Source organism: Enterobacter sp. Cy-643 (genome assembly GCF_011752815.1).
Lineage (GTDB): Bacteria > Pseudomonadota > Gammaproteobacteria > Enterobacterales > Enterobacteriaceae > Cedecea.
On record NZ_VWWV01000002.1, the window covers coordinates 55,676 to 282,033 of the forward strand.

Consider the following 226,358-nt stretch of genomic DNA (forward strand, 5'->3'; position numbering starts at 1 on the left):
CTACACCGGCGGTACCATCGGGATGCAGCGTTCTGAACACGGCTACATTCCCGTTTCCGGCCACCTCCAGCGCCAGCTGGCGCTGATGCCTGAATTCCACCGCCCTGAAATGCCGGACTTCACGATCCACGAATACGAGCCGCTGATGGACTCCTCGGACATGACGCCCGAAGACTGGCAGCACATTGCCGACGACATCAAAGCCCACTACGACGAGTATGACGGCTTCGTGATCCTGCACGGCACGGACACCATGGCGTTTACCGCCTCGGCGCTCTCGTTCATGCTGGAAAACCTCAGCAAGCCGGTGATCGTCACGGGTTCACAGATCCCGCTGGCGGAGCTGCGTTCTGACGGGCAAATCAACCTGCTCAATTCGCTGTACGTGGCGGCCAACTACCCGATCAACGAAGTGACGCTGTTCTTCAACAATCGTCTCTATCGCGGGAACCGCACCACCAAGGCCCATGCCGACGGCTTTGATGCCTTTGCCTCCCCTAACCTTGCGCCGCTGCTGGAAGCCGGGATCCACATCCGTAAGCTGAACACGCCGCCGGCTCCGCACGGTGAAGGCGAACTGATTGTTCACCCGATCACGCCGCAGCCGATTGGCGTGGTCACCATCTATCCAGGCATTTCTGCCGACGTCGTGGGCAACTTCCTGCGCCAGCCGGTGAAGGCGCTGATCCTGCGTTCTTACGGCGTAGGAAATGCCCCGCAGCAGGGCGCGTTCATTAAAGAGTTGCAGGAAGCCAGCGCGCGCGGCATCGTGGTGGTTAACCTCACGCAGTGTATGTCCGGCAAAGTGAACATGGGCGGCTATGCGACCGGCAACGCGCTGGCGCAGGCAGGCGTAATCAGCGGCTTTGATATGACGGTGGAAGCGACGTTAACCAAGCTTCACTATCTGCTAAGCCAGGGCCTGGATGCCCAGGCGATCCGTGATGCCATGTCGCAAAACCTGCGTGGTGAACTCACCCCCGACGAATAAGGAACGCCAATGGCGCACCGTGCTTTGCTGTTGATTGATTTGCAGAACGATTTTTGTGCCGGCGGCACGCTCGCCGTTACGGACGGTGACAGCACCGTTGAGGTCGCTAACCAGCTTATCGAGCTGTTCAACGCCCGAAGTGAAAGCGTGATCGCAACTCAAGACTGGCACCCGGCAAAGCATGGGAGTTTCGCCAGTACGCAAGGCACTGAACCGTTTTCTGAGGGCGTTCTCGACGGTCTGGCGCAAACCTGGTGGCCCGATCACTGCATTCAGAACAGCGAAGGGGCGAAACTTCACCCACTGCTGAAGGCTTCCGGTGTCGATAAGATAGTCTATAAAGGCCAAAATCCGGCTATCGACAGCTACAGCGCGTTTTTCGATAACGGCCACCGGCAGCAAACCGAGCTGGATGCCTGGCTGCGCGAGCACGATATTCGCAGCCTGGTGGTGTTGGGGCTGGCAACGGATTTCTGCGTGAAATTTACCGTGCTGGACGCGCTGGAGCTGGGTTATGAAGTGACCGTTATCACCGATGGCTGTCGCGGCGTGAACCTGCGGCCTCAGAGTAGCCTGGAAGCATTCCAGGAGATGGCGGTTGAAGGCGCAACGTTGATGACTTTCGCCGATTTTACCTGCCAATAATTGTAGGGGCGGCCCCCGCCCCGCACTTTTGTATCGATTCCGCTCACACTCTACGCTTTTTTTGCTCGCCCTAGCCTGGGAGCGCTCTCATAATCATATTCAGTGAATTTATTCAGCACGTTAGCTGATTTCGCTTTCCGCCGTTTTCGTCTGTTAAGCGTGGCCGGGGAGCTTTTATGTTGTGCCCGTCAAAGAGGAATCATTATGTCATTCACACGTAAAATGTTACCGCTGGTGGCCGCGGTGACGCTCGCCTGCAGCGGCGTTGCACAGGCTGAATCTTTGCTTTCTGTGGGTTACTTCAACGGCGGCGGCGACGTCACTGCCGGTCCCGGGGGGGATATCAATAAGCTCGATGTTCGCCAGATTACCCACCTCAATTACTCCTTTGGCCTGATTTATAACGACGAGAAAGGCGAAACCAACGACGCGCTGAAAGACGCGTCAAAGCTGCATCAAATCTATCTTTCCCCGAAGGTTATCTCCGATCTTGAAACTCTGCCGGCCCTGCGGAAACAGAATCCACAGCTGAAAATCCTGCTGTCCGTTGGCGGCTGGGGTGCTCGTGGTTTTTCTGCCGCGGCAGCAACGCCTGAAAATCGCGCGGTGTTTATCCGCTCCGTGCAGGAAGTGATGGACAAATACGGCCTGGACGGGATCGACCTCGATTGGGAGTTCCCGGTAAACGGCGCGTGGGGTCTGGTGGATAAGCTGGAAGCTGACCGCGATAATTTCACCGCCCTGCTAAAAGAGCTGCGTAAAGCCGTGGGCGATAAAAAGCTGGTTACCATTGCCGTCGGGGCCAATGCCGAAAGCCCGAAAAGCTGGGTTGATGTAAAAGCCATTGCGCCGGTGCTGAACTACATCAACCTGATGACCTACGACATGGCGTACGGCACGCAGTACTTCAACTCGAATCTCTATGATTCGAAAAAATGGCCGACCGTGGCCGAAGCTGACAAGTACAGCGCTGATTTCGTGGTAAATAACTATCTCGCAGCCGGGCTGAAACCAGCGCAGATGAACCTGGGCATTGGCTTCTATGGCCGGGTACCTAAGCGCGCCGTAGAGCCTGGCATTGACTGGTCAAAACCTGATGCGCAGAAGAATCCGGTAACACAGCCCTACTTCGGCGAGCGCGAGCTGGCGCTGTTTAAAACCGCGCTGGGCGTGGATCTGACGAAAGACACTTACGTCAAATACAACGACCTGGTGAAGAAAATGCTGAACGATCCGCAGAAGCGATTTACCGAAGAGTGGGATGACGACGCGAAGGTACCTTACCTGACGCTGAAGTCTGCTGAAGGTAAACCGCTGTTCGCCATTTCCTACGAGAATCCGCGTTCGGTGAAAATCAAAGCCGAGTACATCAAAGAGAAGGGACTGGGCGGCGCGATGTTCTGGGAATACGGCGCAGATGACAACAACCAGCTGGCGAAGCAGCTCGCCGAGTCGCTGGGCATCGATCACGCTAAATAGCGGTTAACGCAGAAAAACGAAGGGAGGCTATTTCGCCTCCCTTTTTTATTGCAGCTTCATCGTCACAAACGGCGCCGGCTCGATGCCGAACTCCGCTTTCAGCTGCTGCTTGCTCTTCATCACCATCTGGCCATTGGTGTCGATAGTCATGTGCTGCGCCTCCGTGTTGTGGCGCGCCTGCCACAGCATCACCAACTGGAGGCTGTTGTCTTTTTGCTCCTGGGTCAGCGCCACGCCATCAGGCCACTTTCCCAGTTCGACCGCGGTCGCCAGGCGCTGATAAATTTCCGGCGTCATCACGCTTAACATCTCATCCAGATTGCTCATTGGGCACCCCGTCGCAGAATAATTAGCTGAATCGATTCTTCAACCCTCAACCTGCTCACCATTTTGCCCGTCGGTGAAGCTCAGCGAGGCCGAGTTAACGCAATACCGCTCCCCGGTCGGCTGCGGGCCATCCGGGAACACATGGCCCAGGTGCGCGTCGCAGCTGCCGCAGCGGATCTCAACGCGTTCCATGCCGTGGGAATTATCGGTCAGATAGCGGATGGCATCGGGGCTGACAGGCTCGTAGAAGCTTGGCCAGCCGCAGCCTGAGTCGTATTTTGTTTCCGAAAGAAACAGCGGGGCCTCACACACCAGGCAGTGATAAATCCCGTCACGCTTATTATGCAGTAAACGCCCTGAATACGGCGGTTCAGTGCCGTGCTTCTGGGTCACGTAGTATTGCATTTCGCTGAGGTTTTTCTTATTTGAATCAGGGGGTAATTGATTAGACATAGGTGTACGTCTCGGTCAGTTCAATTGGGACAGCTCACGGCGCCATTCTAACAAAAAATTAACAACGCCGTGCTGCTTTTTGTTCTAAACTTAGCCCTGAAATTCTGGCACGGCACAAAGCGTGACGTGAATCACATTATTGTTGGGACTGGCGTTTAAAATCCCCCGCATCGTCCCCATTTGGATTCAAGCCCAAAAGGAAGCGTGAGGCGTTCAGTCGTACAAACCCTGGTCACAGGATTGATTTGTCGCAATGATTGACACGATTCCGCTTGACGCTGCGTAAGGTTTTTGTAATTTTACAGCCAACCTTTTATTCACTAAAAAATAGCTGGTGGAATACTATGACTATCAAAGTAGGTATCAACGGTTTTGGTCGTATCGGCCGTATCGTTTTCCGTGCTGCTCAGGAACGTTCTGACATCGAAATCGTTGCAATCAACGACCTGTTAGACGCTGACTATATGGCTTACATGCTGAAGTACGACTCAACTCACGGTCGTTTCAACGGTACTGTAGAAGTTAAAGACGGCAACCTGGTTGTTAACGGTAAAACTATCCGTGTTACCGCAGAACGTGACCCGGCTAACCTGAAGTGGAACGAAGTGAACGTTGACGTTGTTGCTGAAGCAACGGGTCTGTTCCTGACTGACGAAACCGCTCGTAAGCACATCACTGCTGGCGCGAAAAAAGTTGTTCTGACTGGTCCTTCCAAAGACAACACTCCAATGTTCGTTCGCGGTGCTAACTTCGAAAAATACGCAGGCCAGGACATCGTTTCCAACGCATCCTGCACCACCAACTGCCTGGCACCGCTGGCTAAAGTTATCAACGACAACTTCGGTATCGTTGAAGGCCTGATGACCACCGTTCACGCAACCACCGCAACTCAGAAAACTGTTGATGGCCCGTCCCACAAAGACTGGCGCGGCGGCCGCGGCGCAGCTCAGAACATCATCCCTTCTTCTACCGGTGCTGCTAAAGCTGTAGGCGTTGTACTGCCAGAGCTGAAAGGCAAACTGACTGGTATGGCGTTCCGCGTTCCTACCCCTAACGTGTCCGTTGTTGACCTGACCGTTCGTCTGGAAAAAGCTGCTTCTTACGAAGAAATTAAGAAAGCAATCAAAGCTGCTTCCGAAGGCGCAATGAAAGGCGTTCTGGGCTACACCGAAGATGACGTAGTTTCTACCGACTTCAACGGCGAAGTACTGACTTCCGTGTTCGATGCTAAAGCTGGTATCGCACTGAACGACAACTTTGTGAAACTGGTTTCCTGGTACGACAACGAAACTGGCTACTCCAACAAAGTACTGGATCTGATCGCTCACATCTCCAAATAAGTTGAGATGAGAACCTGATCCTAAAGGGCGACTTCGGTCGCTCTTTTTTTTGCCTCAAATCACCAGGACTAAGGAAAAAAGAAATGATTAATAAAATTTTTGCACTTCCGGTCGTCGAACAAATTACCCCTGCCCTTACCCGCCGCGTCAACGATGAGCTGGACATCATCGTCGTTGATCACCCGCAGGTGCGGGCATCTTTCGCGCTTCAGGGCGCACATCTGCTCTCCTGGCAGCCCGCAGGCGAAGATGAAGTGCTCTGGCTGAGCGACATCACCCCGTTCCATAGAGGCAAAGCGCTGCGCGGCGGCGTGCCGATTTGCTGGCCATGGTTTGGCCCGGCGGAACAGTCAGGCCTGCCGGCGCACGGTTTTGCCCGCAACCAGCCGTGGACGCTGAGCGCGCACAATGAAGACGCCAACGGCGTGGTGCTAACCTTTGAGCTGCATAACAATGCCGAGACGCTGAAACTGTGGCCGCATGAATTCACGCTGTATGCCCGCTTCAAGCTAGGCAAAACCTGTGAAATCGAGCTGGAAGCGCACGGTGAGTTCGAAACCACCTCTGCCCTGCACACCTACTTCAACGTCGGCGACATCGCGGATGTAAAAGTCAGCGGTCTGGGTAAGCCGTATATCGACAAAGTGCTGAACGAAGCAGCGGGTCAACTGGCGGACGGCGTACAAACCTTCCCTGACCGCACCGATCGTCTCTATCTGGAGCCGGAAGAGTGCAGCGTTATTCATGATGCCAGCCAGCTGAAGCGCACCCTGAACGTGGTTCATCATCATCATTTCAACGTGGTGGGCTGGAACCCTGGCCCGGCGCTGTCCGTTTCGATGGGCGATATGCCGGACGACGGCTACAAGACCTTCGTCTGCGTGGAAACCGCCTGTGCGTCGAAAAAACAGAAAGCCAGCGCGGAGAAACCTACCCGTCTGAGCCAGACCATCAGCGTGGCGAAGAAAGGCTAAGCGATTTTCACCCGCTTAGGGCAAAGGCCGCCAACCTCTGCCCCATTAAAAAGCAAACGGGGCGCAAGCGCCCCGTTTTAGTGCACTGATTGCACCCATTAGAAGCTGTAGTTCACGCCCGTCAGCAGCACACCGGTCCAGTTGCTGTCGACCATTGGGCTGTCGGTCACTTCTTTGGACAAACGCATATAGCGGCCCATACCGAACACGTTCCAGTCCGCGTTCAGCTTGTAGTTAACGGACAGCTCAACGTACGGTGACCAGCTGTTACCCGCGTCGTACTCGTTCAGGCCGCTGCGGTTAGACTCCTTGCCGCTCACGCCATAGTAGTAGTCGTTTTGATTCTTGCTGTCCCACACGACACCAATCCCCGGCGTGACCGTCAGGCTATCCGCGTTGTAGCGGTACAGCCAGGCGGTATCCCAGGTGATGCCGTTGCTGTTGTTCAGGATATCCCCGGCCAGCACGGTACGCAGGAAGCCATAGTCGGTGTTATGCACCCAGGACAGGCCCGCCATCACGGTAGAATGGCGGTAGTCCAGCGCGCGCATGCTGTCGTAGTTGCTGTCTTTCGGCCTGAAATGCAGCGGCGAATAATAGGCGGTGACGGACAGCTTATCGGCCTGGTCATTCCACAAGTAGTAACCCGCGTTAAACCCGCGGAAGTAGAAATTGTCACCTTCATAGCCCAGCAGAGGCGCCGGATAGACGCGGTTCTGGTCACCTTTGTAAGGGTTTGGCGAAACCAGCGCCCCCGCACCGACAGACCATGGGCCCTCTGCGTGCGCAGCGGTAACGGAAGAGGCTAACAGTACGCCTAATGCGAGAATTTTGAATTTGGTCACAATCCTTTCAGTCCTTTAATCAAATAATCAGCGCAGGAAGTGTAACCGCCCTTGGCTCCCATCCCAAATAATTTACTTAGTCACAACCTTCAACCAACTTTTTAGCTTCCCGCAATCAGATGACGGCGGCTTTTCAGCTTTATGTCAGCCAGATGAAAGCAAACACTGTCGCTTATCTCAAATACGAAATTTTTAGGATGAGTTATTGATATGTCATTGAAATCTACAGTACCAACCACCGCCCTATCCATGAACGATGTAGAGCAGCTACTGAGAGATACTGCGAGCATTGCTGCAAGTAGAACTTTCTTTAATATTTTTAGTCCTTTTTATTCTTAATCCCTTGATTATCCATCAATAAAAATCATCAAACCAATTAGTTATTTTTATCGTAATGATGGTTTAATCTGATTCGTTGAGAGTGGTTGGATGAGAAATTGAAATGGGCAGTATTGTCTATTAAGCTAATGGCGGTTAGGTGGCATTTTCCCCACCACGCATACAGCGACGGACAGACCAAAAAAGGGATAATATGAGCTATAACACTCTAATTCTTAATAAGATCGAAGCAGAAAAATACTTAGCAAGTATTCTTGAGAAAAGCCTTATTGGTGTTAAGAAAGAAGCATTTAAACAAGCACAACTCATTAATAGTGGTTTTACTCGAATGACATGGTACTCATCATGTTTTTTTGATAACTATCTAGACGTTTGCTCAAGGCTCAAGAAAGAAGATGTTAGATTTGGAAAGGCAATTTTCACACTAATAAAGCACAATGATATTATTAGAGAGATGCTTGAAATATATATTAACTATATGTTTGAAAATCTCTCAGATCAACGGATTCGTAATATCACTCGAATCCTGGCTATGTCTGGTACGTTCGTTACATCTTCAGCATTAACACGGCTGTCAATCGCTTACTCTGTGTCTGCCCTGGCTGCTACAAGCATCGGGATAAAGGTATCAGTTGAGGGAGCTTTAACGTCATGGACTACCAGGGGAGTTGCTATTATGGGAGCTTATGGCTATGTGCAACTTGCGTCTCAGGCCGCCGAAAGGCTGCGGTATAAGCATTCACGCTATTACAATGATCTTTATAGTCGTGATATTGAAATGTTATACTTCATTATTGAACAGGTTATTAATAGGATTGATATTTTCAGCCAGTACCAGAAGACCGATCAGGATATAGCTTCTGATATTATTAGGATTACACGATGAAAAAATTTTTTAACGTATTTTGGAATGATTTACATAGGTTAATTTTTAGAATCTATTTACCTATTGGTATTTCAGTACTTTTTTTCATTGTTGCGGCAAATTATTGGGAAGATTATGCTCATATAACAACGATTATTTTCCTAATAGTTTCTTTTATTGTCAGCGATCGTATCTTTAAGAAGAAGCGTTGATTCACTCCATACCTTAAACAAACCTACCCATCAATTGAGCGTGAGGCTGGTGAATGGCTGTATGATTGAGGTTGCTTGAATCGCCACGGATACGAGCCGTTGATAATACTGGTTTTCATATTCTGTCGGTAGCATCTGATTGCTCGAACCATGCCGACGCTTACGGTTATAAAACATTTCGATGTAATCAAAAATATCGCTGCGGGCTTCTTCCCGCGTTCCGTAAATCTTTTTCTTTATCCGCTCGCGTTTCAGTAACTGGAAAAAGCTTTCTGCAACCGCGTTATCGTGACAGTTACCGCGACGGCGCATACTCCCTTCCAGGCCGTGTGATTTCAGGAGCGACTGCCACTCATGGCTTGTGTACTGACTGCCCTGGTCCGAGTGAACCAGCACCGGTCTTTTCGCATTACGCCGCCATACTGTAAGCATCCCGTCAGTCTCAGATCTACCTGGTGGTGGTGAGAATGCGGTTGCTTAAACCAGGCGTAAAAGCCACTGGGATGAACATCCAGCACTCTGTAGAGCAGGCGAACAGGCCAGCAACGGGAGTTGTCACGAATAAAGGCGTACCCCAGTCGGACAGCTTATCGGCCTGGTCATTCCACAAGGAGTAACCCGCGTTAAACCCGCGCCCCCGCACCGACAGACCATGGGCCCTCTGCGTGCGCAGCGGTATCGGAAGAAGCTAACAGTACACCTAATGCGAGAATTTTGAATTTGGTCACAATCCTTTCAGTCCTTTAATCAAATAATCAGCGCAGGAAGTGTAACCACCCCTGGCTCCCATCCCAAATAATTAACTTAGTCACAACCTTCAACCAACTTTTTAGCTTCCCGCATTCAGATGACGGCGGATTTTCAGCTTTATGTCAGCCAGATGAAAGCAAACACTGTCGCTTATCTCAAATACGAAATTTTTAGGATGAGTTATTGATATGTCATTGAAATTGAGCGTTGGCCTTATGCAAGTTTTGCAAATGCCATCTACGCTTTATTTTAGGAAGGTGAAACGCTGAGACGGCGGCGTGAGCGCCCGGTATCAACCTGGCACAAAGGTTGCTGTTCATTTAGCAGACGTCTTCCGGGGAGCCTCTATTACACATACCAACGGCTCTTTAACCTGTGCTAAAAACGAAAGGACGGCATGCCATGAATATATTCGATCACTATCGCCAGCGTTATGAAGCTGCCAAGGACGAAGAGTTCACACTGCAGGAATTTCTTGCTATCTGTAAACAAGATCGCAGTGCCTACGCGAATGCGGCAGAACGGCTATTGACGGCCATTGGTGAGCCAGTGATGGTAGACACTGCCACAGAGCCACGGCTGTCCCGTCTCTTTTCAAACCGGGTGGTTGCCCGTTACCCGGCGTTTGAAGAGTTTTATGGCATGGAAGAGGCTATCGAACAGATCGTGGCCTACCTGAAACACGCGGCTCAGGGGCTGGAAGAGAAGAAACAAATTCTCTATCTGCTGGGGCCGGTGGGCGGCGGTAAATCTTCCCTGGCCGAGCGCCTGAAAGCCTTGATGCAGCGCGTGCCTATTTATGTGCTGAGCGCCAACGGCGAACGTAGCCCGGTCAACGACCACCCGCTGTGCCTGTTTAACCCGCAGGAAGACGCCTCCATTCTGGAAAAAGAATATGGCATCCCTAACCGCTACCTCGGCACCATCATGTCGCCGTGGGCAGCCAAACGGCTGAGCGAATTTGGCGGCGACATCACCAAATTCCGCGTGGTGAAAGTCTGGCCGTCCATTCTGGCCCAGATTGCGATTGCCAAAACCGAACCCGGCGATGAGAACAACCAGGATATCTCCGCGCTGGTCGGTAAAGTGGATATCCGCAAACTGGAACACCACGCGCAAAACGACCCGGATGCTTACGGCTACTCCGGTGCGCTGTGCCGGGCCAACCAGGGCATCATGGAATTTGTGGAGATGTTTAAAGCGCCTATCAAGGTGCTTCACCCGCTGCTGACCGCCACTCAGGAAGGCAACTACAACGGCACGGAAGGCATCTCTGCCCTGCCGTTCAACGGCATTATTCTTGCGCACTCGAACGAATCCGAGTGGGTCACCTTCCGCAATAACAAAAACAACGAGGCCTTCCTTGACCGCGTGTACATCGTCAAGGTGCCTTACTGCCTGCGCATCTCGGAAGAGATCAAAATCTACGAGAAACTGCTCAACCACAGCGAACTGTCCCACGCGCCTTGCGCCCCGGGCACCCTGGAAACGCTTTCTCGCTTCTCTATCCTGTCGCGCCTGAAAGAGCCGGAAAACTCCAGCATCTATTCGAAAATGCGCGTCTATGACGGGGAAAGTCTGAAAGACACCGATCCGAAAGCCAAGTCCTACCAGGAATACCGGGACTACGCCGGGGTCGATGAAGGCATGAACGGGCTCTCGACGCGCTTCGCCTTTAAAATCCTCTCGCGCGTGTTCAACTTTGACCACGTCGAAGTGGCGGCGAACCCGGTTCACCTGTTCTATGTGCTGGAACAGCAAATCGAGCGGGAGCAGTTCCCGCAGGATCAGGCTGAGAAATACCTGGAATACCTGAAAGGCTACCTGATTCCGAAATATGCGGAATTTATCGGCAAGGAGATCCAGACCGCCTATCTCGAGTCTTACTCAGAGTACGGGCAGAACATTTTTGACCGCTATGTCACCTACGCTGATTTCTGGATTCAGGATCAGGAGTACCGCGACCCGGATACCGGCCAGCTGTTTGACCGCGAATCCCTGAACGCGGAGCTGGAGAAAATTGAAAAACCGGCCGGGATCAGCAACCCGAAAGATTTCCGCAATGAAATCGTCAACTTCGTGCTGCGTGCCCGGGCCAATAATAACGGTCGTAACCCAAACTGGACCAGCTACGAGAAGCTGCGCACGGTTATCGAGAAGAAAATGTTCTCGAACACCGAAGAGCTGCTGCCCGTTATCTCGTTCAACGCCAAAACCTCCACCGACGAGCAGAAGAAACACGATGATTTTGTCGATCGGATGATGGAGAAAGGCTACACCCGCAAGCAGGTTCGCCTGCTGTGTGAATGGTATCTGCGGGTCCGTAAGTCTTCTTAAGGGAGTTTCATGCAGGTCACGCCGGGCGGCGTGGCCTGTTTGCGCACCTGGCATAAGCAGTTGGGGGAACTATGGCCTACTTCATAGACAGGCGGCTTAACGGCAAAAACAAGAGCGCGGTCAACCGCCAGCGCTTCTTGCGCCGCTATAAGGCGCAGATCAAACAGTCGATTTCCGGGGCCATCAACAAGCGTTCGGTGACCGACGTGGACAGCGGCGAGTCCGTGTCCATCCCCATTGAGGATATCAACGAACCGATGTTTCATCAGGGTCGCGGCGGCCTGCGTCACCGCGTCCATCCCGGCAACGACCACTTTGTACAAAACGACCGCATTGAGCGCCCGCAGGGCGGCGGCGGCGGCGGTGGAAGCGGCCAGGGTCAGGCAAGCCAGGACGGAGAAGGTCAGGATGAATTTGTGTTCCAGATCTCCAAAGATGAGTATCTCGACTTACTGTTCGAGGATTTGGCGCTGCCGAACCTGAAGCGCAACCAGCACCGGCAGATCACCGAATTTAAATCCCATCGCGCCGGCTTTACCTCTAACGGCGTCCCGGCCAATATCAGCGTCGTTCGCTCGCTGCAAAACTCGCTGGCGCGCCGCACGGCAATGAGCGCGGGGAAACGCCGTTTGCTGCACGAACTCGAAGAAAGCCTCGACACCGTCAGCCGCAGCGAACCCGCTCAATTGCTGGAAGAGGAGCGCCTGCGGAAAGAAATTGCAGAGCTGCGGGAAAAAATTGCCCGCGTGCCGTTTATCGACACCTTCGATCTCCGCTACAAGAATTACGAGAAACGCCCGGAACCTTCCAGCCAGGCGGTGATGTTCTGCCTGATGGACGTTTCCGGTTCGATGGACCAGGCGACAAAAGACATGGCCAAGCGCTTTTATATCCTGCTCTATCTGTTCCTGAGCCGGACCTACAAAAACGTGGAGGTGGTTTATATTCGCCACCATACCCAGGCCAAAGAGGTGGACGAACACGAGTTCTTCTACTCGCAGGAAACCGGCGGGACCATTGTTTCCAGCGCCCTGAAGCTGATGGATGAAGTGGTGAAGGAACGCTACGATCCGGCGCAGTGGAACATCTACGCCGCGCAGGCCTCGGACGGCGACAACTGGGCAGACGATTCGCCGCTGTGCCATGAGATCCTGGCGAAAAAACTGCTGCCGGTGGTGCGCTACTACAGCTATATCGAAATCACCCGCCGGGCGCACCAGACCCTGTGGCGCGAGTATGAAAATCTGCAGGCCACTTTCGAGAACTTCGCGATGCAGCACATCCGGGATCAGGATGATATTTATCCTGTATTCCGGGAACTGTTCCAAAAACAGACTTCAGACTCTCATGGCTAGTTAAAAATCAGTAAGTTACACGATGAAAACCTGTTGCCAAACGGATTCAGTTGGCAACAGGTTCATGCATTCAGTGCCTTCTAAGAAATCGCCCGACACTCAAAAAGTCATGTTCAAGCTGCTTCCTATTTAACCGCAGCATTTCCCCCGTCGGCAAACAGGGCTGAACCAGCCACAAAACTCGACATATTACTCGCCAGAAACAGTGCCGCGCTGGCTATCTCTTCCGGCTGTGCCAGACGTTTCAACGCATGCAGCCCCGCAGCCCAGGCTTTCTGATGCTCATCACCAGCCATTCGGGTTTCCGTTCCTCCAGGCAGTAAGGCATTGGCACGGATGCCTTGCCCGGCATAATCTGCGGTAAGCCCCTTCACCAGCCCCATCAGCCCGGCCTTAGCCGCCGCATATGCGGCCATTCCCGGCAGGCCTACGCTGGTACCGACAAAGCTGGAGATAAAAATAAGAGAACCCCCACCTCGTTTGAGCATCAACGGGAGCTGGCTCCGGGCACCGAGATAACCCGCTGTCAGGTTAACGGTCAGCGTATGCTGCCATTCGTCAGGGGCGATCTCTGCCAGTGGACGGATAGCGCCCGTTGTACCGGCATTATTGACCGCAATATCGATACCGCCGAATGCATCAGCAGCCAGGGCGGCGATTGAAGCATGCGTTTGCTCTTCGCTTGCGTCCCCGACAAAAATCCTGACATCACTGCCAACGGAACGAAGCTCCGCCGCCAGCGCATCCAGCGGTGCCTGACTCCTCGCATTCAGAATCAACGAAGCGCCATGCTGAGCAAACAAAATAGCAACAGCCCGTCCAATACCTTCCGAGGCGCCAGTAATCACAGCGACTTTACCTTCAAGTAATTTCATCACTTTCCCCATTTCATTAATGAGATTCCGAAACTCATTTTGAATCTTTCTGTTCATTTTCTTGATGCGTGTCGCCGTTTGATTTCAGCGGCTTATCCGTAAGCCTATGTCCAGGCTATGCCATAAAAACTCTGTTTCTTGCTTTTTAATTAACTTATTGATGGATAAACGCGTTATGGCGGGCCCGGCAAAACCGGATAGGGTGCGCGAAATGACAAGCCTTCAACCTTTGGGGAAGGCGTTTTGGATGTTTTTAAGGCTATCCCACGTTGAAAGGTGTACCTGAAACGAATCGGTTTGCAGCGGATAAGGAAAAGCTTAAAGCCGGCGCTTCACCGGCTTTTTATCCCTGAGAGAAAAGAAAACGGGGGAATAACCTGAATCAGGCTGACGCCTGCTTATTGATGGAGCTCAATGTCGTATCCCCACTGTTTCCAGTGAAGCAGCTGTTCCTGCTGGGATGTCGATAACGTTTTTCCCGTCCATAGAAAAATATGCTGCCCGGGGAAAAGCTCCGGACGCAAGGTTTCCACCGGCTCGGCAAATACGTTCACGCTAAGGCCTCTACGGGACAGGCGCCACGCCTCCAGCCATAACGCAGCCCGATCGTCCGTCTGCCAGCCAATCAGCAGGATGTCGCCCATACTTTGGTTCTGCGCCGCCGCCAGGCTCTGGGCACAATGGCAAATCAACGCGCCATCCAGCAGGCTGCGCATCAACAAAGCCGTGGATTCATCCTGGCTAAGTTTTTGCCTCACGGGCAGCAAAAGGTTATCAATCAGTAAGTCTGCGCTGTGCTCCCGGCTGAGAGAAGTAATCTTCTCACGCAGCTTTCCAGGATTAACTTTCCTGACCAGAAGCATCATTTCTTCTTGCAGCGTTACCCACAGCTGCTCTTCCGGCACGTGGCTGCGCTCCAGCAGGGCTTTCACTTTGCCTACGGAAACGCCTTTGCTCATCCAGTATTTGATTTCTTCGATGCGCTGAATATCCGCATCATCAAACTGGCGATGACCACCCTCGCTACGCTGGGGCTTCAGCAAGCCGTAGCGGCGCTGCCAGGCTCGCAGGGTGACCGGGTTGATGCCACATCGCTCTGCTACATCACCGATCGTGTAATAGGCCATAGTGTCCCTCCCCGTACACAGATCCCACGTCTCCATTGAAACATTAGTCAATCTGTTCAATGTGTACAATTTTTTTTAGAGTTGTACAAGTGAAACCTGATGCCTTTGAGGCACGACGCGCGGCAGATATCACAACTCTGCTTTACGCTCTGGCCAGGCAATACGGAAAGCGCCGTGGCCGCAGGGTTTAGCAAACAAACTCCCCTGGAAGTGGGAAATACCGGCCGCCTCGAGCCACATCCACTCTTCCGCTTGCTCAATACCCGTGGCTGAAACCGCAATTTCAAGCGAGGCGCAGCATTTGATTATGGCCTGGATAATCGCCTGCTGCGGCCCACTTTTATGAATGCCCCGAATCAGCGACGGGTTAATTTTCAGCCTTTCAGGTTGAAATTGTGCCAGCAGCTGTAGCCCAGCAAAGCCGACGCCAAAATCATCAATCGCAAGCTTGATACCGGCCGATTTAAGCTGCCTGATAGCGTCGGTAAAGGCATCCATCTGTGGCATGATTTCGCTTTCGGTAAACTCAATAACCACCTGCTCGGGAACAAACCCGTTCGCCTCAATATCCGCCAGCAGTTGTTCCACGGCGTCAGGAATCATGACCAGCGTCATCGGCAGCAGATTGATGCATAGCGTTTGCACGCCAATATTAGCGGCGTACGCTGCGGTAAAAGCGGCCTTCGCGTTCAACAGTTCAGCCTGGTAACCATCCCCCCCTTCCTCTGGCGATGAATTAGCTTCCGTGGCTAACACCTCTACTGCCGCGACAGTACGAGCCATTGGGTCAACAATCGGTTGAAAAACTATCTTTTCATGCAGCGTTTGTGAACTTGATACCGAATGAGCCGGCGCATCGAGAATAAATTCCCACGCATCACCCGGAGGGATCTCAAAATAGTTCTCTTTTTCCGTTGATTCGATGAAGGTCCGGAAAAAACTCAAGGCTCGGTCATCGTAAGCCAGTTGATATCGGCTAGTCCCTTTTTCCAGAACGACCTGCAATACATCGTTTTTATCGTGCTCTCTTAAATCAAACAGCTCCATGCCCACTCGCCCAAAGCGGCGGGCCGGGGCGTAATCACAGAGCAATTCAACAATGTTGTGATGGCGGTCGTCTTTACAAATAGCGTGATAAACCTTCTGCACGCTCTCTTCCGGGCCTTCCAATAGTTGAAAGAAATGTCTGCCGTTGAATAGCAGGATCCCCGTCACATTAGCGTCAATATTTTTTGCATTTGCCGCGGAAACCATCGCCTCCAAAACCTCAAACGGCGTGCTGGCGTGGATGTGGCTACGGTAGATAACGGTCGTGAGCATGGTGGGTTCCTGCGAAAGGTTAAGGGAGTAACTTAACAGATCACTGCCCTGACGTCGCCACATACTCAACAAAGTCTAAACAACTTAACAACATGGAATGTTTTGCTCGCCATTTACCTTTAGTCAAAATGTACAATTTTACGTATCGATAAGTTGAAAACCTATAACTGCAACCAATTGATAAATAAAGATTAGCATTTTTAGTCAAAAAATAGCAGGCAAAGTAATACACCTTTGTGTACAGTTTTTATAGCAATTGCATAACTTAGTTAACATCTTGCAACGTGTGAATTTACAGGAGCGACTTATGCGACAGGACACTTTTACAGCAGGTCAGAACAGCGTAGAAAATGACATTGCGCGCTATTTCAGCCGCGTTGCACCACCGTCTCAGCAGGAAACAATGGGGCAAATTGTGCTCGAAATTCTCAGCGATGGCCGCAATCTGAACAGAAAAGCGATCTGTACGAAATTGCTCTCCCGACTCGATCGCGTTTCTGAACCGGAAGAAGAAAAGCACTATCAGGCCCTGCTGGGCATGCTTTTCACTCGCTAGTGAATAACCTGCCCGGAGTTCAATCAGAGTAATGCGTACGCTCCCTGGTGGGAGAGTCACCTTGAAGTATAAATGCTGAATTTTCCTCATTCTCAGACTCCGGCAAATGACTTCATGCCAGCGGTATTTACCCCCGGCGAAGAAATCAGGAGTAACGAAGTGAAGAGAAGCGACGATGAACAATTAACGGACGAGATTATCGGCGAAGCAGCGCTGTCGTTACTGAACAGCAACAGCGCAATTAATACCCGCGCGTTAGTTGCCAGGCTGGAAGCGATGTTTATATCGGAACAAGAAGTACGACGACGTAACGTGCTGCAGAAAATTATCGCTGAAATCGAGGGAAATATTTCCCAGAGTCTGACAGGAAAGACAGAAAAAAAAGCGCCTTCAGGCGCAGTTAAGACTCAACGACTTAACGAAAAAAATGTCCACTAGCGGCCCATGGCCAACAACTGAAAAACGGTGAATGACTATGACACAGCTAATTTCTAATACCTCTGCAATGCATACCGGAATCGTAGATCACGCATTATCCGACTTTATAAGAAGCACAGCAGACCGGCACGCGGAAGAAAATGCAGCCATCAGTCAGGCCGTCACCGCCATTCTGTCTGCCAATAAGAGCGTTTCCAATAAAGCGATTATTATCTGGCTGGTTGACGCCCTGGAAACGACTCAGGACGTCGTCATGTGCGACGTTTATCGCAATGCTTTAGAGATTGTTGTCGGCCATACCGTGGACGATATTTAAGGCGTGCGCAGACAGTTAAAGGCCGGCCATAACCGGCCTTTATTGTTTCTGAATTACAGCGTTTTCTTCATAAAATACCGGCTGGTGCCTTCGGGTAAACAGTCAATTTTGCCAAATTCCTCCCAGCCATGCTTGCGGTAGAAGTCCGGAGCCTGAAAACTGATGGTATATAAAAAACCAGCCACACAGCCTCGCTGGCGCCCCTCTGCTTCGAACGTCCTGAGGATCTCGCTGCCTAATCCATGCGCTCTTAACTCCGGCGGTAAATAAAAAAGATCGATAAACAGTACGCCTAGCGACGAACGCCCCAGCATCCCGCCGACAACGCTGCCGCTATCACGATCGCGAACCACAACCGCCAGCGGTTTACGATCGTTTATCCCGCTCATCGCATCGTTAAACTCACCAAGTCCTGACTCGATTGGCAGCGAATATTCCTCGCTGATTTGATCAGAAATTTCTAGTTTGAAACCCGACATCGCGTTCTCCGCCCAATAGTCAATCGCTGACTTTTCTTTTAAGACTGAAAAGTATTACTGTCTTTATGCACAAACTAAGAATGTAAACGGGAACATAAGTAAAGGATAGCTAATGTCAAAAGGCGAAGACGTCCATCAGCAACTTATCGATTTACTCGAGCAACAGCAGGCCCGCTACCGTGTGGTAAAACATGTTGCGGCGGGGAAATGTGAAGAAGTCTCGGCGATCCGCGGCACCGAGCTTGGCCAGGGCGCCAAAGCGCTGGTCTGCAAAGTCAAAGGCAATGGCGTAAAGCTGCACGTGCTGGCGATTCTGGCGGCGGACAAGCAGGCGGATCTGAGCCTGCTGGCGCAGCATTTGGGCGGCCTGAAAGCGTCGCTGGCAAGCCCGGCGGAAGTAGATGAGTTAACGCGATGTGTGTTTGGCGCTATCCCGCCGTTCAGCTTTCACGCACAGCTCCGGCTGGTGGCCGACCCGTCTATTTTCGCGCGTTTTTCAGAAATTGCCTTCAATGCAGGGTTGCTGGAAAAGTCAGTGGTGATGGATACGCAGGATTATTTGCGCATTGCGCGCCCGGAGCTGGTCAATTTTCACCGCCCCGAATAGCTACCCGAGGCGTTCGAGATAAAGGACAGACAGCACCAATACCGAAGCGATCCCGAGGAACGCGGCAGTGATGCAAATTGTGTCGAATAACGCTGGATCGCCCATCCTTTTCTCCCGCAAGCCATTGCCTGCTGTCATATCGTTCAATTATTGACCGCAAAAATGACAGGATGATGAATGGCCACAGAATCGCTGTCGGCCACTCGCCAGAACAATAAAAGTTAAAAACCTCTTATTTTGCAAGGATATATCATGATTTTTGACCCCACGCTGTTGATCCTTCTGGCCCTGGCGGGATTAGGTTTTGTCAGCCATAACACCACCGTCGCAGTTTCCATCCTCGTGCTGATTATTGTGCGCGTCACCCCGCTGAACACCTTCTTTCCGTGGATTGAGAAACAGGGCCTGACGGTAGGCATCATTATTCTGACTATCGGCGTGATGGCCCCGATAGCCAGCGGCACCCTGCCCGCCAGCAACCTGATCCACTCTTTCACCCACTGGAAATCGCTGGTGGCGATTGTCGTCGGGATTGCGGTTTCATGGCTCGGCGGGCGCGGCATGACGCTGATGGGAAGCCAGCCAGGCCTGGTGGGCGGCCTGCTGGTCGGCACCGTCCTTGGCGTCGCCCTGTTCCGCGGCGTCCCCGTTGGACCGCTGATCGCCGCCGGGCTGGTCTCCCTTATTGTGGGTAAGCAGTAGCCTCCTGCCGCTGCCAGCGGTGAATACGCCAGGCCAGCGCGCTGCACAGCAGGTAATAAACCAGGCCGGTAAAGATAAAAATGGCCGCCGGGTAAATTTGTACCCGGCTGTTGACCTGCCCGGCAACGGTTGTCAGCTCGGGGACATTGACGATAAACGCCAGCGACGTGTCTTTGATGAGCGAGATAAACAACCCGGCAAACGACGGTAAAGCGTTGCGCAGCGCCTGAGGCAATAGCACCAGCCTCAGCGTTTGCCACGGCGTAAATCCGCCGGCTGTTGCCGCCTCATGTTGCCCCTTAACCAGCGCATTCAGCGCCGCCAGCGTGGTGTACATCACTGCCGCAGAGGTAAACCAGGCCAGCGCCAGCGTGACGGTTAATGGCCCCGGCAAATCACGCCCGGTAATGGCGGGCAGCAGGAAATAGAGCCAGAAAATCACAAAAATCAGCGGAATACCGCGGATCAAATCGGCCCAGATGAAAAGTACCCGGCGCACAATACCGCCGTAGCGCCAGGCGACACAGGCCAGCAATAACCCCATCCCCAGGGCAAGCACGCCAGCGCCCACGGCCATCATCAGCGTTAGCAACACGCCGCCCGGCTCGCCCTGAGCCATTCTTCCCCACAGCAAATAGTCGAGGTTGTCCGTAATAACCGAAACGTTAGCGATCATGCTGTACCTCCGGTCTTACGGCGCCTGCTTTTGGTGACCCGCGTCTCCCCGGAGCAAAGAGCGTAAATAGCCCGCTCATCGCCAGCCCCAGCAGCAGATAAAGCACCGTACCTGCGGCGAAAGCCGCCAATGCGTGGGCGTTATAACTTTCAATGCGGCGCACCTGGCTGGTGAGCTCGGCAAAGCCAATACCGGTTGCCAGCGAGGAGAGCTTCATCAGATTGAGATATTGCCCGACTATCGGCTGCCACGCATTAACCACGCCCTGAGGCAGCAGCACGGAGCGGAAAAGCTGCCACTCAGAGAAGCCTTGAGAAAGCGCGGCTTCGGTTTGCCCCTTCGGCACCGCCTGCAACCCGCTGCGGATCTCCTCCACCAAAAATGCCGAGGTGAACACACCTAGCCCCCACGCCGCGCAGAGAAACTCCGGCGTCAGCCACCAGACGCCGCCGGGCAGCTGAGACCAGCTGTGGTCGTCATTAATAAAGCCGCGCCAGCTCTGCGGCAGCGCGTTCCACGCGGCGAAATACCAGAAAAGTAGCTGTACCAGCAAAGGCGTATTGCGAAAAAGGGAGATCCAGCTTGCCGTGAAATAGCGTCCTGCCCGACCACCGGCGAGCCGAAGCCCCAGCAGCAGCACGGCAAACAGGGTAGCGATAATTATCCCGGCAAACGTCACCCACGCGGTGGTCAGCAAACCGGAGATCAGCCAGGCTCGCGGGGCTCCACTTAACACCCCCGCCCAGTCAAAGTAGCTGTTCATGACTCATCCCTGGCATCGGCATGCAGCGGGTCGAGTACTTTTTGCAGAAAGCGACGGGCGCGGGGATGCTGCGGCGAGCGGAAAAACTGCGCCGGGGCCGCCTGCTCCAGAATAGCCCCGCCGTCAATGAACACCACTCGGTCGGCAATTTCACGCGCGAACTGCATCTCATGTGTGACCACAATCATGGTAATGCCGCTGTGGGCGAGATCCTTCATCACCTGCAGAACTTCACCAACCATCTCCGGGTCGAGGGCCGAAGTCGGTTCGTCAAACAGGATAATTTGCGGCGATGACGCCAGCGCTCTGGCAATCGCCACGCGCTGCTGCTGCCCGCCGGAAAGCTGTGCCGGATAATGCCGCGCTTTTTCGGCGAGGCCGACCCGGGCGAGCAGCGCCAAAGCCTGCTGATGCGCCTCCTCCCGCTTCCAGCCGTGAACGTGGGTTAGCGACAGCGTAATGTTTTGCTCCGCCGTGAGATGAGCGTAAAGGTTGAACTGCTGAAAAACGAAACCGATCCGGCTTCGCAGGCGGCGCAGCGTCCTGTTATTCAGCGCTCGCGTGGATTTGCCATCGATAAAAATATCGCCATCGCTGAGGGTTTCCAGCTGGTTAATGAGCCTTATCAGGGTGGATTTCCCCGAACCGGACGGGCCGCAAATCGCCACCACTTCTCCGGCCGCGATGGTCAGGTCTATCTCGCGCAGGACGGCAGTTTCACCATAATGTTTACTCGCTTTGCGAAACTCAACGCTGGCGGACTGCAGATGCAAAAAATCCGCAGCCGAAGCTGCGGACAAATGAGGTGGTCGTTTCAACATGTTATTTGGCTACAATTTTAAAGCTGCGCGGCTGCGGGGTTTTGCTGTCGGAGCCAAACCAGGCGCTGTAGATTTGCTCTGCCTGGCCACTTTGTTCCAGCTTCACCAGCTCGTCGTTAACCGCTTTCAAAAGGCCAGGCTCCCCTTTTTTCACGCCAACGCCAATCTCTTCCTTGCTCAGCAAGTCCGGCAGAATTTTAAACTTCGCCTTATCCGGCGCTTCGGCCAGCAGCCCGGCAAGAATAGTGCTGTCCTGAGTGATTGCCTGGACGTTACCGTTGCGCAGCGCGGTAAAAGCCAGCGGGATATCATCATAAGAAAGCACTCGAATTGACGGGAAACGCTGCACCAGCGCCTGTTCTCCGGTGGTGCCTTTCACCGCACCCACGCGCCCTTTCGCGTAATCCTCCAGCTTATCCGGCCCGGAAGCCGGGACCAGGAACTGCTGCCCGGTCACAAAATAAGGGGTAGAGAAATCCACCACCTGGGCGCGTTCCGGCGTAATCGTGATGTCCGCGACGATAAGGTCGACCTTACCGGACTGCAGGAGCGGAATACGGTTCGCCGGGTTGGTGGCCACCAGCTCAAGCTTAACGCCTAAGGATTTAGCCAGTGCTTTTGCGAAATCAACGTCATAGCCCACGATATCGTGCGTTTTAGCATCTATAGAGCCAAAAGGTGGATTTGCGTCAAAAGTGGCCACTTTAACCACGCCCGCTTTTTTAATATCCGCCAGCTGGTCTGCGTGAACCGCGGCGGAGGCCAGGCCGGACAGGGCCAGAACCAAAGCAGAGAGCGTTAATGTCCGTTGCGCTGTTGTGTGTGAAGTTGTGTGCGTTAAAGCCTTTACCTGTGCCATTGATTTTCCTTGTTATCCCGTCTGTGAGCGAGCTATGCCTTTACGCTCGCACAAGCGCCTCCCCCTCGCCAATGCTTAATCCTGCATTGCATATGCAGAAAACATATTAGTTAATCCTGGGTTAAATCTTTTACTTATAGATTTAACAAATAATTAAGTTAAGTGATTATTTTAAAAATAAAAAATTGGCAATTTATGGCGTAAATTTGTGACTCACCCGCTAGTTTTCAGATCTGGTGAAAAAGTTTCCCTTCTCCTGGGCCGATAAGCTTTTCAAATAATAGGAGAGGCAAAATGAAATCACTGGCTCACAATTTGTTGTTATTAATTTGCTGTTCGATTTTGATGTCCGCCCTGGTTACCGCCATTTCACTCTACGGCAGCCACCGAAGCGCCCAAAGCACGGAAAGCGGCCTGCTGGCAAAAGATCTGATGTCTGACATCAAGCCCGCACCGGTTTACCTGATTGAACTGCGGCTGGTGCTTTCGCGCGTGGTGGAAGGCACGCTAAGCGTCGATCAGGCCGATGCCGAAATTAAGCGCCTCGGTGCGCAATGGCACCAGCGCGTTGATTACTGGAAAGCCACCCTGCCGCCTGAGCTCCAGCAAAACCTGCTCGGGGAACAGTACCAGGCCGGGATGGCGATGATCAAAGATGCCAATGACCTGGTGGAGCTCATTCGTTCGGGCGCCCCGACGCCGCTGTTTGAAAAGTTGAAAGCGGCCGATAAAGACTTTTTTGCCCACCAGAAAGGCATTGAATCCTTTGTCAAAGCCTCCGCCGAGTATGCCGATAACGCGGTAGAAAAAGCCCGGCACAGCAGCGCTAACTCAACGCAATGGCAGCTGTTCGGATCCGGTGCGGCCGTGCTGCTGTTACTGGTTGTCGGCTGGTGGGTTCACCGCACAATTTTCCGCTCATTGGGTGGAGAGCCAAGTGAAGTGGCCGACATTGCCAACGCCGTAGCCTGCGGGGATCTTACCCGCGAAGTGAAAGTGCGCGACGGCGACAGAACCAGCGTCATGGCCGCAATGGAAACCATGTGCCAGCAGCTCACCATGGTCATCCATCTGGTGCATGAGAGCAGCAACCAGATTTCCACCCGCTCCAGCGAGATTGCCAGCGGTAATACTGACCTCGCTTCACGTACCGAGGAGCAGGCCAGCGCGCTGGAGCAAACGGCATCGTCGATGGAAGAGATGACCGCCACGGTGAAGCAAAACGCAGAGAATGCCCAAAGCGCCAGCCAGTTGGCCAATACCGCCTCGAGAAGCGCAGAACAGGGCGGCGCGGTGGTGGCCCAGGTCGTGGAAACCATGGACGGCATTTCAAGCTCCGCCAACAAAATCACCGATATCATCGGCGTTATCGACAGCATTGCCTTCCAGACTAACATCCTGGCGCTGAACGCGGCGGTAGAAGCGGCCAGAGCCGGCGATCAGGGGCGTGGTTTTGCGGTTGTTGCCGGAGAGGTTCGCAGCCTCGCCCAGCGCAGCGCCAGCGCGGCCAAAGAAATTAAAGAGTTAATTGAAGACTCGGTGAATCAGGTCGCCAGCGGCAGCCGGCTGGTAAACGAAGCGGGCAAGACCATCAACACCGTGGTGCAGGACGTGAAGCGGGTTGCCGCGCTGATGGTGGAGATTACCCACGCCAGCGATGAGCAAAGCAGCGGCATTGAGCAGGTCAGCACGGCCATCAGCCAGATGGATGTCACCACGCAGCAGAACGCGGCGATGGTAAACCAGGCCTCCGAAGCGGCCGAATCGTTGCTGGCGCAAACCTATGAGCTGAATACCGCCGTGTCCCAGTTTAAGCTGGCTAGTCTGTAAAATCGTCCCCGCCCAGGGTGCTTAAATAGCGCCCCGGCGTGGTGCCGAGCGCCTTTTTAAACATGGTAATAAACGCCGTGGTGGAGTCGTAACCCAGCGACTCCGCCACATTTTGCACGGTCATCCCGCTTATCAAATACCGCAGCGCCACGATGAGCTGCATCTGCTGCCGCCAGCGTAGAAAACTCAGCCCCGTTTCTTTGCCCACCAGGCGGGCAAGATTACGTTCGCTCATCGCCATGTCGTCCGCCCACTGGGCCAGCGTTTTCTTCTCCTTCAGGTTTTTCGCCATGCTGTCCGCCATCGCACGTATTTTGGGGTGCGAGGAGATCGGCAGCTGGAGCTGCTCCACCGGCTGATGGGGCAGTTCATCGAACAGGACTTGCACCAGGCGCTGAATGGGCGCGCAGTCGAGATGTTCATGGGGAACGCTGGACAGGCGCAGAATCAGTTCCCGCACCAGCGGCGAGATCTTCAGCGTGCAGCATTCCTGCGGCATGGCGACCGCCTCCGGTTCAATAAACAAAAAGCAGAGCCGCGCGTCCGCCGTCACCCGGTTGCTGTGCGGCATTTTCCCCGGCACCCAAACCGCATACTGCGGCGGCACCATCCACATCGAGTTGGTGACTTCGCTGGTGATACCGCCGTGGAGCGCCAGAATCAGCTGCCCTTTTCGATGGGTGTGAATGGGCTTTTCGTTATAGGTTTGCGCGGCGCGAATACGAAACGCCAGCGCGGGCGTCACGATGCTGTCCGGGTCAAACCCTTCGAGATCCAGGTCACGTTCCATAGCATGTCCGAATTTAGCGATAATCTGTCATTTTAGCTTGATTCGTAAAAAGGCAGAAGCGTGTATCTTTGCTTTACCGTTTTTCAGGACACAGACACATGACTTCCACGACTTCAGCGAGCAAAAAGAGCCGTGCTCTGCTTCTGCTCGGCATTCTGATGATTGCCACCACCCTGCGCGTCACCTTTACCGGCGCGGCACCGCTGCTGGATATGGTGCGCGATGCACTTGCGCTGTCCACCGCGCAGATCGGGATTTTAACCACCCTGCCCCTGCTGGCCTTTGCGGTAGTTTCCCCACTTGCCGCCGGAATTGCCCGCCGCTTTGGCACCGAGCGCAGCCTGTTTGGTGCGTTGCTGATTATCTGCGCCGGGATTGCTTTGCGCTCCGCCGGCCACGCCGCGCTGCTGTATATCGGCACGGCCATCATCGGCTGCGGGATCGCCATGGGCAACGTGCTGCTGCCCAGCCTGCTTAAGCGCGACTTCCCCGGCCAGGTCGCCAAACTCACCGGCGCCTACTCGCTCACGATGGGCGTGGCCGCCGCGCTGGGCTCCGTGATGGTGGTCCCGATTGCCCTGCACGGCTTCGGCTGGTCCGGCGCCATGCTGTCGCTGATGATCTTCCCGCTGCTGGCGCTGATTGTCTGGCTGCCGCAGCTTGGCAGCAGCACGGTAATGAACCTGTCCGGCAACCCGGCGCTGCACAGCCGCGGCATCTGGTCCTCACCGCTGGCCTGGCAAGTCACCCTGTATCTGGGGATTAACTCGCTGGTCTATTACGTGATTATCGGCTGGCTGCCTTCCATTCTGATCAGCCACGGCTACAACGAAGCCGAGGCCGGGTCGATACACGGTATTCTGCAGCTCGCCACCGCCATTCCGGGATTGTTTGTCGGCCTGATCCTGAGCCGCCTCAAAGACCAGCGCGGGATTGCCGCTCTGATGGCGCTGCTGTGGTGTCTGGCGACGCTCGGCCTGTGGCTGCTGCCGGCCTTCTCCATCTTCTGGGTGTCGCTCGGCGGATTTGGCTCCGGCGCGGCGATGATTCTGGGGCTTTCATTCATTGGTATGCGCACCGGTTCCGCACATCAGGCGGCGGCGCTGTCCGGCATGGCGCAGTGTGTAGGCTATCTTCTGGCCGCTTTCGGCCCGCCGGTGATGGGGAAAATTCATGACATCACCGGCAGTTGGGCGATCCCTTTATTAGGCTGCGCGCTACTTTCTGTCGTCATGGGCGTCTTTGGGGCTTATGCTGGACGCCAGAAAGAGATTGGCGCGGCGGAGAAAACCGCGGCCTGAACAGACCCACAGGGAGGATCGAATGGCATCATCGGCACCGCAGAACATTTTTGACGACCCGGTATTCTTTGAAAATTACCGTCAGTTACGGGAGCAGGACTCCGGCCTTAACGGGCTACTGGAGATCCCCGAGCTTTACTCCCTGCTGCCCGCGCTGGATGGCCTGAAGATCCTCGACCTCGGCTGCGGCTTTGGGGACTTTGCCCGGTTCGCCCGCGCCCATGGGGCGGCAAGCGTGACCGGGTTTGATATCTCGGAAAAGATGCTCGCCCAGGCGCGCGCCGCCACGCAGGACGCAAACATCAGCTACCACAATTTACCGCTGGAGCAGTTTTCACCGGAAGGTGAAACCTGGGACCTGGCTATTTCGTCACTGGCGCTGCACTACCTGGAAGATTTCGCCCGCCTGAGCAACACGCTCTTTACCGCGCTAAAACCCGGCGGGCAGTTTATCTTCTCCGTGGAACACCCGATGTGCACCGCTTTCCCGGTGGGCTGGCAGCCTTATAAAGAAGAGGTTATCTGGCCGGTGAACCACTATCACCAGCAAGGCTTACGCCACACCAGCTGGTTCGTGGAGGATGTGCAAAAATACCACCGCACCACTGAAACCTATGTGAATACTCTGCTCGACAGCGGCTTCGCCCTCACCCGGATGCTGGAAACTAAGCCGACGGCAGAAACCCTGGCCCAGCACCCACGTCTGGCAAAAGAGATGCGCCGCCCGGCCTTTTTGATTCTTCGGGCGACGAAACCTCGCTAAAGATAGGGTCTATGATGCGATTGACGTTGGAACCAGGGCCCCGCTTCATGTCCCACACTGACGTCAACCGCAATGTCGCTTCTGTTTTTTTACCCTCCCCCTAACCCTCTCCCTGGAAGGGAGAGGGAATAGATAAAGCTACCTGGGAGCACTTTCCCCAACGTTTGTTTCCCCTATCCCTTTGGGAGAGGGAATAGATAAAGTTCTCTGAAATCACTTTCCCCGACGTCTGTTTTCTCCCTCTCCCTTTGGAAGAGGGTCGGGGTGAGGGCTGTAACCCGGCGTCCCTAAACCCCGAATTTATCTCTCCGCTGCGGCCAGGAAAGCCTCCACCAGCGGGGAAGGTTTGCCTTTCAACGCATTTCGCTCATGCTGAAACAGCGTCGCCACAAAGAACGGATGCCCCTGAAGTTCAACCGCGCGAATCTCGCCCTGCTTATCCCAGCCGGTCGGCTTCAGCGGTTCGTCGGCAAGCGCGGTGGCAAACAGCTCCGCAATACCGTAGTTGCAGTGGTAGCCCTCTTCAATTTCTGTCTTGCCATAGGCATGCCCGACAATGGAGTCTGCCAGCAGCGCGATCTTGTCCGAAACCTCCACCAGCGAGCAGCTCAGGCGGCCAATCACCAGCCGCCCTTCACTCGCGGTTTCCGCATGGCCCGCGTCTTCCCAGCCAAGCACGTTACGCGCATATTCCACCACCGCATACTGGAACCCGGCGCAGGTGCCGAGGAAAGGCACACCGTTTTCTCTCGCAAAGCGAACGGCAAGGTAAGCGGCATCTTCATTCAGATAAGGACTGGAAGGCACGCACCAGATTGCGTCATAGCCCACCAGATCTTCAGGGCTGGTCAATTCCAGCGAGGAGACCCAGTCATAATCCGCGCTGACGCCAAGCGCCGCCGCCGCATTATCTAACGCCTGAGGAATGGCCTGATGAGCAATCACTGCCGGGTTATAATCACCGACAAGCGCAATACGTAAAGTGGATTTCAACTGTGTGTCAGACATGCTTGGGTTGGCCTTATGTTTGAGGGAAGAGAACAACATAAGGAATGATAGATTAGGCGTTTTGCTTTACGCTGGCAACCGCAAAAATTGGCAGTCTTTCGCCTCTTTCCGGCGCGGCAAACAATGTAGTAACGTGTCAGGTTCACTTCATAGACGAAGAAAATGAAAGCAAAAATACTGGTTAGCGCCTGCCTGATGGGGTTTCAGGTTCGCTATGACGGCCGCGAAAAATCACAAACTGGCGCAGCCCTCGCCCAACTGCAGGCCGAAGGCCGCCTGGTTATTCACTGCCCGGAACTCGCTGCCGGGCTGCCAACGCCGCGTCTCCCCGCAGAGCTTAGCGGAGGCAATGGTGAAGCCGCTTTACTCGGACATGCCGCCATTCTTGAAAGCGACGGCCAAAACGTCACCGAAGCTTATCTTCTTGCCGCCTGGCTTGCGCTGCAAACCGCCCGGGAGAATAACTGCCTGTTTGCTATTCTTACCGACGGCAGCCCAACCTGCGGCAGCCAGAAAATTTATGACGGCCATTTTGCCGGCAAAACAATCCCGGGCCAGGGCGTGGCCACGGCGCTGCTGCGTCAGCACGGTATCGAAGTGTTTGCCGACCACCAGATCCCACAATTATTAAGCCGGCTTGAGGAAGTCGATAAGGAGCAGGCATGATCCGCTGTAAACGAGTCTATGAAGCCCCGTCTGAAGATGATGGCTACCGCGTGCTGGTGGACAGACTGTGGCCGAGAGGAATGAAAAAAAGCGACCTGCACTACGATGAATGGCCGAAGGAACTGGCGCCGTCGAACGAGCTACGCAAAGCCTTTCACAGCGAAACTATCGACTTTGCCGCGTTCAGCAAGCTCTACAGGCAAGAACTTGAGCAACATCAGGATACCGCCCTGGCGCTTGCCCGACACGGAGAAAACGGCACGCTGACGTTGCTGTATGGCGCAAAAAATATCGACCAGAACCATGCGCTGGTGCTGGCCGACTTTTTACGCCACTGCCGGGATCAGTAGCTGAGGTGAAGCTCGTCTTCCTGCGGGGAAAAATCGTTGTCCAGCGGCATTAAATGTTCGGCGCGCACGAAAGCGTAGCCCTGGCGGCCATCAAAGGCGATAACCTCGCCGGTTACCAGCCACAATGGGTAATTTGCCTTCGGCGGAAGCTGCGTGACCACGCCGGTCACCGGATTAACAAAGCGTTCCCCTGGCTGGCACAGCCCGAACAGTTCTACCGCTTTACCAATATTCACCCGCCCGGCGGCTGTACGAGCGCCGATGATCATCGCCAGGCCGCCCGGTTTTAGTTGAAACATTGCTGCTCCCCTCACTTTTTCGCCGCGAGATCAGAACATTCCTGGCGTAAAAAGTAAACGGCCGGCCCCACACACCTAAGGTTTTTCTTAAATTATTTTGTGAGTCTGTCCGACAGCGCCGCCAGAAACAGCCTCAGCGCAGCGGGCAGATAGCTTCGGCTCCGGTAAATACCGTAGATCCCCATCGATCGCGGTGGATAAGCCTCAAGCACTTTGACCAGCTCCCCGCTCTCAAACCGCGGTTTAGCATCCTCAACCGGCAGCATCGCAATCCCCACGCCGTCAGCTACTGCGTCCATCAGCACGACGGAGTCGTTGGCACTGAAGTTGCCGCTCACCTCCACGTTCAACGGCTCGCCGTTTTCATCCACCATTTGCCAGATATTGCGCAGAAAATAGCTGTATTGCAGGCAATTGTGGTGCTCGAGATCGCCCGGCGTGCGCGGCATCCCCCTTTTCTCAAGGTAGGACGGCGAAGCATAAAGCCGGGAGTCACATTCCCCCAGGCGCCGGGCGATAATATTCGGATCGAGATCGTTGGTGATGCGAATAGCCAGATCGATACGCTCCTCAATCATATTCACCGCCTGGCTGCTGACGTGCAGCTCGACCCTCACGTCCGGGTAGTCGCGCAGGAAGTCAGACAAGAAAGGCACGATGTAATACCGGGCGCCAAACTGGGAACAGGCCACCCGCAGAGTCCCCGAAGGCAAATCCTGCTGCTTCTGCGCCGCAATACTTTCCGCGACCTCGTTGAGCGCCCGGGTTTGCTGCAGCACCCGCTCACCGGTCGGCGTTAGCGTCAGCTTGCGGGAGGAGCGATGCAGCAGCCGCTCTCCTGCCCAGTGCTCCATCTGCTCGAGATAGCGGCTCACCATCGGCCGGGACATATCCAGCGCCCGCGCCGCGGCGCTCAGGCTGCCCAGCTCGCAAATGCGGGTATAGACTTTTGCAGCAATGATCCTGTCCATTCTTTCGCCCATCTGTTCGATTTATGAAACTCATCTTACCTGAATAAGGCCATTACGATTCACAAAATGCAATTTACACTATTTCTCATTCCCAAACGGGCTTATTCATTCAGTTAATCAGGATAGAAAATGATGAAGACATATACCCTGGCCGCGGCCACACTCTTGTTCACCGGCGCAAGCGTTGCCGCCCCGCTGACGCTCGACGTTTACAACCCGCAGGACAAAGGCGTTTTCCCGGTCACCTCTACGCTGATTAGCGGCCCAACGGAAGCCACGCTGGTCGATGCCCAGTTCAGCGTTAAAGACGGTGAAGCGCTGGTGAAAATGATTCAACACAGCGGCAAAAAGCTGACCCGCGTGCTTATCACCGCCGGCGATCCGGATTATTACTTCGGTCTGGAGCCCATTGTTAAGGCGTATCCGCAGGTAAAAATTGAAGCCACGCCGCTGGTCGTCGACCATATCAACAAAACCAAAGCAGAGAAGCTCAAATACTGGGGCCCAATCCTGAAAGACGGCGCGCCAAAAGAAGTTTTCGTGCCGCAGGTAACGCATAAGACAACCTTCACCGTCGACGGTGAAAAAATTGAGCTGCGCCAGCCTGCTTCTCATGCGGCGTACCTGTGGATCCCGGCCAATAAAACCATTCTTGGCGGCGTGGGCGTCAGCTCCGGCATTCACGTCTGGACCGCCGATTCCCAGACAAAAGCTGCCCGTCAGGAATGGCGTGATGTGCTGGATGAAATGGCGGCCCTGAAGCCACAGCGCGTGATCCCGGGCCATTATATCGGTGAGGTCAAATCAGGCGCGGCTCCGGTGATCTTTACCGGCGACTATTTAGCCGACTTTGAGCTGGCGCTGAAAAAAGGCAAAAGCGCTCCGGTCATCGCTGAGATGAAGCAAAAATATCCGGGCCTTGCCGATGAAAGCTCGCTGGAGATGAGCGCCAAAGTGAATACCGGCGAAATGAAGTGGTGATTCGCTAAACGTAAAAGGGAGCAAAAGCTCCCTTTATATTATTAGCAAAATGAAAAGGGAGCCTGCGCTCCCTTTTGTTTTATTTGAAGTCGACCTTCATCAGCTCGGGAATCGAATAATCCCGGGTGGTTTCCACGCAGCGGCTGATGTAATCCACAAAGCGCGGCGGCGGAGACATACCTAAATCCAGCAGCTTCTCGTTAGAAAAACGGACGTTCAGCATAGAAAACTCACCGTACAGACGCATCGCACGCAGCATTAAGCGCTCATTGCACGGCCCGTAAATGGATTTGAAGCTTCTGCGGCTTTTCACCAGTTCGCTGTAATCCACCTGCTCGTAATTGGAGAAAATAGGCGTCTGGTTCAGCGCGCTGGACATCGCTTCATCGATGTCAGCAAAGCGGATGCTGCTCACGTCCCCGGCGGAGATGTGGTAGATCTTCTCTTTCAGCGAGTCGCTTTTTGCCAGCAGCAGCAGCGCTTCTGCGCAATAGTCCACCGGAATAACGTCGATTTTGTCATCCAGGGAACACATAAATTTCCCGAGCATCAGCACCATGCGGAAGACCCAGAAGATGCTGCTGGACGGCCGGCAGCCCTGCTCGCTGTGCCCAACCACGATGGACGGGCGAGCGATAACCAGCGGCAGCTGCGGGAACTGCTCGGACATCATCCGTTCGATGGTGGACTTAGACCAGGTGTACTGCACCAGGTGCTCTTCTTCCGGCTTGCTCGACATGCTTTCCGTTACCAGCGTGCCCGCATCCGGTACACAGGACATCGCGGTGCCGACGTGCAGGAAACGCTGCAGGCCCTTCACCTGGGACATGCGGCGAGCAAACTGCAGGGTGCCTTCCACGTTAACTTTCCAGATCAGCGCATTCTCGCCAAACGAGGCTACCGCGGCGCAGTTAATAACGTGCGTGACGCTGGACAGTCTTTCATCATCCAGAAAATGTTCAGGCTCGGCTAAGTCACCCAACAATATATTTTCCGGGTTAATTTGTGCCAGCTGTGCTTCAGTACAGCCAAAATTAGCAAGGTTGTTTCTGATTCTGGCCACGCCCTCCTGAGGAGAGTTCGCTCGTACCAATAGTAATACGGTATTGAAAGAAGATTCAGAGAGGGATCGGGCTAAAACCGCGCCGCCCAGGAAACCTGTCGCACCGGTAATCAAAAGTTGACTCATTATTATAACCTCAGGAGTGAAAACACGAGCATAGTAAAATGGCAAAAATAAACGTTTCCTCAATAAAGCGGATTACCTTTACATAATGCCCAGCACTTTCGTGTAACGGTTTGTACATCCTTGTTTTAAAAGAAAAATAAAAATAAAAAATTAATTTCAGGCGCAATTATTTTGACTATTTATTGATGTCGGTAATATTAAGAAAACCTTAATAAACGATAAACAGAACCGTTATTTCTGGGTAATCAGGAACTCTTTTTAATTTACAGGAAATAAAAAGCCCACAACAGTGGGCTGGAGGTGAGTTGCTACAGCAGTCATTTTTCTCGGGCGCAGGCGTCGCAGCAATGGCCCAACAGGTCAATCCCGGGTCTGAACCCAGAACGCGTGAATCAGACCGGGGAAGTAGCCCAGCAGGGTGAGAATGATATTGAGGATGAAGGCCCAGCCAAAACCGTTGCCGAGAAGCACACCCAATGGTGGCAGAATAATTGTGAAAACGACTCGCCAAAACCCCATATAAACTCCTGATAAATTAGATTAGTCCATACTAAAAAAGCGCCTTGCCTTTAAAGCGTAGACGAATCTCAGAGGTTTGTTCAGGCTGATAATTCTGGAAAATTTAGTTTCATAACTCATCGTTGAAAAAAATATTGCGCGGTACTTGCTAACCATAACAACTCAGGATAATTTCTTGCCTTCGGTAGCTCGATGAACCCTCATTCCGCTATCGAAATATGCCTATATTTCTCCTCCACTGGAGGGGCCGGAACCACTCAAAAAACGATCCGGTCGTTCACCAATTATATTAATGATGATAGCCTTATGGTGACCCGGCGTTTGCCGGGTTTTTTCGTTTATATTCCCGCGAATAATGCAATCAATGCCAATGCCGCAGGTGCAGCCTGCACATAAAGTATTTTTTTGCTGGCCGTTAAACCACCAAATAAACCAGCAACCAGCACGCAAATAAGGAAAAACAGTTTAAATTCATAGCCGCTGCTCGCCGCCAGCAGGCCATAAATTAATCCCGCAGCTAAAAAACCGTTGTACAGCCCCTGATTCGCCGCCAGCGTTTTCGACTGACTTGCAAATTCAGGTGACAAGCCAAAAGCCTTTCGCCCCGCCGGTTTATCCCAAAGCACCATTTCCAGCACCAGAATATAAAGGTGAATCGCAGCCACCAGGCCGATAAGAATATTGGCAATCATAGATGATTCCTGAGGGGTTATTTCGTCGCCAGACGCCGGCTACACTTCATAGCCCAGCGCCTCGATCACGTGTTCCATCGCTTCGCTGGTTAGCGGGGAGCGTTTGATTTTATGGTTAGCCAGCATGGTTCTGACGACCCCGGCAATCACGATATGTTTAGGTTCCTGCCCAAGATCGCGCATCTCCAGCACTACCTTACCCACCACGCGGCACATCTCCTGATACAACAGGTCATCTTTTGCTTTTTTATCCATCTCGCCTCCGGCTTATCTGTTTGATCTTACAGTAGCATTTAACATCATCGGCGACTAAAAATAGCAAAACATTTTTCACGCTTTTTGGAACAGCTCACGTTACAGGTTATCTTCCTGTGGGATGCGTTCCACCAGCATAAACTCTTCAAAAATTAAGGGCATATCTTCAGAAAATTCGCCATTTCTTTCAAAAAATATCTGATGCTCTCGCCGCCAGTACGAGAGGCTCAAATCCCCTTCACCCTCCTTACGAGCCTGATCCGCGCTAACCTGCGAAAACTTCAGGGTGATTAAAGACAGCGTCTGGATAACGCAGACCGGGGTCCCACCGCCGTTAAGAATAATGCTATATCCGCCGGGTACGGGAGCCTCTTCCCCATTCTCATAGGCTGAAACCGCGGAGCATGTCGCTGTTTTGCGTCCCTTTAAAACTAAATCCACCAGCTCGTCGGCCAGCTCAGGTGAATCGCCAAATGCCCACACCTGCGCATTGGGATATTTTTTCTGGTATTCAGTCAGTCGCGTAGACATGGAGTATTCTCCCTCTCCTTTTGGAATTGAAATACAGGCGAAACCATCAGAATGGATCATCAACCCACTTTCACCTGCATTTTAAACAATATATTTGAAGGAATGGCCTGTCAGGGCATCATCGAAAAACAGGTGTGGACGGGGTAATTTACCAGAGCTATGACGGAAAACAGGAGATATTTCTGTTTGATGATAAAGATGGGCTTACACAGTCTCTTTTTTTCAGCGGATTGTCGGTAAGTGAGTCAACGATGAGAGCCATCTGGCTCTCACTTTCTAAATTGACAGCGAATTTAATCCCATTTAAACGTCACGCCAGCCCGGGCGGTACTGTTGCTGTTATCGCGATCGTATTTAGAATAAGGATCGGACAGCAGCTTTTGGTCACCTTTATCAAGCTTGCCGTACATATTTTGGGGTTTCTTTTCTTCGTTACTCACACACACATTCCCGTAGCAGCCCGGGTCTTGTTCCGCCTCGGTCCAGACGAGCTCCGAAGCAGGCTTGTTCGCGGCATAAACGTGAGTGGTTAACAACAGAGCGCAGATGATAAGCGTCTTTTTCATAAAAAATCCCTTTTATGATAATGATAATCAAACGCAATTTTAACATCTTCCTGCGGCTTGAGAACAATCAGGTTAAACCTGAACATTATTGGCAAAAGCAGTAATAAATAGCGTGCTAAAAAACGTCCCTGCGCATTCGCCTAGCCCAAAATCAGGACATCAACCGCCCTCTGAACCGCCACATCATCCAGACCACTGGCATAGAGCTTATGGATCATATCGGCTATCGACTCACGCGATAGCGCCTCTTTCATCGTCAGCAGCTGTACGACGGCCGTGCCGATTACCTGCAGCGTTTCAGGCTGAAGCTCCTCAAAAACGTGCTTGTCCTTGTCCATAATTACTCCATAAATTAAATTCCCTGTCTTTCTAAACTAGCACAAGAGAACTCAGACAAAACGGGGATCTTTTCCTATTCCTCTGCCCTTTCACGATGCCACCAAATAACTCATTGAAACAACTCCGTAACATCTTTCGGATTTTTTATGTCTGAATTTTACAAGAGAATAAATACCAGCCTGCTGCGCGCCTGTTCAACATCACAGGCTGCGTTTATCATTAATAAATACAGGGATACTTGCCGGGGGTACTATGCTGCAGTTCGATGTTTTTGGTAGGCGTTTGGGCGTGAAGAAAGTCAGTGAACAATGGCTGCTTTATCGCGTTGATCCCAATGAAGGGAAATACTCGCGGATTTATGATGTGGTTATTCCGTCATGGCTAACGGAGGAGGAACTCCCCGGCTGGCTCGGGGATATTTACCATGAGGCGGCGAGTGAAAAGCATCCGGATGTCCATTTAATTAATGCCGGAAAATCCTGACCGGCAAGATTTAAAATACAACCAGACAGAGAGCCATCGGCAGGCAATTGAACGATAAAATTATGCCAGCGGGATTTCATCCAGGCTGAAATAAACCGCCAGTCCATGCTGGCGGGCAACGTCGATGTCCATATCAGCGCCCTTTGAATCGCCCTCAATCCGGTACACGGCATCGCATTTTGTGATAAGTCGATGCGCAACCGGATAAAACATAGACTCCGCGATTGCATCATCGATGGCTTCAGATCCTGCGGCTTTCGCCAGTGGCAAAGCCAGCCATTCGCCAATCAGCGGCACGTGTCCCCGCTGGTATACCGCCAGCGCGGCATTTTCCAGACGGGCGAGATTAGCCGCGATAAGATTTTGTCTCCCGCCAGTCCCGCTGCGGTATGGACCAGCAATAAGAATGAGCTGTGTCATGCTGAGAACCTCACAGAATGTTTTTCAGGGCAACGTGATAAAGCAACATGATGGTTTTACCGTCTACGATAAGGCCACTTTCCACCGCAGCAAGGGCGGCATCAATGGTCAGCTCTAACACTTCGATATCCTCGCCTTCGGCTTCTATTCCACCGCCTGCGCTCGCTTTGTCGCCCGCATCATATTCAGCAATATAAAAGTAGAGCTTCTCCGTAACCGAACCCGGGCTCATATAGGCTTCGAAAACCTTCTGTACGCTGGAAACGCGAAAACCCGTTTCTTCTTCTGCTTCCGCTTTTATGCGGTTTTCAGGCGCCATATTGTCAAGCAGCCCTGCAGCTGTTTCGATGAGATAGCCCTCGTGGCCGTTCATAAAAACCGGAAAACGAAACTGACGCGTCAGGATGACGGTTTTCCGCTCGCGGTTATAGAGGAGGATGGTGGCCCCATTGCCCCGATCGTAAACTTCGCGATTCACCCGCTGCCAATGTCCGTTTCTCCGCTGAAGATCAAAGGTGTACTTTTTCAGCGAATACCAGTCATCGGACAATACCCTGCTATCGACGATCCGTACTTCTGCACGTTTTGGTTGCATGATTGCTCCTGTTTGCGTAGGGTTTTCATCATAAACAGCATCATCATGCTTATTCAAGATCAATCGTGCAAATACACGTAAATTCGTGCAGACACAAGGATCACAACATGCTCGCTAACCAACGCAAACACCTCATTCTGGAACAGCTTCAGGCCGAGGGACAGGTGCTCTCGAAGAATCTGAGTCACCGATTTGACGTCTCTGAGGACACCATTCGCAGAGACTTACGCGAGCTTGCCGCAGACGGTCACCTGCAGCGCGTACACGGCGGCGCGTTGCCCTCATCTTCAGCGGTGGCCACTTTTTCCGAGCGTAAATCATTAAAAACTGATGCCAAAATGAAAATTGCACGCAAAGGGGCAGAGCTGATTTCTTCCGGTCAGGTGGTGATGATAGATGGAGGCACGACCACCTCGGAGCTTATTGCCTGCCTGGCAGATGACCTGCGAATCACGGTGGTAACCCACAGCCCCAGCATCGCTTTGGGGCTGGTAGATAAGCCGTTCATTGAAGTTATTTTGATTGGTGGCCGCCTCTACAAACACTCAATCGTCACCGTTGGGGCGGCAGCGATTGAAGGCATCGGCAATATTCACGCTGATATTTTCTTCATGGGCGTGACGGGCGTGCACCCTGAAGCAGGGCTAACCACGGGCGATTACGAGGAAGCGTGCATCAAACGTGCATTTTCAGGCAGAGCCGCAGAAACCGTCGTGCTGGCATCTCCGGAAAAGATCAACACCGCGTCATCGTTCGTTATCGGCGATTTAGGGTTAATCAACACGGTGGTGATTGACGGCGACACCGATGAGAGTTGGGTCAACAGTATCGAAGCCAGGGGCATTACGGTGATAAAAGCCTGATCCCCCTTCGCGGCAAGCGGTATAACGCTGGCTGATATTGCTCAGGATATATGACTCAATTCCTGATGCATAAAATCAATCAGCGCTCTTGTTTTACCTGGCAAATAGCGCCGATCTGAATAAAGGGCGAACAGCTGCAGTGGGGCTGCCGATTGTTCAAACTCAATTTCGATTAACCGGCCATTGTCAATCCAGGGCTGGCAGGCTTGTTTCGCCAGAATGGCAAAGCCGACACCTGCCAGCGCCGCTCGCCCAGCCATCTCTCCGCTGTTGACCCGATAATGGCCTTTCGCCCTGATAGTCTCGAATCCCCCCTTTTTATTGACGAACTGCCAGGGCGCTCCTTTCAGCGCACTGACCGTTGTAATACAGGGTAACTCTTCAAATTGCTGTATGCGATCGGGCGTACCATAGCGCTGAATGAGAGCCGGGGCTGCAACCACCGTACAGGGGATCGTCAACAGGTGGCGGGCAATGTAGTCACTGTCATCCAACTTGCCGCGGCTAACAATGACCGCTAAATCCAGATCGTCGCGCAGAGATTCAAACCCGGACAAATTTGTGACACAGCTGATTTCCAGGCCAGGGTGTCGGCAGGCAAAATCGGCAATAACAGGCCCGAGCAGCGCAGGACCCAGTTCATTAGGAATACAGATACGCAGTGGGCCCTTGAGTTGCACCTGCCGCAACGTTAGTTCTGTCTCCGTTTGCTCAAGCGACTCCACAAGGGGCTTCGCTCGGGTATAAAGCAAGTGCCCCGCCTGAGTGAGTTTCATATGCCGGGTACTGCGCTCAATGAGCTGCAGATTCAATTTTTCTTCTAACTGGGAAATACAGCGACTTACGTTTGATGTCGGCATCTCAAGCACTTTTGATGCCCCGACAAAACTTTCTTTTTCAACCACGGCAATGAACACTTTCAGGGTATTAAAATCAAGGGCCGGACGCATGAACTATCCCATAAATGATAATAATAAGCGTCATTTTTACCATCTAATCACCACCATTGATAGCCGTTAAACTCGGGCATCTTTCATCCACAGGTTGCCTGCTATGCCACTGGTCACACAGACGTTTAACGATAAATCCCTCATGCGGATAGCGCTTATCATGGCTATTATCCAGTTCGCTAACGCGCTGGAATATATGATGTTCAATCCTGTTTTTGCTTTTATGGCCGCAGATTTCTCAGTGCCCGTCTCATTCTCAGGCTATGTCTCCGGGATGTATACCGCCGGGGCCGTCCTGTCGGGCATTATCGCCTTTTACCGGATTGGTCGTTTCAACAAGAAGCGTTTTTTACTCGCCAATATGGCGCTGCTGGGCATGCTGACGTTTTTAACCTCCTTCGCCTCCAGTATTAGCCTTCTGCTGGTATTACGATTCTGTGCGGGCCTGGTGGGCGGTACCACAATGGGGGTGGGGATTAGCATATTAATCAATCACGCCCCGGCTAACCTGCGCGGAAAAATGTTGGCAACGGTGATTACGGCATTTTCGATGGTAAGCATTGTAGGCATGCCCGCGATATTATTTCTGTGTGCTCACTCCGGCTGGCATGTCGCTTTGTGGTTAATCAGTGCCCTGTGTGTATTAACCTTGCCGCTTATTGTCGCCTTTATCCCTCGAGATCCGATCTCCTGCGATACGCTCCCCGCGCTGCCTCTCGATAAGAATACTTTACTGTTTGCGGCGGGTAATGCGCTGGTGCAGTTTAGCCCCATGCTGGTCATCCCGGTTCTGGTGCCATTGATGACCCGGCAGCTGGGTGCTTCGGTGGAACAGCTGCCCTGGCTGTTCTTCGCCGGAGGCATCGCCGGCTTTCTGTCTACCAAAATGACTGGCGCGTTAACTTCACATTTTACTGCTTTGAGTCTGGCTACAGGCTCAACGCTCGTTTTTATACTGAGTTTGCTAATCCCTGCTCTGGGCTATCCGCATTCGGCATTATTTATTATTTTATTTCTCGGAGCATCTTACAGCCGTCTGGTGTCATCTTCGGCGCTTACCCTTCAGTTTCCGGATGATGGACAGCGAGCGGGATTCTCTTCCCTACAGACCGCAATCATGTATTTGATGACCACTGCCGCATTTTTCCTGTCAGCCTTTCTCTTACCCACTGATGAAATAGCGCCACAGAATATGAACATGTTGCTGGTGCTGTGTGCCATTTCCGCATCAGGGTTCCCAATTCTCGTTATTATTCTGCAAAAGAAACTGGCTAAACGAACGATTCAGACTGAACGCGTGGTTAGTGGTTAAATTAGCGGCTTACTGGGTACGATACGGACGGGTATAGACATGGGGATGGCACAATATGAAAAGTGGGCGTGTGTTCTCTAGAGTGAATGCAGGCGCTTCCACTCGGCAACGACATCGCCCAAATTTTTGGGCACGTCATTTCGTATCCATGCCATAAATTCACGATCAAACCGAAAATGCGGCCCGCACTCATCAATCATGAAACGGCGGACGTTTTGTGTATTTTTGTAGTTTTTATCCACGACGGTGGCGCGTGTTAATACAGAACTGTGCCAGTCAATATTCACTTGTTTACCCCTGCAATAAGCGATCGATCGCAGCACTAAACTTAACACACTCACGCTTAAATGCCTGCGCCTGGTCCGAACACCGTCTCGCAAGAAGCGTAAGAAGAATTAACCTCAGGCTTTCTCCATATTCGGGGTCAGGGTCAACAACCGACATTACTAACTGACTATTGTGTTTAATACTGGGGGCAGGTCACTGGTTGCTATTTGACAGACTGAAATTGGCAATTTTATAATCAGTTCACTTTCACATCTCTTCAGAGGTATTCGTCCAATGCGCAATTAATGCTCACCGTCATCTTTGACGGCCTTTATGCAGTTTCCTTCGGGAGCTGTTTGGGTGCATTAATTTCAGGGTTATCGCATGACGAATTCTATTCTTACGCTTGATCGCGTTACTTTTGTATTGCCTGATGGCAAGCCGCTTTTCTCGAATCTCACTGAACAATTCGACCATCGACATACAGGTCTGGTAGGCAGAAATGGCGTGGGTAAAAGCCTGCTGGCTAAAATTCTGTCAGGCCTGATTATGCCGACTTCCGGCCAGCGAAGTTGCTCAGGTCGCGTCAAATATCTGGCGCAGCATCTGACACCAGAACATTACTCTGACGTTGCGATGCTTGCGGGGGTCGACACCCAGCTAGCCGCGTTAGATCGCATTGAAGCAGGCAGCACCGACCCGGCTGATTTTGACCTTGTGGGCGATCGCTGGGACCTTCGCCAACGGCTGCAGGCGCAGCTGGCGTCCGCGGGATTGGGTTATCTTTCGCCAGGATCGGCGGTCAACCGGCTGAGTGGCGGAGAAGCCATGCGGGTGGCACTGACCGGCGCGATGCTGTCAGATGCAGATTTTCTTATCCTTGATGAGCCTACCAACCATCTGGATGCAGCCAGCCGACTGACGCTGATGCGGCAACTGCAGCAATGGCCCCGTGGTCTGTTGCTCATTAGTCATGACCGAAAGTTGCTGCAACAGATGGAGCGGATTGTCGAATTATCGTCGCTCGGTTTACGCAGCTACGGCGGCAACTATGATTTTTACCAACAAATGAAAGCACAGGAGACGGCCACCGCTACGCAAAACCTCGCACGCCTCAAAACCGAGCGTAAGCGCGAAGAGCAGACCCTGCGTGAACAGCGCGAACGGCTCGAAAAACGCGGATCTCGTGGAACCCGTCAGGGCAAGAAGGCGAATCAGGCAAAAATATTATTGGGCCGTCAAAAAGGTCGCAGCGAGGCTTCAGCAGGCAAACGGGTAAAGCAGCAAACTCAGACACGGGAGTTGCTCAGCCAGCAGGTGCAGCAAGCCATAAAGCAGATTGAAGTATCAACGCCTGTCGCTATGCATATAACCTCTACATTTGGGGCATTACCGCAGAATGTGGCCACACTTGACGATGTCGTTTTACCTTTTGTTCCTGCGTCTTTTCGCAAGATAACGCTCACCATTAACGGTGGGCAACGGATCGGTGTTGTCGGCTCAAACGGGTGCGGTAAATCAACATTATTAAAAACCTTAGCGGGCCTGTTGCCGCCGGTGTCTGGTCATCGTGAGGTCTGGGCTAAAACGGCTTATCTTGACCAGCAAATGTCCATCCTGAATCGGCAAAAAACGGCACTTGAGCAGCTTCTGGCGGTGAACCCTCAGGTGGGGGAATCCCAACTGCGGATGCAACTTGCCCAGCTTGGACTGGATGCATCTCGTGTGTCATTACCCTGCGGTGAACTTAGCGGCGGGGAACAACTTAAAGCTGCGCTGGCAATGCTAATTTATGCTGACTCACCCGCCAGCTTTTTATTGCTCGATGAACCAAATAATCATCTGGATATTGTATCCCTGCATACGCTGGAATCTTTTCTTCATCAGTATCAGGGCACCCTGATGGTGGTGTCACACGATGAGGTATTTCTCAGCCAAATTGAGCTAACACATTGGCTGGTTGCGGGGGCTAAGGGTTGGGAATTATCGCCCTATGAACATGTTGAATAATTGATTGTGGGAATTGAAAGTATTTTCCATGATTTATGATGCGAATTCGTGGCTGTTTATCGCAAGGGTCAACAATAGTGCAACGGAATAACAAGGCGCTGTGCTCAACGGTAAAACCAGGACCCAATAGGTATTCATTATTTTCCCTCAGGCCATCAGTATCTTAATTCTATTTGATCTCCCTCAACTGATAAGTATGACAAATTAATAAAATCATCATACTTATTTGGTTTTATCTCTCTTTAACAAGGTCTATGTTGTGTCCAGACTCCGCCGTGCGTTTTGGTTGCTGTTTTCTCTTGCCTCTTTTTTTGCAAATGCCCACTCCCGGGATGAAATAACCACCGCATGGCCGGTTAACGTCGGGCCGCTCAACCCGCACCTCTACACGCCAAACCAGATGTTCGCCCAGAGCATGGTCTATGAACCGCTGGTGAAATACCAGGCGGACGGCTCGGTGAAACCCTGGCTGGCAAAAAGCTGGACCCACTCGGCAGACGGCAAAATCTGGACCTTTACCCTGCGTGACGATGTGAAATTTTCAAACGGTGAAGCATTTGACGCCTATGCCGCCGCAGAGAACTTCCGCGTCGTGCTGGATAATCGCCAGCGTCACGCCTGGCTGGAACTGGTCAATCAGATAGTCGCCTTCAAAGCGCTCGACAAAAATCAGCTACAAATCACCCTGAAAAGCGCCTATTACCCATTCCTGCAAGAGCTGGCGCTGCCGCGTCCATTCCGCTTTATCGCCCCGTCGCAGTTTAAAGACAATGAGACCATGCACGGTATTAAAGCGCCGATTGGCACCGGTCCGTGGATATTAAAAGAATCTAAGCTCAATCAGCACGATGTGCTGGTACGTAACGATTGCTACTGGGGTGAAAAACCGCAGATTCAAAAGATTACCGTCAAGGTGATCCCGGACCCGACGACCCGGGCCGTCGCTTTTGAAACCGGCGACATTGACCTGCTGTATGGCAATGAAGGGCTGCTGCCACTCGACACCTTCGCCCGCTTCAGCCAGAACCCGGCATACCGTACCCAGCTTTCCCAACCGATAGAGACGGTCATGCTGGCACTCAACTCCGCAAAAGCGCCAACCAACGAGTTAGCCGTACGTGAAGCCCTGAACTATGCGGTGAACAAGAAAACACTTATCGATACTGCTCTGTACGGTACCCAACAGGTCGCTGAAACGCTGTTCTCCCCCACCGTCCCTTACGCCAATATCGGCCTGAAGCCGCGCCAGTATGACCCGCAGCAGGCAAAAACATTGCTGGAAAAGGCAGGCTGGACGCTGCCTGCCGGGAAAGATATCCGTGAGAAAAACGGCCAGCCGCTGCGCATTGAACTGTCGTTTATTGGTACCGATGCGCTGAGCAAATCAATGGCGGAAATCATCCAGGCGGATATGCGCCAGATTGGCGTGGATGTGGCGTTAGTCGGCGAAGAAGAGAGCAGCATTTATGCCCGCCAGCGCGACGGTCGATTTGGTATTATTTTTAACCGAACCTGGGGTGCGCCGTACGATCCGCACGCCTTTATGAGTTCGATGCGCGTGCCGTCGCACGCCGATTTTCAGGCGCAGCAGGGCTTAGCCGACAAGCCGATTATTGATCAAGAGATTGGTGAAGTACTGGAAACCACTGACGAAACACAGCGTCAGGCGTTGTACCGCGATATTCTGACGCGGCTGCACGATGACGCGGTCTACCTGCCCATCAGCTATGTCTCAATGATGGTGGTTGCCAGACCGGCGCTGGGCGCAATCCCTTACGCGCCAATTGCCTCTGACATTCCGTTTGAACAGATTAAGCCGGTAAAACCCTGATGTTACGCTACGCGTTGCGGCGCATGGCGCTGCTGGTGCCGATGATTTTCGCCGCCTCGGTGATTATCTTCCTGATGCTGCGCCTGGGGACCGGCGACCCGGCGCTCGACTATTTGCGTCTGTCGAATCTGCCGCCGACGACGGAGATGGTGGCGTCCACCCGCGTGCTGCTGGGGCTGGATCAGCCGCTTATTGTGCAGTACGGCACCTGGCTGTGGCAGGCGCTGCATCTGGACTTTGGCATCTCGTTCGCCACCCAGCGTCCGGTGCTGGATGACGTACTGAACTTTCTGCCCGCGACATTACTGCTGGCGGGCGCGGCGCTGGTGCTGATCCTGCTCACCTCCCTACCGCTCGGTATCCTGGCGGCGCGCCATCGCGATCGTCTGCCGGATTTCGCCGTGCGCGTTATCGCCTTCCTCGGCGTGTCGATGCCCAACTTCTGGCTCGCCTTTCTGCTGGTGATGTTTTTCTCGGTTTACCTGCAATGGTTGCCTGCGCTGGGCTACGGCGGCTGGCAACACATTATTCTGCCCGCAGCGTCGATAGCCTTTATGTCGCTGGCGATCAACGCGCGTCTGCTGCGCGCCAGCATGCTGGAAGTCGCCGGGCAGCGTCACGTGACCTGGGCGCGGCTACGCGGTCTCAACGATAAACAAACCGAGCGCCGTCATATTTTGCGTAACGCCTCGCTGCCGATGATCACCGCCGTGGGGATGCATATCGGTGAACTGATCGGCGGAACCATGATTATCGAGAATATCTTTGCCTGGCCCGGCGTGGGGCGCTATGCCGTTTCGGCGATCTTTAACCGCGACTATCCGGTGATCCAGTGCTTTACCCTAATGATGGTGATTGTTTTTGTGGTCTGTAACCTGATTGTTGATCTGCTGAACGCCGCGCTGGACCCGCGTATTCGCCGCCATGAAGGAGCGCACTCGTGAACTTTTTCCTGTCTTCACGCTGGTCTGTTCGCTTAGCGTTAGTCATCATCGCCCTGCTGGCGGTGATTGCGCTCACCAGCCAGTGGTGGTTGCCGTATGACCCACAGGCCATTGATTTACCGTCGCGCCTGCTGACCCCCGATAGTCAGCACTGGCTGGGCACCGACCATTTGGGCCGCGATATTTTCTCCCGTCTGCTGGCGGCAACCCGCGTATCCCTGGTCTCAGTGATGGCCTGCCTGCTGCTGGTACTGGCGCTGGGACTCATCGTCGGCGGCAGCGCGGGGCTTATCGGCGGTCGCGTAGATCAGGCCACCATGCGCCTCGCGGATATGTTTATGACCTTCCCGACCTCGATCCTCTCTTTCTTCATGGTCGGCGTGCTGGGAACCGGGCTGACCAACGTGATTATCGCCATCGCCCTGTCGCACTGGGCATGGTATGCGCGAATGGTGAGAAGCCTGGTGATCTCCCTGCGCCAGCGCGAGTTTGTGCTTGCGTCCCGACTTTCCGGCGCGGGTCATGTTCGGGTATTTATCGATCATCTGGCCGGCGCCGCAATCCCGTCGCTGCTGGTGCTGGCGACGCTGGATATTGGTCACATGATGCTGCACGTCGCCGGGATGTCGTTCCTCGGTCTGGGCGTCACCGCGCCCACCGCTGAATGGGGAGTGATGATTAACGACGCGCGTCAGTATATCTGGACCCAGCCGCTGCAAATGTTCTGGCCGGGGCTGGCGTTGTTTATCACCGTCATGGCCTTCAATATGGTGGGCGACGCGCTGCGTGACCACCTGGATCCTCATCTGATCACGGAGCATGCCCACTGATGCTGCAACAGATTGAACTGCAAAACATAACCCTGCACGCCGGGCGTCCGTTGGTGCATGGCGTCTCTTTGACGCTTAAACGCAGACGCGTGCTGGCGCTGGTTGGCGGCAGCGGCAGCGGCAAATCGCTAACCTGTGCGGCGGCGCTCGGTATTCTGCCCGCAGGCGTACACCAGACCGCGGGGGCCATTCTTGCGGATGGCAAGCCGATTGCGCCCTGTGAACTGCGCGGCATCAAAGTGGCCACCATAATGCAGAATCCGCGCAGTGCCTTTAATCCGCTGCGGACAATGGCCGATCATGCGCGGGAAACCTGCAGAGCATTGGGTAAACCCTCTGATAACGCCACGCTCATCGCCGCGCTTGAAGCCGTTGGGCTGGAGCAGGCGCAGCGCGTTTTGCAGCTGTATCCGTTCGAAATGAGCGGCGGCATGCTGCAACGCATGATGATTGCGATGGCGTTGCTGTGCAATGCGCCGTTTATCGTTGCCGATGAACCCACCACCGATCTGGACGCAGTGGCCCAGGCGCAGATTCTCGACCTGCTGGAAAATATTATGCAAAACCGTGCGCCGGGAATGCTGCTGGTGACGCATGATATGGGCGTGGTCGCACGGCTGGCGGATGATGTTATGGTGATGGAGCGCGGTAGCATTGTGGAACAGGGCGACGTCGAAACGTTATTTCGCGCGCCACAACATCCGGTTACCCGCAGTCTGGTGGCAGCGCATCTCGCCCTGTACGGTATGGAGCTGGCATCATGACATTACTCAGCGTCTCTGCGGTCACCCACCAGTATACGGGTTCAGAGGTATTAAAAGCCGTTTCTTTAGCGCTGAAAAGCGGTGAAACCGTCGCCCTGCTGGGACGTAGCGGCTGTGGGAAAAGCACGCTGGCGCGCCTGCTCGTCGGGCTGGAATCGCCAACGCAGGGCAGCGTCTGCTGGCGGGGCGAGCCGCTCTCGCGACTGAACCGCGCAAAACAGAAGGCGTTTCGCCGAGATATTCAGATGGTATTTCAGGATTCCATCAGCGCGGTTAACCCGCGTAAAACCGTACGCGAAGTTTTGCGCGAGCCAATGCGCCATCTGCTGTCGCTGACCAAATCGGAGCAACTGACGCGGGCCTGCGAAATGCTCCATGCCGTAGATCTCGACGACAGCATACTCGACAAGCGGTCGCCACAACTGAGCGGCGGGCAGCTCCAGCGAGTTTGCCTGGCGCGCGCGCTGGCGGTAGAACCGAAACTGCTGATCCTCGATGAAGCAGTGTCAAACCTGGACCTTGTCCTCCAGGCAGGCGTGATCCGTCTGCTCCAAAAACTCCAGCAGCAGTTTGGCACCGCTTGTCTGTTTATCACTCACGATTTACGCCTGGTCGAGCGCTTTTGCCACCGGGTGATAATCATGGATCAGGGACAGATCGTCGAGATGCAAACCGTGGGCGATACATTAACCTTTTCCTCTGACGCCGGACGTATGTTACAAAATGCGGTACTTCCCGCATTTCCTCCTGCGCTCCGCCGCGCGACTCAAAAGATTTAAATCAGATGCAACGTGTCACTATCACTCTCGATGACGATTTACTGGAAACACTGGACGGCCTGAGCCAGCGCCGTGGCTACAATAACCGTTCTGAAGCAATCCGCGACATTCTGCGCGGCGCGCTGGCGCAGGAAACCGTCCAGGAACACAGCACTCAGGGCTTTGCGGTGCTCTCGTACGTTTATGAACACGAGAAACGCGATTTAGCCAGCCGGATCGTCTCCACCCAGCACCATCATCACGATTTGTCCGTCGCCACGCTGCACGTCCACGTCAACCACGACGATTGCCTGGAAATTGCTGTGCTGAAAGGCAACATGGGGGACGTTCAGCATTTTGCCGACGATGTGATTTCCCAGCGCGGCGTTCGCCACGGTCATTTGCAGTGTTTGCCTGAAATAAAATGAACATTACATCGCCGCAAAATAGCTTAGGTGAATGACACCGCAACCAACGATATTTTATGTAGAAAGCTGCCTGGAGCCCCCTCAAAATACCTGCGTTACATAACGTCGGTTTCTGGCACAGAGCGGACAAGCTAACCGGGTTGACGATCCGCTGTGCGGCAGGTGCGGACGAATGTACATCATTAGCCAGTAGTGCTAAGGGGAAGCTAATGCTCACCAATAGCGAGAACATAAATAACCACTCATCAAAATCATTTCTCTGCCGATATATTATGACGGTGTATTTAGGCTGAAAAGAGAGCATTTGTCTTCACCTGGCTATCCATTTGCAGCTTTGTTGGTTATTGCCGAATAAATTGAAGCGATAAGCTCAACAGGCGGGCGCAAAATAATCTTGATAAGGAGTGATTAAGTGGCAGTTGTTCAAATTAAGTGGGACTGGCTGAAGTGGAACTGCCGCCAGACCTGGAAAAAAGATGTTCTTCCTGTATTGCAAAGCAGAGGCGTTAGTCAGGAGGATCTTAAACGATGCGTTTATGTCATCAGGCTCGATGGCCTGTTTGCTATTGAATACCCACGCGGCATTTCTCCCACGGTGTACATCGGCGAAGGAAACTTTGAACAGCGCATTACTCAGCATAAGAACTGGCTGATGGATCTTGCGGACCTGCAAGGCGAGCATGAATTCCTCATTGGCTATTGTTTCCCTCGGGCGAGAAACGCCTCTAAGGTATATTCTGAATTCGAAGCGATGCTCATTCATGAATTCCGGGACATTTACGGCGCGGCGCCACTGCGCAACAAGCAAATGGAATTTCAAAAATCGAATCACGAGTTTCAACCAATTACTGAAATTCGTAGCGCTATCATGATTGGCAAAGGGACACGGTTTCATTGGTCGGTTAAACCGATGAAAAGTTCATCGATGTATGATGTTTACCAGCTCACTCAGGAGCAGGTTACCTCTTAATGAGATAATCTGGATAACCGACTGGTTCATGAGGACAACAAATAGTGTCATTCAATAATAAAAACCTGTTTATTACTCTCTTATCCCTCTGCACATTTCAGACTTATGCAGCACAATGCACTGTGGAAACCCTCGCTAAAAACAAACTGAACAACTTCATCCTTCTTAGTCAGCAGGCAAGAACTGAAACGCCCAAATCTGTATCAGTCACTATTGATAGCCCTGATGGATATCTCCGCACATCGCTTCAAAGCAACTTCAGTCAATGCGGTGAGCTAATGAGCAGCCATATGAAAGAGGTCAAAGCCTCAACGGGCCAGAACGGCATTTTCACGGCAACCTCTGACATTCAGTTGAATAAAGCGGAATTTGGCTGGCGCATCCAGGTAGACTCAAACGGGGTTATAGCCGATAAAAACAGCCAGAAAACCACGCAGATATATCGGCAGACTTTTGAGGGAATGTACCAGCTTAACAGTAAAGGAATTATCAGCCACGCGCTTAATCGTTCCGTTTTCGTGGCTACAAAACCGGGAGATAAAGACAAAACCGCAGTAGGCACAATCGACTACACCATCAATTCATCAGGATTACTGGCAAGCGCGGTAAGCAAAGGAAGTATGGCGATAGATAATAATACGATTGTATATAGCTATGATGATAATCATCGCCTGATCAAAACCCAATCACCTTCAACCATAGAAGAGTATGGCTATGATAACGAGGGTCGTGAGTTGACCCTAAGCAAGACCCAGACGTATTTCACGATTGAAAAAAACCTGACCACCTGCAAGGAGTGGAACTCACATGGAGAGTGTACACATGCCAATATGGATATCACGATCGCCCCAACCGATCGGACAGGAAAACAGTATGTGGACAAACATAACGCCGTAATGACGGCGAAATATGAATACTGGAACTGACTGACTAAACGGAAAGTCCGCTTTGTGCGAGGAGCGGACATTAACACCTAAGCGAAGAGGTTTTCTTTAGCTGGTCTCAGTAACGAAATGAGCGATTCGAGCGCAGTGTTATGCGCCACGCACTGCCAAGCGGATTGTTGACTGATACCAACCAGAACCTTCTGCAATAATTTTCTCCTCAACGCTCATGATGGGATGCATTTCGATTTCCGAGACTGTTACTTTTGTGTCAAGCCCATATTTTTTCGAAAGTTCTAAAACTTCATTTTTGAAATTTTGAACGGCAAACGGTGATATTCTTATTTCGTCTAAAAGTTCAACAAGGGAAACTGGAATTAGCTTGCCATTTACAGATGAATTGTGAAATGCACCTTCTTGAAATATAGCCCTAAATTCTTTTTCGAATTCGAAAGATGGTCTTTTGCTAAAGAAAACATCTGATTCTGGGTTGTATTGTTTTACCCAAAAATTCGAAATGTATTTTACTGGCTTTAACTGGAGTTTTTTTAAACCTTTATTCTCAAGTTGGGATTGGAGTGTTTTTTTCTTTGATTTTATGACTACACCTTTGGCCGGATTTTTGCAATACAGCTTCCACATCGCTTCAGATTCATGCTCACTGCTATGCCAGCAACTTATGTATGTATTTTCGCTGATTTCTTTCAGAGTCTTTAGATTGAATGCCATGAACATGTCCAGGTCCATGCCACCTCCATGGGTAAGGCATAGCTTTTTCTGAGTTTCAATAAATTTATCGTAGCCTATACGTCCCCAGGCAAACTCGCCTTCAAACGGATCTTCAAATTTTTTAGCTGAGCTAAAAAATAAAGCTTGCTGCTTGAGAAGCATAGAGAATTTTTCTATATCTAGGTATCGCCATATAAATTCAGTAGACACTATAACTCCTTGTGGTGTGAATCGTATTAAGCTGTTCGCCCTACACTTGAACAAAGATTAAGTAGCCTAAAAAACTCAATCATTGCATGGATGTTTGTTTGGAATAGTAACAAATTTTCTCATTACCGAGAAAGGTAAGTTACGTCCGCTCCTGGCACAGAGCGGACATTAATCCTTCACGCTATAAAACTGCAGTAAATATATTGCTCTTAGCTGAGGCAAATCACTTTCCCGGCGCACTCGCCGTCCTTAAAATCCATAATGACCAGGGCGGCACGATCCTCTGGCGCCTGAGCAATAAGTTCACCTTTTGCATTCCATGCGGCGCTTTTCCCGACGGGCTTCCAACCGCCTGAGGTGCCGCAGTAATTGGCCATTAGCGTAGGCATTGCGTAATATTTGGCGTAGTTTTTAAGCACATCGGTATCTTTCTCATAGCCGCCTGCGCTCAAAACTGAATTAATATAAATCTCAGCGCCTATCTGCACCGTTTGTTCTACATGCCTCGGCTGCCCGGCGTCTGCGCATATAGCCACGCCGACGTTAAACGTGCGGGCCGTAATAACACACGCCGCTGTGCCGGATGAAAAGTAATCAGACTCTCCGGGATGAAGATACATTTTTCGATAATAAGAAATTGGCTGCCCGGCAGAAATGACACATGCGCCAATAGCCGGTTTATTATCCTGCACATACAAAGGTGCCCCCGCCACAATGGTCATATCATGGCGGTCGGCCAATGCCTGAAGCGGCTGGAGGCAGGACTCATCGGTGAGAGCCAATTTTTCGGCTAACTCAGGCTCATAACCCGTTAAAGAAAGCTCCGGAAAAATGATCAGGTTTACATCTACCGAGGCGGCCAAAGTAATCAGCAATTCGTGACAGCGCATATTCTCTTCAATATTGCCGCGAACCGGAGCAAACTGTCCCGCGGCAATGCTTAACCTTTCCCGAATAACGTTCATACTTATCCCCGCAATATTTTTACAATCATCGGCTAAAATCTTAAAACAAACACCTTGCCTCATATCCCGGCAGCCCCAATGTTCTTTTGGCGCAGGGGTGGTAATCACCATCCAAAACCGAACAATAAAAACGGGAACCCTGAGGTTCCCGTTGTCACATCACCAGCAGAGCTGATTACATGTGTTTAATGATAGCGTCGCCAAATTCTGAACATTTCAGCAGCTTAGCGCCATCCATCAGACGCTCGAAGTCATAGGTTACGGTCTTAGCTTCGATAGCGCCTTCCATACCCTTAACGATCAGGTCTGCCGCTTCGAACCATTCCATATGACGCAGCATCATTTCTGCGGACAGAATGATGGAGCCTGGGTTTACTTTGTCCTGGCCTGCGTACTTAGGTGCGGTACCGTGGGTCGCTTCGAACAGCGCGCAGTCGTCACCGATGTTTGCGCCCGGGGCGATACCGATGCCGCCAACCTGTGCTGCCAGGGCATCAGAAATGTAGTCCCCGTTCAGGTTCATACAGGCGATCACGTCGTATTCCGCAGGACGCAGCAGGATCTGCTGCAGGAACGCATCGGCGATCACGTCTTTAACAACGATCTCTTTGCCGGTGTTCGGGTTCTTGATTTTCACCCACGGGCCGCCGTCGATCAGCTCGCCGCCGAACTCTTCGCGAGCCAGCTGGTAGCCCCAGTCTTTGAACGCGCCTTCGGTGAACTTCATAATGTTGCCTTTGTGCACCAGGGTCACGGAATCACGGTCGTTGGTGATCGCGTATTCGATGGCCGCACGTACCAGGCGTTTGGTGCCTTCTTCAGAGCAAGGCTTGATGCCGATCCCGCAGTGCTCAGGGAAGCGAATTTTCTTCACGCCCATTTCGTCACGCAGGAACTTGATAACCTTGTCCGCTTCGGCGCTGTCCGCTTTCCACTCGATGCCCGCATAGATATCTTCGGAGTTCTCACGGAAGATAACCATGTCGGTCAGTTCAGGCTGTTTAACCGGGCTTGGGGTACCCTGGTAGTAACGTACCGGGCGCAGGCAAACGTACAGGTCCAGCTGCTGACGCAGGGCAACGTTCAGGGAGCGAATACCGCCGCCGACTGGGGTAGTCAGTGGGCCTTTGATGGCCACGCGATAGTCGCGAATCAGGTCCAGAGTTTCTTCTGGCAGCCAGACGTCCTGGCCATAAACTTGGGTAGATTTTTCGCCGGTGTAGATTTCCATCCAGGAAATTTTCCGCTCGCCGTTGTAGGCTTTTGCCACGGCAGCATCCACCACTTTAATCATGGCAGGAGTTACGTCCACACCGATACCGTCCCCTTCAATGAACGGGATCACCGGGTTGTGAGGAACGTTGATTTTGCCATTTTGCAGGGTGATCTTTTTACCTTCCGCCGGAACGACTACTTTGCTTTCCATTCACCTCTCCTTCGAGCGCTTCTGGTTTTTTGTTAATGATTTGTAATTTGCGGGCTCATACTACTGCAATATCGGGCTCGCGCCAATCACTCATGTTTTCCGTTATAATGCGTCAATCCACCCGCGCTGAAAACACTATGAACAAAACTTCTTTTAGGAATCACCAAGTTAAACGATTCAGCAATCCACAAGTCGCCAGGCGCAAGAAACCTGACGGTCCAAAGAAGCTGGTTATCTTCAATAAGCCCTACGATGTGCTGCCGCAGTTCACCGACGAAGCCGGGCGCAGCACACTAAAGGATTACATTCCTTTACAAGGCATCTATGCCGCGGGGCGATTAGATCGCGACAGCGAAGGGCTGCTGGTGCTCACCAACGACGGAGCATTGCAGGCGAAACTGACCCAGCCGGGCAAACGCACCGGCAAAATCTATTACGTGCAGGTGGAAGGCGAGCCAACGGAGGAAGCCCTGAATGCCCTGCGCAACGGCGTCGAGCTGAACGACGGCCCCACGCTGCCGGCAGGCGCCGAGCTGGTCGCCGAGCCAGAGTGGCTGTGGCCGCGCAACCCGCCGATTCGCGAACGCAAGGCGATCCCCACCAGCTGGCTGAAGATCACGCTTTATGAAGGCCGTAACCGCCAGGTTCGCCGTATGACGGCGCACGTGGGCTACCCTACCCTACGCCTGATTCGCTATGCCATGGGCGACTACACGCTGGAAGGCCTGGCCAACGGCGAGTGGCGCGAAGTCCCCCCGGAGCAACTGAAATGAAAAAGATACTGCTGCTGAGCTTACTGCTCGGCTCCACGGCCGCAGGCGCGGCAAGCTTTGACTGCGCCAAAGCCAATGCGCCAGATGAAAAAGCGATTTGTGCCCACCGGGCGCTGAATGATAAAGACGTCGAAATGGCCACCAAATATCAGTTCTTAAAAGGGCTGTTTGCCATGGGTGGCCAGGGTGCCATGCAGGATCAGCAGCAAGCCTGGCTCAAAGAGCGCCAGAGCTGCGGGTCTAACGTCGCCTGCCTGACCACGCAGTACAACAAACGCATCAGCGCGCTGGATGCCATTTACGCCAAAATCGACAAACCGCTTTAACCCAGGAGAAGCGATGTTTAAGCCGCACGTCACCGTGGCCTGCGTTGTTCAGGCCGAAGGTCAGTTTTTAGTCGTCGAAGAAACCATTCGGGGTAAGGCGCTGTGGAATCAGCCCGCCGGGCACCTCGAAGCCGACGAAACGCTGCTTGAAGCCGCGAAGCGCGAGCTGTGGGAAGAAACGGGCATTCGCGCCGAACCGCAGAGCTTTATCCGCATGCACCAGTGGATCGCCCCGGACAACACGCCTTTCCTGCGCTTCCTGTTTGCTATCGATCTGGATAAGCAGCTGCCAACCACCCCGCACGACAGCGATATCGACCGCTGCCTGTGGCTCGATGCCGAAGCCATTATCCATGCGGCAAATCTGCGCTCGCCGCTGGTAGCGGAAAGCATCCGCTGTTACCAGCAGGAGCCGCGTTATCCCCTGTCGGTGCTGGGGGCTTTTAACTGGCCGTTTACAGAGGGTGTCAAGTAGCGGCCTGCGTGATAGAATACGCCGCTTTGAAGTTCAATGTCGTGAGTCTCTCCATGTCTGATACCAGCCAGAAAAAAGTGATCGTCGGGATGTCCGGCGGCGTCGATTCCTCCGTTTCCGCTTACCTGCTGATGCAGCAGGGCTATAAGGTGGAAGGCCTGTTCATGAAGAACTGGGAAGAAGACGATGGCGAGGAGTACTGCACCGCAGCGGAAGATTTAGCCGATGCGCAGGCCGTTTGCGACAAGCTGGGCATTGAACTGCACACCGTTAACTTTGCCGCAGAGTACTGGGACAACGTGTTCGAACTGTTCCTCGAAGAGTACAAAGCCGGGCGCACGCCAAACCCGGATATCCTCTGCAACAAAGAGATCAAATTTAAAGCCTTCCTGGAATTTGCCGCCGAAGATTTAGGTGCCGACTACATTGCTACCGGCCACTACGTGCGTCGCGCTGACGTGAACGGTAAAAGCCAACTGCTGCGCGGCCTGGACGGCAACAAAGACCAGAGCTACTTCCTCTATACGCTGAGCCACAAACAGATTGCCCAAAGCCTGTTCCCGGTCGGCGAGCTGGAAAAACCAGAAGTGCGTCGCATTGCCGAAGAGCTGGATCTGGTCACCGCGAAGAAAAAAGATTCCACCGGCATCTGTTTCATCGGCGAGCGCAAGTTCCGCGACTTCCTGGGCCGCTACCTGCCAGCCCAGCCGGGTAAAATTATTACCGTGGACGGCGAAACCGTCGGCGAGCACCAGGGGCTGATGTATCACACCCTTGGTCAGCGTAAAGGCCTCGGCATCGGCGGCACCAAAGAAGGGTCTGAAGATCCGTGGTACGTGGTCGATAAAGACGTCGCCAACAATATTCTTATCGTCGCGCAGGGGCACGATCACCCGCGTCTGATGTCGGTCGGGCTGATTGCCCAGCAGCTTCACTGGGTGGATCGCGAGCCGCTAACCGCGCCGCTGAGCTGCACGGTGAAAACCCGCTACCGCCAGACGGATATCCCCTGCACGATTACGCCGCTGGACGATGAACGCATAGAAGTGCGTTTTGAAGAGCCGGTGGCCGCCGTCACCCCAGGCCAGTCCGCGGTGTTCTACCTCGGCGAAGTGTGCCTGGGCGGCGGCATTATCGAGCAGCGTTTGCCGCTCGTCAGTTAATTACACACAAGGACGCAGCCTGGTGGCTAAAAACTACTACGACATTACTCTCGCGCTGGCCGGCATTTGCCAGTCAGCCCGTCTGGTTCAGCAGTTGGCACATCAGGGTCATTGCGACAGCGACGCGCTTCACGTCTCGCTCAACAGCGTGATTGACCAGAACCCAGGCTCAACCCTGGATGTTTTTGGCGGCAACGAAGCTAACCTTAAGCTCGGGCTTGAAACTCTGCTGGGCGTGCTGAACGCCAGCAGCCGCCAGGGCATGAACGCCGAGCTGACGCGCTATACGCTCAGCCTGATGGTGCTGGAGCGTAAACTCCATACCGCCAAAGGCGCGATGGACACGCTCGGCAGCAAAATTAACGGCCTGCAGCGCCAGCTGGAACACTTCGATCTTGAGTCCGACACGCTGTTAAGCGCCATGGCCGGGATCTACGTGGATGTCATCAGCCCGCTTGGCCCGCGTATTCAGGTCACCGGTTCGCCTGCCGTGCTGCAAAGCCCGCAGGTGCAAAGTAAAGTACGCGCCGCGCTGCTGGCCGGGATCCGTGCCGCCGTGCTGTGGCATCAGGTTGGCGGTGGCCGCCTGCAGTTAATGTTTTCTCGTCGTCGCCTGACCGATCAGGCCAAACAAATTCTTGCTCATTTTTAACCTCTCAGGAGTTGTTATGGAATTATCCTCACTGACCGCCGTTTCCCCCGTCGACGGGCGCTACGGCGACAAAGTCAGCGCTCTGCGCGCTATTTTCAGCGAATTCGGTCTGCTGAAATTCCGCGTACAGGTCGAAGTACGTTGGCTGCAAAAGCTGGCCGCGCACGCAGCGATCAAGGAAGTTCCTGCTTTTGATGCGGACGCAAACGGTTACCTTGATAAAATCGTCGCTGAGTTTAGCGAGGCTGACGCCGCACGCATCAAAACCATCGAGCGCACCACCAACCACGATGTGAAAGCGGTGGAATACTTCCTGAAAGAAAAAGTGGAAGCGATCCCTGCCCTGCACGCGGTGTCCGAATTTATTCACTTCGCCTGTACTTCAGAAGACATCAACAACCTGTCCCACGCGCTGATGCTGGATACCGCGCGCAAAGACGTGGTGCTGCCGTACTGGCGTAAGATCATTGACGCGGTGAAAGACCTGGCGGTGCAGTACCGCGACATCCCGCTGCTGTCCCGTACCCACGGCCAGCCTGCAACCCCATCTACCATGGGGAAAGAGATGGCAAACGTCGCATACCGTATGGAGCGCCAGTTCCGCCAGCTCGGCAACGTTGAGATCCTCGGTAAAATCAACGGCGCGGTCGGCAACTACAACGCCCACATCGCCGCTTACCCGGAAGTTGACTGGCACCAGTTCAGCGAAGAATTCGTGACTTCTCTGGGCATTCAGTGGAACCCGTACACCACCCAGATCGAACCGCACGACTATATTGCCGAGCTGTTTGACTGCATCGCGCGCTTCAACACCATCCTGATCGACTTCGACCGCGACGTGTGGGGCTACATCGCCCTGAACCACTTCAAGCAGAAGACCATCGCCGGTGAAATTGGCTCCTCCACCATGCCGCACAAGGTGAACCCGATTGACTTCGAAAACTCCGAAGGCAACCTCGGCCTGTCCAACGCCGTGCTGCAGCACCTGGCAAGCAAACTGCCGGTTTCCCGCTGGCAGCGCGACCTGACCGACTCCACCGTGCTGCGTAACCTGGGCGTGGGCGTTGGCTACGCGCTGATCGCCTACCAGTCCACGCTGAAGGGCGTGAGCAAGCTGGAAGTGAACCGCGATCGCCTGCTGGACGAACTGGATCACAACTGGGAAGTGCTGGCTGAGCCGATTCAGACCGTGATGCGCCGCTACGGCATCGAAAAACCGTACGAGAAGCTGAAAGAGCTGACTCGCGGTAAGCGCGTTGACGCCGAAGGCATGAAACAGTTTATCGACAGCCTCGAGCTGCCGGAAGAAGAGAAAACCCGCCTGAAAGCCATGACGCCTGCCAACTATATTGGCCGGGCCATTACCATGGTTGACGAGCTGAAGTAATGAAAACGGCCCTCTTCGGAGGGCTTTTTTTTGCCTGCAGTTTGCCCCCTCACCCCGGCCCTCTCCCCAGAGGAGCGAGGGGGAAAACACGTAACAAGGTATATTTTTTCATCCCCTCTCCCTCTGGGAGAGGGTTAGGGTGAGGGTCTCCCGCCGAATGGGATTGTTGACCCAGCGTTAATCTCCATAAGGGCATTGTTTATACGAGGTTTATTTCCTGTCATTAATAATTAGCGCTAAACTATCAATACTATGAATGGATTGAGGAAATACAATGCGCGTACTGGTCGTGGAAGATAATGCCCTGCTGCGTCATCACCTTAAGGTACAGCTGCGTGAAGCAGGCCACCAGGTGGATGCGGCCGAGGATGCCAAAGAGGCAGACTATTTCCTGAATGAACATACCCCGGATATCGCGATTGTTGACTTAGGCCTGCCGGATGAAGACGGTATGAGCCTGATCCGCCGCTGGCGCAGCCACGACGTGACCATTCCCATTCTGGTGCTAACCGCCCGGGAAGGCTGGCAGGACAAAGTTGAAGTTCTGGGCGCCGGGGCCGATGACTACGTCACCAAACCTTTCCATCTGGAAGAGGTTGTTGCCCGCATGCAGGCGCTGATGCGCCGTAATAGCGGCCTGGCCTCGCAGGTGATTTCCCTGCCGCCGTTCCAGGTCGATTTGTCCCGCCGTGAGCTGTCGATTAACGACAACCTGATCAAGCTCACCGCGTTTGAATACACCATCATGGAAACCATCATCCGCAACGCCGGAAAAGTGGTGAGCAAAGATTCGCTGATGCTGCAGCTCTACCCGGACGCCGAGCTGCGAGAGAGCCACACTATTGACGTGCTGATGGGCCGTTTACGTAAAAAAATTCAGGCCGAATACCCGCAGGAAGTGATCACCACCGTGCGCGGGCAGGGCTACAGGTTCGATCTCCACTAAATGCTGAACATCTTTCGACATATTCTGCCGCTTTCGCTGCGGGTTCGCTTCTTACTGGCCACCGCCGCCGTTGTGATGGTGCTGTCCCTGGCCTATGGCCTGGTGGCGCTGGTTGGCTACAGCGTCAGCTTCGATAAAACCACCTTCCGCCTGCTGCGCGGGGAAAGTAACCTGTTCTATACGCTCTCCAGCTGGAAGGACGGCAAGCTGCAGGTTGACTTGCCCGACAACATCAGCATCCAAAGCCCGACCATGGCGCTGATTTATGACGAGCACGGCAAACTGCTGTGGATGCAGCGTAACGTCCCGGATGTGGTGCAACAGATCCAGAAAGAGTGGCTGACCGGCAACGGCTTCCACGAGCTGGAGGCCGACTACGCCACCAGCACCGCCCTGCTGGATAACGACAAAGACCGCCTCGCCCAGCTGAAAGACATGCACGATGACGAGAGCGACGACGGCTATGAAATGACCCACTCAGTGGCGGTCAACCTCTACCCGGCCACCGCGCGGATGCCTGCCCTGACCGTGGTGGTGGTGGACACCATTCCTATCGAGCTAAAACGCTCTTACATGGTGTGGAGCTGGTTTATTTACGTCCTGCTGGCCAACCTGCTGCTGGTGGTGCCGCTGCTGTGGCTGGCCGCCTGGTGGAGCCTGCGCCCAATTCAGGAACTGGCGCAGGAAGTGCGCGAGCTGGAAAAACACGACCGCGACAGCCTGAACCCGGAAACAACCCGCGAGCTGACAAGCCTTGTACGTAACCTTAACCAGCTGCTGCGCACCGAACGCGATCGCCACGACAAGTACCGCACCACGCTGACGGACTTAACGCACAGCCTGAAAACCCCGCTCGCCGTGCTGCAGTCGACCCTGCGGTCGTTGCGAACCGACAAGATGAACGTCGAGCAGGCCGAACCGGTGATGCTGGAGCAGATCAGCCGCATCTCGCAGCAGATCGGCTACTACCTGCATCGCGCCAGCATGCGCGGCAACAGCGCCCTGCTCAGCCGGGAGCTGCATTCCGTTGCGCCGCTGCTGGACAACCTGTGCTCGGCGCTGAACAAGGTTTACCAGCGCAAAGGGGTGAACATCACGCTGGACGTTTCGCCGGAGATTACCTTTATCGGCGAGCAAAATGACTTTATGGAAGTGATGGGCAACCTGCTGGATAACGCCTGTAAATACTGCCTCGAGTTTGTGGAAGTGACCGCCCGCCAGACCGACGACGCGCTGCACCTGATCGTGGAAGACGACGGCCCCGGCATTCCGGAAAGCAAACGCGCCATGGTCTTCGATCGCGGCCAGCGGGCCGATACGCTGCGCCCGGGCCAGGGCGTCGGGCTGTCGGTTGCCCGCGAAATTGTCGAGCAGTACAACGGCGAGATCCAGACCAGCGCCAGCATTCTGGGCGGCGCGCGCATGGAGGTGATTTTTGCCCGCCAGCAGCCGGAACAGAATGAAGGGTGAAAGAGTCCCGTAACCCGACTCATCATTATTGATATCCAAAATAATTCGAGTTACAGGCAGGCGGCAACGCAGGGGATACCCGGGAGCTTACTTCGGTAAGTGACCGGAGTGAGCGAGGAAGCCAACGCACATGTAACTTGAAGTATGAAGGGTATATAATCTGTGACAGGCTCCTCCATTCGCAGGAAGACAATAATATGGATTATCACCTGGATTTAAACTGGCCGGACTTTATCGAACGCTACTGGCAAAAACGCCCTGTGGTGCTGAAGCGCGGCTTTAAAAACTTCATCGACCCTATTTCACCGGATGAGCTGGCTGGACTTGCCATGGAAAGCGAGGTGGACAGCCGCCTCGTGAGCCACCAGGGCGGTAAATGGCAGGTCAGCCACGGTCCGTTCCAGAGCTACGATCACCTCGGCGAAAACAACTGGTCGCTGCTGGTGCAGGCCGTGAACAACTGGCATGAACCTTCCAGCGCCCTGATGCGTCCCTTCCGCGCCCTGCCCGACTGGCGCATTGACGACCTGATGATCTCCTTCTCTGTGCCAGGCGGCGGCGTTGGCCCGCACCTGGATCAGTACGACGTGTTTATTATTCAGGGCGTTGGCCGCCGCCGCTGGCGTGTGGGCGAAAAAGTCGCCATGAAACAGCACTGTCCACACCCGGACCTGCTTCAGGTTGAGCCGTTTGACGCCATCATTGACGAAGAGATGGAGCCGGGCGACATTCTGTATATTCCGCCGGGCTTCCCGCACGAAGGCTACTCGCTGGAAAACGCCCTGAACTATTCCGTCGGCTTCCGCGCCCCAAGCGGCCGCGAGCTGATCAGCGGCTTTGCCGACTACGTGCTGCAGCGCGAGCTGGGCGGGTTACGTTACACCGACCCGGACGTACCTGAGCGCCAGCACCCGGCGGATATTCTGCCGCAGGAAATCGACAAGCTGCGCGAGATGATGCTGGACATCGTTAACCAGCCGGAGACCTTCCACAGCTGGTTTGGCGAGTTTATTACCCAGTCCCGCCACGAACTGGACGTTGCCCCGCCGGAGCCGCCTTATCAGCCGGATGAGATCTACGATGCGCTGCAACAGGGCGACAATCTGGTGCGCCTGGGCGGCCTGCGCGTGCTGCGCGTGGCCGGTGAGGTGTACGTGAACGGCGAGAAGCTCGACAGCCCGCACCGCCCGGCGGTGGAAGCGCTGGCCAGCCATATCAAGCTGGACGCGGAGAAGTTTGGCGATGCGCTGGAAGATCCTTCCTTCCTCGCGACCTTAGCCGCGCTGGTGAACAGCGGCTACTGGTTCTTCGAAGACTAAAGCCCTGCCCTGCCTTCGCCGTTTTATCGCGGCGAAGGTGGGATATTCCTGCCAACGGCGTCATTGTCACGCCGCATCCAGCCGCCAGCCCTGTAACAGCTGCACGTTCACGCTCTGCCGCACCGCCAGCGGCGCTGAATGAAACGCGCTCAGCGCCTGCCCGTCCTGCAAACGCAGCTCCAGCAGATAGCGTTCCCCCTGATAAATGCAGCTTTCGACGCTGGCAACCGGCCCGCTGCCTGCGATCTGCACATGCTCCGGACGCACCAGAACCGGCACGGTTTTATCGCGCCCCGGCTGATCCAGTCCGCCGTGCAAGGCGGCGAGATCCAGACTTTGTAAACCTGGCGAAACGGCGAGGGAAAGCACGCTGCCCTGGCCGATAAATCCCGCCACCCAGCTATTCTGCGGCTGCTGATACAGCTGCTGCGGCGTGCCCCACTGCATCAGTTCGCCCTGATGCATCACCGCGATATGGCTGGCGAGCGCCATCGCCTCCGCCTGGTCGTGCGTGACGTAGACAAACGTCGCCCCCGTGCGACGGTGAAACTCGCGAAAAGTCTGCTCCATGGTGGCGCGAAGATGGCGGTCGAGGTTCGCCAGCGGTTCATCGAGCAGAACCACGCGCGGCTCTGAGACCAGGCAACGAGCCAGCGCCACCCGCTGCCGCTGCCCGCCGCTGAGTTCCTGGGGCGAGCGCCCGAAATAGGCCCCAAGCTCCACGACCTCCAGCGCCTCCATCACTCTTTTCTGCCGCGCCGCACCGTTTACCTGACGCAGCTTCAGCGGGTAACCGACGTTTTCGCCCACGGTCATGTGCGGCCACAGGGCGTAAGACTGAAACACCATGCCCATGTCGCGCTGTTCCGGCGGAACGTGGGTGCCGCTGCCGGCCAGCAGCTTATCGCCCAGCCACAGACGCCCCCCGCTCAGCGATTCCAGTCCGGCCACAATCCGCAGCGTGGTGGTTTTGCCGCAGCCGCTCGGCCCCAGCAGAGCGGTAAACGCCCCGGACGGGATCGTCAGGCTGAGATCCTTCACCACGGCCTGTTCGCCAAAAAATTTGCTAAGTTTGTCCAGCCTCAGCTCTGCCATGGAATGACTCCTTTCGGTAAATAGCGGCCCAGCGCGCCGAGCAACAGCATCCCCACGGCGACCAGCCCCACCACCAGCACGGAAATCGCCGAGGCCATCACTTTGTCGCCGCTTTCGTCGAGGTTAAACACCACCACGCCGAGAGTTTCTTTTCCCGCACTCCAGAGCAGCGCAGAGACGGTCAGTTCGTTCACCGCAGTGAGAAACACCAGCAGCGCCCCGGCAAAAGCCGCCGGGGCCAGCAGCGGCAGCACGATGTGGCGTAAGCGTTGGGAGGCGTCGGCTCCCGCCAGGCTTGCGGCCTCTTCCATGGCCGGATCCAGCTGCAGCATGCTGGTGTGAACCGGCTTCAGGCAGACGGTAAGAAAGCGGGCCAGGTAGGCGAAGAAGATAATCGTCAGCGTACCGCTGAGACTGACGTTCAGCAGCGGCAGCGGGCGCGCAAACAGCAGAATGCAGGCGATGGCCAGCACCACGCCGGGCAGCGTGTAGGGAATGTCGATCAGGCTATGCAGCCAGCGCAAAGGCCGACTGGGGCGACGCACCAGCAGCCAGGCCAGCGGCAGGCTCAGCGCCATCAGCAGCGCGGCGGCACTGACGGAGAGCAGCAGGCTGTTGCTCAGCGCCCGCCAGGTGGCGCTTTGCTCATCAAAAATGCCAGTCCAGGCGGCAAACGTCAGCGTGTCGCCGTTGAGCGGCACGCCCAGGGTTGGCACCAGCGAGGTGGCGATCAGCGCCAGCAGCGGGGCCAGCAGCACCCCGGCCAGCACGAGCGCGAGCAGGATCTCCACCGCCAGCCGCCCTTTCCCGGCCGCAATACTTGCCGCCCGCCCGGCCATGCCGATCAGCGGCAAAGCGTAACGCCGCTGCATAATGCCCTGCAGCGTGACAATGGCGATGGCCAGCACGCCCATTAGCACCGAGAGCGAGGCCACCTCGTTCAGCATCGACGGGCCAAAGCTGGAGAGCGTCTGGTAGATGTACACGGGCAACACAAAATAAGAGATGGGGATGCCGAGCATCGCCGGGATGCCGAAGTTGCCGAGGGCGGACACAAAGGCCAGCGCCGCCCCGGCCCACAGCGCGGGTCGGCACAGCGGCAGAATAATGTCGATGAAAACGCGCCCAGAAGAAGCGCCGTTCAGCCTCGCTGCCTCAATCTGTTCCTGCGGCAAACTCTGCAGTTGCGTGCGCAGGGTCAGGAACACCAGCGGCGCGTGCTGGATGCCGAGCAGGAAAGCGATCCCCTCCGCGGAATAAAGCGGATTGGGGCTGCCAAACCCCGGCGCCAGGCCGAGGCTGTTGAGCAGCACGCTGCCGGGGCCGAACAGCTGCAGCCAGCTCAGGGCCGTGACCTGCGGCGGGATCATCATCGGCAGCATAAAGAGAAACGCCCACGCCTGGCGACCCCGGATGTTCATCAGGCCGAGGCAAAAGGCAAACAGGCTGCCCAGCAGGAGAGAAAGCAGCGCCCCCAGGCCGCTGGTATATACACTGTTCCATAGCGCGCTCCAGGTGTTTGGGTTGCTAAGCACGCGGCCCAGGCTGCTTTGGCCGCCCAGCCGCCAGTCCAGCAGCGCGGAGACCAGCAGCTGCAGGCTGGGGAGCAGGCTTAAGAGCGCAATAACGACGACAAGCAGGCGCAGCAGCCCTTTCATCAGGCTGCCGTCGTCGGGGCGGGACAATGCCGGGCTGAGCATCAATCAGCGGCTACCGAACAGGTCGGCAAACCGCTTTTTGTTCGCGTCGGTGTCCGCCAGCGCTTTGGCGGCATCAAACGGCATGATTTTGATGCTGTCGCGCGGCGGGAAGCCCTGCGGCACCGGCAGGCTGGCATCGGCCGGCAGATAGCCCTGTTTCAGCACCAGCTCCTGCCCCGCTTTGGAGAGCACGAAGTCGATAAACGCTTTCGCCGCGTCGGGATTTTTAGCGCCCTTCATCATCGCCACCGGCTCGGTGACAATGCTCACGCCCTCGGTCGGGAAGGCAAACTCAATCGGCGCACCTTTGGCTTTCTCACGGATCGCCATGTAATCGACCAGCACGCCGTAAGCCTTGCTGCCGGAGGCAATGGCGTTCATCACCGCGCCGTTGCCGCTCTGCGGCATCGCCCCGTTGGCCTTCAGTTTTTCGTAGTACTGCCAGCCCAGCGTCGGCGCGCCCATGATTGCGGCCTGATGGATCTGCGCCGCGCCGGAGTAAAGCGGGCTTGGAAGCGTGGTCATGTTCTTCAGCTCGGGTTTGAGCAAATCGAGCCACGAAGTGGGCTTGACCGGGGCTTTGCTGTGGTACGCAATGCCGGTGGTAATCAACTTGGTACCGTAGTAATAGCCGTCTTTGTCATAGAGCTGGGCATCGAAGCGCGCCGCCTCCGGCGACTTGTAGGCCGCCAGCAGGTTTTGCTGCTTGAGGGATTCCATGGTCACGCTGTCGGCAATCAGCAGCACGTCCGGCGCGGCGCCCCCGGCGGCCATTTCCGCCTGTAAGCGGGCGGTCAGCTTGCTGGTGCCGTCGCGGATCCATTTCACTTCAATATCCGGGTTCGCTTTTTCAAAGGCGCTGACGGTGGTCTGCGCGTCTTCATTGGGCTGGCTGGTGTAAAGCGTTAAGGTCGATTTTGCCAGAGCAGAAGCACTCATAACCGCCAGCATGACCGTCAACAACACATGTTTTTTCATCATTTTATGTCCCTTTTTTCCGTGGCGACGATTAAACCAGCCAAATCTGACAAGAGTATGACCGAACCCAGACTGGCAACACATCTGGCTGGCCTGAGGCACGTTAAGCGTAGCGCTTAATAGCCCTAAGAGGAGGAAAACATTATTAATCCCGGTAAATAATGGGCTGTTTTTCATTGACTGCATATTGCCTTAAATTAAATTAACAGCATCAACACTGTTATTTTAAAAAATAAGAAATCAACACATTATATATTGCACGAGCATGATGTTTTATATCAATCAAATAACAAATAAGCCAAACCCTGCACCAGGCACATATAAAAATCGTGCGCGTTTATCCGGTTGCTATAATCATCGAGCGTTTGGCGAAAAAAGTTAAACGTGGCAGGAAACATATTGCATATATTTAGTTTATTTACCCAACGTCAAATAAATATATTATATGGCATACTCCGTTTTTATTTGACACACAGCATAAATATCCATTGTGGAGAACATTGTTATGTTCAATGAAAAAGCAATCGACGCGGCAGAAGCGTACTTTAGTCAAATCCACGGCTTGAAAGGGGCTGAGCTCCTGAGTGACAAACCCCCGCTCGTTCCCGGCCTGTCTCAGGATGGCGCCGTACAATATCAAACCTATCAATTCAATGATGCCCCCGCTAATTTAAAAAAACAGGTGGAGGCTGGCCGCGTATTAATGGAACGCTTCGTTGGCGTTGCCAGCGCAGCGGTAAATAAAAAAGCCCCTAACAGTGCCGATAAATATAATTATAAAGAGTGGAAAGAAGTCACTCAGCAGCTGCTCAATGCTTTCTTTACCGATCCGGTCTCAGGCGATAAAAGCCTGGACACGTCGGTCAAAGGAATTGAAATAGCCAAAACGGTGATTGAATTTGCCTGCAGCGTTATCGCGGGGAATGTTTCTGCGTTTGCTGCCTTCCTGAAAGGCTTTGGCGACGGGCTTAGCGCAGAAATGAATAAGACCACCGCCGACTACAATTACCTGTATGCATATTCCACTCACGATTTATTCAAAGACAACAGCGGCAATATTTTCTATAAGCCCAGTTTCCTGGTCTACGGCACCTATTTCAGCCAGGCGCAAAAGAAAATAGCCACTTCATGCGGCTCTTACAATGAGGTGAACCTCAAGTTCGGGGTCAATACCGTAGGCGGTACCTTCAAAATTGAAGAGTACTTTAGCAACCCCACCTTCAAGAAACGGGTCGATGATTTCCTCGATAAATATGAAGGGAAAGCCATCGATGAGACCGACTCCTACTTCGACGGTATCTTTAATGATTCCTCCCCGGCAAAAGATTACCAGTTCAAAAAGGAGCATGCCTATTAGCCTGATTGCTTCCGGCCAAAGGATGGCCGGGCATAATGCCGTGAGCAACCCTGGCTGACTCTTGAAGGGACGGGCACCTGCTCAACGTCTCCGCCCTGGAAGAGTTACATTATGGTCAGCCCCCGTCTGGTGTACGCCGTGCCATTCGGGGGCTAATACTTTTCTAATGCAGTTTATTGAAAAAATTGAGGGGCGCGGCAATACGGCAACTGAAAAGGTAAGTGACACCGAAGGATGCCCAGCCCCGGACAAGAAGAAGCTTCAGGCTGGCGGGAGAAGTCCCCCCCTCTGGCCGCCCGAGGATAAAAGATGGCAATCTGATTAGCGCCTGCCCATACTTGGGTGAACGTTAATAGGGACATTGAGCGCAATCCCATGAGCAAATCTCTGCATACTTTCCTCCTCTCCTGCCTGTTATTTGTCGGCCTGTGTCTGACGGCCCAAAGCGGCCTGGCGGCACCAGCCGAAGGCCTGGAACCCAGCCTGAAAGAGATTGCCGGGCAGCTAAAACAATACAAGACGCAGATAGACAACATTAAGCAGCAGGTGTCGCAGACCAACACCGACAGCCGGCTGATCAAGCTGTTCGATACCACGCAAAAGCTGGGCGTGGAGGTGGATAGCCTGGCCGCGCTGCTGCAGCCAATGCACGATAAAGTGCAGGCTCAGCTGCAGGTGCTGGGGCCTGCCCCGGAGACCGCAGCGGGGAATGAAACCGCCAGCGTGTCCCGGCAGCGCAACGCGCTGAACAGCGACAAAAAGCAGATTGATGAGGCCATCAGCACCTCGCAAAGCCTGCAAACCAACATCCGCGCGCTGGGCATCCAGATTAACGATCTCCGCCGCACCTATTTTAAATCCCAGCTGGCCTCGAACAGCGGGAGCATGTTGAGCGCCACCTTCTGGCTGCAGGAAGCCGACACTCAGGCCGTGGACATCCAGCGCTTCAATGCTTTTGGCGAGCAGCTGCTGGAAACCTGGCAGGCGGCCTGGGAACCCGAGTTGTTCTGGGGCACCTGCTGGCTGCTCGTGGCTGCCGCCGCGATTGTGTTCGCTGGCTGCTACCTGATTGAGCGGCTGCTGGTCTGGATCGCCATCACCTGGCTGCCGGATGGCCGCCTGCGCCGCAGCTTTAATACGCTGGCCAGCACGGTAGTGACCATGTTTACTTTTGCGCTGGCGCTTTCCATTATGAAAAGCGCCTTTTCCCGGGGGGCAGAGTTCTCTCCTCAGGTGAGCGATTTTGTCGACGGCTTTGTGCAGCTGGCCGTGTTCTGCTCATTGATTTATGGCGCTGGCCGCGCGTTTCTGTCTCTGAATCGCCCCTCGTGGCGGCTGGTGCAGCTCGACGACAGCGTGGCGGAAAGCGTGCGTTACTTCCCGCCGCTGCTGGCCATTCTCGGCCTGCTCATTGGCTGCCTCGACCTGATTAATAATACGATTGGCGCCAGCCTCGGCACCACGATCCGCGCCAACGGGCTGATTGCTGCCGTTATGGCCAGCGTGCTGCTGGCCATGATGCTGCGCGTGCAGCACGCCCACCGGCGTCTGGAAAGAAACGGCGAGCCCGCCGAGAAGCGCTCCCGACTCGACGCCCTGGTCTGCCTGCTGGTCATGCTCGCCTCGCTGGCAATTCTGGCTTCGCTGCTGGTCGGCTACATCGCCTTCGCCCGCTACCTGACTTACCAGGTCATCTGGTTCGGCATGGTGCTGGTGGCGTTTTATTATCTGGTGACCTTTGCCACCGACTTTTTCGCCGCCGTGTTTTCACCGCACACCGCCCCCGGCCAGGGGATGAAAAAGTCGCTGCGGTTTAAAGACCGGCACCTTGAGCAGCTGGCGGTGGTGTTTACCGCCTTCACCAAATGCGCCCTGATACTCATGACCATCATCGCGCTGTTTAACGGCACCTTCGGCACCACCACCCCGAGCTTGCTTATCGGCAAGCTGGTGACGATTTTAAGCGGCGACGGGCTGAAGCAGCTGCACATCGTGCCCGGCAACCTGCTGAACGCCGTGCTTTGCCTGGTGATTGGTCTGTACATTCTGCGCGTAACCCAGCGCTGGCTCAGCCAGGAGCTGCTGCCCAAAACCATTACCGATATCGGCATTCGCGCCTCGCTGATTACGCTGTTTACCAACGTCGGCTACGTGCTGCTGATCCTCATCACCCTTGCCGCGCTGGGCATTCAGTGGAATAACCTGGCCTGGATTGTCAGCGCCCTGTCGGTGGGGATCGGCTTTGGCCTGCAGGAGATTGTGAAGAACTTTATCTCCGGCCTGATCCTGCTCACCGAACGCCCGGTCAAGGTCGGCGATATGATCGGCATCGGTGGCATTGAGGGCGACGTACGACGGATCAACGTGCGCGCCACGGAGATCCAGCTCAGCGACCGCTCAACGATGATCGTCCCCAACTCGCAGCTGATTTCCCAGAACGTGCGCAACGCCACAATGGGCAATGCCCAAGGCGTGGTCACCATCGCCCTGACCTTCCCGACCAATATTGACCCGGAACTGGTGCGCGATTTACTGCTCAGCGCCTACCAGGACTATGAGGCGATCCTCCCGACGCCTGCGCCGTATGTACGCTTCAGCCAGCTGGGGCCAGAAGGCATCATCCTGAGCGTGACCGGCTACGTCGCCAGCCCGCGCATGGTCGGCTCCAGTAAAAGCGAACTGCTGTTTAATATCCTCAAGCTGCTGCGCAAAAATGAGGTGAATCTGTCCAGCCCGCAGGAAGTTGTTTTTATGAAGCAGCGGGCGAAGGCTTTAGACGATGACGATGAGTTTTCGTCTTAAGTGAATCTAAATTTTGGAACTGCTTAACACTTACTGACTATTCAGGGCTTTCCTTACAGCTAGCGCGTTGAATGCGGGCGGTTTAGTCCTTACCCTCCACATGGAGAGTGGATTTATAAGGACATAAATACATGCTGACGATTAAATGGCGCCATCGGCTTTTAACGGCCGTTCTGTCGATCGTTGTGATTGGCTATGCCTGGATGAACTTCAGCCCCTCAAAACCGATCCATCCCCTGAAACGGGCATATCAGGTTAACCACAACACTTGGCTGTATATGACGGAACAAAATAGCGGCGGTGCTACCGTGCCTGTCGCTTATCGCTACTACCTGAGCAATCCATTAAGTGGCGATGACAGCGATATTGCCCGCCAGCTAAGTACCGCGACACCGCTCGTTGTCGGTTATGGCACCATTACCGATATTCAGATTGATGATAAAAACCTTGTTTCTGTCACCTACAGTGGGAAAGTGCTGTCGATATCTGACGATGCGACGCAGGTTCGCTTCAAGATACAGCAGCACCAAAACTGACTTTCCCTGCCCGCCTTCGCCGTGCTTTGTCACTGCGAAGGCGGGACGCCGTTTATTTAGTGCAGGCCCTGCACCAGTTCGCCGCTCATCCACGCCAGCCCTTTCTTCGTGCGCACAAAGCGCGGCGCGGTTAAATTCTCTTCCAGCAGGCTGAACAGCTGACTGAGAAGATCCGTCATCTGTATCTGTTGAGCCTGCCCAAGCTGCTGACCCAATAGCACCTGGGTTACGGCGCTGCAATATTCGCAAAGCACGTCGGAATCGGCCTCCGACACGGTGCCGGGCGCCGCCGCTTGCCCCTCTTCCACCGTTAACCGCTCAATCAAGTGCGGCGGCAGCGGGTGCGTTAAGACCACTCTCAGCACGTTAAACCCCGCCAGCAAACGCCCCACCAGCGCGATGTATTCCGCGTGGCTATGTGTTTCGGCTAATTCATCCACCCAGCAGCTGCAAATATCCAGCACATGAAATAAATCGTCCTTTGCGCCCAGCGGCATTTTTAATAACGCTGTGAACTCCGGAGCAATAATCGTTTGATCCTTCGTCATTTCCGTGTACGCAAATGTGTTACTATCGGCGTTAGCCATAATGTGACTCCTGGTTAGTTACGTTGTGGTTAGCCCCCGTCTGGTGTTGGTGCACCTTTCGGGGGCGAATTCTTTCTTTGGTTACCTTTGAATGCTTCTTGAGTATCAACTTCTGTTTTTATACTGGATAAGTCAACAGTGGTTTGGTTAAAAATTATTGGAAACCTAAAAAACTCGAGGGGGATCGCGGAAATGTGATAACTGGAAACTGGGGTTGCATTTGGGGACAGTTTTTTTGGTGTAGCCTTATGAAGTTTTTGGTTATTTCATCTTCCAAACTAAGCCAATTAAATATCACAAAAGCAATTATTACCCCATGTTATTTAAATTCAAGTTGTTAAAAATATCTCAATTAACTTATTTCAACTGATAAACCATCCTGATTGTGCAGGATCCATCGCAAGAAATGCTCAGTTAAATAGACTTCCATCTGCCATATTGAGTAGAAATGCGCGCAACCTACTAATATTAGTAGTCAGATTCCCATCGAATGATGTCAGGTTTTTTCTATATTTTGTTATATCATCCGTATGAGTAAAATCTGAAGCCCACTACTTTCACCTACTGTAAAAGACAGTCAAATAAATATTGCTGTTTATTTGTATTAAGAAGTGCTTAAGATATCTATGATTAATGAAAAGTCGAAAAAAGATTGACTTTTCTCGCTGAGGGTAAAGTAAACTAATGTTGATTTTGAGCAGGAATGTATGACCGATATCGGTGTAGCATTATCAATTGAAAAAATAGGTTTGAGACCAATTCTTGTTAGTACTCTGAAAACCCATTCTGTTGGAAGTTGCTAAGTACTTAGTGGAAGAACCCTCACTATTCCGTAGGTACATATAGAGTGGACACTTTGAAGATATTCTCTGCAGGACTGTTTCACTAAGTACATTCATGCAACCAACCGATATGGCATGATGAAATACGATGAGTAAAAAGTCATATCGTGAGAGCATCGGAATAGATCTATTGATCGACATTGGTGCTCGTTACAGAAACCGCTGCGCGAAGGTGACGATGATGAGCACGATACTAAATTAGGAGTTTTCGATGTCAGGAGTTGATTACCAAAAACAGGCTCAAGATTATTATGGCAAGGCTCCTCTCATAATCTTGGGCAGTGGAGCGTCGGCTGCCCATGGCATGTCTGGAATGGGAGCACTTGCGAAGCACTTGGTGGCAAATACCGATACTTCTGGCTTGTCTGCTGCTGAGATTGTAGCTTGGAGAAAATTTTGTGAAGTTTTATTAGACGGTGTTGATCTGGAGTCGGCGCTGCACCAAGTAGCCGTTACTGAAGAACTGACCTCCAGAATTATCATAGCAACTTGGACGCTCATCAATTCAGAAGACATTAAAATCTTCCACAATAGCCTTCAGAACCAAGCTATGTTTCCGCTAAGCCGCCTGCTGCGCCACATGTTCAAAAGCAGCCTCACCAAAATAAATATCGTGACTACTAATTATGACAGGCTGGCAGAATATGCCTGCGATCAAGAGGGGGCTCACCATTACACGGGATTCTCACACGGATTCTTTCGACAGCGCGCTACACCTAATGAAATAACATCTGCGCGCAGAGTGAATATCTGGAAGGTCCACGGTTCTCTGGACTGGTTTAAATCGCCCCTTGAAGACATCGTCGCCCTTTCAAACATTCAAGGAATACCTGCTAACTACAAGCCGGAAATCGTGACGCCGGGCACTCAGAAATATCAAACTACGCATTTGGAACCATATCGCTCGACTATTCACAATGCTGACCAGGCAATCAATGCTGCCAACTCCTTCCTGTGTATTGGCTACGGCTTCAATGACGAGCATATTCAACCGAACATCATGGCTAAATGCATTCGTCAGAATACCCCTATCACGATTATTACCTATACGCTCTCAGACGCTGTTAGGAAACTTATCCTTGATGGCAAGGCACAAAATTACTTAGCAATAGAACGGGGAGCCACAGACGAGCAGTCCATCGTCTACTCCTCTTTGAACAAGACTCCTCTGATAGTTGAAAGAAATATCTGGAGTCTTGAAAATTACCTATCACTAATCATGTAGGAGGAAGAGATGCCGATATTTAATTTTCGGGATGAAGACGCGCTTGGAAAAGTGGCCTCCGTCGATACAACAAATGTTATCGTTGACGTGGAAAATGTTGACCAGCTAAAAAGGTTACAAGTCAACCATCTGGCTGTGCTCCAAAGCAGCCGGCCTGGACAGCATCTCATCGGCCTCATAACCCAAGTAACCCGCAAGCGTGGCATCGAGGACATTGCCAACGATGGTATTAGCGAACAGACCTCAGAACTCAATCTGTGCAAAATTGCCCTGATTGGCACGATGCTAGATCGTGATGGAGAAAGAGAAAACGTCTTTCGCCGTACTTTGGAAAGCGTTCCAGAAATTGACGCGAATTGCTTTTCACTTGAGGGTGAAAACCTTACTAACTTTATGCGCACTCTCTCCAGCGTCTCAGCCGATGGCAATGCTCTGACGCTGGGAAAATATACGCTGGACGAACATGCCGTTGCATATCTCAACGGTAACAAGTTTTTCCAACGCCACGCCTTCATCGGCGGCAGTACCGGATCAGGCAAATCCTGGACGACAGCCAAGATCATTGAGCAGATGACAAGGCTCTCTACGGCCAACGCTATCGTTTTTGATCTTCATGGTGAATACGCGCCATTGGTTGGTCAAGGTATTCAGCATTTCAAGGTGGCCGGTCCCGCCGATGTTGAGGCCAAACGCACTATTGATGAAGGTGTACTTTACCTGCCTTACTGGTTGCTTTCGTATGAAGCGCTTGTTGCAATGTTTGTTGACCGGAGTGACCAGAATGCGCCCAATCAGGCAATGATCATCTCCCGTGAAATCAACCAGGCCAAAAGAAAATATCTTGAGGATGGTGACCAGAAAGAAATTCTGAAGCACTTCACCGTAGATAGCCCAGTTCCATTCGGTCTGGATGTTCTGATGGGCAGGCTGAACGAGATCAATGTAGAGATGGTTCCAGGAGCATCGACAGGTAAAGAAAAGCAGGGTGATTTTTTTGGAAAACTTGCCCGGATGATCTCCCGGCTAGAGAACAAAATCTCTGATAGACGCTTAGGGTTCCTGTTCAGCGGTGGTGACGACGTTTTGGATTTTTCTTGGCTTGAAAAATTCACCACTGCCATGCTCGGAAGCTCTGTAGAGAATGGCAAGGCTGGTATCAAGATAATCAACTTCTCTGAGGTTCCATCAGACGTTCTCCCACTGATCGTTTCTCTTGTCGCTCGAGTGACCTTCTCTGTCCAACAGTGGACTCCATCTGAGCTACGCCATCCTGTCGCGCTATTGTGTGACGAAGCCCATCTCTACATGCCTCAACGAAACATGGCTGTGTCCGCCGACGATATCTCCTTGGATATTTTCGAGCGCATAGCCAAGGAAGGCCGTAAGTATGGTGTCAGCCTTATCGTGATAAGCCAGCGTCCCTCCGAAGTGAATAAAACGATGCTAAGCCAGTGCAGCAACTTCGTGTCCATGAGACTGACTAACGCCGAAGATCAGGGGGTGATTAAAAGGCTTTTGCCCGATAGCCTCGGCGGGTTCAGCGACATCCTACCGACCCTTGATACAGGCGAGGCCTTGGTTGTTGGCGATGCGAGTTTACTTCCAAGCAGAATCAGGATCGATGAGCCCATAAACAAACCGAATAGCGGCACGGTTAATTTCTGGGATGAATGGCAAAAGCCAGTCAAAAACAAGCGACTGTTGATTGCGGTAGAAAATTGGCGTAAACAAAATATTCAGTAATGTCTTCACTGGATGTAAATGTTATTTGCATAGTATTACAGTATCCTGCAACCTCAAGCAAGAGCCCACTTGAGGTTGTCTCTGGAATAAGCTAAGTCTACGCGATCAATATTAAGCCGCTTGGCATTATATATTTCCACTAGACTGTAATTTCACCTAAAAGAGGATTTTAAAAGTTGGATACCAAAAGAAGATTAAAGCGTGCCTTGAGTGCTATTGATGATGCAACATCCACATTAAAAAGAGTTCGTTCAAAAGTAGAAAATGGCCGTTCAGATATATCTCGAGCCTTGAATGAGCTAGATGATGCTGAAACGAATATACGTAGGGCCATTCGTGAACTACCAGACGGCGTCTAATATATTTGGCCGCACAATTGCGGCCTTCATAGCCATAAACACTTCTCCGCGCTATTAATATAAAATAGTGGCCACATTATTTTAATGAAATCATAAAATTCAATTTTAATAATGAGTAAGCATAACACTTCACTTCCAATTAATGCAAATCACCCCCTGTTTTTTTTGATAAGTACTACCCACGAATCTAAATTCCAGTTGGTCTCCGACGCAGCCCGAAATTAGCCCCACCAGAATCAGAAGTCTTTTCTTCATGATAAATAGGTTCCTTTTTTAAACGATGTTCTGCCTTTATATTTTAAGCCTTATTAAATAATCAGTAACTCTATCTTTATACCCGTAAGAGAAATTACGTAGCACGTAAAACACACAGTTAGTTATATCCTTCCTCAAAAAATGTGACACACCACACATCCCAATATGCGATGCATCACATTCCTCGCTCATTACAGGTTATTCACACCCTGCTTTATTCTCCCATCATCATCTAACGCAAAATTAACCCTATACTTAACATCATTCATTTCATAGAGCAGGTTATAGGTAACACCTTTCTTAAGCATTAGATTAAAGCAATGATCCGGGTACTGTTTAGCGATATTATCGGCAAAAAACAAAGGTTCTCTATAGATATCGGCAGATGAACTTAAAATGTAATAGGTAATAACATCGCCTCTTTTGGAGTTAACACAGATGTAGTCATTATTTTTTTTAAAAATACTCCCGGCGTGTCTGAAATCAAGCCGGTCGCCAACACAGCCAGAAAGCATCAGCGCCAATAAAATCACAATATATTTCATAGTGGAAAACTCCCAAGCACGCGTTTGTATTTCAGGATAAGATTTCTGACGTTTTCTCGACGGTCGTAATCTTTATATCGGATGTTTCGGATATAGTTAGAGAAACCATAGTTCAATAACAGCCAATAATCACTGACTATCCCGGCCTGTTGCTCCATGCCATAGTCGGATAACTTTTTACCATTAAGATCATAGTAATAATCAACTGCCCAAGAAAATAAGCCTCTGGTTCTGACCATCATGCCTCGCTGATGCTGCCACACATGCACCATTTCATGTAAAAAAAGATGCTGTGAATCGACAGTAGCAACGGAATAATCATCCCGGTACACATTGGTTTCAAACCATATTTCGCCGTTAGGCGTCATGGCCGTATTACTTTCCTGAATATTGAAAGGAAGATAACTCCCGTGATGAATCCAGACTTGATGGTAACGAATTGATGATGCAAAAGTCTTTTGTGCGAGAGCAATCTCGCCAGTTGTTAGCAGTCTTAAACCGCCTCTTTTCAACATAAAATCATCCTTTATTTATATGTATTATCGTCCTGGTTTCTAATATGCCTTAAACATTCACATAGAGAATATTAGCTGCGAATACATTCCTCCTGTAGATATGAAAATAGTGGTAAAAGAAAAGAGGCTCTCGCCTCCTTCCCTTTCACTCACTCAAAGCAAAGCGCCCATCACCCCTTCTTCCCCACCAGCTCAGCAATCCGCACAATCACCGCCACCGCTTTCTCCATCCCTTCCAGGGTCACGAACTCGTGCTTGCCGTGGTAGTTATAGCCGCCGGTGAACAGGTTCGGGCACGGCAGGCCTTTGAAGGAAAGCTGGGCGCCGTCGGTGCCGCCGCGGATCGGCTTCATGAGGGGCTCGATGTCGCAGTCGCGCATCGCCTGCTGGGCCACTTCGACAATATAAGGATGCCCGGCCACCTTCTCGCGCATGTTGTAATAGCTGTCTTCTATGACCAGCTCGATATAGCAGTCCGGGTGCAGGCCTTTGCCGACTTTCTTGGCGATCTCCATCATTTTGCGCTTGCGGGCTTCGAACTGCTCGCGGTCGAAGTCGCGGATGATGTAGTGCATCTCGGCGCGGTCGACGGAGCCTTTCATGGTGTTCAGGTGGTAGAAGCCTTCGTAGCCTTCGGTGCACTCCGGGCTTTCGTCCGCCGGGACTTCGGCGTGGATGCGCGCCGCCAGCGACAGGGCATTCACCATCACGCCTTTGGCGGTGCCGGGGTGCACGTTGTTGCCGACGATTTTGATGGTCACGGAGGCGGCGTTGAAGTTCTCGCTTTCCAGCTCGCCCACGCCGCCGCCGTCCACGGTGTAGGCCCATTCGGCGTCAAAGGCGTCGACGTCGAAGAAGTGCGCGCCCTTCCCGACTTCCTCGTCCGGGGTGAAGGCCACGCGAATGTCGCCGTGCGGGATGTTTTTGCCTTTTAATACCGCCAGCGCGGTCATGATTTCCGCCACGCCCGCTTTGTCGTCCGCGCCCAGCAGGGTTTTGCCGTCGGTGGTGATCAGCGTCTGGCCCATCAGCTGGTGCAATACGGGGAACATCACCGGGGAAAGGATTTCATCGCCGATGCCGAGCGCGATGTCGCCGCCGCGGTAGTTCTCGACGATCTGCGGGTTCACGTTTTTGCCGGTGAAGTCCGGCGCGGTGTCAACGTGGGAGATAAAACCAATGGCCGGAACAGCGTGCCCGACGTTCGACGGCAGCGTGCCCATCACCGTGCCGTGGTCGCTGAGCGTGACGTCCACCAGCCCCAGTTGCTCCAGCTGCTCTTTTAACAGTCGCAGGAGCTTCCATTGCCCTTCGGTGCTCGGCACCTGCCTAACGCCGGGTTTGGATTGTGTATCCAGAGAGACATACTGCAAAAAGCGCTCAAGTAATTTATCCATTTAGCCACCCTCGTTTTTAGTGACATCAATTATCAATAAGCCGCATCGGGCAGATATTGCGTCAGGTCACTTTTAGTCGGTTACGGAAAAAAATAGTTTTCGCAGAACGAGACGTGAAATCATGAAAATATCACTTTAACCGTAGACGATAACGGCCACGGTTTCTGGCCATCGGGATTGGCGATCCCGCCGCTTTGCCGTAGAATGCCAGCCCTTACTCAACGTGCCAAAACCCAAGGTGGTTAATCACAAACCCCGTATCCTTCGCTCCGGATACGTCATTTATGGGACAGCGTAAAAAATTGAAAAAACAGCCTCGTTCGCACTCCATGCTGGTCAACCTGGCGGGAGTCGCCAAGCGCTTTGATGGTAAATCCGTAATTTCTGACTTCTCCCTCACCATTAATCATGGTGAATTCCTGACGCTGCTCGGCCCTTCCGGCTGCGGCAAAACCACCGTTCTGCGCCTTATCGCCGGGTTAGAAACCGTCGATGCCGGGCAAATCACGCTCGATAATCAGGACATTACCCATGTGCCTGCCGAGCACCGCCACGTGAATACCGTTTTCCAGAGCTACGCCCTGTTTCCGCACATGACGGTGTTTGAAAACGTCGCCTTTGGCCTGCGGATGCAGAAAACGCCGGCGGCGGAAATCACCCCGCGCGTGACCGACGCGCTGAAAATGGTGCAGCTGGAAGAGTTCGCCCAGCGCAAGCCGAACCAGCTTTCCGGCGGCCAGCAACAGCGCGTCGCCATCGCCCGCGCGGTGGTGAATAAGCCCCGGCTGCTGTTACTCGATGAGTCGCTGTCGGCGCTGGACTACAAGCTGCGCAAGCAGATGCAGAACGAGCTCAAAGCCCTGCAGCGCAAGCTCGGCATTACGTTTGTGTTCGTCACGCACGATCAGGAAGAAGCCCTCACCATGTCCGACCGTATCGTGGTGATGCGCGACGGCAAGATTGAGCAGGACGGCACGCCGCGAGAAATTTATGAAGAGCCAAAGAATCTGTTTGTGGCGAGCTTCATCGGCGAGATCAATATCTTTGACGCGACGGTGCTCGAACGCATCGACGAGCAGCGCGTGCGGGCGAACGTGGAAGGCCGCGAATGCCATATCTTCGTGAACCAGCCGGTGACCGTCGGGCAAAGCCTGAAGGTGCTGCTGCGCCCGGAAGATTTGCGCGTGGAAGAGGTAAACGACGCCCGGGAAGTGGACGGACTGATTGGCTACGTGCGCGAGCGCAACTACAAAGGCATGACGCTGGAGTCCACCGTCGAGCTTGAAAACGGCAAGCTGGTGATGGTCAGCGAGTTCTTTAACGAAGACGACCCGGACTTTGACCATACGCTGGATCAAAAAATGGCGGTGACCTGGGTAGAAAGCTGGGAGGTTGTGCTGGCAGATGAAGAGCTCGCGTAAATTCCAGAATGTGGTGATTGCTACCGTGGTGGGCTGGCTGCTGCTGTTTGTCTTCCTGCCCAACCTGATGATCATCGTCACCAGCTTCCTGACTCGCGATAACGACAACTTCGTGAGTCTGGTGTTTACGCTGGATAACTACACCCGGCTGGCCGACCCGCTGTACGCCCAGGTGCTGCTGCACTCGCTGAACATGGCGGCGATAGCCACGCTGGCCTGCCTGGTGCTCGGCTACCCTTTCGCCTGGTTTCTGGCGCGGCTGCCGGCAAAGGTGCGGCCGCTGCTGCTGTTCCTGCTGATTGTGCCGTTCTGGACCAACTCGCTGATCCGCATTTACGGGCTGAAGATTTTCCTCAGCACCAAAGGCTACCTCAACGAGTTTCTACTGTGGCTGGGGCTTATTGATACGCCGATCCGCATCATGTTCACCCCGAGCGCGGTGATTATCGGCCTGGTGTATATCCTGCTGCCGTTTATGGTGATGCCGCTCTACTCCAGCATTGAGAAGCTGGACAAGCCGCTGCTTGAGGCGGCGCGGGATCTCGGCGCCAGCAAGCTGCAAACTTTTGTGCGCATTATTCTGCCGCTGACCATGCCGGGGATTGTCGCCGGCTGCCTGCTGGTGATGCTGCCGGCGATGGGGCTGTTTTACGTCTCGGACTTGATGGGCGGCGCGAAGAATCTGCTGATCGGCAACGTGATTAAGAGCCAGTTCCTCAACATTCGCGACTGGCCGTTTGGCGCGGCGACGAGCATTACGCTGACGCTGGTAATGGGCCTGATGCTGCTGGTGTACTGGCGCGCGGCGCGCCTGCTGAATAAAAAGGTGGAACTGGAATGATCGGACGCCTGCTTCGCGGCGGCTTTATGTCCGCCATTTACGCTTTTTTGTATATCCCGATCGTTATCCTGATCGTGAACTCGTTCAATAGCTCTCGCTTCGGCATTAACTGGCAGGGGTTCACCACCCACTGGTACAGCCTGCTGATGAATAACGACAGCCTGCTGCAGGCCGCAAAGCATTCGCTGACGATGGCGGTGTTTTCCGCCAGCGCCGCCACGCTTATCGGCTCGCTTACCGCCGTGGCGCTCTACCGCTATCGCTTTCGCGGCAAACCGTTCGTCAGCGGGATGCTGTTTGTGGTGATGATGTCCCCGGACATCGTAATGGCTATCTCGCTGCTGGTGCTGTTTATGCTGCTGGGAGTGTCGCTTGGCTTTTGGTCGCTGCTGTTTTCCCACATCACCTTCTGCCTGCCATTTGTGGTGGTCACCGTTTACTCGCGCCTGAAAGGGTTCGACGTGAAGATGCTGGAAGCGGCGCGTGACCTGGGCGCCAGCGAGCTGACCATTCTGCGCAAGATTATTCTGCCGCTGGCGATGCCCGCCGTGGCCGCAGGCTGGCTGCTGAGCTTTACCCTGTCGATGGACGATGTGGTGGTGTCTTCGTTCGTTACGGGGCCGAGCTACGAGATCCTGCCGCTAAAAATTTACTCGATGGTCAAGGTCGGCGTTTCGCCGGAAGTGAACGCCCTGGCCACCATTCTGCTGTTACTTTCACTGCTGCTGGTGATCGCCAGCCAGCTGATTCTTCGCGATAAAACTCAACCTCAGGGGACGTTAAAATGAAAAAATGGCCACGCCACCTGCTTGCTGCGGGCGCTCTGGCGCTCAGCTTCGGCGCCGCACATGCCGACGACAGCAAGACGCTTTATTTCTACAACTGGACCGAGTACGTGCCGCCTGGCCTGCTGGAGCAGTTCACCAAAGAGACCGGCATCAAGGTGATTTATTCGACCTACGAGTCGAACGAAACCATGTACGCCAAGCTCAAGACCTACAAAGACGGCGCGTACGATTTAGTGGTGCCGTCCACCTACTTTGTGGCGAAGATGCGCAAAGAAGGGATGATCCAGAAGATCGACAAGAGCCAGCTCAGCAACTTTAAAAATCTCGATCCGGAGATGCTGAACAAGCCGTTCGACCCGAATAACGACTATTCCATCCCGTATATCTGGGGCGCCACGGCGATTGGCGTGAACCGCGAGGCTATTGATCCGAAAAGCGTCACAAGCTGGGCCGACCTGTGGAAGCCGGAGTATAAGCAAAGCCTGCTGCTGACCGACGACGCGCGCGAAGTGTTCCAGATGGCGCTGCGCAAGCTGGGCCTGTCCGGTAACACCACCGATCCGAAAGAGATTGAGGCCGCGTACCACGAGCTGCAAAAGCTGATGCCCAACGTGGCGGCGTTTAACTCCGACAACCCGGCCAACCCGTATATGGAAGGTGAAGTGAACCTCGGTATGGTGTGGAATGGCTCGGCATACGTCGCTCGCCAGGCCGGTACGCCGCTGGAGATCGTCTGGCCGAAGGAAGGCGGGATTTTCTGGATGGATAACCTGTCGATTCCGGCCAACGCGAAGAACGTCGACGGCGCGCTGAAGCTGATTAACTTCCTGCTGCGCCCGGACGTGGCTAAGCAGGTGGCGGAGACTATCGGCTACCCGACGCCAAACCTCGAAGCCCGCAAGCTGCTGCCGAAGAACGTGGCGGATGATAAGTCGCTGTACCCGGATGCAGAGGTGATTAAGGATGGCGAGTGGCAAAATGATGTGGGTGACGCGAGCGCGCTGTATGAGTCTTATTATCAGCGGTTGAAGGCGGGGCGGTAAGTTTACCCTCACCCAAAACGGGATCGAGGTTGGTATTTTCCCCTCACCCTAACCCTCTCCCCATAGGGGAGAGGGGATTGGATCGAGTTCGGTTTTCCCCTTCACCCTAACCCTCTCCCCATAGGGGAGAGGGGATTGGATCGAGTTCGGTTTTCCCCTTCACCCTAACCTTCTCCCCAAAGGGGGGAGGGAACTGGATCGAGTTTGGTTTTCCCCTTCTCCCTAACCCTCTCCCCAAAGGGAAGAGGAGACTGGATCGAGTTCGGTTTCCCCTTGACCCTAACCCTCTCCCCAAAGGGAAGAGGAGACTGGATCGAGTTCGGTTTTCCCCCTCTCCCTTTCAGGGAGAGGGCCGGGGTGAGGGTTAACAGCCGACTACAATCCTTTCAAAAGCTTATCCACAAATTCCGGCACCACCTGGCTCGCCAGACCGTAATGCTTCTCTTCAAACTCGCTGCCGACCTGGCTTGGCTCCAGGTTCAGCTCTACGGTATGCGCCCCCTGCAAACGGGCCTCGTGCACAAAGCCCGCCGCCGGGTAAACGTGCCCGGAAGTGCCAATGGCAATAAAGTAGTCTGCGGTGGCGATCGCCTGGTAAATCTCGTCCATGCCCAGCGGCATTTCGCCGAACCAGACGACGTGCGGACGCAGCGCCGAGGAAATCTGGCAGCAGTGGCAGCGGTCTTCCGGAGTAATGTCGTCCTTCCAGTCCAGCACCTGGCCGCTGCTGGCGCAGCGAACCTTGAGCAGCTCGCCGTGCATGTGGATGACGTTTTTACTGCCCGCCCGCTCGTGGAGGTTGTCGATATTCTGGGTGACCAGCACAAAATGGTCGCCCAGCGCCTCTTCCAGCTTCGCCAGCGCCAGGTGCGCGGCGTTGGGCTGGATTTCCGGCTGCTGAAGCTGGCGGCGGCGGTCGTTATAAAACCGCTGCACCAGCGCCGGGTCGCGAGCAAAGCCTTCCGGCGTTGCCACGTCTTCGACGCGGTGCTCTTCCCACAGCCCGTCCGCTGCCCTGAAGGTACGAATGCCTGACTCCGCGGAGATCCCCGCGCCGGTAAGTACAACAACTCTTGGTTTGTCCATCGCTTCCGGTCCTGGTCTGTCTCTGAAAAAGATGCGCTGACGCAAACGTTGGCGCAGCAGGCGTTTGTTCTTCCGAAACCGGCTCAGCCGGTGCTGACGACGAGAAAGCATGACTTACTCCGTGTAGTGGAGGAATGCCGCACCGCGCATACCGCCTGCATCACCGTGGCGCGCCTGTTCGATACGCGGCACTGCGGCAACCGGCAGCAGGTACTTCGGCAGGCGTGCCGGCAGTTGGGCGTAGATATCGCTAAAGTTAGACAATCCTCCGCCAATCACCACCAGATGCGGGTCAATTGAGGTCAATAAATTGCCGAGGCAGGCCGCCAGCAGCTCCAGGAAACGGTCCACGTGCTCGATGGCCTGCTCGTCGCCCTGGCGATAGCGGGAGATGATCTCTTTCGCGTCCAGCGGCTCCTGGTAGAAGTGCTGCCATAGCCAGGCAAAGCCGCGCCCGGAGAGGTAGTTTTCAATGCAGCCGTTTTTACCGCAGCCGCAGCGGGTGAAAGGAATGTCGCGCCCGAGGATTTCCAGCGCGTCCACCGGCAGGCGGGTATGGCCGAATTCGCCGGTGATGTAGCTGCGACCGGTGATAGATTTGCCGTTGATGATGATGCCACCGCCGACGCCAGTGCCGAGGATCAGCCCCATCACCACCGGGTAGTTGAGGAACTCGTCGTCCCAGGCTTCGGAAAGCGCGAAGCAGTTGGCGTCGTTGTCGATGCGCACGTCGCGATCAAGCATGGCGCTCAGGTCTGCGCGAAGCGGTTTGCCGCTGGCAGCCGGAACGTTAGCGGCATAAAGCGTGCCGTCGTCGGTTTCCGGCATGCCCGGAATGCCGATGCCTACAGAACCGCGGCAGTTAAACTTTTCGTCGGCCTGCGCCACCAGCCCGACCACCGCGTCGAGGAAATTTTCGTAACTGTCATGAGGAGTAGCAACCCGGGCTTCCCAAAGTAAACGCCGCTGCTGGTCGTAAACGCCGAGTGCAATCTTAGTGCCGCCGATATCAAATCCGTAATACATCGCTGCTCCCAATGCCCGCTGTGCTTCAAGCTGCGCCTGGGTTCTGCCGGGTCACAGCGCGAATGATGTAGGGCAAATTATAGTTAATTGAATTTATTGTCCGCTTAGCACCCTTGCCGGATCGATATTGCTTGCGCGCCGGGCCGGGTACCAGCTAGCCAGAAGGCTGAGGACCAGCGCCGTCACCAGAACGTAAACCACGTCCAGCCAGTGCAGCTCAGAAGGTAAGAAATCAATGAAATAAATATCACCGGACAGGAAATGGTGCCCGATGAGTTTTTCAATCACGCCGATAATGTTGGTCAGCTGCCAGGATGCCAGCACGCCGACCACCACACCGCTGACGCTGCCCAGCAGCCCGGCCAGCAGCCCGTACCAGACGAAAATAGCGCGAATCAGGCCGTCTTTGGCCCCTAAGGTTCGCAGCACCGCGATGTCGCTGCTCTTGTCTTTCACCGCCATCACCAGCGTGGAAACGATGTTAAAGCAGGCCACGCCGATCACCAGCACCATCGCCAGATACATGATGGCGCGGATCATCTGGATGTCGCGGTACATATAGCCGTAGGTATCAATCCAGCTGCTGATACGCACGTAAGAATTGGTTGCCAGCCCGGCGTCGCGCACCAGCTGCCGGGCGTTAAACACGTCATTCACCTTAATGGCGATGCCGGTCACGCTGTCGCCCATATCCAGGTAGCCCTGGGCATCCTGCAGCGGCACCATGGCCAGGCTATGATCCAGCTGGCCGCTCAGCGCCAGAATACCGGCGATTTGCAGCCGGACGCGCTTGGGTTGCATCAATTTGGTGCCGCCGTCGCTGTTGGGGATCATGATCGACACCCAGTCGCCCTGCTTCACCTTCAGCGCGTCCGCCACGCCTTTGCCCATGATGATTTGCTGCTGCCCGGCCTTAAAGTTCGCCCAGGCATTGTTCTGCACGTACTGTGGTAGCGCGCTCAACTGCTTTTCCTGCACCGGATCAACGCCCTTCACTTCCACGGCGCGCAGGTTTGCCCCACTTTCCACCAGCCCGGTAAAACGAATATACGGCGCGGCGGCGACGATGCCTTTGACGCCTTCCACCTCGGGCAGCGCACGCTGCCAGTTGGTAAAGGGCTGGTTCACCGGCTCAATGTCACCGTGAGGCACCACGGCAAGAATGCGGTTTTTCAGCTCGCGCTCGAAGCCGTTCATCGCGCTCAGGCCGACGATCAGCACCGCTACGCCCAGCGCAATGCCGAGCGTGGAGATCACCGAGATCAGCGACACCATGCCGCTGCGGCGTCGCCCGCGGCTGAAACGCAGGCCAATTAATAATGAAAGCGGGGAAGCCATTACTGCGCTCCCATCAACGTCAGGTCGCTGGTTAAGCGGCCATCGCGCATTTCGAGCTGGCGGGACATGCGTTTCGCCAGCTGCAGGTCGTGGGTAACCACCAGGAAGGCGGTGCCCTGACGCACGTTCAGCTCGCCCAGCAGCTCGAAAATACTGTCGGCGTTGCGCGCGTCCAGGTTACCGGTCGGCTCATCCGCCAGCACCAGACGCGGGTTGTTCACCAGCGCACGGGCAATGGCCACACGCTGACGTTCGCCGCCGGAGAGCTCCGACGGACGGTGGCTGCTGCGGTGATCCAGCCCCACGGCGGCCAGCATCTCCAGCGCACGCTTCTGCACTTCTTCCGGCTTTTTCTTGCCGATAAGCAGCGGCATCGCCACGTTTTCCAGCGCGGTGAAGTCCGGCAGCAGGTGGTGGAACTGATAGATAAAGCCCAGCTCGCGGTTACGCAGCTCCGCCTTCGCCGCCGACGAGAGTTTGCTCATCGCCTGGCCGTTGAACACCACGTCGCCGGAAGTCGGCGTGTCCAGGCCGCCCAGCAGGTGCAGCAAGGTACTTTTGCCGGAGCCAGAGCTGCCGACAATCGCCATCAGTTCACCCGCGTTGATGCTGAAGCTGACATCGTGCAGCACATCCGTTTGCACTTTGCCTTCCTGATAGCGTTTGCACAGGTTGTCACACTGCAACAGGACAGAATTACTCATAACGTAAAGCCTCAGCGGGTTGGGTCGCGGCGGCACGCCACGAAGGGTAAAGCGTGGACAGCAAAGCAATGGCCATCGCCACGATGGCAATCACCACAACCTGTACCGGTTCGATGGCAACCGGCAGGGCCGCGCCATCAAGCAGGATGCCAATGATCGGCATTAAATTATTCAACTGGCTGGCAAGCAGCGCCCCGAGTAAAGCCCCGAGCAGCGCGCCAATCACGCCCGCGCCCGCGCCCTGCACCATAAACACCGTCATGATCTGGCGGCGGGTCAGCCCCTGAGTTTGCAGAATCGCCACTTCGCCCTGCTTTTCCATCACCAGCAGGCCAAGGGAAGTAATGATGTTAAAGGCGGCGACGGCCACGATCAGGCTCAGCAGCAGCCCCATCATGTTTTTCTCCATGCGCACGGCCTGGAACAGCTCGCCTTTGCGCTCGCGCCAGTCTTTCCATTCGGTGCCCTGCGGCAGCGCTTGCTGGCTGAGAACATCCACCTTCAGCGGTTCCGCCAGCCATAAACGCCAGCCGGTGATATTGCCCGCCGGGTAGCGCATCAGGCGCGAGGCGTCCTGCTGGTTGACCAGCATCTGGTAGCCGTCTACTTCGCTGTTGGCGGCGAAGGTACCAATCACGGTGAACAGACGCTGGCTCGGCAAACGCCCCATCGGCGTAAACTGGCTGGCGGACGGGACCATAATGCGGATGGTTTCCCCGCGCTTAACGCCCAGAGCGCCCGCGAGCTGCTCGCCAAGGATGACGTTGTACTGCCCGGCCACCAAATCCGCCTGCTTAACGTTAACCAGGTACGGGGAAAGCGGATCTTTCTCGTCCGGCTGCACGCCCAGCATTACGCCAACCCCCACGCTGCGGGCGCTTTGCAGCACCACGTCGCCGGTAGTCAGCGGCGCAATACGCGTCACGCCCTGAAGTTTCAGGGAGTCGGCAGGAAGTTGCTGGGGATTAATGGAGCCGGAAGGTGAAGTGATTAACGCCTGCGGCATCAGGCCGAGGATGTTGTTTTGCAGCTCACGCTCGAAGCCATTCATCACCGAAAGCACCGTGACCAGCGCCATCACGCCGAGGGTGATGCCAATCGTCGACAGCCAGGAGACAAAGCGACCGAAGCGGTCCGCTGCTCGCCCACGCATGTAGCGCAGGCCTATAAATAACGCGACAGGTTGATACATGAAATCCGTCTTGTTGCGGGTTGCCTAAGCAAAGATCCGGGAAGTATACGACACCTCCCCGGCCAAATGAATTCCGTCGACTAAATTATTCCCGTTACATCTCAAGTGCCTGCACCTTTTCCTAAATTTACCAAATCAGCGCCAAAAACAGACAATTGGGGTCGAGATCGCATCGGTTTGACACCAGGATAGCAGGCCCATGACAACTGGAGCCCGTCACGACGCGGATATCGCATGAAGAAAAAGCAACTCTGGATCAACCAAATCAAAGGATTATGCATTTGCCTGGTGGTTATCTACCATTCAGTGATTACCTTCTACCCTCACCTCACGTCTCTCGGGCCAGGCCTGAATCAGTATGTCGCCAAACTCTGGGTTTACCTTAATCTCTACCTCGCCCCCTTCCGAATGCCGGTGTTCTTCTTTATTTCCGGCTACCTGATTACTCGCTATATCCACGAGGTGAAATGGCGCGACAGCGTGGACAAGCGGCTGTGGAATATTTTCTACGTGCTGTTACTGTGGGGCCTGATTCAGTGGGTCGCGCTCACGCACCTCAACCAGTGGCTGGCCCCCGATCTCGAGCGCAATCCGACGTCTAACGCCGCCTACGCCGACTCGCTGGCGCAGTTTGCCCTTAGCATGGCGAAGGCCAGCACCAGCCTGTGGTATCTCTACGCTCTGGTGGTTTACTTCGTGATGTTTAAAGCCCTACGCCGCTACCGCATTCCGGTGCTGGTGGTGCTGATGGGCATCAACGTTCTTATCGCCTTTGTGCCGCTCCCGTGGTGGGGACTGAACAGCGTGGTGCGTAATATGGTGTATTACGGCCTCGGCGCCTGGTTTGGCCCTTTGCTGATGGCCTGGATGAAAAACTTCCGCTTTTCGCAACACCCGTTTGTCTGCGCAGGCATCGCCCTGGGATCGCTGGCGCTTTACTTTGTGAACATACCGCTGGTGATTTCTCTGGTGTCTATCGTGGCTATCCTGCGCGGGTTCTATTTGCTGAACGGCTGGCGCGAAGCACGTGAAGACGGCTTCCTCAACGTGGTGGGCTCGAATACGATTGCCATTTACACCACGCACCGCATTTTGATCGAAGCGATAAGCCTCCTGGTGCTGGCTAAAATTAATAACGGCGGGATGTCTGACAAGCTGCTGCTGGCGATTCTGCTGGTCTATCCGTTTGTTAGTCTCGGGATTTGTACGCTGGCCGGCCTCGGTTTCCGCAAGCTCTCCGTCGCGCTGTTCGGCGATCTGTTTTTCTCTCCCCCCAAACAGATCGCCGCCAGCCGGTAAAGACTTCAGCAGCCCGCGTGAGCGGGTTGCTTTTACATGGATTAAGCCTGTACGTCGCGAGTCACCGCTATTGGCATAGCCGGCGTCTCTTTTGGCGCGGCTGACGGCGGCACTTTGCGATATTTATCCAACAGGTGAATCTGGATTTTGCGAAGCCGGTCGCCGTTCAGGCGATAAAAACGGAAATAAAGCCCCAGCGTAATGGCAAAGAACAGCGCCGGGAGCGCAATCATGATGAACTGCATCCCGAGAATGGTTTCGGCAGACTGCGCCACGTTAGGCGCATAGCCAATCACGCCCAGCACAACCGCGATAAAGAAGGCCGAAAACGCCGAGCCGCCCTTCACCACCATCGTCTGTACCGCATAGGCAATACTTTCACAGCGAACGTTAAACTTGTACTCGCCGTAATCAACGGTATCCGCCACCATAATCACCTGCAGCACCCAGAACAGCGCGGTGCCGACGTTCAGGAATACGCCCGCGAGGCAAATCACCAGCACATTAGCCGAGCCCGTCAGCGCCATCACCAGCAGTACGCCGCTGCTGGCTATCGGCAGAAGCGACGCTCCCGCCCATAAAATACGCCGGGACAGCGCTTTCGCCAGGCGTGGGAAGAGTATTAGCGTGAGCAAGTTTGCCGCCCCTGCATAGGAGAGATAGTACGGGAAGAGATCGGCATTGCCGACGACGTAGGTGAAATAGTAAATGGCAAAGCCGGTAATGATATTGGACGCGACGTTGTAGGCCAGAGCCATTCCCAGCAGGCACGAAAGCTGGTCATTTTTGTAGATCAGGGCGAGAATCGCTTTCAGCGACAGCCGGCTGCTGTCCGCCGTGGCTTCATTGTCTGACGAGAAAACCTCATGGACGTTACGCAGGGTGACAATCGTTGAGGCGATAAAGAACGCGATCAGCACCAGCGTGAACATCTGAAAACCAAACCCGCGATCGGCCCCTCCCACATAGTTCACGAACGGCAGCGTTACTCCCGCGGTCACAAATCCGGCAAGGCTGGCAAAAAAGCGCGGGAACGGCACCAGCTGTTCACGTTCGCGTTTATCCAGCGTGATGGTTGGCACCAGGGACCAGAAAGGAATATCCATCAGGGTATAGGTTGTCCCCCAGAGGATGTAGGTCACGCAGACAAACACCACCTGCGTAGTGCCTTCAAACAGGTGGGCGCTGAAGAGTAAAAACAGCATCAGCGAGTTCGTCAGCGTCCCAAGCAGGATCCATGGCTTAAATTTACCCCACCGGGAGCGCGTGGCGTTCACAATCCAGCCCATCACCGGATCGTTAAACGCGTTCCAGATTTTTGCCACCAGAAACAGGGTGCCCACCACGCCCACTGATAAACCCACCACATCGGTGTAGTAGTACATCAGGTACATGTAGACGATCCCGATGGCGAAATCCTTACCAAATGCACCGAATCCGTAACTGAGTTTTGTTTTCAGAGAGATGCTCATAGGGTACCGGGTCACCGTTACCGGCGCCCGCCTTCTGTTATTAGAAAGATCAACGCCGGGGCTTATACCCGGCGTCGTTTTTTATTAGCGGTGTAACCAGGCGGGCAGCCAGTCACCGTGGGCGGCAATCAGGTCATCCACCAGCGCGTAAATCTCGTCTATGCCCAGTACGGCGGCGGTATGCGGATCCATCAATGCCGCATGATAAACGCGGGCGCGGTTTTCGGTCAGAATGGCCTCGGTCAGCAGCGTCTGCACGTTGATGTTGGTTTGCATCATAGCGGCCAGATGCGACGGAATCGCCCCAACTTTTGTAGGCTGTATGCCGTTGGCATCCACCAGGCAGGCTACCTCAACACAGCTGCCCTGCGGCAGGTTGTCGATAAGCCCGTCATTACGGACGTTGCCGTAAATCACGCTGGGCTCACCGGTCCAGATGGCATTCATAATGGTGCTGGCATACTCGCGCGACGGCTTAATATCGATGCGCTCAGCGGTTTTGTACTCCGCCAGCTCTTTATGCCAGTTCGCCAGCTGTTCAACACAGCGTTTCGGGTATTCATCCAGCGGCACTTTATAGCGCTCAATCAAGTCTTCGCGCCCCGGCTTGATAAACCACGGGGTGTATTCCGCAAAGTGTTCTGATGACTCGGTGACAAAATAGCCCAGCTTTTTAAACATCTCGTAGCGCACTATATTCTGGCAGCGTTCATTGCCGTGAATATTGGGTTTCGGTGCCTGGCCCGCCTCGTAGGCCGCGAGCAGTTCCGGATAGAGGCTGACGTAATGCCCTTCAGCGGTTTTGCGCTCCAGCTCAAGGTAGAACGCCATATGGTTAATCCCGGCGCTACGGTAGCGCAGCGTGGCGGGATCAATGTTCAGGTCACGCGCCAGCTCTTCCGCCGTGCCCTGTACCGAATGGCACAGACCCACCTGCTTAATGTGCGGGTAGCGGGCATACATCGCCCAGGTGTTCATCGCCATCGGGTTCACATAGTTAAGCATCGTCGCGTTCGGGCATACTTCAGTCATATCATCGCAAATCTGCCACAGGTGCGGGATGGTACGCAGGGCGCGCATAATACCGCCGGGGCCTAACGTATCGGCGATGGTTTGCTCCAGGCCATGCCGCTTGCACACCTCAAAATCGGTGACGGTGCATGGCTCGTAGCCGCCAATCTGGAAGGCGACCACCACGAAATCCGCCCCTTCCAGCGCTGTTTTTTGATCGGTGTGGCAGGTGATGTGACCGGAGGCCCCGGCGGAATCCATCAGTTTACGCACCACGATGTGTGACTCTTCCAGACGCGTCTCGTCAATATCCATCAGCGCAATGTGCGCCGATTTAAGCGCCTCGCGATGAAAAACATCGCCGAGAATATTTTTGACGAAAATGGTCGACCCCGCGCCGATAAAGGTAATTTTTGGTGCTGTCATCATGACTCTCCAGAACAGTAGTTAACGTCTGAATCGTGGCACGCCCGTCCGGCAAAAACCTCCATCTTCCCCAATGAGCATTCCCGGAAACTCAGATCTGATGCCGGCCAATATGGGATCTGAGTTTTTGGGAGTAAATAGGCTAAAAAGCAGAGTATCCGGCCTGCTAACCAGGCTAATATCTCTCAATGAGGCGGAAGCAGCGTCCTTACTGATGGCATGATTCTGATAATTCAGGAACCGGAGTGACGATGAGCGACGAACCCATTACCTTTCTGCCGCCTGACCCACATATGTGCAACGGCGATGAGAAGCAGACCCGCAGCCCGCTATCGCTTTATTCTGAATATCAGCGTATGGACATTGAGCTGCGCCGCCCGCACGCCATGGCCGCCAGCCACTGGCACGGCCAGGTGGAGGTCAACGTGCCGTTTGATGGCGACGTGGAATATCTGATTAACAACGAAGTGGTACAGATAAAACAAGGCCATATCACCATGTTCTGGGCCAGTACGCCGCACCAGTTAACGCGCCCGGGCCAGTGCCGGCAAATGGCGATTTTTAGCCTGCCGATGCACCTGTTTCTCTCCTGGCCGCTGGACCGCGAACTGATTAACCACATCACCCACGGTATGGTGGTGAAATCGCTGGCGACCCAGCAGCTCAGTACCTTTGAAGTCCTGCGCTGGCAGCAGGAGGCCAACAGTCCTAATGAACAGATACGCCAGCTGGCGATCGATGAAATCGGCCTGATGCTTAAGCGCTTTTGCCTTTCGGGATGGCAGCCTATCCTGAAAGACAAAACTTCGCGTACCCACAAAAACAGCGTCTCGCGCCATGCACAATTCTACGTCAGCCAGATGCTCGGTTTTATTGCCGATAATTACGATCAGGCGCTGACCATCAACGCCGTTGCGGATCACGTTAAACTCAACGCCAACTACGCAATGGGGATTTTCCAGCGCGTCATGCAGCTCACCCTGAAGCAGTACATTACGGCGATGCGCGTAAACCACGTGCGCGCCCTGCTCAGCGATACCGACAAAACCATCCTCGATGTGGCGATGATCGCGGGCTTCCGCTCCAGCAGCCGATTCTACAGCACCTTCAGCCGCTACGTCGGCATGTCGCCACAGCAATACCGCAGGCTCAGCCAGCAGAAAAGACAAATGCTCTGAACCGCACCGATGGTTATTTTCAGCGGTTGCACTCCCGCCGCCATCACGGATAATAAGTAGAGAAAATTTATATTATTACCGTGAAAACACGGCTTTCTGGAGAACGCGCGCTGACTATGCCTGAACATGTCCGTTACACCCTACCGAGTAAACCTGGCGAACAACGCCTGCTGGGCGAGCTGACCGGTTCGGCCTGCGCGACCGAAGTCGCCGAAATTGTTGAACGCCATAGCGGTCCGGTGGTGCTGATTGCCCCGGACATGCAAAACGCGCTGCGCCTGCACGATGAAATCACCCAGTTCACCGACAACCTGGTGGTCAATCTGGCCGACTGGGAAACGCTGCCTTACGACAGCTTCTCGCCGCATCAGGAAATCATCTCGTCACGCCTGTCCACGCTGTATCAGCTGCCGACCATGCAGCGCGGCGTGCTGATCATGCCGGTGAATACGCTGATGCAGCGCGTTTGCCCGCACAGCTACCTGCACGGCCACGCCCTGGTGATGAAAAAAGGTCAGCGCCTGTCGCGCGATAACCTGCGCGCGCAGCTGGAACAGGCCGGGTATCGCAGCGTCGATCAGGTGATGGAGCACGGCGAATTTGCCACCCGTGGCGCCCTGCTCGACCTCTACCCGATGGGCAGCGCCCAGCCGTACCGCATTGACTTCTTTGATGATGAAATCGACAGCCTGCGCGTCTTCGACGTCGATTCCCAGCGTACGCTGGAAGAAGTGGACGCCATCAATCTGCTGCCGGCCCACGAATTCCCGACCGACAAAAACGCCATTGAGCTGTTCCGCAGCCAGTGGCGCGACAAATTCGACGTCAAGCGCGACGCCGAACATATCTACCAGCAGGTGAGCAAGGGCACGCTGCCTGCCGGGATCGAATACTGGCAGCCGCTGTTCTTCAGCGAACCGCTGCCGACGCTGTTTAGCTATTTCCCGGCGAATACGCTGCTGGTGAATACTGGCGATCTGGAAGCCAGCGCCGGGCGCTTCTGGCTGGACGCGAATGCCCGCTTTGAAAATCGCGGCGTGGACCCGATGCGCCCGCTTCTGCCGCCGGAAGATCTGTGGCTGAAAACCGATTCGCTGTTTAGCGAGCTGAAAGCCTGGCCGCGCGTGCAGCTCAAAACGGCTTCGCTGGCGAAGAAAGCCGCCAACGTGAACCTGGGTTACCAGGCGTTGCCGGACCTGGCCGTTCAGGCGCAGCAAAAAGCCCCGCTGGACAGCCTGCGGAAGTTCCTCGAATCCTTCTCCGGGCCGGTTATTTTCTCGGTCGAAAGCGAAGGCCGCCGGGAAGCGCTGGGCGAACTGCTCGGGCGCATTAAAGTCGCGCCAAAACGCATTTACCGCCTGGAAGAAGCCGAAGGCAACGGCCGCTATCTGATGATCGGCGCCAGCGAGCACGGCTTTATTGATACCCTGCGCAACCGGGCGCTGATTTGCGAAAGCGACCTGCTGGGCGAGCGCGTCAGCCGTCGTCGTCAGGACAGCCGCCGCACCATTAACCCGGACACGCTGATCCGCAACCTGGCCGAGCTGCATGCGGGCCAGCCGGTGGTTCACCTGGAACACGGCGTGGGCCGCTACGCCGGGTTGACCACCCTGGAAGCCGGGGGCATTACCGCCGAATACCTGATGCTGACCTACGCGGGCGACGCCAAACTTTACGTGCCGGTTTCGTCCCTGCACCTGATCAGCCGCTACGCCGGCGGTGCCGACGAAAATGCGCCGCTGCACAAGCTGGGCAGCGATGCCTGGTCCCGCGCCCGCCAGAAAGCAGCAGAGAAAGTGCGCGATGTCGCCGCCGAACTGCTGGATATCTATGCCATGCGCGCCGCCAAAGAAGGCTTTGCCTTTAAGCACGACCGCGAACAGTATCAGCTGTTCTGCGACGGCTTCCCGTTTGAAACTACGCCGGACCAGGCCCAGGCCATCAACGCCGTGCTGAGCGACATGTGTCGCCCGCTGGCGATGGACAGACTGGTGTGTGGCGACGTCGGCTTCGGTAAAACCGAAGTTGCAATGCGCGCCGCATTCCTGGCGGTAGAGAACAACAAACAGGTGGCGGTGCTGGTGCCGACGACCCTGCTGGCTCAGCAGCACTACGACAACTTCCGCGACCGCTTTGCCAACTGGCCGGTGCGCATTGAGATGCTCTCCCGCTTCCGCAGCGCCAAAGAGCAGACGCAAATTCTGGAACAGGCAAGCGTTGGGAAAATCGATGTTCTGATCGGCACCCACAAGCTGCTGCAGGCCGATGTGAAATGGCGCGATCTTGGGCTGTTGATCGTGGATGAAGAGCACCGCTTTGGCGTGCGCCACAAAGAGCGCATCAAAGCGATGCGTGCCGACGTGGATATCCTGACGCTGACCGCAACGCCAATTCCGCGAACCCTGAATATGGCGATGAGCGGCATGCGCGACCTGTCGATTATCGCCACGCCACCGGCTCGCCGCCTGGCGGTGAAAACCTTCGTGCGCGAGTACGATGCCCTGGTTGTACGCGAAGCTATCCTGCGTGAAGTGCTGCGCGGCGGTCAGGTTTACTATCTCTTCAACGACGTCGAAAATATCCAGAAAGCCGCCGATAAGCTGGCTGAACTGGTGCCAGAAGCGCGTATTGCCATCGGCCACGGCCAGATGCGCGAGCGCGAGCTGGAACGGGTGATGAACGACTTCCACCACCAGCGTTTTAACGTGCTGGTATGTACCACGATCATCGAAACCGGGATCGATATTCCAACCGCCAATACCATTATTATTGAGCGGGCCGACCACTTTGGCCTGGCGCAGCTGCACCAGCTGCGCGGCCGCGTCGGGCGTTCTCACCACCAGGCCTATGCCTGGCTGCTGACGCCTCACCCGAAAGCGATGACCACGGACGCGCAAAAACGCCTGGAGGCGATTGCCTCGCTGGAAGACTTAGGCGCCGGGTTCGCGCTGGCTACTCACGATCTGGAAATTCGCGGCGCGGGCGAGCTGCTGGGGGAAGATCAGAGCGGGCAAATGGAAACTATCGGCTTCTCGCTCTATATGGAGCTGCTGGAAAACGCCGTCGATGCGCTGAAAGAGGGACGCGAGCCTTCGCTGGAAGACCTCACCAACAGCCAGACGGAAGTCGAGCTGCGTATGCCTGCCCTGCTGCCGGATGATTTTATCCCCGACGTTAATACGCGCCTGTCGTTCTACAAGCGAATCGCCAGCGCTAAAGGCGAGCACGAGCTGGACGAGCTGAAAGTTGAGCTGATCGACCGATTTGGCCTTCTGCCGGATGCGGCCCGTAATCTGCTGGATATCGCCGCGCTGCGCCAGCAGGCACAGAAGCTGGGCGTGCGTAAGATTGAGGGCAATGAAAAAGGCGGCACCATCGAGTTCGCGGAGAAAAACCACGTTGACCCGGTGTGGCTGATTGGCCTGCTGCAGAAGCAGCCGCAGCATTACCGCCTTGACGGCCCTACCCGACTGAAGTTCTTCCAGGAGCTTGAGGACAGAAAAACCCGCATGGAATGGGTGCGTAACTTTATGCGCAGCCTGGCGGAAAACGCCGCGGCCTGACGTCTCTGCGCCTTACCGCCCGGTAAGGCGCAATTTTCTGTGACATTTACACACTCTTTGCAATCCCCAGGACTTCCCGACACACAGCTCAGCGATAATTGGCGTTTATCTGCCTCAAAAATTAGCCATTACATCGCAGGGTTTAAGCTATGTTTGCATCGCATACTTTGTCTTTCCGCCGCTGGTTTACCGCCGCCGCCTTACTGGGTGCCGCGGCCCTGGCGCTGCCCGCCAGCGCTAACGATTATCCGCTTCCCGCCGCTAACAGCCGCCTGATTGGCAAAAACCTGTTCCATCAGGTCGCTAACGACGGCGGTTCGCTGGAGGCCATTGCCAAAAAGTACAACGTCGGTTTCCTGGCATTGCTGCAGGCCAACCCGGGCGTAGATCCGTATGTACCCCGCGCCGGGAGCGTACTGACTATTCCGCGCCAGATGCTGCTGCCGGACGTCCCACGCGAGGGCATCGTGATTAACCTCGCCGAACTGCGCCTGTACTACTTCCCTGCCGGGGAAAATAAAGTCACCGTTTACCCGATTGGCATTGGCCAGCTGGGTGGAGACACGCTGACCCCGACGATGGTGACAAAAATTTCCGATAAACGAGCTAACCCAACCTGGACGCCAACGGCCAATATTCGGGCGCGTTACCTGGCGCAGGGCATTAAGCTCCCGGCCGTGGTTCCTGCGGGGCCGGATAACCCAATGGGGCACCACGCGATTCGCCTGGCGGCGTTCGGCGGCGTTTACCTGCTGCACGGTACCAACGCGGACTTCGGGATCGGTATGCGCGTCAGTTCCGGCTGTATCCGCCTGCGCGACGGGGATATCAAAGCGCTGTTTAACACGGTTCCTGTCGGAACGTCAGTGCGCATCATCAACACGCCAATCAAAGCGTCCGTTGAGCCGGACGGCTCCCGCCTGGTTGAAGTTCACCAGCCGCTGTCCAAAGCGATTGATGACGACCCGAAAGTCCTGCCGATTGTGCTGAACGAGCAGATGGCGCAGTTCCGCAACGCACCTAAAACCGATACGAAGGTCATGGAACAGGCCATGGAGCATCGTTCCGGGATGCCGGTCAACGTCAATGCCCATGCGGCTGACCAATCGAACAACGAAATCTGAGTTCAGGTTTTATGCGTAAAAAAAGGCCCTGTCGAAAGACAGGGCCTTTTGCTTGCAGTGGCATATAACGAATAAGGTCAAACGTATTGAGGGTTAACGTCTGGCTTATTTATAGATGACGGCAGTACCGTGCAGGGTGTTCGGACCGTTAACGGAGGTAATACGGAACGATTTAGCGCCCATTGCATCGGCCTTCGCGGCCAACTGTTCTTCCAGGGAAGAGAGGTTGCTGCCCGCATTGGCGCTGATGGTGCCAACTTTTTGCTGGCCAGCAGGGGTAGCAGAAACTTCAACCGCCGCAAAGCTTGCAAATGAGAGTGAGCTAATCACAGCGGCAGCGAACAGAGTAGTTAAGGTTTTCATGATTCAGGTCCTAAGCAGGTGAATGTTAGGTCGTTAAACTAAATTAGTTAACGATCGATAAGTAAATCATAAACGTGATCTACATCACACGTCAACACATTTTAATAACGACCGTTAATTAATTAAAAAAAACGCTATTTTTCATTACGATAAGAAATAATTATTTTTCATAACGTGGCGCTGGCTACCGCCGCCGATTATTTTTATAATAAGTGTTCACTAATTAGACAGAGGTTAAACGGCAGGTATGGCAACCGAGACATTAAGTTGCAGCAAAAAAAGCCGTGGCCGTCCAAAGGTGTTTGACAGGGAAGCAGCACTCGACAAGGCCATGACACTCTTCTGGCAGCATGGCTATGAAGCAACATCCATGGCGCATCTGGTAGAAGCCACCGGGGCAAAGGCTCCAACGCTCTACGCGGAGTTCATCAACAAAGAAGGGCTGTTCCGCGCGGTGCTGGATCGCTATATCGCGCGCTTTGCGGCGAAACATGAGGCCTGCCTGTTCTGTGAAGAGCAGACCATGGAAGCCGCGCTGGAGAACTATCTTTCCGCGGTCGCGCAGTGTTTTACCGACAAGAGCACGCCTGCTGGCTGCTTTATCATTTGCACCTCATCCGTGCTGGCCGCGTCGTCAGATGACATCGCCGCAACGATAAAAGCCCGCCATGCCGTGCAGGAACAAACGCTGGTGCGTTTCCTTGAAATGCGCCAGCAAAAAGGCGAGATCCCGGCAGAGCGCAATATTCGCTGCCTGGCAAAATACCTGTGCTGCATCATTCAGGGGATGTCGGTCAGCGCCCGCGAGAACGCCAGCTATGAAGAGTTAATGCAGATAGTGAAAACCACGGTGATGTTAATGCCGCAGTTGAAGAAGATCTGATCAGGGCGGCCAATGGCCGCCCTTTTCACTAGCGAACTCGCCCTTTCGCCCAGTAGGCCATAAAGTTGATGGCTTCATGCTCAACGCCGCGTTCGCCGATCAAATGGCGACGTAACAGCTTCACCACCGTCGACTCCGCCGCCACCCAGCCGTAAAACTCGTTGCTGCCGGTGGTGGCTTTATCCCACAGCAGTTCGCCTTCGGCCTCTTCCTGAACCGCTTCGTGATGGCCGCTTTCCGGTACCCTCGCCTGCATTTTTACCGCCTGAATCAGGCATTCGCCGTGGGTGGCAGAGACGGTTTTACGCGGCAGCCAGTTGATCTCGGCGAAGCCATAGGCGCTTAAGTCCACGCAGTCCTCCTCGTCCGGCACTTCAAAAAAGGCCTGTATTTTTGGCGGCTGAGTCTGGCGAGCCAGCATTTCCAGAATGCCGCGCGCGGCGGGTAAAGCCGTCTCATCGGCGATAATCAGCGCATTGCGTAGCCCCGCGGGCGGCGTCCACTCATAGCCGCCGCTGTCTTCCGGGTGGGCAGCGTTAGGGGCCACAATCTGGATAGCATCGCCGGGGACAGAATTAATCGCCCATGCAGAGGCCGGGCCTTCGGTGCCGTGGCTGACAAACTCCACCGTCACTTCCTGACGCGCAGGATCGACATGGCGCAGCGTATAGGTGCGGATCACCGGACGCTTCTCTTTCGGCATCCCCTGAGCAATCTGGTACCACTGCCCTTCGGCAGGCAGCGACGGCGGCGTCCCGTCTTCGGAAGGGAACAGCATTTTAATACGCTGATCCGGCGAGTCACATTTCATCTGCGCCACCTCAGGCCCGCTGAACACCAGGCTCAGCAGCGAAGGCGACACGGCCGTTTTCCGCGCCAGTTGAACGTTGAACAGACGATAGCCCTGAACTCCAGCCATAACTTTTCCTTACGCTTAAATTGCAGAATGACGTGAACGGTGGCGGCTGCGCCAGATAACGCCGGACACCACGGTAAATAACACGGCGGCTAAAAAGGCCACCATAATCAGCGCTGCCTCGGCGCCCGTTTTTGATACCAGCGGCACCAGCATGGCGCAAAGTCCGTAGCCCAGAGTGTGGCTGGTCGCCACCCAGCCGGCCCCTGCGCCATCGGCGAGCTTGTCGTTTAGCAGCAGCTGATAGGCCGGAGTCGCGAGCGCAGCCCCGAACGACAGTACCGCGCAGCCGACGTAAAACAGCCACAGCTGCACGGAAATCATCATCGCCAGGCCGACGATCATCAGCAGCCCGGCGCTCAGCAGGAGCGCCATCGGCTTCAGGCGCTGTGGCCGCAGAATGCCAAACTGTGCGGAGAGCGAAGCCACCGCGGCCAGGCTCAGCAGCCAGGCAACCTGATGGCTAATTGCGGCGGTATCCGTGGCAAACTGGCGGCCAAGCGCCGGAGAGAGACCCAGTTGCATCAGGCTGACCGAGGCCGAAAGTAGCAAGGCACACAGCAGATAAGGCAGGCAATCGGGCCGAAGACGAGCACTTTTACGTTCGGCTGCAGGCTGCGGCGGCGTGCCCGGCAAACGTAACAGCATCACCAGCGCCAGCAGCGGAGCCACCATCAGAAGTCCCAACGGCGCAAGCGGATGAATCGCCAGCATGCCGGCGGCGCAAAGCGGGCCAAACAAGCGCCCGCTGCTCAGCCCGGAGCTGATTGTGGCCAGCGCCGCCATGCGCTTTCCTTCCCCGGCACGCTGTAGCGCCCAGACCTGGCAGGCCGGAACCATCGCCGAGACGGTCAAACCGTAGATAATCCGCGCCACAATCAATATGCCCAATCCGACGTAACCCGCGACCGCATCCGTGGCCAGCAGCAGGCAGCCAAGTCCGAGCAGCATAAAGCTCGCGCCATAGCCTCCCAGCGCCCAGAGCACCACGGGCTTACTGCCGAGGCGCGCGATCTGTTTCCCCCACCACGGCGAGGACGGTAAAAACAGCATCGACCCAAGCGTTAGCAATGCCGCCCAGACGGACAGGCTCAGATGTGTCTGCATCACCAGCACCGGGATCGCGACCAGCAGGCCGTTTTGCCCGACGCCAAGTAGCCCGGCGCTCAGCGCAAGTGGCCAACAGGAAAGGGATTTTTGCGGCGAATCCGCCAGTTCAAGCGATGTCAAAATGTTACTAACCCGTGTGGTTATTGTGCGTATTTGTAAAATTAATTTTATCTATTCTAACAATTGTTATTGATAATGAGAAACGTTATCGGCAGAATTCGCATTATCATAACGCGTGGAAACTGTTTGATGATGACTTTGCCAAATAAAACTCTGGCCTGGGATGTGGCCGCACAGTGCTTTCTCAATTCCCTTGTCCGTGAAACCAGCGACTGGCGACTGACCGACAGCCACCCAGCCGAACTCATTATCCCCCTGGGGGAACAGCAGGCGCTCTACTTCAAAGTGGCCTATTTCTCTCCCACCCAGCATCACCGCTTCGAATTCCCGGCGCGTCTGGTCACTGCCACCGGCAGCCAGCCAATTGACTTCGCCACCCTTTCCCAGCTGATTGTCGACAAGCTTCAGCACCAGCAGATGCTGCCGGCCACCGGCTGCGAAGCGTTTTATCAGCGCGTAATGGAAAGCCATGCCCACACGCAGCAGGCGATTGAAGCCCGTCATGACTGGAACGGGCTGCGCGAAAAAGCGCTGAATTTTGGCGAAGCCGAGCAGGCATTGCTGGTGGGACACGCCTTCCACCCGGCGCCGAAATCCCACGAACCGTTTAACCAGCAGGAAGCCGAGCGCTACCTGCCTGACTTCGCCCCGCATTTCCCGCTGCGCTGGTTTGCCGTAGATAAAGGCTATCTGGCGGGTGAAAGCCTGCATCTCAATCTTCAGCAGCGCCTGACGCGCTTTGCGGCTGAAAATGCGCCGCAGCTGCTGAGCGAGCTCAGCGACAATCAATGGCTGTTCCCGCTGCATCCGTGGCAGGCCGGCTATCTGCTGGAGCAGGACTGGTGCCAGCAGCTGGTCGCCAAAGGTTTGGTAAAAGATTTGGGCGAGGCCGGAGCCCCTTGGCTGCCGACCACGTCATCGCGCTCGCTCTACTGCGCCACCAGCCGCGACATGATCAAATTCTCCCTGAGCGTGCGACTGACCAACTCCGTGCGTACGCTGTCGGTGAAAGAAGTTAAACGCGGTATGCGCCTTGCGCGTCTGGCGCAAACTGACCGCTGGCAAACGCTGCAGGCCCGCTTCCCGACCTTCCGCGTGATGCAGGAAGACGGCTGGGCCGGACTGCGCGATCTCCACGGCAACATCATGGAAGAAAGCCTGTTTGCCCTGCGCGAAAACCTGCTGGTTGAGCAGCCGCAGAGCCAGACTAACGTCCTGGTTTCCCTGACCCAGTCAGCCCCGGACGGCGGAGATTCCCTGCTGGTTGCCGCCGTGAACCGCCTGAGCTCTCGCCTTAGGATCACGCCGAAACAGGCTGCACACGCCTGGGTCGACGCCTATTGCCAGCAGGTGCTGAAGCCGCTGTTTACCGCCGAAGCGGATTACGGCCTGGTTCTCCTCGCTCACCAGCAAAATATTCTGGTGGAGATGCAGCAGGATCTGCCGGTCGGGCTTATCTACCGCGACTGCCAGGGCAGCGCTTTTATGCCACATGCCGCAGGCTGGCTCGACATGATTGGCGAAGCGCAGGCGGAAAACGTCTTCACCCGCGAACAGCTGCTGCGCTACTTCCCTTACTACCTGCTGGTCAATTCGACCTTCGCCGTGACCGCCGCGCTGGGTGCTGCGGGGCTGGATAGCGAAGTGAACCTGATGAGCCGTGTACGCAGCGCGCTTAGCGCCGTGCGTGACGAGGTGACGCATAAAACCTGCCTCGACTACGTGCTGGAAAGCCCGCACTGGAACGTGAAGGGGAACTTCTTCTGCTACCTGCACGACCATAACGAAAACACCATCATCGATCCTTCGGTGATTTACTTCGACTTTGTAAACCCGCTGCTGGCTCAGGAGGGCTGAATGTTTCAGGCATCTATTGTTCACGGCGGCCACGGGCTGCGCTGTGAAAAGCTCAATAAGCCTCTGAATCTGAGCTGGGGCCAGGACGGCGGCGCGGTCCTGCACTGGCCGGGCGAACTGCCTGCAGGCTGGCTGCGCGATGCGCTGGATCAGATGTTCGTCGCGGCGCCGCAGCTTACTTCCATCGTGCTGCCTTACGCCGAATGGCGGGAAGAACCGCAGGCGCTGGTGCTGTTCGATCTGCTGAAAAGCGACATCGTTCACCGCGCAACCTTCTGGCAGCAACCGCTGTGGCTCAGCGCTCCGGCGAAGCATGCTTCCGGCGAAATGGTATTTGACGCTGAGCGCGAGATCTATTACCCGCTGCGCCCTGCCCGCCCGTCCGGGGAAGTTTACCGCCGCTACGATCCGCGCGTTCGCAAAACGCTGAGTTTCCGCGTGGCCGATCCGGCGTTGGACGCAGAACGTTTTACCCGCTGGATGAACGATCCGCGCGTGGACTATTTCTGGGAGCAAAGCGGCTCGCGGGAGGTACAAACCGCGTATCTGGAGCGCCAGCTCACCGGAAAACATGCGTTTCCGCTGATCGGCTGCTTTGACGACCAGCCGTTCAGCTACTTCGAAATTTACTGGGCAGCGGAAGATCGCATCGGCCGCCATTACCCGTGGCAGCCGTTTGATCGCGGCCTGCATCTGCTGGTGGGCGAGCAGCAGTGGCGCGGCGCGCACTATGTACAAAGCTGGCTGCGTGGCTTAACCCACTACCTTCTGCTGGACGATCCGCGCACGCAGCGCACCGTGCTGGAGCCGCGCGCCGACAACCAGCGCCTGTTCAAGCATCTGGAGCCTGCGGGCTATGTGACGCGCAAGGAATTTGACTTCCCGCACAAGCGTTCACGCCTGGTCATGGCGGACCGCCACAACTTCTTTAGCGAGGTAGGCCTGTAATGAATCGCAAGGACTGGGATTTCGTTAACCGCCAGCTGGTGGCCAAAATGCTGGCTGAGCTGGAGTACGAGCAGGTTTTTCAGGCCGAATCGTTGGGTGACAATCGCTACTGCATCAGCTTAGCCGGGGCCGAGTGGCATTTTAACGCCGAGCGCGGTATCTGGGGCTGGCTGTGGGTAGACGCGCAGACGCTGCGCTGTGCCGACGAGCCTGTGCTAGCGCAGACGCTGCTCATGCAGCTCAAGCCGGTGCTGTCGATGAGCGACGCTACCGTGGCCGAACATATGCAGGATCTCTACGCCACGCTGCTGGGCGACCTGCAACTGCTGAACGCGCGCCGCGGCATGAGCGCTGAGAGCCTGATCGATCTCGACGCTGACCGCCTGCAGTGCCTGCTGAGCGGCCACCCGAAGTTCGCCTTCAACAAAGGGCGTCGCGGCTGGGGCAAAGAGGCGCTGGAGCGCTATGCGCCGGAGTATGCTAATACCTTCCGTCTGCACTGGCTGGCGGTCAAACGCGAGCATATGGTCTGGCGCTGCGACAGCGAGCTGGATATTCAGCAGCTTATCGCCGCCGCGATGGACGAGCAGGAGCTGGCCCGCTTTGCTCAGGCGTGGCAGAACAATGGCCTGGATGACAACTGGCTGCCGCTGCCGGTACATCCGTGGCAGTGGCAGCAGAAAATTGCGCTGGATTTCGTGGCCGATCTCGCCGAAGGCAAGATAGTTTCTCTGGGCGAATTTGGCGACCAGTGGCTGGCCCAGCAGTCGCTGCGCACCCTGACCAACGCCAGCCGCCCGGGCGGGTTAGACATCAAGCTGCCGCTGACAATTTACAACACCTCCTGCTACCGCGGTATTCCGGGCAAGTACATTGCCGCCGGGCCGCTGGCTTCCCGCTGGCTGCAGAACGTCTTCGCTACCGACAGCACGCTGGTGAAAACCGGGGCGGTGATCCTCGGCGAACCGGCTGCCGGCTATGTTTCCCATGAAGGCTATGCCGCGCTGGCTCAGGCGCCCTATCGCTACCAGGAGATGCTGGGCGTTATCTGGCGCGAGAACCCTATCCGCTGGCTGAAACCCGACGAGACGCCAATTCTGATGGCGACCCTGATGGAGTGCGACGAAAACAATCAGCCGCTGATTGGGGCCTATATCGCCCGCTCGGGCCTCGACGCAGAAGCCTGGCTGACACAAATGTTCCGTGCGGTGGTGGTGCCGCTGTATCACCTGCTCTGCCGCTACGGCGTGGCGCTGATCGCCCACGGACAAAATATTACGCTCGCGATGAAAGACGGCGTGCCGCAGCGCGTTCTGCTGAAAGATTTTCAGGGCGATATGCGTCTGGTGAAGGATGAGTTCCCGGAGATGGACTCCCTGCCTCAGGAAGTGCGGGACGTGACCGCCCGCCTGAGCGCCGACTATTTAATTCATGATTTGCAGACCGGCCATTTTGTGACGGTGTTGCGTTTTGTTTCGCCGCTCATGGCCCGCCTTGGCGTGCCGGAGAGACGCTTTTATCAGCTGCTGGCCGCAGTGTTGAGTGATTACATGCAGGAACACCCGCAAATGTCGGCGCGTTTTGCGCTTTTCTCACTCTTTAAGCCACAAATCATCCGCGTTGTGCTGAACCCGGTAAAACTGACCTGGCCTGACCAGGACGGCGGCAGCCGCATGCTGCCGAATTACCTTGAGGATCTGCAAAACCCGCTGTGGCTGGTAACCAGGGATTGAATTATGACAAACACTGTTGATTTTATTGGCGTAGGTATCGGCCCGTTTAACCTGAGCATTGCGGCGTTGTCTCACGAAGCAGAGGGATTTAGCAGCCAGTTCTTTGACAGCCGCCCTGACTTTGCGTGGCACCCAGGCATGTTAGTGCCGGACTGCCACATGCAGACCATGTTCCTGAAAGACCTGGTCAGCGCCGTGGCCCCCACCAGCCCGTTCAGCTTTGTGAACTACCTGGTGAAACGTAAAAAATTCTACCGCTTTCTGACTACCGAACTGCGCACCGTCTCGCGCGATGAGTTTTCGGACTACCTGCGCTGGGCCGCAGAGGGCATGAATAACCTGAAGTTTAACCAGACGGTTGAGCGCGTTGATTTCGACGAGCAGCGCAAACTGTTTGTGGTGCAAACCGGCCAGGGGGAAACGCTGGCGCGCAACATTTGCCTCGGGATTGGCAAACAGCCTCACCTGCCGCCGTGCGTGAAAACCGCCACGCCGACCTGCTTCCACGCCAGCGAAATGAGCCTGCGCCTGCCGAATCTGACCGGGAAACGCGTCACGGTTGTTGGCGGCGGGCAAAGCGGCGCCGACCTGTTTCTGAATGCGTTCCGTGGCGCCTGGGGCGAAGTTGCCGAAGTGAACTGGGTTTCACGCCGGAATAACTTTAACGCGCTGGATGAAGCCGCGTTTGCCAACGAATACTTCACGCCAGAATACGTCACCGGCTTCGTTGGCCTGAATGAAGACGCGCGGCAGAAAATGCTCGATGAGCAGAAGATGACCTCCGACGGCATTACCGCTGATTCGCTGCTGACCATCTACCGCGAGCTGTATCACCGCTTTGAGGTACTGGGACTGCCGCGCAATGCGCGCCTGCTACCAAGCCGCTCGGTCACCGGTCTTGAAACCCGTGGCCAGGGCTGGCAACTGCTGCTGGAGCACCATCTGGACAAGGGCTATGACACGCTGGACAGCGACGTGGTGATTTTCGCCACCGGTTACCGCCCAACGCTACCGCAAATGCTTTCGCCGCTAATGCCACGCATGACGATGCTGGATGAGTGCAACTTCAAAGTGCGCGATGACTTTACGCTGGAGTGGAATGGCCCGGCCGGAAATAACATCTTCGCGGTCAATGCCAGTATGCAAACCCACGGCATTGCCGAGCCGCAGCTGAGCCTGATGGCGTGGCGGTCCGCCAAAATTCTGAATCGCGCGCTGGGGCGTGATTTGTTCGATCTCAGTACGCCGCCCGCGCTGATTCAATGGCGCAGCGGCAGCCGGGAAAAACCGCAGCAGTCCGCTGCGTCCTTAACTCACTACTCCTCAAAATCATTCGAAATGCAGCCCGGCGCTAACTGAGTTTATCCCCCGGAACGCAGGTCGCTGCGGGACGGGGGTAACCGTTAACCCCGCGTCACGTTGAAGAATGACGAGGACACAGCATATTTGGGCCGATGTTTGTCAGCCCGTATGAAGGAACAATGATGATAACCAAAAAGCATACGCTTTGGGCGCTCAATCCATTACTGCTCGCCATGATGGCGCCGGCAGTGGCACAGCAAACCAATGACGAGACGATGGTGGTTTCCGCCAACCGCAGCAACCGCACCGTCGCCGAAATGGCCCAAACCACCTGGGTGATCGAGAAAGCCGAACTGGAGCAGCAGATCCAGGGCGGCAAAGAGTTTAAAGACGCTCTCGCCCAGCTGATCCCCGGCCTCGACGTCAGCAGCCAGAGCCGCACCAACTACGGCATGAACGTCCGTGGTCGCCCGCTGGTGGTGCTCGTTGACGGCGTGCGCCTTAACTCTTCCCGTACCGACAGCCGCCAGCTGGACTCTATCGATCCGTTCAATATCGATCATATCGAAGTCATTTCCGGCGCCACCGCCCTGTACGGCGGCGGCAGTACCGGGGGGCTTATCAACATCGTGACCAAAAAAGGCCAAAAGGATACGCAGGTAGAGTTCGAGACCGGGATCAAGAGCGGCTTTAACAGCAGCAAAGATCACGATGAGCGCGTCGCCAGCGCCATCTCCGGCGGGAACGACCATATTTCTGGCCGCGCCTCGATTGCCTATCAAAAATTCGGCGGCTGGTTTGACGGCAACGGCGATGCCACCCTGCTCGACAACACCCAGACCGGGTTACAGTATTCCGACCGCCTGGACGTGATGGGTACCGGCACGCTGAATATCGATGAAAACCAGCAGCTGCAGCTCGTTACCCAGTATTACAAAAGTAAGGGCGATGACGACTACGGCCTGAACCTCGGGAAAAACTTCTCTGCCATCAGCGGGACAAGCAGCCCGTACGTGAGCAAAGGACTGAACTCTGACCGTGTTCCGGGCACAGAGCGCCACCTGATCAGCATGCAGTATTCCAACAGCGACTTCCTCGGTCAGGAGCTGGTGGGCCAGGTTTACTACCGCGATGAATCGCTGCTGTTCTATCCGTTCCCGACGGTAAACGCGAGCAAAAAAGCGACCGCGTTCTCCTCTTCCCAGCAGGATACTAATCAGTACGGCGCGAAGCTGACGCTGAACAGCAAGCCGCTCGACGGCTGGCAGCTGACCTACGGCCTGGACGCAGACCACGAACGCTTCACCTCCAATCAGATGTTCTTCGATCTGGCTAAGGCCAGCGCCTCCGGCGGACTGAACAACCAGAAGATATATACCACCGGGCGTTACCCGGCGTATGACATCAGCAACATGGCCGCTTTCCTGCAGTCCAGCTATGACATCAACGAGATCTTTACCCTGAGCGGCGGCGTGCGTTACCAGTACACCGAGAACAAGATCGATGATTTCATCGGCTACGCGCAGCAGCAGCAAATTGCGGCCGGCACGGCAAAATCTGCTGACGCCATTCCTGGCGGCTCCACCGACTACGACAACTTCCTGTTCAACGCCGGCCTGCTGATGCACATCACCGAGCGCCAACAGGCCTGGCTGAACTTCTCCCAGGGCGTAGAGTTGCCGGATCCGGGTAAATACTACGGCCGTGGCACCTACGGCGCGGCGGTGAACGGCCACCTGCCGCTGACCAACAGCGTTAACGTGGGCGCGAGCAAGCTGCAGGGCGTGAAGGTTGATTCCTACGAACTGGGCTGGCGCTACACCGGCGACAGCCTGCGCACGCAGATTGCCGCCTACTACTCGCTGTCCGATAAGAGCGTGCTGGCGAATAAAGACCTGACCATCAGCGTCGTTGATGACAAGCGCCGCATTTACGGTGTGGAAGGCGCAGTGGACTACTTTATTCCGGACACCAACTGGAGCACCGGTGCTAACTTCAACGTTCTGAAAACGGAATCCAAAGTTAACGGCAGCTGGCAGAAATATGATGTGAAGGTCGCCAGCCCGTCGAAAGCGACCGCCTATATTGGCTGGGCGCCGGATCCGTGGAGCCTTCGCGTGCAGAGCACAACGTCGTTTAACGTGAGCGACGCGGCAGGCTACAGCATCGACGGTTACACCACTGTTGATTTGCTGGGCAGCTACGAGCTTCCGGTAGGTAAACTCAGCTTCAGCGTAGAAAACGTCTTTGACCGTGATTACACCACCGTTTGGGGCCAGCGTGCGCCGTTGTACTACAGCCCGGGCTACGGTCCTGCTTCGCTGTATGACTACAAAGGCCGCGGCCGCACCTTCGGTATGAACTACTCCGTGCTGTTCTAAGCCTCTTCCTTGCCCGGCTGTTGCCGGGCAAGTTCACACGCTTACCCTTCCTAACAGTTTATCCCTCGACCCGCGCAAAATAGTCTTTTAAAAATAAGGGATATTTTCCTCCCCTATGACCGGAGACGATATGCAAATTGGGTTTATTGGCGTGGGTAGCGTGATAGAAACGGCTTACCTGCCGGCAATTCAGCGGCTTTCCCGGCGCGATGTGGTTTGCTACGGGTTTGATCCCGCCCCGCGCTACCGCTCTGATGCCATCACGCTTCTCCCCTCCCTAAGCCAGCTTCTGGCGCTGCCGCTTGATATGGTGTTTATCACCACTTCATCACTCCAGCATTGGCCGATGCTGAAGCAGGTTCTACAGCAAAGTTCGCTGCCTGTTGTGGTGGAAAAACCCATCGCGGCAACGCTGCAGCAGCTCGACGAACTGACATCGCTGTTAACTGACCCGGCTATTGCCGCGCGAGTGCTGGCCCTGGATCACTGGATGGTGAGAACCGATGCGGCACGTTTTATCGACCGCCTCGACGATATCGACCGTATCGAAGGATTCCTGCTGGAACCCAGCGAGTTTAATGCCGCCGGAGAGCCCATTGCGCTGAATTTTGCCACCGGCGAGCCCGACACTCGCAAACTGCGCCACCCGGACGGCGTTATCGTGGATATCGGTACGCATGTGCTGGCGATGATGCGGGAAACGCTGGTGCAGGCGGGCGCTGACGAAACGCTGAATCTTGAGTTGCTGCTGGCCAAAGACCGGCTCGGCAACAACATTTTGCCCGGCGATGTCACCACGGCAGAAGGCCAGGCGCTGCTGCGCGGGGAGATGGGCGGCATCCCCTGCGTGCTGCAGCTGAACAAATATGCCGGACCGGCCGGGGGGCAAAAAGGCATCAATATCGTGCTGAAGGATGGCAGAGTGATTGCCGTCGACAGACGCGGAGCGGATGAAACCCTGAGCATTGACGACGAGGTAAAACGGGATATCAGCGGGCCGCTGTACGACCGCTGTCTCGGAGAGGTTATTTTTGCCGGTAAAACGCTGTTTGAGCAGGCTCCAGAGGCGATTCCTGCCTTAACCCGCCGCAGAATTCAGGAAGTCAGGGCCTTATTGACGCTGCAGCAAACGCTGCGCGGGGAGCACTAAAAACGCAAAACCCGCCGGAGGGCGGGTTTATTTTCAGGCTCGATATCAGGCTTTGTTGAGCACCAGCTGGCCTTTGCTGTCCAGCGGGATCTGGGTGCCGGGATCTTTATCCATACGAATTTTGCCCTGCTGATCGCCGATTTTGTAGGTCACATCATAGCCGAGCATTTTTTCTGATTTGTCGTACACGGTCTTACAGCGCTGCTGGGTGGTGGTGTAGGTGTCACCATCCTGCATTGCGCCCTGCACCTGGTTCCCGGCATAACCGCCGCCCAGCGCGCCCACTACCGTGGCAACATCCTTCCCGCGCCCACCGCCAAACTGGTGGCCAAGCACGCCTCCGGCTACCGCGCCCAGAGCGGAACCTAAAATGCGGTTCTCATCCTGAACAGGTTTGCGGTGCGTCACGGCCACGTTGCGGCACTCCTGTCGCGGCGTTTTAACCGTTTCCTTGATTGGCGTCGCTGACACCACCTGTGCATACTGGGGACCACGGTCAAACACGTTCAAACTGGCTACCGCAGCCACGCCCAGCGCAGCGGCCACGCCAATACCTATACCCGCTAACATTGATTTATTCACAGGACATCCTCCTGACCTTGTTGTTAACCTAATTTTGCACCTCAGTGACAACATTGAGAAATCAGACAACGGATCAAAAGTGCGGGATCGTGCGGCGAAAGCGCGTGTTTAAGACAACTCCGAGCATCCAGCCAGGAATATACCGAATGTTATGCTGCGTACCGGCAATAAAAAACCCGGCACGATGGCCGGGTTTTGGAGGGAAATAGAACTTAGTGCAGCTTCAGGCGTGGACGGATCACGCGGTTGATGCTGCCCACCAGCATCATCAGGCCGGTTTTGAAATAACCGTGCAGCGCAATCTGGTGCATACGGTACAGGGAGATGTACACAAAGCGGGCGATGCGGCCTTCAACCATCATCGAGCCGCGCATCAGGTTACCCATCAGGCTGCCCACGGTGGAGAATTTGGACAACGAAACCAGCGAGCCGTGATCTTTATAGCTGTAAGCTTTGAGCGGCTGCCCTTTCATCTGCGCAAGGATGTTAGTCAGCGCGCGAGAAGCCATCTGGTGCGCGGCCTGAGCGCGCGGCGGCACGAAACCACCTTCCGGGCGAGCGCAAGATGCACAGTCGCCGATGGCGTAGATATCCGGGTCACGCGTGGTCTGCAGCGTTGGCTCAACCACCAGCTGGTTAATGCGGTTAGTTTCAAGGCCGCCGATGTCTTTCATGAAGTCAGGCGCTTTAATGCCCGCCGCCCAGACCATCAGATCCGCTTCAATAAACTCGCCATCTTTGGTATTCAGGCCATTCGCTTCGGCGCTGGTCACCATGGTTTGCGTCAGCACGCGAACGCCAAGCTTAGTCAGTTCGCTGTGCGCGGCGGCAGAAATACGCGGCGGTAGCGCAGGCAGAATGCGTTCCCCGGCTTCCACCAGCGTGACGTTTAGCGCTTCGTTGGTCAGCCCTTTGTAGCCGTAGCTGTGCAGTTGCTTAACGGCGTTATGCAGCTCCGCAGACAGCTCAACGCCCGTCGCGCCGCCGCCAACGATAGCAATGTTAACTTTTCCACTCGCGCCCAGGTTGGCGGAGTATTTCAGGAACAGGTTCAGCATCTCAGCATGGAAACGGCGCGCCTGGTGCGGGTTGTCGAGGAAGATGCAGTTTTCTTTCACGCCCGGGGTGTTGAAGTCGTTGGAGGTGCTCCCCAGCGCCATCACCAGCGTGTCGTATGGCAGCTTGCGCTCCGGTACCAGCAGCTCGCCCTTCTCATCGCGCAGCTCGGCGATGGTCAGCGTTTTGCTTTCGCGGTTAATGTCCACCACGGAACCCAGCTGGAACTGGAAATGATGATTGCGCGCGTGGGCCAGGTAGCTCAGCGCATCCACGCCTTCATCCAGCGAGCCGGTGGCCACTTCATGCAGCAGCGGTTTCCACAGGTGGCTGTGGTTACGATCGACGAGCGTAATTTTGGCTTTTTTCCCGCGCCCCAGTTTTTTACCTAACTGAGTCGCCAGCTCCAGACCACCAGCGCCGCCGCCGACAATCACTATTTTTTTCAATGGTGTAGTCAACTTGACCCCCTAAAATATTAACCAATTGTTAATTAAAAGTTATCTAAATAACCTTTAATTAACAAAGGGTTACTGCACGTTTACCGCCAGAGTTTATCGAGAATAACATGAAGGGTGCATTGGTCATACCAAAATTGATGTACATCAATTTTTATGCCGAAAAGATAAACAAAAAGGCCAGCGCGAGGCTGACCATGACATTTTCCCTAAATAATTCGAGTTGCAGGACGGCGGCAAAGCTGAGAAACCCCAGGAGCATAGCTAACTATGTGACTGGGGTGACAAATCTGTCGGGAATAGGTTTGAACGCTGCTCGCAGCGGCCCTTTAGGGTGAGGCTCATGGATGAGCCGAATAGCAGGTGCAGCCAACACACCTGCGGCTTGAAGTATGACGGGAAAATTTAGCCCAGGGTTTTAAAGGCTTTCATGCGTTGCAAATGCGGGGAGATATTTTTGAATTTGTGGGTTTGCTGTTCGTCCCAGACGATTTCATAGTAGTGGTGCAGCGCTTCTGCCGTGCGCCGGTTGTCCAGCGCTTCGTCGTTGCGCGAGAGAATAGCCAGGCAGCGATCGCGGTTCTTCTCACGGAAGTTTGGCACGCACTTGGTGGTGATGTCCGCGTACTCTTCCGGCCTGTCTATCTTCCCTTCCATGTTTTCATGAGGATAGAGATTCGGGTTAAAAATAACCTGCCGCATATCGCAGAGAAAACCAATGCGCTCCGCCCAGAATCCGCCGAGACCCACGCCGCAAATTAAAGGGCGCTCGTCGTCGGTAAGCTGCTGCATCTTGTCGACTTCCTTCAGCAGATGCTGCATGTCGTGCTTCGGATGCAGCGTGCTGTAGCTAATCAGCCGGACATCGGGATCGATAAACTGAAGCTGCAGCACTTTTTCATGGTTACCGGGGCTGTTTGAGTCAAAACCGTGCAAATAAATAATCATCGCATCCTCACCACCTGAATATTAGCCCGCTTTATGCGCCTGCCATTGCTCGTGCAGCGCTTCCAGCTGCTGGTTCACCTGTTTCCAGCGGTCGGATGAACGCAGCTCATCGCGGGTAAATGACCCTTTATGATACAAACCTGTAACACGTTCTGCTTTGACCGGTGACAGGTTATCCAGCACGCTCACCGCCCCTTTACGATTATTGCAGACGAGAATCATATCGCAACCGGCGTCCAGCGATGCCTGACCGCGTTCGGCATAGCTGCCCATGATAGCCGCGCCTTCCATCGACAAATCATCGGAGAAAATCACGCCATTAAAGCCCAGCTCGCCGCGCAGAACCGTTTTTAGCCAATACTCCGAGCCGCTCGCTGGACGTGGATCGACTTCATCATAGATAACGTGGGCAGGCATGATGGCATCCAGCTTATTCTCGCGAATCAGCGAGGCAAAAATGCGCATGTCATGCTCGCGGATTTGCGCCTTCGGGCGCGGATCGTGCGGCGTTTCTTTGTGGGAATCGGCGGTGACCGCCCCGTGGCCCGGGAAGTGTTTGCCGGTGGTTTTCATGCCAGCAGCATGCATCCCGTCGATAAAATGCGTGGCCATCTCCAGCGCTTTGGCCGGATCTTCATGGTAAGAACGTTCCCCGATGGCCGCGCTGATATGCCCGATATCCAGCACCGGCGCAAAGCTGATGTCGATATCCATGGCGATCATTTCGCTCGCCATCAGCCAGCCCGCCTCTGCCGCCAGTTTACCGCCCTCTTCCAGGCCACGGAGTGCCGCAAAAGATTGTGCCGCGGGCAGACGGGTAAAACCTTCGCGGAAGCGCTGCACGCGACCGCCTTCCTGATCGACGGCAACAACCAGACGATGGCGCGAAGCCTCACGGATCTGGCGCACCAGTTCACGAAGCTGCTCCGGGTCATGGTAGTTGCGGGTAAACAGAATCAAACCACCCACCAGCGGGTGCTGCAAAATTTCACGCTCTTCCGCATCCAGCTCGAAGCCGGCCACATCCAACATTACTGGGCCCACAATACTCTCTCCTGATGTTTGCTCGCCCGCAGCGCGCGCCATGCGTCGTCTGCCAGCGTAATAAAATGTTGCTCCCCGGTTTGCCGCCAGCGGCATTCGTACCAGGACGCCATAAGTAACGTTATCCACGGCCGCCAGCGCGCTACCTGGCGACGCAGGGCGTCGAGGTTAAGCGAAGCCTGGGCAGCATACAGTGCCAGCAGCGCTTCGCTGTCGACGGCATTCGCAGCCAGCACAGCGGCCAGCTCCAGCGCAATATCGCCGTCTCCGGCGTATTCCCAGTCGATAAGCCCCAGGCGATTGCCTGGTTGCCGCACCAGATTGCCAGCGTGAACATCCATATGCAGAGGAGCCAGCCGCAGCGGTCTGGGCTCCTTTCGCCGCTTAAGGCGCTTTAATTCACGCAGCCAGGCCAGGGTTCGCCTGTTCGGGTCGCTTTCCTGCCAGTAAAACTCAAGCAGCGGGGCCAGACTGATGCGCCAGCCGAACGGTTTCTGCCGGTGAAGATAATACAATAAGCCCGTTAATTCAGTGAGCGGGGCCAGGTTCGGCAAAACCTCGCCGTCAAGCCAGCGGGTGAACAGCCAGCCTTCCGCCAGACACCAGGGCTCGGGCGCGATGCCGGCAGGCAACTGCCTGAGGGCGCGATGATGCCGCCGAAGGGAAATCCCCGGTAAGCGCTGTTCGGGCAGCTTTCTTGCCGTAAAGCTGCCTGCCCGTGTCTCCACGCGATAGCTTGTCCCACTCAGTCCCTCAAGCGCAGAAACGCAACCGGCGGCCTGAGCCGCCGGAAGATATCGAGTCACTGCCGCATCGAGCGATGCTTTAGTTGGTTTGCTGAACAGCACCGCTACCCGACCAAATGATTTCGCCGGTTTGCACCAGCATCAGCTGCATTTTCAGCGTGGGCGTGTTCACGTTGCCGCTGGCGTTGGTGTAAAGCACGTACTGGGCGCCGGTGTTACGCGCAATGCCAATCGCTTTGCTTCGCGTGCCTAAGCTGTCCTGTGGGGAGAGCCCAAGCTGCTGCTTAGCCATAGAGAGCTGCTGGGCGGAGACCAGCGTGAACTTGTTGTTGTTAGCCAGCGCACCGCGCAAGGCTTCCGTCGCGCTGCTGGTTTGCAGGCTACCGTTGGTGCGGTTATTGACGCTGTCCACCAGTAACACGCTGCCCGCAGTCACGCCATCAGCCTGCAGCATTTTGCCAACCATAGGCTGCATGGCGCTATTCCAGTCGTAGGTGCGAACCTTAGGCTGCGCCGGAATAGTGGGCTCTGGTTGTTCCACAGGGCCTGGCTGTGTCGGCACGGTCGGAACCGTTGGCACGGTAGGCTCCGGCTGTGCAGGCTGCTCTACGCCAGGCTTAGCTTCCTCCACCGGGGCAGGCTGTTCGCCGCGATTAATACATCCGGTCAGGATCAGCGCCACCGCAGTGACGGCCAGATAACGATGAAGTCCCCTAATCAAAATTCGCTCCTTACAGAGAGAGAAAGACGTACTTTTTTGGCTCCCGGCCAGGCTGCAGTCGAGTCAATGCGCTGCGAAGACTGCCCCGGGAGGGTAACGGTACGCTCTTTCTCAAGAGGGTGGATTTCCAGCCCTTTTTTGTCGTACCAGTAGAAACGGTAGTACAGCGTGACCGGCTTATGCTGCTCATTATACAGCGAGGATTCGGCCACCGTGGCACCATTCTGCTGAGAGATATCCGGTTTTTCCGCGCTGATCCCGGCCGCCAGCACGGCAGATTCCATGACCAGGGTTTGGTCGTTGTTCACCGGAATGGCGGGGCGAGAACTACAGCCCGCCACCAGCAACATCGCTAACAGACTCAGGGAAAAGCGCGACATGGGATCAGTCCTTATGCGCCAGCATTGGGCCAAGCGGACGGCCACCCAGCAGGTGCATGTGAATATGGTACACCTCTTGCCCACCGTGACGGTTGCAGTTCACGATTAGGCGGTAGCCGTCAGCGGCAATCCCTTCCTGTTCTGCAATTTTAGCCGCAACGGTCATCATCCGCCCTAGCGCCAGCTCGTGTTCGGCTTTGACGTCATTGGCCGTTGGGATAAGTACGTTTGGAATGATGAGGATGTGGGTGGGTGCCTGAGGGGAAATATCACGAAACGCGGTGACCAGTTCGTCCTGGTAAACCACATCCGCCGGAATTTCACGACGAATAATTTTACTGAAAATAGTTTCTTCGGCCATGAGCTGTTCCTTGAAAGAGAAAACGGTGTTGGGAGTATGAGCGAGGCGCTCACTTGACTCAACCTTCTGCACGCTTTTCTTTCGTTAAGTGCTGGCCTTTAAAACAAATTCGTGTTTTTTCAGCAACAAAAAAGGGAGGCTTTCGCCTCCCTTATCGCTCCCCGAACAAACTTAGTTGTTACGGATCCACTCATCCATTTCGGTTTTCAGGTTATCGGACTTGGTGCCGAAAATAGCCTGAACGCCGGAACCTGCGACAACCACACCTGCTGCACCCAGTTTTTTCAGGCCAGCCTGGTCAACTTTAGCCACGTCGGCCACGCTGACGCGCAGACGGGTGATACAAGCGTCGAGGTTAGTGATGTTTTCTTTTCCGCCGAACGCGCTAACCAGAGCAGGCGCCATTTCGCTGGTTGCGCCAGCGGTGGTTTCTGCGGTGGCGTCTTCACGACCCGGGGTTTTCAGATCCAGTGCCTTAATCAGTACGCGGAAGATGGTGTAGTACACGATCGCGTAGCAAATACCGACAATTGGGAACAGCCACAGTTTGCTGCTGTTACCGCTCAGCACGATGAAGTCAATCAGACCGTGAGAGAAGGACGTCCCGTCACGCATACCCAGCAGGATACAGATAGGGAATGCCAGGCCAGCCAGAATCGCGTGAATGACGTACAGGATCGGCGCCACGAACATGAAGGAGAATTCGATTGGCTCGGTGATACCGGTCAGGAACGAAGTCAGTGCCGCGGAGATCATGATCCCGCCCACTTTTGCACGGTTCTCTGGTTTAGCAGAGTGCCAGATAGCAATTGCCGCAGCCGGCAGGCCGTACATTTTGAACAGGAAGCCGCCGGACAGTTTGCCCGCGGTTGGGTCACCTGCCATGTAGCGAGGGATGTCGCCGTGGAACACCTGGCCCGCAGCGTTGGTGTATTCGCCGATCTGCATCTGGAATGGAACGTTCCAGATGTGGTGCAGACCAAACGGTACCAGGCAGCGCTCGATGAAGCCATAGATACCGAAGGCAACAACCGGGTTCTGGTATGCAGCCCACTGAGAGAAGGTCTGAATAGCCGTACCGATTGGTGGCCAGATGAAGGACAGCACTACGCCGGTGAAGATGGCCGCCAGACCGGAGATAATCGGTACAAAGCGTTTCCCGGCGAAGAAGCCCAGATACTCAGGCAGCTTGATGCGGTAGAAACGGTTGAACATGTATGCCGCAATTGCACCGGAGATGATACCGCCAAGCACGCCGGTATCCGCCAGGTGTTTAGCTGCAATTTCTTCCGCAGGCAGGTGCAGGACCAGAGGCGCGACCACGGCCATGGTTTTCACCATGATGCCGTAGGCAACAACCGACGCCAGAGCAGATACGCCATCGTTGTTAGTGAAGCCCAGTGCCACACCGATAGCGAAAATAAGCGGCATGTTGGCGAAGACTGAACCGCCCGCTTCCGCCATAACGTGAGAGACAACGACCGGCAGCCAGCTGAAGTTTGCAGACCCGACGCCCAGCAGGATACCTGCGATAGGCAGTACGGAGACTGGCAGCATCAGCGATTTACCCACCTTTTGCAGGTTAGCAAATGCATTCTTAAACATAATAGAGAGTGCTCCTGAGTATTTGTGCTTTTTTTGTACGCATTTACGCATCGAACCGGGGGGAGAACCGGTTCATAAACAGGACATCTAAGTGTCCTTTTATTTATTACGCAGAGTAAAATAAATAACGAAAAGTTTGTTTGACGGCTATCACGTTTCTCAGCCGATCGCGCGAAAAACTTTCATTAATTTACATAACACGCGTACAAATGGTTCAAAACGAGCGTGCACCGCTCATTTTATGGCGGTGCACTTTACTCGCTTAGGCTATTAATTACGAGCTTTAAAATAACTATGGATTTCAGAGAGATTGCAGGCGGGATAAGGGGACATGGAACAAATCAGCAAAGTTCTGCGTGGTGGCAATAGCCAGTTCTTCCAGCGAAACGCCCTTCAAAACGGCCATATATTCGGCAACATCACGCGCCATGGCAGGCTGATTTTCTTTCCCGCGATGCGGCACCGGTGCAAGATACGGGGAGTCCGTTTCTACCAGCATTCTGTCCAGCGGCACATAACGCGCGGCGTCACGCAGCTGCTCGGCATTCCGGAAGGTCACTATCCCGGAAAAAGAGATGTAAAAACCCATATCCAGCAGTTTACCCGCCGTATCTCTGTCTTCCGTGAAACAGTGTAGTACCCCGCCGCACTCTGTCACTTTTTCTTCCTGCAGGATGCTCAACGTATCGGCGCGGGCATCACGAGTGTGGACGATCACCGGCTTGTTCAGCTCGCGGCCAATGCGAATATGATTGCGGAAAGATTCCTGCTGGCGAGGTTTTGTTTCCGGCGTATAAAAATAATCCAGCCCGGTTTCCCCCATCGCGATAACGCCAGGTTCGGCGGCAAGGCGGCGGAGCTCTTCAACGTCGTACGCTTCGTCCTGGTTCAGCGGATGTACGCCACACGAGAAGGCCACGTTGTTACGCTCTCCCACCAGCTCACGCATCCCCCGATAACCTTCAAGGGTGGTGGCCACAGCCAGGCAAAATTTCACATCCCTGGCAGCCGCTTTTTCCAGAACGTCATCAACGTTTTTGTGCAGGGATTGATAATCCAGACCATCGAGATGGCAGTGTGAGTCGACCAGAAACATAGTAATACTCTTAGAGATGATGTGAGTGAAGCAGTGCGCCGGGCTGAGCCAGACGCTCCCACGTGAGAAGACTTTCCGTAAGCAGAAGCTCACGGTTAACGCCTACCACGTTAAGCAAGGCATCGCGGCAGGTGAACCAGTGGTGAAGCAGACTTTGCAGCACGGCAGGGGAATAACGCCCGCCGAGGCTGGCCACCAGCGGTTGCATATCCGCGTTGGTCAGCCAGGCCCCTGCGCCTTGCTGCCACTTGAGGGCATCAACCAGCAGCGCGCAAAGCCAGTGTACGCGGCGGGCGGCATCCTCATGATTTAATGCCGGCAACAGCGCCAGCAGGTTGTTCGCTTCCCCAGCCTGAGTGAGCTTCTCACAAAGCTGCTGGCGGACCTTCCACTGTTCGGGATGCAAAAGCGCCAGCGCAGCGGCAGGTGCTCCGGAGCTAAGCCGTAACGCAGCCTGAAGCTCTTCTGCTGAGGCCGTTATTTCGCGGCCCAGCCATGCCAGCGCGAAACGCTCATCCGGGGGCGCAAGGTGCCAGTAAAGGCAACGGCTGCGCAGCGTTGCGGGCAGATGCGCGGGTTCACGGCTGCTCAGGAAAAACCAGGTATTTTTAGGCGGCTCTTCCAGCGTTTTCAGCAACGCGTTCGCCGCGGCCTCGGTGAGCAGATCGGCATCTTTCAGCCAGACGACTTTCGCCCCGCCCTGCTGGGCGTGGCCATAAAGCTTTTCGGTGATGTCGCGCACGGCATCAATCCCGAGGCTGGATTTGCCTTTTTCCACTTCAAGGGAGTAGCTGTCAGGGTGCGTACCCGCCTGCATCAGCTGGCAGCTGTGGCAATGGCCGCAGCTTTTATTGCCTTCCGGGCTTTGGCACATCAGCCAGCGGCACAGGGCGTAGATTAACGCGTCATCCCCCAGGCCCGGCAACGCGTGGACCAGCAGCGCATGATGCCCACGGCCGGCCTGATACTGGCCGATAAGCTGCTCAAACGCGCCGCGAAGCCACGGATACCATTTCACTATTGCTGCTCCCGGAACCAGCTCAGCACGGCCTCACGCACGGCCAGCGAGACGTCATCCAGCGGCTGCGTGGCATCGATGGTTTTAATGCGGCTGTCGCGACCGGCCAGTTCCAGATATCGCGCACGCGTGCGGTTAAAGAAGTCGATAGATTCCTGCTCAATGCGGTCAAGTTCACCCCGGGCGCGGGCGCGGGTCAGTCCGACTTCCGGCGTGACGTCGAGATAAATCGTCAGGTCAGGATAAAAATCGCCCAGCACGGTGTTACGCAGCGCCATCAATAACTGCCGATCAATCTGACGCCCGCCGCCCTGATAGGCCTGAGTGGAAAGATCGTGGCGGTCGCCGATGACCCAGCTGCCGCGTGCCAAAGCCGGTTTGATCACCGTCTCTACCAGCTGGATGCGCGCCGCGTAGAACATCAGCACTTCGGCTTTATCGGTCACCTTCTCATCACCGATCCCGGCATTGTTGAGCGTTAACTCACGCAGGCGTTCGGCAAGCGGCGTGCCGCCGGGTTCACGCGTAAAGGTCAGCTCGCTGATACCCAGCTCTTTTAAGGTTGCCACGACCACGTTATGGGCGTTGGTTTTCCCGGCGCCTTCCAGGCCTTCGATGACGATAAATTTACTGTCCATTTTTATCCTTAAGAGCTTTGATATACACCTGCACCGCCTTGTTATGGCTTTCGAGATTGGTGCTAAAGGTATGGCCACCCTTACCGTCAGCAACAAAATAGAGATACGGCGTTTTTGCCGGATGCGCAGCCGCCTGCAATGACGCTTCGCTCGGCACAGCAATCGGGCCCGGCGGCAGGCCGCTAATCACATAGGTGTTATACGGCGTGGGCGTCTCGAGATCTTTGCGCGTTAGCTTACCATTATAGCTGTCGCCCATCCCGTAGATAACGGTGGGGTCAGTTTGCAGCCGCATGCCAATACGCAGACGGTTAATAAACACTGAGGCCACCTGGTCACGTTCGGCCGCAACCGCGGTTTCTTTCTCGATGATCGAGGCCATGGTCACCAGATCATTTTCGGTTTTGTAAGGCAAACCATCAGCCTTGCTTTCCCAGGCCTGCGTCACGGCTTTAACCATTTTTTGATGCACGCGCTTAAGCAGTGCAACATCTGTGGTGTTAGCGGTGTACATCCAGGTGTCCGGGTAGAACCAGCCTTCGACCCATTCCGGGTGCTCAAATTTCAGCGTTTCTGCCACGGTGGCATAGGCGTCGTCTTTGAGCGTGTGCTGGATGTATGGGGCTTCTCGTAGCTGATCAAGTAAATCGCTCAGGCGCATACCTTCCACAAAACGCAGCGGGAACTGTGCCTCTTTTCCACTGGCCAGCAGACTCAGCATGTCGGTAACCGTCATCCCCGGCGTGAGGCGATATGTACCAGCCTTAAATTTCGCCAGCTCCGGCTCAACGCGCAGCAGCCACTGGAAGACTCGCGGACGTGTAATCAGTTTTTCTTCATAAAGCTGAGTGCCCAGGGCTAAACGTCCGGTACCCTGCTTCAGAGTGAAAATGGTTTCCTGTTTAATGGGCAGCGGCGCTTTTGCCAGCTGACGCACCTTCCAGATGCCTGCACCGGCGGCAATACCGAGCACAACCAGCAAAATAAGAAAGAAACGAAACATCTTTTTCATCGGTAATCGGTTACTCACATAGTGGGGCTAAAAAACAGTAAAGTTCACGCGATGTGTAGTGCCAGTTCTGAGCCTGGTTCACCGGTATAACCGGCATTAGCGCATTGCAAATGATGGACTCATCCGCATCTGCCAGCGTTTCCAGACTTTCGCTGACCTCATGCAAGTGCCAGCAAGAATCAGTCAGGCAGGCAATAATGCGCTGACGCATTGTGCCATTCACGCCCGCACCGTCGATACGCGGCGTATAAACGTCATAGCCTTTACGCCAGAATAAATTAGCCGCACAGCATTCCACCAGGCTCCCCTGACTGTCAAGAACCAGCGCCTCCTGGGCTGCCGTCTGTTCAAGATGCGTACGAATAAGAACCTGTTCAAGCCGGTTAAGATGCTTCACCCCTGCCAGAGCAGGGTTAATGCCTATTTTCACAGGACTGAGCGCCAGCCTAATCCCCTGCTCTCGCCAGGCAGGATAAAAGTCAGGATAAGGCGAAAGAGAGAGTATTCGCGTTGGCTGCGTGCAGTTTGAGGCACTGTAACCGCGCCCGCCAGCTCCACGAGAAATAATCACCTTAAGCACGGCGTTGGTTTCAGAGGCAGCCAGCATAGTCATTTCATCGTTGAGGCTAGCCCAGTCAACCGGCCCGATCATCAGCGTTTCGCAGGCTTTCTGCAGGCGACGGAGATGATCTTCCTGAAAGCGCACCCCGCCATCAATAACGCGGGAAGTGGTAAAGCAGCCATCGCCAAACTGAATCGCCCGGTCATTCGCCGGCAGCGCTTCCTTCCACTGACCATTAATAAGATACATAGGGATTCCTCAGGATACGGAGACACAAGGTTGCCAGAGGGATTTACGGGCGACAAGAGGGGAATTCTGAACAGCAAAAGGGCCCACAAGGGGCCCTTTATGAAACGATTAGATCTTCTTGAAGATCAACGAACCGTTGGTACCGCCGAAACCGAAGGAGTTACACAGGGTGAACTCCATACCGCTAACCTGGCGAGCTTCGTGTGGCACGAAGTCCAGATCGCAGCCAACATCCGGGTTATCGAGGTTGATGGTTGGCGGCACTGCCTGATCGCGCAGCGCAAGGATGGAGTAGATAGACTCTACCGCCCCCGCCGCACCTAACAGGTGGCCCGTCATCGATTTGGTTGAGCTCACCATTACACGGCTTGCATCGGCACCAAAGATAGACTTAACCGCCTGCGTTTCAGCTTTATCACCTGCCGGTGTAGAGGTACCGTGGGCGTTGACGTAGCCAATCTGACCCGCGGAGATCCCTGCATCACGCAGTGCGTTTTCCATCGCCAGCGCAGCACCTGCACCGTTTTCTGGAGGAGAAGTCATGTGGAACGCATCGCTGCTCATACCAAAGCCAACAACTTCTGCATAAATTTTCGCACCGCGTTTTTTAGCGTGTTCGTACTCTTCCAGTACGATGACGCCTGCGCCGTCGCCCAGTACGAAGCCGTCACGATCTTTATCCCACGGACGGCTTGCCGCCTGCGGGTTGTCGTTACGGGTAGACAGTGCGCGCGCCGCGCCAAAGCCACCTACGCCCAGTGGGCTACTGGCTTTTTCGGCACCACCTGCCAGCATTGCATCTGCATCACCATAGGCAATGATACGTGCCGCATGGCCGATGTTGTGTACGCCAGAGGTACAAGCCGTGGCAATGGAAATACTCGGACCACGCAGACCCAACATAATAGTCAGGTGACCTGCCACCATGTTAACGATGGTCGAAGGCACGAAGAACGGGCTGATCTTACGAGGGCCACCGTTGACTAACGCAGAGTGGTTCTCTTCAATAAGCGTCAGGCCACCGATACCAGAACCGATTGCTGCACCGATGCGGGTCGCGTTTTCTTCCGTTACTTCGAGGCCAGAATCCTGCATGGCCTGAATGCCAGCAACAATTCCATATTGAATGAATTCATCCATCTTGCGCTGATCTTTGCGCGAGATGATGTCTTCACAGTTAAAATCCTTTACTAAGCCAGCAAATTTCGTTGCGTAGGCGCTAGTATCGAAATGGTCGATCAGGCTGATGCCACTCTGACCGGCAAGGAGAGCTTTCCAGGTAGACTCTACGGTATTGCCGACAGGAGACAACATGCCCAGTCCGGTCACAACTACACGACGCTTAGACACGTTTGTCCTCCAGGGAGGGATAAAAAACTAGTGGGACAATTCAGATAAAACTCAGGCGGTCGAATGACCGCCTGGAGATGTTCACTTACGCCTGGTGACCGTTGATGTAATCAATGGCAGCCTGAACGGTGGTGATTTTCTCAGCTTCTTCGTCCGGAATCTCAGTATCAAACTCTTCTTCCAGAGCCATTACCAGCTCAACGGTGTCAAGAGAATCAGCGCCCAGGTCCTCAACGAAGGAAGCGGTGTTCACTACTTCTTCTTGCTTAACGCCCAGTTGTTCGCCAATGATTTTCTTAACGCGTTCTTCGATAGTGCTCATACTCTTAAATTTCCTATCAAAACTCGCTTTCGCGATGGTTTTCGTAGTGTATAAAATGTTGAAAAAGATGCAACCAAATCCCGGCTGGTCAAACCACGATTTTACGCTATTTTGCGGGCATTCGCCCAAATAACGCAAATATTTTTCACCGTGATTAAACCATATACATTCCGCCGTTGACGTGCAGGGTCTCACCAGAGATGTACCCTGCTTCGTCAGAGGCTAAAAATGCTACTGCACTGGCGATTTCATTTGCGTCGCCTAAGCGACCCGCAGGAACCTGCGCCAGAATACCCGCACGCTGTTCATCAGAGAGCGCACGCGTCATGTCCGTTTCAATAAAGCCCGGAGCAACAACGTTCACAGTAATACCGCGAGACGCGACTTCGCGCGCCAGCGATTTACTGAAGCCAATCAAACCAGCCTTCGCCGCAGCGTAGTTAGCCTGACCAGCATTTCCCATGGTACCAACCACAGAACCGATAGTGATAATACGCCCATGACGCTTTTTCATCATAGCTCGCATTACCGCTTTTGACAGACGGAAAACAGATGACAGGTTGGTTTCGACAATGTCGTTCCACTCGTCTTCTTTCATGCGCATCAGCAGGTTATCGCGAGTGATACCGGCGTTGTTCACCAGAATATCGATCTCACCAAACTCTTTGCGGATGCTGTCCAGCACGGCTTCAATGGAAGCCGGGTCGGTCACGTTCAGCATGAAGCCTTTGCCGTTTTCGCCCAGATAATCGCTGATGGCCTGCGCGCCGCTTTCGCTGGTCGCAGTCCCGATAACTTTTGCCCCGCGAGCCACTAAGGTCTCGGCGATAGCGCGGCCGATACCGCGGCTAGCGCCGGTAACCAGCGCAATTTTTCCTTCAAAACTCATGGTTTTCCTCGTTTTATTGTTCAAGCGCCGCTGACAGCGTTGCTGGCTCATTAATGGCCGTTGCCGTCATGGTGTCAACAATACGTTTGGTCAGCCCGGTCAATACTTTACCTGGGCCGACTTCCAGCAGTTGGGAAACGCCCTGCGCCGCCATAAATTCCACGGATTTAGTCCATTGAACCGGGCTATAGAGCTGACGTACCAGCGCGCTGCGGATAGCTTCCGCCGCAGTTTCACACTTCACGTCAACGTTATTCACGACCGGAATTGCCGGTGCGTTAAAGGTGATGTTTTCCAGCGCTACCGCCAGCTTATCCGCCGCAGGCTTCATCAGTGCGCAGTGGGACGGCACGCTAACCGGCAATGGCAGAGCACGCTTTGCGCCCGCTGCTTTACAGGCAGCGCCTGCACGCTCAACGGCTTCTTTGTTACCGGCAATTACGACCTGACCCGGAGAGTTAAAGTTCACCGGAGAGACAACCTGCCCCTGCGCTGACTCTTCACAGGCTTTTGCAATGGCAGCATCGTCCAGACCGATGATGGCGGACATTGCGCCAGTTCCTTCCGGAACAGCATCCTGCATCAGTTTGCCGCGCAGCTCAACCAGGCGAACAGCATCGGCGAAATCAATCACGCCGGCACATACCAGCGCGGAATATTCGCCCAGGCTGTGCCCTGCCAGCAGTGCAGGCGCTTTACCGCCCTGCTGCTGCCAAACGCGCCACAGCGCGACAGAAGCCGTCAATAATGCAGGCTGAGTCTGCCAGGTTTTGTTCAGCTCTTCCGCAGGCCCCTGCTGGGTCAGCGCCCACAGGTCATAGCCCAGCGCGTCAGAGGCTTCGCGGAACGTGGCTTCAATCACCGGATAGCTTGCGGCGAGATCGGCCAGCATGCCAACGGACTGGGAACCCTGTCCCGGAAACACCATAGCAAATTGCGTCATGTCGAAAATTCCTTTAATCAAAAACGAACCAGTGCAGAGCCCCAGGTGAAGCCACCACCGAACGCTTCCAGCAGCACCAACTGACCGCGTTTAATGCGACCATCGCGCACCGCTTCATCCAGTGCAGCGGGGACGGATGCAGCAGAGGTGTTGCCATGCCTGTCCAGGGTTACAACGACGTTATCCATCGGCATCCCAAGCTTTTTCGCCGTCGCGCTGATGATGCGCAGGTTAGCCTGATGCGGTACCAGCCAGTCGAGCGCGGTGCGGTCGAGGTTATTCGCAGCCAGGGTTTCGTCGACGATATGAGCCAGCTCGGTCACCGCGACTTTAAACACTTCGTTCCCGGCCATCGTCAGGTGAACTGAATTTTCAGGATTCACGCGATCGACATTCGGCAGCGTCAGCAGGTCACCGTAGCTACCGTCTGCGTGCAGATGAGTAGAAATGATGCCCGGCTCTTCAGACGCACCCAGCACAACGGCACCTGCGCCGTCGCCAAAAATAATGATAGTACTGCGATCTTCAGGATCGCAGGTACGTGCCAGTACATCAGCCCCGATAACCAGCGCATTTTTTACTGCGCCAGACTTCACGTACTGATCGGCAATGCTTAACGCATAGGTAAAGCCTGCACATGCCGCCGCCACATCAAAGGCCGGGCAGCCTTTAATCCCCAGCATCGCCTGAATCTGACAGGCCGCACTTGGGAAAGCGTGCGTGGAAGAGGTTGTCGCCACAACAATCAGGCCGATGTCATTTTTATCAATGCCGGCCATGTCCAGCGCATGAAGCGCGGCTTCATAACCCATGGTTGAAACGGTTTCATTCGGGCCCGCAATGCGGCGCTCGCGGATGCCTGTACGGGTGACAATCCACTCGTCAGTCGTATCAACCATTTTTTCCAGGTCAGCGTTAGTACGCACTTGTTCAGGCAGGAAGCTGCCGGTACCAATAATCTTCGTATGCATTTACGCTCAGTCACTCTTGGGTAATACAGATTCCAGGCGGGCAGCAATTCTGGTTGGAACTTGCCGCCGCACCGCCTGCACTGCCTGTTCAATCGCGACAGCAAACGCTCGCTGATTGGCCGCACCGTGACTCTTAATCACCGTGCCGCGCAATCCTAACAGACAGGCGCCATTATACTGGTCGGGGTTGAGGTGACTGAATCGCCGTGTCAGGCGCTTTTGTAGCCACTTCTTCAAAATAATCAGCCACCACGACCTTTTTTTTCCTTCCCCCTGCGATTTGAGCAGTGAAAGGAACATCCTGACAACACCTTCCATCGTCTTGAGTGTGACGTTGCCGACAAAACCGTCACAGACCAGAACGTCCGTCTTGCCGGTAAGCAATTCGTTGGCCTCAAGGTATCCAATATAGTTCAGTGAAGGCATTGTTTTTAATAATGCAGAGGCATCGCGGATACTGTCCAGCCCCTTAGTCTCTTCTTCGCCGATATTCAGCAGCGCAACGCGCGGGCGAGAAATACCCAACACTTCTTCAGCCATCACGGAACCCATGATGGCAAACTGCACCAGCATCGTACTGTCGCAGTCAACGTTGGCGCCGAGATCAAGCACCACCGTTTTACCTTTTTGCTGATGAGGTAAGACGGTCATCAACGCCGGGCGCTCTATCCCGTCTATCGGCTTGAGCAGTAATTTCGCAAGCCCCATCAGCGCACCGGTATTTCCTGCGCTAATACAGGCTTCTGCCCGCCCTTCTTTAACCAGCTCCAGCGCAATGCGCATTGACGATCCTCTGCTGGCGCGGATCGCCTGAGAAGGTCGGGCATCACTGGCAATAACCGATTCCGCAGGAATAATCTGCAGACGTGAGCGTTGCTCGAAATCAGCTTTGGCAAGTAATGGCGTGATTGCGTCGGGATTGCCGACTAAAAGAAGATTAAGCGAAGAGTTAGAGTCCAGTGCCTGCAAAGCTGCAGGCACTGTCACGGAAGGACCGAAGTCCCCACCCATGGCATCTAACGCTAGGGTTAGACGTCTCAAGGTTGCGCCAGATTACTTAGCGATAACCTTACGGCCGCGGTAGAAACCGTCGGCAGTGATGTGGTGACGCAGATGAGTTTCGCCAGAAACTTTGTCCACGGACAGGGTGGTGGTGGTCAGCGCGTCATGGGAACGACGCATGCCACGTTTGGAACGGGTTGGTTTATTCTGTTGTACGGCCATGGACCTTACTCCTCAATTACTTACGCTTTAAACTGGCTAATACGGCAAATGGGTTTGGTTTTTCCGCCTCTGGAGGCAGTTCGCCAAATACCATGTCCGCCTCGGACACTTCACAGTGTTCAGAATCATGCACCGGAACCACAGGCAGGGAGAGGATAACTTCATCTTCTACCAGCGCCCGCAGATCGATTTCACCGAATTCGTTAACCTCAATCGGCTCATACGCTTCCGGGAGTGCTTCAGCCTGTTCGTCAGAGCGGACCGGACTGAAACAATACGTTGTGTGAACATGATGCTCAAACGGTTTCCCGCAACGCTGGCATTCGAGCGTTACCGTAACTTTTGCATCACCGGTCAAGACCGCGAGGCGCTGGTTATCGATAGCGAATCTCATGGAGCATTCTACATCAGTGTCCACACTGACTACAGACTCGGCGATACGCTCAACCTGATCGGAAGCATACACTCCTTCATAATCAAGGCGTTTTTGAGCCGTACGAACCGGATCAAGAGTCAGGGGTAATTTTACCTTTTGCATAGGGCGCGCATATTAACTTTGTAACGTCATAGAGTCAAAGAAAAAGGCCTGGAAACAGCGCCTTTTGCCATTTCTACCCTAAATAGTTTAAGTTGCAGGCAGGCACCCAGCTCACGAATCCCCAGGAGCTTACTAAAGTAAGTGACTGGGGTGAGTGAGTGCAGGTAACGCCCCTGCGGCTTAAAATATGACGGGTTTATTCGCACACATTGCGGTGGCACAGTTTAAAATGCCTTCATCCAATTCGCTATCTTTAATGAAAAAAATATGAAACCGATTGTTCTGGCCTCCACCTCCCCGTTCCGCCGCAGCCTGCTTGAAAAGCTCGGACTGTCTTTCATCACCGCGGCACCAGAGGTCGATGAGACGCCGCTCGCCGGGGAAGATGCCCGACACTTAGTGACTCGTCTCGCCCAGGCCAAAGCGCAGGCCTTAAAAGCGCGTTTTCCCCACCATCTTATTATTGGCTCCGATCAGGTTTGCATCCTGAACAACCAGATAGCGGGGAAACCACACACGGAGGAGAATGCCGTACAGCAGCTGTTGCTGGCCCGGGGCACTATCGTGACCTTTTATACCGGCCTGGCTCTGTATAATTCTGCCAACGGGCAGCTACAAACGCTGTGTGAACCTTTTGATGTTCATTTTCGTCATTTGACGGAGGATGAAATTCGCCGCTACGTGCAAAAGGAGCAGCCGCTCAACTGTGCCGGGAGTTTTAAAAGCGAAGGATTGGGCATCACGCTGTTTGAAAGGCTGGAGGGAAAAGATCCGAATACGCTAATCGGACTGCCGCTCATCAGCCTGTGTGAAATGCTGCGCAACGAAGACTGTAACCCGCTGCTGGCGTAATAAAAATGCTCCGTCAAAGCGGAGCATTTTTCTTTATTTCGCGTTGCGTAAAACCTGCAGGCAACGCTTTAACTGATTGTCCAGTGGCGCTTCAATGCGAATCACTTCCCCGGTATTCGGGTGGGTAAACTTCAGCGCTGCAGCATGCAGGAACAGGCGATTGAGCCCGGTGCCCGCAAGCTGCTTATCGAACTCGCGGTCCCCGTAGCGATCGTCAAAAGCAATGGGGTGCCCTGCGTGCAGAGTATGCACACGAATTTGGTGCGTGCGCCCGGTGACTGGGCTGCAGCGAACCAGAGTCGCGAACTCGTAGCGCTCTTCCACCTTGAAACGAGTCTCAGAAGGCTTGCCTTCACTATTCACTCTCACGATGCGCTCCCCGCTTTGCAGAATATTTTTCAGCAGCGGCGCCTGCACGACTTTTACGTGCGACTGCCATTGCCCGCGCACCAGCGCAAGGTAATCCTTCTGCATGCCTTTATCGCGCAGCTGCTCATGAAGAGAACGCAGCGCAGAGCGTTTTTTAGCAACCAGTAGAACGCCGGACGTATCGCGGTCAAGGCGGTGCACCAGCTCAAGGAAGCGTGCTTCCGGACGCAGGGCGCGCAGTCCTTCAATCACCCCAAAGCTCAGGCCACTGCCGCCGTGTACCGCCGTACCGGAAGGTTTGTTTAGCACCAGAATGTGGTCGTCTTCATAAAGAATGACATCGGTCAGCGCAGCGACTTTTTGCAAATGCGGAGAAACGGCTTCTTCCTCACGCTCGGCAACGCGTACCGGCGGAATGCGCACTTCATCGCCTGCTTCCAGTTTGTACTCTGGCTTGATGCGTTTTTTATTCACCCGCACTTCGCCTTTACGCACGATGCGATAAATCATGCTTTTTGGCACGCCTTTCAGGCGAGCGAGCAAAAAGTTGTCGATACGCTGCCCGGCTTCATCGGCCGAAATTGCAACGATTTTTACTGATGGAGTCTCTGTTTTCATGGTCGGCGATTCTAAATAGCCCTGGCGCATAGCGCCACTCATTTTTATGTGCTTAACTGACAATCTGTTCTGTTTTAAACCGTCCAGACCGCCTTTTCTTATCCCCTTTGTGGCGAGGTTAAGATAACGGTTAAAAAACTGTAAGAAACAGGACGCTAATAGCAAAAGTCATCTTGCTATAACAAGGTTAGCAGTGGAATAATGTTGCGGTTTTCCGTGTTGAATCTTGTTAGAACAAGAAAGTTTGCGGAATACCCATTTTGCCTGAACGTCCATCCACGCAGCAATGGCGTAAGACGTATTGTACTTTCAGGCAGTTAGCGGGCTGCGGGTTGCAGCCTGACCGGTAATATGGAATCAACTCTTAAGAAATATTCTAAGGTTATTCCCACGATAATTGCGCTGTATTTCCGCATGAAATACAGGCAACCGACACTTTGCGCCTCTCAGCAAACGACAACCGTGAGGTTGGCGACACGCGTTTAGTCACGAGGCCATCGGTTCACTCCCGGTTAGCGTCACCATGCCCGCAGCTCTGTCGCCAATGTAAGAATAATGAGTAAGTTACGATGAAAAGAATGTTAATTAACGCAACTCAGCAAGAAGAGTTGCGTGTCGCCCTTGTAGATGGGCAACGTCTGTACGATCTGGACATTGAAAGCCCAGGACACGAACAGAAAAAAGCAAACATCTACAAAGGCAAAATCACCCGTATTGAACCCAGTCTGGAAGCGGCGTTTGTTGATTATGGCGCAGAAAGACACGGTTTCCTTCCTCTGAAAGAGATCGCCCGCGAATACTTCCCTTCGAACTACGCTTCCCACGGTCGCCCGAACATTAAAGACGTTCTGCGCGAAGGCCAGGAAGTGATCGTCCAGATTGATAAAGAAGAACGCGGTAACAAAGGCGCAGCCTTAACCACCTTTATCAGCCTTGCAGGCAGCTATCTGGTTCTGATGCCAAATAACCCTCGCGCCGGTGGCATTTCTCGCCGTATCGAAGGTGATGACCGTACCGAATTAAAAGAAGCGCTTTCTTCCCTTGAACTGCCGGATGGTATGGGTCTTATCGTACGTACCGCTGGCGTGGGCAAGTCTGCCGAAGCGCTGCAGTGGGATCTGAGCTTCCGCCTTAAGCACTGGGAAGCCATTCAGAAAGCCGCTGAAAACCGCCCTGCTCCGTTCCTGATTCACCAGGAGAGCAACGTTATCGTCCGCGCCTTCCGCGACTACCTGCGCCAGGACATCGGCGAAATCCTGATCGACAACCCGAAAGTGCTCGAGCTGGCTCGCCAGCACATCGCTGCCCTGGGTCGCCCGGATTTCAGCAGCAAAATTAAGCTCTACACCGGTGAAATCCCGTTGTTCAGCCACTACCAGATTGAGTCGCAGATTGAGTCCGCCTTCCAGCGTGAAGTCCGTCTGCCGTCGGGCGGTTCTATCGTCATTGATACCACCGAAGCCCTGACCGCCATCGACATCAACTCCGCGCGTGCAACCCGCGGCGGCGATATCGAAGAAACCGCCTTCAACACCAACCTTGAAGCGGCCGATGAAATTGCCCGTCAGCTGCGTCTGCGCGACCTTGGCGGCCTGATCGTTATCGACTTCATCGATATGACGCCGGTTCGCCACCAGCGCGCAGTTGAAAACCGCCTGCGTGAAGCCGTGCGTCAGGACAGAGCCCGTATCCAGATTAGCCACATTTCACGTTTCGGCCTGCTGGAAATGTCGCGCCAGCGTCTGAGCCCGTCTCTTGGCGAATCCAGCCATCACGTTTGCCCTCGCTGTAGCGGTACCGGCACCATTCGTGATAACGAATCCCTGTCGCTCTCCATTCTGCGTCTGATTGAAGAAGAAGCGCTGAAGGAGAACACCAAAGAAGTTCACGCCATCGTGCCTGTGCCGATTGCCTCTTACCTGCTGAACGAAAAACGTGATGCGGTAAGCGCCATTGAAAAACGCCAGGGCGGCGTACGCGCGATTATCGTGCCAAACGATCAGATGGAAACCCCGCACTACTCCGTACTGCGCGTGCGTAAAGGCGAAGAAACGCAAACGCTGAGCTACATGCTGCCTAAGCTGCATGAAGAAGAGATGGCGATGCCATCCGATGAAGAGTACACCGAGCGTAAGCGCCCTGAGCAACCGGCTCTGGCCACCTTTGTGATGCCTGAAGTGCCGCCTGCGCCACAGGAAACCACAGCGGACAAACCTGCTGTTGCCGCAGCGAAACCGGCCGTTCAGCCAAAAGCAGATACCGCTGCACAGCCGGGTCTGGTTAGCCGCTTCTTCTCTGCACTGAAAAAACTCTTCGCCGGCGACAGCGCTGCAGCCGAAGTGAAAGAAGTGAAGGAAGAGAAAGCGACCGGCTCTGATACACAGCGTCAGGATCGTCGTAACAATAACCGCCGTCAGAACAACCGACGCGATCGTGGCGATCGTAGTGAACGCGGTGACCGTAACAATCGCGATCGCGATAACCGTGACAATCGCAATAACCGCGATGACCGCAACAATGAAGCCCGTGATGCTCGCGAACCGCGCGAAGGTCGTGACGAGAATCGTCGTAACCGTCGTAACGGCCAGCAGCAAAATGCGGAAGTTCGTGAATCACGCCAGAACGTTGTTGCTGCCGTTGACGATGCTGAAAAACAGCCGAAGTCCCGTGACGAGCAACAGCCGCGTCGCGAGCGTAACCGCCGTCGCTCTGATGAGAAACGTCAGGCACAGCAGGAAGTTAAAGCGCTGCAGCAGGACAACGTAATTGAGCAAGATGCCGAGCAGGAAGAACGTACTCAGGTTATGCAGCGCCGTAAACCGCGCCAGCTGAACCAGAAAGTTCGCTTCGAATCTGCCGACGCACCTGCAGCGGAAGAAACTCAGGTTGAGCAGGCCAGTACCGAACTGGCACCGATTGCACTGCCGGCGGTGGTAGAAGCCCCGGTAAATGCAGAGCAGCAGGATGAAAACGGCGAAAACCGTGAAACTGCCGGTATGCCGCGTCGTTCACGTCGCTCACCTCGTCACCTGCGCGTAAGCGGCCAGCGCCGTCGTCGCTATCGTGATGAGCGTTATCCGGCGGTATCTCCGATGCCACTGGCAGCTGCATGCGCCTCTCCAGAGCTGGCATCCGGGAAAGTGTTCATCACCTACCCTGTAGCTCGTCCACAGGATCAGCTTGTTCAGGAAGAGGTATTCCAGGCTCACGAAGACGTTCAGCACGTCAATGTGGCTGACGCTGCTGCGGTAGAAGCCGTGACCTCTGCTGAAGAGGTTCAGGTTATCGAGCCGGTGAACGCGGTGGAAACCGGTATTGAACCTGCCGTGGTGGAAACAGCCCATCCAGAAGTGACTGAAGCGCCGGTGGCTGAACAGCCGCAGCCGGTTGCCGCAGTGGATGAAGCGCCTGTCGCAGAGATCGTGGCACAGGTTTCTCCTGCAGAGGAAGAAACTGCTCAGGCGATCGCAGAAGTCAGCGAACCAGCGCCGGTAGCTGCAGAAGCTCCAGCGATTGAAGAGGCTCCAGCGGTTGAAGAGGCTCCAGCGGTTGAAGAAGCGCCGGTTGCAGTAGTTGAAGAAGTAAAACCTGTTGTGGAAGCAGCCCCTGTGGTAGAAACCGCGCCTGTGGTCCAGGAGGTTAACACCGAATCTTCTGCTGCCCCTAAGCACGCCACGGCGCCAATGACCCGTGCTCCGGCTCCGGAATACACGCCTGAAGCGCCTCGCCAAAGCGACTGGGTTCGCCCGGACTTTGGCTTCAGCGGGAAAGGTTCTGCCGGCGGGCACAGCGCCAGCCATCAGGCCACGGCGCCAGCGACTCGCCCACAAAGCGCAGAATAATCTCCAGCGCTAAGTCAAAAGCCGGTCACCTGACCGGCTTTTTTATTTTCCCAACCCGATCAATGAGCAAGAAAATTGCCAGTCAATAAGATGCATTTAAAATGCACTTTATGATAAACATTTCGGCTAATTGTATGATGTAATGCTTGCAGGAATTATTGAGGAGAAACGCACCATGCTCCCTGTACCGCCAAACTGCATTCACACCCGCTCTTCTCCCTTCTGGGATAAAGACTCGGCCCCCGCGGGCCTGTTTCAGCGACATCTCGATAAAGGCACGCGCCCCGGCGTGTACCCTCGCCTGAGCGTCATGCAAGGAAAGGTTCGCTACCTGGGCTATGCCGACTCCACCTCGCCCGAGCCAGAAGCAGAACTGATTGTTGAAGCAGGCCACTTCGGTGTATTCCCGCCAGAGAAATGGCATCACCTCGAGCTGCTCACCGATGACGCCGTCTTCAACATCGACTTTTTCGTCGCCCCGGAAGTGCTCCGCTCTATGTAATGACAGAAGGAATCTTATTATGCTGACTATTCCCAAAAACTATGTACATACCCGTGCTACGCCGTTCTGGACTAAAGAGACCGCCCCTGCCGCTTTATTTACTCACCATAACACCAAAGCCGGCGTTTTTGGCCGTCTCGCCGTCATGCAAGGCACGGTGAAATATTTTGGGTTTCCCGACGCCGACTCAACAACACCCGACGTGGAAATCGTTATTGAGGCCGGAGCCTTTGCAATTTCTCCGCCGCAGAAGTGGCACCGCATTGAGCTGCTGACCGACGACACTTATTTCAATATCGACTTCTTCGCCTCTCCTGAAGCAAAACTGGAAGGCAACGGCCTGGGTAAAGTGGTCAACAGCCAGAGGTAATCATGATGGGCAAAGCAACTTATACCGTCAGCGTCACTAACAACAGTAACGGCGTCTCGGTCGATTATGAGACAGAAACGCCAATGACGCTGCTGATCCCGGACGTCGCTGCCGAAGTGGTCAAAGAGCTGGTCAACACCGTCCGCGCTTATGACACGGAAGACGAACACGAAGTTTGCGGTTGGTGAAATACACAAAAAAAAGCCCGCTCCGGGGTGCGGAAGCGGGCATATAAAGCGCGTTCAGTTTCATAACGCGCCCAAAACGTTGAAGACTATCGGCTATTCATCTGGAAAAGCGACATGCCTTGCAAATCGGTGAAGACTTTATAAGAGGCCTGGAGCGCAGCCTGCTGCTGAACATAGTTAGACACGGTGGCCGTATAATCTGCGCCCACGAGCTGGCTCATCTGGTCCGTTTGCGCCAGCGCTCGTTCGTTGCCCAGGTCGTCCAGTTTACTCAGCTCATTGAGCTGGGTACCCAACTCAGCGCGTACGGTTGACACATTGCTCAGGGCATTGCCCAGACCACGGTTTGTTTTCGCGACCGCATCATCAAGGGCTTTCTTGCCTGCGTCGTCCAGCCCGGCCGTTGGCGTTTTCAAGGCTGCGATAGCAGAGTCCAGCATATTAAAGATGTTGGTCTCGCTCGGCGAACCATCGGGTTCCGGTGTGGCGTTACTGGAGATGCGATTGAAAACATCATTGCCGGTATGACCAATCGTCATGGTCCGGGCGGTGTCAACCTGCTGGGTAATCGGAAGCGTTCCGCCCTGATAGGTGATGCTACCTGCCCCGCCGGTAAAAGGCGCGGCTTCCGTTTTGTAACCAGCAAAGATATAACGACCGTTCCCGTCGGTACTGTTAGCCAGGTTCAGTATTTGGTTGCGAATACCTTCGAGATCGGTTGCCAGTGAAGCACGGTCGTCATCACTCAGCGTTCCGCTGCTACCAGCATAAACTACTTTCTCCTGGGCACTTTGTATTGAAGAGACCGTCTGCTGCAAAACGCTCTCTTCCAGCGAAACCTTCTGGGTCGCAAAGGTACGCGCCAGTTTGTACTGGTCGTTCATCGACTGCGCCTGGGAAAGCACCACCGCCTGAGACGCTGCAACAGGATCGTCTGATGGCCGGTTAACGCGGTTACCGGTGCTCATCTGCTCGCCATAACTCAGCCATAAACTCTGCGCGTCGCTAATGCCGCGCATGTTCTGGTCATACAACATTTGGGTACTGATACGCATGACGCTGGCTCCCGTTAGCGAATGTTCAGCAACGCATCAAACAGCGTTGATGCAGTCTGAAGGACCTGGGCGTTAGCCATATAGTACTGCTGGTAACGCTGCAGGTTGCCATACTCTTCATCGAGGCTAACCCCGGAGATTGATTGCTGCTGCTTGGTTAGCTGCGTCACAACATTTCCCTGGGTGGTACTGGTCACTTTCAGGCTTGCCGTTTTGTTACCCACGTCGCTGACCAGGGTGGCATACGCATCGTTGAACGACTTGTTGCCTTCGACCTGTTTGGAGTTCTGCAGATCCAACATGGCCTGAGCGTTACGGTTATCGCTCTTGCCGGCGGTAGGATCGCTTGCCAGCGCCAGTTTCGCCTCATCTTTCACGGCCAGGCTCATATTCACCACCGCGTCGGATACCGGTTTAACGGTGAAGCTTTCGCTGTTGGCAGGCGTGCCGCTCACGCCAACTTTCAGCCCGTCAAAGTTCAGACTGACGTTGCCGCTTGCGTCCGTTGTGGTGCCGGGGTTAATGTTGGCGTTGTCCGACAGACGGGTCACTTTCCAGTTTCCGCCCACAAACTCAACCTTATAATCACTGGCCTGAATCTGCTTGCTGTCGGTGGTGGTCGCGGTCAGCTGCGTGCCGCTGGTATTGCGGCTGTTGCTCAGGACCGTTGGGCCACCGACGGTAAACAGGTTGGTGCCTTTGTCGCCGTTGGCATCATAGCCCTGGGTGTGCTGGCTGTTCATGGCCGTCGCAAAGGCCTGAGCCATTTGGCCCAAACGGTTACGAGCGCTGTCCAAATCCTGAGTACGGAAGGTAAACAGCCCCCCCAGAGAACCTGTATTCAGCTGGCTTTCTGGAATTTCCACTTTACCGGCAATCGGATCGACAAAAGCGACTGTCGTACGGGAAGGATCGGCGCTGGAGTTAACCGCCGCCAGTTGGTTAGCCGTGTCGCCCTGCACCAGGCTAATACCATTGCCGATAGATACGTTGTACGTACCCCCATCCTGCACGCTGACGTCTACGCCAACAATTTGGTTTAGCTGGCTAACCAGCTGATCGCGCTGATCCAGCAGGTCATTTGGCGCTGAACCCGCGCCCACACCTTTCAGGCGAGAGATCTGGTCGTTCAGATTCGCAATTTGCTTAGCGTAAGTGTTGATTTGGTCCACGCTGCTGCTGATCGACAGGTTAACCTGCTTGTCCTGATCGCGCAGGTACTGGTCGGTGACCTTAAACTGGTTTACCAGACCATCCGCTTTGCCCAGCAGCGCCTGACGAGCCGCAGGATCCTGAGCATTACTGGTCAGCGTCTGCAGGCCGGAGAAGAAATCCTGCATGGTTTTTGACAGCGAGTTGGTCGTCCCGGACAGAATGTTGTCGATTTTTGACATCTGCTGATACTGGGTTGTCAGCCCGCTGCTCTGCGTCTGGGCCGCACGCAGCTGGTTAGTGATAAAGGAGTCGTACTCACGCTGCACGCCGTTAACATACACGCCATTGCCAATATAGCCGCCCCCGGTCAGGGTGCTTTTTGACTGGGACAGAATCGTCGTCTGGCGGGTATAACCGCTTACGTTATAGTTAGAAATGTTATTGCCGACGGTGCTTAATGCCGCCTGGGCAGCACTCAGGCCACTCATGGCGCTGTTAATCAGGCTATTGGACATGAAGGTTCCTTGATAGCGTGTGGTCAAAGGTTCTGCTACCTATTATCGGCAGCAGGCCACGGGACTTGAGTCTCTTCAGAACAAATTCGACAAATCAGTGCTGTAGGCTTTGGAAACCTTGTCGCTCATGGCTTTCAGCTGCTGGATCATGCCGGTCAACTTACGTGCGTAGTTCGGATCCGTTGCGTAACCGGCATTCTGCAGCGCCTGAGCGCCCTGCTCTGCTGAAGACGCATTCGTCACGGCAGCATAGCGCGGGTTTTTCGTCAGCAAGCCAACGTAGTCAGAAAGCGCTTCCAGGTAAGAGCTATAAACGCGGAACTTCGCTTTCACTTTCTTCGCCTCACCGTTTTCAAATTCGGTGGTGGTGATTTCCGTGGTTGCCCCTTTCCAGCCCGGCGTTGCCTTAACCCCGAACAGGTTAAAGCTCGGCTCGCCTTTTTCGGTGCGGATCTGACGCTGGCCCCAGCCGGACTCCAGCGCGGCCTGTGCCAGAATCAGGTGGTGCGGAATGCCGCTGGCCTCACTGGCCAGACGCGCCGGCAGCGAGAGCTGCGCCAGGAAGTCTTTGCTGTCTCCGCTCATCGGCTCTTCGTTAGAAGGCGCGCGAGGCACGGCCTGACGCACCATTTGCGTTAGCGTCTGGTTCTGGTAGCTGGTGACCGTTTGCGGGTCGAGTTTCATCGGTACCTGACCTGCCGTTTCCGATGGCTCGACCTGCTCGTTACTCATTTGCTTAACCATCGCATCCGCCAGCCCCAGCCCTTTCGCACTCAGCTGTTGAGCTATCTGCTGGTCATACATGCTGGTGTACATCCGCGTGGACTCGCTGCTGAACAGACCGTCTTTCGGCAGCGCCTCACGCATGCTTTTCAGCATCATCTGCACGAACATCCCTTCCACCTGATGGGCAACCTCCTTCAGGTTGCCCTTAGGATCTTGTCCGGCCTTCGCCTTTAAATCATTGAGCGAGTTGGCGTCAAACGCGGCATTGGCAAGTGAACGGGCATCAGTCAGCATTAGATGATTTCCAGTTTCGCACGCAGGCAGCCTGCGCTTTGCATGGATTGCAGAATCGACATCAGGTCGATTGGCGTAGCGCCCAGCGCATTCAGCGCGCGGACGACATTATTCAGGTTGGCGCTGGAATTAACGCGCTGTACCGACCCGCCGCTCTGGCGCAAATCAATCTGGGTTTGCGGCGTCACCACGGTCTGACCACCGCCAAATGGCGTATTCGGCTGGCTGACCTGATTCTGACGGTTAACGGTCACCGACAGATTCCCCTGCGCAACGGCGCAGTTATCCAGCGTCACTTCGCGGTTCATCACCACGGAACCCGTGCGGGAGTTAATCACCACGCGTGCATCCTGCACTGGCATACTCACTTCAAGATTCTGGATATCCGCCAGCAGACGAACCTGAGAGCTACCGCCGCTTGGCACGCGGATCTGGATCGTACGGCCATCCAGCGCGGTGGCGCTACCAAAGCCACGGGAGCGGTTAATGGTGTCGGTGATCCGCTGGGCCAGGCTGAAATCATCATCATTAAGCTGCAGATTGAGGGTATTGCTGTTGCCGAAGGTCCCGGCCAGCTCGCGTTCAATGACCGCCCCGCCGGTGATACGCCCGCCGTTAAGCTGGTTTACCTGGACGCTGCTGCCCCCCGCTGCCGCACCCGCGCCGCCCACCAGCACGTTACCCTGCGCAAGGGCATAAACCTGGTTATCCACGCCTTTGAGCGGCGTCATCAGCAACGTACCGCCGCGCAGGCTCTTCGCGTTACCCATAGAGGACACCACAACATCAATGTTTTGCCCTGCTCGCGCGAACGCCGGGTATTTTGCCGTCACCATCACCGCCGCAACGTTTTTAAGCTGCATATTGGTGCCGGTCGGTACGGTAATACCCAGCTGGGAAAGCATGTTGTTCAGGCTTTGGGTGGTAAACGGCGTTTGCGTCGTCTGGTCGCCGGTGCCGTCCAGCCCAACCACCAGGCCGTAGCCAATCAGGGAGTTTTCACGCACGCCCTGCACGGTGGTCAGATCGCGAATGCGGTCAGCTGATGCATAAGCCGCTGTCAGCAGCACAACCAACCCAAATAAATATTTCACCATGGTACCCTCGCTTACATCGGCGATACGTTAAGGAAGAAGCGCTGCAGCCAGCCCATATTCTGCGCTTCATTAATGTAGCCGTTACCGACATACTCAATTCGGGCATCCGCCACCTGGGTCGACGCAACGGTGTTGCTGCCGCTGATGGTGCGCGGGTTCACTACGCCAGAGAAGCGGATAAATTCCGTCCCCTGGTTGATGGCAATCTGTTTCTCACCTACGACGTGCAGGTTTCCATTGGCCAACACCTGATCGACGGTTACCGTTAAGGTGCCGCTGAAGGTGTTGCTGGCATTGGCGCCGCCTTTACCGTTAAAGCCATTGCTGCCGGAAGCGTTCAGGTCAGCTTTCCCATTCCCCAATAATCCCGAAGCAAAGGTCGGAACGGTGTCAAAGCCGAGGGCTGTTTTTCCGTCACGGCTGGCATTCGCCGAGGAGCTTTTACTGGCGCTGACGTTTTCCTGAAGCTGGATGGTCAGGGTATCGCCGATATTACGCGGACGACGATCTTCAAACAGCGGCTGATAGCCGTAGTTCATCGGCTGCGCGGTCTGGAATATTGATCCGTTGATCGTTGGCGAAGGACCAGGCACCGGCTGGGCGGTCGTGGCCCCTTCAACCAGCGGTTTACTAGGCACAAAGGCGCAGCCGCTTACGGCAAACACCAGACTCAGGACAACAGGACGGAGCACCATTGGGTTTTGCATTGCTTTCATCTTCAGGTCACGGCAGCCGACGCGCTTTCACGCGTCGGCACACGCCTTACATTTGCGTCAGTTTTTGCAGCATCTGGTCGGTCGTGCTGACCGCTTTGCTGTTGATTTCGTAGGCGCGCTGAACCTGGATCATGTTTACCAGCTCTTCAGCAACGTTTACGTTTGAGGTCTCAACATAGCCCTGATAGAGCAGACCTGCACCGTTCAATCCCGGCGTGGAATCGTTTGGCGCACCGGATGCCTGCGTTTCGGTGTAGAGGTTCTCACCAATGCTTTCCAGACCGGTATCGTTCATAAAGGTCGTCAGGTTCAGCTGCCCTACCTGTACCGGCGCGGTCTGCCCCTGTAAGGTTGCGCTCACCACACCGTCACGGCCGATAGTCAGGCTCAGCGCGTTTGCCGGCACGGTAATCGCAGGCTGCACCTGGAAACCGCCCGCCGTCACCAGCTGGCCATTCTGGTCAACCTGGAAAGAACCGTCGCGGGTATACGCGGCGGTACCGTCCGGCAGCAGAACCTGGAAGAAGCCTTCGCCTTTGATGGCCACATCTTTGCTGTTGTCCGTTTTAGACAGGTTGCCCTGGCTGTGCAGACGTTCAGTGGCCACCGGACGAACACCGGTCCCGATCTGTAAACCAGACGGCAGCGTCGTCTGCTCAGAAGACTGAGCCCCCGGCTGGCGAATGGTTTGATAAAGCAAATCTTCAAACACGGCGCGTTGACGCTTGAAACCATTGGTGGAGACGTTTGCCAGGTTGTTGGCAATCACATCCATATTGGTTTGCTGTGCATCAAGGCCCGTTTTGGCGATCCATAAAGAATTGATCATGTTTGAATCCTGTAATAAGTAAGCCGGGCGTTAGGTCATTTGCAGCAGCGTGTTAGCGCGCTGTTCGTTTTCATCAACGTTGGCGATAACTTTCATCTGCATTTCAAACCGGCGGGCGTTGGCGATCATATCCGCCATTGCCTCTGCAGGTTTGACGTTGCTGCCTTCCAGTACGCCGGACATCACCTTAATGGTAGGGTCGGCCTGCGCGATGGCACCGCGTGTCGCCTGGGCGGCGGGGTTTAAACGAAAAAGCCCGTCATCACCGCGTACCACCTCCTGCTGCGTGGCTTTCACCAGCTTCAGTCTGCCGATGGGCGCCACGGTATTCGGCGGATCTCCCGGGGTCAGCGCGGAGATCGTCCCATCCGCAGCAATGGTAAGCTGCGACCCTTCCGGCACCGCAATAGGGCCACCTTCACCGATAACGGGCCGGCCACCGATGGTCAACTGACCGGCAGGACTAACCTGAATGTTACCGTTGCGGGTATAGCCTTCTCCGCCGTCCTGCGTCTGCACCGCCAGCCAGCCATCCTGCTGCAAAGCAACGTCCATCGGACGCGAGGTGTAGTCCAGCTGACCCGGCGTCATATCGGCGCCTGGCGTTGAAGCAATCACCAGAGTTCGGGTTGGCAGAGAAAGCCCTTCAACCGGGACAGCACGCAAAGCATTAAGCTGCGCGCGGAAGCCCGGTGTGGAAGCGTTCGCCATGTTGCTGGCCGTGACTGACTGTTGATTCAGCGTCTGGCTGGCAGCGCCCATGGCGGTGTAGATTGCATGATCCATTAAGCCGTCCCTTCAGGCGCTTAGCGCAGGTTAACCAGGGTGTTGAGGATCTGATCCTGGGTTTTGATGGTCTGCGCGTTCGACTGATAGTTACGCTGCGCGACGATCATGTTGACCAGCTCTTTACTCAGATCCACGTTCGAAGACTCCAGCGCACCGCTGGTCAGGGTACCGAAGTTACCGGTGCCCGCGAGACCCAGCAGCGCGACGCCGGAAGAGTTGCTCGCGGTCCAGACGTTATCGCCCTGCGACTGTAAACCTTCAGGGTTAGCAAAGTTGGACAGCACGATTTGCCCCAGCAGCTGGTTCTGCTCGTTGGAGTAGTTCCCGACCACGGTGCCATCATCGTTAATCTGGTAAGAGACCAGGTCACCCGGCTTATAGCCGTTCTGGTTGGTGGCCACGATGTTGTTCGCGCCGGTGTTCTGCTGCATGGAGTTCAGGAAGCTCAGCGAGAAGGTGGCAGGCGTCGCGCCGTTGGTCGGGCCGGTCGTCACCTGGATGCTGCTTTGCAGCGTGTTCGGGTTTGGAATCGGATCGGCGACACCGGCGGTGATCCCCTGCAGGTTACCGTTGTTATCGAAACGCATAAACCCGGCGGACGTTGCCGTAGAACCCGCTACGGAAGAGTCTTTGGTGTAAACCTGCCAGGCGTTATCCGCGCTCTTAACGTAGTAAATGTCCATGCCATGGGCGTTACCCTGGCTGTCATAAACGGTGACCGTGCCCTTCTTGTTGTAGCTGTTCGCATTGGTAGGATCGAACGGCGTTACGGTCGGGGTCTTATCGGTAGAGTTCAGGTTAATCTGCTGGGACGCGGTGGTGGTGGTCTTCGCCGGCATCAGCGTGTTCGGAATAGACAACCCAACCGGGTTGGCGCCCTGCTGGATGGTTGGCGGCGTGCCGGTTGCCGGGTAACCGGTCAGCTGCAGGCCCTGCATGTTCACCAGGTTACGGTTTTCATCCAGCTTGAACTGGCCGTTGCGGCTGTAGAACACCGAGCCGGAACTGTCTACCAGGCGGAAGAAGCCGTTCTGGCTGATAGCGACGTCCAGGCCACGACCGGTCCCGGTGGTCGTCCCGTCGCCAAAGTTCTGGGTCACGCCCGCGACTTTAACGCCCAGACCCACTTTAGAGCCTGCGAACATATCGGCAAAAGAGACCGAACCTGATTTAAAACCGTAGGTGGCGGAGTTGGCAATGTTGTTACCAATCACATCCAGGTTGGTGGCCGCAGCATTTAAGCCGCTGACCGCTTGAGAAAACGCCATGTCTTACTCCTGCTTAGGTTATAGGCTTAAATAATTTGCCTGATTGCGTCGAGGGTCGTAGAACCGTAGGTCCCGAGATCCAGTTTGAGGCCATCTTTGCCGTTGATAACACCGCTCACCATAGCGAAGCCCAGCGGCTGAGCCACCAGCTGTGTCCCGCCATTCGTGGCATTGATCGCCACGGTATAAGAGCCGTCCGGCACGTTGGTGCCGTCGTTGGCGCTGCCGTCCCAGGTAAAGGTATGCACCCCGGCACTCAGTCCACCAATCTCGATAGTGCGCACCACTTTGCCGTCTTTATCGGAGATGGTGGCCGTGACTTTGTCCGCGGCCTGCTGCAGCTCAACGCCAAACGGCGTGGTGCTGATGGTGTTGGTTTTCGAATCGGTACCCGCGAGGATTTTGTTGCCCGGGATCATGACGCCATGACCAATCAGGGCGCTGGCCTGCAGAGACTGGTTCTGGTTGATCTGGCCGGAAACGGAGCCCAGCGTGGTGTTGAGTTTTTCGATGCCGCTAACGGTACTGATCTGCGCCAGCTGCGTGGTCAGTTCGTTGTTCTGCATCGGGTTGGTCGGATCCTGGTTTTTTAACTGCGCCACCAGCAGGGTCAGAAAGCTGCCCTGCAGGTCTGCGGCGCTGTTGCCGGTCAGGCTGTTTTTCGATGCACCAGCCGTAGGATCAACATTGTTAGTCGGATCGTTCACTTTGACTGCAATGGACATATAGGCTCCTGTTACTGACCGAGAGTGAGCGTTTTCATCATCATGCCCTTCACGGTGTTAAGCACTTCGACGTTGGCCTGATAGCTACGAGAGGCGGACATGCTGTTGACCATCTCCCCGACCACATCAACGTTTGGCATACGCACATAGCCGCGAGCGTCCGCGAGCGGGTTACCCGGCTGGAAAACCAGCTTATCGGGCGCATCGCTCTCAATCACGTTGCTCACTTTAACGCCACCGGTCGCAGCACCAGGGGCAGCATCCACCTGAAAAACGACCTGTTTTGCGCGGTAAGGCTGGCCGTCAGGTCCGGTGACGCTGTCGGCGTTGGCAAGATTACTTGCCGCCACGTTCATGCGTTTGGACTGGGCCGTCATAGCCGAACCGGCGATGTCGAAAATATTGAGTAAGGCCATTGATTATCCCTGTAGCACCGACATCATGCTTTTGATTTGCCCGCCAAGCACCGTGAGGTTTGTTTGGTAATTCAGGCTGTTATCGGCAAACTGCGTACGTTCACGGTCCATATCGACGGTATTACCGTCCATGGCTGGCTGGTCGGGTACGCGGTATAGGAGATCGAGCGACGGAGTGGAGTGGGTTTGAGCCGGGATATGGCGTGCCGAAGTGAGCGCCAGAGACATGCCGCCTCCTTCAACGCGTCCGCGCTCCATCACTTTTTTCATTTCACTGGCAAAGTCGATATCGCGCGCCTGAAAGCCCGGCGTGTCGGCATTGGCGATATTCGCGGCCAGAATCTCTTGGCGCTGGGCACGCAAATTAAGCGCTTCTTGCTGAAATCGCAGTGCGGCGTCCAGTTTATCGAGCATGCTTCCTCCATAGTCCATAGAATTAGGAATCGTCCGAAAGCTTAAAGCGCCTTACGCGTACGCGATGGGTGGAATAAACGCAAAATACGTCGCTATTTATCGCCTTGATCAAAACGGCTCGCGGTTAAAATCACCGCAATCTGAATACGGAGAAGCGCGATGAGAAGTCTGAAAATCCTGAGCGGTATAGCCAGTCTGCTGTTCGTTCAGTTGGCTATGGCAGGCGCACTCGATCGGCCACTGACTGAGTATTTTCAACAGCGACTGGCGGGGATTAGCGATGACGTCAGCGTCAGGGTGAAAACGCCGGAGACTCAGCTTCCTGCCTGCCCTCAGCCCGAATTCTCAACGCCCGGAAATGCCAAACTGTGGGGTAACGTTAGCGTCATGGCCCGCTGTGGCAGCGACAAACGGTTTATCCAGGTTCAGGTGATAGCCACGGGTCAGTATGTGGTTGCCAGCCGCCCGATTGCCCGCGGTGCAAGGATCGATGCCAGTAGCGTGCAGTTAACTCAGGGCCGCCTTGACCAACTGCCGCCACGGACTATGCTGGATCTCGGCCAGGCGACGGACGCCGTTTCGCTTCGGGATATTGCGCCCGGGCAGCCGGTCATACAGACGATGGTGCGCCAGGCCTGGCGAGTGAAAGCCGGCCAGCAGGTTCAGGTGATTGCTTCCGGCGAAGGCTTTAGCGTTAACGGCGAAGGCAAAGCGCTGAATAACGCCGCTGTCGCGCAAAATGCCCGCGTTCGCATGTCCTCAGGGCAGGTGGTGAGCGGGACTGTGGATGCTGATGGGAATATTCTGATTAATCTATAATCTTTTTAAAGATTCCGCGGCGACTGCCGATAGTACTATCAACTAATGATACTGACTGGCTCTTACGCCGCGAGCCCCTCGATGAGGAGAGAACAATGAGCATTGATCGCACGTCGCCACTGAAACCGGTAAGCACTGTTCAACCACGTGAAACCAGCGATCCACAGACGCTGAAAAGCCGTCTTGAAAAATCCACCACCGCCAACAGCACCAGCGTAAAGTTGAGCGATGCGCAGGCCAAACTGATGCAGCCAGGCACCGGCGATATCAATATGGAACGCGTTGAAGCGCTGAAGACGGCTATTCGTAACGGCGACCTGAAGATGGATACCGGCAAAATCGCCGACGCGCTGATCCAGGAAGCCCAAAGCTATTTGTCGAGTAAATAACGGTGAGTCGTCTGTTAGAAGTGCTGGACCAAATGACCGCAGTGCTGAATTCACTGAAAGAAGTGATGGACGCTGAACAGCTGCAGCTTTCCGCAGGCCAGATAAACAGCAATGCGCTGCAACGTATAACTGAAGATAAAAGCTCGCTGCTGGCTACGCTGGACTACCTGGAGCAACAGCGTCGCGCGGAGCAAAACGCCGGCGCGGTCACCAGCCTGGACGTTAGCCAGCGCTGGCAGACGATTACGCAAAAAACCCTGCATTTGCGGGACATTAACCAGCATAACGGCTGGTTACTGGAAGACCAGATGACCCGTAATGAGCAGGCAATTGCGGTATTAAAACCGCACCAGGCCCCAGACTTTTATGGCGCCGACGGGCAGGCCACGTCGCAGGGCAATCGGGGCGGTAAAAAAATCACTATTTGATTTTGCTCGCCAATGAAAACGGCTGGTCAACCCTCTCCTTGACCAGCCATTCGCTTATTTCAGCGATTTCAGGACTTTTACCGTAGCCTCAATATCAATCTCATCCTCTGAGAACAGATGCGTTTCGCCCTGGAACGTGGTCACGGCCAGTTTTTTTACCGTGCGCATTTCCCCTTCTTTTTTCTCTGCCTTCGGGCGAATGCTGTTCATCAGCAGCCCAACCGACAGCACCGCATTTTCTTTATCAATCTTACCGTCAGCCGGCTCTTCTTCGCTGTATACCACGAAAGATTTGATCGAGGTAATTTTAAGCCGCTCGCCAGCAATAAACAGATGCTTGCTCTCCGGCTCCACTTTCACGGCAAACGCCGACAGCCCTTTATTATTGGTACCCGGCTCGAAGGTCACCGACGCGTCTTTTTTGATAAGCTCCGGATTGGCGACTTTAATCACATGGAAATAACGGTTTTCGCCGTTTTCATCTTTGATAAATCCGAAGCCCTTCTCTTCGAACCAGGTTGTGATTATTCCTCTCATCGCTCTGTCACCTAATTAACCTTTCAACATATAAAGAATAGGGCGGCGTGACGAAATCGTCATCCACCCAGAAAAAATCAAACCGTGCGGCGGGCGAAATCTTTCAGCCTGAAGCCCAGCAGCAATAACGTCGCGAAATAAGCGACGACGCCGGCCACCACCACCGCCATCAGCCGCAGCAGGCGATAAGGCATGTTGCCCAGATCCCAGGCGGGCATAACGTACATTATCCCAATCAGTACCGCAGACATCACCAGTACGGCGGCGACCAGGCGCAGCAGAAATGCCGTCCAGCCTGGCTGCGGCTGGAAGATATCCTGCTTGCGCAGCTGCCAGTAAAGCAGCGAAGCGTTAATACAGGCGCCCAGACCAATCGACAGGGAAAGTCCGGCGTGTTTCAGCGGGCCGATAAACGCGAGGTTCATTAGCTGCGTCAAAATCAGCGTCACGATAGCGATTTTAACCGGGGTTTTAATGTCCTGCCGGGAGTAGAAGCCTGGCGCCAGAACCTTAACCACGATAAGCCCCATCAGGCCGACCGAATACGCCACCAGCGCCCGCTGGGTCATCAGGGCATCGAATGCGGAGAACTTACCGTACTGGAACAAAGAGACGGTCAGCGGTTTTGCCAGAATCCCCAGCGCCACCGCGCTTGGGAGCGCCAGCAGGAAGCAAAGACGCAGCCCCCAGTCCATCAGGCGGGAATACTCATCGTGGTTACCGGTGGCAAAACTTTTCGCCAGCGACGGCAGCAGAATAGTGCCTAACGCCACGCCTAAAACCCCGGAGGGGAATTCCATCAGGCGGTCGGCATAATACATCCAGGAAACCGATCCAGACACCAGGAACGAAGCAAAGATGGTGTTGATGATCAGTGAAATCTGGCTGACGGAAACGCCGAGGATAGCCGGCCCCATCTGCCTGATAACCCGCATTGCGCCCGCATCCTTAAAGCTGATACGCGGCAGCACCAGCATGCCAATTTTCTTCAGATGCGGCAGCTGATAGGCCAGCTGTAATACGCCCCCTACCGTAACCGCCCAGGCCAGCGCCAGAATCGGCGGATTAAAGTGCGGGGCGGCAAAAAGCGCGAAGCCAATCATGCTGAGATTAAGGAACGTTGGGGCAAACGCTGGCACAGAGAAGCGGTTCCAGGTGTTGAGAATTGCCCCCACCAGCGACGCCAGCGAAATCAGTAAAATGTACGGGAAGGTAATGCGCAGCAGGCTCGACGTTAGCGCAAATTTATCCGCCGTGTCGGCAAAGCCCGGCGCGGTGACCAGAATAACCCAGGGCGCCGCAAGCATCCCGAGGACGGTGACCAGCGCCAGCGCAAGCGTCAGCAGCCCGGAAACATAAGAGATAAAGACCCGCGTGGCATCTTCGCCCTGCTTACTTTTGTATTCGGCCAGAATGGGCACAAACGCCTGGGAGAACGCGCCTTCGGCAAAAATTCGACGCAGCAGGTTCGGCAGCTTAAACGCAACAAAGAAGGCATCCGTCGCCATTCCTGCCCCAAATACCCTTGCCACAATGGCGTCGCGCGCAAAACCAAGTACGCGTGAAAACATGGTCATCGAGCTGACGGCCGCCAGCGATTTTAATAGGTTCATTTATTCTGTTATTCCACAAACATGAACGCCTGCAATGCAGGCGTACATGGATGATGACAAGTCGGCATAGTCTACCGATACGGCGCTGAATTGCTACCGCGATATGTTACAGCTTATTCGCTGATCGCCTCGCGCCAGAGCTTCTCGACGACACGCTGCGCCAGCAGCGCCTGCTCGCCGGAGGTTTCCGGCACCGTCTGATTCGCCACGCAGTCGATAAAGTGACGTGCACAGCCCGCAAAGCCGCGCTGCTCCAGCGTGGTTTGCCAGCCGGGAATAGGCTGTTCCACCACGCCGGCGCCGCATTCTTCGCGCCACTGACGCATGTCGGTTACCTCATACAGCCCACCGTCGGTCACCGCCTGCACCCACTCTCGCTGGCTCCCGGCACGGCGATGCATACTGGTGGTCACGCTCAGGTTGCCCTGGCTGAAATGGTGTTCGGCGTACAGCATTTGCCCTGAGTCGTTGGTTTGCAACGTCCCGCTTTGCAGCTGAGCGCCGCCGCCGCCAAGCCAGAGCGCGGTATCCACGACGTGAAGATAGTCATCAAGCAGCGTGAAGCGCAGATCCCCCGGGCCGACGCTGTCGCTGCGGTGTTTGTCCATCCGCAAGGATGCCCCGGCGGTCAGCTTTGCCTTTAACTGCTGGTAACGCGGGGCAAAACGGCGGTTAAAGCCCACCATCAGGGTGCGCTTTTTGCGTTCAGCAAGCTCCACCAGCTTTTCGGCATCGGCCAGGTTTTCCGCCAGCGGTTTGTCCACGCAGACGTTAACGCCGGCATTGAGCAGCTCATTCACCACCGCGTAGTGGGAACTGGTGGCGCTATGCACAAAAACAGCATCGCACTGCGCCGCCAGATTGCTGAGCGAATCGATATACGGAATACGCCAGGTGTCACACACCGGCAGCGCTTTCGCTTTGGTCGGTGAAAATGCGCCCACCAGCGACCAGTCGCCGGATGCTCCCAGAACCGGAAGCCAGGCTTTCTGCGCGATCCCGCCCAGCCCCACGACGCCAATACGTAATTTCGTCATCCTTAATCTCCCAAATGCGCCAGCAAGGAATCCAGACGCTGTTTAAGTTCGGCGACTTCAGTTTCCAGCGCGTCCACTCGCGCGCTGAGATCGTCTGCAACCGGGCTGATACTTTGTTCCAGAGACACAGATGCCTCAACTTCACCGCTGAAAAGATGCATGTAGCGACTTTCGCGTTTACCCGGCTCTCGCGGCAGACGCACGACAAACGGCCCGTCTTCACGGCCAGCCAGCCCTTCCAGCGTCGCCTCTACCTGCGCCATATCGGTGAACTCAAACATTCTCCCGGCGCGGCTGCGCAGCTCACCCGGCGTTTGCGCGCCGCGCAGCAGCAAAGTCGTGACCACAGCCACTTCCGCTGGCGTTAGCTTTAAATGACCAAATTCGGAGTTGCAAAAACGCTGCTCGTATTTCGTTACGCGGTTGCCAAACCCGTTGACGGTTCGCAAATAATGGCCTTTGACCAGACCGTCCAGCGTGTCCTGGACTTCATGCTCTTTCAGATCCATCACCGGTTCACGGTTTGTTTTCTGATTACAGGCGGTCACCACGCCGTTGACGGACATGGGATATTGTTCTGGCGTAGTGAGCTGTTTTTCCAGCAGGCTGCCGATAACGCGGGCTTCAATCACCGTTAACTGATATTTCATCTTTAAACTCCACGACCCGGGGTCCAGTCTTGATTAACCAGCGCGGTAAGAACGTGATCCCGCCATGCGCCGTCAATCAGCAAATAATCCTTTGCGTAGCCTTCTTTTTCGAAGCCCAGGCGCGCCAGAAGGTCGCCGCTGCGCTGATTATGCGGCATATAGTTGGCCATAATACGATGCACATTTTGGCTACGTTGCATATAGCGAATGGCGCTGGTTAATGCCTCGTACATTAGCCCCTGCCCCTGCCACTTTTCACCGATGGAGTACCCGAGATAACAGGCATGGAAGGAACCACGCACCACGTTGGAGAAGTTAGCCACGCCGATAACCTCTTTTTCTTCCGGATCGAGCAGCGCAAAATAGTAAGCACTGCCCTGCTTGTGCATTTCGCTTATCATGCCCAGCCTTGCCTGCCAGCCCGAAGGATAGCAGTAGCTCTCGTCCCGAACGGGTTCCCAGGGCTTCAGAAACAGACGATTTTCCGTGTAGTAATCCGCCAGGCGCCAGGCATCACGCTCATGAACCAGACGCACCACCAGTCGGTCAGTCACCAGGCGAATTTTTGGTGCGTTACTGCGGTAGCCAAACATGTTTTTCCCACTCCTTCATCCCGGTTGACGGGGCTCATCTTATTACTATACCTGCGCCTGACCGCCGTGTGAAAACAACAACATGAAGCAACATCACTTTTTTCGATGAAAGCCTTGAATCAAACTCGTTGCACGATAAAAAAATATTGTCCTGCATCAGGTATTAAAAGCCCGAATGGCAAGCGAGAATAAAGACTTGTCGCGTGTAATGAGGTTCCCTGGAGGGGAGATGTCGCGGGTAGCGCAGGCAAGGAGCCTGGGTAAATATTTCCTGCTGCTTGATAACATGTTAGTGGTATTAGGCTTTTTCGTTGTCTTCCCTTTGATTTCTATTCGCTTCGTTGACCAGTTGGGCTGGGCCGCTTTAATGGTCGGGATTGCCCTGGGTCTGCGTCAGTTTATCCAGCAGGGGCTGGGCGTCTTCGGCGGCGCAATTGCTGACCGACTGGGCGCTAAACCGATGATTGTTACCGGCATGCTGCTGCGGGCCGCAGGCTTTGCCACCATGGGCATCGCCACGGAACCCTGGATGCTATGGCTTTCCTGCCTGCTCTCCGCTATTGGCGGAACGCTGTTCGATCCGCCCCGCTCGGCGCTGGTCGTCAAACTGGTTCGCCCTCAGCACCGCGGCCGCTTCTTCTCCATCCTGATGATGCAGGATAGCGCGGGCGCGGTGATCGGCGCTCTGTTGGGTAGCTGGCTGTTGCAGTACGACTTCCGTCTGGTGTGCGCCGTCGGTGCCGTCATGTTTGTCCTGTGCGCGGCGCTTAACGCCTGGCTGCTGCCGGCCTATAAGCTTTCGACTATTCGCACCCCGATGCGCGAAGGCATGGGCCGCGTATTCCGCGATAAACGCTTTATCACCTATGTCCTGACGCTCACCGGCTATTACATGCTGGCCGTGCAGGTCATGCTGATGCTGCCGCTGATGGTTAACGACATCGCCGGTACCGCGTCGGCGGTAAAATGGATGTACGCCATTGAAGCCGCGCTTTCGCTGACGCTGCTCTACCCTATTGCCCGCTGGAGTGAAAGGCGCTTCCGCCTGGAGCAACGCTTAATGGCAGGCCTGGTGCTGATGACGGTGAGTCTGATGCCTATTGGTCTGGCCTCCAACCTACAGCAGCTTTTCGCCCTGATCTGTACCTTCTACATCGGCTCAATCATCGCCGAGCCTGCTCGGGAAACGCTCAGCGCCTCGCTGGCGGATGCCCGCGCCCGCGGCAGCTACATGGGGTTCAGCCGTTTGGGCCTGTCGCTGGGGGGCGCGCTAGGCTATACCGGCGGCGGCTGGCTGTTTGACGCAGGTAAAGCCCTGCAGCAGCCGGAATTACCCTGGGCCATGCTCGGCATTATCGGCTGTATCACTCTTGCCGCCCTGTGGTGGCAGTTTAGCCTCAGGCCCGTTGAGCCAACGATGCTGGAGCCAGGCGGTCAGGGATAATTTTCTCGTATCATCTTTTTCCGGTAGCCGCTCCCGCCGTGCCGCATTATGCTGATAAAGCAAGGCACGGCATTGGAGCCGCTATTTTGAGGAAGCCTATGAAGAAGATTGTTTTTGCCGCCGCATTGATGCTTAGCGGCCTGCTCTCAGGATGCAACCAGTTAACGCAGTACAGCGTGAGCGAACAGGAAATCAACCAGTCGCTGGAAAAACACAATAACTTCTCGAAGGATATTGGCCTGCCCGGCGTGGCTGAAGCCCATGTGGTATTAACCCATTTAGTCAGCCAGATTGGACGGGAAGAGCCGAATAAAATTACCCTGACCGGCGATGCCAATCTCGACATGACATCCCTGTTTGGTAACCAAAAAGCCATTCTGAAGCTCAAGCTAAAAGCGCTACCGGTGTTCAATAAGGAGCAAGGCGCCATCTACCTGCAGGAAATGGAGGTGGTTGACGCCCAGGTTGAACCGCAAAAAATGCAGACCGTGCTGCAGACCATGATCCCTTACCTTAACCAGTCCCTGCGCAGCTACTTCAATCAGCAGCCTGCTTATATCCTGAGCGAAGACCGCAGCACCGGCGAGTCGCTGGCGAAGAAATATGCCAAAGGCATTGAAGTAAAACCCGGTGAGATAATCATTCCGTTAACGGAATAGCCCCTGCCCCTCAGAGCCGTTCATGCGCTCTGAGGGTTTTGTACAACATGAGCAACATAAGGGGTGCAAACGATAACGTTTCCCCTTATCCTTAGTGCCCGGCATAAAACCAGCCCTTGATGACTGATTTCCCTCTCACGCCGGAGCACATTGATGACCGCATTACCTCAGGTATTAAAAATCCGCCGCCCAGATGACTGGCATATTCACCTTCGTGACGGTGAGATGCTGAAAACCGTGGTGCCTTACACCAGCCAGACCTATGGCCGCGCGATTGTCATGCCCAATCTTGTGCCTCCAGTGACCAGCGTGGAAGCCGCTATCGCTTATCGCCAGCGCATTCTTGATGCGGTGCCGGCCGGGCAAAAATTTGAGCCGCTGATGACCTGCTATCTCACCGACACGCTGGATCCCAACGAAATCGAACGCGGGTTCAATGCAGGCGTGTTTACCGCCGCCAAGCTTTACCCGGCGAACGCCACAACCAACTCCGCACACGGCGTAACCAGCACCGCAGCCATCCAGCCGGTGCTTGAACGTATGCAGAAAATTGGCATGCCGCTGCTGGTTCATGGCGAAGTCACCCATGCTGATATCGATATTTTCGATCGCGAAGCGCGCTTCATTGAAACCGTCATGGAGCCGCTGCGTCGCCAGATGCCTGAACTGAAAGTGGTGTTTGAACATATCACCACCAAAGATGCCGCCCAGTACGTGAAAGAAGGCAACTCGCTGATTGGCGCGACGATCACCCCTCAGCACCTGATGTTTAACCGTAACCACATGCTGGTAGGCGGCATTCGCCCGCACCTTTATTGCCTGCCTATTCTGAAACGCAGCGTCCATCAGGAAGCCCTGCGCGAGCTGGTCGCCAGCGGCTGCGATCGCGTGTTCCTCGGCACCGACTCTGCGCCACATGCACGTCATCGCAAAGAAGCCAGCTGCGGCTGTGCCGGCTGCTTCAACGCGCCTTCCGCGCTGGGTGCCTATGCGACGGTATTTGAAGAAATGAACGCGCTGCAGCATTTTGAAGCTTTCGCTTCGCTGAACGGCCCGCGCTTCTACGGCCTGCCGGTCAATGAAGAGAGTATCGAGCTGGTTCGCGTCGCGGAGAAAATGCCGGAGCTGATTGAAGCCGGCGACGACAGCATCGTACCGTTCCTGGCGGGTGAAGAGGTCGTCTGGTCCGTTAAAGGCTAAATTTTTCAACGCCCCCTGTTGCTTACTGGAAATTAAGCCTGTATAAATATCCAGTATATTGTACAGGGGGTCGTTATGCGTATTGAAGTGACTATAGCCAAAACCACACCGTTGCCAGCCGGGGCTATCGATGCCCTTGCCAGTGAGCTTTCCCGCCGTATCAATCAACATTTCCCCGACACCAGCAGTGAAGTGCAGGTACGTTATGCCTCCGGCAATAACCTCTCCGTGCTGGGCGGTGCCAAAGAAGACAAAACGCGAATCAGCGAGATCCTCCAGGAAACCTGGGAAAGCGCTGACGATTGGTTCTCTGCCGACTAATACCCTCAAGTATGTTGGTACTTTTTGCCGGGTGTCGCCATCCGGTTTTTTTTATTTCCCTCGCCGATTTGATTATTTTTTAAACGCCGCTAAAGTCGTTCCTGCCTTTCTTTCCGATTACATCGGAATAGCCTGTCGATTTATTGTTCGCTTTTCTCGGATAATGTGGAAAAAGTGTTACCAGGTAATTATTTCATCCCCATGACCGCAAGAGTGTTGATATACTTAAGTCGCTTCACGATAAATCACGCATGAACCTCACTAGTCGTTGTCTTTAAACACGTATAAAAGGGGTTATGATGGAAAAAAATAGTGATGTTATTCAGACTCATCCCCTCGTCGGATGGGATATCAGCACCGTCGACAGCTACGACGCTATGATGCTGCGCCTGCATTACCTGACATCCAATAATCAGAAGCACGATGAAACCGAAATCGGTCAGACCCTCTGGCTGACCACCGATGTCGCCCGGCAATTTATTTCCATCCTTGAGGCCGGGATAGCCAAAATTGAATCCAGTGATTACCAGGAAAGCGATTATCGCAAGCATTGACGACACATGCTTAACAATGGCCACAGGCACCCAACGGGGTGCCTTTTTTATTTTAAGCGTCACCGTCAATTGCATCGCTCCGGTGAATTAATTACCCTGCTACAGATAATTTTCCACAGAGAAAAGCTTATGAACTACGACCTCATCATTGTCGGCAGCGGCTCCGTCGGTGCCGCCGCAGGCTGCTATGCCACACACTCGGGCCTGAAGGTACTGATGATCGACAGCGGCCACCCGCCGCATGACCAGGGCAGCCACCACGGCGACACTCGCCTGATGCGCCATGCTTATGGCGAAGGTGAAAAATATGTCCCGTTGGTCCTGCGAGCACAAAAACTGTGGGATGCCCTGGCGGAAGCCAGCGGTGAGAAGCTCTTCCACCGCACCGGGGTCATTAACCTGGGGCCATCTGATTCGCCCTTTATTCGCAATGTCGCCTCCAGCGCGGAGAAATTTTCCCTGCCGGTTGAAACCCTGGACGCCGCCGCCATTGCCGCCCGCTGGCCGGAGATTGCTGTGCCTGAAAACTACGTCGGCCTGTTTGAGACGGACTCAGGCGTGCTGAAAAGCGAGCTGGCCATCGAAACCTACATCAACCTTGCTAAGCAAGGCGGCAGCGCTCAGCTTTTTAACTGTAGGGTAACGGCAATTCGCCACGGCGACGAAGGTGTCACCGTCGTGACTGAAGAAGGTGAATATCACGGGAGTAAACTGCTGGTCAGCGCGGGGACCTGGGTCACCAAACTGCTGCCGGACCTGCCGATCGCCTCCGTTCGCAAGATCTTTGCCTGGCACCAGGCCGATGGCCGCTACAGCGAGAACAACAAATTCCCGGCGTTTACCGCAGAAACACCCAACGGCGATCAGTATTACGGCTTCCCGGCGGAAGACAACGAACTGAAGCTGGGCAAACACAACGGCGGGCAGCTGATTGACTCCCCCGAACAGCGTAAACCCTTTGGCGCTGTCGCCAGCGATGGGTCTGAAGTCTTTCCGTTCTTGCGCGAATTTTTACCCGGTATCGGCTGCTGCCTGCACGGTAAAGCCTGCACCTATGACAATTCGCCGGATGAAGATTTCATCATTGATACCCTCCCCGGCCATGACAACACCCTGATCATTACCGGGCTGAGCGGGCACGGGTTCAAATTCGCCTCCGTTTTAGGCGAAATTGCCTGCCAGTTTGCTTTGGGTCAAAAACCTGCCTTTGATTTATCCCCGTTTGTACTTTCTCGCTTCAAAACGGCGTAGAATTCCCGAGTGGCGGGCATTTCCGCCACTTTTCCTTGGGGCCATCATGATTCGCTTTATTCAATTTTTAACCAACAATATTCGCGAGCACTTTATTCTGTATCTTTTCCTCTGGGCAATGCTTGCACTTCTCGATCTGGCTTATATCTATTTCTTTTGATTATTCAGACTCCTGTTATATTGACAATTATTGACGTAAAATTAATTAAATATAGTTTTAGCGCAAATGATTAACCGTCAATAAATACTCTTCTCAATCAAAAAAGATCATATTCATTCGACTCTACTGAACGCCTGCCGCAAGTGTTATTCAAAAAAACAGACATACAATAAATATATATCGAAATACGGATATTTATGTTGATCTGCTGTTAACAGAACGCCTATGTTTTAGCTTCTTTAGAAAATACATGGACGCATAAATATGCAATGGCGAAACTCACCCGAACGCTATGGACATTTTTCGGTTCTGCTTCACTGGCTGGTTGCCGCCACGGTTTACGGTATGTTTGCACTCGGACTGTGGATGGTGACGCTGGGCTATTACGACGTCTGGTACCATAAAGCACCAGAAATACATAAGAGCATCGGCATCTTGTTAATGTCTGCTCTGGCTATTCGTATTCTCTGGCGCTTTATATCGCCTCCGCCGCCACCGTTAAAAAGTTATTCACGCCTGACGCGCATCGGCGCGCTTACCGCACATATTTTGCTGTATGCATTATTGTTCGCCATTTTGCTGAGCGGGTATCTGATTTCAACGGCTGACGGTAAACCCATTAGCGTGTTTGGCTGGTTTGATGTGCCCGCCACGCTGACGGACTTCGGGGCGCAGGCCGACCTTGCCGGGACAGTTCATCTCTGGCTGGCGTGGACCGTGGTGATTGTTTCCGTACTACACGCCCTTGCGGCCCTTAAGCACCATTTTCTAGATAAAGATGCCACCCTCAAGCGCATGCTGGGGAAAGCATCCCGTTAACTATGGAGAGTAAGACAATGAAGAAAATCCTGCTGGGAGCCACCTTAAGCGCTCTGTTATTCACCACCGGCTCAGCCGTTGCCGCTGACTATAAAATTGATAAACAGGGTCAGCACGCGTTTGTGAACTTCCGTATTCAGCATCTCGGCTACAGCTGGCTGTACGGCACTTTCCGTGATTTTGACGGGACTTTTACCTTCGACGAGAAAAACCCTGCTGCAGATAAAGTCAACGTCACCATCAATACCACCAGCGTGGATACCAACCATGCCGAGCGTGACAAACACCTGCGTAGCGCAGAGTTCCTCAATGTGACTAAATTCCCGCAGGCGACCTTCGCCTCAACCGATGTGAAGAAAGACGGCGAGACGCTGGATATTACCGGCAACCTGACGCTGAACGGCGTGACAAAGCCGGTCACGCTCAAGGCTAAACTGATGGGTCAGGGTGACGATCCGTGGGGCGGTGTGCGCGCGGGATTTGAGGCCGAGGGTAAAATTAAGCTGAAGGACTTCAATATTACTCAGGATCTGGGTCCGGCTTCCCAGGACGTTGACCTGATTATTTCTGTCGAAGGCGTGCGCCAGTAAAATACTCCCCCGGCGAACCGGGGGAATGTTATTACTTCTCAGGGTCAGGAATACCTAGCGTGGTATTCAGCATTCCACGAGATTTATTAAAGATCTTATTCCCGTTTTCGCGACCCGCCCGGCGGCGGCGCTGTTCTTCTGGAGACAGCGCCAGCTCATCACGGCAAATCTCACTGCAGCAGCCAGAGAATTTCTCAGCGCAGACCGGACACTGAATAAACAGCAGGTGACAGCCGTCATTTTTGCAGTTGGTGTGGCTGTCGCAAGGTGTTCCGCACTGGTGGCAATGGGCGATCACATCGTCAGAAATACGTTCCCCCATGCGCTCATCAAAAACAAAGTTTTTACCGACAAAGCGCACCGGCAACCCTTGTTCACGCGCACGGCGCGCATATTCAATGATCCCGCCTTCAATGTGGTACACATTTTTGAAGCCGTTATGGCGCATCCAGGCACTGGCTTTTTCACAGCGAATGCCGCCGGTGCAATACATGACAATTTTCTTCTCTTTGTCATCCTGCATCATATCCACGGCTTTCGGCAGCTGCTCACGGAAGGTGTCGGCCGGAATTTCAACGGCGTCCTCGAAGTGCCCCACTTCATATTCGTAGTGGTTACGCATATCAATAAACACCGCGCTCGGATCGTCGAGCATCGCATTCACTTCGGCAGCTTTCAGATATTCACCCACGTCGCTTGCGTCAAAGGTAGGATCGTCAATACCGTCGGCAACAATACGGTCACGCACTTTCATGCGCAGCACCCAGAAGGACTTACCGTCATCTTCAAGCGCAATATTCAGGCGCAGATTATTTAATGCCGGATGGAACGCGTAAATCGCTTCACGCAGGGCATCAACGCGGCTTTCCGGGACGCTAATCTGAGCGTTGATCCCTTCATGCGCCAGATAGACGCGGCCAAACACGTTCAGGCTCAGGAATAGCTGATACAGCGCATCACGGGTCGCCTGCGGTGCTTCGATAGAGAAATATTTGTAGAATGAGATGGTCGTGCGCGGCTCGGTTTCGGCAAGCATGCGCTCGCGCAGCTCCTCATTCGATACGCGGTTGTGTAACACTGGCATGGTGTTCGCTCGCAATCGTTGAAAAAAAGTGGGCTGCATCATAAAGCAAATAACGCTTATTTACATCCCCACGTTTTACGCTACATTTTGCTCACTCAGAGGCATCTGCGGCAACAATCGATGAAATATCAGGCACTCCGACGCCGCGTATTTTGGCTCTGCGCCAAAAAATGCCACAATGGAATGATTAGAAGATCCGGCAATTGCCGTCACAAAGGTTTTACATGACGAACTTACCGCAATTCTCTCGTGCGTTATTGCACCCGCGCTATTGGCTCACCTGGCTTGGCATTGGTTTTTTATACCTGCTGGTACAGCTTCCCTACCCGGTACTGTATCGCATCGGCTGCGGGCTGGGCAGACTGGCAAAACGCCTGATGAAACGCCGCGCGAAAATAGCTTATCGCAACCTTGAACTCTGCTTCCCGGACATGAGCGAGGAAAAACGCGAACAGATGGTTGTCGCCAACTTCGAGTCCGTCGGCATGGGGCTGATTGAGACCGGCATGGCCTGGTTCTGGTCTACCGAGCGTATCAATAAATGGTGCCGCTACGAAGGCGTCGAGATCGTTAAAGGCATCGAGAAAACCGGGCAGGGTATTTTGCTGATTGGCATTCACTTCCTGACGCTGGAGCTGGGCGCCCGTATTTTCGGCATTAAAACGCCGGGCATCGGCGTCTATCGCCCCAACGACAATCCGCTGCTCGACTGGCTGCAGACCTGGGGACGTATGCGTTCCAATAAAAGCATGATTGACCGCAAAGACCTGAAAGGCATGATCCGCGCGCTGAAAAATGGCGACATTATTTGGTACGCGCCGGATCACGATTACGGTCCGAGAGGCAGCGAGTTTGTGCCGTTCTTCGCCGTTGAACAAGCTGCGACGACGACGGGAACCTACACGCTCGCCAAACTCTCCGGCGCCTGCGCCGTACCGTTTGTTCCTCGTCGCCTGCCGGACGGCAAGGGCTACGAGCTGACGATTATTCAGCCAGAACTTAACCCGCCGCTTGAAAGCCCCGAGGAGACGGCGCGCTGGATGAACAAAATTGTGGAGAAGTGCATCCTGATGGCGCCGGAACAGTATATGTGGCTGCATCGCCGCTTTAAGACGCGCCCGGAAGGCATGCCCGATCGCTACAAATAACGCCTGACAGCCGCCTTTTCAGGCGGCTTTTTTTTGCCGTTCGTTTGATCGAAAAAGCCCTTTGATTTGCCAGCCCAATACCAACAGGCGCATAATTAGCAGAGTAATAATTCCCTCTCTTTTCTTTGGCACTGGCAACTTCGGAGCGGTATGACTCCCCCTGACTGCACTATCAACTGGAAGCGTAATCTGGCCGTCGTTTGGGTTGGCTGCTTCCTGACCGGCGCGGCATTCAGCCTGGTCATGCCCTTCCTCCCGCTTTACGTTGAGCAACTCGGCGTCACCGGCCACAGCCAGCTGAACATGTGGTCCGGGTTGGTCTTTAGCATTACCTTCCTGTTTTCTGCCGTGGCATCCCCTTTCTGGGGCGGACTTGCCGACCGTAAAGGCCGAAAACTTATGCTGCTGCGTTCCGCGCTTGGCATGTCTGTCGTCATGCTGTTGATGGGTCTCGCACAAAACATTTGGCAATTTCTTGCGCTCAGGGCCTTACTTGGCCTGCTGGGTGGATTTGTGCCTAATGCCAACGCACTGATCGCCACCCAAATACCACGCCATAAAAGCGGCTGGGCACTTGGCACGCTGTCTACAGGAGCGGTCAGCGGCGCACTGCTAGGCCCGCTGATGGGCGGCCTGATGGCGGACAGCTACGGACTCCGCTCGGTGTTCTTTATCACCTCGCTGGTGCTGTTTATCTGCTTTGTGATGACGCTGTTTTTTATCCGTGAGTCGTTCACGCCAGTTTCGAAAAAAGATATGCTTCACGCCCGCCAGGTGCTTACCTCACTGAAGAATCCCCGCCTGGTGCTAAGCCTGTTTGTCACCACGATGATTATCCAGGTCGCCACCGGCTCTATTGCACCGATTTTAACGCTCTACGTCCGCGATCTCGCCGGAAATGTCAGCAACCTGGCGTTTATTAGCGGGATGATTGCTTCCGTGCCTGGCGTCGCGGCGCTGATCAGCGCCCCGAGGCTCGGCAAGCTGGGCGATCGCATCGGCCCGGAAAAGATCCTGATTGGCGCGCTGACGATCTCCGTTCTGCTGCTTATCCCGATGTCACTGGTGCAAAATCCGTGGCAGCTCGGGATCTTACGCTTCCTGTTAGGGGCGGCTGACGGCGCGCTGCTCCCCGCCGTGCAAACGCTACTGGTCTATAACTCTTCCAGCCAGATCTCGGGCCGTATCTTCAGTTACAACCAGTCTTTCCGCGATATTGGCAACGTCACCGGCCCGCTGCTCGGCGCCGCCGTTTCCGCCAGTTACGGCTTCCGCACCGTCTTCCTGGTCACTGCCAGCGTGGTGCTGTTTAACGCGCTTTACTCATGGATGACGCTGCGCCAGCCTGCCGAACGACTCCGTATTCCGGGGGAATAAATCTCCGACTTGCAGATTTGCCAACAGCGTCAACAATTAACTGGAAATCGTAACGGAGCAACCGCTCCCCGACCTTTGCCACAAGGAGATGACCATGAGCATGTATGCAACCCTGGAAGAAGCCATTGATGCCGCGCGGGAGCAGTATCTTGCCGATAACCCGAGCGTGGATGAAGAGAGCGCCAGCGTCGAACAATTCAATTTCCAGAAGTACGTTTTGCAGGATGGCGACATCATGTGGCAGGCCGAGTTCTTCACCGACGACAGCGAGCAAGGCGAATGCCTGCCGATGCTAAGTGGCGAAGCCGCTCAAAGCGTATTTGACGGTGATTTCGATGAAATTGAGCTGCGCCAGGAGTGGCTGGAAGAGAATACGCTGCACGAGTGGGACGAAGGTGAATTTCAGCTTGAGCCGCCGCTGGACACCGAAGAGGGACGTACAGCGGCAGACGAGTGGGATGAATGCTAGCGTTTATTCATACGGCCCATGGCTGGCGTCAATCGGCAATAGCAGAGTGTCAAAGATCAGCGAAAACGGCAGGTCGAGCACGGTAATGTAGCGCCATGCGCCTTCGCGTACATCCCAGCGCACGCCGGGGTAATACTGGTTTCCGTGCCCCTGCCCCGGCACCGTCCGGCTGATAATGCTGCCGCAGCCGCTCAGCAGAAAGGCCATCGTCAGTACCGCAATTATTTTACCCACGCATGCACTCCTGTTCAGAACGCGCTGAGTATAACCATCGCCGATTAAAAGGCAAAAAAATGCCGACGCTGAGGTCGGCATTTTCATTTGGTTACGGCCTTACTTTACCGTCAGCGCCAGCGGGTTAAGCTGCAGTTTTTTATAGCTATCAACCCAGGAAGAATAACGCTCCGGGTTCGCCCACACGCGGTAATGCAAGCGCGACATTGTCATCGGGTCGCTCAGCAGGACCAGACGGCGGTCGCGGTTGAGTTTGTCCGGCGTTTCGTTCAGCGCCTGCTCAACGTGACGGTCGCGGGCAATCTCCAGTACCAGGCTCTTGCGGTGACGAGCCGTGGCCATCGCCGTGCTCAGGGCGTTAAACGACGGATTGAATACCGCGTGCATAAAGCCATCGTCCAGCGTACGGCTGCGGTTCAGCTCCAGATAGTTCTCGGTGTCCACCAGCACCTGCGGTGGAGAATACTCTTCCGGGATCAGGAACAGCTTCCAGCGCTTGGTGCGCAGGCCGAGGCTCGCCCGGCTTGAGAGCACGGAAACGAACGGCGACAGGATCAGCGAGAAGACAATCGGCGCCAGCCAGAACAGGAAGCGCAGGTCCAGCCAGGCCATGCCCACCGCCCAGACCAGGCCCAGCAGCAGCTGAGAGCCATGGCGCATAAAGGCTTCACCCCACGGCGTGGAGTCATCATCACGCTGCGGTGAGTTCCAGACCACTTCCCAGCCCAGGAATGCGCTGACCACAAACACGGTGTGGAACAGCATACGCACCGGTGCCAGCAGTACGGAGAACAGCACTTCAAGCAGCAGTGAACAGGTCACTCGCAGGAAGCCGCCGTACTCTTTAGAACCTTTGCACCAGATAAGAATGATACTCAGCAGCTTAGGCAGGAACAGCAGAACCATGGTCGAGGCAAACAGCGCAATCGCCAGTTCAGGGCGCCACTGCGGCCAGACCGGGAACAGCTGCCTTGGCTGAAGGAAGTACTGCGGCTCGGTCAAAGCATGTACAACCTGCAGCGCGGTAGAGAGCGCCAGGAACATAAACCACAGCGGGGCAGACAGGTAGGACATGACGCCGGTCAGGAACACCGCCCGGTGAACCGGGTGCATCCCTTTCACCAGGAACAGACGGAAGTTCATCAGGTTACCCTGGCACCAGCGGCGGTCGCGCTTCAGCTCGTCCAGCAGGTTCGGCGGCAGTTCTTCATATGAACCAGGCAGATCGTAAGCAATCCACACGCCCCAGCCTGCACGGCGCATCAGCGCAGCTTCAACGAAGTCATGGGAAAGAATTGATCCAGCGAAGTTACCTTCACCCGGCAGCGGCGCCAGCGCACAGTGTTCGATGAACGGCTTCACGCGAATAATGGCGTTGTGGCCCCAGTAGTGGGATTCCCCCAACTGCCAGAAGTGCAGACCCGCGGTAAAGAGCGGCCCGTAAACGCGGGTAGCGAACTGCTGACAGCGCGCATACAGCGTGTCCATGCCGGAAGCTTTTGGCGAAGACTGAATAATACCGGCCTTCGGGTTCGCTTCCATCAGGCGCACGAGGTTAGTCAGGCAATCGCCGCTCATTACTGAGTCGGCGTCCAGCACCACCATGTAGCTGTACTGGTTCCCCCAGCGACGGCAGAAATCATCAATGTTGCCGCTTTTACGCTTCACGCGGCGGCGACGGCGGCGGTAGAAGATCTGCCCCTCGCCCTGCACTTCCGCAATCAGCTCCATCCAGGCTTTTTGCTCCGCAACGCAGATATCCGGGTTGTAGCTGTCGCTCAGGATATACACATCGAAGTGCGCCTGCTGCCCGGTGGCTTTGACGGATTCCCACGTCGCACGCAGGCCGGCAAACACGCGATCTACGTCTTCATTACAAATCGGCATAATCAGCGCGGTGCGGTGCTCAGGGTTAATAGGCTCATCCCCCACCGTTGACGCAGAAATGCTGTATTTGTCTTTGCCCATCAGCAACTGCAGGAAGCCCATCAGCGCGGTCCAGAAACCGGCTGAGACCCAGCAGAACAGCACGGCAAACAGGATCAGGATGCCGCTTTGCAGGATGTACGGCAGCAGCTGCATGAAGGAGACCCACAAATCCTGGCCCCCCATGTCCGCCGGGTTAATCAGCGCCCAGCCCTGGTAAGGAAGAATCGTCTTCATGTACCAGGTCGCGACCACGGTTTGTGCCAGCGTGAGGATCAGCAGAATGTAGCGACGGATGGTGCCGACGGTACGCCATTTCTGCTCAGAGGCCTCTTCTTCTTTAGACGCAAACTTAGACTTCGTTTCACGACCAAGCAGGCGATCCCAGAAGCGGCCTATCGGGTTGGTACGCCACGGGTCCGGGAACATAGAAGCGCGCGTCGCTTTCGGCATCGCCTGAAGCTGAGTGCGCCCTTCATCATCGGTAATCAGCTGTTCGCCGCCGACGGAGCCCGGCCAGCTCGCCTCAAGGCGAGCTTTTACCGAAGCCAGAGGAGAATCATCCGCTCGTTCAAAGTGATGATGCTGCGTATCAAGCGCCTCATGCACCGCCTGAAGATCGGACGCAGGCAAAGCCGCCTTCTGCTCAGCAGAAAGCGGGAGTGCTTCGATATAGTCGGGCGAGAATTCAGTAGACTTATTCATTGGCAGGCAGCTGGTAGCTCCAGGTTTCACTCAATGTCTGCTCGCCGTTAACCAGCGCAGCACGCATATCCGTCGTCTTCTTCTCGTCTTTCAGCTTCACGCGCAGCGTTAAACGCCAGCCTTTATTGACCGGGTTATAGCGCACCTGGCTGTCAACGATCTCACCGTTATCGCCAATGCTGGTCTGTGCGGTGACCGGCGTATCGGCTGGCAGTTTTTTCATCTCTGCCCCGGTGAAGTCCACCACGAACGCAATGGTGCCGTCCGGCTGGCGGATCAGGTTAGACTGCTTCACATCCCCGGTAGAGCGGCGAGTTTGCAGTACATACGCGTTATCCGGCGCATGCATTTTGTCTTCATCGCGGCTAAAGGTGATGGTGTACTTAAAGTTCATCTCTTTACCCGGATCCGGCAGCTGATCCGGCGTCCAGTAGGCAACGATGTTGTCATTAGTTTCGTCGTTGGTTGGGATTTCAACCAGCTCAACGCGGCCTTTGCCCCAATCCCCGACCGGCGCAACCCACGCGCTTGGGCGCTGGTCGTAGCGATCGTCTAAATCTTCAAAGCGGGAGAACTGGCGGCCACGCTGCAGCAGGCCAAAGCCGACCGGGTTTTCCGTAGCGTAAGAGCTGACGGCCAGGTGTTTCGGGTTGTTCAGCGGACGCCAGATCCATTCGCCGTTCCCGGCGTGAATAGACAGACCGTTGGAGTCATGCAGTTCCGGGCGGAAATTGGTGGTTGGTGACGGCTGATTTGGCCCAAACAGGAACATACTGGTCAGCGGTGCAACGCCCAGCTTGCCCACTTTGTCACGCAGGTAAACTTTCGACTGTACGTTCACCACGGTATCGCGCCCAGGGGTGATAACAAAACGGTAAGCCCCGGTCGCTCGTGGGGAATCAAGCAGTGCATACAGGGTTAACGTTTTATCCGTTGGTTTCGGACGTTCAATCCAGTATTCGCGGAAGCGAGGGAACTCTTCACCAGACGGTAAAGCGGTATCAATCGCAAGTCCTCGGGCAGACAGGCCGTACACCTGGCCGGCGCCAATTACGCGGAAGTAACTCGCTCCGAGCATGCTGACAATTTCGTCGTTCTTATCTTTGCTGTTGATCGGATAGAGCACTTTGAACCCGGCAAAACCGAGATCTTTTACGGTGTCTTTATCGTGCTTTACATCGCCGAAGTTAAAATAGTCCGGATTGTATTTGATCTGGTGCACCGCGGTGGCGGTCACTTCGTTGATGGTTACCGGCGAGTCGAAGTACATACCCTGATGGTAGAACTCGAGCTTGAATGGGGTCTTGATGTTGCTCCAGTAAGCTTTGTCGTGATTAAACTGGATCTGCTGGTAGTCCGCGTATTTCATCTCGCGGAATTGCGAAGGCAGGTTGCTTTTCGGTGCTTCGTAGCTCTTGCCCGCTAAGGTTTTCGCCTGTTTTGCGACATCGTCGATAGTGAACGCCCAAACCGAGGTGGTATAAAGGGACAACATTACCGCAGCGCCAAGCCAGGACACTTTCATCATATTTGCTTTATGTTTCATATTAACCAGCACATCCCCCTTTGTGTGCTTAAATCAATCTATCCATTTTAATGGAAAGTTTTGCTTTCCGACAACCAAATCACCGCTTTGTTCAGCGTACTGGCTCAGGGTTTAAGCAAAATAAAGACAACTGCTTACGCTTTAAGAGTTCATCCTGGCGACAGGATGACATGCTTAGTGTAGGGTTGCCACGAATATGTAGACTGAACTGGACTTTTAGCCTGATGGGATAGGGTCTTAAGGATAAGACGAATAGTCTGAAAATGTCTGGAGTATTATGAGTAAAGCACCGCAACAACGTGAGTTTTTCCTGGATTCTATTCGTGCATGGTTAATGCTGTTGGGCATTCCCTTCCACATTTCGCTCATCTATTCGAGCCATCACTGGCACGTCAATAGCGCGGTACCCTCCGCGAGCCTGACGCTGTTTAATGACTTTATTCACGCGTTTCGTATGCAGGTGTTCTTCGTTATTTCTGGCTATTTTTCCTACATGTTATTTCTGCGCTACCCGCTGAAACGCTGGTGGACAGTGCGCGTAGAGCGCGTCGGCATCCCAATGCTCACCGCGATACCGCTGCTGACGCTGCCTCAGTTCATGATGCTGCAGTACATCAACGACAAGGCCGGCCTGTGGCATACGCTCACCGGCTACCAAAAATACAATACTCTGGTGTGGGAACTGGTGTCTCACCTGTGGTTTTTACTGGTCCTGGTGATATTAACAACTCTGGGTATGGTTTTGTTTCAAAAAATTAATGATTTTATAATTAGAAACGAACAGAATAATAATTCACCAATTACCCTGGGAAAACTCTCACTTTTATTTCTCGGCTTCGGCATTTTATATGCCGCTATTCGTCGGGCTATTTTTATTATCCACGCGCCGTTATTAAGCGACGGGCTGTTTAATTTCGTGGTGATGCAAACGCTATTTTATCTGCCGTTCTTTATGCTTGGCGCGCTGACATTCAAACGCGAGTCGCTCAAGATCCTGTTCACCACGCCTTCACGCTGGAGTCAGGTGGGCGCGGTCTTTGCGTTTGCCGCCTATTTATTAAACCAGCGCTACGGCAGCGGCGATGCCTGGATGTACGAAACGGAAAGCGTGATCACCATGCTGATGGGGCTATGGATGGTCAACGTGGTGTTTTCGCTGGGTTATAAAATGCTGAATTTCAAATCCGCGCGAGTGACCTATTTCGTTAATGCATCGCTGTTTATTTATCTGGTACACCATCCGCTCACGCTGTTCTTCGGCGCGTTTATCACGCCGCACATCACGTCAAATATTTTAGGCTTCTTTAGCGGGCTGGTCTTTGTGGTTGGTATCGCGCTGCTCCTTTATGAGCTGCACCTGCGTATTCCCCTTCTTCGTTTCCTGTTTTCAGGCAAGCCGAAGGAAAAGGCGGCGACGCCACAATCATTTGCGGGATAACACGCTAAAGGCCGGGCATAAACACCGGCCTTTCTTATCTCTGCGCCAGAAATCTTACCCGTCACAGATTGAAGTTTTATGAATCCGTCGTGATTTATTTATGACAGCCAGCCACAATCTGCTGATAAATCTGCGTGTTCTCGTCATCAAAGCAGACAAAAACCACGCGCTCCGGCAGCGGGCGCAGACCAATGTATTTGTAAACGACATCCCATGCGATTCGAGCGGCCTGCGCTTTTGGGAAGCCATACACGCCGGTGCTGATTGCCGGAAAAGCAATTGAGCGGTAGCCGTTAGCGGCGGCTAAGTCCAGGCTGTTACGGTAGGCCAGTTCCAAAAGCTCGGCTTCGTTCTGCTCGCCGCCGTGCCAGACTGGCCCCACGGCGTGAATCACCGCTTTTACCGGAATGTTCCCGGCCTCGGTAATCACCGCCTGACCTGGGGGGCATTCGCCCTGCAGCTGGCGTACCGCTTTACAGGCTTCCAGTAGCGCAGGCCCGGCGGCGCGGTGAATCGCCCCATCCACTCCCCCACCGCCCATCAGCGAAGGGTTTGCCGCGTTGACAATCACATCGACCTCAATCTGCGTGATGTCTCCCTGGACGACCTGTATGCGTTCACTCATTAACCATTCTCCAACTGTACTTTGCCGTAGTCTATTCTCGTCAGACGGGGCGCGTACATGACTATTATCGTTTCCGGACATTTCAACATTTGAAAATGTCCGGATATCAGTCACAAAAAACCCCGCCTTCACGGGGCATTTGTTATTGGATTAGAAATCAACAGTCATGGAAAGTTTCAGCGTGCGTGGGTCACTTTGCGTAATATAGGCCCCGCTGTCGTCGACAGAAGCCCAGTATTTTTCGTTAGTCACGTTTTCGACGCTGGCGCGCCAGGTCAGCTTCTGCTCGTTAACCTTCGTGCTGTAGCGCACGCCGAGATCGAGGCGAGTCCAGCCGTTCAGCTTAATGCTGTTGTCGGCGTTGGCATATTGTGACCCGGTGCGAATCAGCGTTCCCGTCGCGGTGAGGTTCTGTACCCACGGGAGATCCCACTCGCCGCCAACGGACCAGGAGTAACGCGGAACGCCGATTGCATCTTTACCGTCGTTTGTCCCGCCGTTAGTCTTCACCATTTCTGGCTGAAGCCACAGGGCACTGCCCAACAGGCGCACGCCGTATACTGGCTCACCAAAGACGTTCAGCTCCATGCCGCGGCTGCGCTGCTCGCCATACAGGCCGTAAACATTGTTGCTGTCGAGCATCCCCACCGGCTTTTTGATCTCAAACAGCGCCAGGCTACCGCCCACACGACCGGCGTCCACCTTCATCCCCACTTCGTTCTGCTTCGACTGCACAACCCCGACCACGTTTCCGGCATTGGTTGCTTTAGACGTTGCCGTTGGCCCGGGCTGCAGCGCTTCAATGTGGTTCGCATAGAAAGAGACCGGCTCCCACGGCTTGACCACCAGGCCATAAACCGGCGTAACCTTGAAAGCGTCAAAGCGTGATTTCTGGTCTTCCACGCCGGTGTAGCTGTAGTTGCGAACCCGCACATCCTGGCGACGAGCCCCCACGGTAAACAGCACCTTATCGTCCAGCGCGGAGAGCGTATCGGACAGCGAAACCCCGCCTGTTATCGTGCGGCTCCGCTGCGTTGGGTCGTCCATATTGCTGCCGGAAGCAACGGTCGGAAAACGGCTCAGGTCGAGATAAGACGGATCGTAGATATTGTTGGTAACACCAGTTTTACTGGACGAGGTATAAGCCGCGCGGGTTTTACGGTAAACGCCGGAATAGCCGAGGTTTACGCTATGACCGATAAAACCGGTATCAAACTTCCCCCGAACGCCACCCATGCCGGAGAAAGCGTCGGCGATGTATCGCGTAGACAGGCGGGTCTGAGTGGTATTGCCCTTGTTATCAACCAATTTAGGCACGCTGTAATTGCCGCGTTCATCGGTTTCGCTGGTGCCCAGCGCGCCGTATAGCGTCCAGTTGTTTACCACATCATACTCGCTGTGCAGCGCGGCAAAACGAGAGCGCATATCTGAGTAAACCCACGGCTGCCCGTAGTTTGTGCGGTTATCCGGCACCTCAGGCATCTGCGTAATAGCCCCGACCCCTACCCCGATACGGCCATTATGTACCGTCATCTTCTGGTAGCCGCCGTCGAACGACGTCCGCAGCCTGTCACCTTTGTAATCCAGCCCCACGCTTGCCAGCGACGTTCTGTTCTTCTGCTCGCGAACCTCACTCTCGCCTTCACGGTGCAGCAGGTTAATGCGAGCGCCAAACTGGTCGTTGTCACCAAACCTACGGCCAGTATCCAAAGAGCCTCCAACCTGCGAACGCCCGGTGTAATCCACGCCAAGTTGGGTATGTGGTTCACTACCTGCCCGCTTGGGCTCAATATTAATGGCCCCGCCCACGCCAGACCCGCCCGGAGGAACACCGTTCAGGAAGGCCGTGGAGCCCTTAATCACCTCGACGCGTTCCGCAAGAGCCGTGCTGGTGATCTGCCGCGGCAATACGCCATACAGACCGCCGTAAGAAATATCATCCCCGTCTAACAGGAAACCGCGCACGCGGTAAGACTCGCCAAAGTTACCGTAGCTGCGCACGGGCTGAATCGTCGCGTCGTTACGGATAATGTCACTGAGGGTATTGGCCTGCTTATCCTCGATCATTTTGGAGGTATAGCCGATGACGTTAAACGGCACGTTGCGCGCATCCTGTTCACCGAGCATGCCCAGACGGCCGCCATTGGCCACCTGCCCGTCCAGGTAAGCAGGCACCAGATCGTTGCCGCCCTCGCGGAACTGCGTATCCGGGGTCGCCGTGACGGTTATGGTCTCTTCTTTAGCAGAAAGTTTTGGCTGAGGATTTTCCTGTGACGCAGCGGCAACAGGCAAACAGGCGGCAGCGATCAGCGCCGCAGCAAGGCGCGGTTTAAACCCGGCCTGGCGAGAAGGTTGATGAGGCATTGAAATTCCCTGGCAAAATAAAAATTAATGAGAACGATTATGATTTTGATCGTGATTATCGTTTCATGATTAAAAATTGCAAGAAAATTACCCAGGATGGCGTTCGCTGGCAGCGGCACTTGACCACGTAAATCGGTGAGAATTCAAACAGCAGGCACGCCCGGAACGAGCCTGCTTTTACAGCGTATTACGCTTTGCGTAACAGCCAGATAAAGTATGGCGCCCCGCAGAGTGTGGCTAACAATCCCGCCGGGATCTGGAACGGGAAAATAAGGCTTCGGCCCAGCCAGTCGGCCAGCAGCATCAGCCCGGCGCCGATGGCTATCGCCACGATAAGCTGGGGCATTGCGCGGCGGAAGCCGAGCATTCTCGCCATGTGCGGTGCCATTAACCCAACAAAACTTAGTGGCCCCACGCAGAGCGTTGCCGCAGCGACCAATCCGGCTGCCAGCATCAGAATACAGATGCGCGATTGGCTCAGGGCCACGCCCAGAGCCTGAGCCGCCTCACCGCCCAGCGGCAGTATAGCGAGCCAGCGGCGCACCAGGGGCGTAAGCCCAATCAGCGCCAGCGCCATGCCCCCGCTCACCAGCGCCTGCTGCCCGGTTACTTTCCAGGTGGAGCCGGACAGCCACGTCAGCACCGACCCGCTGCGCGGATCTCCGCTGGCCAGATAAAGCGTGAGCAGCGTGGCGAAAACGGTACTCAGCGCCACACCGGTCAGTAAAAGCCTTCCCGGAGCCAGCCCGGAGCGGGCTAAAACGAGCATCGCCATGAGCGTGAGCGCCGCGCCGGCAAAGCCCGCCGGCAGTTGCCAGGCGCTGACGTCGCCGGGGACGAGAAATATCAATAACACGATGGCGCAGGCCGCGCCGGAACTCACGCCCAGTACCTCGGGGCTGGCCATCGGGTTACCGGTCATTTTTTGCACCAACGTACCGGCCGCCGCCAGCATTGCCCCCGCGGCAAGCGCCGACAGCACTCTCGGCCAGCGCCACTGCCACATTTCTTGTATGCCGATAAACCAGCCGGCGCTTTCCCGCCCAACGCCGAGAGCCAGTAAGGCCACCAGCGCTAAAATCGCAGCAATCATCAGCATCGTTCCAGGGGAAAGCCGGCGTTCCGCCATCGCGCTGGCATCATCAGAAGCCGCCAGACGCTGGTGACGCAGCCTGGGCAATAGCCACAGCATTAGCGGCGCCCCCACCAGCGCCGTCACGGCGCCGGTCGGCAATTCTTGCCAATAGCTGCCAACCCAGATCACCAGCTGATCGCTAAGTAAAAGCAGTAGCGCCCCCGTCGCCATCGAAGCCAGGAGCTTGGGCAGCAGACGTCTCACGCCAAACATGCCGGCCAGAACCGGCGCAAACAGGCCGATAAATCCGATCACGCCCACCACGCTGACCAGCATCGAACTCAGCAGCAGCGCCAAAAATAGCCCGCCCACGCGCACCAGGGCCAGCTTCATCCCCAGCCCACGTAATACGGTGTCATCCAAGGCCAGCATGCCCAGCGGGCGGATCATCAATACGATAAGTACCAGCACGGCCAGCAGCCTTGGCCAAAGAAACGCCACGCCGGCCCAGTCGTACTGATTCAGCATCCCGCTGCTCCAGATAAACAGGTTTTGCAGCCTTTCATGGTTGAACAATACGAGGAAGCTTTTTACTGCGCCGCAATAAAGTCCCAATACCAGCCCGGCAAGGATCAGCGTAACCGGCGACATGCGTTTACCCCAGGCAGCCCCCAACACAATGCTGCCTACGGCCATTGCGCCTGCCAGAGCCGCGAGCTGTTTGCCGGTTTCCCCTGTTCCCGCTAAAAACAGCGTCGCAAGGGTCAGCCCCAGCTGTGCCCCAGCCGCAACGCCGAGGGTGGCCGGTTCGGCCAGAGGGTTGCGCAGAATATGCTGAAACAGGCAGCCGGCCAGAGCCAGCCCGGCGCCGGTAAGCAGCGCCAGCACGGTTCGCGGCAGCATGCTGTAGTGAAACAGCATCTGTGAAACATCGGTCACCTGAGGCAGCGTTATCGCTTTCCACCAAAGAAAGGCGGGCAGCATTTGCTGGAAGTTGTAGCCGGTCAAAAACAGCGTAAAGGCACAGAGTAAAAGTAGAATTATGCGCACAGTGCCTCCGGCAGAAGCTGGCAGAAACGCAGCGCCGAGAAGCTGCCGCCGTAAAACCATACCGCGGGCAGCAGATGCAACTGGCCATCGCGCACGAAAGGCATGACCTGCCACAACGCAGATTTCGCCACCGTTTTAATCGGGTCGTCATCGCCGTGCATAAAGCAAACCGCCGTGACATTATCCAGCCTGACCAGAGTTTCAATGCCCACAATGGCGCTGCCCCAGGCATTGGTTTTCCCGTCCCAGGCGTTGCGCATCCCCAGCCGTTCCAGCAGGTCATTGAACAGGCTGTTGCGGCCAAAGATCATCACCCGGCGGCTATCCAGAAATGAAAACATCACCAGCGGGTTCGCATTACCCGGCAGTTTTGCGCGGGTGGCGGCAATCTGCTGATGAAAATGGGCCAGATGTTCGGTGGCCTGCTGCTCCCGCCCTAAAAACTGCCCGAGCCTCAGAAGGTCTTTTTCCAGCAGCGCCAGCGGGCGGCCCGTCGCATTATTGAAAGCCGTAGACCAGCAGGGAGCGATAGGTGTTAAATCTGACTCAGACGGCCCGAAGCCTTTGGAGATCAGAAAGAGAGAGGGATTGAGACGCTGCATCAGCTCGCGGTTGGGCTCGTTCCTCAGTCCGACATCAACGACGCTATCAGGCAGCTTTGGCTCCCCTACCCAGCGGTGATAATTACGTTTATCGGCAATAGCCATCGGCATAATCCCCAGCGCCAATAGCATTTCAACCGGCCGCCATTCGAGGGCAATAATACGTGCGGCATCAAAGCGGCTGGCTTCAGCCTGACAGGGCAGACTTGCCGCCAGAGGCAGCAGGGAGGCTAACGCCAGCAGGCGTCGGCGGCTGAGAGAAACTTCCATATAAATAGCAATAGTTATCGTTCTAATTAAGTTTTACACATTATGCCGCTCGCCGCCGCCAACGCAATCAAAAACTCGGCCAGCGAACGAGGCATTATTTAGAAGCTAAGGCGTTTGCGCTCTTCCTGACTAAGTCTGCGGGGTTCAAACTGATGGTGCGTGAACGTTATCTCCGTGGCGTCATCCTCCACGTCATTCAGCTCAATCCGGTCCAGCGATTTCTCGCCGTAAAGCGTAATGGAGCGGAACAGGCCGCTGAGCGTTTCCTCATAGGGAATCAACACCAGCCGCCATTTTCCATTTCCCAGGTCTGAAAATTCGCTGATGAAGTCTTTCTCAAGCGCTTTTCGGTCGGGATAAAATAGCGTGCGCAGTAGCTGGTTGAACTGAAACATTTCCGGATTGCTCTCCGCGGTGATCGCCTGCGGCGGCTGGTGCCCCATCACCTGAACCATCCGATTGTCCCCAACAACAAGTCCCATTGGGAAAGGCTGGCGCTGCTGCCACCAAAGCCCTTTATGCTTCGTCACCACGATCCGCCCGCTGGAATGCAGCGGCTGCGCCATGCCTTTTATCTGGCGTTCCTGCTCAAACTGCGCCCGCATTACCTGCACGGCGGCAAATCGCTTTTGGATGTCATCCAGCGTTACCGCCCCGGTCGCCTGCGCCACCAGCAAAAGAGAAAGGAGCAAACTTTTTTTCACAGCAGTAACCCTATACGTTCAACTGAAATCGATCCGCGTTAGTTTACTCTGCTATGTGAGCCAAAACCAAAAATACGCGGCCCGCTTTATACGGGCCGTTAAGTTATTGATAGGTAACGTGCAGCACCGCTGTTTTGTGCTGTGGGTCGAGGTATTGCACACGGGTTTGTATCGTGCTGTCATTGTGAAGAGTGACACCATCAAGCGAGCTGAGAGCCATAGTCTGAGTGACGGGCTTGCCTTTTTCGGTGCAGGTCATGGCGACATTAGAACTGGCCGGTGCCCATTGGCAGCCGCCTTCTACTATTTCACCTCGAAAATGGATTATGCCAGAGGATGCGGCCTGAGAAAGCGGTGAAACCGCGATGCCCAGCGCCAGACAAAGCAAATACTGCTTAAAACTTGCTTTCACGTTCATTACTCCTCGATTGCTGTCGTCCCTGAGGTTATCGGCAGAAAATCAAAGATAATTAAACAGTGATCCATGTTTTTTGTTCTTGCAATACTTCCGTCACATATATTTGTTTTCGGTCAAGACTTCCCCGGGTTTTGCCACTGTTGCTCAAGGTGAAAGGCCTTTCCGTCGCTCAGAATAACCGTGACCGTCACGTTGTCGCCGGGGTCAATATTCAAACTTAGCTGCGAGAGATCAACCGTTTGATGGGCTTTTATAAACAGCTCGCTGCTTTGGTGGCTGGAACTTTTCCCCGACGGGCCGGTTTTGGTTGCCACCAGAGTCATGGTGCACCGGCAATCTGCCGCCAGCATAGCGATGGGCGTAATTGTGTAGATGTTTTCCTGCTGCCGGGTATTAAACGTCAGCTGACTTGAGAGTGCGGCAAGCAATACCAGGGTATGCATACAACCTCCAAAGAAAAACAGGGCCTTTGGCCCTGTTTATGCGATAGCCAGGTCGCTTTAGTACTGAGAAGCCGTGGCGTGGTTACCGTTGCCGAACTGGGTGACCGACACCAGAGAGCTGGATGCCGTCTGGTTAACCACTGCCCCATTGTTGGTCCCGAACTGCTGAACATCAATCTGCGCGTTTTTGCCGTTCCACTGGCTGAGGGTGGCATTGTTACCGTAGCCGTCCTGCAGCAATTTAATATCGCTGCTGTCAGAGCCCTGACCCACTTTTGCACCATTAACCGTGCCCAGTTGTTTAATTTCAGTCTTCGAATAGAACGCATTCGACTGCAGCGCAGTGGCATTATTTCCGTTACCTTGCTGATATATTTTCAAGGTCGAGTGCTGAGCCTGTTGCGGATAGGTCGCCATTGCACCTGCGGAAACAACCAGTGCTGCTAATGCTGCCACTTTAAAAAGATTCATACTAAAACCCCCGTCGGATTGATAGTTTCAGCCCAAATGCTTTGCTTATCGCTGAATAATGCGAATCGCCATTTGTGACTGGTTTTGCACAACAACTGCTGACTTCTGGGTACCGTATTGGGTAATGTTTGCTTTGTTACCAGCACCTCGCTGAATAATCAGCGCCGCATTACCAAATGAATCCTGTTTTATACTCGCATCGTTGGCGACGCCCTCTTGCGAGATATAAGCAAGGTTATAACTACCTGATTGATCGATGTTCGCCCGGTTGCCCGAACCAGTCTGTGCAATCTCAGATAATTGCCGCTGACCTCGCTGAGTCACCGCCGCATTATTATTGCTGCCGTACTGGCCAACAATCGCTGTTTGATTAAATTGAGGGTTGCTCAATTCATTAACAGCAAAATTGTATTCGGCGGTGGCAAGATCGTTAGCCTGTGCCGGGCAGTAATGGGAGAACCCCATTAACAACATCGTTAAAATCCAATGTATCTTCATTTGTCACCCTGAACCTAATAACGCCGGAACATTATGACGAGTAAATCAATAATTACTCATAACGAACCAACCGTAATTTGTTATTGCTCCGTTACGGAAATGAGTATGTTACGGCAGGCATTTTAAATATCTCATGCATGGGTTGTATTTTGCATTATCAAATTCACACCAAAGTATTAATACGGAATAAAATAAACCAAACCAATCATTGCAACTACCTGATCCAGGGATCGGATAATCATTAGCACCCTTATTTAAAGTCACCTTTTATGTCACTGACTTAGCACAACTCAGGCGACACTTAGTCGGTTTACGCAAAAGAAGCGTCACCAGACATAGATTCCTTAAGCGAAGCGGCTAAAAAGATGGAACGCTGTTTTTAAAAATATGAATGATGTTATAAATACATAAACCACTAAATAAAAAACTTTAAAATACAATAAATTAATTTAAATTTTTTAAAAATAATGACTATACATACAATTCATGAAGTACAACTTTTACCTTAAATCTAAATAGTAAAAAAACCGCAAAGAAACATTTTAATATCTACAGTAACATTTAGTTACATAGTTAACACTTGCTTTAATATATCGAATCGCTAAATTGAAAACAGATAGTACTTTTTCGTAAAAAATCTCCCTGCGACCGAAAATGATTATTTCGGCGATTAAAAATATTTAACATACAGCACTGTCGCGAATCTCGATACCTTAGGGAGAATTAATTTCCATTAATTCAAATGGTAGCGACAAAACCAGGTGGAGTTTCATCATGTATAATGAAGTCCATGCCCTTCAGGGCCCTACGTTATTGTTAATTACGAAACCCTCTCTTCAGGCTTCCGCTTTATTACAGCATCTACGCGCTTCGTTAGAAATAAACGGGCGGGTTCACAACATTCAACGTCCACTGGATGACTTCGCCAGTAATGTTCTGATTTTATTTGATATGGCGGAAACAGACAAAAAGACCATTCTGTTTTGGCAAGAAAAACTCAGCCGTAAAAACAGTCAGATAAAACTATTGTTGCTCAACACGCCGGAAGAATATCCTTTCAGAGAGATAGAAAACTGGCCGCATATCAACGGCGTATTTTATTTTGCGACTGAAGAACCCAAAGTGGTTGAAGGGTTGCGCGGGGTATTGGAAGGAGAATGCTATTTCTCTCAGAAACTTGCCAGCTATCTCATCAGCCATTCAGGGAATTATCGTTTTAATAGTACAGAGTCCTCACGCTTAACGCAGCGTGAGAAGGAGATTCTGAACAAGCTGCGCGTAGGTTCCTCCAACGTGGAAATCGCCCGCTCGCTATTTATCAGTGAGAACACGGTCAAAACACATCTGTATAACCTGTTCAGGAAGATAGCCGTCAAAAACCGTACCCAGGCGGTATCCTGGGCCAACGATAATCTTCGGCGATAAACACCATGAAACGCTCAGCCATTTTTCTCCTGGCGGCCTGCTGCTACGCGATGAACAGCGTTCAGGCCGAAGAAGTCGAGATCCCAGGGCTATTGACGGACCACACCGTCACTTCGGTGGGCCACAGTTTCTACCGCGCCTTCAGCGATAAATGGGAAAGCAATTATACCGGCAATTTAACCATCAACGAACGGCCAAGCGCCCGATGGGGGAGCTGGATAACCATTACCGCCGGTCAGGACGTTGTTTATCAGGCATTTCTTTTCCCCACAAAACGCGACTTCGACAAAAACGTTGAAGTTGCACTGGTCCATACCGATGAGGCGCTTAAACGCAGGCTGATCGATAAGCAATTATTGAGTACCAGCGATTTAACCCACGATGAATTCTAGGAGACGATGATGCGTATTTATCATGCCGTACTGCCCGTGCTGCTATTTACGCCGCTGGCCTGGGGCGGAAATATGGTGTTCCAGTTTGTTAATCCCAATTTTGGCGGTAACCCCAATAACGGCGCCTATTTGTTAAATTCAGCCCAGGCGCAAAACTCTTATAAAGATCCCAGCTACAGCAACGATCTCGGCATTCAAATGCCCAGCGCGCTGGATAATTTCACCCAGGCGCTGCAATCCCAGGTGCTGGGTGGACTCTTAACCAATATTAATACCGGGAAACCGGGACGCATGGTCACCAACGATTTCATCGTTGATATTGCCAATACCGACGGGCAACTTCAGCTCAACGTCACTGACCGAAAAACGGGGAAAACGTCCACCATTCAGGTTTCCGGCCTGCAGGCAAACTCCACGAATTTTTAGTGGCTTAAAGTCATAAAACCTCTGCAAGGATCAACATTATGCAGCGCTTACTTCTGATTGTGGCAGTGTGCTTATTAAGCGGTTGTTTAACGGCTCCGCCAAAAGAGGCTGCCAGGCCAACGTTATTGCCGCGCGCGCAAAGCTACCTCGACCTCACACATTTGCCGGAAGCAAAAGGGAAGCTGTATGTCTCGGTCTATAACATTCAGGACGAAACGGGTCAGTTCAAGCCCTACCCTGCCAGCAACTTTTCTACCGCCGTGCCGCAAAGCGCAACGTCCATGCTGGTCACCGCGCTGAAAGATTCTCGCTGGTTCATTCCGCTTGAACGACAGGGACTGCAAAACTTGCTTAATGAACGCAAAATTATTCGCGCTGCACAGGAAAACGGCACCGTGGCCGATAATAACCGCGCCCCGCTGCACTCGCTGATGGCGGCCAATGTGATGATAGAAGGATCGATCATTGGCTACGAAAGCAACGTGAAGTCGGGTGGCGCCGGCGCTCGCTACTTTGGCATTGGGGCAGACACGCAGTATCAGCTTGATCAGATAGCCGTTAATTTAAGAGTGGTGGACGTCAGCACCGGCGAAGTCCTGTCGTCAGTCAACACCAGTAAAACGATCCTGTCATACGAGGTGCAGGCCGGCGTCTTCCGGTTTATTGATTATCAGCGCCTGCTGGAGGGTGAAGTGGGCTATACCAGCAACGAGCCGGTGATGCTGTGCCTGATGTCCGCCATTGAAACCGGGGTCATCTATCTGGTCAATGACGGGATCGACCGGGGGCTCTGGGATCTGCAGAACCCGGCCGATATTAACAATCCGGTGCTGGTGAAATACAAGCAGCTCTCAACGCCGCCCGCCTCCTGAGGCCACCTCCGCTGATAAAAAAACCAGCTTTCGCTGGTTTTTTTATTCGCTTAACAATGATCTGGCTTTCGGTTTTGGTTTATCTCGCCGGGCCGCGAGCCACAGTCCGCTGTTTTTCATGGCAAAGCCAAACACCAGACCTAAAAGCAGTGAAGGCACCACGTTATGCCACTCTCCCTGATTGGCAAAAGTTGCACAGGCGCCGATAAAAGTGCCGGGGACAAACGACAGCAAAATATGGCGAGCCTGAATACACATCAGGAAGGCCACCACGCCGGTCATGATATAGCCGAGGATTTCAGCCTGCGGCGCCAGCGCGCTACCGTGAATAATCACCAGCGCCCACAGCACACCGCTGCAAAGCGTGCACAGGGAAATAAAAAGCCCCTTCATACCGCCCTGCGGACAGGCAAAATAGGCGGTACAGCCGAGGAAACCGGCCCAGCCCAGCAGGCCGAGACTCACCGCCACCCAGCCCCAAAGGCCGGACAGAATACCGGTGGTAATTGCTAATGGAATAAGTGTCTTCATGGCGCCGTATCATAGCAGAGGCCGAGTCCCCCACTACGATCTGGCGCACATTTTTTGTAAATCAGAAATCAACGTTGCATTTTAATTGTGATTAACATCACAATTATTCATCCTCTGATTCCTGCAGCTCATCGCGCATGGCCTGCAGCGCCTCACGGCTGATCGCCGCCAGCGTGCGGTAGAAAGGCGTTGTGGCATGGGCTTCAACCTTGCCAAGGAAAGTCCCGCACCACGGCATCAGGTATTCATCGAAAAGCGTCACCTGCGCTTCAAACTCATCTTCCTGGGACTGGTCCTCAAGCCAGGAAGCCGCCAGTAATAGCGTCCCAAAATGATCGGCCGGCGACTCGCCCAGCGGCATGCCACGCTGCTTCAGAAACTGACGCACTTCGCCTTCGTCGCTCCCCGCTTCCCAGGCGGAGCGGAATGGCGGCACGCTGCACTTTTCCCCAACAAACAGAGCATTAAAGTCGGCCGCCAGCAGCTGCGGATCGCAGCTGTTTTGCAGTCGGCCCAACAGTTCATCCTGCTCCAGTGGCCAGCTTGCCGCCAGCTTCCCTTCACGGATCAGCGTAAAAAGAGGTACCAGCAGGGGATCCTGCGGCTGGCGATAAAAAAGCGATCCGAGTACGCGGCAAATAATTGAAAATTCATTCATGACTGGCTCTATCCATTACGGGTGTTAATTACAGTGTGGCAAATTCAGCAATCGGCGCCATTCCGCGAGCTTCAAGGAAGCCCAGCAGGCGCTGCGGAGAAACGTTAAGGATCCGCGCTTCCGGGAAATTGATTTCATCGAGGATTTTACGACATTCGGTAAAGTCCCCCAGCGTAAAAGCGGTATGGGAGTCAGACCCTAAGGCCAGCCAGCCACCGGCATCGCGCACGGCTTCGGCAATAGCGCGGCAGTTTGGGCCGCTGCCAATGCGCGAATGGGTAAACGAAGAGTTATTCAGCTCCAGCGCGACGTTATACTTCGCCGCCGCAGCTGCCACCGCCGGGATATCAATTTCAAACTTAGGGTTCCCCGGGTGGCTGATGATGTGCACGTCGCCGTTTGCCATCGTCGCGATCATCGCTTCGGTGTGGGTGGCTTTATCTTTTGGTGGGAACACAGGCTCATGGAAGCCCGCGATAATCAAATCCAGCGCGTCCAGCATCGGACCCGTGCAGTCGATTTCCCCGGCGGTGTTTTTAATGTTCGACTCAATACCGCGCAAAATGCCGACGCCATCAACGAGCCGCGGCCAGATACGCATATTCACAAAGTGCCAGTAATGCGGCGCATCCGCCATATCCGGCCCGTGGTCGGTAATCGCGAACAGCTTGATACCTTTGGCTTTCGCAACGGCAATATAATCGTGGAGGGTACTGTAGGCGTGGGTGCTGGCAACGGTATGCATATGCAGGTCAACGGGATACATGGCTTTCTCCTTTTCTATTTTGATTTAAGGATACCAGCAATCCATGACAATTTTTAGCCTGCTTCTGGAACGTTATCAGCCCGACCAAAGCCGGGCGTCAGGTTTAATAACCGTGCTGCAGTGACACTTCGCCGGAGACGGCTTCACCGTTCTCAAGCTGAGTAATCGTTTTTGCAATATAGGCAATCGCCTCGTCAGGGCGAGTTACCGCTGCAACATGCGGCGTGATCGCCACGCGAGGATGCGCCCATAGCGGATTATTTTCCGGCAGCGGCTCTTTAGAGAAGACATCCAGCATTGCACCTTTGAGTTGCCCGGCATCCAGCGCCGCGAGCAGATCGGCCTCAACCAGGTGAACGCCGCGCGCAAGATTTATCACGTAGGCATCTTTAGCCAGCTGGCCCAGCAGCTCACGATTGATAATACCGACAGTCTGCGGCGTATTCGGCAGCAAGTTGATCAACACGCGGGTGCGGCTTAAGAAAGCTGGCAGCGCTTCACCACCGGCAAAACTCTCTACGCCTGGGAAATCTTTCTGACTGCGGCTCCAGCAGCGAACCGGGAAGCCCCAGGCCACAAGACTTTCCGCGACTTTACCGCCGAGCACGCCAGCGCCAAGGATCCCGATGGTGAAATCCTCACGACGATAATCGTCCAGCGGCTGCCATTGCCCCTGCTGTTTTTGTCTTTGGTAATCGTCAAAACGACGGAACCAGTGCAGCACCTGACTGACCGCGTACTCCTGCATCTGCAGCCCCATGCCTGTATCTTCAAGACGAAACAGCGGCACGCCGTCAGGCAGCATGTCAGGATGCGCCTGAAGTTTACTGAGAATAGCGTCTACGCCCGCCCCCAGTGCAAATACGCCTTTTAGCCCTTTACGGCCGCTCAGCATTTCCACCGGAGGATGCCAGACAAGGGCGTAATCGGCGGGCTGTTGGTCCCCTTGCTTCCACTGGCGAACGCGGGCACCGGGCAAAACCTGCTGAAGGTGATTCAGCCAGTACTCGGTATCAAAAGTGGGGTGATGAAAAATAATGTCCATACTGCCTCCTTTTTTTCTTAGGCTTGCGCGAATCGCCTCGCCATGCAAGTCCCAAAGTAATAAAAAGCAGCATCTTGTGGTGGTTTAAGAATCAAGTTGGATGAAGTTTGGCTAAACGCACCAAAAACATGAAATTAGCATTGACGGCGAAGCCTATTTTCCCTAAATTAGCGCCCGTTCCAGCAGCGCTGGAGCGACAATATGGTGAGGTGTCCGAGTGGCTGAAGGAGCACGCCTGGAAAGTGTGTATACGGCAACGTATCGAGGGTTCGAATCCCTCCCTCACCGCCATATTTAAAGAAGAGCTCGCATGCAAATGCGGGCTTTTTTTTCGTATATTGCACTACGAGGGACGGGTGAGAACCCTCGACCGGGTTCGCCAAAACGGCAGGATGGCCGTTTTGCATTGCCTCCGGCAACCCGCAGGGCGAGCGCCACGGACGGCGCGAGTGACATCCCTCCCTCACCGCCATATTTAAAGAAGAGCTCGCATGCAAATGCGGGCTTTTTTTTCGTATATTGCACCACGAGGGACGGATGAGAACCCTCGACCGGGTTCGACAGCCTGCTTCTGCAGGTTGGACAGCGGCATCACTTGTGATAACGCTGCCCCGAAGGGGTGAGCTTGCGAATCACTAAACGGCAGGACAGCCGTTTTGCATTGCCCCCGGCAACCCGCAGGGCGAGCGCCACGGACGGCGCGAGTGACATCCCTCCCTCACCGCCATACTCTGGGAAGAAGCCTGAATTCCCTTTCAGGCTTTTGATCAACGGGAAACTATTCAGGTCGGTGATTTACTTCGACCAACGAACGACAGCTGACGGACAAATCAGAACAAAATCGCGTTAGCCACCAGCATGGCCACTATCCCGCCCAGCGCCGGAATAAGGGTTCTACGGACAATGGCAAAAGGCGAACACTCCCCGGCTTTGCTGACCGCAATTATAATTCCAGCCACCGGGGATATAGAGCGTCCCATTCCCGCCATCAGCTGCATCGGGAGGATCATACTCACCGCGCTTTCACCAAACTTCGTGGCAATCGACGGCGCAAGTCCGGAGAAGGAGAAAAAGGCCGCCACGCCGGAGCCGGTAAGCACGGCGGTCACCCCCACCAGCACGGTCATGACTAGTGTCATACTGGCAAAACCAAAGCCGGCGTTTTGTACAGTCTCCAGCAGATAGTCAATCGCGCCAATTTTTTGCATCCCCTGGGCGTAAATGTCAGCGCACACCAGCAGTGAAACAATGCTGGTAAACATGCTCCCCATACCTTTGAAAAAGCTCTGTACCCCTTTGCAGCAGCCGCGAAAATCTCGGGTCATCACCAGTTCACAGGCAAAAGCCAGCAGCGTGCCGACAATCATCGCCGTGACGACATCGATCTTAATAGACGCAATCGCCAGGGGGCTGAAGAGCAGCACCAGCAAAACCGGGAAGACGGGCAAAATGGCATAAAACGTTGGCGCCCGACGCTCATCGTCGGCTGGCAACGGCTGCGAAGACACCTGCAGTTCGGCGCAGTGTCCCTCTTTACGATCGTAATATTTTGCCGTGAAATAAATAAGGACAGCCACCACCAGCATAACCACAACGGCCACCGGCATCTGGTAATGGGCAAAATAAACGGCAGTCTCCATGCCCGCATGCTTAGCGGCAAGGTTAGCCGTGCCTACCGCAGGCCCCAGATCCATAAAAGCGCACAGGCCGATCATGGCGGCGGCGGCCGCTTTGCTCACGCCCAGGCGAACCAGAACGGGGAAAAAGGTCACCAGCAACAGCATCGCCAGCCCGGCTGCGCTGGAAATAGCCACATGCAGCAGCTGGGCGCAAATATAGCCCAACGCCAGAATCACATAAGGCGCTTTAATCACCTTCAGCGGGCGGATGCAGACATTCACCATCGCATTAGAGGCTTTGATATGATCCATATAGCTGGCAAAGCCGCCCGCAGCCATGATGATAAGCCCGATACCCGCCACCTGAGTCGCGAGTGACTCTTTGGCAAAAGCAAAAATATCGAGCCAGACGGAACCGGTTGATTTGGCCTTTGCGTAGAGAATGCTATTTTCGGGGTAAAACACCGCGGTAATCGTCAGCAACGCCAGCCCGGCAAGCAAAAGCACCGTCTGCGGCTGAACATTTTTGATGATTAACCATGCGGCAATAAGGGTAATCACAATAGCGATTATAAAAGCGATCATCGAGGATATCCTTTAATGGACCAGGCTGGATGCGGCAGAGGTTTCATTTTGGTTTTAAGCTCTGCCGAGGAGGACCTCAGGGTAAATTTCGCCGCACAAGCAAAACATGAGAAAATTGTTTTCCCAGGGCAAATTGTGCGCACGATCCCATAACGCCAACAGACCGCCATCCCTGCATTATTGTCGTTCACCTTCCCTCGCCGGCTGTGAGATATTTACCGCGAAATCCCTATCCGTTAAGAGCCTCAATATGAAAGGAAAAGTATCCTTAACCCTGAAAGAATATAAAGAGAGTACCGCTATTTTGTCCGCTCTGACTGAGTCGGAACGCCGCCTTGATAATTATCTTCAGGAACATTTTAATGAAATTCCCTATCACGGCATTGTCGATGTGTCCGGCAATGCGGCAGTGAGCAAAGCGACGATTGGGCGGTTTTTAAATAAGATGGGCTTTACCGGTTATGCGGCCTTCAGGCGCGTGGTTGAAGCGACATTGTCTGAGCAAAAAATGATCTCACCTTACACGCTGGCGACTCGCCCACAAACGCGTCCCCGCCGCGCGACCGAAGAGATTGTGGCGGAGTTTAATCACAACGTTTCGCACCTTTTTGAGCACTTCAAAGGCAATGTCGATCTTAAAAGTCTGGATCAGTTTATTGATATCATCCTCGATAATGAGCGTAAATTATTTGTCGTCGGTCCGTCATCCTCGCACGCCATGGCCACACATTTTGTTACCCTCGTGCAATATTTCCGCGACCGCGTGACGTTACTCAACCTGAATGCCGGGGAAGTCCCCAAAGCGCTAATGAACCTGGGCGAAAACGATGTGTTGATTGTTTTTTCATACTACCGCTTCAATAATATGGCTTTGCGTATTGCCGAACTTTTCCGTGATAAAAAGGCCACGGTGGTGCTGATCACCAACTCGGGTTCAAATCCCTATGGAAAGTTCTGCAACCTGCAATTTGTGCTGCCCAGCGATACGCATTCGGTATTCAAAAGCCGCATCATCGGCTTTTTCTTTATTGAGCTCTCTCTTCATCTCGCCTATGAAAAAAGCGAAGGTGAGGGAAACTTCGAACAGCTGGAAGCGCTTTTTACCTTCTTTGATACATTCTCATCCGGGACCTGACGTCCCGAATGAGAAGTACAGGCGTCACTTTAACCCCGATCCCTGCCTGCCAGCGCGCTTTCAAACTCGCTGACCGCCTCCTCAATTAAGGCATCGTTACAGCCCAGCCAGCTATCGGGATCGCAGGCCTGGGAAAGCTCTTCCTCCGTTAGCAGACCGGATATCGTCGGGCAACTGCGCAGGCTGTGATAAAGATCCTGCGATCCATCGGCCTGGCTTAGGATGGCTTTGACCAGATTGTACCCTTCGCTGCGGCCGACCTTTTCCGCCAGCTTCATGGCGACCGATTCCGACATAATAAAATGGTGCGATGCCGCAAAATTGTCGCGCATTTTCACAGTATCGACCTCCAGATGACGAATGAGGCGCTCTCCCCGTTCCAGCCCGGTCGACAGGCACAGTGCTGCTTCCGGCACCAGCGTCCAGTTCAGTACCCGAACCGAAGCCGCACGTACATCTTGCTGATCCAGCAGGTTAGGCGCGCCTGAGGCATACATCCATCCCATCCTGGCCAGCGTCTGGATCATATTGCTCGCACGCGGGTTTGTTTTGTGCGGCATAGCGCTGGACCCGCCGCCCCCCTCGCCTTCCCGCAGTTCGGCAATCGAGGTTCTGCCGGACGTTTCCACGTCATTTGCAATTCTACACAGCGTGCCGTGAATGAGGGCAAAGCACTGCACCACCTCAACCACGTTATCCTGACTGGCGTTCATTATTCCTGACGGGCAGGTCAGCCCCAGCGCCTGCATCAGACGATTACGCGTGGCCAGCCCCTGGCTGCCAACGGAGGCAAGATTGCCTACCGCCCCGCCAAATAATCCCGTCGTCGCCGGGGCAAACAGATTATCGAGGCGGCGTAGATGGCGCGTGAGTTCCCCCAGATACCCGCTCACCTGCAGCCCCCATGTGGTCGCAGAGGCGTCGACAGAATTGGTCCGGGCAACCATAACGCTACGCTTGTGCGCCACGGCCATCGCCTGCAGCACCTCCCCCAGGGTTATCACTTGCCTTCTTAGCAGCGTCAACGTCTGACCCAACCGCATTGCCAGGCCGGTATCAAGCAGATCCTGGGTGGTGCATCCCCAGTGAAGGTACTTTTTCACCAGCGGCGTGCCGGCATCGGCAATCTGGTCAATCAACGGTTTGATGGGCATTCCGACGCTGCGCGTCTCTCCGGCAAGGCGATCCCAGTTGAGGGTCAGCGTTGCACAGGCCGCGGCGATCTCTTCGGCCGCCTGCGGCGGAATAATACCCAGATCGGACTGCACGCTGGCCACGGTAGATTCAAACCTTAGCCAGCAGCTAATGAGGTTTTCGTCAGACCAGATGGCCTTCATCTCCGGCTGCGTAAACAGAGAAGCATAGAGCTCTGAATCAAACACCGAACTTTGACTGCCTCGCATCATAAACTCCTGTCGTGGTGGCGCCCCGAGCGGACGCAATCGGCCTGGAGCGACAACCGCTTTGCGCTCTCATGGCCGCAGTAATTGTGCGTGAAACAGTCGCCTTCCCAAATGGGAATATTTATTTCCCTCTCCCTTTCCAATGCGATAAAACAAAAATGTGAGCGACTTAACGTATTAGTATCCTGCTGTGAGACACATAACATTTAAATACTTGTGACATCCACGCCGCTTTTAAATTAATCAGCGATAAAAAGACAAACGGCCTAATAATTTGTGTCTGAAATCACGATTTATTATGAGAAAAATCATTTCCCCTGTTTCTTATTTTCTTTCGCGTTTAAAAAATCGCCATTAAAAAAATAACCCCTCCCTATTAGCAATACTTTTACTCTGGAGCAAGGTCCCTATGTTTACCTCCGTAAAAATCGTTACTCTTTTCACCTTATTAGGCATCAGTTATTCCAGCCTTGCGGTGAACGTCTATCAGGATAAGAAAACCACGCTGGATATCTATGGCCGGCTGGAATGGCAGCTGGCAAATGGCGATGCCTCCTTTGCCGGCAGTGACGCACGCAGCCAGCTCGGCGGTCGTCTTGGGCTTTATATCACTCGCGACATAGACCTTATTGACGATACCCGTGTTGTTGGCCGCCTTGAGTGGCAGGTGAGAACCGAAAAGAATGACAATAAAACCAAAGATAAGGATTTTGATGCTCGCTATGCCTATATCGGCCTCTCCCATGCCCGCTACGGGGAATTAATTGGTGGACGAACCAAAAACCCGCTGTACCAGGTGATGAAAATGACCGATCGCTATAAAAACTTTACGCCGAATGTTTATAGCTACGGCATCACCAGCATTGATGACTCCTATCAGTTTAACCGTCAGGACGGGACGCTCCAGTGGAATGCCGATTTTTCCGGGCATCAAATCCAGCTGGCGTACGTGACGGGAAATGGAAACAGCAGCAACAAAACGCTTGATAACGGCCTGATGGGCAGCTACCGAACATCCCTCCGCCTGGGGGACGTGCTTCTCACCCCGGCCCTGGCGGCCAGCGTTTACACCCGTAAAGACGGGGTAAAAACTACCGATGGCAGAAAGAAAAACCGACAGTTTCTCGGTGGGCTACAGGTTGACTACGGCGCGTTTTCCATCGCGGCCACGGCAGGCAAAGTCATTATTGAAAGAGATAATAAATCGGATAACGATTATATGAGCTTTGACTCACTGATATCGTGGAAATACCAGAAACTAAGATTCTTAGGCGGCTATAGCACGCTAAACGAAGATGGGAAGGACATCGCAGAACGCCGTGGATGGCGGGCAGAAACACAATTAACCCTGGCCAAAGATGTTTATTTCTCTCTGACTTACCTTAAAAACCTGGCCAATAAAAACCAGAGAAGCAATGAACACGCCGTTATTGGCGGACTTCGCTACGATTTCTAAGGAAAAGAACATGAAAAAAGCCCTTTATTTGTTAGCCAGCTGCCTGTGTATGACCACATTTGTCCATGCAGAAACAATTATCGCCCCTTCTCCGCAGGCCGTGATAAGCGGTCCCAGTAAAACGGTGGCGCTGTATGGAAATTCGTACACGCATTACAATAATAATCTTAATACCCGCCTGCGCGATCTCGCTCGCTCGCTGCTGCCCGACGGGGGGAAAGGATATGCCTGGCGCGGGATCACCATCTCCAGCGGGCATTTAGGCTGGCATATTCCCAATCTTGCTTTTCAGAATAACCTGCAGCCCTGGGATACGGTGATCTTCCAGGGAAATTCGACGGAAACGATCTCCGCCAAAGCGGCAACCCGGGCCTCGTTTACCGAATCAGCGATAAAGATGGCGGCCATGGCCCACAAGGCGAATGAAAAGGTGGTCTGGTTTATGACCTGGGCACGCAAAGATAAGCCAGAGCAAACTGAAAAATTAAAACGAGCCTACCTGGATATTGCCCGCCAAACCGGTGGCTATGTGGCTCCCGTCGGGCTAGCCTTTGCGGCGTCCCTGCAGCAGCACCCGGAAATCAATCTATACCATAGCGATGGCAACCACCCTTCACTGGCAGGGAGCTACCTGGCCGCCTGCGTGCTGTTCGCCACGCTCTACAATCAGTCGCCGGTCGGCGGTGCCCTGCCCGTCGATAGCGACATGAAAGAGCCTACGGCGCGAGCGCTGCAGCAAACCGCGTGGGAAGTGGTCACCGCATTCAGGCAACAAAATTTGTAACCTTGCCGTTCCGCGGGGGATTTTACTCAAGGGCCGGGCAACGCCAGGCCCTCTATTCCATCACTCTGTACTGTCCGCTGGCAGTATCAACGGACTGCCCTGGCGACCAGATGACTGTCCCGTTTCAACGTAAGCCTTAGCTAAAAAACACCTTCACGGCGACAACCTCCACGTAAAATGACCAAAACCGCTCAGACCTTAACCGAACGCTGCATAATCCATAAATTAGGCTTGACCGAAGAGGGTGGACTCCCTATAGTAGCGCCCCGTTGCCCACCTAAGGTGAGCGGCAAAACAATATGGTGAGGTGTCCGAGTGGCTGAAGGAGCACGCCTGGAAAGTGTGTATACGGCAACGTATCGAGGGTTCGAATCCCTCCCTCACCGCCATATTTAAAGAAGAGCTCGCATGCAAATGCGGGCTTTTTTTTCGTATATTGCACTACGAGGGACGGGTGAGAACCCTCGACCGGGTTCGCCAAAACGGCAGGATGGCCGTTTTGCATTGCCTCCGGCAACCCGCAGGGCGAGCGCCATGGACGGTGCGAGTAACATCCCTCCCTCACCGCCATATTTAAAGAAGAGCTCGCATGAAAATGCGGGCTTTTTTTTCGTATATTGCATGCCGCCCAACGTTATTTCTTCCGCTGATATTTCTCCGGCAGCGGCGGAACCGGACGGCGATCGTCCATCAAATGAAGCACGGTCAGAATCGGATGGTGAAACAGCATACGTGGGCCACTCCAGCGCATCACCTGCTTCATTTCTTCACGTTTTGCGGGCTGATAGCAGTGGATGGGGCATTGCTTGCAGGCAGGTTTTTCTTCGCCAAAAGCACAGCGATCCAGCCTTTTGGCAGCGTAGTCATATAGCCGTGAGTAATGGTCTGGATCGGGGCTGGCAGCAGGGTTTTTGCGCTCGTACAGGGCGAGCATTTTAGCGATGGTTTGCTTTTCGCGCTGGATTCGTTTTCCGGACATGGCTGTACCTGGTCGACCGGTCAAACGTCCGGCCAATGATTGTCGATAAGATGCAATTATAATACACCTTACCGACAATGGACCGAAGCACGAATAAGGGTTAGAGGTCGCGGAAAGTGCCTAACCGGTAACCTCTTTCGGCGATAGCATACTTCAGCGCGGCGGAAGTCAGCACTTCCAGCTCTGCCAGGCGCGGGTAGCAGTAGTTGCTTTTCAGTATTGTGTTATCCACAAACGACGGATGGCACATCACCTCCAGTGAGGCCTCTTCACGCTTAGCCGAAGCGTCCAGGCACTCCAGCAGCAGGCTTTCAGAAATAGCGTCACCGTAAAACTCGCTGCTGAACCCTTGCGTACTTCTCACGCCAGCCAGTGAAATATTATCCCGGCTGGCGGCATCACGATCGACGCGCAGCGGGATCCCTTTTTCGCTGGCAAATGCCGCAACGATGGGGAAGATTTCCGGGATCATATGTACGTGGTGGTGGCTATCGAGATGGGTCGGCTCAATACCGAAAATATCTATAAAGCGCTGATACTGGCTGTCCAGCTCGCGCTTGATTTCGTCCAGATCCAGCTGCCCCTGCTCCGCCATCTCCCAAATCCACTTGCCCAGCGTGCCCGTTTTACGAGTCAGCACCGGCATGTCGGTCAGCGGTTGCCCCAGCGTCAGCACGAAGTGCATGCCGACCCCCAGCCCCGGATAGCGAGCGCACAGCCCGGCGGCATGTTTAATGGCTTCAGCGTTAACCATCGCGGTGGTCGACGTCACCACGCCGTGGTGAAACGCTTCGATGATGCCGTAGTTTTGCGCCTTACTCAGGCCAAAGTCATCGGCGTTGATAATCAGTAAGCGGTCCATAGCATCCCTCTTGAGTGACCCTCCCCATCCGGGGAGGGCACAGATTACTGACAAAGAGAGAAAAAGCGTGGTTTTTCCCTCTTTGTGGCTATCAGCCGAAAATCAATGAATTGATTTTCCTGTTTATTTTTCTGGTGACACTTTGCAGAATTTTATCCGCGTGAGGTTTGTCATCAGTTTCAGCCCTCCCCGTCCGGGGAGGGCAAGGCATTAAGCCAGTTTTTCGATAGCTTTCGCAAAGTTTGGCAGATGGGCTTTATGGGCAAGCAGCATCTCTTTGGCAATCACTTCCGCATCCTTGTCAGAGTGGATAAGCGGGCTCAGGTTCAGCGCCAGCAGCACATCGTTGAATTCACCGCTCAGCGCCGCCTGGCTCGCCGCCACTTCGAAGCCTTTGATGGTATGAATCAGGCCCATCACTTTCTCGTCGAAGTGAGTCACGCGTGGGTGAGGCCTTGCACCATCCCGGCCAATGATACTGGTCGTTTCGATAGCCCAGTCCGCCGGGATATTGTCCACGTGGCCATGGTGCGGGATGTTCACGTAGTGCTCGGTCTGCTTATCATTGTAGATAGCGCTGATCACTTCGCATGCGGCGTCAGAGTAGTAAGCCCCGCCTCGCAGCTCCAGCTCTTTCGGTTTCACGTCCAGGTTAGGATCTTTATACAGTTCGAACAGCTGTTTCTCGACCTTCTGCACCACGGAAGCGCGCGCGCCGCCTTTGTAGAACTCGCCCATTTCGATGGCCAGCATCTCTTTCTGCTTGAAGTAGTACAGCAGGTAAGAGCACGGCAGCAGGTTCAGAGAACGAATCAGCCCTTCGCTAAACGGCATGTCGAAGATGTTTTTCACCGAGTTAGCGCTCAGTTTACCGCTGGCTACGCCGTCCAGCAGTTCGGCAAAACGGGACTCGCCGTTCACCAGCACATCTTTGATGAACACCATGTGGTTCAGGCCGAAGAGGTCGATCCCCAGGTCATCTTCCGGGGTCAGCTTCAGCACGTCGGTAATAAACATTTTCATGCCAACGGGGATGTTGCACACGCCGATGAATTTTTTGAAGTTGGTGTGGCGGAATACCGCCTCGGTCACCATCCCGGCCGGGTTAGTGAAGTTGATAACCCAGGCCTCCGGGCAGATTTCCTGCACGTCTTTGATGATGTCGAAAATCACTGGAATGGTGCGCAGCCCTTTGAACAGGCCGCCCGCGCCGTTGGTTTCCTGGCCAAGATAGCCGTGGCTTAGCGGAATACGTTCATCCAGCTCGCGCGCTTTCAGCTGGCCCACGCGCAGCTGGGTAGTCACGAAGTCCGCGTCCTTCAGCGCTTCACGGCGGTCGAGGCTCTTGTGTACCGTCATCGGCACGCCGGCATGCTCAATCATGCGCTGGCAAAGATTGAAAATAATATCCTGCTTTTCTTTACCGGCTTCGACATCCACCAGCCAAAGTTCGGTAATCGGTAATTCATGATAGCGCTTAATAAAACCTTCAAGTAATTCTGGGGTATAGCTGCTGCCGCCACCGATAGTAACAACTTTTAATTTCTTAGTCATACAGGCTCCCGTACAGCGCCACGCGCCGTATTTAGAAAATTGAATAAGTTAATAAAAACGCAATATTGACCGTGGTAATAAACCAGCACCTTAATTAATGCTGTACAATTTCTTCCGATAACTATTAGGCGTAAAGGAGGTGACCTTTTTAAAGTTCTTAATAAACATGCTGGGGCTGCTGTAGCCGGACTCAAAGGCAATATCGGTCACCGACGAGTTAGTAATCTCCAGCTGTTTCTTGGCAAAATTAATGCGGATTTCATTAATAATCTGCATCGGCGTTTTGCCATAATAGCGCTGAGTGGCGCGCGTTAAATACTCCTGCGACTTACCCGAAAGCGCGACCATGTTTAATAAGGCTTTGTCACCAAAACGCATTTTGTCGTGCATCCCTTCAACGGTGGATTTTAACCACAATGGAATATCATCCTGATTTTCCGACTCCCGATAATGGCGCAGTCGATTGACGACATAAAAACTCACCATTTCGAGGAACTCGTTGAACTCCCCTTCGCGGAAATTAAACGAGGCAATCACCGATTCCATAAACGCCAGGAATTCATCCTTAATCTGGTAAACCTGTGAGGCCACCAAATGGGACGGCAGCAGCGGCATATAATGCTGTTCAAAGAACTGCTGACTGATCCCCACGTTAAATAACCGGGTCGCACCAAACTCGTAGAAACTCTGATGATGGGAACCGACCGGAATAAAGACAAAATCGCCTCGCTCCATCAGCACGCGCTTACCGTTAATTTCCTGATAGTAGCGCCCGGTCAACACGATAGTGAATTCGTAGTAGTCATGCTGGTGCAGCCCGCTCACGCTCTCTTCTTTGGTGTAGATAAACGCATGGAAACACTTGCCGTTAAACAGCTGGCTTTCACGAACAATGTTAATTTCCATATTGTCTATCTCTGGCTGCATATGCTGACCTGCTACTTGTCCATTTTTTCGTGTAATTCAATCAACTCGGTGACCAGCTCACGCGCCAGCATCGAGGTCATCAGGTGGTCCTGCGCGTGTACCAGCACCAGGCTCACTTTGGTTTTGCCTTCGCCCTGGTCGCCTTCAATCAGCTTTGTCTGCACCAGGTGCGCTTCGTTCAGGGCGGTACGGGACTGATCCATCATCTCTTTAGCCCCGGCGAAATCACCCTGCTTGGCTTTTTTGAGCGCGCCGTAGGCAAGGCTGCGGGCCTGTCCTGAATTGATGATGAGGCCCATCACCACTTCTTCGAGATCGTCCACTTCCACTTCAGTTTCAACAACATTATCTAAATCAAACATAAGCGTGCTCCCCGGATTCTGAAAACGGGGGAGGCCTTCCCTCCCCCGGCTGAACTTAGAATTTCAGTGCGTTAGCGATATCTTCTTCGCTTTCTTCTTCTTCAATGACCGCCTGCGCCTTGTTGGACAGGATAACGAACGGCATGTACACCAGCGTTGCAACACCCAGGTTGAACAGCGCCACCAGCAGAGCAGCGACGCTGCCGTTACTGTTGAAGAAGGCGCCCAGGCCGGTAGGCATGGTCCACGGCGCCAGGTTGGTCACCGGCGGGATAATGCCCATGGAGTACGCAATCAGCGTGATTGCGGCCAGAATCGGCTGCACCGCCACGAACGGGATAAACATCACCGGGTTCATGATGATCGGCAGACCAAACAGAATCGGTTCGTTAATCTGGAAGATGCCTGACGGCAGCGCCAGCTTAGCGACCTGACGGTGATCGGCGCGGCGAGAGGCGATGAAGATAGCGATAATCAGACCCAGCGTCGCACCGGAACCCCCCAACAGGATGTAGGAGTCGAGCATTGGTTTGGCCCAGAAGTGGAACTGTTTACCCGCTTCAATAGCGGCTTCAACAGAACCGTACTGCTGGTACAGCGCCACGTTTTCCAGCGCCCATGGGGTCATGATGCCGTTATCCAGAGCGGTAAGCGCCAGAGAACCGTGAACACCGAAGAACCACAGCAGGGAGTTGAAAATTACGTATGCCCAGCCAACCACGCTACCCATTGACGCCAGCGGAGTCGAAATGGAGTCCATGATGATCTGGTGGAAGTTGCTGCCGTAGTGAGACAGCGCCCAGGAGATGATCCCGAAAATAGACAGAATCAGGAAGCCTGGAATTAACGCCGAGAACGAACGGGATACCGAGGCCGGTACGCTATCCGGCAGAGTAATGACCCAGTTTTTGCGTATAACAAAGGTAAACAGCTCCGCGACGACCAGACCGATAATCATACCGGAAATAATGTTCTGACCGCCCAACCAGTTAGCACCTACGGCATAGGCTTCACCCACGCTATATGGCGTAACGGTCATAAAGGCGGCTACGGATAATAAGCCCGCGGCCAATGGATCAACCTTTCTTTCTTCAGCTAATGCCATGCCAATGAAAAAAGGCGCCATCAGCGACATTATGCCCAACGTACCGTTGTACACATTGCCGCCGATAGCTTTAAACCCATTCAGGGTTTCAATGGTCTCGGGGTCTAAACGGATGCCTAACGAGTAGAAAAATGACCCTGCGCCAAAGCTCAGGAATACGTTGTTGATCAGAACAAACATTGCCCCGGTTAGGGTTAATGGCATTAATTTAATAAAACCGTTTTTAATGGCATTAACGTGAGGCTGTTTTCCTATTTTTACAGCAAAAGGCAGGAGAACCTTCTCAAGTGAATCAATGACTTTACTCATATTATAAATATCCTTGAAAGCCGTAATAATTATTACGGCTGTAGGTGTAAGTCGCTCTTTGACGGAAAATTAAACAAAACAAGAATAAAAAATTAACTCTCGGCCGCTGCTTTCTTAATTGCTGCCACAGCCGCTTTCAACACACCCAGCCCATCGACTTTACCGTACAGAGCAGAATCGATAACTTCTACAGGCTTGGTGGGCAACAATTTCTTGATATCTGCCTGCATGTAGGCAATTTGTGGCCCGAGTAACACCAGGTCCGCATGTTTCCCTTTCTCGCTGGCTAAAGACTCTGAGAAAGCTTCAATTTCTACCGGTACTTCATACTTTTCGGCCTGCGCTCGCATTTTGGTCACTAACAGCGAGGTTGACATCCCAGCGGAGCAGAACAGGTAAATTTTTTTCTTTTGCATAAGTTGTTCCTCAAGTCTCAATACGCTGTAACGGACTTCCGCGGCGTATTGTTGCTGTTCCAAAGCGGGTTTGTGGAGAGAGACTATTGTCTCTGCTTGAGGAAAGTATACGGCATGCATTCCGAAGAGAGATAATTCCTGGGTCTCACAAATTGTCTCTCCTTGACCTGGCATTATGACTGCCTTCACAGTTTGGCCAAATAATTCGCGCAAATAAAAAAGCCCAAACCGAAGTTTGGGCTTTTGTCTAAATCGTTGAAGACCGTCAGTCGTAGGCGTTCAGCGTACGCTGGCAAAGGGCCGAACGCACGCAATCCTGCTTACCAAAGCGAACAACGCCGACCATGTCATCCTCTTCAAAACGGTTCAGCGCATCGCTTAAACCGGACGGTACGCCCGCAGGCAAATCACACTGCGTGATATCGCCATTGACGATAACCGTCACGTTTTCCCCGAGGCGAGTCAGAAACATTTTCATTTGCGCTGCAGTGACATTCTGCGCCTCATCCAGAATAACCACGGCATTTTCAAAAGTACGTCCGCGCATATAGGCGAACGGCGCAATCTCAACCTTACCAATTTCAGGCCGCAGGCAATACTGCATAAAAGACGACCCTAAACGTCGCACCAGGATGTCATACACCGGGCGGAAATACGGGGCGAACTTCTCTGAGATATCACCGGGAAGGAAGCCGAGATCTTCATCGGCCTGCAGCACCGGACGGGTAACAATAATCCTGTCGACATCCTTATGTATCAGGGCCTCAGCGGCTTTCGCCGCGCTGATAAACGTCTTGCCACAGCCGGCTTCGCCGGTAGCAAATATCAGCTGCTTTTTCTCGATGGCATTAAGGTAATGCGCCTGAGCTTCATTACGCGCTTCGATAGGTGAATGGTCGCGGCTGTCGCGCGCCATGCCTATAGATTCTACGCCGCTCATCTGCACAAGCGTGGTGACCGATTCCTCTTCACGCTGCCGGTGGCTACGCGAATCCCGTCTCAGCACACGTTTTGCTTCGCGACGAGCTTTGATCACAGCTTTCTGTCTTCCCATGGATGGCACCTTACAGTTGGTTTCATTTCCCGCGCCGTCTGAACAGGCGCGATTATGGCCACTAACGGATGAGGTTTGGCTTCCTTGTAAGCCATTAACTGCCGTTTGAGAGGGTGCGCTAAGCGAACGCGAAACGTTGCCTGACGCACCGTTAGGACGCTGATTTGACTCTGAATGGGGAAATTTAGCGGTGAAGATAGCGAAGCCGGAGGAGAGGCCTCCGCGCTGGGTAGTGCGGGTAAAGTGTTTAAGTAACCGTCCAGTACAGGACCCAACCATTCGCGATCTCCGTAGTGATTAAACGTCACAGCAGGGAACTACCGCTCATGCTTTAAGTACAACAAACATCACCTAAAATGCAACATAAATTTCACTTTTAAGTAACGTTTAATCGCAATCTGCTGCTGTGTACCGTTTTCGCACATCAATATTACAGAAATATATCAGCGGGATAGTCATAGGGAATTGCGATAAATAATCAGGCCGGTGAATTGTTAGCAAATGAAAATCTACATAAACCACTCTCGATAAGAACGATTAAGGTTTCCCTCAGTCACAATGTCGCTTCTGGATTTACCCTCTCCCTGGCAGGGAGAGGGAATAAATAATGCTCCCGCCGACTGTTTTCTCCCTCGCCCCTGTGGGGAGAGGGCCGGGGTGAGGGGAAGATTTGTTCCCGGCTCTCATCACCGGTACGGCAATAATTACGCCTCAATCATCCCCTGTCCCAGATAATGCTGCTTATCCGGCACGCCCGGCAGCGCGAAGAAATACCCGCCGCCGATCGGCTTGATGTACTCTTCCAGCGCCTCGCCGTTCAGCCTGCCCTGCACCGTCAGGAAGCCTTTTTCAAGGTCATGCTGGTAGCAGACGAACAGCAGCCCCATGTCGAGCTGACCGGATTTGGTGGCGCCCAGTGAATAGCTGTAGCCCCGCCGCATCATCAGCCCCGACTGCGTCTCTTTGGTCCTTGGATTTGCAAGGCGGATATGGGCATCCAGCGCAATCACATCGCCGTCAGGATCGGCGGCGTAGTCCGGCACATCGTGCTCATTTGTCATACCCAGCGGCGCACCGCTGTGTTTCTCTCGCCCGAAGATAGTCTGCTGCTCTTTCAGCGGCGTGCGGTCCCAGGACTCAACGTGGAACTGAATAATGCGCACGGCCTGATAGCTGCCGCCGGCAGCCCAGGCCGGCTCCTGTTGCTGTTTAGTCACCCACACCACGTCGTCCATCAGCGGCTTATCATGGCTGTCCGGGTTGGCCGTCCCGTCTTTGAAGCCCAGCAGGTTGATCGGCGTCTCTTTCCCGCGACTGCGCGCGGCGTGATTGGAAATAAACCCTTCCCGCCTCCAGCGCACGCTGAGAAGATCTGGCGTGTGCTTGATAATATCGCGCAGCGCGTGGATCACCGTGTCGTTAGTGTTGGCGCAAATCTGCAGCAGCAAATCACCGTGGCAGAGGCTGGCATCCAGCGAATCATTCGGGAAGCTGGTCATTGGCTGTAGCTTTTTAGGCATCTGCTTTTGTAGCCCAAAACGCTCATCAAACAGCGAGCTGCCGACGGAAACCGTGATCGTCAGGTTATCCGGATAAATTTCCGCCCCAAGAATGCCGGAGTCCATCGGCGGCAGCCGTGGATTTGGCGTATCGGGCGCCGGGCCGCCGCTGGTCAGGAAGTCAAAGCGGGCGGTCAGCAGACGGAACAAACGTTCGAGATCGGCTTTATCACTGGCCAGCACGTCAAACGCCACCAGCATCATGGCGGCCTGCTGAGGCGTCAGAATGCCGGCCTGGTGCTCAGCGTACAGCGGCTGGCTTTCCAGACGACCATCCGGCGGCAGCGTACCCGGCGAAGAGACCGGATTCGCCGCATGCGCCGCCATCGGGCAACCACTGCCCACGGCAAAAGCGCCCCCAAGGGCGCCTAATGTTTTCAACAGCTGGCGGCGCGCCGGTTGGTGCGCGCCGGTGTTTTCCTTATCGCTCATGATGCTTAGTCCAGACCCATCACGCCACGTAGCTGAGACAGGTCTTCCGCCAGCGTCGTGATTGGCCCTTTCAGCGCTTTACGGTCGTTATCCGTCAGCTTGTCGTAGGTTTCAAACCCGTCTTTAGTGCGGTATTTCGCCAGAATAGCGTCAACTTTCTTGAAGTTCGCATCCACTTTCGCCAGCAGCGCCGGGTTCTCTTTGGTCAGCTGAGGACGCAGCAGGTTAACGATTTTTTGTGCGCCGTCGACGTTCGCCTGGAAGTCCCACAGGTCAGTGTGGCTGTAGCGATCTTCTTCCCCGCTGATTTTAGTCGCCGCCACTTCTTCGATCAGGCCCGCTGCGCCGCCAACGACTTTGCTCGGCGGGAAGGCCAGCTCGGAAACGCGAGTCTGCAGATCCAGTACGTCGGCGTTCAGCTTGTCAGCAAACTGTGCGGCATCTTTGGTGGTGTTGTCGCCAAACAGGATCTTCTCCAGACGGTGGAAACCGGTGAATTTCGGGTCATCCGCTTTTTTCTCGAAGTCGTCTTCACGGGCATCAATGCTGCTGTCGAGGTCTGAGAACAGCTCGGCAATCGGCTCAATACGCTCGTAATGCTGACGAGTTGGCGCATACAGGGCTTTGGCTTTCTCTAAATCGCCGGCTTTCACCGCGTCGGTAAAGGCTTTGGTGCCTTTCACCAGCTCCGCCACTTCAGCGGTCACGTAGGCTTTGTATTCGGTGATTGGGCCGGTCAGCGCCAGCAGATCGGATTTAGGTGCTTCCTGTTTGCCGGTCGCTTTCACCACCAGCTTGCCTTTCGGGTTGGTCAGCAGACCGCAGGTCATGTCGTATTCACCCGGCTGCAGGTTAGCGGTCAGCTTCTGGGAGAAGCCCGGCGCGATGTTCTCACGCTCTTCTACCACCATCACCCCTTTCAGGATCTCCCACTCCAGCGCTTTCTGGCTGTTATTCTGGATAATGAACTGGGTTTTCCCGGCGTTCACGGTCACATTCATCGGCTCACATTGTTTATCCGTGACGGTGACTTTTACCTGGGGAATATCCGCCGCCTGCGCGGCAAACGTGGAAGAGACAAGCGCGAGCAGCGCAACGTGCAGTGCCTTCAGACGAAAATGTTGGGTCATGACCTATCCCTATTAAGCAATGAGTAGTTATCACTGAACGGCGGGTCGCCCCGCCGGAAATCAATTAACGAGCCGTATTGGTCGCCTGGTTGTTCACGCGCGGCGGCATAAAGAACAGCACCAGCGCCGGAATCAGATAGATGAAGTACATCGCCACTTCGCTGACGGTAGGGGTTTCCTGATAGCCAAAAATTCCCTCCAGCAAAGTGCCGGTCAGCGAATGGGTGGAGAGCGTGTTGCTCATATCAAACGCGATATCCTGGAAGTGGTTCCACAGCCCGGCCTCGTGGAATGCGCGCACGGCACCGGCGGCAAGGCCCGCAGCGACCAGCAGAATAAACAGACTGGTCCATTTAAAGAATGCGCCTAAATTGAGACGAATCCCGCCCCAGTAAATAAGGAAGCCTAAAACGATGGCGGTGGCGAGGCCCAGCATCGCCCCCAGCGGTGGCCAAATGCCCACGTCCTGTTGGAAAGCCGCCAGCAGGAAGAACACCGACTCCAGGCCTTCGCGCGCGACGGCGAAAAAGACCATCATGATCAGCGCCCAGCCGTGGTTGCCTTTGCTGTGCAGCGCGTTATCCACCGCCTGCTCCAGCTGCACCTTGACGTTGCGGGACACTTTACGCATCCAGAACACCATCCAGGTCAGAATAAACACGGCGATAACCGCCACGATCCCCTCAAACAGCTCCTGCTCTTTTTGCGGGAACTCGCCGGTGGTTTCATTGATGAAGATACCGAGGCCCAGGCAAAGTGCAGCGGCGGCAAAAACGCCAATCCACATCACGGCTATCCACTGACCGCGCTGGGTACGCTTCAGATAGCTGGCAATGAGGCTGACGATGAGCGCTGCCTCCAGCCCTTCGCGTAACATGATGAGAAACGGAACAAACATGCCTGACACCTCAGATGTGAATACAAGTCAATTGACGTAAAGAAAAGTAAACCATAACGATTGTGATTATCATTAGCGCTGAAAAGAAAAACAAGAGACGGGGATTACATATTTATGACCAGATGTAAAAAGGGCCGGATTAACCGGCCCTTCAGACTGATGGCAAACCTCTGGCGAGAGAAAAAATATCAGACAGCTCGTTAAAAAAAACAGGAAAATCAATTCATTGATTTTCGGCTGCTCACCACAAAGAGGGAAAAACCACGCTTTTTTCCTCTTTGTCAGCAACCTATAAAGGGCCGGATTAACCGGCCCTGACGGAAAGAGGTGATTTACTCAGGCTGCAGCTTGCTCGGCGGCGCGGTATGGTAAACCGCATCGGCTTCGGCGAAACGCTTCTGCATGGAAGTGGACGGTGCTTTGCCCAGCAGGCTCACCGCCACAATGGCCAGGCTGGCGAAAGCGAAGCCAGGGATAATTTCATACAGCCCCAGCCAGCCAAACTGCTTCCAGACCAGCACGGTTGCCGCCCCAACAATCATCCCTACCAGCGCCCCGTTGCGGGTCATGCGTGACCACATTACCGAGAACAGCACTACCGGACCAAACGCCGCACCAAAACCGGCCCAGGCGTAGCTGACCAGGCCCAGCACGCGGTTTTCCGGGTTAGCCGCCAGGGCAATCGCCACCAGCGCCACCACCAGCACCATCATGCGCCCTACCCACACCAGCTCTTTCTGGCTCGCGCCTTTGCGCAGGAAAGCTTTGTACAGATCTTCGGTGATCGCGCTCGAGCACACCAGCAGCTGGCAGCTCAGCGTGGACATCACCGCCGCCAGAATCGCCGAGAGCAGCACCCCGGCAATCCACGGGTTAAACAGGATTTGTGCCAGTTCGATAAACACCCGTTCGCCGTTTTGCGTCACCGCCCCGGCCTGCTCAGGGTTGTTATTAAAATAGGCGATGCCGAAGAAGCCCACCGCGCAGGCGCCGGCCAGGCAGAGGATCATCCAGGTCATACTGATGCGGCGTGCGTTCACGATGGTGTGGTGCGAATCCGCGGCCATAAAGCGAGCCAGGATGTGCGGCTGGCCAAAGTAGCCCAGGCCCCAGCCCATCAGCGAAACGATAGCGACAAAGTTCAGCCCTTTCAGCATATCGATGTTTTCGATGCTCTTCTGCTTAATCACCAGCAGGGAATCATCAAGGCCGCCGACGGCAATGATCACCATCACCGGCGTCAGAATCAGGGCGAAGATCATCAGGCTGGCCTGCACGGTATCCGTCCAGCTTACCGCCAGGAATCCGCCCACAAAGGTGTAGAGAATAGTCGCCGCCGCGCCGGCCCACAGCGCCGTTTCATAGCTCATGCCAAAGGTGCTTTCAAACAGGCGCGCCCCGGCCACGATGCCGGAAGCACAATAAATGGTGAAGAACAGCAGGATCACCAGCGCCGAGATAATCCGCAGCAGACGGCTGGAATCTTCAAAACGCCCGGTAAAGTAATCCGGCAGCGTCAGGGCATTGTTGTTCAGTTCGGTGTGAACGCGCAGGCGTCCTGCCACTAATTTCCAGTTGATCCACGCCCCCAGGGTCAGGCCAATGGCGATCCAGCTTTCTGAGATACCGGAGATAAAGATCGCGCCCGGCAGCCCCATTAGCAGCCAGCCGCTCATATCCGAGGCACCTGCCGACAGCGCGGTCACCACGCTCCCCAGACTGCGGCCGCCAAGAATATAGTCGTCAAAGCTGCGGGTTGAACGCCAGGCAATAAAGCCGATGAGAATCATGCCAAAGATATAAACGAGGAAGGTCACCAGCATCGGTGTGCTAATTGTCATTCAGACTTCTCCATAGCTATTACGCCCGCTCTCTCTGACCGGGCTGCTTCGCGCCGGAACGAGGCGCTGTGTTGTTATCGTGATGTAATGGGGAATGCATCCTGCCGGAACCCTTTATTTTTCACAAACGATTTAACACGGCATTTACATCGTTTGCATCTGCCTTAGGTGAGCATTTTTCACCAGGTTGCACTTACTCACACTTTTAGCGGTTGCACCTTTAAAAAGTGTTAACTTCATCAATAAATCTAGCGTTCCGCTTCCCGCTCCGTCAGACGATTTTCTTATCTTACTGGTAACAATTCCCCTTTTTTGCGAGCCCTTTATCGGCTTCGATTTAACAAGGTTGCACAAAGTTGCAACTTCATAGATATTGCTGGCTAACAAAGCACAACCTCGAATAATCCTTAACCTGGAGACTGTCGTATGGGCACCACCACGATGGGCGTAAAACTGGATGAAGCGACGCGCGATCGTATTAAAGAAGCCGCCTCGCGCATTGACCGCACCCCACACTGGCTGATTAAGCAGGCGATTTTTAATTATCTTGAGCGACTGGAAAGCAGCGATGAGCTGCCTGAGCTACCGGCCCTGCTGGCTGGGGCGGCCAATGAGAGTGAAGAATCTCCGGTGCAGCCTGAAGAAGTGGCGCAGCCGTTCCTCGACTTTGCCGAGCAAATCCTGCCGCAGTCCGTCAGCCGGGCCGCGATTACCGCCGCGTGGCGTCGCCCGGAAACCGACGCAGTCCCGATGATCCTTGAGCAGGCTCGTCTGGCTCCAGCTATCGCCGAGCAGACGCAAAAGCTGGCTTACCAGCTGGCCGACAAGCTACGCAACCAGAAAACGGCATCCGGCCGCGCGGGCATGGTTCAGAGCCTGCTGCAGGAGTTTTCCCTATCATCTCAGGAAGGCGTGGCGCTGATGTGCCTGGCGGAAGCGCTGCTGCGTATTCCGGATAAAGCCACCCGCGACGCGCTGATCCGCGACAAAATCAGCAACGGGAACTGGCACTCGCACATTGGCCGCAGTCCGTCGCTGTTCGTAAATGCGGCAACCTGGGGCCTGCTGTTTACCGGTCGCCTGGTGTCCACCCATAACGAAGCCAGCCTTTCCCGCTCCCTGAACCGCATCATCAGCAAAAGCGGCGAGCCGCTGGTGCGTAAAGGCGTGGACATGGCGATGCGCCTGATGGGCGAGCAGTTCGTGACCGGGGAAACCATCGCCGAAGCGCTGGCTAACGCCCGCAAGCTGGAAGAAAAAGGCTTCCGCTACTCTTACGACATGCTCGGCGAAGCTGCGCTGACCGCCGCCGACGCTCAGGCCTATATGGTTTCCTACCAGCAGGCGATTCACGCCATCGGTAAAGCGTCCAACGGCCGCGGTATTTATGAAGGTCCGGGCATCTCCATCAAGCTTTCCGCCCTGCACCCCCGCTACAGCCGCGCGCAGTACGATCGCGTCATGGAAGAGCTTTATCCGCGCCTGAAGTCCCTCACGCTGCTGGCTCGCCAGTATGATGTTGGCATTAACATTGACGCCGAAGAAGCCGACCGCCTGGAGATCTCCCTCGATCTGCTGGAAAAACTCTGCTTTGAACCTGAGCTGGCGGGCTGGAACGGCATCGGCTTTGTTATCCAGGCCTACCAGAAACGCTGCCCGTTTGTGATTGATTACCTGGTTGACCTGGCGACCCGCAGCCGCCGTCGCCTGATGATTCGCCTGGTCAAAGGCGCCTACTGGGACAGCGAAATCAAGCGTGCCCAGGTCGATGGCCTGGAGGGTTACCCGGTTTATACCCGCAAGGTGTATACCGACATCTCTTACCTCGCCTGCGCCAAAAAACTGCTGGCCGTGCCGAATCTGATCTACCCGCAGTTTGCGACCCATAACGCCCACACTCTGGCCGCAATTTATAACCTTGCCGGGCAGAACTACTACCCAGGCCAGTACGAGTTCCAGTGCCTGCACGGCATGGGCGAGCCGCTTTATGAGCAGGTGGTGGGAAAAATTGCCGACGGCAAACTGAACCGCCCTTGCCGCATTTACGCCCCAGTGGGGACACACGAAACGCTGCTGGCTTACCTGGTGCGCCGCCTGCTGGAAAACGGCGCCAATACCTCTTTCGTCAACCGCATTGCCGACGCAACGCTGCCGCTGGACGAACTGGTTGCCGACCCGGTGAGCGCGGTGGAAGCCATGGCCGCCAAAGAAGGCCAACCGGGCTTACCGCATCCCAAAATCGCCCTGCCAAAAGCGCTGTATGGGGCCGAGCGCACCAACTCCAGCGGCCTTGATTTGGCAAACGAACACCGTCTGGCATCGCTTTCTTCCGCCCTGCTGAACAGCGCCGCGCAGAAATGGCAGGCCACGCCCGTACTGGAGCAGCCGGTTATTGAAGGCGAATTAACGCCGGTGAAAAACCCGGCTGAGCCAACGGATATCGTGGGCTACACCCGTGAAGCTACCGGCGAAGAGGTTTCTCTCGCCCTTGAGAATGCCGTCAACCACGCGCCGATCTGGTTTGCCACCCCGCCGCAGGAGCGTGCTGCCATTCTCGAACGCGCCGCCGTGATGATGGAAAGCCGCATGCAGCAGCTGATCGGCATTCTGGTGCGTGAAGCAGGGAAAACTTTCAGCAACGCCATCGCCGAAGTGCGTGAGGCCGTGGATTTCCTGCATTATTACGCAGGCCAGGTGCGTGACGACTTCGACAATGAAACGCATCGCCCTCTTGGTCCTGTGGTCTGTATCAGCCCGTGGAACTTCCCGCTCGCAATCTTTACCGGCCAGATTGCCGCCGCGCTTGCCGCCGGCAACAGCGTACTGGCTAAACCCGCAGAACAAACCCCGCTGATTGCCGCCCAGGGCGTGGCTATCCTGCTTGAAGCTGGCGTACCTGCTGGCGTACTGCAGCTGTTGCCTGGCCGCGGTGAAACCGTCGGCGCCCAGTTGACGGGCGACGCCCGCGTACGCGGCGTGATGTTCACCGGCTCTACTGAAGTCGCGTCTCTGCTGCAGCGCAATATCGCCGACCGCCTTGATCCTCAGGGCCGCCCAACGCCGCTGATTGCGGAAACCGGCGGCCTCAACGCCATGATCGTGGACTCCTCCGCGCTAACGGAACAAGTCGTGGTGGACGTGGTGTCTTCTGCCTTCGACAGCGCCGGGCAACGCTGCTCCGCGTTGCGCGTACTCTGCCTGCAGGAAGACGTGGCAGACCACACGCTGCAAATGCTTCGTGGTGCCATGGCGGAATGCCGCATGGGTAATCCAGGCCGCCTGACCACCGACATTGGGCCAGTGATTGACGCCGAAGCGCAGCAGAATATTGAGCAGCACATCCAGGCGATGCGCGCCAAAGGCCGCACCGTGTTCCAGGCCGTGCGTGAAAACAGCGTGGACGCGCGCGAATGGCAGTCCGGCACCTTTGTAGCGCCAACCCTTATCGAGCTGGAAAGCTTCGACGAGATGAAGAAAGAGGTATTCGGCCCGGTGCTGCACGTGGTGCGCTACAGCCGCAACAATCTTGACTCGCTGATTAAACAGATCAATGCCGCAGGTTATGGCCTGACGCTCGGCGTGCATACCCGCATCGACGAGACGATTGCCCAGGTCACCGGCTCCGCCCACGTCGGCAACATGTACGTTAACCGCAACATGGTCGGCGCCGTGGTCGGCGTTCAGCCGTTCGGCGGTGAAGGCCTGTCCGGCACCGGCCCTAAAGCCGGTGGTCCGCTGTACCTGTACCGCCTGCTGGCGAGCCGCCCGGAAAACGCGCTGCAAGTCACCTTCAACCGCCACGATGCCCAAACCCCGGTGGATGCCTCCCTGAAGGGCGATCTGCAGGTTGCCCATCAGGCGCTAAGCGAGTGGGCGGCCAACCGCGAAGAGCTGAAAGCCATTTGCCAGCAATTTGGTTCGCTGGCGCAAAGCGGAACGCTGCGCGTGCTGCCTGGCCCAACCGGAGAGCGCAATACTTATGCTCTGCTGCCGCGCGAACGCATTCTCTGCGTCGCGGACGATCAGCGCGATGCGCTCGTACAGCTGGCGGCGGTCACCAGCGTGGGCAGCCGCGTGCTGTGGGCGGATGACAGCCTGCATCGCGACCTGGCGAAGCAATTGCCTAAAGCCGTGCAGCAGCAGATTGATTTTGCGAAACCGGAAGATCTGCTCAAGCAGCCGTTTGAGGCGGTGATTTACCACGGCGACTCCGACCAGCTGCGCAAACTTTGCGAAGCCGTCGCGGCGCGATCCGGGGCGATTGTTTCCGTTCAGGGCTTCGCGCGCGGGGAAAGTAACATCCTGCTCGAGCGTCTCTACGTGGAGCGTTCGCTGAGCGTGAACACCGCCGCCGCCGGCGGCAACGCCAGCCTGATGACAATCGGTTAACAGTCTGTCAGGATACAAAGGCTCTCGTCATGAGAGCCTTTTTTATTTGAGGACAGCGAAATGAAACGCGTGTGTTTACTTGTTGGCGGGCTGCTGCTGAGCGGGGCGGCACTGGCCGATGGCTGTGATTCCGCCACCACCCAGGCCGATATGAACCAGTGCTATGCCGCAGAGTATAAAAAGCAGGACGAGCGGCTGAATAAAACCTACAAAGAAGTGATGTCCCGGGCAACCGACAAGCAAAAAGATCTGCTCAAAAAGGCGCAGAACGCGTGGATTGCCTTCCGCGATGCGGACTGTGATTTTATGAGTTCAGGCGCGGAACAGGGTTCGGTTTACCCGATGGTGCGCGCCAACTGCCTGGCGGATAAAACGCTGGAACGTACCGAGCTGCTAAAGGGCACGCTGGAGTGCGAAGAGGGCGACGTGAGCTGCGTCCTGCCCCCTAAGTAAGCGTGATTACCGCACCCGAATCCCCTCAATAATCATCCGCTGCACGTTTTCCACCGTGCGGCGGAAGAAATCTTCCTCCTGCAGCGTATTGCCGGTAACGGCCTCAACCTGGCTGGCAAAATCCGCGTAGTGCTGAGTCGTGGCCCAAAGCATAAAAATCAGATGATGCGGATCTATCGCCGCCAGTTTGCCGTGGGCTACCCAGCCCGCAATGATCGCCGACTTCTCATCCACCAGCGCTTTCAGGTCGCCCGTCAGCTCGCCTTTCAGTAAAGGCGCGCCCTGCAGCATCTCCAGGCAAAACAGCTTAGAGGCCTGCGGGTAATCCCTTGAAACTTCAAGCTTGAGGCGAATGTATTCCCCAATCGCCACCAGCGGCTGCAAATCTTCCCGAAAGGCACGCAGCGGCGCCAGCCAGATATCCAGAATCTGCTTCAGCACCGCGATGTAAAGCGCCTCTTTCGAAGGGTAGTAATAAAGCAGGTTGGTTTTTGACACTTCGGCCCGCTCGGCCACCTGCTCAAGGCTGGTACCGTGGATGCCATATTGCGAAAAAAATGCCAGCGCAGCGTCAAGAATGGCCTGTTTTTTGGCGGCGACGGCTTTCGATCGGCGTCCAGGGGTTTTGATATCGGTGGCGGCCATGCGAGTTCTCCTTTTTTTTCGCTGGCCTGAAGTATAGCTCAGACGCCCTCGCCTTCGGAATCGTCCTGCCAGCCGCGCGCTGCGTTTGCCGCTTTCTTGCGCTTGAGCTTAAGCTCGCTAACCAGCACCCCGAGGACGATCAACGCCCCGCCAACCAGCGCAAGCACCGGGAGACGCTCTCCCGCCATGCGGCCAAAGATCCCCGCCCAAACCGGCTCGCCGGTATAAATTACCGTGGCGCGTGTCGGCGACACGCTGCGCTGCGCCCAGTTCATCGTCACCTGAATGATGGCGCTGAAAATCCCAAGCCCCAGGGCAATCATCACCAGCCCTGGGCTGAAATGCGGCACGCTTTCCCCGGCGGGGACCATCGCCGCGAACGATACCAGCGAAGCCGTGGCCAGCTGTACTACCGTCACACGTTTGATATCCACTTTCCCTGCCCAGGCGCTGATCAGGATTATCTCAGCGGCAATCGCCACGGCACCGATAAGCGTAATGATTTCCCCGGCTCCCAGCGAAAGGCTGGTGCCTTCCGGCCCGGCAAGAAAAATCAGGCCAACAAACGCCAGCGCGACGCCAATCCAGGACATCAGCCCCGGCATACGGCCAAGGCAAATCCACTGCAGGAGCGGCACAACGGGCACGTACATCGCGGTAATAAAGGCGGATTTGCTGCTGGGAATCGTCTGGAGTCCCCAGGTCTGCATGCTGTAGCCGATGGCAATCGCCACGCCGATCGTCACCCCCGCTTTGATTTCAATCCAGGTTAATCCGCGCAGCGATTTGAGTGAGAGCAGCCCCACGGCAATGGCGGCGGTGGCGAAGCGCAGGCCAACAAAGAAAAACGGATCGCTCATTGTCATGGCGTACTGTACGGCCAGGAACGTACCGCCCCAGAACATGGTGATGAGGATAAGCAGCGCTTCCTGCGGCTTAACGGAGAATTTATAACGGCTTAATGGCGCAGACATGAGGGAGACCGGAAAAATCAGGGTGAAAGTCGAGGTGCTATAGTGCTTCCAGTCATATTTTGTTGCAATGGGAAAATAAAAAACCGCCGCTAAAGACGGTCTTGCTTAGTCGAATAGCCATTTACCTGCTTTTGCTGACTCGATAATCATTGCAACGGTCAATGGCTTTATCTCAGGTTCTGGTGATGGTCTTTTTTGCCAGAATGGGTACTCGTATTCAAAGTAGTTCCTGCCATCAAAGTTCGAGTATTCAATGTTGAAATGCTCAAACACATCTAGCAAAAAGGCGTGGGCGTCCTCTGGCACAAATTGAAAATCATCCGCAAGAGTCCACTCCTTAGTAACTTGCCGCAACTCCGGTCTAAACCAGCGCTTCCTTACCGGATAACGCTCCATTATGTACCGGATAACCTCCGATTCATAATCCCTACTCATCAGAATGACGTCCATTGTATGCGGTCTTTCGGGCGAGCAATCAGGTTAAATTTATTGCGTGTACGCATGGCGACAAGCTGAACTGTGATTATCAACCCTGCATAGCCAACAAAGGGAACCCAGCGCCCCAAGAAGGTTGCAATCCTGGTTGTAGGAACCATCTTGAGCTTTGAGAACTTCCCCATAGGAGCGCTCGGCTTGAGGCCAAAAGGGAAACGAGCATCACCCAAGAGCTTTCTTGAAACAATAGACGCAACACTTGTCCCTGGCGTATTCGTTGCCGCCGATAGCTTGCCTGAAACAGGTATGTACGGCTGATCTATCAGAACCAGGGTAACGGCCTCAGTAGTCATACCTAACGCATCAGCCAACTGCTCAATAAAAATCAGGTCAAATAACTCACCTGGGGTTACATTTGAATGCCCGTGATAAAAATACGTGCCGTACAGTTCTTCGGTTGTGTCCATCCATGAGACCCCATTAAGCCGTCTGACGTTGGTTCCATGCGTCAGCGAAAATGATATTTCCGTCGCAATGCTTCCACGTAATTTTCTCGTAGCGAAGCTCTACGGTTTCCAGGTGATTATTATTTTTATCTTCTGGTGAGGCCATTGATGGAGAGACTGAAACAATGCGTACGCCCTCCAGCAGAATGTTGAAATACTCCACTTCCTGACCAGCATCACTGATTTTGTAGAATTTCAATTCAGCCTTTTGAAGGGCCTGGCCCGTGGCAACGGCTTTGTACAAATACGGGCTGGAATAATCGAACTCTTTTACAACCATCACCGGGGAATGAATGCGTTTCCCCGTTGGTTTCCCCGTAAAATCATCGGTAGGCGTGGCAAGGTTGTGGTGAAAACCTTTAAACTCAATGCTGAATTCCCTGTTCTCTACATCGCAGCCACCTTTGATAAGTGCGCCACCGTCGTCGTATAACCACATATTACCTGGTATCGCCATTTTCCTAATTTCTTATAGTTTCCAGTATTCATTGACGGTTAGTGTAAACACGTTGAATGCATTCATGAATCACAGCAGCTCCTAATCAACTGAATTAAAACAAAATAATAAAATTAAGAAATTAAGACTCAGTCTTTTTAGGATAAAAAAACCGCCGGCTAACCGGCGGTCGGGGTATTTCGGCGCAAGCGTTAATTCGCCGTGCGCTTCACAAAGTCACGGCTATTTATTTTTGCTACCGTGGCTGTTTTTACCCCCTTTTTGACCCGCTTCTGAGGCGCGCTGCGGATCGTTTTTAAAGTTACCGCCGCTGTGCTGGCCACCTTTACGACCTGCTTCTGATGCTCTTTCACGGTCTTCAGCGAAATTACCTGAACCACCACGATGGTTTGCCATTTCTAACCTCCGGATTTAGGACATCATATTGCATTCAATAAAAGAGAACGCTTTTGCCACGCGGCCAGGCGGGCCTGCCGCCAACGTTACCGCGTGGGTCTAAGCTTAGTGCACCGGCGCGGTCGGGCTTCTGTTCAGACATATCCAGAAACATGCCGGTGAGCTTATCTTTTTATCCTTCCAATGCGACGCGATAAGCCCCTCTTCTACATGGTCAAAAAACAGCCAGTAAAATGTTAGCTAATGCTACAGGGTCAAAATTTCATCTGCGCTTGTGATGTATCAAGGAAAGGTCACTCAGGTTTGCACTCTGCGCCACAGATCATATCTTTAAAGAAGGGCAGTAAAACTGCAGTTCAACTGAGGAGTGAAGCAAGATGGCTAAAGTACTGGTGCTTTATTATTCAATGTATGGACACATCGAAACTATGGCTAAAGCCGTGGCGGAAGGTGCACAGAAAGTCGATGGGGCGGAAGTGACGATAAAGCGCGTGCCCGAAACCATGGCCCCGGAAGTCTTTGCTAAAGCCGGGGGCAAAACCCACACAGCCCCTGTCGCCACGCCGCAGGAGCTGGCCGACTACGACGCTATCATCTTCGGTACCCCTACCCGCTTCGGCAATATGGCCGGGCAAATGCGTACTTTCCTCGATCAAACGGGCGGCCTTTGGGCTTCCGGCGCGCTTTACGGCAAACTGGGCAGCGTATTCAGCTCCACTGGAACCGGCGGCGGCCAGGAGCAGACCATCACTTCCACCTGGACCACGCTCGCCCACCATGGAATGGTGATTGTGCCTATCGGCTATGCGGCGCAAGAGCTGTTTGATGTTTCTCAGGTTCGCGGCGGGACGCCTTATGGCGCCACAACCATTGCCGGCGGCGACGGCTCACGTCAGCCAAGTCAGGAAGAGCTGGCGATCGCCCGCTACCAGGGAGAACACGTCGCAGGCCTGGCAGTCAAAATGAAAGGTTAACGGAGGAGTAATGACAACATCGCAAGCAAAAGCCCACCACGTTGGCGAGTGGGCAAGTCTGCGCAACACTTCACCAGAAATTGCAGAAGCCATTTTTGAGCTGGCAAAGTATGACGAAAAGCTGGCCGAAAAAATTTGGGAAGAAGGGAGCGATGAAGTGCTGCCGCTCGCCTTTGCTAAAACCGATAAGGACTCGCTCTTCTGGGGCGAACAGACCATCGAGCGCAAAAACGTTTAATTTCTCCGCTGCCCCCTTTCGGGGGCAGCCTCTTCTTACTTCACGGCGTTATTCAGCACGTCGCTAAACTTATCCCATGCACAGTAACCGTTGGTGTCCGTCGGGCAGCCTTCCAGCTCCAGCGTGACGCGTTTTGGCGGATGCTTCAGGGTTAACACATCGCCATTGCGCAGCTGTTCGGCGCTCTGGTAAACGTATTCCACTTTCAGCAGGTCGCGGTTGTTGGTCTTATCATGCCAGCGCTGGAACAGAATATTGCCGCCAATCGGGGTACGCTCATACTGCCCCGGCAGCTGATAAGGCTTGAACTGCAGCGCGGTCAGCAGCGACGCAATATTCGAATCATGTCCCACCATCAGCGTCACTTTCGGCCCTAAAGCGGCTTCTTTTGACGTTAACGCGTTCTGAATGTATTTCACCAGCGGAGCCGCAACGTTGCGGGCCACTTCCGGGGAAGTAAATAGCGTGTCCTGGTAGCTATTTTTAAGCTGGGAAAGCACGCGCCACTGTTCAGCCGTTTTGATTTTTCCCCACGCGACCTGGTCCATCGGGAAACCTTCATAATATTGCAGCGTGAACGCATCGACCAGGGCATTGCCCACCTTCAGGGAACCGTTAACGCCCGGCTCCTGAGTCGCATTGGCGCTAAAGACGTCTTTGGGCCCGTTCAGCTCACACTGCTGCTTTTCTTTGCAGGTGGGCGAGTTTTTATAGTCAACGATGTGCTCCAGCAGTTTATAGCTGTCGGCCAGCTTGTATTCAGCCCGTTGTTTTTCCATCGCCTGAACGGCTTTGGCTTTAAACTCCGGCGAGTCGTTGACGATCACCGGGTTGAACACCGGATCCATAGTGCCCATTTTTTCCTGATGATGTACCGGCACATCGCAGCCCGGGAAAGCGCCGGTAATGAAGAATTGCGCGGTAGCAACGGTGCGCTGGAGGCTGTTGGCGTAGGCATAAACGCTTTCCGGCGCCGGGCATTCGCCGCTGGTCACCAGATTCTGGCTCGCCAGCCATTCACGCATATAATGCCCCATGTACACTTCCAGCACTCCGCCTTTGGTGGTGAGCTGCCCGCCCGGCACATCCCACTCCGGCCATGCCTGAGCGGTTGACTGCTCAAGCACGCTGCCGTTGTTGGCCAGCGGCGCACGCAGGTTATGACGGCTCATCAGCAAAACCTGCTGCAGCTGGTAGCCGTCCGGCACGGTGTCCGCTTTCGCCAGGCCTGGGGCAAGGCAGACGGCGGCCAGCAATGAGGCAACAATTTTTTTCTTCATTACTTATTCCTCAGGGAGTGATTAATAAAATGTGAAGAATATATTGTGACAGAAAAATGACAGCCGACCTGCCTGGCGGATCGCAAAAAGCCCTATTATTCCGTTTGTTGTTTCAGCTGCGCTTCAAAGCGCTGGCGAGAGAGATCCACATAGCGTTGTAACCCGTCTCTGTCGATAAAGGCGTTGCTATCTCCGGCGGCAAGCAGGGAATATTTCTCTGCCAGGCCAAAGCGTTCCCCTTTGTTCGCCACAAAAATATCCACTTTTTGTGCCGCGAGCGTGGCAAAACTGTGGCGGATGTCGTTCACCAGCGTCGGGTAATTCTTGTTCGCCACCAGATAATAGTCCGGCGTGGCGAGGCTGTCGGCATAGATAAGCGTGTGCCCGCCTGGCAGCGTAAACAGCCATGACGTACTGCCCGGCAGATGCCCTGGCGTCAGCAGCGCCGTCGCGGTCACGCAGCCCACCGTTAACGTCTCACGGTCATGAATAATTTTATCCGTCGTTACCGGCGGGAAAGGCAGCGCGTCGCCCAGCGCAAAGTCCTCTTTTCCTCCCCGCGCCATCTGATCGGCATTCGCCCTGCTGGCAACCAGCTTCGCCCCGCTCCACTTTTTCAGTTTGGCTATGCCTCCGGCCTGATCCAGCCGGGCATGGCTGTTGAGAATGAAACGCACGTCGCGAAGGTCAAACCCCAGAGAAGCAATATTCTCTTTGATGCCCCTGGCGCTGGCATCGAGCGCGCCGTCAACGAGAATATGCCCCTCAGGCGTGGTAATCAGGATGGATGAGAGATTTTCGGTGCCGACATACCAGACATTGTCCGCCATGCGGAAGGGTTTAACCGGTTTGGCCCAGCCTTCAAACAGCGAATAAGGCGGCGCGGCAGACAGCGGTTGGGCTGGATTTAATGCCGCAGGACTGCCAGCAGAGAAGACTGAAATCATACAGGTAAACAACAGACTATAACGGTTCACAGGTGGCTCCTTTTTGTCAGGAGGCGCAGTATACTGCCGGGCAATTTAGCCCGATGCAATTGAGAATTTATAGCGTGAATATCCTGCAATTAGACATGAATCTTTTGAAGGTGCTGTACGTCATGTTAACCACCGGCTCAACCAGCCGAACGGCGCAAAAGCTGGCGCTTAGCCCGTCCGCCGTCAGCCACGCGCTCGCCCGCCTGCGTGACGCGCTGGGCGATCCGCTTTTTCGCCGGGACGGCAATACCCAAGTTCCCACAGCTTATGCGCTCAGCATTAAAGAACGCCTTATCCCACTCTTTGTGTCCCTGAACGAAGAGTTATTTGGCGAAGAGCACGCCGAGGCGCGTCGTTTTCGTCTGGTTCTCCCCCCGGCCCTGAACGTGTTACTCACGCCGGAACTCGCCCGCAAAGGGCATCAGGCAGGCGCCATGATTGAATGCCTGACGTTTGAACGGCGGGCGTGGCGGGATGAGCTGCTGGAGGGCAGAATAGATTTGCTGATTGCGATTGGCGATCATCAAAAAAACATCAGCGCCCTGCATTATGAACGGGTAGGCAGCACGCGGCTTATCGCCGTTTTCGGCCAGCCGCTGTTCTCGAGACTTCGCGGGCATGAAGCGCTGGCCTTTGACGAGCTGGCTCAGTTTGATCATTTCTACTGCCACCCCTGGCCGCAGGACATTAACGAGCTCGATCGCCAGCAGGCGCGTGCCGGGCTCGGACGACGCCTGGCCTTTACCTGTAGCGACTACGGCCAGCTTGCACCCGCCTTACGTCACGCTCCGCTGATGGCAATTGTGCCCGCCCCGTGGTTTGATACCCTGAATGACAAAACCCAGCTTTTTACGCTGCCGCTGTCCGGCGACCAGGCTATTGGCAGCCTGTTTTTGCAGTACCGGACCTCCACCGTGGCATGGAAGCAGCGCCTGATAGACTGCCTGCAACGCACGCTTGCCGCCTGGTATCATTGAAATTACCGCTCAGCCTCTCACACAAAAAGTTTTATAATAGAACCCAGCAAGCCCATCAGGAGGAATAATGAAACGTAAAAGCCTTGAAGACAGCGTCTGTTCGGTTGCCCGCACGCTGGACGTGATCGGCGACTGGTGGTCGTTGCTGATCGTGCGTGATGCGCTGAACGGCATGTCTCGTTTCGGCGAGTTCCAAAAAAACCTCGGCATCGCCAAAAATATGCTGACCGTTCGCCTGAAACAGCTCGTCGATAACGGTATTTTTGAGCTTCGCCCGGCCTCGGACGGCAGCGCCTGGAACGAATATGTGCTGACGGAAAAAGGCCGTGCGCTGCAGACCGTTTTAGCGGCCCTTTCACAATGGGGCTGCGAAAACCTTTACGCCAAAAATGAGACACGCAGCGTCCTCGTCGACAGCCAGCAGCATCGCCCTATCCGCAAGCTGACCCTGCAGGCCGAAGATGGCCGTGAGCTAAAGCCGGACGAAATCATCACCCAGGCACGCCCTTCCTCCTGACAAATAACTATCTGTTATTCAGATAGTTATTAATATTCCCTTTAGCAATTCCTGCGCATAAAGAAAAAACACCCTCCATTTTGGTTGCATAATAAAACCAACGATCTTACATTCAGGAAATGGTTTTATTATGAAACCAAAATATCTTAACTCTATTTTTCGTGAGGTGTTTTATGGCTAACTCTCGTTCTATTGCGGTGATTACCGGTGCGTCTTCCGGGATTGGTGCGGTTTATGCCGATCGTTTTGCGGCCCGAGGTTTTGATTTACTGCTGGTTGCCCGACGCGAAGATCGCCTGCGCGATCTGGCCACGAAGCTTGAAGCCCGCCATGGCATAACCGTAACTACGCTAAAAGCCGATCTGGTTAACGACCCGGACATTACCGCCGTTGAGGAAGCCCTGAAAGATCCTCGCATCAGCGTGCTGATTAATAACGCGGGCACCGCCCACAGCGCAGCCTTTACCGCCGCCAGCGTGGAACAGCATCAGGCGCTTATCACGCTGAACATCACGGCGTTAACTCGCCTTAGCCATGCCGCCCTGCTTAATTTCCAGCAAAAGAACAGCGGCACGCTGATCAACATCTCCTCAATTCTGGCGGTGCAAAGCTGGGTGGGCAGCGCGGTATACAGCGGCACAAAAGGCTATGTTTTGAACCTGACAAAAGTACTGCAGGCTGAAGCAGCCGGAACCGGCATTCGTATTCAGGCGGTGCTGCCTGCGGCTACGGCTACGGAAATTTGGGATCGGGCTGGCGTGTCGGTGGACTCATTGCCGGCAGGTGCAGTCATGAAAGTAGATGATTTAGTCGATTCCGCTCTGGCAGGGCTGGACAGCGGGGAAGCGGTTACCATCCCACCATTGCACGATCTCAGCCTGTGGGAAACCTACGCCACCACGGCGCAGGCGATGTTTGATGCCGCGGCAGTTGGGCAGCCAGCGCCTCGCTACGCGCGCTAATTAACCAGGGCAGATGTCCGCCGGCATCTGCCCATCATTTACTGACAGGCCGCCATGTCTCGCTATAATGAGGCAAATTCCTGCCAATATGATGCTGTGATGAAACTGTTTTACTCTTCAGCCACCGGCATGGTTTCTGCGCTGATTGTGCTCTGGGGAGCGCTGATCCTGGACAGCGCCAATATCCTGCAACAAATGTCAGAGCTGATGCACTACATCGAAGATCTGTTCAAACCTCGCGAACGTTAGCGGTTAAACGCCAGCGCCTGACCGTAAATGCCCTCGGCAACGGACTCGCCGTCCCAGATGAGGTGCCCGTTCACCAGCGTGTTTTCAACCACGCCGCCCTGCAAGGTGTGCCCTTCGAAGGGGGACCAGCCGCATTTGTAGGCAATACTGCCGCCCTCAATACTGGCGCGTTTCCAGGGGTTGATCACCGCCAGATCGGCCCAGTAACCTTCCCGGATATAGCCACGATCTTTAATCTGAAAACGCTCGGCGACCGCATGACTGGTTTTTCTGACGATAAGTTCAGGCGTAAAAATACCTCTGGCACACATATCAAGCAGCGCAGGCAGCGCGTGCTGCACCAGCGGCAATCCCGACGGAGCCGAGAAATAATCATTCTGCTTTTCCGCCAGCAAATGCGGCGCATGGTCAGTCGCAATAATATCAATCACGCCCGTCTTAATCGCCTGCCATAGCGCCCGCTGGTGTGCCACGCCCTTCACCGACGGGTTGCACTTCAGCCTGTGCCCCAGCGCCGCGTAATCATCCTGATTGAAATAGAGATGATGAATACAGGCTTCCGCCGTGATCGTTTTTCTGCGTAAGGCATCAAGCGTGGACGCGGGTTCAAACAGCGCCAGCTCATCCGCCGTGGTGATATGCAGCACATGCAGCCGCGTGCCGTGCTTTTTCGCCAGCGCAACCGCCCGGGAAGATGAAAGCAGGCAGGCCTCAACCGAGCGAATGGCCGCGTGTTCTGCGGCCGGGATCTGCTCCCCATATCGCTCCCGCCACAGCGCCTCATTACGTTTGATAGTCGGCGTATCTTCGCAATGCGTGGCCACCAGCCCAGGTGCATGCTGGAAAATCGCCTCCAGAATGCGTTCATCATCCACCAGCATGTTGCCGGTGGAGGCCCCCATAAACACTTTTACACCGCAGGCCGCATCGGCTGGCAGCGCCTTAAGTTCTTCCAGGTTGTCATTGGTGGCGCCGAAATAGAAACTGTAATTCGCCAGTGAACATTCGGAAGCCCGCTGAAATTTACCTTCCAGCGCCAGTCTGGTGGTGGTTGGCGGCGAAACGTTGGGCATTTCCATATAGCTGGTGATCCCGCCCATCACCGCCGCGCGTGACTCGCTGGCTATCGTACCCTTATGCATCAACCCCGGTTCGCGAAAATGCACCTGATCGTCAATCATGCCAGGCAGCAGCCATTTCCCGGCAAGATCGCGCACATTCCACGTTGAACGAGCCGGGATCGCAGCGGCTATTTTTTCAATTCGCCCATCCACGATGAGCAGGTCGCCTTGATAGCGCCTGTCCTCATTTATCATCAGCGCGTTGGTCAGTAACAGGGGTTTCATCAGTCATTCTCTCCGGCTTAAAAAGGCTGCGCTAGCGTCGGGCAACCATCACAACAATAAACAGCCCGCCAATTCCGGCGGTAATAATGCCGATGGGCAGCTCCTGCGGCGCAACAAGCACCCGGCTGACCAGATCGCCGCCGCACAATAAACAGGCTCCGGCCAGGGCGCACAAAGGCAGCAGCCTGGCGTGCTTAATGGCGGAAAAATGGCGGCAAAGATGCGGCACCATCAGCCCGACAAAGCCAATCACGCCGGTCAGTGAGACGAAAATGGCGGTCGAAAAAGCGCAGCATAGAAAAATTTCGGTGCGCAGGCGGTTGACGTTAATGCCCAGTGAAAATGCGGTGCGATCGCCCGCGAGCAGCCCATCCAGCGACCGCCATCTCAGGAGACAAAACGCGGCCAGCAGCAGCCAACCGCCCAGCGCAAATCCCAGGTTATCCCACCGCGCCAGCCCCAGGCCGCCGAGCGACCAGAATAAAACCGAGCTGGCCGTGCGCTGGTCACCGGCGAATATCAGGTAGCTGGTTAACGCCCCGAACAAGAAAGAGATCGCCAGCCCGCAAATAATCAGCGTTTCGGCGCCCCGCTCGCGCTTGAGCTGGAATAAAGACAGCACAGCAACAGAGGAAAGCAACCCACCGCCAAAAGCCGCCGCCGGTAGCGTCCAGACGCCGAAGAAGCCACCGAAACGGGTAAAAACCAGCACGGCTCCGGCAGACGCGCCCGAAGAAAGCCCGAATAAAAAAGGGTCCGCCAGCTCGTTGCGGGTGGCCGTTTGCAGCAGCGCGCCCACCACCGCCAGTCCCGCGCCGGTCATCAGGGCGAGCAGCGTTCTCGGCAACCGAATGTCCAGCACAATCCCACGGATCATCGGCGAAATGTCCGTGGCCGTGGGTTGAAGCGCGCTCACCACTTGATGCAGGCTCAGCCGGACCGAACCTTCCGTTAAGCTAAGCGCCGTAAACAGCAGGGTCAGGAATACCGTCAGGCATACCGCCCGGCCGTAGCGGGAGGCGATAAACATCACTGTGCCGCGAACAGAACGTGCGCAAGCTTCTCAACCGCGGCGATATTTGCCGGACCTGGCGTCAATTCGGCGTACTGCAGCTTGAGGTAGCGATGCTGTTTTACCGCCGGGGTGAGCTTCATCAGCGGATGCCGTTCAAGAAACTGGCGCAGCGAATCCGCGCCGCCGCCGGTCTGGTAATCCAGCAGGATGATGACATCCGGCTCTGTGGCCGCCACGCTTTCCCAGGAGGTGGTACCCCAGCTGGTGTCCAGTCCTTCCATGGCGTTTTTGCCGCCTGCGGCCTCGATAATGGCCTGCGGCATGGCGTATTTTCCGCTGGTAAACGGTTTGTCTTCCCCGGAGTCATACACAAAGACGTTGAGTGGCCTTGCACCCGGCTGCGCTTTGGGGAGGGCCGCCAGTCGCGCTTTCCAGCCATCAACCAGCTTTTGAGCAGCCTCTGCCTTACCAAATATCTTGCCAAGCGTAAGCTCATCGTTATAGAGCAGATCCAGGGACGCTTTGGTTTTGCTTTCGCCGGAAATCGCACAGCTTTCGCTGAGCACAAAGGTTTTGATGCCGTATTTGGCAAGGCTTTGGGGCGTGACGTCCCCCCCAACTTTCATGCCGTAATTCCAGCCTGCGAAAAAGAAATCGGGCTCAACGGCCAGCAATGTTTCAAGCGAGGGATACTTGGGCGCAAGTTCGGGGATCGTCCCCATTTGCCGCTTAAATTCAGGCGTCATTTTGTACCAGCCGGAGATGCCGGTCAGACCCACAATCTGCGGCTGCAAATCGAGGGCAAATGCTATCTCCGACATGTTCAGATCGTTTATCACCGCGCGCTTAGGTGCCGCGTTAAAGACCACGGGTTTACCGCAGCTGGTGATGGTCACCGGAAAGCCGGAAGCAAACGCAGCGAAGGAGATAAAAGCCAGCCAGAAGCCGGTAGCGATTTTTAACATCATAGCGATCCCTGAAAATTTACCGTGGGCGGGAAGGTTCAAAAAAACGGACTCGTCTGCCTTGCTGGCCAGGATGGTCGACGGTAAAGCTGTCGAGGCCAAAAATGGGGCGAAGGGTTTCGGTATTTAGCGCCGCGTCGGGCACGTTAAAAGCCTGCTGTTGCCCCGCAGATAAAATAAGCACCTTGTCGGCAAACCCTTCGATTAAGGTGAGATCGTGCAAGACGGCAATAACCGTTGTGCCGCGAGCTTTCACCAGCATCAGCAGCTCTTCCCGCGCAGCCAGGTCCAGATGGTTAGTTGGCTCATCCAGTAACAGCAGCCGGGAGGTTTGCGCCAGCGTTCGCGCCAGAATTGCGCGCTGCCTTTCCCCGCCGGACAGGCAGGCCAGCGATTTATGCCGCAGCCCGAGCACACCCACCTCTTTCATCGCCCCACAAATAATGCAGCGGTGTTCAGGCTCTGGCATATCACGGGCAAACGGGAGCCTGCCTAACGCGACATAATCCTCTATGGACAAACGCAAATCGGGGAGATCGTTTTGCGACATCACCGCCACAAGCTTTGCCCGCAGCAGCGGGTTGAGCTTATTTAAGGCGCGGCCCGCCAGCGTTATTTCCCCCTCGGCCTTGAGCTCCTGGCTCAGCGCCCGCAGCAGCGACGTTTTGCCGCTGCCGTTTGGCCCAATCACGCTGAGGCGCTCACCTTTACGCAGCTGAAAATTAATCGCTACCGGCCAGGCTGTGCCCTGCGGACGGGCAATCGCCCGCAGGGAAACGCTGAGTTCTGGCTCTGCAAGGGAAAAAGGCATACTCAGAACTCGTTGCGCAGCAGCTGGTAACCTTCCACCAGCCTGACGTTGGTATTGGCCACCTCTTCAGAAAACTGCACCGAGGCGGGATCCACCCGTGAATATTGGGTTAAATCAGAGTCTGGCCCTACGCGCTCGGTGGACGGAATATACGTTTGCTTCGGCAGTGTCACCCCATCAACCACCGCGTTGTAGCGAATGACGCAGCCGGTTTGTACGTGGCAGTTAAACAGCACGCTGTTAAAGCCGATAAACACCCGCTCGTCGACCCGGCAAGGGCCGTGCACAATCGCCCGGTGCGCAATCGACGTGCCGCTGCCAATGGTCACCGGCGCCCCGCTTTTCGAGTGAATAACCACACCATCCTGAATATTCGAATGGGAATGGATCACGATAGGATCCATGTCGCCTTCGGCGTTCAGCTCATCGGCGCGGATCACCGCGTAAGGCCCGACATAAACATAGTCATGAATAATGACCCGGCCACAAATCACTGCCGTGGGGTCGATATACGCTTTGGGAGAAACCTGAGGCAGATGGCCTGAAGGGTTTTTACGCAACATGGTGATTTCCTGTCCAGTGAATGCGGGCCACCGCGTTGTGCGCATGGAGGCTTTCCTGATGCTCAACGCGGAGAGTAAAAGCGGCGCTAAAAGACGCGTCCAGCATCGCCTTGTTCAGGCGGCGAGCGGCATCTTCGCAAAACATCAAATTTTGGCCGTTGGCCTGGGCGAAAGCCTGCTCGTCGCTGCGCTTAACCACCGTTTGCACTGCCGTTCCAAGCGCGGCCTCGCAGAGGTCGATAAGCGCCAGAAACGGCAGCGTAGTCACATCCGGCTTCAGCTGGCAGGTTACCCACGCCCAGCTTCTCTGGCTATGAGGCGTGCCCGGCATGCCCTTCTCACCCAGCCAGGCCAGCATTTCTTCGACTGACACGCCGTCATGTCGCGAGCCAAAGTCCCGATGAAACTGCTGTTGCGCGAGATTGCGGCTCAGTGCCGCCGAGGCCGGACAGGTTGATGAATACGGGATCCCCACCCGGATCGTGACGGCAAAATCTTCCCCACGCTCCGCCTGGATACGGATGGGATAAGCCTTCCAGCCAAAGTGGTTTGAGGTTAAAGATTTGCGCGACAGCAGCAGTTCGCCGGAAATGTCTACGCTGGCGCGGTCGCTGCTGCGCTGGTGCGAAACCAAAAATTCCCCCAGTAAACGGCGCAATACCGCCGGTGTAATTTCCCCCTGGGTTAGTTCGTCGAGCAGCAGATAGATCCGGGACATATGAATGCCCTTTTCCGCTTCCGGGGAACTGAGAAGATTGATCCCGGCGTTGACTTTCGCCGTCAGCGGGCGGCCCGCCACTTCCACCGGAAGATCGATTTGTTCCATGCCAACCCAGGACAGAGCCGTGTCGTATGCGTGGCTTTTGAGTGACTGAATATCAGGCAGTGTTTTAGGGCATAACATTGGGGTGACTGTCATATCGCCATCGTCTTATCTTGAATTTGTTACGTTATAACATAACAAAAACAATTTATGCAAAGCGACATTTCACCGTAAAGCGAAACCGTCCGGTCACAGGAGAAAACTCGGTGAAAAACCGCTGACCGGCTCGATATATCTTATAACCGGGCAAGTGTTGCCCGAGTGTTCACACAATGATAGCATCATGTAAACAGCCATTTAGACGGCTAGACAGTTAAACTAAAAAGCATTGAGGAATACCGTATGTGGCAAGAAAGGCTCGCGCAGTTGGTCACCACCTGTCATTGGATTGGCGCTAAAGGCTGGGCACCGGCGACCGGCGGCAATATGTCCATTCGTCAGGATGCCGAGTGGTGCTGGCTGAGTGAATCCGGGCGCGACAAAGGCAGCCTGACCCGCGAGGATTTCCTGCAGGTAGACATTGCCACTAATCAGGCACCGTCGGGGCGTAAACCCTCCGCTGAAACCGGGCTGCACACGCTGGTTTATCGTCTCTTCCCTGAGACCAACGTCGTGCTTCACGTCCACACAGTGAACGCCACCGTGCTGTCGCGAATTGAGAAAGGCCCGGCGCTGAACATCAGCGGCTATGAAATGCAAAAAACCCTGACCGGCCAGCAGACGCACCTTGATACGGTGCCCATTGCTATCTTCGATAACGATCAGGACATCGACGCGCTGGCGCAACGCATTGAACGTTATGCCGAACAGACGCCGCTTAACTATGGCTTCCTGCTTCGCGGCCACGGCCTGACCTGCTGGGGCAAAGACGTTGCCGAAGCGCGCCGCCAGCTTGAAGGGCTCGAGTTCCTGTTTGAATGCGAAATGCAGCGCCGCCTGTTCGAGCGTGATTAACCGTTATCTTCCTGTGTCTGTTCGCTAGCGTGAGGGTTGAGGTATGGAGTATTTCCTGGGTATTGATATCGGCACGTCACGGGTCAAAGCCGTGCTGTTTGACAGCAGTTTCCATGCGGTCGCCAGCGCGGCAGAAAACACCTCTCCCACGCTTTCCCCACAGGGCTTCGCCGAGCAGGATATGGAGCAACTCTGGCTGTCCGTCGTGCGCACGCTCCGGCAAGTGGCCGACAGCCCGGCATTACAACAGGGCAAACTTACGGCCATCGGCCTGGCGGGCCAGGGGGAAGGTGTCTGGCTGAGCGACAAAAACGGCGATCCGGTAGGCCCGGGCATTCTCTGGAGCGACACCCGCAGCCGGGCGCTGATGGACGAATTATTGCAATATCCGGATCTCGACAAAGCCCTGTTCGATGAAACAGGCTCTCAGCTGCAGCCGTGTAACACCAGCCTTCAGCTCTGCTGGCTCAAACGAAATCAGCCCGAACGCCTGGCCGCCGCCGACTATATCTTCTTCGCCAAAGACTGGATTCGCTTTCGCCTGACGCAGGTCGCCGCCCTTGAACTGACCGATACCAGCGCTTCGCTGCTGAACCAGTCAAACGGCGAGATATCCGATTTCGCTCTGCAGGCTCTGGGTATTGATGACCTGAAAACGCGTTTTCCTCCCCTGCTTCGCCCTGACGCCCAGGCAGGTAGCTTGAGTGAAGCCGCCGCGCTGCTTTGCGGCCTGCCGCCCGCGACACCGGTTGCTGCGGGCGCACTCGATGTGTGCAGCGCGGCACTGGGCTGCGGGGCTATTCACGACGGCGATATTTATACCATTCTCGGTACCACCTGCTGCACCGGCGTGGTTTGCCACGGGCGCGAAACCGTCAACAGCGGCACCCGCTTTGTCACCCATACCGAACAGGGCAGCTATATTAACCTGTTCCCGATGCAGGCCGGGACGCCCAATATCGACTGGCTGCAGCAGCACATTTCGCTGACGCCGGACCTGGTAGCGCTGGAAAGTGAGATTGCCGCTATTCCGCCGGGCAGCGGGGGCGTTTTCTGGCAGCCTTATCTGAACGGCGAGCGCGCGCCGTTTTACAGCCCCACTGCCCGGGCAGGGTTCTTTGGCGTTGACCAGCACACGTCCCGCGCGGCGCTCCAGCGCGCCGTTTTTGAAGGGCTGGCTTATGCGATTGTGGATTCACTCACGGGCTATGCCAGTGAGGGCAGTCTTTACCTCACCGGCGGCGGCGCAGCTTCCGCCACCTGGCTGCAAATTATCGCCGACTGTACCGGGCGCACCGTCATTGCCAGCCACTTTAATGAGCTAAGCGCCAGAGGCGCGGCGCTGCTGGCCGCCCGCAGCGTAGGCGCGCTGGAACACTATCCGGCTATCGAACAAACCCGCTATCAGCCTCAACCCAAGGCCCATGCCGCCTACCGGGCGCTGTTCCCGGTGTTCCGCCTGCTGCGTGAACAGCTCCAGCCGGTGTGGCAGGCGAGGCATCAGGCTTTACAACGTCTTTCTCAGGATAATGCACAATGAAAATCGTCTTTACCGCCGAGTATGCGGGCAGCCTTGAACCGTTTAGCCAACTGGGTGAGCTGGTTGTCGAAGGCTGGGCCATCGGTAAACCCAAGCTTCAGACCGCACAGATTATCGACCTCGCCCACGATGCCGAGGTGATTGTCACCAGTTATGACGACATCACCGCCGAGGTGATCCACAGCTGTCCTAAGCTGAAAGTGATTGCCTGTACTCGCGCCAATCCGGTGAATATTGATGTTCAGGCGGCTCGGACCCGCAATATCACCGTGCTTTACACGCCAGGACGCAACGCCGATGCCGCCGCCGAACTCACGCTGGGCCTGATGCTCGGCCTGATGCGCCATATTCCACAATCCCATGCCGCCCTGAAGCGCGGCGCATTTACCCGCGAAAGCCAAAGCGAGCAGCAAACCCAGTCCGGCCTGCGCAAAGATGTGGTCTGGGACGTCAGCCCGGAAAGCCCTTATGAAGTGTTCAAAGGCGGCGAATTGCGCAATAAAACGTTGGGGCTGGTTGGCTACGGCAATATTGGCCGCCGCGTGGCGCGCATTGCCCGCG

231 protein-coding genes, 2 tRNA genes and 1 pseudogene (2 of these 234 running past the window's edge) are annotated in these 226,358 nt (G+C 54.7%); 102 read left to right on the forward strand and 132 right to left on the reverse strand.

Annotated elements, in window-relative coordinates; translation table 11 throughout:
• The 3 genes from ansA to chiD all read left to right on the forward strand — a co-directional run.
• Positions 1-991 carry the 3' portion of an asparaginase gene (gene ansA / locus F3J29_RS08535; RefSeq protein WP_166865186.1) on the forward strand. Its footprint begins 26 nt before the window's first position, so only the last 991 of its 1,017 coding nucleotides appear in the window; its start codon lies beyond the left edge, outside the window; its stop codon occupies positions 989-991.
• Positions 992-1,000: 9 nt separating this feature from the next.
• The gene (pncA, locus tag F3J29_RS08540) at positions 1,001-1,636 is read left to right on the forward strand and encodes a bifunctional nicotinamidase/pyrazinamidase (RefSeq protein ID WP_166865189.1); all 636 of its coding nucleotides are present in this window, start codon (positions 1,001-1,003) and stop codon (positions 1,634-1,636) included.
• A gap of 204 nt (positions 1,637-1,840) precedes the next feature.
• The gene (chiD, locus tag F3J29_RS08545; RefSeq protein ID WP_166865192.1) at positions 1,841-3,115 is read left to right on the forward strand and encodes a chitinase ChiD; all 1,275 of its coding nucleotides are present in this window, start codon (positions 1,841-1,843) and stop codon (positions 3,113-3,115) included.
• A gap of 45 nt (positions 3,116-3,160) precedes the next feature.
• On the opposite strand, the gene F3J29_RS08550 is transcribed toward chiD, so the two are convergent.
• Entirely contained in the window at positions 3,161-3,442 is a 282-nt protein-coding gene (locus F3J29_RS08550; RefSeq protein ID WP_008456664.1) for a YeaC family protein, read from the reverse strand.
• Between the two features lie 39 nt (positions 3,443-3,481).
• Positions 3,482-3,895, reverse strand: coding sequence for a peptide-methionine (R)-S-oxide reductase MsrB (gene msrB / locus F3J29_RS08555; protein ID WP_008456665.1), 414 nt, complete (start codon positions 3,893-3,895; stop codon positions 3,482-3,484).
• Between the two features lie 344 nt (positions 3,896-4,239).
• Between msrB and gapA the strand changes: the two genes are divergently transcribed.
• Both gapA and F3J29_RS08565 read left to right on the forward strand, forming a co-directional pair.
• Positions 4,240-5,235: a glyceraldehyde-3-phosphate dehydrogenase gene (gene gapA, locus F3J29_RS08560; protein ID WP_008456666.1), complete on the forward strand. Its 996-nt coding sequence runs from the start codon at positions 4,240-4,242 to the stop codon at positions 5,233-5,235.
• A gap of 83 nt (positions 5,236-5,318) precedes the next feature.
• Positions 5,319-6,209 carry a D-hexose-6-phosphate mutarotase gene (locus F3J29_RS08565; protein WP_166865195.1) on the forward strand — a complete coding sequence of 297 codons (891 nt, stop codon included), beginning with the start codon at positions 5,319-5,321 and terminating at the stop codon, positions 6,207-6,209.
• Between the two features lie 98 nt (positions 6,210-6,307).
• Here the strand turns inward: F3J29_RS08565 and F3J29_RS08570 are convergent, their stop codons facing one another.
• Complete coding sequence (locus F3J29_RS08570) at positions 6,308-7,054, reverse strand: MipA/OmpV family protein (protein WP_166865198.1); 747 nt, start codon at positions 7,052-7,054, stop codon at positions 6,308-6,310.
• A gap of 532 nt (positions 7,055-7,586) precedes the next feature.
• Between F3J29_RS08570 and F3J29_RS08575 the strand changes: the two genes are divergently transcribed.
• Positions 7,587-8,279: a hypothetical protein gene (locus F3J29_RS08575; RefSeq protein ID WP_166865201.1), complete on the forward strand. Its 693-nt coding sequence runs from the start codon at positions 7,587-7,589 to the stop codon at positions 8,277-8,279.
• A gap of 221 nt (positions 8,280-8,500) precedes the next feature.
• Here the strand turns inward: F3J29_RS08575 and F3J29_RS08580 are convergent.
• Positions 8,501-8,902, reverse strand: a pseudogene (locus F3J29_RS08580) (IS3 family transposase); the annotation flags it as partial.
• A 720-nt stretch (positions 8,903-9,622) separates the two neighbouring features.
• Here F3J29_RS08580 and yeaG point away from each other — a divergent pair.
• Together yeaG and F3J29_RS08590 are read left to right on the forward strand one after the other, a co-directional pair.
• Entirely contained in the window at positions 9,623-11,557 is a 1,935-nt protein-coding gene (gene yeaG, locus F3J29_RS08585) for a protein kinase YeaG (protein WP_008456669.1), read from the forward strand.
• 71 nt (positions 11,558-11,628) lie between these two features.
• Complete coding sequence (locus F3J29_RS08590) at positions 11,629-12,912, forward strand: YeaH/YhbH family protein (RefSeq protein ID WP_166865203.1); 1,284 nt, start codon at positions 11,629-11,631, stop codon at positions 12,910-12,912.
• 125 nt (positions 12,913-13,037) lie between these two features.
• Here the strand turns inward: F3J29_RS08590 and F3J29_RS08595 are convergent, their stop codons facing one another.
• The 3 genes from F3J29_RS08595 to F3J29_RS08605 form a co-directional block, all read right to left on the reverse strand.
• Entirely contained in the window at positions 13,038-13,787 is a 750-nt protein-coding gene (locus F3J29_RS08595) for an SDR family oxidoreductase (RefSeq protein ID WP_166865206.1), read from the reverse strand.
• A gap of 398 nt (positions 13,788-14,185) precedes the next feature.
• Positions 14,186-14,914, reverse strand: coding sequence for a MerR family transcriptional regulator (locus F3J29_RS08600; RefSeq protein WP_166865209.1), 729 nt, complete (start codon positions 14,912-14,914; stop codon positions 14,186-14,188).
• 129 nt (positions 14,915-15,043) lie between these two features.
• Positions 15,044-16,234 carry a diguanylate phosphodiesterase gene (locus tag F3J29_RS08605; RefSeq protein WP_166865212.1) on the reverse strand — a complete coding sequence of 397 codons (1,191 nt, stop codon included), beginning with the start codon at positions 16,232-16,234 and terminating at the stop codon, positions 15,044-15,046.
• Between the two features lie 307 nt (positions 16,235-16,541).
• Here F3J29_RS08605 and ycgZ point away from each other — a divergent pair, with 307 nt between their 5' ends.
• The 3 genes from ycgZ (at position 16,542) to F3J29_RS08620 (ending at position 17,544) form a co-directional block, all read left to right on the forward strand.
• Entirely contained in the window at positions 16,542-16,790 is a 249-nt protein-coding gene (gene ycgZ, locus F3J29_RS08610; RefSeq protein ID WP_166865215.1) for a regulatory protein YcgZ, read from the forward strand.
• 72 nt (positions 16,791-16,862) lie between these two features.
• Positions 16,863-17,228 carry a hypothetical protein gene (locus F3J29_RS08615; protein ID WP_286175229.1) on the forward strand — a complete coding sequence of 122 codons (366 nt, stop codon included), beginning with the start codon at positions 16,863-16,865 and terminating at the stop codon, positions 17,226-17,228.
• 37 nt (positions 17,229-17,265) lie between these two features.
• Positions 17,266-17,544, forward strand: a complete 279-nt coding sequence (locus tag F3J29_RS08620) for a biofilm development regulator YmgB/AriR family protein (RefSeq protein ID WP_286175230.1) — start codon at positions 17,266-17,268, stop codon at positions 17,542-17,544.
• 53 nt (positions 17,545-17,597) lie between these two features.
• On the opposite strand, the gene F3J29_RS08625 is transcribed toward F3J29_RS08620, so the two are convergent.
• A complete protein-coding gene (locus F3J29_RS08625; protein WP_166865220.1) occupies positions 17,598-18,023 on the reverse strand; it encodes a GNAT family N-acetyltransferase in 426 nt (141 codons plus the stop codon).
• 112 nt (positions 18,024-18,135) lie between these two features.
• On the opposite strand from F3J29_RS08625, the gene F3J29_RS08630 reads away from it, so the two are divergent.
• Complete coding sequence (locus F3J29_RS08630) at positions 18,136-18,630, forward strand: YbaK/prolyl-tRNA synthetase associated domain-containing protein (RefSeq protein ID WP_166865223.1); 495 nt, start codon at positions 18,136-18,138, stop codon at positions 18,628-18,630.
• Here the strand turns inward: F3J29_RS08630 and yoaI are convergent, their stop codons facing one another.
• Positions 18,631-18,768 carry a small membrane protein YoaI gene (yoaI, locus tag F3J29_RS22850; protein ID WP_353620555.1) on the reverse strand — a complete coding sequence of 46 codons (138 nt, stop codon included), beginning with the start codon at positions 18,766-18,768 and terminating at the stop codon, positions 18,631-18,633. It lies immediately after the preceding gene.
• Between the two features lie 117 nt (positions 18,769-18,885).
• Here yoaI and F3J29_RS08635 point away from each other — a divergent pair, with 117 nt between their 5' ends.
• A complete protein-coding gene (locus tag F3J29_RS08635) occupies positions 18,886-19,332 on the forward strand; it encodes a DUF441 domain-containing protein (protein ID WP_166866631.1) in 447 nt (148 codons plus the stop codon).
• Here the strand turns inward: F3J29_RS08635 and F3J29_RS08640 are convergent.
• The 4 genes from F3J29_RS08640 to F3J29_RS08655 are packed head-to-tail and all read right to left on the reverse strand — an operon-like array spanning position 19,313 to position 22,451.
• Complete coding sequence (locus F3J29_RS08640) at positions 19,313-20,008, reverse strand: amino acid ABC transporter permease (RefSeq protein ID WP_166865225.1); 696 nt, start codon at positions 20,006-20,008, stop codon at positions 19,313-19,315. The genes F3J29_RS08635 and F3J29_RS08640 overlap by 20 nt on opposite strands.
• A complete protein-coding gene (locus F3J29_RS08645) occupies positions 19,998-20,771 on the reverse strand; it encodes an amino acid ABC transporter permease (protein WP_166865228.1) in 774 nt (257 codons plus the stop codon). Before F3J29_RS08645 ends, F3J29_RS08640 begins: the two co-directional genes overlap by 11 nt.
• Positions 20,768-21,592 (reverse strand): amino acid ABC transporter ATP-binding protein, encoded by an 825-nt coding sequence (locus F3J29_RS08650; RefSeq protein WP_286175231.1) that lies wholly within the window; start codon positions 21,590-21,592, stop codon positions 20,768-20,770. The genes F3J29_RS08645 and F3J29_RS08650 overlap by 4 nt, the downstream gene beginning before the upstream one ends.
• A 1-nt stretch (position 21,593) precedes the next feature.
• Complete coding sequence (locus tag F3J29_RS08655; RefSeq protein WP_166865230.1) at positions 21,594-22,451, reverse strand: ABC transporter substrate-binding protein; 858 nt, start codon at positions 22,449-22,451, stop codon at positions 21,594-21,596.
• 294 nt (positions 22,452-22,745) lie between these two features.
• On the opposite strand from F3J29_RS08655, the gene F3J29_RS08660 reads away from it, so the two are divergent.
• A complete protein-coding gene (locus tag F3J29_RS08660; RefSeq protein ID WP_166865233.1) occupies positions 22,746-24,281 on the forward strand; it encodes a methyl-accepting chemotaxis protein in 1,536 nt (511 codons plus the stop codon).
• On the opposite strand, the gene F3J29_RS08665 is transcribed toward F3J29_RS08660, so the two are convergent.
• A complete protein-coding gene (locus F3J29_RS08665) occupies positions 24,271-25,071 on the reverse strand; it encodes an AraC family transcriptional regulator (protein WP_166865255.1) in 801 nt (266 codons plus the stop codon). The genes F3J29_RS08660 and F3J29_RS08665 overlap by 11 nt on opposite strands.
• Positions 25,072-25,169: 98 nt before the next feature.
• Between F3J29_RS08665 and F3J29_RS08670 the strand changes: the two genes are divergently transcribed.
• Both F3J29_RS08670 and F3J29_RS08675 read left to right on the forward strand, forming a co-directional pair.
• Entirely contained in the window at positions 25,170-26,372 is a 1,203-nt protein-coding gene (locus F3J29_RS08670; protein ID WP_166865260.1) for a CynX/NimT family MFS transporter, read from the forward strand.
• 22 nt (positions 26,373-26,394) lie between these two features.
• Positions 26,395-27,135 carry a class I SAM-dependent methyltransferase gene (locus F3J29_RS08675; RefSeq protein ID WP_166865262.1) on the forward strand — a complete coding sequence of 247 codons (741 nt, stop codon included), beginning with the start codon at positions 26,395-26,397 and terminating at the stop codon, positions 27,133-27,135.
• 300 nt (positions 27,136-27,435) lie between these two features.
• On the opposite strand, the gene F3J29_RS08680 is transcribed toward F3J29_RS08675, so the two are convergent.
• On the reverse strand, positions 27,436-28,143 hold the full coding sequence (locus F3J29_RS08680) for a CTP synthase C-terminal region-related (seleno)protein (RefSeq protein WP_166865265.1): 708 nt from the start codon (positions 28,141-28,143) through the stop codon (positions 27,436-27,438).
• 162 nt (positions 28,144-28,305) lie between these two features.
• On the opposite strand from F3J29_RS08680, the gene F3J29_RS08685 reads away from it, so the two are divergent.
• Both F3J29_RS08685 and F3J29_RS08690 read left to right on the forward strand, forming a co-directional pair.
• On the forward strand, positions 28,306-28,809 hold the full coding sequence (locus F3J29_RS08685) for a 2-thiouracil desulfurase family protein (RefSeq protein WP_166865268.1): 504 nt from the start codon (positions 28,306-28,308) through the stop codon (positions 28,807-28,809).
• Positions 28,806-29,159 carry a DUF488 domain-containing protein gene (locus F3J29_RS08690; RefSeq protein WP_166865271.1) on the forward strand — a complete coding sequence of 118 codons (354 nt, stop codon included), beginning with the start codon at positions 28,806-28,808 and terminating at the stop codon, positions 29,157-29,159. The genes F3J29_RS08685 and F3J29_RS08690 overlap by 4 nt, the downstream gene beginning before the upstream one ends.
• Here F3J29_RS08690 and F3J29_RS08695 read toward each other — a convergent pair.
• Together F3J29_RS08695 and F3J29_RS08700 are read right to left on the reverse strand one after the other, a co-directional pair.
• On the reverse strand, positions 29,153-29,458 hold the full coding sequence (locus F3J29_RS08695) for a hypothetical protein (RefSeq protein WP_166865274.1): 306 nt from the start codon (positions 29,456-29,458) through the stop codon (positions 29,153-29,155). The genes F3J29_RS08690 and F3J29_RS08695 overlap by 7 nt on opposite strands.
• A gap of 92 nt (positions 29,459-29,550) precedes the next feature.
• The gene (locus tag F3J29_RS08700) at positions 29,551-30,429 is read right to left on the reverse strand and encodes a LysR family transcriptional regulator (RefSeq protein ID WP_166865277.1); all 879 of its coding nucleotides are present in this window, start codon (positions 30,427-30,429) and stop codon (positions 29,551-29,553) included.
• 132 nt (positions 30,430-30,561) lie between these two features.
• Between F3J29_RS08700 and F3J29_RS08705 the strand changes: the two genes are divergently transcribed.
• A complete protein-coding gene (locus F3J29_RS08705) occupies positions 30,562-31,410 on the forward strand; it encodes a Vmh family MBL fold metallo-hydrolase (RefSeq protein ID WP_166866634.1) in 849 nt (282 codons plus the stop codon).
• Positions 31,411-31,489: 79 nt separating this feature from the next.
• On the opposite strand, the gene F3J29_RS08710 is transcribed toward F3J29_RS08705, so the two are convergent.
• The 7 genes from F3J29_RS08710 to F3J29_RS08740 all read right to left on the reverse strand — a co-directional run bounded on the left by F3J29_RS08710 (position 31,490) and on the right by F3J29_RS08740 (position 35,500).
• Entirely contained in the window at positions 31,490-32,599 is a 1,110-nt protein-coding gene (locus F3J29_RS08710) for an SDR family oxidoreductase (protein ID WP_008456721.1), read from the reverse strand.
• Positions 32,600-32,959: 360 nt separating this feature from the next.
• A complete protein-coding gene (locus F3J29_RS08715) occupies positions 32,960-33,118 on the reverse strand; it encodes a YqaE/Pmp3 family membrane protein (protein WP_166865280.1) in 159 nt (52 codons plus the stop codon).
• A gap of 338 nt (positions 33,119-33,456) precedes the next feature.
• Positions 33,457-33,810, reverse strand: coding sequence for a DUF1304 domain-containing protein (locus F3J29_RS08720; protein WP_205246723.1), 354 nt, complete (start codon positions 33,808-33,810; stop codon positions 33,457-33,459).
• A 39-nt stretch (positions 33,811-33,849) separates the two neighbouring features.
• Positions 33,850-34,065 (reverse strand): fumarate hydratase FumD, encoded by a 216-nt coding sequence (fumD, locus tag F3J29_RS08725; protein WP_039302094.1) that lies wholly within the window; start codon positions 34,063-34,065, stop codon positions 33,850-33,852.
• 99 nt (positions 34,066-34,164) lie between these two features.
• Positions 34,165-34,596 (reverse strand): ASCH domain-containing protein, encoded by a 432-nt coding sequence (locus tag F3J29_RS08730; protein ID WP_166866637.1) that lies wholly within the window; start codon positions 34,594-34,596, stop codon positions 34,165-34,167.
• A 293-nt stretch (positions 34,597-34,889) separates the two neighbouring features.
• The gene (locus F3J29_RS08735; RefSeq protein ID WP_166865283.1) at positions 34,890-35,162 is read right to left on the reverse strand and encodes a hypothetical protein; all 273 of its coding nucleotides are present in this window, start codon (positions 35,160-35,162) and stop codon (positions 34,890-34,892) included.
• A gap of 140 nt (positions 35,163-35,302) precedes the next feature.
• Entirely contained in the window at positions 35,303-35,500 is a 198-nt protein-coding gene (locus F3J29_RS08740; protein WP_166865286.1) for a hypothetical protein, read from the reverse strand.
• Between the two features lie 253 nt (positions 35,501-35,753).
• Here F3J29_RS08740 and F3J29_RS08745 point away from each other — a divergent pair, with 253 nt between their 5' ends.
• Positions 35,754-35,984, forward strand: coding sequence for a DUF7661 family protein (locus tag F3J29_RS08745; protein WP_166865288.1), 231 nt, complete (start codon positions 35,754-35,756; stop codon positions 35,982-35,984).
• Between the two features lie 60 nt (positions 35,985-36,044).
• On the opposite strand, the gene F3J29_RS08750 is transcribed toward F3J29_RS08745, so the two are convergent.
• Both F3J29_RS08750 and F3J29_RS08755 read right to left on the reverse strand, forming a co-directional pair.
• Positions 36,045-36,404 (reverse strand): TIR domain-containing protein, encoded by a 360-nt coding sequence (locus F3J29_RS08750; protein ID WP_166865291.1) that lies wholly within the window; start codon positions 36,402-36,404, stop codon positions 36,045-36,047.
• Positions 36,405-36,414: 10 nt separating this feature from the next.
• A complete protein-coding gene (locus F3J29_RS08755) occupies positions 36,415-36,999 on the reverse strand; it encodes an NUDIX hydrolase (RefSeq protein ID WP_166865293.1) in 585 nt (194 codons plus the stop codon).
• A gap of 107 nt (positions 37,000-37,106) precedes the next feature.
• Here F3J29_RS08755 and F3J29_RS08760 point away from each other — a divergent pair, with 107 nt between their 5' ends.
• On the forward strand, positions 37,107-37,862 hold the full coding sequence (locus F3J29_RS08760; RefSeq protein ID WP_166865295.1) for a DeoR/GlpR family DNA-binding transcription regulator: 756 nt from the start codon (positions 37,107-37,109) through the stop codon (positions 37,860-37,862).
• 41 nt (positions 37,863-37,903) lie between these two features.
• Here the strand turns inward: F3J29_RS08760 and F3J29_RS08765 are convergent, their stop codons facing one another.
• Positions 37,904-38,812, reverse strand: a complete 909-nt coding sequence (locus F3J29_RS08765; protein WP_166865298.1) for a LysR family transcriptional regulator — start codon at positions 38,810-38,812, stop codon at positions 37,904-37,906.
• Between the two features lie 103 nt (positions 38,813-38,915).
• Here F3J29_RS08765 and F3J29_RS08770 point away from each other — a divergent pair, with 103 nt between their 5' ends.
• The gene (locus tag F3J29_RS08770; protein WP_166865300.1) at positions 38,916-40,124 is read left to right on the forward strand and encodes an MFS transporter; all 1,209 of its coding nucleotides are present in this window, start codon (positions 38,916-38,918) and stop codon (positions 40,122-40,124) included.
• Positions 40,125-40,201: 77 nt separating this feature from the next.
• Here the strand turns inward: F3J29_RS08770 and F3J29_RS08775 are convergent, their stop codons facing one another.
• Positions 40,202-40,411 carry a DUF6434 domain-containing protein gene (locus F3J29_RS08775; RefSeq protein ID WP_166865303.1) on the reverse strand — a complete coding sequence of 70 codons (210 nt, stop codon included), beginning with the start codon at positions 40,409-40,411 and terminating at the stop codon, positions 40,202-40,204.
• 364 nt (positions 40,412-40,775) lie between these two features.
• On the opposite strand from F3J29_RS08775, the gene F3J29_RS08780 reads away from it, so the two are divergent.
• The 9 genes from F3J29_RS08780 (at position 40,776) to F3J29_RS08820 (ending at position 49,852) form a co-directional block, all read left to right on the forward strand.
• The gene (locus F3J29_RS08780; RefSeq protein WP_166865306.1) at positions 40,776-42,401 is read left to right on the forward strand and encodes an ABC-F family ATP-binding cassette domain-containing protein; all 1,626 of its coding nucleotides are present in this window, start codon (positions 40,776-40,778) and stop codon (positions 42,399-42,401) included.
• A 226-nt stretch (positions 42,402-42,627) separates the two neighbouring features.
• On the forward strand, positions 42,628-44,232 hold the full coding sequence (gene nikA, locus F3J29_RS08785) for a nickel ABC transporter substrate-binding protein (protein WP_166865308.1): 1,605 nt from the start codon (positions 42,628-42,630) through the stop codon (positions 44,230-44,232).
• On the forward strand, positions 44,232-45,176 hold the full coding sequence (gene nikB, locus F3J29_RS08790; protein WP_166865311.1) for a nickel ABC transporter permease subunit NikB: 945 nt from the start codon (positions 44,232-44,234) through the stop codon (positions 45,174-45,176). The genes nikA and nikB overlap by 1 nt, the downstream gene beginning before the upstream one ends.
• A complete protein-coding gene (nikC, locus tag F3J29_RS08795; RefSeq protein ID WP_166865314.1) occupies positions 45,173-46,006 on the forward strand; it encodes a nickel ABC transporter permease subunit NikC in 834 nt (277 codons plus the stop codon). The genes nikB and nikC overlap by 4 nt, the downstream gene beginning before the upstream one ends.
• Positions 46,006-46,770 carry a nickel import ATP-binding protein NikD gene (gene nikD, locus F3J29_RS08800; RefSeq protein WP_166865317.1) on the forward strand — a complete coding sequence of 255 codons (765 nt, stop codon included), beginning with the start codon at positions 46,006-46,008 and terminating at the stop codon, positions 46,768-46,770. The genes nikC and nikD overlap by 1 nt, the downstream gene beginning before the upstream one ends.
• The gene (nikE, locus tag F3J29_RS08805; protein ID WP_166865320.1) at positions 46,767-47,549 is read left to right on the forward strand and encodes a nickel import ATP-binding protein NikE; all 783 of its coding nucleotides are present in this window, start codon (positions 46,767-46,769) and stop codon (positions 47,547-47,549) included. The genes nikD and nikE overlap by 4 nt, the downstream gene beginning before the upstream one ends.
• A 5-nt stretch (positions 47,550-47,554) precedes the next feature.
• The gene (gene nikR / locus F3J29_RS08810) at positions 47,555-47,956 is read left to right on the forward strand and encodes a nickel-responsive transcriptional regulator NikR (protein WP_166865323.1); all 402 of its coding nucleotides are present in this window, start codon (positions 47,555-47,557) and stop codon (positions 47,954-47,956) included.
• A 412-nt stretch (positions 47,957-48,368) separates the two neighbouring features.
• Positions 48,369-48,926 (forward strand): hypothetical protein, encoded by a 558-nt coding sequence (locus F3J29_RS08815; RefSeq protein ID WP_102103919.1) that lies wholly within the window; start codon positions 48,369-48,371, stop codon positions 48,924-48,926.
• Between the two features lie 44 nt (positions 48,927-48,970).
• Positions 48,971-49,852 carry a hypothetical protein gene (locus F3J29_RS08820; RefSeq protein WP_166865326.1) on the forward strand — a complete coding sequence of 294 codons (882 nt, stop codon included), beginning with the start codon at positions 48,971-48,973 and terminating at the stop codon, positions 49,850-49,852.
• Positions 49,853-49,960: 108 nt separating this feature from the next.
• Here F3J29_RS08820 and F3J29_RS22855 read toward each other — a convergent pair whose 3' ends face one another.
• The 3 genes from F3J29_RS22855 to icd form a co-directional block, all read right to left on the reverse strand.
• Complete coding sequence (locus F3J29_RS22855) at positions 49,961-50,749, reverse strand: DUF2971 domain-containing protein (protein ID WP_353620547.1); 789 nt, start codon at positions 50,747-50,749, stop codon at positions 49,961-49,963.
• A gap of 209 nt (positions 50,750-50,958) precedes the next feature.
• Positions 50,959-51,825 carry a carbon-nitrogen hydrolase family protein gene (locus F3J29_RS08830; protein ID WP_166865329.1) on the reverse strand — a complete coding sequence of 289 codons (867 nt, stop codon included), beginning with the start codon at positions 51,823-51,825 and terminating at the stop codon, positions 50,959-50,961.
• Positions 51,826-51,889: 64 nt separating this feature from the next.
• Entirely contained in the window at positions 51,890-53,140 is a 1,251-nt protein-coding gene (gene icd / locus F3J29_RS08835; RefSeq protein WP_166865332.1) for an NADP-dependent isocitrate dehydrogenase, read from the reverse strand.
• Between the two features lie 107 nt (positions 53,141-53,247).
• On the opposite strand from icd, the gene rluE reads away from it, so the two are divergent.
• The 9 genes from rluE to F3J29_RS08880 all read left to right on the forward strand — a co-directional run bounded on the left by rluE (position 53,248) and on the right by F3J29_RS08880 (position 61,651).
• The gene (gene rluE, locus F3J29_RS08840; RefSeq protein WP_166865335.1) at positions 53,248-53,913 is read left to right on the forward strand and encodes a 23S rRNA pseudouridine(2457) synthase RluE; all 666 of its coding nucleotides are present in this window, start codon (positions 53,248-53,250) and stop codon (positions 53,911-53,913) included.
• Positions 53,910-54,239: a lysozyme inhibitor LprI family protein gene (locus F3J29_RS08845; protein WP_166865338.1), complete on the forward strand. Its 330-nt coding sequence runs from the start codon at positions 53,910-53,912 to the stop codon at positions 54,237-54,239. Before rluE ends, F3J29_RS08845 begins: the two co-directional genes overlap by 4 nt.
• A 13-nt stretch (positions 54,240-54,252) precedes the next feature.
• On the forward strand, positions 54,253-54,714 hold the full coding sequence (locus F3J29_RS08850) for an NUDIX hydrolase (RefSeq protein WP_166865341.1): 462 nt from the start codon (positions 54,253-54,255) through the stop codon (positions 54,712-54,714).
• Between the two features lie 53 nt (positions 54,715-54,767).
• Entirely contained in the window at positions 54,768-55,877 is a 1,110-nt protein-coding gene (gene mnmA / locus F3J29_RS08855) for a tRNA 2-thiouridine(34) synthase MnmA (protein WP_166865344.1), read from the forward strand.
• A 22-nt stretch (positions 55,878-55,899) separates the two neighbouring features.
• The gene (hflD, locus tag F3J29_RS08860; protein WP_166865347.1) at positions 55,900-56,529 is read left to right on the forward strand and encodes a high frequency lysogenization protein HflD; all 630 of its coding nucleotides are present in this window, start codon (positions 55,900-55,902) and stop codon (positions 56,527-56,529) included.
• Between the two features lie 16 nt (positions 56,530-56,545).
• The gene (purB, locus tag F3J29_RS08865; protein ID WP_085541671.1) at positions 56,546-57,916 is read left to right on the forward strand and encodes an adenylosuccinate lyase; all 1,371 of its coding nucleotides are present in this window, start codon (positions 56,546-56,548) and stop codon (positions 57,914-57,916) included.
• A 274-nt stretch (positions 57,917-58,190) separates the two neighbouring features.
• Positions 58,191-58,862: a two-component system response regulator PhoP gene (gene phoP / locus F3J29_RS08870; protein ID WP_016535912.1), complete on the forward strand. Its 672-nt coding sequence runs from the start codon at positions 58,191-58,193 to the stop codon at positions 58,860-58,862.
• Positions 58,863-60,332: a two-component system sensor histidine kinase PhoQ gene (gene phoQ / locus F3J29_RS08875; protein ID WP_166865350.1), complete on the forward strand. Its 1,470-nt coding sequence runs from the start codon at positions 58,863-58,865 to the stop codon at positions 60,330-60,332.
• A 197-nt stretch (positions 60,333-60,529) separates the two neighbouring features.
• The gene (locus F3J29_RS08880; protein ID WP_166865354.1) at positions 60,530-61,651 is read left to right on the forward strand and encodes a ribosomal protein uL16 3-hydroxylase; all 1,122 of its coding nucleotides are present in this window, start codon (positions 60,530-60,532) and stop codon (positions 61,649-61,651) included.
• A gap of 66 nt (positions 61,652-61,717) precedes the next feature.
• On the opposite strand, the gene F3J29_RS08885 is transcribed toward F3J29_RS08880, so the two are convergent.
• The 3 genes from F3J29_RS08885 to F3J29_RS08895 are packed head-to-tail and all read right to left on the reverse strand — an operon-like array spanning position 61,718 to position 65,427.
• The gene (locus F3J29_RS08885) at positions 61,718-62,746 is read right to left on the reverse strand and encodes an ABC transporter ATP-binding protein (RefSeq protein WP_166865381.1); all 1,029 of its coding nucleotides are present in this window, start codon (positions 62,744-62,746) and stop codon (positions 61,718-61,720) included.
• Entirely contained in the window at positions 62,734-64,446 is a 1,713-nt protein-coding gene (locus F3J29_RS08890; protein WP_166866639.1) for an ABC transporter permease, read from the reverse strand. The genes F3J29_RS08885 and F3J29_RS08890 overlap by 13 nt, the downstream gene beginning before the upstream one ends.
• A 3-nt stretch (positions 64,447-64,449) precedes the next feature.
• A complete protein-coding gene (locus tag F3J29_RS08895; RefSeq protein WP_166865384.1) occupies positions 64,450-65,427 on the reverse strand; it encodes an ABC transporter substrate-binding protein in 978 nt (325 codons plus the stop codon).
• A gap of 502 nt (positions 65,428-65,929) precedes the next feature.
• Between F3J29_RS08895 and F3J29_RS08900 the strand changes: the two genes are divergently transcribed.
• The 3 genes from F3J29_RS08900 (at position 65,930) to F3J29_RS08910 (ending at position 70,119) form a co-directional block, all read left to right on the forward strand.
• On the forward strand, positions 65,930-66,781 hold the full coding sequence (locus F3J29_RS08900; RefSeq protein WP_008453376.1) for an Evf family palmitoylated virulence factor: 852 nt from the start codon (positions 65,930-65,932) through the stop codon (positions 66,779-66,781).
• A gap of 375 nt (positions 66,782-67,156) precedes the next feature.
• Positions 67,157-69,583: a DUF3772 domain-containing protein gene (locus F3J29_RS08905; RefSeq protein WP_166865387.1), complete on the forward strand. Its 2,427-nt coding sequence runs from the start codon at positions 67,157-67,159 to the stop codon at positions 69,581-69,583.
• A 131-nt stretch (positions 69,584-69,714) separates the two neighbouring features.
• Positions 69,715-70,119, forward strand: a complete 405-nt coding sequence (locus F3J29_RS08910) for a hypothetical protein (RefSeq protein WP_166865390.1) — start codon at positions 69,715-69,717, stop codon at positions 70,117-70,119.
• A gap of 56 nt (positions 70,120-70,175) precedes the next feature.
• On the opposite strand, the gene F3J29_RS08915 is transcribed toward F3J29_RS08910, so the two are convergent.
• Complete coding sequence (locus F3J29_RS08915; protein WP_166865393.1) at positions 70,176-70,706, reverse strand: hypothetical protein; 531 nt, start codon at positions 70,704-70,706, stop codon at positions 70,176-70,178.
• Between the two features lie 1,053 nt (positions 70,707-71,759).
• On the opposite strand from F3J29_RS08915, the gene F3J29_RS08920 reads away from it, so the two are divergent.
• The 3 genes from F3J29_RS08920 to F3J29_RS08930 all read left to right on the forward strand — a co-directional run bounded on the left by F3J29_RS08920 (position 71,760) and on the right by F3J29_RS08930 (position 74,875).
• Positions 71,760-72,773 carry an SIR2 family protein gene (locus F3J29_RS08920; RefSeq protein WP_166865395.1) on the forward strand — a complete coding sequence of 338 codons (1,014 nt, stop codon included), beginning with the start codon at positions 71,760-71,762 and terminating at the stop codon, positions 72,771-72,773.
• Between the two features lie 9 nt (positions 72,774-72,782).
• Positions 72,783-74,516 (forward strand): ATP-binding protein, encoded by a 1,734-nt coding sequence (locus F3J29_RS08925; protein WP_166865398.1) that lies wholly within the window; start codon positions 72,783-72,785, stop codon positions 74,514-74,516.
• 176 nt (positions 74,517-74,692) lie between these two features.
• Positions 74,693-74,875, forward strand: a complete 183-nt coding sequence (locus F3J29_RS08930) for a hypothetical protein (protein WP_166865401.1) — start codon at positions 74,693-74,695, stop codon at positions 74,873-74,875.
• A 446-nt stretch (positions 74,876-75,321) separates the two neighbouring features.
• Here the strand turns inward: F3J29_RS08930 and F3J29_RS08935 are convergent, their stop codons facing one another.
• From F3J29_RS08935 to pepT, 3 genes are all read right to left on the reverse strand, one after another.
• Positions 75,322-75,675 carry a putative T6SS immunity periplasmic lipoprotein gene (locus tag F3J29_RS08935; protein ID WP_166865404.1) on the reverse strand — a complete coding sequence of 118 codons (354 nt, stop codon included), beginning with the start codon at positions 75,673-75,675 and terminating at the stop codon, positions 75,322-75,324.
• Complete coding sequence (locus F3J29_RS08940; protein ID WP_166865407.1) at positions 75,672-76,190, reverse strand: type IV secretion protein Rhs; 519 nt, start codon at positions 76,188-76,190, stop codon at positions 75,672-75,674. The genes F3J29_RS08935 and F3J29_RS08940 overlap by 4 nt, the downstream gene beginning before the upstream one ends.
• A 170-nt stretch (positions 76,191-76,360) precedes the next feature.
• The gene (pepT, locus tag F3J29_RS08945) at positions 76,361-77,587 is read right to left on the reverse strand and encodes a peptidase T (protein WP_166865410.1); all 1,227 of its coding nucleotides are present in this window, start codon (positions 77,585-77,587) and stop codon (positions 76,361-76,363) included.
• A gap of 284 nt (positions 77,588-77,871) precedes the next feature.
• On the opposite strand from pepT, the gene potA reads away from it, so the two are divergent.
• From potA to potD, 4 genes are read left to right on the forward strand one after another with little or no spacing between them, the layout of a single operon-like run.
• Complete coding sequence (potA, locus tag F3J29_RS08950; protein ID WP_166865413.1) at positions 77,872-79,008, forward strand: spermidine/putrescine ABC transporter ATP-binding protein PotA; 1,137 nt, start codon at positions 77,872-77,874, stop codon at positions 79,006-79,008.
• On the forward strand, positions 78,992-79,849 hold the full coding sequence (gene potB, locus F3J29_RS08955) for a spermidine/putrescine ABC transporter permease PotB (protein WP_154187628.1): 858 nt from the start codon (positions 78,992-78,994) through the stop codon (positions 79,847-79,849). Before potA ends, potB begins: the two co-directional genes overlap by 17 nt.
• The gene (gene potC / locus F3J29_RS08960) at positions 79,846-80,637 is read left to right on the forward strand and encodes a spermidine/putrescine ABC transporter permease PotC (RefSeq protein WP_166865415.1); all 792 of its coding nucleotides are present in this window, start codon (positions 79,846-79,848) and stop codon (positions 80,635-80,637) included. Before potB ends, potC begins: the two co-directional genes overlap by 4 nt.
• A complete protein-coding gene (potD, locus tag F3J29_RS08965; RefSeq protein WP_166865418.1) occupies positions 80,634-81,680 on the forward strand; it encodes a spermidine/putrescine ABC transporter substrate-binding protein PotD in 1,047 nt (348 codons plus the stop codon). Before potC ends, potD begins: the two co-directional genes overlap by 4 nt.
• Positions 81,681-82,055: 375 nt before the next feature.
• Here the strand turns inward: potD and cobB are convergent, their stop codons facing one another.
• The 5 genes from cobB to lolC form a co-directional block, all read right to left on the reverse strand.
• Positions 82,056-82,877, reverse strand: coding sequence for a Sir2 family NAD+-dependent deacetylase (gene cobB, locus F3J29_RS08970; protein ID WP_166865421.1), 822 nt, complete (start codon positions 82,875-82,877; stop codon positions 82,056-82,058).
• A 3-nt stretch (positions 82,878-82,880) separates the two neighbouring features.
• Positions 82,881-83,792 carry an N-acetylglucosamine kinase gene (gene nagK / locus F3J29_RS08975; RefSeq protein ID WP_166865424.1) on the reverse strand — a complete coding sequence of 304 codons (912 nt, stop codon included), beginning with the start codon at positions 83,790-83,792 and terminating at the stop codon, positions 82,881-82,883.
• Positions 83,793-83,885: 93 nt separating this feature from the next.
• Entirely contained in the window at positions 83,886-85,130 is a 1,245-nt protein-coding gene (gene lolE / locus F3J29_RS08980) for a lipoprotein-releasing ABC transporter permease subunit LolE (RefSeq protein WP_166865427.1), read from the reverse strand.
• Positions 85,130-85,834: a lipoprotein-releasing ABC transporter ATP-binding protein LolD gene (gene lolD, locus F3J29_RS08985; protein ID WP_039292004.1), complete on the reverse strand. Its 705-nt coding sequence runs from the start codon at positions 85,832-85,834 to the stop codon at positions 85,130-85,132. The genes lolE and lolD overlap by 1 nt, the downstream gene beginning before the upstream one ends.
• On the reverse strand, positions 85,827-87,026 hold the full coding sequence (lolC, locus tag F3J29_RS08990) for a lipoprotein-releasing ABC transporter permease subunit LolC (RefSeq protein ID WP_166865431.1): 1,200 nt from the start codon (positions 87,024-87,026) through the stop codon (positions 85,827-85,829). The genes lolD and lolC overlap by 8 nt, the downstream gene beginning before the upstream one ends.
• 234 nt (positions 87,027-87,260) lie before the next feature.
• Between lolC and F3J29_RS08995 the strand changes: the two genes are divergently transcribed.
• Positions 87,261-88,325, forward strand: a complete 1,065-nt coding sequence (locus F3J29_RS08995; protein WP_166865434.1) for an acyltransferase family protein — start codon at positions 87,261-87,263, stop codon at positions 88,323-88,325.
• Positions 88,326-88,366: 41 nt separating this feature from the next.
• On the opposite strand, the gene melB is transcribed toward F3J29_RS08995, so the two are convergent.
• Entirely contained in the window at positions 88,367-89,797 is a 1,431-nt protein-coding gene (melB, locus tag F3J29_RS09000) for a melibiose:sodium transporter MelB (RefSeq protein WP_166865437.1), read from the reverse strand.
• 84 nt (positions 89,798-89,881) lie between these two features.
• Positions 89,882-91,237: an alpha-galactosidase gene (gene melA, locus F3J29_RS09005; protein WP_166865440.1), complete on the reverse strand. Its 1,356-nt coding sequence runs from the start codon at positions 91,235-91,237 to the stop codon at positions 89,882-89,884.
• A gap of 248 nt (positions 91,238-91,485) precedes the next feature.
• Between melA and melR the strand changes: the two genes are divergently transcribed.
• From melR to ldtC, 3 genes are all read left to right on the forward strand, one after another.
• A complete protein-coding gene (gene melR, locus F3J29_RS09010) occupies positions 91,486-92,412 on the forward strand; it encodes a transcriptional regulator MelR (RefSeq protein WP_166865443.1) in 927 nt (308 codons plus the stop codon).
• A gap of 116 nt (positions 92,413-92,528) precedes the next feature.
• Positions 92,529-95,975 (forward strand): transcription-repair coupling factor, encoded by a 3,447-nt coding sequence (gene mfd, locus F3J29_RS09015; protein ID WP_166865445.1) that lies wholly within the window; start codon positions 92,529-92,531, stop codon positions 95,973-95,975.
• Positions 95,976-96,124: 149 nt separating this feature from the next.
• Complete coding sequence (gene ldtC / locus F3J29_RS09020) at positions 96,125-97,099, forward strand: L,D-transpeptidase LdtC (protein WP_166865448.1); 975 nt, start codon at positions 96,125-96,127, stop codon at positions 97,097-97,099.
• 105 nt (positions 97,100-97,204) lie between these two features.
• Here ldtC and bhsA read toward each other — a convergent pair whose 3' ends face one another.
• Positions 97,205-97,462 carry a multiple stress resistance protein BhsA gene (bhsA, locus tag F3J29_RS09025; RefSeq protein WP_008453418.1) on the reverse strand — a complete coding sequence of 86 codons (258 nt, stop codon included), beginning with the start codon at positions 97,460-97,462 and terminating at the stop codon, positions 97,205-97,207.
• Between the two features lie 247 nt (positions 97,463-97,709).
• Here bhsA and F3J29_RS09030 point away from each other — a divergent pair, with 247 nt between their 5' ends.
• A complete protein-coding gene (locus F3J29_RS09030; protein ID WP_166865451.1) occupies positions 97,710-98,345 on the forward strand; it encodes a TetR/AcrR family transcriptional regulator in 636 nt (211 codons plus the stop codon).
• Between the two features lie 28 nt (positions 98,346-98,373).
• On the opposite strand, the gene F3J29_RS09035 is transcribed toward F3J29_RS09030, so the two are convergent.
• Both F3J29_RS09035 and F3J29_RS09040 read right to left on the reverse strand, forming a co-directional pair.
• Positions 98,374-99,264 (reverse strand): siderophore-interacting protein, encoded by an 891-nt coding sequence (locus F3J29_RS09035; protein ID WP_166865454.1) that lies wholly within the window; start codon positions 99,262-99,264, stop codon positions 98,374-98,376.
• Positions 99,265-99,279: 15 nt separating this feature from the next.
• Positions 99,280-100,491, reverse strand: coding sequence for an MFS transporter (locus F3J29_RS09040; protein ID WP_008453424.1), 1,212 nt, complete (start codon positions 100,489-100,491; stop codon positions 99,280-99,282).
• A 132-nt stretch (positions 100,492-100,623) separates the two neighbouring features.
• Here F3J29_RS09040 and iucA point away from each other — a divergent pair, with 132 nt between their 5' ends.
• The 6 genes from iucA to F3J29_RS09070 all read left to right on the forward strand — a co-directional run bounded on the left by iucA (position 100,624) and on the right by F3J29_RS09070 (position 109,862).
• Complete coding sequence (gene iucA / locus F3J29_RS09045) at positions 100,624-102,348, forward strand: aerobactin synthase IucA (protein ID WP_166866641.1); 1,725 nt, start codon at positions 100,624-100,626, stop codon at positions 102,346-102,348.
• Positions 102,349-103,296, forward strand: coding sequence for a N(6)-hydroxylysine O-acetyltransferase (iucB, locus tag F3J29_RS09050; RefSeq protein ID WP_166865457.1), 948 nt, complete (start codon positions 102,349-102,351; stop codon positions 103,294-103,296). It abuts the gene before it with no gap.
• A complete protein-coding gene (gene iucC / locus F3J29_RS09055; protein WP_166865460.1) occupies positions 103,296-105,029 on the forward strand; it encodes an aerobactin synthase IucC in 1,734 nt (577 codons plus the stop codon). The genes iucB and iucC overlap by 1 nt, the downstream gene beginning before the upstream one ends.
• 3 nt (positions 105,030-105,032) lie before the next feature.
• Positions 105,033-106,388 (forward strand): NADPH-dependent L-lysine N(6)-monooxygenase, encoded by a 1,356-nt coding sequence (iucD, locus tag F3J29_RS09060; protein ID WP_166865464.1) that lies wholly within the window; start codon positions 105,033-105,035, stop codon positions 106,386-106,388.
• Between the two features lie 122 nt (positions 106,389-106,510).
• Positions 106,511-108,712 (forward strand): ferric aerobactin receptor IutA, encoded by a 2,202-nt coding sequence (iutA, locus tag F3J29_RS09065; RefSeq protein WP_166865467.1) that lies wholly within the window; start codon positions 106,511-106,513, stop codon positions 108,710-108,712.
• Positions 108,713-108,842: 130 nt separating this feature from the next.
• Complete coding sequence (locus F3J29_RS09070) at positions 108,843-109,862, forward strand: Gfo/Idh/MocA family oxidoreductase (protein ID WP_166865471.1); 1,020 nt, start codon at positions 108,843-108,845, stop codon at positions 109,860-109,862.
• Positions 109,863-109,907: 45 nt separating this feature from the next.
• Here F3J29_RS09070 and F3J29_RS09075 read toward each other — a convergent pair whose 3' ends face one another.
• The 22 genes from F3J29_RS09075 to yceD all read right to left on the reverse strand — a co-directional run bounded on the left by F3J29_RS09075 (position 109,908) and on the right by yceD (position 128,575).
• Positions 109,908-110,444, reverse strand: a complete 537-nt coding sequence (locus tag F3J29_RS09075) for a glycine zipper 2TM domain-containing protein (protein ID WP_166865475.1) — start codon at positions 110,442-110,444, stop codon at positions 109,908-109,910.
• Positions 110,445-110,656: 212 nt separating this feature from the next.
• Positions 110,657-111,961, reverse strand: coding sequence for an NAD(P)/FAD-dependent oxidoreductase (locus F3J29_RS09080; protein WP_166865478.1), 1,305 nt, complete (start codon positions 111,959-111,961; stop codon positions 110,657-110,659).
• Positions 111,962-112,363: 402 nt separating this feature from the next.
• Positions 112,364-112,906, reverse strand: coding sequence for an alpha/beta hydrolase YcfP (ycfP, locus tag F3J29_RS09085; protein WP_166865480.1), 543 nt, complete (start codon positions 112,904-112,906; stop codon positions 112,364-112,366).
• A gap of 21 nt (positions 112,907-112,927) precedes the next feature.
• The gene (gene nagZ, locus F3J29_RS09090) at positions 112,928-113,950 is read right to left on the reverse strand and encodes a beta-N-acetylhexosaminidase (protein ID WP_166865483.1); all 1,023 of its coding nucleotides are present in this window, start codon (positions 113,948-113,950) and stop codon (positions 112,928-112,930) included.
• Complete coding sequence (gene thiK, locus F3J29_RS09095) at positions 113,938-114,798, reverse strand: thiamine kinase (protein ID WP_166865486.1); 861 nt, start codon at positions 114,796-114,798, stop codon at positions 113,938-113,940. Before thiK ends, nagZ begins: the two co-directional genes overlap by 13 nt.
• Positions 114,776-115,417, reverse strand: coding sequence for a penicillin-binding protein activator LpoB (gene lpoB, locus F3J29_RS09100; RefSeq protein ID WP_166865488.1), 642 nt, complete (start codon positions 115,415-115,417; stop codon positions 114,776-114,778). The genes thiK and lpoB overlap by 23 nt, the downstream gene beginning before the upstream one ends.
• On the reverse strand, positions 115,414-115,797 hold the full coding sequence (locus F3J29_RS09105; protein WP_166865490.1) for a YcfL family putative periplasmic lipoprotein: 384 nt from the start codon (positions 115,795-115,797) through the stop codon (positions 115,414-115,416). The genes lpoB and F3J29_RS09105 overlap by 4 nt, the downstream gene beginning before the upstream one ends.
• A gap of 4 nt (positions 115,798-115,801) precedes the next feature.
• The gene (gene hinT / locus F3J29_RS09110) at positions 115,802-116,158 is read right to left on the reverse strand and encodes a purine nucleoside phosphoramidase (RefSeq protein WP_061272656.1); all 357 of its coding nucleotides are present in this window, start codon (positions 116,156-116,158) and stop codon (positions 115,802-115,804) included.
• A 171-nt stretch (positions 116,159-116,329) separates the two neighbouring features.
• Positions 116,330-117,763, reverse strand: coding sequence for a PTS glucose transporter subunit IIBC (gene ptsG, locus F3J29_RS09115; protein ID WP_039291936.1), 1,434 nt, complete (start codon positions 117,761-117,763; stop codon positions 116,330-116,332).
• 301 nt (positions 117,764-118,064) lie between these two features.
• A complete protein-coding gene (locus F3J29_RS09120) occupies positions 118,065-118,859 on the reverse strand; it encodes a metal-dependent hydrolase (protein WP_166865493.1) in 795 nt (264 codons plus the stop codon).
• A 10-nt stretch (positions 118,860-118,869) separates the two neighbouring features.
• Positions 118,870-119,877 (reverse strand): DNA polymerase III subunit delta', encoded by a 1,008-nt coding sequence (gene holB, locus F3J29_RS09125; RefSeq protein WP_166865496.1) that lies wholly within the window; start codon positions 119,875-119,877, stop codon positions 118,870-118,872.
• Positions 119,877-120,515, reverse strand: a complete 639-nt coding sequence (tmk, locus tag F3J29_RS09130; RefSeq protein ID WP_166865499.1) for a dTMP kinase — start codon at positions 120,513-120,515, stop codon at positions 119,877-119,879. Before tmk ends, holB begins: the two co-directional genes overlap by 1 nt.
• Entirely contained in the window at positions 120,505-121,527 is a 1,023-nt protein-coding gene (yceG, locus tag F3J29_RS09135) for a cell division protein YceG (RefSeq protein WP_166865502.1), read from the reverse strand. The genes tmk and yceG overlap by 11 nt, the downstream gene beginning before the upstream one ends.
• Before the next feature lie 10 nt (positions 121,528-121,537).
• Positions 121,538-122,338, reverse strand: coding sequence for an aminodeoxychorismate lyase (gene pabC / locus F3J29_RS09140; protein WP_166865507.1), 801 nt, complete (start codon positions 122,336-122,338; stop codon positions 121,538-121,540).
• 108 nt (positions 122,339-122,446) lie between these two features.
• Positions 122,447-123,688 carry a beta-ketoacyl-ACP synthase II gene (gene fabF / locus F3J29_RS09145; protein WP_166865509.1) on the reverse strand — a complete coding sequence of 414 codons (1,242 nt, stop codon included), beginning with the start codon at positions 123,686-123,688 and terminating at the stop codon, positions 122,447-122,449.
• 85 nt (positions 123,689-123,773) lie between these two features.
• On the reverse strand, positions 123,774-124,010 hold the full coding sequence (gene acpP / locus F3J29_RS09150; protein ID WP_004157115.1) for an acyl carrier protein: 237 nt from the start codon (positions 124,008-124,010) through the stop codon (positions 123,774-123,776).
• A gap of 154 nt (positions 124,011-124,164) precedes the next feature.
• Entirely contained in the window at positions 124,165-124,899 is a 735-nt protein-coding gene (gene fabG, locus F3J29_RS09155) for a 3-oxoacyl-ACP reductase FabG (protein ID WP_166865512.1), read from the reverse strand.
• 13 nt (positions 124,900-124,912) lie between these two features.
• Positions 124,913-125,842, reverse strand: coding sequence for an ACP S-malonyltransferase (gene fabD / locus F3J29_RS09160; RefSeq protein ID WP_166865515.1), 930 nt, complete (start codon positions 125,840-125,842; stop codon positions 124,913-124,915).
• 17 nt (positions 125,843-125,859) lie between these two features.
• Positions 125,860-126,813 (reverse strand): beta-ketoacyl-ACP synthase III, encoded by a 954-nt coding sequence (locus F3J29_RS09165; RefSeq protein ID WP_039291889.1) that lies wholly within the window; start codon positions 126,811-126,813, stop codon positions 125,860-125,862.
• 6 nt (positions 126,814-126,819) lie between these two features.
• A complete protein-coding gene (plsX, locus tag F3J29_RS09170) occupies positions 126,820-127,854 on the reverse strand; it encodes a phosphate acyltransferase PlsX (RefSeq protein ID WP_166865518.1) in 1,035 nt (344 codons plus the stop codon).
• Between the two features lie 12 nt (positions 127,855-127,866).
• Positions 127,867-128,037, reverse strand: a complete 171-nt coding sequence (gene rpmF, locus F3J29_RS09175) for a 50S ribosomal protein L32 (protein ID WP_016535856.1) — start codon at positions 128,035-128,037, stop codon at positions 127,867-127,869.
• A 16-nt stretch (positions 128,038-128,053) separates the two neighbouring features.
• Positions 128,054-128,575, reverse strand: coding sequence for a 23S rRNA accumulation protein YceD (gene yceD, locus F3J29_RS09180; protein WP_039291882.1), 522 nt, complete (start codon positions 128,573-128,575; stop codon positions 128,054-128,056).
• Positions 128,576-128,842: 267 nt separating this feature from the next.
• On the opposite strand from yceD, the gene F3J29_RS09185 reads away from it, so the two are divergent.
• The gene (locus F3J29_RS09185; protein WP_166865521.1) at positions 128,843-129,427 is read left to right on the forward strand and encodes a Maf family protein; all 585 of its coding nucleotides are present in this window, start codon (positions 128,843-128,845) and stop codon (positions 129,425-129,427) included.
• Positions 129,428-129,460: 33 nt separating this feature from the next.
• On the opposite strand, the gene rluC is transcribed toward F3J29_RS09185, so the two are convergent.
• Positions 129,461-130,414 (reverse strand): 23S rRNA pseudouridine(955/2504/2580) synthase RluC, encoded by a 954-nt coding sequence (gene rluC / locus F3J29_RS09190; protein ID WP_008453474.1) that lies wholly within the window; start codon positions 130,412-130,414, stop codon positions 129,461-129,463.
• A gap of 569 nt (positions 130,415-130,983) precedes the next feature.
• Here rluC and rne point away from each other — a divergent pair.
• The 4 genes from rne (at position 130,984) to F3J29_RS09210 (ending at position 135,316) form a co-directional block, all read left to right on the forward strand.
• Positions 130,984-134,256 (forward strand): ribonuclease E, encoded by a 3,273-nt coding sequence (gene rne / locus F3J29_RS09195; RefSeq protein WP_166865525.1) that lies wholly within the window; start codon positions 130,984-130,986, stop codon positions 134,254-134,256.
• A gap of 175 nt (positions 134,257-134,431) precedes the next feature.
• Positions 134,432-134,758, forward strand: a complete 327-nt coding sequence (locus F3J29_RS09200) for a TehB family protein (protein ID WP_166865528.1) — start codon at positions 134,432-134,434, stop codon at positions 134,756-134,758.
• A gap of 19 nt (positions 134,759-134,777) precedes the next feature.
• Positions 134,778-135,128, forward strand: a complete 351-nt coding sequence (locus F3J29_RS09205) for a TehB family protein (RefSeq protein ID WP_166865532.1) — start codon at positions 134,778-134,780, stop codon at positions 135,126-135,128.
• Positions 135,129-135,133: 5 nt separating this feature from the next.
• Positions 135,134-135,316, forward strand: a complete 183-nt coding sequence (locus F3J29_RS09210; RefSeq protein WP_008453480.1) for a DUF1869 domain-containing protein — start codon at positions 135,134-135,136, stop codon at positions 135,314-135,316.
• Between the two features lie 86 nt (positions 135,317-135,402).
• Here the strand turns inward: F3J29_RS09210 and flgL are convergent, their stop codons facing one another.
• The 11 genes from flgL to flgB form a co-directional block, all read right to left on the reverse strand.
• Positions 135,403-136,371: a flagellar hook-associated protein FlgL gene (flgL, locus tag F3J29_RS09215; protein ID WP_166865535.1), complete on the reverse strand. Its 969-nt coding sequence runs from the start codon at positions 136,369-136,371 to the stop codon at positions 135,403-135,405.
• A 14-nt stretch (positions 136,372-136,385) separates the two neighbouring features.
• Complete coding sequence (flgK, locus tag F3J29_RS09220; RefSeq protein WP_166865537.1) at positions 136,386-138,041, reverse strand: flagellar hook-associated protein FlgK; 1,656 nt, start codon at positions 138,039-138,041, stop codon at positions 136,386-136,388.
• A 75-nt stretch (positions 138,042-138,116) separates the two neighbouring features.
• Positions 138,117-139,061, reverse strand: a complete 945-nt coding sequence (gene flgJ, locus F3J29_RS09225; protein ID WP_008453487.1) for a flagellar assembly peptidoglycan hydrolase FlgJ — start codon at positions 139,059-139,061, stop codon at positions 138,117-138,119.
• Positions 139,061-140,158: a flagellar basal body P-ring protein FlgI gene (locus F3J29_RS09230; protein WP_039301854.1), complete on the reverse strand. Its 1,098-nt coding sequence runs from the start codon at positions 140,156-140,158 to the stop codon at positions 139,061-139,063. Before F3J29_RS09230 ends, flgJ begins: the two co-directional genes overlap by 1 nt.
• 11 nt (positions 140,159-140,169) lie before the next feature.
• The gene (locus F3J29_RS09235; protein WP_205246748.1) at positions 140,170-140,865 is read right to left on the reverse strand and encodes a flagellar basal body L-ring protein FlgH; all 696 of its coding nucleotides are present in this window, start codon (positions 140,863-140,865) and stop codon (positions 140,170-140,172) included.
• Positions 140,866-140,920: 55 nt separating this feature from the next.
• A complete protein-coding gene (gene flgG, locus F3J29_RS09240; protein ID WP_039291854.1) occupies positions 140,921-141,703 on the reverse strand; it encodes a flagellar basal-body rod protein FlgG in 783 nt (260 codons plus the stop codon).
• A gap of 30 nt (positions 141,704-141,733) precedes the next feature.
• A complete protein-coding gene (locus F3J29_RS09245) occupies positions 141,734-142,489 on the reverse strand; it encodes a flagellar basal body rod protein FlgF (protein ID WP_166865543.1) in 756 nt (251 codons plus the stop codon).
• Between the two features lie 20 nt (positions 142,490-142,509).
• Positions 142,510-143,760, reverse strand: coding sequence for a flagellar hook protein FlgE (flgE, locus tag F3J29_RS09250; RefSeq protein WP_166865546.1), 1,251 nt, complete (start codon positions 143,758-143,760; stop codon positions 142,510-142,512).
• 26 nt (positions 143,761-143,786) lie between these two features.
• Complete coding sequence (flgD, locus tag F3J29_RS09255; RefSeq protein WP_008453498.1) at positions 143,787-144,485, reverse strand: flagellar hook assembly protein FlgD; 699 nt, start codon at positions 144,483-144,485, stop codon at positions 143,787-143,789.
• Between the two features lie 11 nt (positions 144,486-144,496).
• A complete protein-coding gene (flgC, locus tag F3J29_RS09260; RefSeq protein ID WP_166865549.1) occupies positions 144,497-144,901 on the reverse strand; it encodes a flagellar basal body rod protein FlgC in 405 nt (134 codons plus the stop codon).
• Between the two features lie 3 nt (positions 144,902-144,904).
• Positions 144,905-145,315, reverse strand: coding sequence for a flagellar basal body rod protein FlgB (gene flgB, locus F3J29_RS09265; RefSeq protein ID WP_038473701.1), 411 nt, complete (start codon positions 145,313-145,315; stop codon positions 144,905-144,907).
• A gap of 159 nt (positions 145,316-145,474) precedes the next feature.
• On the opposite strand from flgB, the gene flgA reads away from it, so the two are divergent.
• The 3 genes from flgA (at position 145,475) to flgN (ending at position 146,951) form a co-directional block, all read left to right on the forward strand.
• The gene (flgA, locus tag F3J29_RS09270) at positions 145,475-146,134 is read left to right on the forward strand and encodes a flagellar basal body P-ring formation chaperone FlgA (protein WP_166865552.1); all 660 of its coding nucleotides are present in this window, start codon (positions 145,475-145,477) and stop codon (positions 146,132-146,134) included.
• Between the two features lie 95 nt (positions 146,135-146,229).
• Positions 146,230-146,523: a flagellar biosynthesis anti-sigma factor FlgM gene (flgM, locus tag F3J29_RS09275; RefSeq protein ID WP_039291844.1), complete on the forward strand. Its 294-nt coding sequence runs from the start codon at positions 146,230-146,232 to the stop codon at positions 146,521-146,523.
• A gap of 2 nt (positions 146,524-146,525) precedes the next feature.
• A complete protein-coding gene (gene flgN / locus F3J29_RS09280) occupies positions 146,526-146,951 on the forward strand; it encodes a flagella biosynthesis chaperone FlgN (RefSeq protein ID WP_039301840.1) in 426 nt (141 codons plus the stop codon).
• 54 nt (positions 146,952-147,005) lie between these two features.
• Here flgN and F3J29_RS09285 read toward each other — a convergent pair whose 3' ends face one another.
• The 5 genes from F3J29_RS09285 to rimJ form a co-directional block, all read right to left on the reverse strand.
• The gene (locus F3J29_RS09285; RefSeq protein WP_008453505.1) at positions 147,006-147,488 is read right to left on the reverse strand and encodes a cold shock domain-containing protein; all 483 of its coding nucleotides are present in this window, start codon (positions 147,486-147,488) and stop codon (positions 147,006-147,008) included.
• 77 nt (positions 147,489-147,565) lie between these two features.
• Positions 147,566-149,101 carry a murein biosynthesis integral membrane protein MurJ gene (gene murJ, locus F3J29_RS09290; RefSeq protein ID WP_166865555.1) on the reverse strand — a complete coding sequence of 512 codons (1,536 nt, stop codon included), beginning with the start codon at positions 149,099-149,101 and terminating at the stop codon, positions 147,566-147,568.
• A 113-nt stretch (positions 149,102-149,214) separates the two neighbouring features.
• Positions 149,215-150,138 carry a Gfo/Idh/MocA family protein gene (locus F3J29_RS09295; protein WP_166865558.1) on the reverse strand — a complete coding sequence of 308 codons (924 nt, stop codon included), beginning with the start codon at positions 150,136-150,138 and terminating at the stop codon, positions 149,215-149,217.
• Positions 150,139-150,140: 2 nt separating this feature from the next.
• Positions 150,141-150,788 carry a YceH family protein gene (locus F3J29_RS09300; RefSeq protein ID WP_166865561.1) on the reverse strand — a complete coding sequence of 216 codons (648 nt, stop codon included), beginning with the start codon at positions 150,786-150,788 and terminating at the stop codon, positions 150,141-150,143.
• 2 nt (positions 150,789-150,790) lie between these two features.
• Entirely contained in the window at positions 150,791-151,381 is a 591-nt protein-coding gene (gene rimJ / locus F3J29_RS09305; RefSeq protein ID WP_166865564.1) for a ribosomal protein S5-alanine N-acetyltransferase, read from the reverse strand.
• A gap of 229 nt (positions 151,382-151,610) precedes the next feature.
• Between rimJ and mdtH the strand changes: the two genes are divergently transcribed.
• The 9 genes from mdtH to F3J29_RS09350 all read left to right on the forward strand — a co-directional run bounded on the left by mdtH (position 151,611) and on the right by F3J29_RS09350 (position 158,379).
• Positions 151,611-152,825, forward strand: coding sequence for a multidrug efflux MFS transporter MdtH (gene mdtH / locus F3J29_RS09310; protein WP_166865567.1), 1,215 nt, complete (start codon positions 151,611-151,613; stop codon positions 152,823-152,825).
• 98 nt (positions 152,826-152,923) lie between these two features.
• On the forward strand, positions 152,924-153,484 hold the full coding sequence (locus tag F3J29_RS09315; protein ID WP_008453518.1) for a lipoprotein: 561 nt from the start codon (positions 152,924-152,926) through the stop codon (positions 153,482-153,484).
• Between the two features lie 153 nt (positions 153,485-153,637).
• Positions 153,638-154,684 carry a dihydroorotase gene (gene pyrC / locus F3J29_RS09320; RefSeq protein WP_166865571.1) on the forward strand — a complete coding sequence of 349 codons (1,047 nt, stop codon included), beginning with the start codon at positions 153,638-153,640 and terminating at the stop codon, positions 154,682-154,684.
• 75 nt (positions 154,685-154,759) lie between these two features.
• The gene (dinI, locus tag F3J29_RS09325) at positions 154,760-155,005 is read left to right on the forward strand and encodes a DNA damage-inducible protein I (protein WP_008453524.1); all 246 of its coding nucleotides are present in this window, start codon (positions 154,760-154,762) and stop codon (positions 155,003-155,005) included.
• A 299-nt stretch (positions 155,006-155,304) separates the two neighbouring features.
• Complete coding sequence (bssS, locus tag F3J29_RS09330) at positions 155,305-155,559, forward strand: biofilm formation regulator BssS (protein WP_008453527.1); 255 nt, start codon at positions 155,305-155,307, stop codon at positions 155,557-155,559.
• A 129-nt stretch (positions 155,560-155,688) separates the two neighbouring features.
• Entirely contained in the window at positions 155,689-156,810 is a 1,122-nt protein-coding gene (gene solA / locus F3J29_RS09335; protein ID WP_008453528.1) for an N-methyl-L-tryptophan oxidase, read from the forward strand.
• 46 nt (positions 156,811-156,856) lie between these two features.
• Positions 156,857-156,970: a DUF2770 family protein gene (locus tag F3J29_RS09340; RefSeq protein ID WP_071842723.1), complete on the forward strand. Its 114-nt coding sequence runs from the start codon at positions 156,857-156,859 to the stop codon at positions 156,968-156,970.
• Between the two features lie 264 nt (positions 156,971-157,234).
• On the forward strand, positions 157,235-157,789 hold the full coding sequence (locus F3J29_RS09345) for a cytochrome b (RefSeq protein WP_166865574.1): 555 nt from the start codon (positions 157,235-157,237) through the stop codon (positions 157,787-157,789).
• 17 nt (positions 157,790-157,806) lie between these two features.
• On the forward strand, positions 157,807-158,379 hold the full coding sequence (locus tag F3J29_RS09350; RefSeq protein ID WP_166865577.1) for a YceI family protein: 573 nt from the start codon (positions 157,807-157,809) through the stop codon (positions 158,377-158,379).
• A gap of 31 nt (positions 158,380-158,410) precedes the next feature.
• Here F3J29_RS09350 and trhO read toward each other — a convergent pair whose 3' ends face one another.
• Entirely contained in the window at positions 158,411-159,463 is a 1,053-nt protein-coding gene (gene trhO, locus F3J29_RS09355) for an oxygen-dependent tRNA uridine(34) hydroxylase TrhO (RefSeq protein WP_166865579.1), read from the reverse strand.
• A 224-nt stretch (positions 159,464-159,687) separates the two neighbouring features.
• Here trhO and F3J29_RS09360 point away from each other — a divergent pair, with 224 nt between their 5' ends.
• From F3J29_RS09360 to F3J29_RS09370, 3 genes are all read left to right on the forward strand, one after another.
• Positions 159,688-160,611, forward strand: a complete 924-nt coding sequence (locus F3J29_RS09360; RefSeq protein WP_166865583.1) for a Kdo(2)-lipid IV(A) acyltransferase — start codon at positions 159,688-159,690, stop codon at positions 160,609-160,611.
• A 150-nt stretch (positions 160,612-160,761) separates the two neighbouring features.
• A complete protein-coding gene (gene mdtG, locus F3J29_RS09365) occupies positions 160,762-161,988 on the forward strand; it encodes a multidrug efflux MFS transporter MdtG (protein ID WP_166865586.1) in 1,227 nt (408 codons plus the stop codon).
• A 94-nt stretch (positions 161,989-162,082) separates the two neighbouring features.
• Positions 162,083-162,457, forward strand: a complete 375-nt coding sequence (locus F3J29_RS09370) for a MysB family protein (protein WP_166865589.1) — start codon at positions 162,083-162,085, stop codon at positions 162,455-162,457.
• Between the two features lie 3 nt (positions 162,458-162,460).
• On the opposite strand, the gene F3J29_RS09375 is transcribed toward F3J29_RS09370, so the two are convergent.
• The 3 genes from F3J29_RS09375 to mdoG all read right to left on the reverse strand — a co-directional run bounded on the left by F3J29_RS09375 (position 162,461) and on the right by mdoG (position 166,850).
• A complete protein-coding gene (locus tag F3J29_RS09375) occupies positions 162,461-162,682 on the reverse strand; it encodes a YceK/YidQ family lipoprotein (RefSeq protein WP_502706561.1) in 222 nt (73 codons plus the stop codon).
• Between the two features lie 108 nt (positions 162,683-162,790).
• On the reverse strand, positions 162,791-165,322 hold the full coding sequence (gene mdoH / locus F3J29_RS09380) for a glucans biosynthesis glucosyltransferase MdoH (protein WP_166865595.1): 2,532 nt from the start codon (positions 165,320-165,322) through the stop codon (positions 162,791-162,793).
• Complete coding sequence (gene mdoG / locus F3J29_RS09385; protein WP_166866643.1) at positions 165,315-166,850, reverse strand: glucans biosynthesis protein MdoG; 1,536 nt, start codon at positions 166,848-166,850, stop codon at positions 165,315-165,317. Before mdoG ends, mdoH begins: the two co-directional genes overlap by 8 nt.
• Positions 166,851-167,145: 295 nt before the next feature.
• On the opposite strand from mdoG, the gene mdoC reads away from it, so the two are divergent.
• A complete protein-coding gene (gene mdoC, locus F3J29_RS09390; RefSeq protein WP_166865598.1) occupies positions 167,146-168,306 on the forward strand; it encodes a glucans biosynthesis protein MdoC in 1,161 nt (386 codons plus the stop codon).
• A gap of 94 nt (positions 168,307-168,400) precedes the next feature.
• On the opposite strand, the gene ymdB is transcribed toward mdoC, so the two are convergent.
• The 9 genes from ymdB to csgB form a co-directional block, all read right to left on the reverse strand.
• Entirely contained in the window at positions 168,401-168,931 is a 531-nt protein-coding gene (ymdB, locus tag F3J29_RS09395; RefSeq protein ID WP_166865601.1) for an O-acetyl-ADP-ribose deacetylase, read from the reverse strand.
• Positions 168,932-169,081: 150 nt separating this feature from the next.
• Entirely contained in the window at positions 169,082-171,295 is a 2,214-nt protein-coding gene (locus tag F3J29_RS09400) for a TonB-dependent receptor (protein WP_166865604.1), read from the reverse strand.
• 187 nt (positions 171,296-171,482) lie between these two features.
• Positions 171,483-173,480, reverse strand: coding sequence for a Fe(3+)-hydroxamate ABC transporter permease FhuB (fhuB, locus tag F3J29_RS09405; protein WP_205246725.1), 1,998 nt, complete (start codon positions 173,478-173,480; stop codon positions 171,483-171,485).
• Positions 173,411-174,292, reverse strand: a complete 882-nt coding sequence (fhuD, locus tag F3J29_RS09410) for a Fe(3+)-hydroxamate ABC transporter substrate-binding protein FhuD (protein WP_166865610.1) — start codon at positions 174,290-174,292, stop codon at positions 173,411-173,413. The genes fhuB and fhuD overlap by 70 nt, the downstream gene beginning before the upstream one ends.
• A 98-nt stretch (positions 174,293-174,390) precedes the next feature.
• The gene (locus F3J29_RS09415; protein WP_166865613.1) at positions 174,391-174,996 is read right to left on the reverse strand and encodes an outer membrane lipoprotein carrier protein LolA; all 606 of its coding nucleotides are present in this window, start codon (positions 174,994-174,996) and stop codon (positions 174,391-174,393) included.
• Positions 174,997-175,099: 103 nt separating this feature from the next.
• Positions 175,100-175,408, reverse strand: a complete 309-nt coding sequence (locus F3J29_RS09420; RefSeq protein ID WP_166865616.1) for a YmdA family protein — start codon at positions 175,406-175,408, stop codon at positions 175,100-175,102.
• Between the two features lie 119 nt (positions 175,409-175,527).
• Entirely contained in the window at positions 175,528-175,857 is a 330-nt protein-coding gene (gene csgC / locus F3J29_RS09425) for a curli assembly chaperone CsgC (RefSeq protein WP_166865618.1), read from the reverse strand.
• 57 nt (positions 175,858-175,914) lie between these two features.
• A complete protein-coding gene (gene csgA, locus F3J29_RS09430) occupies positions 175,915-176,328 on the reverse strand; it encodes a curli major subunit CsgA (RefSeq protein ID WP_039291764.1) in 414 nt (137 codons plus the stop codon).
• Between the two features lie 45 nt (positions 176,329-176,373).
• Positions 176,374-176,826 carry a curli minor subunit CsgB gene (gene csgB, locus F3J29_RS09435; RefSeq protein WP_166865621.1) on the reverse strand — a complete coding sequence of 151 codons (453 nt, stop codon included), beginning with the start codon at positions 176,824-176,826 and terminating at the stop codon, positions 176,374-176,376.
• A 774-nt stretch (positions 176,827-177,600) separates the two neighbouring features.
• Between csgB and csgD the strand changes: the two genes are divergently transcribed.
• From csgD to csgG, 4 genes are read left to right on the forward strand one after another with little or no spacing between them, the layout of a single operon-like run.
• Positions 177,601-178,251 carry a biofilm master transcriptional regulator CsgD gene (gene csgD, locus F3J29_RS09440; RefSeq protein WP_166865623.1) on the forward strand — a complete coding sequence of 217 codons (651 nt, stop codon included), beginning with the start codon at positions 177,601-177,603 and terminating at the stop codon, positions 178,249-178,251.
• 5 nt (positions 178,252-178,256) lie between these two features.
• Complete coding sequence (csgE, locus tag F3J29_RS09445; protein ID WP_166865626.1) at positions 178,257-178,643, forward strand: curli production assembly/transport protein CsgE; 387 nt, start codon at positions 178,257-178,259, stop codon at positions 178,641-178,643.
• 9 nt (positions 178,644-178,652) lie between these two features.
• Positions 178,653-179,069, forward strand: a complete 417-nt coding sequence (csgF, locus tag F3J29_RS09450; RefSeq protein ID WP_166866645.1) for a curli production assembly/transport protein CsgF — start codon at positions 178,653-178,655, stop codon at positions 179,067-179,069.
• Positions 179,070-179,107: 38 nt separating this feature from the next.
• The gene (csgG, locus tag F3J29_RS09455) at positions 179,108-179,941 is read left to right on the forward strand and encodes a curli production assembly/transport protein CsgG (protein WP_166865629.1); all 834 of its coding nucleotides are present in this window, start codon (positions 179,108-179,110) and stop codon (positions 179,939-179,941) included.
• A gap of 42 nt (positions 179,942-179,983) precedes the next feature.
• Here csgG and F3J29_RS09460 read toward each other — a convergent pair whose 3' ends face one another.
• The 4 genes from F3J29_RS09460 to ghrA all read right to left on the reverse strand — a co-directional run bounded on the left by F3J29_RS09460 (position 179,984) and on the right by ghrA (position 182,941).
• Positions 179,984-180,472, reverse strand: a complete 489-nt coding sequence (locus F3J29_RS09460; protein WP_166865632.1) for a DUF1097 domain-containing protein — start codon at positions 180,470-180,472, stop codon at positions 179,984-179,986.
• Positions 180,473-180,575: 103 nt separating this feature from the next.
• A complete protein-coding gene (locus F3J29_RS09465; RefSeq protein WP_166865635.1) occupies positions 180,576-181,130 on the reverse strand; it encodes a TorD/DmsD family molecular chaperone in 555 nt (184 codons plus the stop codon).
• A gap of 28 nt (positions 181,131-181,158) precedes the next feature.
• Positions 181,159-181,896, reverse strand: coding sequence for a phosphatase (locus F3J29_RS09470; RefSeq protein WP_166865638.1), 738 nt, complete (start codon positions 181,894-181,896; stop codon positions 181,159-181,161).
• A gap of 103 nt (positions 181,897-181,999) precedes the next feature.
• Positions 182,000-182,941 (reverse strand): glyoxylate/hydroxypyruvate reductase GhrA, encoded by a 942-nt coding sequence (gene ghrA / locus F3J29_RS09475; protein ID WP_166865639.1) that lies wholly within the window; start codon positions 182,939-182,941, stop codon positions 182,000-182,002.
• A gap of 203 nt (positions 182,942-183,144) precedes the next feature.
• Here ghrA and F3J29_RS09480 point away from each other — a divergent pair.
• Positions 183,145-183,232, forward strand: a tRNA-Ser gene (locus F3J29_RS09480).
• A gap of 539 nt (positions 183,233-183,771) precedes the next feature.
• On the opposite strand, the gene dcuC is transcribed toward F3J29_RS09480, so the two are convergent.
• The gene (dcuC, locus tag F3J29_RS09485; RefSeq protein WP_166865641.1) at positions 183,772-185,145 is read right to left on the reverse strand and encodes a C4-dicarboxylate transporter DcuC; all 1,374 of its coding nucleotides are present in this window, start codon (positions 185,143-185,145) and stop codon (positions 183,772-183,774) included.
• 250 nt (positions 185,146-185,395) lie between these two features.
• On the opposite strand from dcuC, the gene F3J29_RS09490 reads away from it, so the two are divergent.
• Positions 185,396-186,280, forward strand: a complete 885-nt coding sequence (locus F3J29_RS09490) for a MurR/RpiR family transcriptional regulator (protein WP_166866647.1) — start codon at positions 185,396-185,398, stop codon at positions 186,278-186,280.
• 29 nt (positions 186,281-186,309) lie between these two features.
• On the opposite strand, the gene F3J29_RS09495 is transcribed toward F3J29_RS09490, so the two are convergent.
• Positions 186,310-187,683 (reverse strand): class-II fumarase/aspartase family protein, encoded by a 1,374-nt coding sequence (locus F3J29_RS09495; protein ID WP_166866649.1) that lies wholly within the window; start codon positions 187,681-187,683, stop codon positions 186,310-186,312.
• A gap of 409 nt (positions 187,684-188,092) precedes the next feature.
• On the opposite strand from F3J29_RS09495, the gene F3J29_RS09500 reads away from it, so the two are divergent.
• From F3J29_RS09500 to F3J29_RS09510, 3 genes are all read left to right on the forward strand, one after another.
• Complete coding sequence (locus tag F3J29_RS09500; RefSeq protein WP_166865642.1) at positions 188,093-189,139, forward strand: porin; 1,047 nt, start codon at positions 188,093-188,095, stop codon at positions 189,137-189,139.
• Positions 189,140-189,149: 10 nt separating this feature from the next.
• Complete coding sequence (locus F3J29_RS09505; RefSeq protein WP_166865644.1) at positions 189,150-189,923, forward strand: SGNH/GDSL hydrolase family protein; 774 nt, start codon at positions 189,150-189,152, stop codon at positions 189,921-189,923.
• 301 nt (positions 189,924-190,224) lie between these two features.
• Positions 190,225-190,312 (forward strand) — tRNA-Ser (locus tag F3J29_RS09510).
• A gap of 245 nt (positions 190,313-190,557) precedes the next feature.
• Here F3J29_RS09510 and F3J29_RS09515 read toward each other — a convergent pair.
• The 12 genes from F3J29_RS09515 to putP form a co-directional block, all read right to left on the reverse strand.
• Positions 190,558-190,902 carry a nitrous oxide-stimulated promoter family protein gene (locus tag F3J29_RS09515; protein WP_166865646.1) on the reverse strand — a complete coding sequence of 115 codons (345 nt, stop codon included), beginning with the start codon at positions 190,900-190,902 and terminating at the stop codon, positions 190,558-190,560.
• Positions 190,903-191,002: 100 nt separating this feature from the next.
• Positions 191,003-191,764 (reverse strand): chitin disaccharide deacetylase, encoded by a 762-nt coding sequence (gene chbG / locus F3J29_RS09520; RefSeq protein ID WP_166865648.1) that lies wholly within the window; start codon positions 191,762-191,764, stop codon positions 191,003-191,005.
• Between the two features lie 210 nt (positions 191,765-191,974).
• Positions 191,975-193,318: a 6-phospho-beta-glucosidase gene (locus F3J29_RS09525; protein WP_166865650.1), complete on the reverse strand. Its 1,344-nt coding sequence runs from the start codon at positions 193,316-193,318 to the stop codon at positions 191,975-191,977.
• A 90-nt stretch (positions 193,319-193,408) separates the two neighbouring features.
• Positions 193,409-194,245, reverse strand: a complete 837-nt coding sequence (chbR, locus tag F3J29_RS09530; RefSeq protein WP_034808027.1) for a transcriptional regulator ChbR — start codon at positions 194,243-194,245, stop codon at positions 193,409-193,411.
• An 11-nt stretch (positions 194,246-194,256) separates the two neighbouring features.
• Positions 194,257-194,607 carry a PTS N,N'-diacetylchitobiose transporter subunit IIA gene (gene chbA / locus F3J29_RS09535; RefSeq protein WP_008455638.1) on the reverse strand — a complete coding sequence of 117 codons (351 nt, stop codon included), beginning with the start codon at positions 194,605-194,607 and terminating at the stop codon, positions 194,257-194,259.
• Between the two features lie 55 nt (positions 194,608-194,662).
• Positions 194,663-196,021 carry a PTS N,N'-diacetylchitobiose transporter subunit IIC gene (gene chbC / locus F3J29_RS09540; RefSeq protein WP_166865652.1) on the reverse strand — a complete coding sequence of 453 codons (1,359 nt, stop codon included), beginning with the start codon at positions 196,019-196,021 and terminating at the stop codon, positions 194,663-194,665.
• A gap of 92 nt (positions 196,022-196,113) precedes the next feature.
• Positions 196,114-196,437, reverse strand: a complete 324-nt coding sequence (locus F3J29_RS09545) for a PTS sugar transporter subunit IIB (protein WP_008455640.1) — start codon at positions 196,435-196,437, stop codon at positions 196,114-196,116.
• A gap of 265 nt (positions 196,438-196,702) precedes the next feature.
• Complete coding sequence (gene phoH / locus F3J29_RS09550) at positions 196,703-197,491, reverse strand: phosphate starvation-inducible protein PhoH (protein ID WP_008455641.1); 789 nt, start codon at positions 197,489-197,491, stop codon at positions 196,703-196,705.
• A 704-nt stretch (positions 197,492-198,195) separates the two neighbouring features.
• A complete protein-coding gene (gene efeB / locus F3J29_RS09555) occupies positions 198,196-199,482 on the reverse strand; it encodes an iron uptake transporter deferrochelatase/peroxidase subunit (RefSeq protein WP_166865655.1) in 1,287 nt (428 codons plus the stop codon).
• Between the two features lie 5 nt (positions 199,483-199,487).
• Complete coding sequence (gene efeO / locus F3J29_RS09560; protein WP_166865657.1) at positions 199,488-200,612, reverse strand: iron uptake system protein EfeO; 1,125 nt, start codon at positions 200,610-200,612, stop codon at positions 199,488-199,490.
• A 64-nt stretch (positions 200,613-200,676) separates the two neighbouring features.
• Positions 200,677-201,510 carry an iron uptake transporter permease EfeU gene (gene efeU, locus F3J29_RS09565; RefSeq protein WP_008455644.1) on the reverse strand — a complete coding sequence of 278 codons (834 nt, stop codon included), beginning with the start codon at positions 201,508-201,510 and terminating at the stop codon, positions 200,677-200,679.
• 332 nt (positions 201,511-201,842) lie between these two features.
• Positions 201,843-203,351, reverse strand: a complete 1,509-nt coding sequence (gene putP, locus F3J29_RS09570) for a sodium/proline symporter PutP (protein ID WP_166865658.1) — start codon at positions 203,349-203,351, stop codon at positions 201,843-201,845.
• Positions 203,352-203,777: 426 nt separating this feature from the next.
• Between putP and putA the strand changes: the two genes are divergently transcribed.
• Complete coding sequence (putA, locus tag F3J29_RS09575) at positions 203,778-207,740, forward strand: trifunctional transcriptional regulator/proline dehydrogenase/L-glutamate gamma-semialdehyde dehydrogenase (RefSeq protein ID WP_166865660.1); 3,963 nt, start codon at positions 203,778-203,780, stop codon at positions 207,738-207,740.
• A 60-nt stretch (positions 207,741-207,800) separates the two neighbouring features.
• Positions 207,801-208,193, forward strand: coding sequence for a lysozyme inhibitor LprI family protein (locus F3J29_RS09580; RefSeq protein ID WP_166865662.1), 393 nt, complete (start codon positions 207,801-207,803; stop codon positions 208,191-208,193).
• Between the two features lie 6 nt (positions 208,194-208,199).
• Here F3J29_RS09580 and rutR read toward each other — a convergent pair whose 3' ends face one another.
• From rutR to F3J29_RS09610, 6 genes are all read right to left on the reverse strand, one after another.
• Positions 208,200-208,838: an HTH-type transcriptional regulator RutR gene (gene rutR / locus F3J29_RS09585; RefSeq protein ID WP_166865664.1), complete on the reverse strand. Its 639-nt coding sequence runs from the start codon at positions 208,836-208,838 to the stop codon at positions 208,200-208,202.
• 38 nt (positions 208,839-208,876) lie between these two features.
• Positions 208,877-209,812 (reverse strand): DMT family transporter, encoded by a 936-nt coding sequence (locus F3J29_RS09590; RefSeq protein WP_166865666.1) that lies wholly within the window; start codon positions 209,810-209,812, stop codon positions 208,877-208,879.
• Positions 209,813-209,917: 105 nt separating this feature from the next.
• Positions 209,918-210,262, reverse strand: coding sequence for a DUF1493 family protein (locus F3J29_RS09595; RefSeq protein WP_166865668.1), 345 nt, complete (start codon positions 210,260-210,262; stop codon positions 209,918-209,920).
• Positions 210,247-210,714, reverse strand: coding sequence for an STM2901 family protein (locus F3J29_RS09600; protein ID WP_166865670.1), 468 nt, complete (start codon positions 210,712-210,714; stop codon positions 210,247-210,249). The genes F3J29_RS09595 and F3J29_RS09600 overlap by 16 nt, the downstream gene beginning before the upstream one ends.
• 13 nt (positions 210,715-210,727) lie before the next feature.
• Positions 210,728-211,210, reverse strand: a complete 483-nt coding sequence (locus F3J29_RS09605) for an Hcp family type VI secretion system effector (RefSeq protein WP_166865672.1) — start codon at positions 211,208-211,210, stop codon at positions 210,728-210,730.
• A gap of 222 nt (positions 211,211-211,432) precedes the next feature.
• Positions 211,433-211,606, reverse strand: coding sequence for a con-10 family general stress protein (locus tag F3J29_RS09610; RefSeq protein WP_008455651.1), 174 nt, complete (start codon positions 211,604-211,606; stop codon positions 211,433-211,435).
• 377 nt (positions 211,607-211,983) lie between these two features.
• Here F3J29_RS09610 and wrbA point away from each other — a divergent pair, with 377 nt between their 5' ends.
• Positions 211,984-212,580: an NAD(P)H:quinone oxidoreductase gene (gene wrbA, locus F3J29_RS09615; RefSeq protein ID WP_166865674.1), complete on the forward strand. Its 597-nt coding sequence runs from the start codon at positions 211,984-211,986 to the stop codon at positions 212,578-212,580.
• 10 nt (positions 212,581-212,590) lie between these two features.
• Positions 212,591-212,818, forward strand: a complete 228-nt coding sequence (locus F3J29_RS09620) for a YccJ family protein (RefSeq protein ID WP_008455653.1) — start codon at positions 212,591-212,593, stop codon at positions 212,816-212,818.
• Positions 212,819-212,853: 35 nt separating this feature from the next.
• Here F3J29_RS09620 and agp read toward each other — a convergent pair whose 3' ends face one another.
• Positions 212,854-214,098 (reverse strand): bifunctional glucose-1-phosphatase/inositol phosphatase, encoded by a 1,245-nt coding sequence (gene agp, locus F3J29_RS09625; protein ID WP_166865676.1) that lies wholly within the window; start codon positions 214,096-214,098, stop codon positions 212,854-212,856.
• Positions 214,099-214,193: 95 nt separating this feature from the next.
• Positions 214,194-215,075: an HARLDQ motif MBL-fold protein gene (locus F3J29_RS09630; protein ID WP_166865678.1), complete on the reverse strand. Its 882-nt coding sequence runs from the start codon at positions 215,073-215,075 to the stop codon at positions 214,194-214,196.
• A gap of 74 nt (positions 215,076-215,149) precedes the next feature.
• Here F3J29_RS09630 and F3J29_RS09635 point away from each other — a divergent pair, with 74 nt between their 5' ends.
• The 4 genes from F3J29_RS09635 to F3J29_RS09650 all read left to right on the forward strand — a co-directional run bounded on the left by F3J29_RS09635 (position 215,150) and on the right by F3J29_RS09650 (position 217,780).
• Entirely contained in the window at positions 215,150-216,052 is a 903-nt protein-coding gene (locus F3J29_RS09635) for a LysR family transcriptional regulator (RefSeq protein WP_166866651.1), read from the forward strand.
• 67 nt (positions 216,053-216,119) lie between these two features.
• Positions 216,120-216,569: a winged helix-turn-helix transcriptional regulator gene (locus F3J29_RS09640; protein WP_166865679.1), complete on the forward strand. Its 450-nt coding sequence runs from the start codon at positions 216,120-216,122 to the stop codon at positions 216,567-216,569.
• A 173-nt stretch (positions 216,570-216,742) separates the two neighbouring features.
• The gene (locus tag F3J29_RS09645) at positions 216,743-217,531 is read left to right on the forward strand and encodes an SDR family NAD(P)-dependent oxidoreductase (protein ID WP_166865682.1); all 789 of its coding nucleotides are present in this window, start codon (positions 216,743-216,745) and stop codon (positions 217,529-217,531) included.
• A 99-nt stretch (positions 217,532-217,630) separates the two neighbouring features.
• Positions 217,631-217,780 carry a hypothetical protein gene (locus F3J29_RS09650; RefSeq protein ID WP_166865684.1) on the forward strand — a complete coding sequence of 50 codons (150 nt, stop codon included), beginning with the start codon at positions 217,631-217,633 and terminating at the stop codon, positions 217,778-217,780.
• Here F3J29_RS09650 and F3J29_RS09655 read toward each other — a convergent pair.
• The 6 genes from F3J29_RS09655 to folE2 are packed head-to-tail and all read right to left on the reverse strand — an operon-like array spanning position 217,777 to position 223,399.
• A complete protein-coding gene (locus F3J29_RS09655) occupies positions 217,777-219,126 on the reverse strand; it encodes a dihydroorotase (RefSeq protein ID WP_166865685.1) in 1,350 nt (449 codons plus the stop codon). The genes F3J29_RS09650 and F3J29_RS09655 overlap by 4 nt on opposite strands.
• A gap of 31 nt (positions 219,127-219,157) precedes the next feature.
• Positions 219,158-220,156: a FecCD family ABC transporter permease gene (locus tag F3J29_RS09660; protein ID WP_166865687.1), complete on the reverse strand. Its 999-nt coding sequence runs from the start codon at positions 220,154-220,156 to the stop codon at positions 219,158-219,160.
• Positions 220,156-221,106 (reverse strand): ABC transporter substrate-binding protein, encoded by a 951-nt coding sequence (locus tag F3J29_RS09665; protein WP_166866653.1) that lies wholly within the window; start codon positions 221,104-221,106, stop codon positions 220,156-220,158. The genes F3J29_RS09660 and F3J29_RS09665 overlap by 1 nt, the downstream gene beginning before the upstream one ends.
• Positions 221,107-221,125: 19 nt before the next feature.
• Entirely contained in the window at positions 221,126-221,917 is a 792-nt protein-coding gene (locus F3J29_RS09670; RefSeq protein WP_166865689.1) for an ABC transporter ATP-binding protein, read from the reverse strand.
• Positions 221,918-221,919: 2 nt separating this feature from the next.
• Positions 221,920-222,480 carry an LbetaH domain-containing protein gene (locus tag F3J29_RS09675; protein ID WP_166865691.1) on the reverse strand — a complete coding sequence of 187 codons (561 nt, stop codon included), beginning with the start codon at positions 222,478-222,480 and terminating at the stop codon, positions 221,920-221,922.
• Positions 222,470-223,399, reverse strand: a complete 930-nt coding sequence (gene folE2, locus F3J29_RS09680; protein WP_166865693.1) for a GTP cyclohydrolase FolE2 — start codon at positions 223,397-223,399, stop codon at positions 222,470-222,472. The genes F3J29_RS09675 and folE2 overlap by 11 nt, the downstream gene beginning before the upstream one ends.
• A 246-nt stretch (positions 223,400-223,645) precedes the next feature.
• On the opposite strand from folE2, the gene F3J29_RS09685 reads away from it, so the two are divergent.
• The 3 genes in view from F3J29_RS09685 to F3J29_RS09695 are tightly spaced (at most 43 nt apart) and all read left to right on the forward strand, a layout consistent with a single transcriptional unit that may run on beyond the window.
• Complete coding sequence (locus tag F3J29_RS09685) at positions 223,646-224,257, forward strand: methylthioribulose 1-phosphate dehydratase (RefSeq protein ID WP_166865695.1); 612 nt, start codon at positions 223,646-223,648, stop codon at positions 224,255-224,257.
• 43 nt (positions 224,258-224,300) lie between these two features.
• Positions 224,301-225,797, forward strand: coding sequence for an FGGY-family carbohydrate kinase (locus F3J29_RS09690; protein ID WP_166865697.1), 1,497 nt, complete (start codon positions 224,301-224,303; stop codon positions 225,795-225,797).
• Positions 225,794-226,358, forward strand: the 5' portion of a protein-coding gene (locus F3J29_RS09695) for an NAD(P)-dependent oxidoreductase (protein WP_166865699.1). Its footprint extends 464 nt past the window's final position; only the first 565 of its 1,029 coding nucleotides appear in the window; its start codon is at positions 225,794-225,796; its stop codon lies beyond the right edge, outside the window. Before F3J29_RS09690 ends, F3J29_RS09695 begins: the two co-directional genes overlap by 4 nt.

Coding starts and splice junctions, on each gene's coding strand:
- yceD (WP_039291882.1), bottom strand. CDS start 128,575: ATGCAAAAGGTAAAATTACCCCTGACTCTTGATCCGGTTCGTACGGCT.
- F3J29_RS09350 (WP_166865577.1), top strand. CDS start 157,807: ATGAAGAAAATCCTGCTGGGAGCCACCTTAAGCGCTCTGTTATTCACC.
- F3J29_RS09640 (WP_166865679.1), top strand. CDS start 216,120: ATGAAACGTAAAAGCCTTGAAGACAGCGTCTGTTCGGTTGCCCGCACG.
- ptsG (WP_039291936.1), bottom strand. CDS start 117,763: ATGTTTAAGAATGCATTTGCTAACCTGCAAAAGGTGGGTAAATCGCTG.
- F3J29_RS09295 (WP_166865558.1), bottom strand. CDS start 150,138: ATGACGAAATTACGTATTGGCGTCGTGGGGCTGGGCGGGATCGCGCAG.
- yceG (WP_166865502.1), bottom strand. CDS start 121,527: ATGAAAAAGATGTTTCGTTTCTTTCTTATTTTGCTGGTTGTGCTCGGT.
- F3J29_RS08685 (WP_166865268.1), top strand. CDS start 28,306: ATGAAAGCAAAAATACTGGTTAGCGCCTGCCTGATGGGGTTTCAGGTT.
- flgM (WP_039291844.1), top strand. CDS start 146,230: ATGAGCATTGATCGCACGTCGCCACTGAAACCGGTAAGCACTGTTCAA.
- nikE (WP_166865320.1), top strand. CDS start 46,767: ATGACATTACTCAGCGTCTCTGCGGTCACCCACCAGTATACGGGTTCA.
- mdoH (WP_166865595.1), bottom strand. CDS start 165,322: ATGAATAAGTCTACTGAATTCTCGCCCGACTATATCGAAGCACTCCCG.
- F3J29_RS08650 (WP_286175231.1), bottom strand. CDS start 21,592: ATGTTGAAACGACCACCTCATTTGTCCGCAGCTTCGGCTGCGGATTTT.
- F3J29_RS08850 (WP_166865341.1), top strand. CDS start 54,253: ATGTTTAAGCCGCACGTCACCGTGGCCTGCGTTGTTCAGGCCGAAGGT.
- nagK (WP_166865424.1), bottom strand. CDS start 83,792: ATGTATTACGGATTTGATATCGGCGGCACTAAGATTGCACTCGGCGTT.
- F3J29_RS09660 (WP_166865687.1), bottom strand. CDS start 220,156: ATGTTTATCGCCTCCCGCTACGGCCGGGCGGTATGCCTGACGGTATTC.
- F3J29_RS08665 (WP_166865255.1), bottom strand. CDS start 25,071: ATGGAACGTGACCTGGATCTCGAAGGGTTTGACCCGGACAGCATCGTG.
- F3J29_RS09595 (WP_166865668.1), bottom strand. CDS start 210,262: ATGGACGTCATTCTGATGAGTAGGGATTATGAATCGGAGGTTATCCGG.
- F3J29_RS08640 (WP_166865225.1), bottom strand. CDS start 20,008: ATGATCGCTAACGTTTCGGTTATTACGGACAACCTCGACTATTTGCTG.
- F3J29_RS09345 (WP_166865574.1), top strand. CDS start 157,235: ATGCAATGGCGAAACTCACCCGAACGCTATGGACATTTTTCGGTTCTG.
- F3J29_RS09030 (WP_166865451.1), top strand. CDS start 97,710: ATGGCAACCGAGACATTAAGTTGCAGCAAAAAAAGCCGTGGCCGTCCA.
- F3J29_RS09590 (WP_166865666.1), bottom strand. CDS start 209,812: ATGTCTGCGCCATTAAGCCGTTATAAATTCTCCGTTAAGCCGCAGGAA.
- nikD (WP_166865317.1), top strand. CDS start 46,006: ATGCTGCAACAGATTGAACTGCAAAACATAACCCTGCACGCCGGGCGT.
- F3J29_RS09650 (WP_166865684.1), top strand. CDS start 217,631: ATGAAACTGTTTTACTCTTCAGCCACCGGCATGGTTTCTGCGCTGATT.
- F3J29_RS09200 (WP_166865528.1), top strand. CDS start 134,432: ATGCTCCCTGTACCGCCAAACTGCATTCACACCCGCTCTTCTCCCTTC.
- F3J29_RS09645 (WP_166865682.1), top strand. CDS start 216,743: ATGGCTAACTCTCGTTCTATTGCGGTGATTACCGGTGCGTCTTCCGGG.
- F3J29_RS08935 (WP_166865404.1), bottom strand. CDS start 75,675: ATGAAATATATTGTGATTTTATTGGCGCTGATGCTTTCTGGCTGTGTT.
- F3J29_RS09120 (WP_166865493.1), bottom strand. CDS start 118,859: ATGTTTCTGGTCGACTCACACTGCCATCTCGATGGTCTGGATTATCAA.
- F3J29_RS09070 (WP_166865471.1), top strand. CDS start 108,843: ATGCAAATTGGGTTTATTGGCGTGGGTAGCGTGATAGAAACGGCTTAC.
- bhsA (WP_008453418.1), bottom strand. CDS start 97,462: ATGAAAACCTTAACTACTCTGTTCGCTGCCGCTGTGATTAGCTCACTC.
- F3J29_RS08630 (WP_166865223.1), top strand. CDS start 18,136: ATGTCAAAAGGCGAAGACGTCCATCAGCAACTTATCGATTTACTCGAG.
- yeaG (WP_008456669.1), top strand. CDS start 9,623: ATGAATATATTCGATCACTATCGCCAGCGTTATGAAGCTGCCAAGGAC.
- F3J29_RS09515 (WP_166865646.1), bottom strand. CDS start 190,902: ATGTCCGGAAAACGAATCCAGCGCGAAAAGCAAACCATCGCTAAAATG.
- putA (WP_166865660.1), top strand. CDS start 203,778: ATGGGCACCACCACGATGGGCGTAAAACTGGATGAAGCGACGCGCGAT.
- F3J29_RS08890 (WP_166866639.1), bottom strand. CDS start 64,446: ATGCTCAGCCCGGCATTGTCCCGCCCCGACGACGGCAGCCTGATGAAA.
- F3J29_RS08565 (WP_166865195.1), top strand. CDS start 5,319: ATGATTAATAAAATTTTTGCACTTCCGGTCGTCGAACAAATTACCCCT.
- F3J29_RS09245 (WP_166865543.1), bottom strand. CDS start 142,489: ATGGATCATGCAATCTACACCGCCATGGGCGCTGCCAGCCAGACGCTG.
- F3J29_RS08595 (WP_166865206.1), bottom strand. CDS start 13,787: ATGAAATTACTTGAAGGTAAAGTCGCTGTGATTACTGGCGCCTCGGAA.
- flgG (WP_039291854.1), bottom strand. CDS start 141,703: ATGATCAATTCTTTATGGATCGCCAAAACGGGCCTTGATGCACAGCAA.
- mdoC (WP_166865598.1), top strand. CDS start 167,146: ATGAGTAAAGCACCGCAACAACGTGAGTTTTTCCTGGATTCTATTCGT.
- potB (WP_154187628.1), top strand. CDS start 78,992: ATGAAGAGCTCGCGTAAATTCCAGAATGTGGTGATTGCTACCGTGGTG.
- melA (WP_166865440.1), bottom strand. CDS start 91,237: ATGATGACAGCACCAAAAATTACCTTTATCGGCGCGGGGTCGACCATT.
- F3J29_RS08915 (WP_166865393.1), bottom strand. CDS start 70,706: ATGGCTAACGCCGATAGTAACACATTTGCGTACACGGAAATGACGAAG.
- pepT (WP_166865410.1), bottom strand. CDS start 77,587: ATGGATAAATTACTTGAGCGCTTTTTGCAGTATGTCTCTCTGGATACA.
- F3J29_RS09620 (WP_008455653.1), top strand. CDS start 212,591: ATGACAACATCGCAAGCAAAAGCCCACCACGTTGGCGAGTGGGCAAGT.
- F3J29_RS09340 (WP_071842723.1), top strand. CDS start 156,857: ATGATTCGCTTTATTCAATTTTTAACCAACAATATTCGCGAGCACTTT.
- fabG (WP_166865512.1), bottom strand. CDS start 124,899: ATGAGTTTTGAAGGAAAAATTGCGCTGGTTACCGGCGCTAGCCGCGGT.
- mnmA (WP_166865344.1), top strand. CDS start 54,768: ATGTCTGATACCAGCCAGAAAAAAGTGATCGTCGGGATGTCCGGCGGC.
- F3J29_RS08730 (WP_166866637.1), bottom strand. CDS start 34,596: ATGTCTACGCGACTGACTGAATACCAGAAAAAATATCCCAATGCGCAG.
- lolE (WP_166865427.1), bottom strand. CDS start 85,130: ATGGCTTCCCCGCTTTCATTATTAATTGGCCTGCGTTTCAGCCGCGGG.
- csgE (WP_166865626.1), top strand. CDS start 178,257: ATGAAACGCTCAGCCATTTTTCTCCTGGCGGCCTGCTGCTACGCGATG.
- iucD (WP_166865464.1), top strand. CDS start 105,033: ATGACAAACACTGTTGATTTTATTGGCGTAGGTATCGGCCCGTTTAAC.
- iucC (WP_166865460.1), top strand. CDS start 103,296: ATGAATCGCAAGGACTGGGATTTCGTTAACCGCCAGCTGGTGGCCAAA.
- phoP (WP_016535912.1), top strand. CDS start 58,191: ATGCGCGTACTGGTCGTGGAAGATAATGCCCTGCTGCGTCATCACCTT.
- msrB (WP_008456665.1), bottom strand. CDS start 3,895: ATGTCTAATCAATTACCCCCTGATTCAAATAAGAAAAACCTCAGCGAA.
- flgB (WP_038473701.1), bottom strand. CDS start 145,315: ATGCTCGATAAACTGGACGCCGCACTGCGATTTCAGCAAGAAGCGCTT.
- F3J29_RS09105 (WP_166865490.1), bottom strand. CDS start 115,797: ATGTCGCGCTTTTCCCTGAGTCTGTTAGCGATGTTGCTGGTGGCGGGC.
- F3J29_RS08690 (WP_166865271.1), top strand. CDS start 28,806: ATGATCCGCTGTAAACGAGTCTATGAAGCCCCGTCTGAAGATGATGGC.
- potC (WP_166865415.1), top strand. CDS start 79,846: ATGATCGGACGCCTGCTTCGCGGCGGCTTTATGTCCGCCATTTACGCT.
- rne (WP_166865525.1), top strand. CDS start 130,984: ATGAAAAGAATGTTAATTAACGCAACTCAGCAAGAAGAGTTGCGTGTC.
- F3J29_RS09460 (WP_166865632.1), bottom strand. CDS start 180,472: ATGAAGACACTTATTCCATTAGCAATTACCACCGGTATTCTGTCCGGC.
- agp (WP_166865676.1), bottom strand. CDS start 214,098: ATGAAGAAAAAAATTGTTGCCTCATTGCTGGCCGCCGTCTGCCTTGCC.
- F3J29_RS08600 (WP_166865209.1), bottom strand. CDS start 14,914: ATGGCCTATTACACGATCGGTGATGTAGCAGAGCGATGTGGCATCAAC.
- bssS (WP_008453527.1), top strand. CDS start 155,305: ATGGAAAAAAATAGTGATGTTATTCAGACTCATCCCCTCGTCGGATGG.
- F3J29_RS08670 (WP_166865260.1), top strand. CDS start 25,170: ATGACTTCCACGACTTCAGCGAGCAAAAAGAGCCGTGCTCTGCTTCTG.
- F3J29_RS09505 (WP_166865644.1), top strand. CDS start 189,150: ATGAAAAAAGCCCTTTATTTGTTAGCCAGCTGCCTGTGTATGACCACA.
- putP (WP_166865658.1), bottom strand. CDS start 203,351: ATGACAATTAGCACACCGATGCTGGTGACCTTCCTCGTTTATATCTTT.
- iutA (WP_166865467.1), top strand. CDS start 106,511: ATGATGATAACCAAAAAGCATACGCTTTGGGCGCTCAATCCATTACTG.
- hinT (WP_061272656.1), bottom strand. CDS start 116,158: ATGGCCGAAGAAACTATTTTCAGTAAAATTATTCGTCGTGAAATTCCG.
- F3J29_RS09495 (WP_166866649.1), bottom strand. CDS start 187,683: ATGCGAGGCAGTCAAAGTTCGGTGTTTGATTCAGAGCTCTATGCTTCT.
- mdoG (WP_166866643.1), bottom strand. CDS start 166,850: ATGATGAAAGTGTCCTGGCTTGGCGCTGCGGTAATGTTGTCCCTTTAT.
- F3J29_RS08940 (WP_166865407.1), bottom strand. CDS start 76,190: ATGTTGAAAAGAGGCGGTTTAAGACTGCTAACAACTGGCGAGATTGCT.
- F3J29_RS08720 (WP_205246723.1), bottom strand. CDS start 33,810: ATGATTGCCAATATTCTTATCGGCCTGGTGGCTGCGATTCACCTTTAT.
- F3J29_RS09600 (WP_166865670.1), bottom strand. CDS start 210,714: ATGGACACAACCGAAGAACTGTACGGCACGTATTTTTATCACGGGCAT.
- efeU (WP_008455644.1), bottom strand. CDS start 201,510: ATGTTTGTTCCGTTTCTCATCATGTTACGCGAAGGGCTGGAGGCAGCG.
- F3J29_RS09610 (WP_008455651.1), bottom strand. CDS start 211,606: ATGGCAAACCATCGTGGTGGTTCAGGTAATTTCGCTGAAGACCGTGAA.
- melR (WP_166865443.1), top strand. CDS start 91,486: ATGAGCGACGAACCCATTACCTTTCTGCCGCCTGACCCACATATGTGC.
- F3J29_RS09675 (WP_166865691.1), bottom strand. CDS start 222,480: ATGTTGCGTAAAAACCCTTCAGGCCATCTGCCTCAGGTTTCTCCCAAA.
- rluE (WP_166865335.1), top strand. CDS start 53,248: ATGCGTCAATCCACCCGCGCTGAAAACACTATGAACAAAACTTCTTTT.
- F3J29_RS09525 (WP_166865650.1), bottom strand. CDS start 193,318: ATGACTAAGAAATTAAAAGTTGTTACTATCGGTGGCGGCAGCAGCTAT.
- F3J29_RS09035 (WP_166865454.1), bottom strand. CDS start 99,264: ATGGCTGGAGTTCAGGGCTATCGTCTGTTCAACGTTCAACTGGCGCGG.
- F3J29_RS08700 (WP_166865277.1), bottom strand. CDS start 30,429: ATGGACAGGATCATTGCTGCAAAAGTCTATACCCGCATTTGCGAGCTG.
- F3J29_RS09235 (WP_205246748.1), bottom strand. CDS start 140,865: ATGCAAAACCCAATGGTGCTCCGTCCTGTTGTCCTGAGTCTGGTGTTT.
- wrbA (WP_166865674.1), top strand. CDS start 211,984: ATGGCTAAAGTACTGGTGCTTTATTATTCAATGTATGGACACATCGAA.
- F3J29_RS08760 (WP_166865295.1), top strand. CDS start 37,107: ATGCTCGCTAACCAACGCAAACACCTCATTCTGGAACAGCTTCAGGCC.
- F3J29_RS09210 (WP_008453480.1), top strand. CDS start 135,134: ATGGGCAAAGCAACTTATACCGTCAGCGTCACTAACAACAGTAACGGC.
- F3J29_RS09465 (WP_166865635.1), bottom strand. CDS start 181,130: ATGAATGAATTTTCAATTATTTGCCGCGTACTCGGATCGCTTTTTTAT.
- F3J29_RS09655 (WP_166865685.1), bottom strand. CDS start 219,126: ATGAAACCCCTGTTACTGACCAACGCGCTGATGATAAATGAGGACAGG.
- F3J29_RS09165 (WP_039291889.1), bottom strand. CDS start 126,813: ATGCATACGAAGATTATTGGTACCGGCAGCTTCCTGCCTGAACAAGTG.
- F3J29_RS09315 (WP_008453518.1), top strand. CDS start 152,924: ATGAAGAAGATTGTTTTTGCCGCCGCATTGATGCTTAGCGGCCTGCTC.
- chbC (WP_166865652.1), bottom strand. CDS start 196,021: ATGAGTAAAGTCATTGATTCACTTGAGAAGGTTCTCCTGCCTTTTGCT.
- csgD (WP_166865623.1), top strand. CDS start 177,601: ATGTATAATGAAGTCCATGCCCTTCAGGGCCCTACGTTATTGTTAATT.
- F3J29_RS08830 (WP_166865329.1), bottom strand. CDS start 51,825: ATGGTGATTACCACCCCTGCGCCAAAAGAACATTGGGGCTGCCGGGAT.
- F3J29_RS09285 (WP_008453505.1), bottom strand. CDS start 147,488: ATGAGAGGAATAATCACAACCTGGTTCGAAGAGAAGGGCTTCGGATTT.
- rutR (WP_166865664.1), bottom strand. CDS start 208,838: ATGGCCGCCACCGATATCAAAACCCCTGGACGCCGATCGAAAGCCGTC.
- dinI (WP_008453524.1), top strand. CDS start 154,760: ATGCGTATTGAAGTGACTATAGCCAAAACCACACCGTTGCCAGCCGGG.
- phoH (WP_008455641.1), bottom strand. CDS start 197,491: ATGGGAAGACAGAAAGCTGTGATCAAAGCTCGTCGCGAAGCAAAACGT.
- csgB (WP_166865621.1), bottom strand. CDS start 176,826: ATGAAGATACATTGGATTTTAACGATGTTGTTAATGGGGTTCTCCCAT.
- rimJ (WP_166865564.1), bottom strand. CDS start 151,381: ATGTTTGGCTACCGCAGTAACGCACCAAAAATTCGCCTGGTGACTGAC.
- flgJ (WP_008453487.1), bottom strand. CDS start 139,061: ATGCTGACTGATGCCCGTTCACTTGCCAATGCCGCGTTTGACGCCAAC.
- F3J29_RS09490 (WP_166866647.1), top strand. CDS start 185,396: ATGAAAGGAAAAGTATCCTTAACCCTGAAAGAATATAAAGAGAGTACC.
- efeB (WP_166865655.1), bottom strand. CDS start 199,482: ATGAGCGATAAGGAAAACACCGGCGCGCACCAACCGGCGCGCCGCCAG.
- F3J29_RS08995 (WP_166865434.1), top strand. CDS start 87,261: ATGAAGAAAAAGCAACTCTGGATCAACCAAATCAAAGGATTATGCATT.
- melB (WP_166865437.1), bottom strand. CDS start 89,797: ATGAGCATCTCTCTGAAAACAAAACTCAGTTACGGATTCGGTGCATTT.
- iucB (WP_166865457.1), top strand. CDS start 102,349: ATGTTTCAGGCATCTATTGTTCACGGCGGCCACGGGCTGCGCTGTGAA.
- flgL (WP_166865535.1), bottom strand. CDS start 136,371: ATGCGTATCAGTACCCAAATGTTGTATGACCAGAACATGCGCGGCATT.
- F3J29_RS08550 (WP_008456664.1), bottom strand. CDS start 3,442: ATGAGCAATCTGGATGAGATGTTAAGCGTGATGACGCCGGAAATTTAT.
- flgE (WP_166865546.1), bottom strand. CDS start 143,760: ATGGCGTTTTCTCAAGCGGTCAGCGGCTTAAATGCTGCGGCCACCAAC.
- F3J29_RS08745 (WP_166865288.1), top strand. CDS start 35,754: ATGCTGCAGTTCGATGTTTTTGGTAGGCGTTTGGGCGTGAAGAAAGTC.
- phoQ (WP_166865350.1), top strand. CDS start 58,863: ATGCTGAACATCTTTCGACATATTCTGCCGCTTTCGCTGCGGGTTCGC.
- F3J29_RS09370 (WP_166865589.1), top strand. CDS start 162,083: ATGAGCATGTATGCAACCCTGGAAGAAGCCATTGATGCCGCGCGGGAG.
- pncA (WP_166865189.1), top strand. CDS start 1,001: ATGGCGCACCGTGCTTTGCTGTTGATTGATTTGCAGAACGATTTTTGT.
- F3J29_RS08735 (WP_166865283.1), bottom strand. CDS start 35,162: ATGAAAAAGACGCTTATCATCTGCGCTCTGTTGTTAACCACTCACGTT.
- fhuD (WP_166865610.1), bottom strand. CDS start 174,292: ATGGAAGTTTCTCTCAGCCGCCGACGCCTGCTGGCGTTAGCCTCCCTG.
- F3J29_RS08905 (WP_166865387.1), top strand. CDS start 67,157: ATGAGCAAATCTCTGCATACTTTCCTCCTCTCCTGCCTGTTATTTGTC.
- F3J29_RS09545 (WP_008455640.1), bottom strand. CDS start 196,437: ATGCAAAAGAAAAAAATTTACCTGTTCTGCTCCGCTGGGATGTCAACC.
- F3J29_RS08910 (WP_166865390.1), top strand. CDS start 69,715: ATGCTGACGATTAAATGGCGCCATCGGCTTTTAACGGCCGTTCTGTCG.
- F3J29_RS08920 (WP_166865395.1), top strand. CDS start 71,760: ATGTCAGGAGTTGATTACCAAAAACAGGCTCAAGATTATTATGGCAAG.
- flgA (WP_166865552.1), top strand. CDS start 145,475: ATGAGAAGTCTGAAAATCCTGAGCGGTATAGCCAGTCTGCTGTTCGTT.
- flgC (WP_166865549.1), bottom strand. CDS start 144,901: ATGGCCTTACTCAATATTTTCGACATCGCCGGTTCGGCTATGACGGCC.
- flgD (WP_008453498.1), bottom strand. CDS start 144,485: ATGTCCATTGCAGTCAAAGTGAACGATCCGACTAACAATGTTGATCCT.
- chiD (WP_166865192.1), top strand. CDS start 1,841: ATGTCATTCACACGTAAAATGTTACCGCTGGTGGCCGCGGTGACGCTC.
- F3J29_RS09605 (WP_166865672.1), bottom strand. CDS start 211,210: ATGGCGATACCAGGTAATATGTGGTTATACGACGACGGTGGCGCACTT.
- F3J29_RS08885 (WP_166865381.1), bottom strand. CDS start 62,746: ATGGCAGAGCTGAGGCTGGACAAACTTAGCAAATTTTTTGGCGAACAG.
- flgK (WP_166865537.1), bottom strand. CDS start 138,041: ATGTCCAATAGCCTGATTAACAGCGCCATGAGTGGCCTGAGTGCTGCC.
- F3J29_RS08645 (WP_166865228.1), bottom strand. CDS start 20,771: ATGAACAGCTACTTTGACTGGGCGGGGGTGTTAAGTGGAGCCCCGCGA.
- F3J29_RS08900 (WP_008453376.1), top strand. CDS start 65,930: ATGTTCAATGAAAAAGCAATCGACGCGGCAGAAGCGTACTTTAGTCAA.
- F3J29_RS08680 (WP_166865265.1), bottom strand. CDS start 28,143: ATGTCTGACACACAGTTGAAATCCACTTTACGTATTGCGCTTGTCGGT.
- purB (WP_085541671.1), top strand. CDS start 56,546: ATGGAATTATCCTCACTGACCGCCGTTTCCCCCGTCGACGGGCGCTAC.
- F3J29_RS08765 (WP_166865298.1), bottom strand. CDS start 38,812: ATGCGTCCGGCCCTTGATTTTAATACCCTGAAAGTGTTCATTGCCGTG.
- F3J29_RS08880 (WP_166865354.1), top strand. CDS start 60,530: ATGGATTATCACCTGGATTTAAACTGGCCGGACTTTATCGAACGCTAC.
- F3J29_RS09470 (WP_166865638.1), bottom strand. CDS start 181,896: ATGTATCCCGTTGACCTGCATATGCATACCGTTGCCAGCACCCACGCC.
- F3J29_RS08845 (WP_166865338.1), top strand. CDS start 53,910: ATGAAAAAGATACTGCTGCTGAGCTTACTGCTCGGCTCCACGGCCGCA.
- F3J29_RS08770 (WP_166865300.1), top strand. CDS start 38,916: ATGCCACTGGTCACACAGACGTTTAACGATAAATCCCTCATGCGGATA.
- F3J29_RS09580 (WP_166865662.1), top strand. CDS start 207,801: ATGAAACGCGTGTGTTTACTTGTTGGCGGGCTGCTGCTGAGCGGGGCG.
- F3J29_RS08605 (WP_166865212.1), bottom strand. CDS start 16,234: ATGCTCACGACCGTTATCTACCGTAGCCACATCCACGCCAGCACGCCG.
- solA (WP_008453528.1), top strand. CDS start 155,689: ATGAACTACGACCTCATCATTGTCGGCAGCGGCTCCGTCGGTGCCGCC.
- rpmF (WP_016535856.1), bottom strand. CDS start 128,037: ATGGCCGTACAACAGAATAAACCAACCCGTTCCAAACGTGGCATGCGT.
- F3J29_RS09185 (WP_166865521.1), top strand. CDS start 128,843: ATGAAACCGATTGTTCTGGCCTCCACCTCCCCGTTCCGCCGCAGCCTG.
- F3J29_RS08755 (WP_166865293.1), bottom strand. CDS start 36,999: ATGCAACCAAAACGTGCAGAAGTACGGATCGTCGATAGCAGGGTATTG.
- cobB (WP_166865421.1), bottom strand. CDS start 82,877: ATGCTTTCTCGTCGTCAGCACCGGCTGAGCCGGTTTCGGAAGAACAAA.
- ghrA (WP_166865639.1), bottom strand. CDS start 182,941: ATGGACATTATTTTTCATCACCCCACTTTTGATACCGAGTACTGGCTG.
- potD (WP_166865418.1), top strand. CDS start 80,634: ATGAAAAAATGGCCACGCCACCTGCTTGCTGCGGGCGCTCTGGCGCTC.
- F3J29_RS08710 (WP_008456721.1), bottom strand. CDS start 32,599: ATGAGTCAACTTTTGATTACCGGTGCGACAGGTTTCCTGGGCGGCGCG.
- pabC (WP_166865507.1), bottom strand. CDS start 122,338: ATGTATCTTATTAATGGTCAGTGGAAGGAAGCGCTGCCGGCGAATGAC.
- iucA (WP_166866641.1), top strand. CDS start 100,624: ATGACTTTGCCAAATAAAACTCTGGCCTGGGATGTGGCCGCACAGTGC.
- tmk (WP_166865499.1), bottom strand. CDS start 120,515: ATGGACAGTAAATTTATCGTCATCGAAGGCCTGGAAGGCGCCGGGAAA.
- ycfP (WP_166865480.1), bottom strand. CDS start 112,906: ATGATTATTTATTTGCACGGTTTTGACTCAAACAGCCCCGGTAACCAT.
- mdtH (WP_166865567.1), top strand. CDS start 151,611: ATGTCGCGGGTAGCGCAGGCAAGGAGCCTGGGTAAATATTTCCTGCTG.
- F3J29_RS09690 (WP_166865697.1), top strand. CDS start 224,301: ATGGAGTATTTCCTGGGTATTGATATCGGCACGTCACGGGTCAAAGCC.
- F3J29_RS09300 (WP_166865561.1), bottom strand. CDS start 150,788: ATGAAATATCAGTTAACGGTGATTGAAGCCCGCGTTATCGGCAGCCTG.
- chbG (WP_166865648.1), bottom strand. CDS start 191,764: ATGGACCGCTTACTGATTATCAACGCCGATGACTTTGGCCTGAGTAAG.
- lolD (WP_039292004.1), bottom strand. CDS start 85,834: ATGAGTAATTCTGTCCTGTTGCAGTGTGACAACCTGTGCAAACGCTAT.
- rluC (WP_008453474.1), bottom strand. CDS start 130,414: ATGAAAACAGAGACTCCATCAGTAAAAATCGTTGCAATTTCGGCCGAT.
- ldtC (WP_166865448.1), top strand. CDS start 96,125: ATGTTTGCATCGCATACTTTGTCTTTCCGCCGCTGGTTTACCGCCGCC.
- folE2 (WP_166865693.1), bottom strand. CDS start 223,399: ATGACAGTCACCCCAATGTTATGCCCTAAAACACTGCCTGATATTCAG.
- fumD (WP_039302094.1), bottom strand. CDS start 34,065: ATGGATAAAAAAGCAAAAGATGACCTGTTGTATCAGGAGATGTGCCGC.
- F3J29_RS09230 (WP_039301854.1), bottom strand. CDS start 140,158: ATGGTGAAATATTTATTTGGGTTGGTTGTGCTGCTGACAGCGGCTTAT.
- mdtG (WP_166865586.1), top strand. CDS start 160,762: ATGACTCCCCCTGACTGCACTATCAACTGGAAGCGTAATCTGGCCGTC.
- chbA (WP_008455638.1), bottom strand. CDS start 194,607: ATGTTTGATTTAGATAATGTTGTTGAAACTGAAGTGGAAGTGGACGAT.
- F3J29_RS08750 (WP_166865291.1), bottom strand. CDS start 36,404: ATGACACAGCTCATTCTTATTGCTGGTCCATACCGCAGCGGGACTGGC.
- F3J29_RS09670 (WP_166865689.1), bottom strand. CDS start 221,917: ATGCCTTTTTCCCTTGCAGAGCCAGAACTCAGCGTTTCCCTGCGGGCG.
- pyrC (WP_166865571.1), top strand. CDS start 153,638: ATGACCGCATTACCTCAGGTATTAAAAATCCGCCGCCCAGATGACTGG.
- icd (WP_166865332.1), bottom strand. CDS start 53,140: ATGGAAAGCAAAGTAGTCGTTCCGGCGGAAGGTAAAAAGATCACCCTG.
- F3J29_RS09400 (WP_166865604.1), bottom strand. CDS start 171,295: ATGCCTCATCAACCTTCTCGCCAGGCCGGGTTTAAACCGCGCCTTGCT.
- F3J29_RS08655 (WP_166865230.1), bottom strand. CDS start 22,451: ATGGCACAGGTAAAGGCTTTAACGCACACAACTTCACACACAACAGCG.
- csgF (WP_166866645.1), top strand. CDS start 178,653: ATGCGTATTTATCATGCCGTACTGCCCGTGCTGCTATTTACGCCGCTG.
- F3J29_RS09685 (WP_166865695.1), top strand. CDS start 223,646: ATGTGGCAAGAAAGGCTCGCGCAGTTGGTCACCACCTGTCATTGGATT.
- acpP (WP_004157115.1), bottom strand. CDS start 124,010: ATGAGCACTATCGAAGAACGCGTTAAGAAAATCATTGGCGAACAACTG.
- F3J29_RS08925 (WP_166865398.1), top strand. CDS start 72,783: ATGCCGATATTTAATTTTCGGGATGAAGACGCGCTTGGAAAAGTGGCC.
- fhuB (WP_205246725.1), bottom strand. CDS start 173,480: ATGGTTTTACGGCGGCAGCTTCTCGGCGCTGCGTTTCTGCCAGCTTCT.
- F3J29_RS08715 (WP_166865280.1), bottom strand. CDS start 33,118: ATGGGGTTTTGGCGAGTCGTTTTCACAATTATTCTGCCACCATTGGGT.
- efeO (WP_166865657.1), bottom strand. CDS start 200,612: ATGACCCAACATTTTCGTCTGAAGGCACTGCACGTTGCGCTGCTCGCG.
- F3J29_RS09360 (WP_166865583.1), top strand. CDS start 159,688: ATGACGAACTTACCGCAATTCTCTCGTGCGTTATTGCACCCGCGCTAT.
- nikB (WP_166865311.1), top strand. CDS start 44,232: ATGTTACGCTACGCGTTGCGGCGCATGGCGCTGCTGGTGCCGATGATT.
- ymdB (WP_166865601.1), bottom strand. CDS start 168,931: ATGAGTGAACGCATACAGGTCGTCCAGGGAGACATCACGCAGATTGAG.
- csgA (WP_039291764.1), bottom strand. CDS start 176,328: ATGAATCTTTTTAAAGTGGCAGCATTAGCAGCACTGGTTGTTTCCGCA.
- nikR (WP_166865323.1), top strand. CDS start 47,555: ATGCAACGTGTCACTATCACTCTCGATGACGATTTACTGGAAACACTG.
- F3J29_RS08660 (WP_166865233.1), top strand. CDS start 22,746: ATGAAATCACTGGCTCACAATTTGTTGTTATTAATTTGCTGTTCGATT.
- F3J29_RS08705 (WP_166866634.1), top strand. CDS start 30,562: ATGAAGACATATACCCTGGCCGCGGCCACACTCTTGTTCACCGGCGCA.
- F3J29_RS08620 (WP_286175230.1), top strand. CDS start 17,266: ATGACACAGCTAATTTCTAATACCTCTGCAATGCATACCGGAATCGTA.
- F3J29_RS08740 (WP_166865286.1), bottom strand. CDS start 35,500: ATGGACAAGGACAAGCACGTTTTTGAGGAGCTTCAGCCTGAAACGCTG.
- F3J29_RS09665 (WP_166866653.1), bottom strand. CDS start 221,106: ATGTTAAAAATCGCTACCGGCTTCTGGCTGGCTTTTATCTCCTTCGCT.
- lolC (WP_166865431.1), bottom strand. CDS start 87,026: ATGTATCAACCTGTCGCGTTATTTATAGGCCTGCGCTACATGCGTGGG.
- fabD (WP_166865515.1), bottom strand. CDS start 125,842: ATGACGCAATTTGCTATGGTGTTTCCGGGACAGGGTTCCCAGTCCGTT.
- F3J29_RS09500 (WP_166865642.1), top strand. CDS start 188,093: ATGTTTACCTCCGTAAAAATCGTTACTCTTTTCACCTTATTAGGCATC.
- yoaI (WP_353620555.1), bottom strand. CDS start 18,768: ATGACAGCAGGCAATGGCTTGCGGGAGAAAAGGATGGGCGATCCAGCG.
- trhO (WP_166865579.1), bottom strand. CDS start 159,463: ATGCCAGTGTTACACAACCGCGTATCGAATGAGGAGCTGCGCGAGCGC.
- gapA (WP_008456666.1), top strand. CDS start 4,240: ATGACTATCAAAGTAGGTATCAACGGTTTTGGTCGTATCGGCCGTATC.
- ycgZ (WP_166865215.1), top strand. CDS start 16,542: ATGCGACAGGACACTTTTACAGCAGGTCAGAACAGCGTAGAAAATGAC.
- F3J29_RS08675 (WP_166865262.1), top strand. CDS start 26,395: ATGGCATCATCGGCACCGCAGAACATTTTTGACGACCCGGTATTCTTT.
- F3J29_RS08895 (WP_166865384.1), bottom strand. CDS start 65,427: ATGATGAAAAAACATGTGTTGTTGACGGTCATGCTGGCGGTTATGAGT.
- csgC (WP_166865618.1), bottom strand. CDS start 175,857: ATGCATACCCTGGTATTGCTTGCCGCACTCTCAAGTCAGCTGACGTTT.
- F3J29_RS08625 (WP_166865220.1), bottom strand. CDS start 18,023: ATGTCGGGTTTCAAACTAGAAATTTCTGATCAAATCAGCGAGGAATAT.
- dcuC (WP_166865641.1), bottom strand. CDS start 185,145: ATGATCGCTTTTATAATCGCTATTGTGATTACCCTTATTGCCGCATGG.
- murJ (WP_166865555.1), bottom strand. CDS start 149,101: ATGAACCTATTAAAATCGCTGGCGGCCGTCAGCTCGATGACCATGTTT.
- F3J29_RS08695 (WP_166865274.1), bottom strand. CDS start 29,458: ATGTTTCAACTAAAACCGGGCGGCCTGGCGATGATCATCGGCGCTCGT.
- potA (WP_166865413.1), top strand. CDS start 77,872: ATGGGACAGCGTAAAAAATTGAAAAAACAGCCTCGTTCGCACTCCATG.
- F3J29_RS09205 (WP_166865532.1), top strand. CDS start 134,778: ATGCTGACTATTCCCAAAAACTATGTACATACCCGTGCTACGCCGTTC.
- F3J29_RS08575 (WP_166865201.1), top strand. CDS start 7,587: ATGAGCTATAACACTCTAATTCTTAATAAGATCGAAGCAGAAAAATAC.
- F3J29_RS08615 (WP_286175229.1), top strand. CDS start 16,863: ATGCTGAATTTTCCTCATTCTCAGACTCCGGCAAATGACTTCATGCCA.
- csgG (WP_166865629.1), top strand. CDS start 179,108: ATGCAGCGCTTACTTCTGATTGTGGCAGTGTGCTTATTAAGCGGTTGT.
- chbR (WP_034808027.1), bottom strand. CDS start 194,245: ATGCAGCCAGAGATAGACAATATGGAAATTAACATTGTTCGTGAAAGC.
- F3J29_RS08590 (WP_166865203.1), top strand. CDS start 11,629: ATGGCCTACTTCATAGACAGGCGGCTTAACGGCAAAAACAAGAGCGCG.
- F3J29_RS08780 (WP_166865306.1), top strand. CDS start 40,776: ATGACGAATTCTATTCTTACGCTTGATCGCGTTACTTTTGTATTGCCT.
- mfd (WP_166865445.1), top strand. CDS start 92,529: ATGCCTGAACATGTCCGTTACACCCTACCGAGTAAACCTGGCGAACAA.